Origin of the sequence: Bradyrhizobium sp. AUGA SZCCT0176, from assembly GCF_018130145.1 — a bacterium.
In the GTDB taxonomy this organism is placed as follows: Bacteria; Pseudomonadota; Alphaproteobacteria; order Rhizobiales; family Xanthobacteraceae; genus Bradyrhizobium.
In genome coordinates this window covers 230056-455920 of the sequence record NZ_JAFCMB010000005.1, presented here as the reverse complement: position 1 = coordinate 455920, position 225865 = coordinate 230056, and the positions used below count along the sequence as shown (strand labels likewise).

Sequence of the window (225865 nt, the reverse complement as noted above, 5' to 3'; positions counted from 1 at the left end):
CCACAGCCTTGGCCTCGTTATCCGCGAGCACTCTTTCGCGCTTTGGTTTGCTCATCGCTTATTCCTCAAGCCTTCTTGGCTTTCTTGTCGCCAGAATGGCCATGGAAGGTACGGGTCGGCGAGAATTCGCCGAACTTGTGACCCACCATTTCCTCGTTGACCGATACCGGCACATGCTTCTGGCCGTTGTAGACACCGAAGACCAGGCCGACGAACTGCGGCAGGATGGTCGAGCGGCGGCTCCAGATCTTGATGACGTCGTGACGGCCGGACGCACGCGCGGCATCTGCTTTCTTGAGCAGAGAGCCTTCGACGAACGGGCCTTTCCAGACTGAACGAACCATGTCCGGCGTTCCTTACTTCTTCCGCTTGTGGCGGCTTAGGAGGATGAATCTGTTGGTCGACTTATTCGAACGGGTCTTCTTGCCCTTGGTCGGCTTGCCCCACGGGGTCACCGGGTGGCGGCCGCCCGAGGTGCGGCCTTCGCCGCCGCCGTGCGGATGGTCGATCGGGTTCATGACGACGCCGCGGTTATGCGGACGCCAGCCCAGCCAGCGGGTACGGCCGGCCTTGCCGATCGAGATGTTCATGTGATCGGGGTTCGACACCGCGCCGATGGTGCCGCGGCAACGGCCGTGCACCAGGCGCTGTTCGCCCGAGTTGAGACGCAGAATGACGTAGTCCTGATCGCGGCCGACGATCTGCGCATAGGTGCCGGCGGAACGTGCGATCTGGCCGCCCTTGCCGATCTTCATCTCGATATTGTGGACGATGGTGCCGACCGGCATGTTGCCGAGCGGCATGACATTGCCGGGCTTCACGTCGACATAGTTGCCGGCAACGACGGTGTCGCCCGCGGCCAGCCGCTGCGGCGCCAGGATATAGGCCTGCTCGCCGTCGGCATACTTGATCAGCGCGATGAACGCGGTGCGGTTCGGATCGTATTCCAGGCGCTCGACGGTCGCGGCTACGTCGACCTTGTCGCGCTTGAAATCGACCATCCGGTAGGCCTTCTTGTGGCCACCGCCACGAAAGCGAACCGTGATACGGCCGGTGTTGTTGCGGCCGCCATTGCTCTGCTTGCCCTCGGTCAACGCCTTGACCGGCTTGCCCTTGTACAGCGCCGAACGGTCGACCATCACCAGCTGGCGCTGGCCCGGCGTCGTCGGATTGTATGTTTTCAATGCCATCGTCGTAACGCCTTATAGTCCGGTGGTGACGTCGATGCGGTGGCCCTCTTCGAGGGTCACGATCGCCCGCTTCACATCCGACTGCGAACCGAAATTACCGCGGAACACCTTGGTCTTGCCCTTGCGGACCAGCGTGTTCACGCTCTTCACCTTGACGTCGAACAGCTTCTCGACGGCTTCCTTGATTTGCGGCTTGGTCGCCTTGGAGGCGACCTTGAACACAACCTTGTTGTGCTCGGACGCTACCGTTGCCTTTTCGGTCACCACCGGGGCAACGATCACGTCGTAATGGCGCGGATCGATATTCTTCATTTGAAGCGCGCCTCCAACGCATCCACCGCCGACTTGGTCAGCACCAGCTTGTGACGGCGCAGAATGTCATAGACGTTGATGCCCTGGATCGGCAGCACGTCGATGTTCGGAATGTTGCGGGCCGCGGTCGCGAAACCGGTGTTGACCTCGGCGCCGTCGATGATCAGCGCATTGGTCAGGCCGAGACCCGAGAAATGCCCGACCAGAGCCTTGGTCTTGGCGGCCTCGAGCGTCGCCGATTCGATCACGATCAGCCCGCCGTCCTTTGCCTTGGCGGAGAGCGCATGGCGAAGTGCCAGTGCGCGCACCTTCTTCGGCAAGGCGAAGGCGTGCGAGCGCACCACCGGACCGAACGCACGGCCACCGCCGCGGAACTGCGGAACGCGGGCCGAACCGTGACGAGCACCGCCGGTGCCCTTCTGCTTGTACATCTTCTTGCCGGTGCGCCAGACATCGGCGCGGCCCTGCGTCTTGTGCGTGCCGGCCTGACGCTTGGCGAGCTGCCAGTTGACGCAGCGCTGGATGATGTCCTTGCGCGGCTCCAGGCCGAAAATCTCATCGGACAGCTGGACCGAACCGGCTTCCTTGCCCTCAAGGGTCGTGACTTTCAGTTCCATCTCACGCGCCCTCCTGCTCGGCCGGCGCTTGAGCCTGCTCGGCGCCGCCGACAACCCTGAACTTGCCGGGCTTCGGAGCTTCCTTCGGCAACGGCTTCTTCACCGCATCACGCACCGAGATCCATCCGCCCTTGGAGCCGGGAACGGCGCCCTCGACGAGGATCAGGCCGCGCTCGACGTCGGTCTGCACAACGCGCAGGTTGAGCGTGGTGATGCGATCGACGCCCATGTGACCGGGCATCTTCTTGTTCTTGAAGGTCTTGCCGGGATCCTGGCGTCCGCCGGTCGAACCGATCGAACGATGCGAAACCGACACACCGTGGGTGGCGCGAAGACCGCCGAAGTTCCAGCGCTTCATGCCGCCGGCAAAACCCTTACCGACCGAGGTGCCGGTGACGTCGACGAACTGGCCGACCACGAAATGGTCCGCCTGAATTTCGGCGCCAACCGGGATCAGCGCGTCCTCGGACACGCGAAACTCGGTGACCTTCCGCTTGGGCTCGACCTTGGACACCGCAAACTGGCCGCGCTCTGCCTTGGGCAGATACACGGTCTTGCGGGTACCGGAACCGAGCTGCAGCGCAACGTAACCGTTCTTCTCGGTCGTGCGGTGGCCCAGAACCTGGCAATTGCCCAGCTTCAGCACGGTCACAGGGATATGTTCACCGGTCTCCGTAAAGACCCGCGTCATCCCGACCTTTTGTGCGATCACTCCGGAGCGCATCGGCGTGCTTCCTGTTCTTTCTGTCCGCTAACTTCGGACGATCTAAAAAAATCTTAGAGCTTGATCTCGACGTCGACACCGGCGGCCAGGTCGAGCTTCATCAAAGCATCGACGGTCTGCGGGGTCGGGTCGACAATGTCGAGAAGGCGCTTGTGGGTGCGCATCTCGAACTGCTCACGGCTCTTCTTGTCGACGTGCGGCGAACGGTTGACGGTGAACTTCTCGATGCGGGTGGGCAGCGGAATGGGTCCGCGAACCTGAGCACCGGTACGTTTCGCCGTGTTCACGATCTCGCGGGTCGACGTATCGAGAATTCGATGGTCGAACGCCTTGAGACGGATGCGAATATTTTGGCCGTTCATTGCCGCTGTCTTTCTTTGTCGTCGTATTTGCGAATGGTGGCTAGCGAGTAGCGAATGATTTCATCCGCCACTCGCCAATTCCTGTTCGCTTACTCAATGATGGCGGAGACGACACCCGAGCCGACGGTGCGGCCACCTTCGCGGATCGCGAAGCGGAGCTTCTCTTCCATCGCGATCGGCACGATCAGGTGCACTTCCATCGCGATGTTGTCGCCCGGCATCACCATTTCGGTGCCTTCGGGCAGATGCACGACGCCGGTCACGTCGGTGGTGCGGAAGTAGAACTGCGGCCGGTAGTTGGTGAAGAACGGGGTGTGACGACCGCCCTCTTCCTTGGTCAGGATGTAAGCCTCAGCCTTGAACTTGGTGTGCGGCTTGACCGAACCCGGCTTGCAGAGCACCTGGCCACGCTCGACTTCCTCGCGCTTGGTACCGCGCAGCAGCGCACCGATGTTGTCGCCGGCCTGGCCCTGATCGAGCAGCTTGCGGAACATTTCGACGCCGGTGACGATGGTCTTCTGGGTATCGCGCAGACCGACGATTTCGATTTCCTCGCCGACCTTGACGATGCCGCGTTCGACACGGCCGGTCACCACGGTGCCGCGGCCCGAGATCGAGAACACGTCTTCGACCGGCATCAGGAACGGCTGGTCAATCGGACGCGCCGGCTGCGGGATGCTTTCGTCGACGGCCTTCATCAGTTCGAGAACTGCGTCGTGGCCGAGCTTCTTGTCCTTGTCTTCGAGGGCGGCGAGAGCCGAACCCTTGATGATCGGGATGGTGTCGCCCGGGAATTCGTACTTCGAGAGCAGTTCGCGGACTTCCATCTCGACCAGTTCGAGCAGCTCCGGATCGTCGACCATGTCGCACTTGTTAAGGAACACGACGAGCGCGGGAACGCCGACCTGACGGGCGAGCAGGATGTGCTCGCGGGTCTGCGGCATCGGGCCGTCGGCGGCCGACACCACCAGGATCGCGCCGTCCATCTGCGCCGCACCGGTGATCATGTTCTTCACGTAGTCGGCGTGGCCCGGGCAATCGACGTGGGCGTAGTGCCGGTTCGCGGTTTCGTATTCGACGTGAGCGGTCGAGATCGTGATGCCGCGCGCCTTTTCTTCGGGCGCCTTGTCGATCTGGTCGTACGCCGTGAACGTCGCACCGCCGGTTTCAGCCAGCACCTTGGTGATCGCTGCGGTCAGCGAAGTCTTGCCATGGTCGACGTGACCGATGGTTCCGATATTGCAGTGCGGTTTGTTACGTTCAAATTTTGCTTTGGCCATTTGACTCTCCGTTTAATCGTTGACTGCCGCCAACGACAATCAGGCAAACTTCTTCTGGACTTCTGCGGACACGTTCGCGGGTGCTTCCGCGTAGTGATCGAATTGCATCGTAAAGGTCGCGCGTCCCTGGCTCATCGAGCGCAGGTTATTCACGTACCCGAACATGTTCATGAGCGGCACCATCGCGTTGATGACGTTGGCGTTGCCGCGCATGTCTTGACCCTGGATCTGGCCGCGCCGCGAATTCAGGTCGCCGATGACCGAACCGGTATAGTCTTCCGGGGTCACCACTTCGACCTTCATGATCGGCTCGAGCAGGACGGACTTGCCCTTCGTCAGCGCTTCGCGGAATGCCGCGCGCGATGCGATTTCGAAGGCCAGCGCCGACGAGTCGACGTCGTGATACTTGCCGTCGACCAGCGTCACCTTGACGTCGACCACCGGGAAGCCGGCGACGACACCCGAGCCCATCACGCTGTTGAGGCCCTTTTCGACGCCGGGGATGTATTCCTTCGGCACCGAACCACCAACAACCTTGGACTCGAACTCGTAGCCCTTGCCGGGCTCGTTCGGCTCGACCACGATCGACACTTCAGCGAACTGACCGGTACCGCCGGTCTGCTTCTTGTGCGTGTACTTGACCTCGGCCTTTTTGGTGACGCGCTCACGGAACGCCACCTGCGGCGCGCCAATGTTCGCATCGACCTTGTAGGTACGGCGCAGGATGTCGACCTTGATGTCGAGATGGAGTTCGCCCATGCCCTTGAGGATGGTCTGGCCGGACTCCTGGTCGGTCGACACGCGGAACGACGGATCTTCCGCAGCGAGCTTCGCAAGCGCGACGCCGAGCTTTTCCTGGTCGGCCTTCGACTTCGGCTCGATCGCGATTTCGATCACCGGCTCCGGGAATTCCATCTTTTCCAGGATCACCTGCTTGTCGGGATCGCACAGCGTGTCACCGGTGCGCGCTTCCTTCAGGCCCGCCAAAGCAACGATGTCGCCGGCATAGGCTTCCTTGATGTCTTCGCGGTTGTTCGCATGCATCAGCAGCATGCGGCCGATACGTTCTTTCTTCTCGCGGGTCGAGTTGACCACGCCGGTACCGCTCATCAGCACACCCGAATAGATGCGGCAGAAGGTGATGGTGCCGACGAACGGGTCGTCCATGATCTTGAACGCGAGCAGAGCCAGCGGCTCCTTGTCGTCGGCCTTGCGGGTGACTTCATTGCCGTCTTCATCGATGCCCTTGATCGCGGGCACGTCGACCGGCGACGGCAGATAGTCCACGACCGCGTCGAGCAGCGGCTGCACGCCCTTGTTCTTGAACGCCGAACCGCACAGCACCGGGAAGAACGCGCCGGTCAGCACGGCCTTGCGGATCATGCGCTTCAAGGTCGCGACATCGGGCTCTTTGCCGTCGAGGTAAGCAGCAAGAACGTCGTCGTCGAGTTCGACGGCGGCTTCCAGCAGCTTCTCGCGATACTCATTGGCCTTCTCGACCATGTCCTCGGGAATATCGATGTCGACGAACTTGGCGTCGAGCTTCTCTTCTTCCCAGACCACGCCCTTCATGCGGACGAGATCGACCAGGCCCTTGAAGTTGTTTTCGGAGCCGATCGGAAGCTGGATCGCAATCGGCTTGGCGCCGAGGCGATCGACAATATCCTGCATGCATTTGTAGAAGTCGGCGCCGGTCTTATCCATCTTGTTGGCGAAGACGATGCGCGGAACGCGGTACTTGTCGCCCTGACGCCAGACGGTTTCGGTTTGGGGTTCAACGCCCTGGTTCGAGTCGAGCACGCATACCGCGCCGTCGAGCACGCGCAGCGAACGCTCGACTTCAATGGTGAAGTCGACGTGGCCGGGAGTGTCGATGATGTTGAGGCGCTTGCCTTCCCAGAACGCGGTGGTCGCAGCCGACGTAATCGTAATGCCGCGCTCCTGCTCCTGCTCCATCCAGTCCATCGTCGCGGCACCTTCGTGCACTTCGCCGATCTTGTGGCTCTTGCCGGTGTAATAAAGGATGCGCTCGGTGGTCGTGGTCTTGCCGGCATCGATATGCGCCATGATACCGAAGTTGCGGTAGTTCTCTATGGCATGAACGCGGGGCATGGGTTGTTCCTTAAAATCCGTGTTTCGCCGTTACCAGCGATAGTGCGAGAAGGCTCGGTTGGCTTCCGCCATCCGGTGCACGTCTTCACGCTTCTTGACGGCGTTCCCCCGGTTGTTCGACGCGTCGAGCAACTCGGCCGAGAGCCGCTCCGTCATGGTCTTCTCGTTGCGATCGCGCGCCGCGGTGATGATCCAGCGAATTCCGAGCGCCTGACGGCGGACGGAACGCACTTCAACCGGCACCTGATAGGTGGCGCCGCCGACGCGGCGCGAACGCACTTCGATGGTCGGCATGACGTTTTCCAGCGCCTGCTCGAACACCGGCAGCGGGCCCTGCTTGGTCTTGGCCTCGATCATGGCGAGCGCGCCGTAGACGATGCTCTCGGCGGCAGACTTCTTGCCGTCGTACATGATCGAATTCATGAACTTCGTAATGATGATGTTCCCGAACTTCGGATCCGGGTTCACTTCACGCTTTTCAGCTGAATGGCGACGAGACATCTTGGCTGTTCCCGCTTACTTCGGACGCTTCGCGCCGTACTTCGAACGACGCTGCTTACGGTTCTTGACGCCCTGGGTATCGAGGACGCCGCGGAGAATGTGGTAGCGCACGCCGGGCAAATCCTTGACGCGGCCGCCGCGGATCATGACCACCGAGTGCTCCTGAAGGTTATGGCCTTCACCCGGGATGTAGCCGATCACTTCGAAGCCGTTGGTCAGGCGCACCTTGGCAACCTTACGAAGCGCCGAGTTCGGCTTCTTCGGGGTCGTGGTATAGACGCGCGTGCAAACGCCGCGCTTCTGCGGCGACTGCTGCAGCGCCGGCACCTTCTTGCGCGACTTCTGCACGGTACGCGGTTTTGCGATCAGCTGGTTGATCGTCGGCATGTCAGCCTTCACCCTTTAGTTCGCGCGAAACCGGAGATGGCTTCGCAAATTCTTCTCGGGACTAGCCGCCCCGTTCGGCCGCCTTGCACGGGAAAAAGACCCACGCAAAACGAAATCGCGCCAACCACTCATTGCTGAGCGGAAAGCGCTTCGACGCCACAGAGGACCGCGACTGGAGGCCGATCAGCGTTCGCTGTTCGGCCTGCTACCGAGGTCATGCATCCGAGTTCACTCTCAAGAGAACGTGCTCAAGAGAACTAAAATCGCACTGGCATTGCCTAGCTATATGATCGACAGCGTTTGAGCGGCATTCGTCGAGGTTGGTGCCCGTCTCAGTCCAGAAGGATTTGGGTCCATAAGGATTTGAAGGGTGTTCCGTTCCGACGCTGGCGACGCTCACCGCCTGTCGTGAAGTGGGGGTCTTCTATAAGCCGTGGGTAGCTAAGTCAAGCGAAACGACAACGCAGGAAACGCCTATGGCACCGGCAGATTCAGAGCTTCGCGTGAATCGGTGCGTACCGAAATTGGCGGCACTCCCCGCTTCTTCGAATCGAACGGTGCCGGCGATTCTCACTTATTTTACCCGGGTAAATATATCCAGAAACATAATTCCCCGGGTTCCCGTCCAAAGCGGATTGCCAAGCTAAGCCTTTATTTGCCTTTCCCGGCGCAAAACTAGCCCTTCAAGGCCGGAAATTCCTATGCAGTACACGGACATTGCAATTATCGGGGGCGGCCTCGCCGGCTCGACCGCGGCCGCGATGCTCGGACGCGCCGGGATTCCGACGCTCCTGATCGACCCGCATGAAAATTATCCGTTCGATTTTCGCGTCGAAAAGCTGAGCGGCGACACCCAGGTCGACCTTTTGTACAAGACGGGATTCGCCGATTCGCTGCTGCGTTCGACCACCCATGACGGCGAAAACTGGATCGCGCGGGCCGGCTATCTGCTCGACAAGCGGCCGAGCCAGCAGTTCGGCATCATGTATGACGCGCTGATCATGGCGATTCGGGCCGAAATCCCCAAACCTGCCGAACTGGTCTACGCCAAGGTCACGGATGTCTCGACCAGCGACGATCGCCAGAAGCTCACGCTCTCGAACGGCGAATCGATCTCGGCGCGGCTGGTGGTGCTGGCCAATGGGTTGAACATCGGGCTCCGCCGCAATCTCGGCATCGAACGCCAGATCATCAGCCCGTGCCACTCGATCTCGATCGGATTCGACCTTGCGCCCGCCGGTCGCGCCGCTTTCGCATTTCCCGCGCTGACCTATTTTTCGGAACGTCCGAGCGGCCGTATCCCCTATCTGACGCTGTTTCCGGTCGGCACCAGGATGCGAGCGAATCTGTTCGCCTATCGCGAGGCCGACGATCCCTGGCTGCGCGAGATGCGGCAAAAGCCGGTCGAGACCATGAATGCCGCGCTGCCGCGGCTGCGCCGCATCACCGGCGAGTATACCGTGTCAGGCGACGTCAAGATCAGGCCAGCGGATATCCACGTCAGCACAGGCTATCGGCAGCCCGGCATCGTCCTGGTCGGCGACGCCTTCGCCACCACCTGCCCCGTCACGGGCACCGGCACAGACAAGGTACTCACTGACGTCACCCAGCTCTGCAACGTCCATATTCCCGCCTGGCTGGGGACCGAGGGCATGAACGAGGCCAAGATCGCGTCGTACTACGAAGATCCGGTCAAGCAGGCCTGCGACGCCTGGTCGATGGCGAAGGCCTTCAGCTTCCGCAAGGTCACCCTGGACCGCGGCATCTACTGGCGCGCACAACGCCTGGCGCGATTCCTGGCGTGGTTTGGCGAAGGCAATCTGCGACGGTTACGCAAGGCAATCAGCGCGGAATCAAAAACCCACGCTCACTCCTCCTCGTCCTCGTCCTCATCATCATCATCGTCGTCTTCATTGTCGTCGTCCGCCTGACCGGCCGCATTGTGCGGCTTGTGGCCCTGGTCGTCCCAGAGCTTGCGGTAGGCGCCATTGCGGGCAAGCAGCTCCGCGTGCGAGCCGCGCTCGATCGCCTTGCCGTTTGAAATCACGATGATCTCGTCCATCTCGACCACCGACGTCAGGCGGTGCGTCGACCAGATCATGGTGCGTCCCTCCGCGACCTTCAGCAGCGTGCGATTGATCGCAGCTTCCGTGGTCTGGTCGAGCGCGGACGTCGCTTCGTCCAGCAGCAGGACGGACGGGTTGCGGATGACGGCGCGCGCGATCGCGATGCGCTGGCGCTGGCCGCCCGACAGCGTGTCGCCGCGTTCGCCGACCGGCGTGTCGTATTTCTGCGGCAGGCTCATGATGTACTGGTGAATCTCGGCCTTCTTGGCGGCCTCCACGACCTCTTCGTCGCTCGCGCCTTCCTTGCCGAGCCGGATGTTTTCGCGGATCGACATGTTGAACAGCATGTTCTCCTGGAACACGACCGCCATGCTCCCGCGCAGCGATTCCAGGGTGACGCGGCGGACGTCGACGCCGTCGATGGTCAGGCGCCCCTCGTCGGGCTGGTAGAGCCGCAGGATCAGATTGAGCAGCGTGCTCTTGCCGGAGCCGCTGGGTCCGACGACGGCGATACGCTTGCCGGCATTGAGCTTGAGGCTGAGATTGTCGAGCACCGGCGTCTCGCTGCCCTCGTACTGGAAGGTCACGCGATCGAAGGTGATGTCGTTGGTGATGCGGGGCAGATCGGGCGCGCCGGGGCGGTCGGCCCCGCGGGTCGGCTCGTCCAGCAGTTCCTGCATATGCCGCACCGATGCGGCCGCCTGGATCGACACCGGAATGAAATGCATAAGATGGGCGATGTTGTAGGACACCTCCCAGAACGCGCTCTCGAAGGTCACGAAGGTGCCGATGGTGATCTGGCCCGTGGTGGCGAGATAGGCGCCGATCGCGAGCACCACCAGATGCAGCAACAGCACCGAGATCGTGACGGTGCGTTCCACCATGGTCGACAGGAACACCGCGGACGCGGTCTTGGTGCGCACATCCTGGTTGCGTAGGGAGAACCAGCCGAACGCGCGGCGCTGCAAGCTGAACGCTTTCACCACCGCCTGGGCCGCGACGTTTTCCTGCACCATGCCGAGCAGCGCCGATTCATTCAGCTTCTGCTCGTAATTGGCCTGCACCGCCTTTGGCGTCAGAATCCGCGGGCCGATCAGCGTGATCGGAAACACCAGAAGCGCGACGGCCGCGAGCTGCCAGTTCAGGAACAGCATCAGGATGATGCCGGCGATCAGCTCCAGGAACGGCAGCGCCGCGCTGTTGGCAAAGGTCTTGACCGCCCCCTCGAAGGCCGAGAGGTCGATGGAGAAGCGCGAGAGAATTTCGCCACGCTTGGTGCGGGCGAAATAGCCCGCCGGCAAGCTCTGGACATGCTCGAACAACCGGGTCCGGACATCGGAAATGATGCCGGCTGCCAGCCGCGCATCCCAGCGCTCATACCAGATCGCGACGATCGAGGTGATGATGCCGGCGACCGCGAGCACGCCGAGGATCTTGTAGAGCGCCTGGAAATCCTCTTCGCCGAGCGCGTCGTCGATCAGGAATTTCAGGCTGAGCGGCATGATGACGTTGAACAGCGTCTCGACCAGCACGCCGAAGGTGACGATCGCCAATGGCTTCCTGTAATTGCCCAGATAGGGCTTGACGAAGCCGTAGACCGTCGCCATCGCGCCGGCGGCTTCCTTCGCGGTGAAGACGACGAGGTCCTCGTCATCATCGTCGTCGAGCTCCAGCTCGTCGTCCTCGTCCTCGTCTTTCTTGGCTTTTTTGTCTTTTATGCCGTCATCGGCGGCGGGCAAGCCGGCCGGCTTGCCACTGGCGATAGCCTCGAGCGCGAGCTTCTTCGCAAGCTCAGGATCGTCCGCTGACGCGGGATTCTGATCATCCGAAGAAGGAGGCTTTGGCGCCATGAAACCAACCGATGCTGCACGGCCGGCATGACCGCAAATCGAAACGCGATAGCGGTGGACGCTACCGCGCCGATCCTATGCGATCAGGATGAATTCGGCAAAACAATTGGCAAACAATCCGAGTACCGGAAGCTGCCGATCAGTCTTCGGACTCCACCTTGTCGAAGAACGAATAGCGCAGGCTGTCGGAGTCGGCGTACCACTGTCCCGGCCCCTTGTTGGCGGCAAGCGTCGCCGCCCACAATGCATCGGTGACGTCGCGGCGATGCATTGAGAGGTCGAATCCGTTGCCGAAGAACAACTCCGACCATTCCCACCAGGTGCTGAGCTTCTTCACCCCGCGCAGCAGGTCGTAGCGGTCGATCAGCGCCGGCGGCGTGTCCGACGTGACGGAGCCGAACAGCAGTCCGGTCTTGATCACCCGGTTCAGTTCGCGCACGGCGCGCGGGACCTGCTTCTCCGCGACGTGGCACAGGCTGGTCTCGAACACGAAATCGAACTCGCCGTCCTTGAACGGCATATCGACGATCGAGCCGAGCTTGTTGAATTTCTTCAGCGCCTTCGGCGTCCGGGCATGGATGGCGCGGTTGTTTTCGATGCCCCAGGCGTCGATGCCGCGCTCGCGCAGCGCGCCGACCAGTTCGCCGCTGGCCGAGCCGGCGATCAGGAGCTTGTAGCCCCTCGCCCGGTTCCAGACGATCTTGATCAGGTCCGTCAGATAGGCCGGGTCGGTAAACTCGCTCCAGACCTCGCTGTAGGGGCCAAGCCCGCGATAATTTTCGAAATAATCGCGATCGATCTTGTCGGAGAGCGACCCGCCCGCCTGCGCGCGTGCGCGGCGTAGCCGCATCATCTCGGAGACGATGATGTCGGTGGCGGCGTCGGAGGAGTCGAGCAGTCCGTTCAGCGTGGAGTCGAACAGATAATCGCCGACCACGACGATCCCCGGATGTTCCTTCGGCTCGGGCCGGTGGTTGGTCATGACGTCGCGCACCGGCAAGCCGCCCGGCAGCGCGTTCACCGACGACAGCCAGCGATGGATCTTGCCTTCCTTGAAATAGTCACGGGCGTTGCCGAGCGCCGCCGGCAGCGACTTCAACGCGGCGTCGATCAGTTCCTGATCGCTGAGATTTGCAAATGCCAGCGCATCGGAACCCGCGATCAGCCAGTTCAGGACGCCATGCTTGCCCACATCATGACGCGCGCCCTCGTTGTAGACGCAGCAGCCGCCGAATGCCTCCGACATGAACCAGGCGCCGGGGATCTTCTCGCCCCAGAACGGCTCGTCGAACAGGATCGAAACCCGCAGATAATGCGCGGGCCGGTCGAAATAGGCGACGTGCTTGACCATCGACTTGCGCAGCTGCTCGCCGTTCCAGCGCATCGTGCCGAGCCAGGAATGCGGCAGGCACATCACCACAAGATCGAAGTCCCGCGTCTCCGGTCCCTTGCCGTTCATCATGTTGAGCTGATAGCGGCCGGAGGACGTCTTGCCGACCTGGAGCACCCGGTGATTGAGCTGGATATCGGCGGTGACTTCGCTGCGCAGGCAATCGACCAGTTGTTCGTTGCCGTTCTGAATCGAATACAGCCCGATATAGCCGTCGACATCCATCACGAAGTTCTTCAGCGCGTTCAGCCCGTTGGTGTTGTGGGGCTCGGTCGCGATGTCCGAGCGGGCCATCACCTTGAAGAAGCGCTTGGCGGTATCGTCGTCGACGAACTTTTCGAGCAGTTCCTCGGCGGTCATGTAGGCCCACGGATGCTCGTTATCGTGGGCGCCGACGCCTTCGTAATATTCGAGCGGCGACACCATATCGCTGCAGCGCTTGCGGAAGCCCTCGATCGCGGCTGCGGTCTTCGCGCCGTATTTGCGGCGCATGCCCGGCACGTCATTGAGGAGTTCGCCGTCGAACTGCACCTGCTCGGCGTCCATCGGAATCGTCTGCAGGCCGAAATGCTGGATCAGCTCGCGCAGCGGATCCGGGCCGGTCATCGAGTAATCATAGATCTCGGCAACGCCGGCCTCATACATCGCCGGCGCCGAATCGAATTTGCGCGTGACGATCTTGCCGCCGACCCGGTCGGATGCCTCGTAGATCGTGATGCGGCAGAGATCGCCGAGCTTCTTTTTCAGATACCAGGCGCTCATCAGCCCGCCCGGGCCGCCGCCTACGATTGCAAGATCGAGCATGTGTTTTCCGCAAGTTCCCGCCTGCCCCCAAGTGCAGCCGGTTTAAGTCTCCTTAGCAAAAGCGCTTTTCACCCTGAAGGGAAGATGAACAAAGCAGGTCCGCGCATTGCAGCAATGCCGGAAAGCGCCAGGGAGCCCGCGATAACTGCGCTTTTTCATCCGAATCCGTACTCTTACGGGGGTTCGGCGCCGGTGGTTGATCGGGCGTCGCCGTGTGTGAATTCGCAGCCACGGTAGCGGCAAGCGGCTCCGCCGGCCTTATTCCCGCAGACGTGGAGTATGCCTTCGGATTCCCGCGGACGTTTCGTTATTTCGGGAACGCCTTGCCGGCGAGCAGACTGATCAGTTCCTGCTGCCGCGAAAGGCCTGTTTTCGCGAGCACGGACTTGAGCTGAGAGCGCACCGTTTCACGGCTGACACCAAGCGTCCCTGCGAGTACTTCGATCGTGCGGGCCTCGCTGATGCCGCGCGCCACACGCGCTTCCGCCGGCGTCAGGTCGAACAGGCCTTGCAGGACTTCGGCGGTCGGCACCGCGGCGCGATCGACTGGCGTCACCACAAGCAGCACGCTCGCTTGCGTGAAGATGTCGCGCGCGGCCCCGCGGACGGGAATGACGTGCAAGACCATCGGCAGATAATTGGCCGTCGCGGCAACCGGTATGGACTTGATGATCCGGCCATCCCCAAGAGGCCGCGCGGCGAGCGCTTCGGCCAGCAGCGCATCCGCCGTCACATCCGTCATAGTCACGCGCTCGGCACGGTCTTCAAACAGCGAAGGCATCAACGCCTCGAACAGGCCGTTGGCCGCGAACACCTGGCCGCGCGCACGTAGCACCGCGCCGGGCAGCCCCAGCGCCTGCAACGCGTCCGCCTGGGCGCGTGCGCGCTCGAAGCCAAGGCGGTTCGCCGTAAGCGATGCCCGCGCTAAATGTGGCCGCAGTCCATCCAGGAAGGTGACCATCTCGCGCGGCACCGGACCAAGATCCTGGTGCCGCGGCACGACGATGGCGATCGAATCGCCACTCGGTATCGGGATGATCGTGCCGGCCCGGTAGCCGAGGCCGTATTTGCGATAGAAATTGCAATAGACTTCGTTGGTTGCAATCTCCTCATCCGACAGAAGATCGCCGTCCGTGAGGAAGCCTGCATGATTCAGCGCGATGGCGCGCGGCAGATTCGGATCGCGCTCGCTCCACCCGTCATTCAGAAAGAGCGGCATGGTCGCATCATATTCGACTGAGTTGACCGCGCTGACGTATCCGTCCCGCACGGCGAACATAAACCCACCGCTACCGCTGGTCGCCGCACCGAGCTCGCCAAGCACAGCCGGCCAAAGGGAAGGAATGAGCCCCGCCTCGTAAATGCGGTCGATCAAATGTTCTGAAATTGAGTCGCTCATGGGGAATCGCAAGGAGCGTGTTGTTCACCAAATTCCATACTGATAGCACACACCGTTGTTGGGCGTGAAGCGTCGGGACCCCGCGTTGTAAAAAGCAAAAGCCGGCTTCGCAGCCGGCTTTCTTGTTGGGCGGAACTGGACAGGTCCCTATTCCGCGGGCGGCAGCGCCAGCGGTTCCGCTTCCGGAGCGGTCGGCACGATCGCGGCCTGCTTCTCGCGCTCGTCGAGGATCAGCTTGTCGCGCTTGACCGCGACTTCGCGGATCTTGGCCATCGAGGCGCCGGTGCCCGCCGGGATCAGCCGGCCGACAATGACGTTCTCCTTGAGGCCTTCCAGCGGATCCACCTTGCCGTTGACGGCGGCTTCGGTGAGCACGCGGGTGGTCTCCTGGAACGAGGCCGCCGAGAAGAACGAGCGGGTCTGCAGGCTCGCCTTGGTGATGCCGAGCAGTACCGGCGTTCCCGTGGCGATCTTCTTGCCCTCTTCCTTGGCCTTGGCGTTGATCACGTCGAACTCGATCTTGTCGACCTGTTCGCCCGAGATCATGTCGGTCTCGCCCTGGTCGGTGATCTCGACCTTCTGCAGCATCTGACGGACAATCACCTCGATGTGCTTGTCGTTGATGAGCACGCCCTGCAGCCGGTAGACTTCCTGGATTTCGTTGACCAGATAGGCTGCGAGTTCCTCGATGCCCTTGATCGCCAGGATGTCGTGCGGTGCCGGATTGCCTTCGACGATGAAATCGCCCTTTTCGACGATATCGCCGTCCTGCAGATGGATGTGCTTGCCCTTCGGGATCAGGTACTCCCTGGTCTCCTCGGTCTTGTCCATCGGCTCGATCGAGATGCGGCGCTTGTTCTTGTAGTCGCGGCCGAAGCGGATCGTGCCCGCGATTTCCGCGATGATCGCCGCATCCTTTGGCTTGCGAGCCTCGAACAGTTCGGCCACGCGCGGCAGACCGCCCGTGATGTCGCGGGTCTTGGCGCTCTCGGTGGAGATACGCGCCAGGATGTCGCCGGCCTTGACCTTCGCGCCGGTGTCGACCGACAGAATGCCGTCGACCGACAGCATGTAGCGGGCATCGCCGCCACGTGCGAGCTTCAGGACCTTGCCGTCCTTGCCCTTGACCACGATAGCCGGGCGCAGATCCGCGCCACCACGCGAGGCGCGCCAGTCGATGACGACGCGCTTGGCGATACCGGTGGATTCGTCGAGCGTTTCCGAGATCGACTGGCCTTCGACCAGGTCCTCGAACCCGATCGTGCCCTCGACTTCGGTCAGAACCGGACGGCTGTACGGATCCCATTCGGCGATCCGCTGGCCGCGCTTGACCATATCGCCTTCATCGACGTGCATGCGCGCGCCGTACTGAATGCGGTGGGTCGCACGCTCGGTGCCGTCGGCGTCGGTGATCGCAACCACCATGTTGCGGACCATCGCGACCAGATGGCCTTCGCTGTTCTTGGCGATGGCCTTGTTCTTGATGGTCACCTTGCCGTCGAAGTTCGACTCGATGAACGACTGCTCGTTGATCTGCGCCGCGCCGCCGATGTGGAACGTACGCATCGTCAGCTGGGTGCCGGGTTCACCGATCGACTGCGCCGCGATGACGCCGACCGCTTCACCATGGTTGACCGGCGTTCCGCGGGCCAGATCGCGGCCGTAGCACTTGCCGCAGATGCCGTTGACGAGTTCGCAGGTCAGGGCCGAACGGATCTTCACTTCCTGGATGCCGGCCTGCTGGATGGCGTCGACGTGAGTCTCCTCCATCAGCGTGCCGCGCTTGACCACGACCTTGTTGGTCGCGGCATCGCGCAGATCCTCGCCCGCGGTGCGGCCGAGAATGCGGGACGCCAGCGAGGCCACGACCGTGCCGGCATCGACGATGGCGCGCATCTTGATGCCGAGCTTGGTGCCGCAATCGTCCTGCGTGATGATGCAGTCCTGCGCCACGTCGACCAGACGGCGCGTCAGGTAGCCCGAGTTCGCGGTCTTCAACGCGGTGTCCGCGAGGCCCTTGCGGGCACCGTGGGTCGAGTTGAAGTATTCGAGCACCGACAGACCTTCCTTGAAGTTGGAAATGATCGGCGTCTCGATGATCTCACCCGACGGCTTGGCCATCAGGCCGCGCATACCAGCGAGCTGACGCATCTGGGCCGGCGAACCGCGCGCGCCCGAATGCGCCATCATGTAGATCGAGTTGATGTCGGCGTCGGCGCCCTTGGCGTTCTTCTTGGTCGAGGAGATTTCCTTCATCATCTCCTTGGCGATTTCTTCGGTCGCCTTCGACCAGGCGTCGACCACCTTGTTGTACTTCTCGCCATGGGTGATCAGGCCGTCATTGTACTGCTGCTCGAAATCCTTCGCCAGCGTACGGGTGGTGTCGACGATCTTCCACTTGGAGTGCGGCACGACCATGTCGTCCTTGCCGAACGAAATGCCGGCCTTGAACGCGTTGTAGAAGCCGAGCGCCATGATGCGGTCGCAGAAGATCACCGTCTCCTTCTGACCGCAGTGACGGTAGACCTGGTCGATGACGCCGGAGATTTCGCGCTTGGTCATCAGCTTGTTGATGATGTCGTACGAAATCTTCGCCGAGCTCGGCAACAGATTGCCGAGCATGACGCGGCCCGCGGTGGTTTCGATCCAGCGCTTGGACACCTTGCCGGTCTCGTCGATGCCTTCCCACCGATACTTGATCTTGGTGTGGAGGTGGATGACCTTTGAATGCAGGGCGTGCTCGAGTTCGGCCATCTCGCCGAAGATCTTGCCCTCGCCGGGCAGGCCTTCGCGCATGATCGACACGTAATAGAGGCCGAGCACGATGTCCTGCGACGGCACGATGATCGGCTGGCCGTTCGCCGGATGCAGGATGTTGTTGGTCGACATCATCAGGACGCGCGCTTCCAGCTGCGCTTCGAGCGACAGCGGAACGTGCACGGCCATCTGGTCGCCGTCGAAGTCGGCGTTGAACGCGGCGCAGACCAGCGGATGCAGCTGGATCGCCTTGCCCTCGATCAGGACAGGCTCGAACGCCTGAATGCCGAGGCGATGCAGCGTCGGCGCGCGGTTCAGCAGCACCGGATGCTCGCGGATGACCTCGTCGAGGATGTCCCAGACCTCGGGACGCTCTTTTTCGACCAGCTTCTTGGCCTGCTTCACCGTGGTGGACAGACCCTTGGCGTCGAGCCGCGAATAGATGAACGGCTTGAACAGTTCGAGCGCCATCTTCTTCGGCAGGCCGCACTGATGCAGCCGCAGTTCGGGACCGACCACGATCACCGAACGGCCGGAGTAGTCGACGCGCTTGCCGAGCAGGTTCTGCCGGAAGCGGCCCTGCTTGCCCTTGAGCATGTCGGCCAGCGACTTCAGCGGACGCTTGTTGGCGCCGGTGATGACGCGGCCGCGGCGGCCGTTGTCGAACAAGGCGTCGACGGCCTCCTGCAGCATGCGCTTTTCGTTGCGGATGATGATGTCGGGCGCACGCAGCTCCATCAGCCGCTTCAGGCGGTTGTTGCGGTTGATGACGCGGCGGTAGAGATCGTTGAGGTCCGAGGTCGCAAAGCGGCCACCGTCGAGCGGCACCAGCGGACGCAGGTCCGGCGGAATCACCGGCACCACGGTCAGGATCATCCACTCCGGCTTGTTGCCGGAATAGCGGAACGCTTCGACGATCTTCAGGCGCTTGGCGAGCTTCTTGTGCTTGATGTCGGATTCAGTTTCCTGCATCTCGGCGCGCAGCGACGCCTCGAGCTTTTCGAGCTCGAGACCCTTGAGCAGCTCGCGGATCGCTTCGGCGCCGATCATGGCGGTGAAGCTGTCCTGGCCGTATTCGTCCTGCGCCTTCAGATACTCGTCTTCCGACAGCAGCTGACGGTCCTTGAGCGCGGTCAGGCCCGGCTCCAGCACGACGTAATATTCGAAGTACAGGATCCGCTCGAGATCCTTCAGCGTCATGTCGAGCAGAAGGCCGATGCGGGACGGCAGCGACTTCAGGAACCAGATGTGCGCAACCGGCGCCGCCAGCTCGATATGGCCCATGCGCTCGCGACGGACGCGGGAGAGCGTCACTTCGACCGAGCACTTTTCGCAGATGATGCCCTTGTACTTCATCCGCTTGTACTTGCCGCACAGGCACTCGTAGTCCTTGATCGGCCCGAAGATGCGGGCGCAGAACAGGCCGTCGCGCTCGGGCTTGAAGGTACGGTAGTTGATGGTCTCCGGCTTCTTGATTTCGCCATACGACCACGACAGAATCTTCTCCGGAGACGCAATCGAAATCCGGATCTGGTCGAAGACCTGAGCCGGCGTCGTCGGATTGAAGAGATTCATAATTTCTTGGTTCATCGTCTTCTCCTCGCGTGCCGATCGTCACCGGCAGCAAATTCGAAATTCTTTGTCAGCGCGCGCCCTGCTCAACGTCCGAGCGGAGTGCGAATGCCCGGCACATCTGAGCGAAGACTTGCTTCGCCCGCATGCGCCGGACATGAAATCGTAAGCGTTACTCTGCCGCCTCGGACGTCGTGGCCGGGCCGATCTTGGAATTGTGCAGGTCGACGTTGAGGCCGAGCGAGCGCATTTCCTTGACCAGCACGTTGAACGATTCCGGGATACCCGCCTCGAACGTGTCGTCGCCGCGAACGATCGCCTCGTACACCTTGGTACGGCCGGCGACGTCGTCCGACTTCACGGTCAGCATTTCCTGCAGCGTGTAGGCGGCGCCGTACGCTTCGAGCGCCCAGACCTCCATTTCGCCGAAGCGCTGGCCGCCGAACTGCGCCTTGCCGCCCAACGGCTGCTGGGTGACGAGCGAGTACGGTCCGATCGAACGCGCATGGATCTTGTCGTCGACGAGATGGTGCAGCTTGAGCATGTAGATGTAGCCCACCGTCACCTTGCGGTCGAAGGCGTCGCCGGTCCGGCCGTCATAGACGGTCGACTGGCCCGAGGCGTCGAAGCCCGCGAGCTTCAGCATCTCCTCGATGTCGGCTTCCTTGGCGCCGTCGAACACCGGCGTTGCGATCGGCACGCCGTGGCTCAGGTTCTTGCCAAGCTCCATCAACTCGCCATCGTTCATCGTCTTGATGGTTTCATCGTCGCCGTAGATCTTCTTCAGGGTCTCGCGCAGCGGCTTGAGATCCTGCTTCTGATAATAGCTGTCGATGGTCTGGCCGATGCGCTTGCCGAGGCCCGCGCAGGCCCAGCCGAGATGCGTCTCCAGAATCTGACCGACGTTCATCCGGCTCGGCACGCCGAGCGGATTGAGCACGATGTCGGCATGGGTGCCGTCCTCGAGGAACGGCATGTCCTCGATCGGAACGATCTTGGACACCACGCCCTTGTTGCCGTGACGGCCGGCCATCTTGTCGCCGGGCTGGATCTTGCGCTTCACCGCGACGAAGACCTTGACCATCTTCATCACGCCGGGCGGCAATTCGTCGCCACGCTGCAGCTTCTCGACCTTGTCGAGGAAGCGCTGTTCAAGGCCCTTCTTCGATTCGTCGTACTGCTTCCGCATCGCCTCGATTTCAGCCATCAGCTTGTCGTTGGGCGAAGCGAACAGCCACCACTGCGAACGCGGATGCTCGTCGAGCACCGCACGGGTGATCTTGGTGTCCTTCTTGAAGCCCTTCGGACCGGCGATGCCCTGGCGGTTTTCCAGAAGCTCCGCCAGACGGCCGTAGACGTTACGGTCGAGAATCGCCTGCTCGTCGTCGCGGTCCTTGGCCAGACGCTCGATCTCTTCCCGCTCGATCGCCAGCGCACGCTCGTCCTTGTCGACGCCGTGACGGTTGAACACGCGCACTTCGACGATCGTGCCCTGCACGCCCGGGGGCACGCGGAGCGAGGTGTCGCGAACGTCGGACGCCTTTTCGCCGAAGATGGCGCGCAGCAGCTTTTCTTCCGGCGTCATCGGGCTTTCGCCCTTCGGCGTGATCTTGCCGACCAGGATGTCGCCGGCGCGAACTTCGGCGCCGATGTAAACGATACCGGCTTCGTCGAGGTTCTTCAGCGCTTCTTCCGAAACGTTCGGAATGTCGCGGGTGATTTCCTCCGGACCAAGCTTGGTGTCGCGGGCCATCACCTCGAATTCCTCGATGTGGATCGAGGTGAAGACGTCGTCCTTCACGATTCTTTCGGAGAGCAGGATCGAGTCTTCGAAGTTGTAGCCATTCCACGGCATGAACGCGACCAGCACGTTGCGGCCGAGCGCGAGTTCGCCGAGATCGGTCGAGGGACCGTCGGCGATGATGTCGCCCTTCTTGACGATGTCGCCGACCTTCACCAGCGGACGCTGGTTGATGCAGGTCGACTGGTTGGAGCGCTGGTACTTCATCAGCCGGTAGATATCGACGCCCGACTTGGTGGGATCGAGATCCTCGGTGGCGCGGATCACGACGCGGGTAGCGTCGATCTGGTCGATCACGCCGGAACGGCGGGCCGCGATCGCAGCACCGGAGTCACGCGCAACCACGCCTTCCATGCCGGTGCCGACGAACGGAGCCTCGGCGCGAACCAGCGGCACCGCCTGGCGCTGCATGTTCGAGCCCATCAGCGCGCGGTTGGCGTCGTCGTTCTCGAGGAACGGGATCAGGGCCGCGGCAACCGAAACCAGCTGTTTCGGCGACACGTCCATGTAGTCGACCTTGTCAGGCGTGATCGGCAACACTTCGCCGGCGTGACGGCAGATGATCAGGTCCTCGGTGAAGCGGCCCTTGGCGTCGAGCGGCACGTTGGCTTGCGCCACGCGATACCGGCCCTCTTCCATCGCCGAGAGGTACACGACCTCCTCGGTGACGCGGCCGTCCTTGACCTTGCGGTAGGGCGTTTCGACGAAGCCATACTTGTTGACGCGCGCAAACGTCGCGAGCGAGTTGATCAGACCGATGTTCGGGCCTTCCGGCGTTTCGATCGGGCAGATACGGCCGTAATGCGTCGGATGCACGTCGCGCACTTCGAAGCCGGCGCGCTCGCGGGTCAGACCGCCCGGTCCAAGCGCCGAAAGACGGCGCTTGTGGGTGATCTCCGACAGCGGGTTGGTCTGGTCCATGAACTGCGACAGCTGCGAGGAGCCGAAGAACTCGCGCACCGCGGCAGCCGCCGGCTTGGCGTTGATCAGGTCCTGCGGCATCACGGTGTCGATATCGACACTGGACATGCGCTCCTTGATCGCACGCTCCATGCGCAGCAGGCCGATGCGGTACTGGTTTTCCATCAATTCGCCGACCGAACGCACCCGGCGGTTGCCGAGATGGTCGATGTCGTCGATCTCGCCCTTGCCGTCGCGCAGGTCGACCAGCGTCTTGATGACGGCCAGGATGTCTTCCTTGCGCAGCGTGCGGTGGGTGTCGGGCGCGTCGAGTTCGAGGCGCATGTTCATCTTGACGCGGCCGACCGCGGACAGGTCGTAGCGCTCACTGTCGAAGAACAGCGACTGGAACATGGTCTGCGCCGAGTCGATGGTCGGCGGCTCGCCGGGACGCATCACGCGGTAGATGTCGAACAGCGCGTCTTCACGCGTCATGTTCTTGTCGGCATGCAGCGTGTTGCGGATGTAGGCGCCGACATTGACGTGGTCGATGTCGAGCAGCGGCAGTTCCTTGTAGCCCTGCTCGTTGAGGGCCTTCAGCGACTTCTCGGTCAGTTCCTCGCCGGCTTCGGCGTAGATTTCACCGGTCTTCGGGTTGACGAGGTCCTCGGCCAGATAGTTGCCGATCAGCTCTTCGTCCGACAGACGCAGCGCCTTGAGGCCCTTTTCCTGCATCTGGCGCGCGCTGCGCACGGTCAGCTTCTTGCCGGCCTCGAGCACGACCTTGCCGGTGTCGGCGTCGATCAGGTCGTTGATGGTCGAGTAGCCACGGAAACGGGTGGCGTCGAACGGCACGCGCCAGCCTTCCTTGCCGCGCTTGTAATTGATCTTCTTGTAGAAGGTGGACAGGATCGTCTCGCCGTCGAGACCAAGCGCATACATCAGCGAGGTCACGGGGATCTTGCGGCGGCGGTCGATGCGCGCGAACACGATGTCCTTGGCGTCGAACTCGATGTCGAGCCAGGAACCGCGGTACGGGATCACGCGGGCGGCGAACAGCAGCTTGCCGGACGAATGGGTCTTGCCCTTGTCGTGGTCGAAGAACACGCCGGGCGAACGGTGCATCTGGGAAACGATGACGCGCTCGGTGCCGTTGACGACGAAGGTGCCGTTCATGGTCATGAGCGGGATATCGCCCATGTAGACGTCCTGCTCCTTGATGTCCTTGACCGACTTGGCGCCGGTTTCCTCGTCGATATCGAACACGATCAGGCGCAGCGTCACCTTCAGCGGCGCCGCATAGGTCATGCCGCGCTGGCGGCACTCGTCGACGTCGTATTTCGGCGGTTCGAATTCATAGCGGACGAACTCCAGCATCGAGGTGCCGGAGAAATCCGAGATCGGGAACACCGAACGGAAGACCGCCTGCAGGCCCTCGTCCAGACGGCCGCCGACCGGCTCGTCGACCATCAGGAACTGGTCATAGGACGCCTTCTGAACCTCGATGAGGTTCGGCATCTCTGCGACTTCCTTGATGTGTCCAAAAAACTTGCGGATGCGTTTGCGACCGGTGAATGTCTGCTGCGCCATCGTGGCCTCTCATTTTCGTCGCCCTTGATGGACGAACCTTCCGAAGCGCGACTGCCATCGCCCCCGGGTTGAATTTTCGAATCGCTTCGCCGGAACCAAGCCCAAATTCAGGAATTAAGTCCCAAATCCGTTCTCCAGACCTTCAAAACGCAAAACGACGCGCGAGGCGCATGACTGCACCTCGCCCGTCCAACCATCGCTTCACGGACTGAAAAAGCCCGAAATTTGACTGTCTCCCAACGGCTTACGCCGAGAACCCTGCCGTTCCCGCCGCCTACCGTATTTTCCTGCTGCCAGCCCGATATGGGATGACAATAGTGGAGATTCGAGGGTTAACCCCGCGAATCCCCACACGTTTTTGTGTACGCCGTGCGTCCGGTTGTCCCATAGCACGACTTTTGCATCGATCCCGGGTGCAGCTGCGCCCCGCCCGGGACCTTGTCTCAAGTAACTTGCGTTACTTGAGTTCAACCTTGGCGCCGGCCTTTTCGAGCTGGGCCTTGATCTTCTCGGCTTCGTCCTTGTTGACGCCTTCCTTGACCGGCTTCGGCGCGCCTTCGACGAGGTCCTTGGCTTCCTTGAGGCCCAGGCCGGTGATGGCGCGGACTTCCTTGATGACTTCGATCTTCTTCTCGCCGGCGGCGGCGAGAACGACCGTGAATTCGGTCTTTTCTTCAGCGGGAGCGGCGGCAGCGCCACCACCGGCCGGACCGGCAACCGCAACGGCGGCAGCGGCGGACACGCCCCACTTTTCTTCGAGGAGCTTTGCGAGCTCGGCAGCTTCGAGCACGGTCAGGCTCGAGAGGTCGTCGACGATTTTCTGTAAGTCAGCCATTGATCTGTTTCCTTAAACGTATTGGTTCGAACCAGGTTTGATTTGCGAAGGGTCAGGCCGCTTCGCTCTTTGAGGCATAGGCCTGGACGACGCGCGCGAGCTTGGCCGCGGGCGCAGTCGAGAGCTGAGCGATCTTGGTCGCCGGCGCCACCAGGAGGCCGACAAGCTTTCCGCGCAGTTCATCGAGTGACGGCAGCGAGGCAAGAGCCTTCACGCCGTTAACATCCAGGACGGTTTTACCCATCGAGCCGCCGAGAATGACGAACTGCTCGTTCGTCTTGGCGAATTCGATGGCAACCTTCGGCGCCGCTACCGGATCGTCTGAAGTGGCGATCACGGTCGGTCCCTTCAGCAGGGAACCGATGGCAACGACATCCGTGCCTTCAAGAGCAATTTTGGCGAGACGGTTCTTCGAGACCTTCACCGACGCACCCGCCTGCTTCATCTGCATGCGCAGTTTCTGCATCTGGGCCACGGTGAGGCCGGAATAGTGGGCGACGACTGCAACGCTGGTGGTCTTGAAGACCCCGTTCAGCGCCTCAACCGCGTCCTTTTTTGCCGCTCTTTCCACAGCAAGCTCTCTCCGGTTGGCGGCCTTCGCGTGAGGCGAGACCGCCGGGTTGCACCCACCGTCTCACCCAAAACCTGACCTCAAGACACCAGTCCTTCGGACACGTCGGGCAAGACGACATTGAAAAGCCTGCCCTCCCGAACCAGATGGCGCGGGGTGTCGAGGTTCGAACCAAATCGGCTCACACGCCGCATAACGCGACGCCAAGCAAAATCCGGTCTTCACCCGTCTGTGCAGGCTATGCGATTAAGCCGTTGAAGAGACTTGCATCTCGTCGCGGGCGCCTGCAGTCTTGGACAGGATCGAGGTTATCCGGCAAGCCGGACGCCCCCTGCCGCATTCCAGCCTGACGATGGGTTTCCTCCCTTTCGAGCAATCCATAGCGGATGTCCTGAAAGGAATGATCTCCTACCGTATCGGGTTTTCGGAATGCGAGCACAGACGTGCCAGCAACGGCCAGCACGCCCGGAAGCCGTTCTTTACCGAGTCTCGCCCGTCTTGCCAAGAGCAAATTTCGGGCCGCGGCGGATGAGCCTGATGGAACCCGGAGCGACGACGTCCCGATGAAGGTTAGCGAATGCCTGCGCCGTGGCAAGACATCGTCCCAAACGCCTTACGGATCAGGCAATTTATTCTTGGTACCGGTAGCCGCTAACCGGCCTCCGGCCAGTTTAAGTCAGAGCTCCGCGAATGATCCGGCATATCCTTACCCTCCTGCTCGGCCTCGCGATCCTCGCCGGGGTCTATTGGGTGCTGGCGAACTTTCCGTTCAGGGCGATCGCCCTTGTCTATCTCCTTCTGGTCATTACCGGCGGCCTCAATTTCGTCTGGGTCGCGATCGTCATCGGAATGATGACCTTCGGTGCGATCCGGAAACATCCGGGCCTGGTCGTCGCGCCGCCATTGTTTTTCGCGATCTGGTTCGGCGCCGCGCTGGCGGAGCGGTACAAGGTAGCTGACGAAACCGATCCCGCACTGGCCGTCCGCGCGGTGCCGGCGGAATTGCGTAACATCCGAACAGTCACCCTCGTGACCCGGGCAACGCGAGGCTGCTGCGGACATGCCTCGCTCCTCGCCAACGGCCTGGTCGACGGCTACGTCCACGCCTATGACGGTGAGAACGGTCATATCGGACCGATCCGCCTCACGCAGCTGGCCGCGGCAAAGGACTGTACGAGCGACGAGCTGCGCCAATCCGAGCTGTTGCAGCGCGCCGGCCGCATCGACGAATGTCTGAAAACGACCACAATCGATGCGATTCCCGACGGGCTCGTGATCCGCATGCAGGAGAGACCATACTACCCCATGGTCGGCTGCTGCACGGTTGGCACGATCAACATCAGGCAGAATGGTGAAGAGCGCGCCGCGGCGACCTGGCACTCAGGCCGGCAAATCGTGCTCAGCTATGTCCCGCTCTTTGGGATGCCGAATGCGCCCGATCCGACGCTGTCCCTGTGGGACGGGTTTGCTGGCGGCCCTTTACTGATGATCTGGATCGGTGGCCCAACCTTCGCCGGTGAAGACCTCGCGGCCGCCGCTTACGGCATCGATTGGGACGCGCCACCGAAAACCGCCGATGTCAGCACCGCGGTACTCATCCGGCGCGCGGTCGAAATTTCCAGGGGATCGACCCGCGCTGCCGCGCTCGACATCGCCCTGACGGTTCAGGGCAAGGGCGTTGTCGATGACGACGTTCTCGGCGTGGTCTCCTCCTTCATCGAAACGGCATATTTCGGCGGCACCGCCTATGACAAGATTCAGGAATTCTGGTTCAAGCTCAATCCCGACCAGCAGCGCAAATTCATTGATCTGGTCATGGCGCGCATGCAGGATCCCACGATCGGCTTCGACTACAATCACGCCGCATTTCGCTGGGGGGCCGGAAGGTTCCCGGGCGTCGCGGATCAGGCTCTGCGCATCTTCGAGGACCGGCGCGATCTCAAGACCTGGCAATACGAGCTGGCGTTGCGCCTCGCCCAGAACGAGCGGATCCCCTACAAATCCGTGGAGTATTTTGCCGAGCAGCGCCAGCGTTTTCGTTCGATCCAGGACGACAGCAGCGGCGCCTTCGTCAGCCGCGCGCTCGCGTTCAAGCGGGTCTATCTTCTGAACAATGACGAGCAGCGCGAATTTTTCGCGCAACAGCTCGATCGTGTCCCGGATGCAGTGCTGGAACAGTTTCTGATTGCGGCCGGTTGGAATCGCGACGCTCCGGAGGAGGCCACCCTCACCGCGGCGACCCGCCAGCTACGCGAACGCGGCGCAGTCCGCATCGCGGCGGTAAAGGACGAGATGCTCCGGCGCAATCTGCAGGAACGGTACCACAATCGCGACAGCTAGCGGATCATGGTCTAGGCGGCCCGGACCTCATATCGCAATGGCCGGCCGGCGAAGTACGCCTCGAGATTGGCCATCACGCAGTCCTGCATCGCCACATGCGATTCCAGCGTGTGGCCGCCGATATGCGGAGACAGCACGACGTTCGGCAATGCCGTCAGCGCGTCGGGCGCATGCGGCTCCCTGGCGTAGACGTCGAGGCCGGCGCCGGCGATGGTCTGGTCGGTCAGCGCCGCGACCAGTGCCTGCTGGTCGATCACCGAACCCCGCGCGATGTTGATGACGTAGCCGTCCTTGCCGAGCTTGTTCAGGATATTGGCGTCGACGGCATGGTGCGTGTCGCTGCCGGCGCGAACCGCGATCATCAGCACGCTGCACCATTCCGCGAGCGCCTCGAGCGTCGGAAAATATTGATACGGCACGTCGTGCTGGCTGCGGCTGAAATAGCCGACCTCGGTTTCAAAGGCTGCGACACGCGCGGCGATCTTGCGACCGATCTCGCCCATGCCGTAGACGCCGATCTTTCGGCCGGGCATGCCGGCCTGCGGACGCATCATCGGCGATGGCTTTGCGCCGGCCCAGCTACCGCTGCGCACGTAATCATCGGCCACCAGCAAGCGCCGGGTCGCGGCCAGCATCAGCGTCACCGCGATGTCGGCAACGGAGGCGGCATTCGCGCCCGGGCTGTGGCCAAGCACAATGTTGCGCTTGGCGACGGCGGCCAGATCGACGCCGTCATATCCGGTGCCGTAACAGACAATGGCGGCCAGTTTCGGCATCTGGTCCATCGTGTTGGCGCTGAGCGGTGTGCCGCCTGCCGTGATCATCGCGCGAATACCGGAGAGTTGTTCGGCCGAGAACGTCTCGTTCGGTGGCTTGCCCGCAGCGTCCAGCAGTTCGTAGCGCTCACCGATCCGCACCATCAGGGCTTTTGGGAAGCGCGAATAGACCAGGACCTTCTCGGGCATGTTGTTCTTTCCCTGTCGCAAAGCAAAGGGCGGAACCGGTCACCCGATTCCGCCCTGTTTTCTCATCAGTGCCGCAAGACCTTAACCGAGCAGCGTGCCCGGCTCGACCTTGACGCCCGGGCCCATGGTGGAGGAGACCGCCACGCGCTGGATGTAGGTGCCCTTCGAGCCGGCGGGTTTCGCCTTGGAGACCGCATCCGCGAGCGCCTTGACGTTCTGCACCAGCTTTTCTTCGGTGAACGAGGCCTTGCCGATGCCGGCCTGCACGATGCCGGCCTTCTCGACGCGGAACTCGACCGAGCCGCCCTTGGCGCCCTTCACGGCGGTGGCGACATCCATCGTCACGGTGCCGATCTTCGGGTTCGGCATCATGCCGCGCGGGCCGAGCACCTTACCGAGGCGGCCGACCAGCGGCATCATGTCGGGGGTGGCGATACAACGATCGAAATCGATCGCACCGCCCTGCACCTTCTCGACCAGGTCTTCGGCGCCGACGACGTCAGCACCCGCAGCCTTGGCCTCTTCCGCCTTGGCGCCGCGCGCGAACACGCCGACGCGCAGGGTGCGGCCGGTGCCGTTCGGCAGGGTCACCACGCCGCGAACCATCTGGTCGGCGTGACGCGGATCGACGCCGAGATTGATCGCGATCTCGATCGTCTCGTCGAACTTCGACTTGGCGCGTTCCTTGACCATCTTGATGGCGTCCGCGAGCGGATAGAGCTTCTCGCGATCGACGCCCTCGCGGGCCTTCTTCAAACGTTTTCCGATTGCCATGGTCCGTTACCCCGCAACTTCCAGACCCATCGAACGGGCGGAGCCCTCGACCATCTTCATGGCCGACTCGACGGAATCGCAATTGAGATCCTTCATCTTCTTCTCGGCGATCTCGCGCACCTGCGCTTTGGTCACCTGGCCGGCCTTGTCGCGGCCCGGGGCTTTCGAACCGGACTGGATCTTGGCGGCCTGCTTGAGGAAGAAGGACATCGGCGGGGTCTTCATCTCGAAGGTGAACGAACGATCGGCGTAGATCGTGATCACCACCGGAATCGGGGTGTTCTTTTCTTCTTTCTGCGTCTGGGCGTTGAACGCCTTGCAGAATTCCATGATGTTGAGACCGCGCTGACCAAGCGCGGGACCGATCGGGGGCGAAGGATTCGCAGCACCCGCCGGCACCTGCAATTTCAGGTATCCGGTCACTTTCTTTGCCATACGTCACTCCTCATGTTGCTCCGGATCATCCGGAAGCTTCACAGGACCGTGGTGCGGTTCAACGGATGACTGGCGATCACCCATCTCCTCCCACGGCACTTCTCCCTCTCCCCGCATGCGGGAAGAGGTCAAGACGATCAGACCTTCTCGACCTGACCGAATTCCAGTTCGACGGGCGTGGCACGGCCGAAGATCGACACTGCGACCTTCACGCGGCTGCGCGCCTCGTCAATTTCCTCGACCACGCCGGAGAACGACGCGAACGGCCCATCGGCCACGCGGACGTTCTCGCCGATTTCGAACGACACCGACGCCTTCGGACGTTCGACGCCTTCCTGCACCTGGTGCAGGATCCGCATCGCCTCGGACTCCGAGATCGGCATCGGCTTGTTTTCGGCGCCCAGGAAGCCGGTTACCTTGGGCGTGTTCTTGATGAGATGGAACGCCTCGTCGGTCAGCTTCATCTTCACCAGCACGTAGCCCGGGAAGAACTTGCGCTCGGCGTCGATTTTGCGGCCGCGGCGCACTTCGGTGACCTTTTCGGTCGGCACCAGCACCTGCTCGAACAGTTCCTCCAGCCCGCGCTGCTTGGACTGTTCGCGGATCGATTCCGCGACCTTCTTCTCGAAGTTCGAATAGGCGTGAACAATATACCAGCGCTTGTCCATCGTTTGGGTTCCGGTGCTCATCAGTGGACGCCCAGCAGGAAGGTAATGAGATAGCGGATGATCATATCCGCGGCGAAGAAGAAGATCGAAGACAGCGCCACCATGATGAACACCATGATGGTGGTGATGGTCACTTCGCGGCGGGTCGGCCAAGTGACCTTGGCGGTCTCCGAACGCACTTCCTGCAGGAACTTGAACGGGCTGATAGCCATCGTTGGGTACCGCGTCCTTTGAGACGAATTTCTGAATTTAAGCGAATCCGAACAGCCCTCTAGCGCCCAGCCCTCTCTCGAAGGATGAGCCGCCAAGCGGGCTCGATTGTTCGGGGGATTTCAAAGCCGCGCCGGATATCCGCATAACGGGCCGGCAGCAGGTGGCGGGTATCTACTGCCAGTCGGGCAAAAGGTCAAGGTATGCGCCGGCCAGCGGGCCGCGGGACCGGCGGAAACGCTCCGGGCCGGACCGAAGGCCCTTGGTTAACCGCTGGTGCCGGGCGCACCTCAAATCCGAATCAGAGCGTGATCGGGTTCTTAAAGGCTCCCCGCCATCCTGACCGTCCCCTTGATGGACCATGAGGTGACGATGTCGCTGCTCAGCCAACACCAGACCGGCCAGGACGGACCTGCAGGTGACATCGCCTGGAGCGTTCTCGACGCGGCCAACGACCTCGGCGATACCGTCACCATCGATGCCTGCCGGCGGGTGATTGACGCGAATCTGCGCGGCGCCCAGCCTGCGACTTCGGATATGGCAGTGGTCGTCGCCTTCTTCGGCTAGTTCCGGACTGGCGGCAGGAACCTCGACCAAGTCCTTGATTTCAAATCCTTGATTTAACTGGCAGGGGCGGCAGGGCTCGAACCTGCGACAACCGGTTTTGGAGACCGGTACTCTACCAACTGAGCTACACCCCTACGCAAACCATGCGTCGCCGCCGGTTTCGGCCCGTTTCAAGCATAGGCGATGCCCCGATTGCAAGGGCGAAGCCGCGCGCGGCCCTCTGGAAATCGGTGACCGCCCTGTTCAAGTCAAGGGTTCTGCGCCAAACTTCCCTCCTGCCATAACAACAAGAGCAATGGGAGAGACCATGAACGCGCAGACCGCCCCCAAACACGCCGCCTCCCCGCAGACCCCGTCCCTCCCCCACGCCAAGCCCGAACAGATCGGACTCTCCGCCACCCGCCTGCAGCGGATGTCGGACGCCTTCAAGCGCGAGGTTGACAAGGGAACCCTGCCGGGTGCGACCGTGCTGGTGGCCCGCCGCGGCCAGATCGGCTGGTTCGACGCGATCGGCAGGCAGGCGCCCATCTTGTCCGCGCCGATGGCGCAGGACAGCATCTTCCGCATCTTCTCGATGACCAAGCCGATCGTCTCTGTCGGCATCATGATGCTGATCGAGGACGGCCACTTCCTGCTCAGCGACCCCGTCGCGAAATTCATTCCCGAATTCGCCGGCCAGAAGGTCGGCGTCGAGCACAACGGCCAGCTCGATCTGGTGCCCTTGAAGCGGCAGATGACGGTGCAGGATCTGCTGCGCCACACTTCGGGTATCACTTACGACCATACCGGCAACGGACTGGTGCAACAGCTCTATCAGCAGTCGCGGCTGCGCAGCCGCAAGATCACCAATGCCGAACATGCGGTGATGGTCGCGAGCATGCCGCTGATCTGCCAGCCCGGCGCCGAATGGAATTACAGCCGCTCCACCGACATCCTCGGCCGCATCATCGAAGTCATCTCCGGCAAATCGCTCGGCGCCTTCCTGACCGAGCGCATCCTGGCGCCGCTGCAGATGGCCGAGACCGCGTTCCACACCGCAGAGGAAAATGCCGGCCGGCTGGCCGAGGCGTTCCCGACCGATCCCTGGAACGGCGACAAGGTCCAGCTCTTCAACATGCTCGAGAAGCCGGTGATGGAATCCGGCGGCGGCGGGCTGGTGTCGACCACGATGGACTATGCCCGCTTCAGCCAGATGCTGCTGAGCGGCGGCACGCTTGACGGCGTCAGGATCGTCGGCCGCAAGACGCTGGAACTGATGGCGTCCGATCACCTCGCCCCGTCAGTCAAGGTCAACTCGCCCTTGATGCCGGCCGGCCACGGCTTTGGCCTCGGCTTTGCGGTCCGCACCCATGACGGCATGGCGCCGTTCCCGGGCTCGCGCGGCAACTTCTTCTGGAGCGGGATGGCCGGGACGTTCTTCTGGATCGATCCGAAGGAGGACCTGTTCGCGGTGTTCATGATGCAGGGCCCGGGCCAGCGGGAGTACATCCGCACGATGTTGCGGAACCTGGTGTACGCGGCGGTGGAGTGACTGTTTCACGCAAACAATAGCGTCGTCCCGGCGAAGTCAGATGCGCAATTGCGCATCGGGGGACCCGTACTCCGCGGCCCATCCGTAACGCCGTGTCGTCCGCAACAATTGGCGACACGGCGTATGGGTCCCGGCCTTCGCCGGGACGACAGGATCGCGTCAACTAATCGTCGCCCCACCGTCGATCACGATGGTCTGGCCGGTCATGAAGTCGCCGGCCGCCGATCCCATGAACACGGCGGCGCCCGCGATCTCGTCGGGAGTGCCGATGCGGAGCAGCGGCGAGCGCGCGGTCGAGGCTTTCAGGGTATCGGGATTGTCCCACAGCGCCTTGGCAAAATCGGTCTTGATCAGGCCGGGGGCGATGCAGTTCACGCGGATGTTGTGCTTGCCGTATTCGCAGGCGAGGTTGCGCGCGAGCTGCATGTCGGCGGCCTTCGAGATCGCATAGGCGCCGAGCACGGTCGATCCCTTCAGACCGCCGATCGAAGACACGATGATGATCGAGCCGTCCTTGCGTTCGATCATCTGCGGCACGACCATGTTGATCAGCCAGTTGTTGGCGACGATGTTGTTGTCCAGGATCTTGCGGAACTGATCGTCGGAGATGCCGCCGAGCGGACCATAGTAAGGATTGGACGCGGCGTTGCAGACCAGCACGTCGATCTTGCCGAAGGCGCGGTTGGATTCATCGACGAGGTTCTGCAGGTTTTCCTTGCTGGAAATGTTCGCCGCGATCGAGACCGCCGTACCCTTGCCGAATTTTTCGTTGATCGATTTGGTGACGGAATCGCAGACGTCCTGCTTGCGCGAGGAGATCACGACCTTGGCGCCGTGCTCGGCCATGCGTTCGGCGATGGCAAGGCCGATGCCGCGCGTGGAGCCGGTGATGACGGCGACTTTGCCCTTCATGTCGAACAAGCTCATGTCTCTCTCCCAGATGTTGGTCCGGCGGTCCGCCGGTTCTCGTTAAAACTTAACGTCGTTCCGGGGCGATGCGAAGCATCGAACCCGGAATCTCGATTCCCCGATGCGCAATTGCGCATCTGAGGTTCACGCTTCGCGTGCCCCGGAATGACGGCTCAGGCAAGCTTCGTCGCAGGCGGCACGATCTCCGGTCCGGCCGGCTGATGCATCGCATTGTGCGAGGCGTCCGCAATCCACGGCTGCTGGTTGACCATCGGCAGCCGCCAGATCGAATGGTTCTCGCTTGCGACGTGATCGAGCCGCGTCACCGAGCAATTATCGATGTCGAAGGCGAGGCCCTTTTCCGGCAAGCCGCCGAGCGCAAGACCGACCGCGGCCTTGATCGTTCCGCCATGGGTCACGGCGATCACGTCCTTGCCGGCATGCTCCCTGGTGATGCGCTCGATCGCGCCGCAGACACGGTTGTAGAGATCCATGAAACTTTCGCCGCCGGGCGCGGGTTCGTCGATCGCCGCGAACCAATGGCTGCCGGCGGGACGGCTGGCCAGAAACGCTGCGCGATTCATGCCCTGCCATTCGCCGAGGTGCTGTTCGGCAAAGTCCTTTATGTGCGGCATGTCGGCGGGCCTCGGAAATCCGGCGGCCCAGATCGCATCCGCGGTCTGATGCGTGCGCTTCAAATTGCTTGAATACCAGACCGCGCCCCGCGGCAGGATTTTTCCGACCGCGTCGAACACCACGCGATCGCTGGTGTCGCAGCCCAGATCCTTTTGCCCGTAGATGCAGCCGCCATCCTCGCGGACCGGCGCATGCCGCACCCACCACCAGCGTGTGGTAACCACTCCTGCCTTCGGAGCAGCTACTGATTTGTCGGTATTGGACATCGCTGGCACCCTTCAATAGTGTTCACTGTCGCTGTACGTCAGAGCACGCAACGTCTCAAGTGACTTCAGCGTTTGAAATCTTGTTTGAAATTCCGCAAGGCGGCAAGCGTATCTATGTCTGACGCGTTTTCTGCACGCGAACCGGTAGCCACTTCGCTTGAAAACGCTATAACCACATCCACACCAGGGAGAAACTCATGGGCCGCCTCGAAGGCAAATCCGTCATCATCACCGGCGCAGGCAGCGGGATCGGACGCGCAGCCTCCTTGTTGTTCACCAGGGAAGGCGCAAAGCTGATTGCGGTCGATCGCAGCGAAGCGGTGAAGGAAACCGCAAAGCTCGTCAGTGACGCCGGCGGCATTGTCGAAGCCGTGATGGCGGATGCGGGATCGGAAGCCGACGTGAAGGCCTTCATCGACAAGGCGGTGTCGAAATACGGCAAGCTCGATGCGATCTGGGCCAATGCCGGCGTCAGCGGCGGGCTGGTTCCGATTCCCGAACAGACGGTGGAGCACTGGCAGGAAGTGCTGCGCATCAACCTGATCGGACCGTTCCTCGCAATCAAGCATTCGATGCCGCACATGATCCAGCAGAAGTCGGGCTCGATCGTCTGCACCGCTTCCGTCGCAGGTCTCAAGGCCGGCGCCAGCGGACATCCCTATGGCGCGAGCAAGGCCGGCGTGATCAGTTTGGTGCAAACGACCGCCTATTCGCTGTCCGGCACCGGCGTGCGCATCAACGCAGTGTGCCCGGGCCTGATCGAAACCGGCATGACCAAGCCGATCTTCGACAACGCCAAACAGCGCGGCACCCAAGACAAGATCGGCCAGCTCAATCCGCTGAAGCGCGCCGGCCAGCCGCATGAACTCGCCGCGATGGGACTGTTCCTTGCGAGTGATGATGCGTCCTACGTCAACGGCCAGGCGATCCCGGTCGACGGCGGCCTGACGGCCTCGATGCCGTATACGGGGAAGCCGGTTTAGGCGCAGCGATCTGCGCTCCATCAACGCGTCGTCCCGGCGAACGCCGGGACCCATACCGCGTGATCTCTCGATGAAGGCTCGGTAGCAGAGACCTTTCGCAAAATTTCTTCCTGTGGTTATGGGTCCCGGCTCAAGGCCGGGACGACGGCTGTGTTTGTCGCTGCACCATTATCCAAACGCACTTTTGCGATCTCGCGGCTTGATAAGCCCGAGCTTTGCCAGAAATCCTTGCCCTCTCATCAAGAGGGCGCAGGGAAGACCGGGTGCGCGCTGCACCCGCGGTCCCGTGTGCGGTTTGCACTAAGTAGGCTGCACACGAGCATACAGGGCAGCGGTGAACACCCGGCCTTCCCTGCGCAATGGCTTTACGGCTTATGCCGCGCTCTCCCCGGAGACGAGTTCTTGGTTGACTCCGTCGCCGCCGTTCCCGCTTGCGCTTCTCCGACAGCTTGACGCCTGCAACGGGCGCCAGGACCACACGGTTTTGCCGTACGCTAAATACACGCCGTCGTCAGACGTGAACCAGCGTCCACCGCATCCCGCCGCGCGTTCGTGACGTGCGCACGCCCCTCTTGTCGGGCGGGACGCGACAATTCAAACAGCTGATTTGCCCGACGAGGAAAGCGGAATTTTGCCCGTCGGGTTAATTTGTCGCAGCGCGAGCAATCCATCCGCCGTCATTCCCCGATGCGCAACTGCGCATCGGGGAATGACGATGAGCGCAGTAGCGCGTGTCAGGAAGCCGGCAGCAAACTTCCTTTCGCCGGCGAATAATCCACCGGCACCAGCCAGCGATCCTCGATCTGCCCGACCATCAGACCGTGCTCTGCGTGCGTCACACGCTTGATTTCCGACCATTCGGCGTCGGCCATGAAGGCCGACCAAGCCGCGGTCTTGGTCGCCTCATCGGGCCATTCCAACAGATAGGCAAATTCGGTCCTGTCACTGAATTTGGTTTCCCACATCGCGACAATCCGAAAGCCGTATCTGGTACGCATGATACGCGCCGCGTGATCGCGAAAACGGTCATGGAACGCGGCCTTGTTCTTTTCGAAGATTTCATAGATGCGAAGTTGTTGGACCATGGCCAGATCTCCTGTTGCGCCGGAGATATGATCGCGGGGTTGCCTGTCAACTGCCCGGCGCTGCGATCGGCTCCATCAAACAACGTGACGCTCATAGTCCGTCGGGCGGGATGCCTGACGTAGTGGCCGCCACCGGCCGGGCGCGGATCCGTTCGCGGTAGAAGGCGTAGAGCCCGGACGAGACGATGATCGCTGCGCCGAGCAGCATCATGCCGTCGGGCTTGTCGCCAAACATGAAATAGCCGAGCAGCATGGCCCACAGCAGCGCCGAATAGCGGAACGGCGCCACCGCCGAGATATCGCCCGACCGCAGCGCCACGATCATGCATTGATAGCCGATCAGCACCAGCACCGCCGCCAGCGCCAGCATGCCCAGCGCATGATTGGACGGCGGCGTCCAGCCGCCGAGCGGAAACAGGATCACCGCGCCGGCCGATGTCACCGTCACCGTCATCAACAGCGTGATGAAAAGCGAGGGGATTTGCGCGGGTATTTTCTTGGTGGAGAGGTCGCGCAGGGCGCAGAACGCCACCGAGACCAGCGCCAGCAGCGAAAACTGGTTGAAGCCGGCAATTCCCGGTCGCACGATGATGAGCATGCCGACAAAACCGGCCGCGATCGCCAGCCAGCGCCGCCAGCCGACCGGCTCGCGAAACACCAGCGCCGCGCCGAGCGTGATGGCGAGCGGCAAGGCCTGAAAGATCGCCGAAGTATTGGCCAGCGGCAGATGCGTGAGCGCCGCCATGAACGAGATCGTGCCGCCGACCTCGCCGACGACGCGCAGCGCGACCGGCTTGGTCGCGACCGCGCGCAAGGGGCGCAACGCGCGCTGATGGAATGCGAGCGCTGCGACCAGCACGATCGCGAACAGGCCACGCACCAGCATCACCTGGCCGAAATTGATTTCCGCCGACACCGCCTTGGTGATGGAGTCGTTGATCGTGAAGGCCGCCATGGCGGTGGCCATGATCAGGCTGCCGCGGATATTTGGGGAGAGAGCCAAGATGGATTCCAGCGAATCGTGGATCGTAGGGTGGGCAAAGCGACAGCGTGCCCACCATTAGCAACAACGATCTGGAGAGATGGTGGGCACGGCGCCAACGCGCCTTTGCCCACCCTACGGATGCAATGAATGAAACATGGCGCGATCCGGATGGACCGCGCCATGTTGCAAATTATTTCGCGCCGGCCTTCTGCGCGTATTCCCAGGAGGCCTGCGACAGCGGCACCGTGCGCTTCGCCGACTCGATGGCCTTGGCGTTGGCCGCGGTGCCGTCACGGATCCGGCCCGCAATACCCTGCGTGATGCCCGCAAGGCGGAACAGATTGTAGGAGAAATACCAGTTCAGGTCGGGGACCTCGGTACCTGTCACGTTGCAGTAGATCTGCGCGGCCTCTTCCATGCTCGGGATGTTCAGCGCCTTCAGATCGGCGTTGGCGAGGCCCGGCATGGTCCATTGCATCAACAGGTATGTGAAGTCGGCCATGGGATCGCCGAGCGTCGACAATTCCCAGTCCAGCACCGCCTGCACGCGCGGTTCGGTGGAATGGAAGATCATATTGTCGAGGCGGTAGTCGCCGTGGACGATCGAAACGCGCTTCTGCTCCGGCACCGTCTTCGGCAGCCATTCCGCGAGCTTTTCGAATTCCGGAATGTGCTGGGTTTCGGACGCACGGTATTGCTTGGTCCAGCGATCGACCTGCCGCGCAAAATAATTGCCGGGCTTGCCGAAATCGCCGAGGCCGATGGCCTGCGGGTCAAACAGATGCAGCTTCGCCAGCGTCTCGATCTTGCTGGTGAAAATCTTGTAGCGATCGCCCGGGGTCTGAGTCGGCAGCGTGGGATCCCACAGCACCCGCCCCTCTTCCATCGACATGATATAGAAGGCCGAACCAATCACGCCGTCGTCGGTGCAGAGCGCATAGGCCTTTGCAACCGGAAAACCCTGCTTGCTCAGCGCGGCGATCACGCGGAATTCGCGATCCACCGCATGCGCCGACGGCAGCAATTTGCCGAACGGCCTGCGGCGCATCACATAGGATCGTTCCGGCGTATTGAGCCGGTAAGTCGGGTTGGACTGGCCGCCCTTGAACTGCAGGACGGTCAGTGGTCCCTGATAGCCTTCAACGTTTTCGCGCATCCACGCATCAAGGCGCTTTTCATCGATACGATGACGCTCCTCGACTTCCTTGGTGCCTGAAAACTCTTCGTCTTTCCTGACGCCGTCCGCCACAATGACGCTCCCTTGAGATTTCTTAGTTTCCTTTGGAGAGCGCCATCTGAAGCGTTCCCGTTAATTAGTGCGACGTGTTTGCATACTTCCGAAGTTCAAGTCTGGCAATGGCGCGATTGTGCACCTCGTCCGGACCGTCAGCCAGGCGGAGCGTACGGATATGGGCATAATCCTTCGCCAGGCCGGCTTCGTCGGAGACACCGCCGCCGCCATAGGCCTGGATGGCATTGTCGATGATCTTCAACGCCATGTTGGGCGCGGTGACCTTGATCATTGCGATCTCAGCCTGTGCAGTCTTGTTGCCGACCTTGTCCATCATGTCGGCAGCCTTGAGGCACAGCAGGCGATTCATCTCGATGTCGGCGCGCGCTTCGCCGATACGCTGTTCCCACACCGAGTGCTCGATGATCTTCTTGCCGAACGCGGTGCGCGAGGCCAGCCGCTTCACCATCTTCTCAAGCGCCTCTTCGGCCTTGCCGATGGTGCGCATGCAGTGATGGATGCGGCCCGGACCAAGACGGCCCTGCGCGATCTCGAAGCCACGGCCCTCACCGAGCAGGATGTTTTCCTTGGGCACGCGAACGTTTTCCAGCAGCACCTGGGCGTGGCCGTGCGGCGCATCGTCATAACCGAACACCGGAAGCATTTTCTCCACCTTGATGCCGGGGGTATCGAGCGGAACCAGGATCTGCGACTGTGCCTGGTGTTTCGCCGCGTTCGGATCGGTCTTGCCCATCAGGATCGCGATCTTGCAGCGGGGGTCGCCGACGCCTGACGACCACCATTTGCGGCCGTTGATGACGTAGTGGTCGCCATCCTTTGCGATGCGCGTTTCGATGTTGGTCGCGTCCGACGACGCCACCGCGGGCTCGGTCATCAGGAAGGCGGAACGGATTTCACCGTCCATCAGCGGCCGCAGCCACTTCCGCTTTTGCTCCTTGGTGCCGTAGCGGATAAACACTTCCATGTTACCGGTATCCGGGGCGGAACAATTGAACACTTCCGAAGCCCAGGAGATGCGGCCCATCTCTTCCGACAGCAACGCATATTCGAGGTTGGTCAATCCCGCGCCGCGGAATTCGTCATCCTCATGCGCGTTCGGCGGCATGAACATGTTCCAAAGGCCTTCGGCCTTGGCCTTCTTCTTCAGATCCTCGAGGATCGGAATGACCTTCCAGCGCGGTCCCTCCGCATCCTGCTTGTCGTAGATCGGCACCGCGGGCCGAACATGCGTTTTCATGAACGAACGAACGCGGTTGAGCCATTCGGTCTGGCGTTCTGACATATTGAAGTCCATGGGACGCTCCCTTCTGAAGATATTTGCTGGCTTTTGAAACCTTTGGCGGCACTGTCTGCCCGCCCCTCGTGCGCCGCAAGAGATTTGCTGGCTTCGATGGAGGCGGATTGACATTTCCGGCCCTTCAAACGATAGTTTCATACACACGTTTGAAATGCAACTCCCCAACAGGGGACCAGATATGGCGTCCGATCATACCCGCTCCGCCATTCTCGCCGCCGCCGAACGGCTCTATGCCGATCGCGGTTTTGGCGACGTGACGCTGCGCGACATCGTTGCCGAGGCGAACGTCAATCTCGCCGCGGTGAATTATCATTTCGGATCGAAGGACGAGTTGATCGCGGAATTGTTCGTGACCCGCAGCCTCGCCACCAACCGCGAGCGGCTCAACGAATTGAAGGCGGCCGAGGAAGCCGGCGGCGGCCGCGCCTCGATCGAGGCCATCATGCACGCGCTGGTCGGCCCCACCTTGCGCGGCTGCCTCGGCCCTGACCGCGAAGGCTCGACCGCGGCGCGCTTCATGATCCGCGCCTCGATCGAGTCAGTGCCGCCGATCCGCCGCATCAAGAATCGCGAGGTCGATCATTTGCGGAAATTCGTCGCCGCGATGCGCCGCTCCCTGCCCGGCCGCGGCGATGCCGAGCTCTATTGGGGTCTGCATTTTGCGCTCGCGATGTCGCACCACACGATCCGCGAAAAGGAGCGGCTCACAAAACTGTCGGAAGGCCAATGCGACCTCAACGACGTGAATGCGATCGTCGAACGCGTGGTCGCGGTGTCGGTGATGGCGCTGACGGGCGGCGAGCCCGCAAAGAAAGCGCCGGCCCGGTCCATGGCGCCGCCCTATGGCCGGCTGACCCGGCAGGATCTGTGAGCGGGCGCGCGTCCATTCGCGCTTCCTTATCCGCTTGAGGTGCGCAAACCGCATCTCGTGAACCTGAGCATTTCAACGAGCCGCCGTGAACCAAATCTTCAGCTTGCCTGCACATGATCGCGTGCGACGCAGCGAAGTTTTCGGCGGCAAGCATGTTGGAAATCGCAGTAGGGATGATCGCCTTGTTGGCCGGCGCTTTGCTTGGCGGGGCCGTGGCCGTAACTGCGCGCCGGCGTTACCGGCGGGACGGCGACGTAAAGAAGCTGCTCGTTTCCCTTGTTGCAGCGATCGTTGCGCTCGTAACTGCCTTGCTGACCCATTTCGTCGTCTTGATTAATATTTACCTGCCGACAGGCGGCTTTTCCGGCGTCACGGGCGGCCGTGTGCTGCTCGTTTATTGCTCAAGCCTTCTGTCGGTGCCGGTCGGTCTGGCCTGGGGATGGGTGCTGAGCTTCGTTGGCAGCCCGGCCGATGCGACAGGACAAGAAAGAGCGTCCGGTTTGGTCGTTCGCGGTTTGGCTTTCTCCCTTTTCGCCACAACCGCCCTGGCCATCGTCGCCCTCGCTGCAAGGCTCGCTGGGCATGGCCACGACAACACGATCGGTCCTCCCGGAATCGCGGCCGCTTTTGTGTTTCTCGGCCTCATGATGCTCTGGGCCGTCGGGATCACAACGAACTTCCGCAACATGAGCGCAGGACGAGCGGTGCAGCGGGTTGGCGCCGGATTCGCCAGCTCGGTGATGCTGGCATTGGGCATCTTCATTGCGGCCGTTGCGGTGGAAAGCCTGTTTCCGGGTTTGACGCGCCTCGTCGAAGCATGGAACGTCTTGATCTTCTTCTACCCCTTCTACCTGGGTGGATCGTTTGCGCTCGCAGCGGTTTTGTTTTTCTTCGGCGGCAGAATCTTCGCCAGAACATGGTCCCGGCTGTCGCTTGCCTGGTAAGACCGGCTGTTCACATCATCGCCACGCAGTCGATCTCGATGTCGAACGGCCCGGTCCATTCCGGGATGCAGACGAAGATGCGGGCCGGCGGGTCCTGTGGAAAGTAGCGCCGGTAGACCGAATTGACGGCCGCAAAGTGCCTGGCTGAGGTGCAGTAGATGTTGCACTTCATCACATTGTCCAGCGATGCGCCCGCGGCCTCCAGACAGCGTTTCATCTGCTCGAGAACCAGTTCGGTCTGGCGCTCGATCGGAACGCTGAGGATTTCGCCGGTCTGGGGATCGAACGGCGGCAGGCCCGAGACAAAGATCATGTTGCCGGCGCGCGTGACCGGCGATGCCGGAGGCGCACCCCACCTCTCGAGAAAAGACGAGATCGGTTCGACGCGGAGGGCTTCTCGTTTCATGGCGGCACCTTCGATTGGCGGATCGACGGCGCAAGACTAACGTCCTCCGCCGCGATCATGCTTCGAAGTTGATCGAAATGTCGCTGTTTCGCCTACACGATCTTCTGCGCCTTCAGCGCCTCGACCCTGGCGTCGTCATAACCGATCGTCGCCAGCACTTCCCTGGTGTGCGCGCCGAGCAGCGGCGGCGCGCGATAGTCCTTTACCGGCGTGCCGGAGAACGAGATGGCATTGCGGATCAGCGACAGTTCGGGCTCGAAGGGATGCTCGACCTTGACCCGCATACCGCGCGACTGGACGTGGGGATCGGAAAACACCTGCTCGAAATTGTTGATCGGACCGGAGGGCACGCCGGCCTTCTCCAGCTCGTCCAGCCAGTACGCCACCGGCTTCTTCAGGAACAGTCCGGCGAAGATCGCCATGATCTCCTTGCCGTGCACGACGCGGTCGTTGTTCTTGAGAAATCTTGAATCGGTCGCAAGCTCGGGCGCCCCGAGCACGGCGCAGGTGCGCGCGAACTGGCCGTCATTTCCGACCACCAGCATCAATTCGCCATCGGTGGCGCGGAACACGCCGGCCGGCATGCCGCCATTGCCCCAGGTGCCGCGCCGCGGCGGCGTCACGCCGTTGACGAGATAGATCTGCAACCAATGCGACAGCGAGGCGATCACGGTGTCGAACAGGCAGACGTCGACATGCTGCCCCTCCCCGCCATTGACCTTGCGGTGAAACAGCGCCGAGAGAATCCCGATCGAGGTGTTCATGCCGGTCATGTAGTCGACGATCGACGGGCCGACCTTCATCGGCCCCTCGCCGGGCTCGCCGTCGATATGACCGGTGACGCTCATCAGGCCGCCCATCGCCTGCAGGATGGCGTCGTAGCCGGCGCGCGGCGCGTAAGGCCCGGTCTGGCCGAAACCGGTCACCGAGCAATAGATGATGCCGGGGTTGATCGCCTTGATCGATTCATAATCCAGCCGGTAGCGCTTGAGGTCGCCGACCTTGTAATTCTCCATCATCACGTCGCAGGATTTTGCGAGCTCGCGGATGATGTCCTGGCCTTCCGGCGAGGCGATGTTGACGGTGACCGACTTCTTGTTGCGGTTGGCGCACAGATAGAACGAGTTGTTGTTGTTGGCCTTGCCTTCGGGGTCCTGCAGGTATGGCGGGCCGAAAGCGCGCGCATCGTCGCCGCCGCCGGGACGCTCGATCTTGATCACCTCGGCGCCGAGATCGCCCAGCATCTGCGCCGACAAGGGCCCCGCCAGCACCCGCGTCAGGTCGAGAATTTTGATGCCTTCGAGTGGCAGAGCCGACATGAAACTTCCTCCGAAACTTTTGATTTGGTGGCGCCGGAATGTCCCCCCGGCGCGCGATGCCCAGCCGATACACTATTTTGCGGCCATGAGCCCTGCATTCGCGGCATGCAGGTATCCGCCTGTGGCTTGTGGCGCGCCGAAACGCCTCAGCCCGGCGCGTTGAACGTCCGCGCAAAAAACACCGGGGATCTCGCCTTCTTCAGCCGGTAAAGCTGGGCCGGTCGGTTCGGCCCCTTGCGCATTTTGGCCACCGGCTCGATCAGGTCCGCCGCCAGCATCCGGGTGCGGAACGCGCTCTTTTCCAGCGGCCGGTCGAGCACGATCTCGTAGACCCGCTGCAGATCCGGCAGGGTGAACTCCGGCGGCATCAGATAGGCCGGCAGCGAGGTGTACTCGACCTTGCTGCGCAGGCGCTGGACCGCCGCCTCCAGAATATCGGCGTGGTCGAAGGCAAGCCTGATCCTTGGCTTGCCCGAACCGACGGCAAACCACCGCGCGTCGGCGGCGCCAGGGCCGCTCGCGGGCAAATCGGGCATCAGCGCGAAATAGGCGTGGGTCGCCGACCATCCACGGGGATCGCGGCCCGAGCTTCCCCAGCTTCCCAATTGTTCGAGATAGGGACTGACCATGCCGGTCTTTTCCCTGAGCTTGCGGACCGCACAGGCCTCGAGGTCGCGGTCCTTCTCGATGTCCACGAAACCGCCCGGCAATGCCCAGGAATCCGGAAACGGCTCGCCCTCATTTGCCGGGCGCTGGACCAGCAGGACCTGGAGCGCATCGTCCCGGACGGCGAAGATGACGACATCGACCGTCGTCAGCGGCCGCGGAAAATCCAACCCGCCCGGACTGCCGGAATTCTTCGCCCGTCCCTGTTCCATGCCCGAATCCGTGTCCATGAACCCTTTTGCTGTTGGGCTTGACAATAGCATACTTAGTTGTACTGTACAACTTACTTAGTTGCCCAGACACACTTACGAACGCGAACTAGAAGGAGTACACGCCATGTTCGGCATCCGGTTCATCAAGGCACAGCCGACGACCTATCTGATGAAATACCGCGGCGGCGCCGTGACCCAGGAAGGCGCCGGCCTCTCGGGGTTCTATTACTCCCCGGTCACTTCGCTGGTCGCGGTGCCGATCGGCAGCCGCGACGCCGCCTTCATCTTCGAGCAGATCGCCCGAGACTTTCAGGCCGTCACCATCCAGGGCCACGTCACCTATCGCGTCAGTGATCCCAAGCGGGCGGCAGCCATGCTCAATTTCACGCTCAAGAAGGACGGCAAGAATTACGAGTCCGACGACCCCGAGAGACTGCCGCTGCGGATCCTCGGCACCGTCGAGGTGCTGGCGCAACAGGTGGTGAAGGACCTGACGCTCAAGGAAGCGCTGCAGGCCTCCGACCGGATCGCCGACATCATCGCAACCGGACTCAAGAGCCGCGCCGACATCGCTTCGCTCGGGCTGGAAATCCTCGGCGTATCGATCCGCGCCGTCAAGCCGACGCCCGACACCGCCAAGGCGCTCGAAGCGGAGGCGCGCGAGGCGATTTTGCGAAACGCCGACGAGGCCATCTTCGCACGGCGCAATTTCGCGGTGGAACAGGAACGCGCGATTCGCGAGAGCGAGCTCGACACTGAAATCGCCGTCGAGCAGAAGAAGCGCGCGATCCGCGAAACCCAGATGGACGCCGAGGCCAGCGTGGTCGCCAAGCAGAACGAACTGCGCGAAGCCGGCATGGTCGCGGACATTACGCTGGAAGGAAAGCGCGCGGATTTCGTGGCGCTTACCGCGGAAAACACCAGGACGCTGGCGGACGCCGAAGCCTACCGCGTCGGCGCGCTGATGAAGATTTTTGAGGGCGTCGACACCAGGGTGATCCAGGCGCTCGCTTCGGCCGGCATGCAGCCCGGCCAGTTGATCGCGCAGGCGTTCGGCGGGATCGCCGAAAAGGCCGAGCGGATCGGCCAGTTGAACGTCTCGCCGGAATTGCTCAACGCGCTGATGGAGAAGCCCAGGGAGACCGCGCATGCCCGCCGCCAATGACCGCAAGGTGGTGCTGGTCACCCGCAGGACGCGGCTGGAAGACCTGATCGCGAAGTATCTAACGGCCGCGCAAGCCAGATTCTATGTCGAGCATCTCGGCGCCGACTTCTCCGACTATCAGCGCGAGCACGACGTCTATCAGGCAGAGCGGCACCGCACCGTGCAGACGCTGGAGCAATGGGGCCGCTACCAGATCATCGACCGGAGTTTTCTACCCAACTTCCTGTTCGGCCCCGCCGACATCGTGGTCGCGCTCGGCCAGGACGGCGTGGTCGCCAACACCATGAAGTATCTCGACGGCCACCCGCTGATCGGCCTCAACCCGGACGCAAGGCGTTACGACGGCATCCTGCTGCCGTTCGTGCCGGACGATCTCCCTGCCCTGCTGCGCGAGGTCGCCACTGATAAGCGCGGCTTCAAGGCGGTGACCATGGCCAGGGCCACGCTGACCAACGGTCAGGTGCTCCATGCCGTCAACGAGCTCTTCATCGGCGCGCGCACGCACACATCAGCGGTCTATGAGATCGCGGCCGGCGATCACAAGGAGACGCAGTCATCGAGCGGCCTGATCGTCTCAACCGGCCTCGGCTCGACGGCGTGGTTCAAGAGCATCGTCACCGGTTCGCTCGCCATCGCCGGCGCGTTCGGCGGCCAGACCGGGCCCGCGTCCTATTCGGCGCAAGCCTGGGATTCCGACGCATTGCGCTTCGCCGTGCGCGAACCGTTTCCGAGCCGCACCTCGCAGGTCAATTTGGTCTATGGCGAGCTGACAGGATCCGAGCGGCTCAGCATCCGCTCTTTGATGCCGGAAAACGGCGTCATCTTCAGCGACGGCATCGAAGCCGACCGCCTGGAGTTCAATTCGGGGACCGAGGCGCAGATCACCGTGGCCGATCGGGTCGGCCGGCTTATCGTGTGACGGGAGCGATCGTCTTTGGTCCGATAGGAACGGAAACGCCATCAGGGACGTTATTTCGGATCGGTTTGGTTTGCGACCATGCGTAGTTGCGAACTAGCTGAAAACGGGTGCCCACATGCCGGAAACCAAAACCAGTCGGCAAATCTACGACGAGAGCATCAAAATTCGTCGGCAAGTCGATGACGGCCGACCGAGGCAATCGGAGGACGACATTCAGCGCGAGCAACTCGGACCGCGCGGGGTACCGGGACAGCCGGATCCCGCAATAATGGTCCCGCAGCGCAGGAAGAAGACCCCATCGGATTTCGATCCCGGCCATACGGCTTGAGGTCCGCCGGCCCAACGCGCCAGATCACGCTGCCGGGAATTGCGGGCGCCGAAGCGCCAATGATTGCGAAATCCGCTAGCGTTCTTCGACGGATTGTCCCGCCGCCAGTTCCTGCGCCATCCCGACATGGTGTCGCAGCGCTGGAAGGGTCTTGCCCGCATGATTATTCTGCAACTGCCGCTTACAAATTCCGTGATGGATTTGCAGACATTGGCCTGAAGCCCGCCGGTTCTTAGAGAGATTCAATTCCAGCAAAGTTCTTTTTGTTCGCGGCGGCTGCTAGAGGCAGCCATCGCAAATGTTGTCTACATGGAAGTGAATCGAAGTGACTGTTAGCGCTGATTGCCGGCTCGTGGAGGACCATCGAAATCGAACCGAAAAGAGCTGTGCGCATCTGCTTATCGGCGCTGCATTCCTGCTGGCTGATTTCTCCGCTTCCACGACGGTCGCCAGCGCGCAATCGAGCGTTCCATTGCCGCCGGTGACGGTGGAATCGCCGACGCAAAGAAGCAAGCCCGCGCGCGCAACGGGGACATCCGCGCGGCGGACTCACGCTGCCGCAGCGCGCCAGCGAAATCGAAATGCTGCGCCTGCGGAGCCAACGCCGTCGGAGCGCGCCGCCGCTGCAGCAGCCGCGCAGTATGAAGCCAAGCTCGGCTATCGCGCGATGCCGAGCTCGACCACGCTGCGCACCGGCGCTTCCCCGCTCGACACCTCGCAATCAGTCAATATCGTACCCGAGCAGGTGATCAAGGATCAGCTGCCGCGCAATCTCGACGACGCACTCATCAATATCAGCGGCATCACCCAGACCAACACGCTCGCCGGCACCCAGGATGCCGTCATCAGGCGAGGCTTCGGCGACAACCGCGACGGCTCGATCATGCGCAACGGCATGCCGCTGGTTCAGGGCCGCAGCCTCAATCCCGCCGTCGAAAGCGTCGAGGTGCTGAAAGGACCGGCTTCGCTGCTGTACGGCATCATGGATCCCGGCGGCATCGTCAACACCATCAGCAAGCGTCCGGAACTCTACCAGCACGGCTCGATTTCGGTGCTGGGCTCGACCTTTGGTTCGAAACACGGCGCCGATGCGACCTTCGATATCACCGGCCCGATCGGCAAGGACGGTCTGGCCTATCGTTTCATCGCCTACGGCGTCAACGAGGACTACTGGCGCAATTTCGGCAATCGCCGCGAAACGCTGATCGCGCCGTCGCTGGCCTGGTATGGCGAAAACACCACGGTCCAGCTCAACTACGAGCACCGCGATTTCCTTTCTCCATTCGACCGCGGCACCGCGCTCGACTCCCGCACCAACAAGCCGCTTGCGATACCGGCGACACGCCGGCTCGACGAGCCCTACAACAACATGTGGGGGACGTCCGACCTGATGCAGGCCTCGATCGATCACCGGATCAACCAGGACTGGAAGCTGTACGCGGCCTACAGCTACAACACCGAAAGCTTCAGCGCCAATCAGCTGCGCATCACCGCGGTCAATCCCGTCACCGGCATCATCACCCGCAGCAATGACGGCACCCGAGGTTCGCTCAGCAACGTCAGTTACGGCACGTCCTACCTGCAGGGCGGGTTCTGGCTCGGCGACATGCGCAACGACGTGCTGTTTGGTGTCGACGCCCAGTATCGCACGATCTACCGCAAGGACCTGATCCGGCAGGCCACCCCCAACGTGTTCAACATCTACAACCCGGTCTATGGCCTGCTGCAGCCGGGCACGACAGTTTCGGCCAGCGACAGCGACCAGACCGACAAGCTCGGCACAAGGGCGCTGTTCTTCCAGGACACGCTTCACGTCACCAACCGGCTCGCGCTGGTCGGCGGCATCCGTTACATGGAATTCGAACAACTGGCAGGGCGTGGACGCCCCTTCGTCGCCAACACCAATCTCAGCGGCGACAAGGTGCTGCCGCTCGGAGGCGCGATCCTCAAACTCACCGAAGAGATCTCCCTCTATGCGAGCTATACGCAGTCGCTGAAGCCGACTTCGACGATTGCGCCCCTCACCGGTGGTGTGGTGATCGGCTCCAACATTGCGCCCGAAGAAGGCATTTCGTGGGAGACCGGCGTCAAGTTCGACGTCAACAAACGACTCTCCGGCACGTTGGCGCTTTATGACATCGACAAGAAGAACGTGCTGGTATCGCAGCTCAACAGCGCCACCGGCGTGACCGAGTTTCGCACCGCCGGCAAGGTCCGGTCGCGCGGCGTCGAGCTAGACGTCACCGGAAAGCTGACCGACAGCTGGAGCATGATCGGCAGCTACGGCTATACCGACGCGCGGGTAACCGAGGACCCGGTCCTGACCGGCAAGGCGCTGCAGAACGTGGCGCTGAACACGGCCTCGCTCTATCTGGTCTACGACTTCGGCACGGCCCTGCCCGGCCGGCTCCGGGTCGGCGCCGGCGCGCATTATGTCGGCGACCGGCCCGGCGACGCAGCGAACACCTTCGTCCTGCCCTCCTATGTCGTCGCGGACGTGTTCGCGACTTACGAGACCAAATACCAGACCCTGCCCGTCATCTACCAACTCAACGTCAAGAACCTGTTCGACAACGTCTACTATCCCTCCGCGGTGAACAATCTGAACGTCGCCATGGGCGACGCGCGGCGGGTATCGCTGTCGGCGACGGTGAAGTTCTGACAACAGGCGTTGCGTGTTCTACGGGCACGTGCGCGCAACATAGAATGATTACAAACTACGTATGTCCGCCCCGGGTAGCGGGGCGGACATCTCTTCGGTATTGTTCGGCAACGCTGTTTTGAACAGGCGGCGAATGCGACGAGCCCTGCCGATTCCGGCGCCAATCCCCGCGACATGTTTGTTCCATCCATGTTTTTTTCCGCCATGAGCACATACTCGATCAAGCCCGCGTTGTTGCAGGTCCATTCCGTCATTGGTCTTGCGATCTCGCTGGTGGTGGCCGTGGTCGGGATGTCAGGCGCGATGATGAGCTTCGAGGACGAGATCGGCGCCAGCCTCAATGCCGGCATCATGCGGGTCGAGGCCCGCTCCACGCCGATGCTGACGCCGGATGCGCTGGTCGCGCGGCTGCAGGCCGCCCAGGATTTAGGCAAGGTCTCGGCCGTGACGATGACGAGTGATCCGTCGGCGGCGGTGCGCATCCGCTTTGCCCGCAACGAAGGCGGCTCGCGGCCGTCCTCGGTTCATGTCGACCCCTATGACGGCCGCCTGCTCGGCTCGCCGCGCGGCGAGGACTTTTTCGCCACGTTGCGCAAACTGCATCGCTGGCTGCTGTTGCCCGGCGACGGCAATGGCTATGGCCGGCCCATCAACGGCGCGGTCACGATCGGCCTGATCGTGCTCCTGATCTCCGGCATCGTGCTGCGATGGCCGCGCCGCGCCGGCAGCATGAAAATATGGCTGAAGCCAAATCTGGCATTGCGCGGCCGCGGCTTTCACCGCTCGCTGCACTCCGTCGTCGGCACCTGGGTGCTGGTGGCCTATCTGGTGATGGGGCTCAGTGGCCTCTGGTATTCGTTCGACTGGTTCAAGGACGGCGCGACCTGGCTGTTGTCGCGCCCCCCGGTCGCCGCAGCATCGATGCAAGCGAAGACGCAGCCGAAGATGCAGCCGAAATCGCCAAAGGGCACGGCCGCGACCGACACCGCCCCGATTGCGCTCGACCGCGTCTGGTCGACCTTCCTGCATGAACGGGACGGCCGCTTCACGACGGCCCTGCTGACGCTGCCGGCCGGCGCGGGGACGGTCGTGCGGATTCGCTCCCGGGCGCCCGATGCGTCCCAGGATGGCGCGCGCGACGAATTCCGCATCGATGCCGTCACGGGCCGGCTGGTTTCGTCGGAGCTCTACGCGGACAAGTCGGCCGGCGAAAAAATCCTGGTAAGAATGTTCGATATCCACCGCGGCAGCATCTTCGGAGGATGGCCGGGCAAGCTCGTGTTCATGCTGGCCGCGGCCCTGATGCCGTTATTCGTGGTCACCGGCTTGTTGCTGTATCTTTCGCGCCGAAAGCATCGGCGTGCATCGCCGCCGGCGCTCGGGAGCCTGGTTCCAGGCGAATGAGGCCCCGCGCAGGCTTATGCACAGCTCGCCCGGATATTTTTGGCACACACTCACCGCATCGTCGCGAGCTGGACCGCCAGCGCGCACGCCTTGTCGTACTCGTCGAGATTGATCCACTCGTCGATCGTGTGCGGCTCGTTCTGACCCGCGCCGAAGGTCACCGTCGGAACGCCGTGGCGGACCATCCAGTTGGCATCCAGCCCGCCATTGGCGGCGCGGATGGAAGGTGTTGCGCCGATGCCGGACACGGCCTCGATCGCGCGCTTGACCACGGGCAGGCTCTCTTTCATGCGGAACGGATAATAGTCGGTCTCTGCCTTGAACTTGACGCGGCCCGACTTGCCGTCGCTGTTCTTGACGTTCTTGGCGGCCTTCTCGAACGCCGCCTTGTAGGCCTTGGTGATCTCCTTGAAGAACTTGCTGTCATGGCTGCGGCTTTCGCCGCGTACATGCACATAATCGGTGACGACATTGGTGGCGTCGCCGGCCGGCCTTCCCTCGCCGCCGGTGACGGGGCCGACATTGCTGGTGCCCTGCAGCTTGCGCTTCACCACCTTGCCGAACCAGCCGCCGGCCTTCACGTCGGCGAGCGCGAGTGCCAAAATCATGGTCGAACTGATCCCGCGCTCGGGTGCGACGCCGGCGTGCGAGGCGCGGCCGAAAATCTCGACCTGCCAGCGATCCGCACCGACGGCCCCGATCGTGACATTGGAGGCGGAGCCGCCGTCGTAGTTGAAGGCCATGACCGGCGAGCCGAGTTCGTCGGTCTTGACGTGGCGCGCCCCGTAAAGCCCGCTCTCCTCGCGCACGCAGAACAGCAGCGTGATCGGCGGATGATCGAGCTTCTGTTTCGCAAGTTCGGCCGCCAGCGTGACGAGAACGCCGCAGCCGGCGCGGTTGTCGCCGCCGAGCGCGGTCTTCGCGTCATTGACGATCTTGCGCCCCGCCAGTTTTGGTTTGGCGCCGGCGCACAGCGGCACGGTGTCCATGTGGGTCATGAACATGATCCGCGGCTGGTTATGCATCGCGCCGCGGCCGGGCAGATCGACAATGAGATTGCCGGTCTCCGTCGGCACGGGAATGCGGGTGTTGGCGTCGTCGAGGCGGATCGCGCTCGCTGGCACGCCGCTTTCCTGCAGCGCCGCGCTGAGCTCGCGTCCGATCGCGGCCTCCTTTCCGGTCACGCCCTCGACAGCGAGGAAGCGCATGAGGCGGTCGGTGGCGGTTTTGACGTCGACGGGCATGTGGGTTTCCTGATGAGGCGCTGCGGAGCCCGTGAGCATCGTGCGAGACGGCCGGCTGCACAAGGCTAGCCGGATCAGGACTGGCATGCGGACGCCACTGTGCTCGTGGCGGCGGTCACGGTCCTTCAGCGAGACACCTGTTCAAATCCTGGGCGTACGCGGCGGTGACCTCTTTGTTCGGAGAGCCGGGGTTTGCTGCATATGTTGCCAGCACGGTAGCCCCTTTCGAGTTCATGCTTAATCTGATTGAGGGAGACTTTCCCACCCCAGTTGTAAGGAACATAGGGTATAGGCGTGCCGACCACAGCAACCTTGAACTGATGCGGCAGCTCAAAAGGCGCGTTGATATTACTTTTGCAGTTCTCAAAATTTCCGTCGGCAAGATTAGAAGCTTGCGGTGTCCACGAGAACTTGAGCCATTTAGTTGCTTCCTTTTTCATGGCGGCGATCGTCGTGTTGACAGCGCGGCCCGAGTCCGCCTCCTGACCAGGAGTATCCTTTTCATCTGCAGAGTCGGCGGATAGTTCCGCAAGGCTCCTTAACGATACGATCGGAATGGCAGCAGCCAACAGGTCAGCCGCCGCCGCCGTTGCCGCACCTGCAGCAATGGGTTTCCTGTTTTTCTTTTGCTGTGTCTCCTTTGTGAACTTCGCCTCGAGTAGTCCTAGGCCAGATGATTTCAAGAGCATCGCATACACTTTGCCATCGGGCGCCACAGCAACGTAGCGCCCAAACGCCAGCTTGTACGCTACGTTGATCGGAATTTTTGCAACTTCAGTACGCTGACCTTCGGCGTCATGACGTCCCACCATTACGGTAATCTTGATTGTATTGCGCGTAATTGGCTTGCCGTCGTAAAGAACGGTCTTGCCATCCGCCATGTCCTGAGTAGTCGCGAGTTGCAGCTCTCGTGCCAGCGTGTAGGAGCGCCCCTTTTCATCCTGTCCCAGGTAGAGGGCGGACGCGAGATATCCGCTCGTGACGGCTCTAACGTCCAGTTCCTTAGCGAGGTTCGGCACCTGAATTCCAATGCGTCGATGCGTGCGCCGAATTGCCCGCTGACGTACATCTTGCGGATGGGTCGGGAGAACTTTGATATCCGGGAGAGAGGCCGCTTGCACATCGCCGCGCTTGATCGAGAGGGCTCGAGTTGTTGCGGTGTCGCTCAGGAGGACCTGATCGTTTAGATAAAGATGACGATCAACCCGAAAGTCGCGTGGAAAACTTCGCTGACCCAGCTCATCTCCGGACGGAGTCACGAAGAAAATCTTTGCGTTGACGTGGTCCACGACCGCCAAAGTATTCGAACCGAGAGCAATCAGATCGCTCGGCGGCTCGCCGTTCCGACTCGCCGTGACTACCTCGCTCCTCAAAGTCGACGTTGACGCAATAGCAACCAAAACCCCTAAGACAATTCGCGTAATCATTCGCTTCCCCAAATCCAAGTATTGTCTGCATCTTATAATTGCATGTCAATGCAGAACATCCTGTTGGAAACGGCCCTGCAGGAACAGGTTAGGAGGAGTCGGACCTCCGTGTTCAGCTTGGGAGGCTGCTGCCGTACCATCTACAAGCGCTGGGAGAGTTCGGTTTGACTCTCTGCCGTGACACCGAATTTGGTAGTTTAGGCGGACGTATCCTGATCGGCCATCCCAGGCCGCGATACGACGTACGCGGCGCAGGCCAAAAAACCCGCCGCCACGGCCAGCGCGAGCGGCACTGACGGCGCGAAGGTATAGCAGAACACGGCGAAGCCGAGCGCCATCCCCGCGCAAGCCATGATTTTGGCGGTGCGCGGGATAACTCCAGCGGCGCGCCAATCGCGCAACGGCTTGCCCAGTGTCGGATGCTCGAGCAGCCAGGCCTCGAAACGCGGCGAGGAGCGCGCGAAACACGCCGCCGCCACGATCAGAAAAACCGCCCCCGGCATCAGCGGCATCACAAGGCCGATCACGCCGAGCGCGACCATCACCCAGCCCAGGCAAAAATAGATGATGCGCATCAGACCTGCCGCCGCCTGGTTCTCTGTTCAAGCAAGGATTGCTCGTCAGCTAACGGTTGCTCGCTCCCGGCTGACGCCATGCCTGGTATCGGTTTCTTCACGGCGGGAAATGAAATGGAGCGGGTGAAGGGAATCGAACCCTCGTATTCAGCTTGGAAGGCTGCTGCTCTACCATTGAGCTACACCCGCGTTGGGCGATCAACTAACACGCCATGCGGGCGGCCTCAACCACCCCGGAACCCGCAGGGAAACCGCCGGGAAACCGCCAAACGACGCCCGGCCGCCCGGCAAACTGGCCCGGTTCCGGCCAAAATCCGTGCCGGTCCGCCCCTTAACAGCGACAGATTCGCTGCCTATACTCTTATTTCCACAAACAACGAAAGGAGGTGATCCAGTGTCTCTTACCAAGCGCTGTCACCTCGCTGGGATCGCCCGCTAGGCTCTCGCACTTAGAGGCCTGGCAACGGGGCGCTCTCAGCCCTGGACCAGCGAGTTCAAGAGTTGGGGCGCGGCGGGAGGAATCCCGCCGCGCCTTTTTGGTTGTGGGCGCAGAATTGTGGCAACTCGCGACCAGAGCAATTCATCTGCACACAAGGAATTTTCGAAACACCCAACCGATCGGCCGGGAAGCGGCATTCGAAATATAGGCCCACTGCTTTCCGTTTTCGGTTGTCTGGTCCGAAATCCGAATGCGCTCGCCGTTGGCGATCTTGCCGACGATTTTTCCGTTCGGTGATGTCCGGATGTTGAGCGGCGTTCCGGTCGGATCGGCGACGACGCACGTATTGCTGTCTCGGTCCGGTCCGCTCGACTGCAATTCCTGCCTGGTGCCCGAGAGCGCCTTTTCATCATTGCCGATGGTGCCGCCGGCATTGCCGGATTGTGCAAAGGCCGCCACAACACAGCCGGCGCTCACGAACGTGCCAAGCAAGACGATCTTCAGCACGGCACGTTAAGCGCTACGGCGAACGCTGCCCCCATCTCTTCCTCCATCGCTGGCGGCATTGTTCCGCAAGCCCGGGACGAGAGCAATAGGGCCGGGCTGTTCGATTCAGAGGTTCAGAAGCTTTTGAGCCGACGGCTCACGCCATCCGGCGCTGCCGGATTCTTTCCCATACCGAGGCCAATGCGATCGCCATGCCGGTGATCCAGGGAAGTACGGCGCCGTATTCCTTGACGCTGAGCAGCAGCGCCAGAATGCTCGTCACCAGCGTGAGCATCTTCGCCATTCCGCCCTGCCCGAACAGCGACACCAGAAACGGCAGGAACAGGATGAAGAGCGCGCCCAGGGTGACGTCGGCCATTGGGGGATGGTCTCGCTAACGCGAAGGCCGGTCAGAAGCCGCAGAGATTGACCGATCGCGGACGCGCGCCGCGGCGGCTTTCGACAATGTTCTCGCCGCCATTGGTGGCCGAGCTGCCGTAATAGCGGTGATGGCCGGAGACATCGTGCCAATCGCCGGGCTGCGTCGATGCGGGCGACGCCGAATGGGACCGGGTGGCGTCACTGATGATCGAGGCTGGCTTGCGTTGCATGACCGTCTCCGTGGATGATGCGCAGTTGCTGCGTTCTATTCATCAGTCGTTAACCTGCCACCGCGCGTTCAAGCACCGCGCCCCTATATCGTGTTTCCGGAATGTTTCGTGACCTGCCTCACCCGGCGATCGTCCGACACTTTGCTGAAACGGAATTGTCGAGACAGGCTTTTGCCAAACGTCCGCGCAGGTTCACGCACTTCGCTCGAAAACGCTTTAGCCAAGGAGATATCGATGCTTTACGCCATTCTGGCCTACCACGTGGAAGCCGAGGTGATGTCCTGGACGCCGGCGGAGGACGCCGCCCTGATGACCGAGTTGCTTGGGGTTCATGACCGGCTCAACGAACAGAAATTGTTGGGGCCGTCGGCGCGGCTGGGGGCGACGGGCAAGGCCCGCACCTTGCGAGGACCGGGCGCCGGGGTCGTGATCGACGGGCCGTTTGCCGAAACCAAGGAGCAGTTGCTGGGACTTTATGTCGTGGACTGCGCCGATGACGACGCCGCGATCGCGGTGGCCCGCGACCTGCGCAAGGTCAATCCGACCGCGGTCTACGAGATCCGCCCGATCGCCCTCTATATTCCCGGCAAGCCGTTCCCGACCACGGAGGCGCCTGATGGTACCACCACCTAGGGCTACGACGCCCAGGGCTGGAGTTTTGGCGGTCCGGTCAACCGGCGAATCACATCGCTGGCAAGCTTTACAACGCCGGAAATCACTGCCCCGATCAGCTCCAGAACGGCGCTCACGAACTCAAGCAGGCCGAGGAAATCAAACGACGGCACCGGATATCGGGTTCTCGTGATTTGCAACGATGGCGCCTACTTCCTTAGGCATCGTCTCTCCGTCGTCACCCATCTGACGTCCATCGGTGTTGACGTGACGGTTATTGCCGGCGGCAATCAAATTGCCGAAAACCGCATTCAGGGCTGGAAATACATTCACGTACCCATCGAGCGCTTCAAATTCGATCCGCTCGGCGATGCGGCGCTGATGATCCGGACCGCGCGAACGATCCGCTCGTTCAAGCCGCACGCCGTGCATCTTGTCACGCTCAAGCCCGCCATTTTTCCGGATTTGTGTCGATCGCCTCGCGTTTCCTCCACGCTTTTCCGAAACGAATTCTGATTACCATTCCCGGTTTGGGCCGGATGATGTCCTTGCCGAAAGCGCCCGGCCAACGGCGCTACCCGGTCGCAAGCGCGCTGACGCTCTTTGCGTTTCGCATGTTGGCACGACCGGATTGCGTGCATTTCACTTTCGAAACCAAGCACGATTGCGATTTTTGGGCAGAGCGTGGCATCGCCAACGACAAGAATTCTTCGCTCATCGACGGCGCCGGTGTGGAGCCCGATCTGCTTTATCCGCTGGAGACGCCGCGAACCGGTCCCCCGACAAAAATTCTGTTCGCTTCCCGGCTTTTGAAGTCGAAAGGCCTGAGTGCGTTTCTGATGGCGGCGCGCGACCTGGCTCATCGTCCCGACGTGGAGTTCATCGTTGCCGGGCTCCCGGACGATCATGATCCCGACGCGATTCCGCACAGCGATCTCGAACAGATGAAGGAGATCCGCTTTCTCGGTCACGTCAGGGACATGCCTGACCTGCTGCGGCAATGCGACGTCGTCTGCTTGCCAACAAGGTATGGCGAGGGCATTCCCCGCATCCTGATCGAGGCCGCCGCAACCGGTCTGGCATCGATCGTATCCAGCCATCCCGGTTGCCGGGAGGCGGTTGAAGATGGCGTTACGGGACAGATCCTGTCGGCGACAACGGACGCCGAGACGAGACGAGACCTATCTGGTGCAATCGTCAGGTACCTCGAAAGCCCCAGCCTTCTGGCCGCGCACAAACAGGCCGCCTCCCGGCATTTCCAATCACGGGAGTTCAATCAGGCGGCGATTGCCGATCGATTCACCAAACTGCTGGGCGTGCCTCCGGCGCCATCCGCGAAATGATCGAGTGCGTCCCGTTCTGCAATTCCCGGCGGTACGCGGGCCGTGGACAACTACCGTAAGCGTGGGGTGACCACCCGGCATCCCAACGGGATCGCCCACCACGGAGGCTGACAGGCGGTCTCGCACCGTGGTTTTGAGCAGGGAGAAAGGCGCCCACCAGCGAGGAGCTTGTTCGAACTGGCCTCAAGCGGGCCTAATCGTGCCATCGGCGATTTACACCGAGGAGTTTATTCATTTGATTCAATGGCTTGAGTAGAGGATGAAGCCCGTGGCCCGCCTACGCCCTCCGGGCTTCGGCGAGGCAGCCTTCGCCAAGGGCGGCCAGAGTCCGTCTTCGCTTTCGCTGCGCTCAAGCTACGCCGGACACGCGTCGACCAGACGGTCTAGCGCGGCTGCGCCACGCGTAGCCCGTCAGGGCGAAGCGTGGTGGGGGAAGAAGGACTCGAACCTTCGAAGTCATAAGACGGCTGATTTACAGTCAGCTCCCTTTGCCACTCGGGACACTCCCCCGTTTAACTGCATCGCAAACCCAACCGCTTGATTGGCGGCGGACAGGCCATGGATGACGTTAATACCAGGAGCCGATGGCGCGCTCCCGGTCGGGCGCGTTTATGGGCGAAGGGCCATGGCAAAGTCAACCAAGGGAAGCCTCGAAAAACGCGCCTCGAGGGGCCAAATTGCCATAATCCGGAACCCGTGACACAAGCTGGCCCATGAGCGATCGCGACCGAAAACCGCCGTTCCGCCGTGGCGGCGGCAAACCCTTCGAAAAAGGCCGGAAACCGGGCGGTCGCCCGGCCTGGCGCGACCGGGACACCAGTCCGGACGGCCCGGTGATTCTTTATGGGTGGCATACGGTTGCGGCGGCTTTGGCCAATCCGGAACGCCAGATCCGCAAACTGTTTCTGACCGAGAACGCCGCCCGGCGTCTCGCCGACGAGAATATCGACACCCGCGTGCCCCCGGAACTCGTCCGGCCGAGCGCGATCGACCAGCGGCTGGGCCCCGATGCCGTGCATCAGGGCCTGCTCGCGGAGGCCGATCCCCTGCCCTCGCCGGATATCGATACGCTTGATCAGGAGGGCATCGTGCTGGTGCTCGACCAGATCACCGACCCGCACAATGTCGGCGCGATCATGCGTTCGGCCGCGGCGTTTGCGGTCAAGGCGATCGTGACGACTGCGCGTCACAGCCCCGAAGCGACGGGCGTGCTGGCGAAGTCGGCGTCCGGCGCGCTGGAAATGGTGCCATTGGTGACCGTGCAGAATCTCGCCCGCGCACTGAACGAGTTGAACGACCGTGGCTTCATGACCGTTGGCCTCGACAGCGAAGGCAGCGAAGACCTCGGCGCTGTCGCACTACAGCAACCGCTTGCGCTGGTGCTGGGGGCCGAAGGCAAGGGCTTGCGGCAATTGACGCGCGAGACCTGCAGCGTTGTGGCGCGCCTCGACATGCCCGGCGAGATCAAGAGCCTGAACGTCTCGAACGCCGCGGTGCTGGCGCTCTATATCGGCGCCTCCAGGCTGGGATTGATGAAATAAAAACAACGCCCGCTCGCAGGGATGCGAACGGGCGCCGACGTCTTGATTCGAACGTTCGGATCAATAACGGCCGAAGCGCGCGCCGCGATAGCCGTAACGGACGCCATAGCCATAGCGAGCGCCATAACCGTAACGGATGCCCGGACGAACGCCGTAGCGGTAGCCGTAGGCCCGCGGGGCTACGACGCCGCTGCCGTAGCCGTAGCCGTAATACGGACGATAGCCGACGACGGTGTCTTCCTGATAGACGCGGGCCGGAGCCCAGGCGCCGGGACCGGAATAGGTCGGGCCCTGGTTGACGTAGTAATATTGCTGCACGGGATCGGCGAGCCGGGCATAACCCCAACCCACGCCGCCACAGGGATTGCAGCCCGCCGAGGTATAGGTCGCAACAACCGGCGCCGCGTAGACGACGGGCGCAGCGTAACCGCAGCTCGTGTAACCGCAGGCCATCGCGGGCGCAGTGGCCATCACGGCGACGGCCGCGACCAGTCCTGAAATCAGATGACGCATTACTCTCTCCTGTAAGTGTTTGCCTGTTGGTGTTCTTGTTGGCGTGGTTTTATGGGCGTGGAAGCAGTCCCGTGGGATGCCGACGACGCCGGTCTTCCTGCGGTGCGTAGATGATCTCGGGCGGATTGACCGGCACGTTGGATTGCGCCGGCAGCGGCGCCGACTGTGCAGACCAGGATTGGTGATAGCTTTCGGCCGGCTGCGGCAACCTTCGGTTCGCCGGCGGCTCGATTTCCAGGCGGCCGTAACCTGGCAGATGACCCGCGCTCGGATAATAATGGCCGACACGCGGCACCGGATCGACATAGCGGCCACCATAGACGGTCGGCTGCACATGCGTGCCCCTGAGGAGGCCCCAGTCGCCCTCGACCACCGAATAGGATGCATCGACGCCGTTGATGATGACGGGAACACCGGGGCGACCCGGAATCACGATTTCAAAGCCGCCGCCGGCCAAGGCCGTCGACGTTGTCGCCATCAGAATGGCCAGTGTCACGCCAATGCGCATGCCCGGGACCCCGTTTTGCTCTGACCGCAATTTAGTCGAACGGGCACCCCCAAGGGTTAAGGGGCCGGACCAAACTGCCGGTAAGGCTAACGCGTCAGCATCCCCCGCCGCTCAATTGCGAGCGAACCCGCTCAGCAATTGTTAACGGGGCGAGCGGATCCAGCGGACTGAGGCAAACAGATTTTGCTCACGCAAACAGGTTTTCAACGAGGGTCGTTGCGCCAATGGCGATCGTGACGATACCGACAGCGCCCTGCAGGCCGCGATTGGCCCAGGTGAGCCAGCGCGCGGACACCGCGAGCGGCACGGCGATGACGGTGGACAGTGCGCCCATGCCGATCATCGAGCCGATCCCGAACAGCGCGACGTAACCGAGTCCGGCCGCCGGGCTAGACGCCTGCGACACCGTCAGCACCAGCAGTGCAGCCGAGCCCGCCATGCCGTGCATCAACCCGACCAGCAGCGTGCGCCAGCGAAAACCATGCTCATGGGCGTGCGCGGTGCGCAGATGCGGCGTGGTTTCTCCGGCATGGCTGTGGGCGTGAAGATGCACGGTGCCGTCGCCATGGCCGTGCTTGTGGAAATGCACGCGGTCGCGCCACAGCCGCCACAGCACATGCGCACCTAAGCCGACCAGCATGATGCCGACGGCGGCCTCGAGTGGACGCGCCACACTCTCCGGGATCGCACTGCCAAGCAAGATGGCGCAGCCGGCGAAGACGAACAGCGTCAGCGTATGACCGAGTCCCCAGGTCAGCCCGTGCTTGACGATGTCACCGACACGGCTGCGGCGCGCGGCGATGCTGGAGACGGCGGCGATATGATCGGCTTCGAGCGCATGTTGCATGCCCAGCAAAAACCCAAGCCCCAGAATTCCGAACATATGCCCCCTGCGCGCTACAAGCGCTTATCAAACACCAATCAACTGCTCTTGTCAGGTCAACACTTCATCAAACAGACCTTGCATCGCTGCCCACGAGCGGCGATCGGCCTGCTCATTGTAGAGCGCGGTGCGCATCATCGAACCGTCGGCGGCGGAATTGGTGAATCCATGCAGCGTGTTGCCATAGAGGATGACCTGCCAGTCGCGGACGTGGCCTTCGCGCATCTCGTTCTCGAACGCGGCGACCTGATCGGGCGGCGCCAGCGGATCCTCCGCGCCGGTCAAGACAAGCACACTGGCCTTCACGCGGCCGGGTTGCGCGGGCATTTTCGTCGCCAGTACGCCGTGGAAACTGACCACAGCCTTGAGATCGGCGCCCTCGCGCGCGAGCTCCAGCACCACCGAGCCGCCGAAGCAGAACCCGATTCCCGCGAGCCGGCTGGTATCGACCTCAGGCAAATCCGCCAGCGCCGCGAGCGCGGCGCGGCCGCGGGCGCGGAGTTTTTCCGGCTCGGCACGCAGGCCGCCGACCACGGTCGCGACTTGCTGCAGATTGATCGCCTGCCGTCGGTCACCGAACATGTCGGCGGCGAGTGCGATATAGCCGAGGTCCGCAAGCCGCCGCGCGCGTTCCATCGCAAACTCGCCGAGCCCCAGTCCCTCGTGAAACACCAGCACGCCCGGCCGCGGACCTGCGGCATTGTCGTTCCAGGCGAGATAGCCCCGCAAATTGACGTCGTCGCAGCGGTAATCGAGGTCACGCGTCGGCATAAAATTCTCTGAGCGACTCTTTTAAGGTGTTGGGTGGGCGTCAAAAATGCGGGAACAGGAACATCACACCGGTTTGAACGCCGCACAACCCAAAATCGGAACATCCAGCCCTGCGATCGGTTGGCCCCGCACAACATTCGCGGAGAGCAACCAATGACAAAGCTGAAACTTCTGGGCGCAACGGCATTGCTGGCGGCGACGATTGCGACGCCTGCGATGGCGCAGCAGTGGACGAATGATCACAACTATCGCCATCGATCATCCGGCTTCTGGCCCGGCGAAGTCGCAGCCGGTGTCGTCGGCGGTGCGGTTGGCGCAGCGGGCGCGATTGCGACCGCCCCGTTCCGCAACAGGGATTCCTACGCCTATTACGGCGGGCCGGCCTATGACGATTCCTATGCCTATCCCGTCCAACGCCCGCAGAGCCTGCGTCCCGCCTGCGGCATTCAACCCGACGCGACGTATATGGGCCCCGACGGACGCTGGCGCCCCTGCTGACGAGGCGTGAGCGGTAAGTCCGGGCCAATAACGCCGAATTGAATTGCGGCCAGGGAAAATACGGAACGACCTTGCACCCCGGACCTGGCTTGGCGTGACGAAAACTGGTGTCACGAGAAACCTCGCGTCACGAAAAGAAGGAGAACCGCATGACAACAATCAAGATCCTCGGCGCCGCTGCGATCATCGCATCCGCGTTGGCGGGCCCGGCCATGGCGCAGCAGGTCACGAACTCCGGCAGCTATCAGCGTCAGGCGAATACGGATCAGGCGTATCGCCAGAGTGGCAGCTGGCAGAACAGCTACAATCGCTGGAATGACCGCAGCGGCTTCGGACCGGGCAACACCGCCGCAGGCACCGCGTCCGCGATGGCAGTCGAACCGATCGGTGGCGAAGAATACGCCCGCCGCAACGGCTTCGTCTGCATCCCCGGCACCCTGTTCCGCGGCGAAGACGGCCGGCGGCATCTCTGCCAATAACGCTGGCGCATCGAGAAGCGAAAAAAGGCGGCCGGAAGGCCGCCTTTTTCATGTGCAGGGGTTATGGCAGCGGCTTTCGAGGTGCTGGCCCTTTCCGGGCAAGTCTGGTATTCGACCGCCGAAGATTGGTGGAACCCCGCGCGTTATCTGGTCTGGCCCGCCATCGCTTCATTCGCCGGTTTAGCTCAGCGGTAGAGCAGCGGTTTTGTAAACCGAAGGTCGGGAGTTCAATCCTCTCAACCGGCACCAGTGTCTCTTGAGTGGTGCGAGGAACTGTCACCGCCTAGCAACATCCAGGATGTTTCGCTTCTCGGAACACCAATTAAGACTCCCCTGCTCGAAAGTCTTGCGGCAGATTCGACGTTACCGGGGTTGGGAGTATTGTCATTGCACTGACAATCAATTTTCCCGGACGGGCCGCAGCGCGCAACGCCTGCGGCCTTTTTCATTGGCCGGCAAAAGCCGCCTCAAGAATACCCAATCGACCAATGGCTGCGCTGCGCGCTCCGCTGCAATTATGCAAACAACCAATCGTAGGTCTTCGCAAGGAGCCTGCTAAGCAGGTAGAACCAACCTGCCATTGCAAGGACAACAGGAACAAAGAAGGCCACCCCAACGATCACTTGCTCTCGCCTTTGGCCGCTGGGGGCCACTGACACTTTGACGGCCGCTTTTTCGCTGGAGCTCATACACTCACCGTGTGGGGAACGGGCGGCAACTCGCCCCGTTTCAAAAGTAGCAAAGCGCGCGGCCGTGGTGGCATCAGCATTCTATTGTTCGCCTTGTAGGCCGCCTCAGTTGGCGGCCTCTTCCATTCGCGATGCCGCTGAGAAGCGGCCCCAACCTTGGGGCTGGGGGTTAAGTTGGGGCCGCCATTCCAACCGTGGGCAACGCGGAAAAAGGCGGCCTACGGTTAGCCAAATTACCGCAACTCGGTTGATCGTTCCGAACTAGTTTGGAGTACCTCGGTTGGCGGCCTCTTTCGTTGTGCCGATCGCACCTGCGAACCGCAATCCGTAGCGGCTTCTCTCGACCAGGCGCGGGGCGGATTTGAAACGGCGTGGAAGACTATCTGCCACGATGTACGGAAGCCGACTTCGTCGAGTATCGGCGCCAGCGCGCCTGGACGGCTTGGAAATACGCAATGCATGCCGCTGGCCTTCCGCTGCCGACGCAATCAACCAGTGGACGGGCACGCTGTCTCGGGCGCCGCGATAGATTAGCGGTAACCGGCCGTCACGTTCAGGATGCACATATGGATTCGCAGCACGCATGAAGCCAAGCAGCGACCGCCCCTATTCCGCCGCTGAGAAGGCCGCGCGCAAGCTGCTGGAAATCGTCAACGCTACGGAAGCCATTCAAGACGGCCGGATCCACATTGAGAAGATCAACGGGCCAATGCTGTTCAAGGAAGGCGCCAGCCCGGCCGGGTACAAAGCTGGTCTCGATCTCGCGGTCGCGCGCGGCTGGCTGCTGCACGAGTCCAGGACGTTCGTGAAGTACACACCGGCCGGCGCGGATTTGTTTGCTTAACGGTTGCGGCCTCGCCGTTAGTGGTACTTGAATATAACCCATTTGGGTGATGAGCGCGTTTTCCGCGAGCGGGTGGGAACCAAAGTGCATTTTAGCACTTACTGACTCACCTTTGGCGGGGTGAGCAATGAACGACTTAAGCAGCGATAAACTCTCAGGACCGGAGAAGCCCGAGCATCGCAGGTGCAGGTGTGGCGCGCAGCCCAAAGTGGTTCACAAGATGATGGACCCAACTCGTGGCTTGACGGTACGAATGTTTGAATGTCAGTGCGGCGAACGCAGTTGGACCGAACATAAAGACTGAGCTCTTCCGATAAGCTCCTTACAACTGCCGCTGGACTGACCAAAAGCGATAGAGAAATGGGGCCGAAGAGGCGCGGCAATGATAAAGCAATCTGAAATCTACCGGCAGAACGCGGAGAACTGCCTGCGTCTGGCTGAGGCTGCAGAGAACGAGCCCGCTCACAAGCGTTTCAAGCGGATGGAAGCCGCTTGGCTCGCGTTGGCCGAGGAGCAAGATTGGCTCGACGGGGAGACATCCGCCAATACCCAAAAAACCAAATGATGCTGTACGGTCCAACTGTAGGCGAAGGGGAATAAATGGACCTGCTGTCGTCGATTGACTTGCCGCATTGGCTAATGATCGCTGGAGCTGTTTTAATCGCAATGGGCTGCCTTGGTCTTGTGATTAGCCGGAGCAGGCAAGCCGCTAGTAACCTTGATCTTGATCCTGATCCTGATCGTGATTCAGTACAAACCGCTTCGCGCCCCATGGCCAGCAAATGACCGTGCAAGATGTCTGATATCCTAGTTCGGACGCTCTTGGCGTCGTGGCACAAGGCCGAGAATTTCGCTCGGTAGCATCCCGTCACTATCGAAAGAAGCTGGTGTTGAGCTGGGATTGCTTTGAAAATGTCCAAAATTTGCCGGGCTTTGTACCGGGTAAACGACGGACCTTACCCTTTCCCTCATCCACTTAGGTGATTGGTCCCTTTCAATTTTTTGGGTGGCCCTTTTTGGTCCTCGCCAGCGCCGCGATCTTGCCGCTCTCTGTTCATCCTCCAGAGTGAGTAGTCCCGGAACAGAAAAAGGCAGTACTGGCCTATATTTCGCCCCCTAATCCCTAATCGGCTGTTTGAGCCAGCGGCCTGCTTTTTGAACCAAAGGTCCGCGCGGGAATCTCAGCGGGAACAGCTAACTCGCGCGAATGCGCCGCCCAACGCGCCGGTGGTCATGAGACCAGATCTCGATGGTCAAGATATTTGGCGCGCGCGCCGCTCCGCGGTTTGCGAATTGGTAGCGGCGATGTCATAGCGGGCCAGCGCCATCCCGCTAAGGTCGACCGCGTAGGACGACGCTGGGTGGCATATCATTGATTCCCGCCGAACCGTTTCTGGCTTCCCTCGAAATACCCATTGAATTTGACGCCGATCAACTTCTCGGTTCGCCATATCACCGTGCAGCTGATGCGCTCAGCGGCGATCAGAAGTGTAAATTGCGCCGGGATGCCCACCGGGCTGACTACCTCAAGCCCCGCTCCAGTCTCGGACTGGTTGCGAATGAGACAGGCGATTGTGCGTCCGCTGAACTCGATGATACCGGTCTTCATGAAGCGACCCCTGGTCCGCGCAGTACGCAAGCCAAACTGGGGGACGACCAATTTGCGCGACTTGCAGCCACGCTAACCCTGTTTAGAACGGTCGCAACGAAACTCGCGTGTTAAGCTTGATGTCCGCGTTGCGGGTTAATTCTGGAACAGCAATCGCTGCAGGCGAACAGACTGCCGCGCGCCGATCTCAAGCGGGCTCGTCCGGCATCACGCCGGCCTCGATGGCATCAGAATCCACGGATGGTCTACATAGCGGGCAGTCGTTTGGGAGTTCTTATTCCCGAGCAAAGAGCGGCTGAAGTCGAACAGCCCGCTCAGCGAAGCCGTAAGGCGAGAGACCGAGGAGGGAGCCAGATCATGGAGTATCGGGCATTGCTCAGAGTGGTCCAGGGCATCGATCGAAAATGGAAATGGTTTGTCGCTCTAGCGTCAGGTCGACGGCAAGGCAAAGCGCGGGTGACACCGGCGACGCAACGAGGCTAATCCTTCTCGTCGAGGTCGGGAACTTCCCACAACAAGAACGCCATAATGATAAGCGCTGGGGTCCAAGCTAGCATGGCCCCAAATGCAATGGCCTGCACCGTTGTCATGATCACTCCGCGGTTGTCCCAACCTTGGGTCACTTAACCTAACGCGCGGGCTCTGGATAGCGGCCTTGTAAAACTGTTCACAAAAAATGACATTTTCCGACAATAGGTCACGATCGCCGTAAGGTATTGATATAATTGAATGCGGGACGGTTTTGTAAACCGAAGGTCGGGAGTTTTAATCCTCTCAACCGGCACCAGTCCGCGTTCAAAGTCACATATACGACAACAACGCCTGCACCGTTTACATCAGCATCCAGCGCCGTATCAGCCACGCGAGCCCGAGCGCAGCTGTGATGACGCCGACGCCGAGCACATCCACCGCGTATTCGGACATCGCAGGCGAGCCGTCTGGCAATCTTGAAAATGGATTCCAGCTCGGCCCTTCGGAGTGATCGACTTTCACCCGATTGAGGGTGAAAAGCGCGAGCGCGGCCCAACCGATAAAGAAGCAGACCACGTGGCAGACATAAGCCGCCGGCGAGCTGACACCATTATACTTCAACATGGCACCTCCCGAACAATGGCTTGATGAATACGGTTCTGAAGTGCGCGCTTCGAATTGTCCGGCACCTAAAGCAGCTTTCTGCCCTCAATCCTCGATATTCACAGCCACGGCGAGTTTCCCGTTATCCTCGCTATTCACAGTGAACACTTTTGGCGCCGTTCTCTGTGAGCCGCTTTATGCAGACCGCAAGATCAAAAAATCTCAAGCGACTCTTGACCGGGAATCGCAAATCAGAACCTGTACGGCCTTGCTTCAGAGGGCCACCGTGCAAGATCCATTTACTGATTTCATGACTGGCAAGATTTCCGAACGGCACGCCAAACAGGACCGGCGCCTATTCGGCCTGATGTATCTCTGTATCGCAGCTTTGATCGTGCTGGCCGTCGCGAAGCTGTTCGTCTGAACAGCGCATAAGAAAAAGCCCGGATTGCTCCGGGCCTCTTCGTTACCAATGATGGTAGTGTCGATGATAGTGGCGGCGATAGTATCGCGGGCCATCGTCGTAATAGCCGTACGGCCCACCGCCGTAATAGCCGTACCTCGGTCCATAATGGTAGCCACTGTTGTAGGCGTTGGCTGCCGCGGCGGCGCCCAGCACGCCTGCGGCCACACCGAAGCCGATCGCCGCGTTACGCCCGCCGCGGGCCTCGGCCGGCGAGTTGACGACAGCGGTTGTCGCAAGCGCGGCAACGGCCGCGAGAGTGAGTGCTATCTTTCGCATGTGCGCTCCTTTCCGTTGCCGGGTTAACGCGTGCCGAGCGAGCCTGTTGCAGGAACTTGCCCAGGTTAGTTTTTGCATTTTTGGGAAACGGAGTTCTGTTCCGGTGATTCAGCAGAGTTCCGGAATGCGGTTCGTCGATCGCGCGTCTGCTTGGGAACGCAGATTCTGCGGCCTTCCAGCATGGCGGCGTAGCCGAGCTATCGACTGCTGATCCGCTCGACATCCGGCGCTCTCGGACTCTTGTCCGACCGATTCGGATCATCGACCCGGGATTTGAGATCAGCGGCCTTCTCGACCAGACCCGCTGCCACATTCGGGTCCGTGACTGTCCGTGCGAATTTGAGAAGCGTAGTTGCCTGACGCGTCAGATACTGCCTGCCCACCACCGCTGTTATCTCCCGCTTGCCTGTCCGCAGACCTTACGTTGCAACGCGGGAATCGTTCCGCGCCCTGTGTTACGAAGTGCACATTTAATCTTTGTTCCATCCGATACCTGCGGCATTTTGGGTTCCCGTGGCCTCCCGGAACCAACCCCGGCCGGTCACGTTTTTGCTGCATGAGAATTCGGGAAGAAAACTGCAATCTGGTGTTGCTCACCGGCGTGACGCTGGTGAGCGCTGTGATCGCAGGCACCGCTGGCTTTTGGGAACCCGCCTCCGCCGTGAGCAAAACCAGGCCGGTCTATGCCGCCGCGACATCGTCGTCGTCGGCCGCCGCGACGTCTTCGTCGTCGTCCAACGCCGCCGCGGCTTCGCCCGCGGCTCGGCAACCGGCCCGTCTTGTCGACCAAACGCCGGTCCGGGTGATCGGCGCGCCGTTCGTGCCCAACACCAATCCACGCGAGCGCTGAGGGTCGGGCTGTGACGGCCGACCCTGTTTCCTCATGCCTTACGCAAGGCACACCCGGGCTGCGAGTTGCCTATTCTGCTTTGCATGGGGTTGTTTCGCCATTTTGTGTCTGGGCCCAGCGGCGCCCCGATACCCGCTGGCGGAGGCGCTACGCAGCGTATCCCCACTGTTGTGTCGCCCTTTTGTCACCTCGCCGGCAAATCGAATGCCTTCATTAGCCAAGTTCAACACTTGCACTTGATTCCACAAAGGCCTTTTGCTGGAATGATTTAGGCTGAGGTGTGCGATGAAATGGATGAAAGAACGCGACCTCCTGATCGCGCAGACGATGGCATTCGTGCAATCGGTGACCGGAAAGAAGCCGGACGCCGCGCAATTCCTCGCGAATCCGGCCTCTTTCGTAAGCCCGGAAGCGCCCGCTAGCTTTGACGTGCCCAAAGCCACGCCCGCGGTGTCGATGCCTGACATCGAGGCGATGCTGGCTGAAACCATCTCCGTCGCGCCGCCGAAGCCGGTCCAGAGCGCACGTCCCGAGCCCAAGGTCGACTTCCAGTCCGAGATCCGCGCCCGTGTCGCCAATTTCCGCGCGCATCAGGAGCGCTTCAACCGCGAGCGCGAGGCCTATTGCAGCGCCACCATGGCCAAGGTCCACGCCGCGCTGCACGAAGACACCGGACCGCCGCCGCGGGGCAAATAGCCGTTCGCCCAGGTCCTCTGGTTTCAGGTCCTTTTGTTTGACGGGTTTTCTTAACGCGAACCGGAATCCACTTCGCTTGAAAACCCTTTAGGCCCTGCCGATCTTCTCCAGCACCGGCAGCAGGTGCGTCAGAAACAGCTCCGGATTTTCGCTCATCGGGAAGTGGCCGAGCCCCTTCATGATGGTGACTTCACAACCCCTGATGCTGTTCGCCACATCAAGCGTCTCCTCCGGGGTGCAGGAGTAATCATACTCGCCGGACAGCAGAAACAGCGGACAACGCCCGGTGTCGATCTCTGCGACGCGGCCGCGGATGTCGCCGTCAAGCTTGTAGAAATAGAGATCGCCTTTGAAGACGCCGGGCCCGCCCTGCATATAGTGCCAGATCGTTTCCCAGCGCTCGCTGTCCGGCGCATCGGGGCCCACCAGTCCGGAGACGATGGCGCCGCAGACCTCGCCGCCATGCACATCCGGCCGGTGCAGGAAATTCAAATCGTAATAGGGATCGACATGCGCGCCGGCCTGCAGGCCGATGATGGCGCGAAAGCGCTCGGGGTGTTCGAGCGCCAGATGCAGCGCGATGCGGCCGCCGATCGAGCAGCCGATCAGGATCGGCTTGTCGAGCTCGAGTGCCGCCGAAATTTCCAGGACCATGGTCGTGTATTGCGCCGAGGTCAGCTGGTATTCCTCCTCGTGCCAGCCAGCCGGCGGCGAGGATTTGCCGTGCCAGGGCATGTCGAAGGCGATCACGCGATGTTTTGAGGTGACGCGCGCGTCGTTCATCAGCGCGCGGTATTGCCGGCCATCGCTGCCCGCGGTGTGCAGGCACAGTAACGGCGTGCCCTCGCCCGCTTGCTCGACATAGATGCGGTGCGGCCGGCCGAACAATTCCAGATGCATGTAGCGGCCGACGATAGGCTCGAACCTCGCGCTCATGCGGCGGCTCCCGTAGCGCGGAGCTTGGCCAGCGCTTCCTTGAAGTAACGCAGATGGGCCATGAAGATCTGAAGATCGCCTTCAGCCCTCAGCACGCGCCGCTTGATCAGCGCCAGCAAATCGTTGGAGCCCGGCGGCGGGCGCTCGCTCCAGAATTTCTTCCATTCCTCCTCGGAGGCGCGAAGCGCGAAGGCCGAAGACGGCATCACCAGCGGCCCTGGCGTCACCGACACGATTCGGCCCTCATGGATCGAAATCAGAAAGGCTGACTGGCCGACCTCAAGTAGGAAGCTGGTCGTGAGATAGCGGCCGCGCCGGACCAGTCCCGCATCGCCATTGACCCGCGCTTGCAGCGTCTCGATCATTCCCACCCCGTCCCTGCAATGTCGTCGTCGGGCCGCTCGCCGCGGCCCGCTTTATTGTCTGCATGATGGGTGGATTGGACGCGAGGTCAATCGACATAGCGTTTTCAAGCGAAGTGGACCCCGGTTCACGTGAAGAAAACGCGTCAAAAAAGAAGCCTGTTCGGCTCAAGCCGAACTAGGCCGTTACAGCCAGGCGTAGACCAGCGCGATGTTGGCCGCGCAAGCCACCAGCAGCGCGACCGTGAGCGTGAGTTGGACACGCTCGCAGGAGTGGGTCTGGAGGATCGTTCTCATGGCCGAAACATCCAGCGATTCTAGCCGAGGAGTCTCGGGGATTCTTTTTTCCGGGATTCATGACTCGTTTACGACTCAGGGACTCCGCCAAAATACCGCCGAAACGGACCATTTTTGCCTTCCCGAGCTCTGAAGGAATGGCATAGCAGCCAAGCCTGAAACCCAAATGGGGCTGCAACGTTGACCGTTTTTCTTGGAGCCCCCCTGCATGCCCTACGCGCTGTTCTGCCAAGAGGCCAAGCTGAGCAAGGCCTATCCGACCGAGGCCGATGTCTGGAGGCTGGCCCGACAGTCGGGGCTCGTGGTCGATGCGGTTTCCGATGAGGAAAGATCCGAACCGCGACCGGTGCTGGACAATGACTACGAAATCAGGCCCTGCCAGCCGGACCCGGACGAAGATCCGGCGCGCAACAAGGCCGAGGCCGAGCGCGACGCCCGATCGGTGCTGCAGTTGGGTTCGAAAGCGGCCTGACGCAGCCGCTTCGCGGGTATTGCTGGCGGAGATAGAGGCGCAGGCGACCGGCCCCGCCTTACGGCCGGAGGAAAAAATCGAACGATCGCCTTCTTAAGGCGTCGCGGCTGCCAGTGAAGCCTGTTCCGAGGCGAGCACGACGCAAGCCTTGCGACGGTTCAGTCCCCTGATCGCGCCGGTCACCTTGAGCACCTTCCCGACCGGACAGTTGGCGTCCTGCACGAAGGCGATTTCATAGGGAGCAAGGATGAGCGGTTCTGATTTCAGGACAGTCTGAGCAAGGCATGGCAGCGACGCTGCGGAAAATATCAGCCCTAACGCAAAAGCACGCATGTTTGATTGTCCAACCAGCCGACTGGACCATAATAGCCGAAGATGACAAAAAGTTGCGTGCACCGCGAAAATTATTTTTGCGGGGTGCCAACAGCTGCGGATAGCCGTTCGTGCCCTCCTGCAGCGCCTCCTGAAAAAAAAAGGCCGGCTTCCCGCCGGCCTTTTCTCGTCTGGTTACGTAGCAAGCCCGTCAGTATTTGGAGGCCGCGGGGCCACCCCAGCCAAACCGGTAGTTCACGCCGACCTTGACGGTGTGTTCGTCGTTCCGGAAGCTCTGGCCGGTGATGTCGGCGGGGCCAGCCGTGAAGGTGGTCTTGCCGAAATCATAATACTGGTACTCGGCCTTGGCCGACCAGTTGGGCGCGAACATGTATTCGAGACCGCCGCCGACCGTGTAGCCGTCCTTGCGGTTGCCGTTGGTGGTAAAGCCCGCCGGCAGGCCGCCCACGGTGACACCGAGATTGTTGCCGTCCCGCCAGGCATAACCGCCCTTGGCGTAGAGCAGCGCCGGACCCCAGGTGTAGCCGACCCGGCCGGTCACCGAACCGAGCTGGTCGGTATTGCTGGTCACCAGCGTACCGCCCGGGAACAGCACGCCATTATTGCTGCCGCCGTTCAGCCAGCTGTACTGGGCTTCGGCACCCACCACCCAGTTGGGCGCGAACTGGTAGTCGAAGCCGCCCTGCACACCGCCGAGGAAGCGCGCGTCGCTGCTTTGCAGGGAGTCGGTGCCCGCAAAGGCCCCGCCGACGTGGCCGCCGATGTAGAAACCGGTCCAGTTATAGACGAGCGCCGGCGCGGTGTAGGCCGGCGCCTTGGTATAAGGGCGAGGCTGGATGTCCGCCGCGAAAGCAGGAGCCGCCATTGCGGCCAGCGCGGCAGCGCCGAGCAAAATCTTTTTCATCTTCATTCCCCGTGACTAACGTTCCGTCATCAAGCCAAACAACGTGACCTCAATTAGGTTGCTTTGCGGCAATGCCGGAGCACCTGACGGTGCTCAACTGTGACGGCGCGGCAACAAAGCGCTTTAGTTCCCTCGCATATAAGGTTTTTTCCTGCGTTAACTGACGGGTATCCCGCTTTGTTGATGTCGGAGATAACTAAGGCAAGGTTCAAGGGTCGCCAAAAAGTGATTGAATTCCGTTCATCTTTTCGAGCCGGAGGACCCACCGCTAAGCCGGAGGACCCGCCGCTAGAGTGCGCCATTCGGGGTTTCCGGGATGCCCGATTTCAGGCTCCCGGAAGCCCGTCCCGGCTCAATAGCCGGCGACCTCGATCACCGCCTCGGCAAACGCCTGCGGAGCCTCCTGGGGCAGATTGTGCCCGATGCCCCCGGTGATCAGGCGGTGTGCATATCTGCCTGAGAACTTCTTGGCATAGGCGGCAGGATCGGGGTGCGGGGCGCCATTGGCATCGCCTTCGAGGGTGATTGACGGCACCGAGATCACCGGGAATGCGGCGAGGCGCTTCTCCAGATCGTCGTATTTCGCCTCGCCCTCGGCCAAGCCGAGCCGCCAGCGATAATTGTGGATCGTAATGGCGACCTGATCCGGGTTGTCGAGGGAGGCCGCGCTGCGCTCGAAGGTCGCGTCGTCGAAATTCCACTTCGGCGAAGCCGTTTGCCAGATCAGCCGGGCAAAATCGCGGGTATATCTTTCGTAGCCGGCCCGGCCGCGCTCGGTGGTGAAATAATACTGGTACCACCAGGAAAGCTCTGCCTTCGGCGGCAGCGGCGCCTTGTTGGCCTGCTGGCTGCCGATCAGATAGCCGCTCACCGCGACCAGCGCCTTGACCCGCTGCGGCCAGATCGCCGCGACGATGTCGGCGGTCCGCGCGCCCCAGTCGAAGCCGGCGATGACCGCCTTCTCGATCCTGAGCGCATCCATCAGATCAATGACGTCGACGGCGAGCGCGCCCTGCTGGCCGTTGCGGAGCGTGTCGCTGGAGAGAAACCGCGTGCTGCCGTAGCCGCGCAGATGCGGGACGATCACCCGGAAGCCGGCCGAGGCCAGGATCGGCGCGACGTCGACGAAGGCGTGAATGTCGTAAGGCCAGCCGTGCAGGAGGATGACCGGGGGACCATCGGCGGGTCCTGCTTCGGCGTATCCGACATTGAGGAGGCCGGCATTGACCTGCTTGATGGCAGGAAACGACGTGTGCGTCCCAGGCTTGATCGCCGTCACCGGTTTGGCGTTACCGGACTGGGCGCCGACCGGGCCAGCCAGGGCGAACTGGGCGGCTGCCAGCGTCGTGGCCGCGGCGCCAAGAAAACGGCGGCGACCAAGGTTGATGGTGTCGGACATTTGGGTCTCCTTCGAGATGCATCGAATACGATTTATTCGAACACGATCTAATTAGCGTCATAAATCCTGATGTCAACCCTTCCGATTTAATCGTATCCGATATATATGCTCACCGGACGTCACGATTCAGGTGTGTCCGGGAGCATCAGGATGAAACCGACCAAGTCTTCGAACCCAACATCGTCGAGCCCAACGTCTGCGGATCCCCGGCCATCGGATCCCAAGCTCGCCGACTTCCTGTGCTTTGCGGTCTATTCGGCCAACCTCGCCTTTGGCCGGGCCTACAAACCGCTTCTCGATGAACTCGGCCTCACCTACACGCAATACATTGCGATCGTGGCGTTGTGGGAAAACGACAATCAGACGGTTTCAAGTCTCGGCGAAAAGCTGTTTCTCGAATCCAACACGCTGACCCCGATCCTGAAGAAGCTCGAGACGATGGGTTATCTGCGCCGGCAGCGCGATGCCGCCGACGAACGCCAGGTGCTGGTCAGCCTGACCGAGGCCGGGCGCGGCCTCCGCGAAAAACTCGGAGGAAGGAATCTGGTGAAGGCTTCCGGGCTTTCACCGGAGGAATTCCCCAAGCTGCAGAAGGCGGTGGTCACGGTGCGCAACAACCTGATCAAATCAATGCAGGATAGGCCGACCGGCGCGTCGGCAAGCCCCTCTCCCGCGGTGGCAAAGCAACGCGCGTAACCTGAGCGCTGATCGCTACCGCGCCATCTTTTCCAGGTCGGGGAATGGCGCATAGACCGCACCGGCGCAGGGCTCACTGGCGTTTTCAATAATGCGGTCGAGCCGGCCATCGACGTAAAGTATCGCGCGTTCGCGCGGTTCGGCGTAATTGCCGTCGGAATCGCGCGGGCTGAAGCGCAGGCAACTGACGTAACGCAGCCGTCCCCCGACGACGCGTTGTATCGGCTCCGCCATCACGGCGTTACGCACGCCGACCGGATTGTTGAGATAGGTCTTCATGAACGAGACTATCTCGCCCTTGTAATTGTTGGGAAACGGCTGATTGGAGACGCCGCGGTCGTCGGTATAGGTGATGCTCCTGCCCTCGTCGCTGCCCGCACAGGCCGCGAGCACGATCGGCAGCAACACGGTCGCCGCAAATTTTGCTGATGTCCCCAAGCGTAAGTCTTCCACCTGCCCCCGAGGCTATCTCTTAGACCGGGCGGCGCCGAAATGGAATTCGCAACTCGGTTATCGCGCCCGGATTGGACCGCTGAAAACGGCGCCAACCCACGGCCATTGGGGAAGCAATGGCGCGTGGGTTGGCCTGATACCCACCGGCGCGTCGGGGGCAATGGGATCGAACCGCGCCCGCGGATCAGTTATCAGCCGCGCTTGCCGTGCGGAACGTGCTTGATCACGACTTTCGGGGTGGTGTGCGTCTTCAGCAAGCCGATGTGCTTGTGGTGGCGATGATGGTGGCGATAATGCTTGTGGTGATGGCGGCCCATCCGCGCATTGGCATTGAAGAACTTCGCGTTCGCCTGCTCCGCCCTGATCGGCGCGTGCATGGTCTTGCCGGGCGAACCGGCCAGCGCGGGTGCGGCGAGAACCGATACGGCAAGCAGCGCTGCGGAAATGGTCTTGAACATGGTTGTCTCCTCTTCCATGGATCGCAGGACTCTCCGGCCACGTGACCGACCCCTCGCTGATCATGCAGACGACGCTAGCGACCACGCGCTGAACCCGTCGTGAAGCGCGACGCCGGACTTCATTCATCTGCATGACATCTTCGTCATGTTCCCAGCGCAATACGGCCGCAGCGCAAAAATCACGGGAATGGCATTAAGCGTTTGGGAATGTTCCCAACCGCCAGGTGTTCAAATCAACGAGCTTCGGTATAGGATGGATGGCACCATCCTTTTCTACTGATTTTCTCGAAGTCGGGTTTCTTGATCTGTTCAACTGGAGAGACGCATGACCAAACTTGCTATTAGGCTTCTGACGCTGGCGATGTTGACGCTGGCGCTAACGGCGGCTCCCGTCGTCAGCGTGGTCTACGCCGCACCCGACAACGATCCGCCGCCGCCGGCGCAAAAGGCCAAGAAGAAGAAATCCAGCGAAGTGCGCCCGAGCACGCAGGAAACCGCATTTGCAACCGGTTATCGCGCCGCCTATGCGGCGATCTACGATCGCAACGACTACGCCTCGGCGATCGAACAGTTGAAGGCGCTCGGCCGCGACGACAGCGCCGCGGTCGCCAATCTGATCGGCTACTCCTATCGCCAGCTCGGCGACTACAAGGTGTCGCAGATCTGGTACGAGCGCGCGCTCAAGGCCGATCCGACCCACGTCAAGACCTGGCAATATTACGGCCTGTGGCAGGTCGAACAGGGCAACCGCGAATCCGCGCAATACCATTTGAACAAGATCGCGGCGCTTGCCGGCACCTCGAGCGAGGAATACCGCTCGCTCGCCGCAGCGCTCGAAAAGCCGCCGGGAACCGGTCTGGTTTACTGAGCCGTCAACGGCCCTCGCTTCGTGGCGGGGGGCGCAGGAATACGAGCAAGCATACGAAAATGGATGGGTGCCGACGCGATCCGCCGCCGGCACCTTTCCTTTTTCTGCCAGGCACACGGAAATTGCGCTGCAGCCTGGCCGCTGATGCCGGTTGCTTCGGATATTTATTAGCGAATCCTTAAGGATGATCTCTTTCCGCCAGCCGGGGCGGGATCGAAGAACCATTTCAACACCCATGCTCCCTAGGCTTTTCACCAAAATGACGCCGCCGCCCTATCGGACCAAGGCCCCGATGGGCTCCAGGCGGGTATCAGGGTTGGATGATGAGCACAGGCGATTACCCCGTGGCCGAAACGCCGGACGTTCTGCTGGCCGCGCTTGAGCGGGCGAACGACGCCGTGCTGATCCTGGATCGCGAGCTTCACGTCAGCTATTGCAACGCCGCGGCCGAGCTGATCTTCGGGCTCAACCGCGCAGCAGCGCTCGGCTGCCATGTCGGCGATCTCGGCCTCAAGGACCTGCAACATCATCATGTCGCGACGCCGGCCTCGGACCAGGTGAGCCGCAACGACGTTCCGCATGGACGCACCGCCGAGATCACGATCGCGCGCAAGGATGGCAGCCGGATTCGTGTGGCGCTTTGGCTTTCGAACATCGAGATCGACGGTCAATGCCGCACCATCGCATTCGTGCGGGACATCACCAAGGAGGTCGCCCGGCGTGAAAGGCTGGCCCTGCTCTCGCTGGTCGCCGACCGGACCAGCCGCGCCGTTGTCGTCACCGATCGCAATCTGCGGGTCGTCTACACCAATGCCGCGTTTACGGGAATGTTCGGGTACTCGCTTGAAGAGGCGAAGGACCGGCAGGCAGGCGAACTGCTGGTGGGCCGCCATACCGACCGCAGGACGCTGGCCAGGCTGCGACGCTGGGTCGGCGAGGAAGCCGGCGGCGAAGAGGAAGTCCTCGCCTACGACAAGAACGGCGACGAAATCTGGGTTTCGGCCAACGTCAAGACGTTCCGTGACGGCCGCGGACGGTCCAACTACATGTTCGCCCTGCTGACCGACATCACCGAGACCAAGCAGCTGCGTTCGCTGCAGCAGCTGATCATGAGCGCGCTGGCCGATGAAATCCCGATCGCCGACATCGCCGACCGGCTTTGCCGGCGCGTCGAAGAGATCGCGCCTGACGTCGTCTCCTCGCTGCTTCACATCGACGCCGGCGGACTGGTTCACCCGCTCGGCGGCCCCAGCCTTCCCGAGGACTATTCGCGGGCGCTGGACGGCGTCGCGATCGGTCCGAACATCGGCTCCTGCGGCTCCGCGGCCTATTTCGGCAAGCCGGTGCTGGCGGAGGACATCGACACCGACCCGCGCTGGCAGCCGTTCAAGACCCGCCCGCTCGAGGTTGGCCTGCGCGCCTGCTGGTCCACGCCGATCAAGGGCAAGGACGGGCGCGTGATCGGGACCTTCGCGTTCTATTACCGGGAATGTCGCGCGCCCAGCCGCTGGCATCAGCGGATCGTCGACGCCTGCGTCGATCTCGGCGGGCTCGCGATCGAGCGCAAGGAGGCCCGCGCCCAGATCGCGCGGCTCGCCTATTACGACATGCTGACCGGCCTGCCGAACCGCGCGCGCCTGCGCGATCTGATCCTTGAGGCGACCAACGCCTGCGCCGACGGAGGACACGTTGCGCTGGCGTTTCTCGACATCGATAATTTCAAGGACGTCAACGATACGCTCGGACACTCGGCCGGCGACGAATTGCTGGTCGGATTTGCCCAGCGCCTGCGCGCGCAGATCCAGCCGGGCGACATGCTGGGGCGCCTCGGCGGCGACGAATTCGTGATCGTGCTGCCGAACCGCAACGCGGCCGAAGCCTCGCTGATGGCGTCGCGATTGACGGAGGCGCTGGTCAATCCAATTCAGATCGGCGCCAAGCAGGTCGCGATGTCCGCCAGCATCGGCATCAGCATGTATCCGGACAACGCCACCGATATCGATACGCTGATCCAGCAGGCCGATGCCGCCATGTACAAGGCCAAGCAGGCCGGCCGCTCCACGTTTCGTTTCTTCAGCGCCGACATGGACCGGCTGGCCGAACAGCGGCTGGCCCACAGCGCGGCGCTGCGGCGCGCGCTCGCAAACGAAGTTCTGCAGTTGCAGTATCAACCGCAGATCCGGACCAGCGACGGCGGCATTTACGGCGTCGAGGCGCTGGCGCGCTGGTATGATCCCGTGCTCGGCGAAGTCTCGCCTTCGAAGTTCATCCCGCTCGCCGAAGAGTGCGGACTGATCGAACAGATCGGCATGTGGTCGCTCCGCGAGGCCTGCCGGCAAATGGCGGAATGGCGCGGCGCCGGCGTGGATATCCCCTGTGTGTCGGTCAACCTGTCGCCGATCAATTTCCAGAATCCGAACCTGGCCGCAACGGTCGCCGGGATTCTCGCAGACCATGACCTGCCGCCGGAAGTGCTGATGCTCGAGATCACCGAAGGCGTGATCATGAACGAGCGCTCGGTTGCGATCGAGACGATGCATGCGCTTCGCGACCTGGGGGTCGGCCTGTCGCTGGATGATTTCGGCATCGGCTATTCGAGCCTCAGCCGGCTGGCGCATCTGCCGATCCGCGAGCTGAAGATCGACCGCAGCTTCATGCACGATGTCGAGAGCGACCCCAGCGCGCTGGCGATCGTGACATCGGTGGTTCGCGTTGGCCAGAGCCTGCATCTCACCGTCGTCGCCGAAGGCGTCGAAAGCGACGGACAGCTGAATTTGCTGACCGAACTTGGATGCGACGTGGTGCAGGGATTTCTCTACGCCCGCGCGCTGTCGCCCGACGCGTTCGGCCGCTGGCTGCTCGACCATAGCGCCGCGCAGGCGAGCAGGATGCTGAGGCACGTCGGACGATCGCTGGCCGAGGCTTCACCGCGCGCCGCTTCCGGCACGAACTCGTAAAGCCGCTTTCATCGTCTTCCCGGCGCAGGCCGGGACCCATACCGCGTGATCTCTCGGTGAAGGCTCGGCAACAGAGACCGTTCGCAAAACTTCTTCCTGTGGCTATGGGTCCCGGCTCAAGGCCGGGACGACAGCGATGTTTGTCGCTGCACCGAGGCCCAAACATGATGTCGCATTCTCGCGACGCATTGCGCCCGAGTTTTGCCAGAAATTTCCTTGCCCTCGAAAATTGAGGGCGCAGGGAATGCCGGATGCGCGCTGCACCCGCGGTCTCATGTGCGATTGTGCATAAGAATGCTGCACATGAGCATACAGGGCAGCGGAGAACATCCGACATTCCCTGCGCAATGGCTTTACGGCTTATAACGCGCTCTCCCCGGTGAGACGGCCTCTATTGCCACCGTCGCCCCTCGGATGCGTTGACTCCCGAAAGGCTTGACGCCGTTACGGGCGCCAGGACCACACGCTTTCGCCGTACGCTTCAGTCACGACCGTCAATCGCAACTGTCACGTCCACCGCATCCCCGCCCCTCGTCGTGACGACGGCCGACGCCCCTCTGAGTGGGACGGGATGGGTGAGAATGTGCCGGTGATTTGGGTCGAAAGAAAGGAAAATATTTTCGATTATCAGAAATTTTTAGCTTGACACGATTTCCGAAAATCAGGATTGATTTGCCCGTCGGGTTGTTTTGTCGCACGCGGGCTGCAAGATTGAACTGATGGCCGAACGCACTGGCAGAGTTATAATCCGAAGGCAAAGCCACTCATGGTTTGGCTTGGCGACAGCACTGCGGGGTTCAACGAAACGGACCTGATAGACTTTATTGTTTGACCATATCGAGGGGAATTCCAATGAAGCTCATCCGCACTATTACGCCGCTTGCACTGATCGCAACCATCGCGTTTTGCGCGACCAATACAGCCGCTCGCGCGCAAGAGCCGCCCAAGCTGAAAGTTACTCCGCTGCAGAAGGCGGCGCTGACCGGACAGGCGGACAAAGAAGTTCTCACGCTTATTGTCGAGTGGCCGCCGGGCTCAGGCACGGGTCTTCATACACATCCTGGCGACGAATACACGACCGTACTCGAAGGCGAAGTCGTCGGCCGAAAGGAAGGCAGTGAAGCAAAGACATATACCGCTGGACAATCCTACCACAATGAGCCCGGTGTCGTTCACGAGGCGAATAACAAGGGAAGCGCGCCCGCAAAGACTTTCAACGTATTCGTGATCGAGAAGGGTAAGCCAGTCACTGAACCGGTGAAGCGGTAGGGCCGATTGAGCCGAAGGCATCATCCGCTCCGGCGAGCGAGCCGACGCAATCGGCATGCCTTGTGGCACATCCACGCGAAGAAAAAAGGGCCGCTTGAATGAACAAGCGGCCCAAGTCTAGGGAGGAAACGCCCAAAGAGGGCAGCGAACAGCGCGAGGCGCCACCGCATGTCGTTTATCTAAGTACGAAGCGGCTTTGGTCAATACCGGCTCATACGGTGCGATCTGTCCTGCAACTACGGCAAGGAGCGATGACTCCCCTCACTTCATCACCGCCTGCACCTCGCTCCGAAACCCCTGCCGTGCCGCATCGCGCGAATAGAACATGTGCCCGCCGGGATAGACGACGAGCTTCACCCTGTTGGGGCTAGCAAAAGCCGGCAACCCGTCGAGGATGATCCTCGAGGCAAAATACGGCGTGGCGAGATCGAACAGGCCGTGGCCGACCAGCAGTTTCATTTTCGGGTCGAGCGCCAGAATCTGCCGCAACTGGGAAACCGACTCGGCAGGTCCGCGGCCGAAATCCCACGACCGGAAGACGCTGTCGTTGAGCAGATGGTACGAGCCGTCCGGCCGCCAGTTCAGTTTGCGCGTGGTGAGATCGACGGCGGCGCTGGTCAGGGGCGCCATCAGCGAATCCCCGGAGGGATCGCCGAAATGCGAGGAGTCCGAATCCGGATAGGGATCGAAGCCCGACACCGACGCGTCATAGCGTCCGGTCACCCGGCCGTTGCGGCGGTCGAACTCCCTGCGGAATTCGCCGACCTCGAAGCGTCCGGCAAGCCGGCGGCTCACGGTCTGATCGATGCCGGTCAACGACGCGACCTTGTCGGCGAGCCGGTTGGTGGCCTCTGTGTCCGCCTGGCCCTTGAGCAGGTCGCTCACAAACTCGCCGCGCGCGTAGCGTTCCACGTCGGCGAGATCGGACCATTTCACCGGGCCGCCCTTCGCTTCGCGCGCCACCGCGGCCATGGTGGGTAACCTGTGGACGTATTGCAGCTGGCTGGAGCCGGAAAACTCGCGGTAATCGAGCAAGGGAGAGACCAGGATCAGCCCGCGCACGCCGACGCCCTGCTGGGTCTGCAGGTTGCGGACGATCTTCGGGCCGCGGATGCCGCCATAGCTTTCGCCGGTGACATATTTCGGCGACAGCAGCCGGTCATATTTTTCGAGCCAGCGCCGGATCACCAGCGCGATCGAACTGACGTCACCATCCAGGCTGAAGAACCGCTTGCGCGCGTCCTCCCCCGTCGCGACGAAGCGGCTATAGCCGGTGCTGACGGGATCGATGAAGACCAGATCAGTGAAGTCGAGCCAGGTCTCGGCGTTGGGCACGAGGTCCGGCGAAGCGGAAGCCACCGCGCCATCTCCTGTAATCGACAGCCGCCACGGTCCGGCAGTGCCGAACTGCAGCCACGCCGAGGAAGCGCCCGGCCCGCCATTGAACAGGAACGTGACCGGCCGCGTGCCGCGATCGGTGCCGTCGAGCTGGTAGGAGGTGTAGGCGATGTCGGCCTGCGGCTCGCCTTTTTCGTCGAACAGCCGGATCGAACCTGCGGTCGCGGTGAAGGCCAGCGTGCGCCCGGGCAGCGCCAGCGTCTGTCTGGTGGTGGAATCCGGCGGCAGCCGATGCTGATCGGAGACCGGCTGCGGGGTGGCGGCGTCGCCGCGCCTTCCCCCGCCCTTCTGTCCCTGCGGCGGTTGTGGCGGCAGCGTTGGACCCGGCGTCGGCGTCGCGGCGGGTTGTTGCTGCGCGGCCGTCGGGCTTGCGTCCTGGGCGCGTGCGCCGGCCACGCAAGCCAGCATCACAAGCGTGATGACGAGTTGCATATGACGCCGCGCGGTGAAGCGAAAAGCCATGACGTCCTGCTCCCTCTGTCACTTGCTCCCGGTGTCACTTGCTCCCGGTGCCACGCGATCCGTTGGGCCACGGATTTCAGCCTGGGATGGCGACAGAAGGGTTGTGCTACAACAGGACGAAATCCGCTGGCATCACAATCCCGACAGTATTGCGTGAAAGCGATCTGCGTGGGGCTTGTCCGCCGCATCGCCATGGTTGTCCTCGCCGACCGTTAGGTGATATCGGTCGGTTCCGCCGGCGGACCCGGCCAATTATTTTTGATTCATCCATGAAACCATTTTGGCGCTGGCAAGACTAAAGAACCTGCGCTTTCCAATGGGGACCAAAATGAAACGTGCGATTATTGCCTGCCTCGGCCTGCTGACGCTGGCTTGTCCCGCCGCGGCGGATTCACCGGTTGCGGTGGTCGAGGAAATCAAGGGCAAGGTGACCGGCGCCGAATTCATGGACTATGTGACGGCCCGGTCCGTCATCAAGATCGCAGACGGCGGCTCCGTCGTGCTCAGCTATTTGAAGTCCTGCCGGCGCGAGACCATCAGCGGCGCCGGCACCGTCGTCGTCGGCAACGAAGAGAGCATCGTCGATCAAGCCGTCCTCAAGGCGGAGAAGACGAACTGCGATTCCAACCAGGCCAACGCCACCACCAAGGACACCAGCGCCGTCGCCGCCACCCTGCTCCGCAGCGCCACAACCACTTCGCTGCCCACGCCGCAGCTCACGCTTTACGGCGCCTCGCCGTTCGTGCAGGCCAAGGGCCGCGGCACGCTGGTGGTGCGCCGGCTCGACCTCGCCGGCGAGCGTCACCAGATCGCGCTCGGCGGCACTCAGCTCAAGGGCAAGTTCGTCGATTTCGCCGGCGAGAACGTCGCGCTCGTCCCCGGCGGTCTCTACGCCGCCTCGTTCAAATCGTCGGAAATCGTGTTCCGGGTCGACGCGCAGGCCCAACCTGGCGCGACGCCGATCGTCGGCCGGCTGCTGCGGCTGGACTAGGCGTGCCGGACATTCCATCTTTCGTCATGGCCGGGCTTGTCCCGGCCATCTACGTCTTGGTTGCCGTCAGACTGAAAAGACGTGGATGCCCGGGACAAGCCCGGGCATGACGAGCTAGATACCGATGCCCGATTTTATTAGTCGCTTTTGGAGTCAGACTCTGAGAATCAGGCGCAGCACGCGCAACCAGATGGTGATCGCCGCCATCGCGCTGGTCTGCGCGGCGGCCTCGGTTTCTCCGGCGGTCAGGCCGATCCGAGGGCTCTCGCTCGATATCCTCACCGCCCTGCGCTGGGAGGTGTTTGGCCGCAGGCAGGATCCCGCGGCCTCTCCGACGGTCGTCGTCGCGATCGACGAGGAAAGCCTGCGCACCGCGCCCTTCAAGGACTCGCCGATGCTGACCTGGACCAGGGAGATCGGTCGCGTTCTGACCGCGACCCTGGAAGGCGGCGCCAAGGTCGCCGGCTTCGACGTGGTGATCCCGACATCGATCGAGCAGTCGGAGATCCCGTTCGGCGACAACATGCTGGGCACGAGGGTGCGCGGCTTCGACAAAGACTTCCTGATTGCGCTGGCCGGCGCGGCCACCAACGGCAAGGTGGTGCTGGGCGAGACGCTCGGCGGCAACCAGCCGGTCAGGCCCTCGGCCGGGCAGCGCATCGCGGTGCGGCAGCAGCAGAACATCCGCCCCCTCAACGTTCATACCGACCATGACGACGTGGTGCGGCGCATGCCGCTGACATTTCCCATCAACGGAGCAAAGGTGCCCTCGATGGCGGTCGAACTGGCGGCGCGCGCGATCGGCGCGGCTCCCGAATTCGACAAGAATGGCCGGATGACACTCGGCGGTTACCGGATCCCAGGCCGTGTGCCGAACACGCTGACCCTGAATTTCGAGGGCGGCGCGGCCGACATTCCGACTTTTTCATTTGCCGACCTGCGCAACTGCGCGGTCAAGGACGACAAGGACTATTTTCGGCGCTGGTTCGACGGCAAGGTCGTCATCTTCGGCACCGTTCTCGATATCGAGGACCGGCGCATGACATCCAAGCGCTTTGCGACCGGCATCGAGGGCGCGCGCACGCCGCGCTGCGCGGCCGAGAGCACGCCGGTCTCCGCCGCCTTCCGGACCAGCACGATCGCCGGCGTCTATATCCACGCCACCGCGGTCAACAATCTGATCTCGCGCAATGCGGTGGTCGAACCGGGGCCGCTGTCGCGCTTCCTGATCGCGGCCGTGTTCGCGGCGCTGGCGGCCTTCGCCGCGTGGCAGCTCAGACCGCTCGTCGCGGCGACGGCCTGGGCGGTCATGGTGGTGGCCGGCATCGCCGGCGCCACCCTCGCCTTCAACCACGCGCTGGCGCTCCCGGTCGCCGAGCCGTTCCTCGCCAGCCTGATGGCGCTGGCCTCGACGATCGGTTTCCGCTTTGTCGTCGCCGACAAGGATCGCCGCCTGCTGCAGAAGAGCTTTGCGCTGTACCTCGCCCCGCACGTCATCAACCGGATGCTGTCGTCGAACAAACTGCCGGAGCTCGGCGGCGAGACCCGCGAGGTGACGGTGTTCTTCTCCGACATCGAAGGGTTTTCGCTGATCGCCGAGAAGATGTCGCCGGACAGCCTGATGGAGCTGATGAACGAATATCTCTCTGTCATGACCGACGTCATCGAAAGCCATGGCGGATATGTCGACAAATATATCGGCGACTCCGTCGTAGCGGTGTTTGGCGCGCCGGCCGACGATCCCGACCATGCCGCCAATGCGGCGCGCGCCGCGCTGGACTGCTGCACCCGACTGACCGAGCTCAACGCCTCCTCGGCGCTCTTCCACGAACACAAACTGGCGCAGCGGATCGGCATCAATTCCGGCGAGGCGCTGGTCGGCAATTTCGGATCGCGGCGCCGCTTCAATTACTCGGTCATGAGCGATGCGGTGAACCTCGCCTCGCGGCTGGAGGGCGCCAACAAATTCTACGGCACGACCGTCATCGCTTCGGAGACGACGGTGGCCCTTGCCGGCGACGCTTTCACCTGGCGCGAACTCGACGCGATCAGAGTCAAGGGACGCAACCAGGCGCTGAAAATCTACGAATTGCTGGCGCTCTCGACCGGACTTGGCGCTTCCCGGCAGGCGCCGATCGCCCATTACGCCGACGGACTTGCGCATTGGCGCGCCCGGGAATTCGAGCTTGCCGCAAAATGCTTCGAACGTTCGGCTGAGATCGACCGGCCGGCACAGCTGTTCAGCCAGCGCGCCCGGAAGTTGGCTGAAAATCCGCCTGATAAGGATTGGGACCCGATCCGAACCCTGCAGGAGAAATAGCCGCTCCGGCCCTTCGGCTTGGGTTACCATCCCTGGCGGGGCGCCCTTCCATCTCGACAAGCGCCGCCAAGGTGTATAGACGAGCGCGGCGCAATCCGGCGCCACCATGAGCCCGCAATCCGATGGCCAGCCCCAAGCGATATGACCGCATCGCCTTCGTTGCGAGCGCTTCCGCGGAGGCGCAGGCGGCACTGGCGGAGTTGGTCAGGCTTTACGGCAATCACGCCTCGGACACGGCCGAAATCCTGGTGGCGATCGGCGGCGACGGGTTGATGCTGGAAACGCTGCACCGGTACATGCGGACCGGCAAGCCGATCTACGGCATGCATCGCGGCACCGTCGGTTTTCTGATGAATGAATTCTCCACGCACGACCTGCATGGCCGGCTGGCCGCGGCGCGCGAGACGCTGATCAATCCGCTGTTGATGCGCGCGACCGATATCCACGATCAGGTGCATCTGCATCACGCCATCAATGAAGTGTACCTGTTTCGCCAGACCTATCAGGCCGCGCATGTCCGCATCCTGATCGACGAGCACGAACGCATGGCCGAACTGATCGCCGACGGCATTCTGGTGGCGACGCCGGCCGGCTCTACCGCCTATAACCTCTCGGCGCAGGGGCCGATCCTTCCCATCAACGCGGCGCTGCTGGCGCTGACGCCTATCAGCGCGTTCCGGCCGCGGCGCTGGCGCGGCGCCCTGCTCCCCAACACCGCCTTCGTCGTGATCGAAGTGCTCGAGGGCGGCAAGCGTCCGGTCGCAGCCGTGGCCGACCATGACGAAGTGCGCGACGTCCGCCGCGTCGAGGTGCTGTCCGACAAGTCGATCTCGATGCGGATGCTGTTCGACCCCGGCCACAGCCTCGAAGAACGCATCCTGCGCGAGCAGTTCGGGCATTGAAGTCGTCCCGATTAGGCTGTCGTCCCGGCGAACGCCGGGACCCATACGCCGCGGCCCTTCGGTGAGAGCGCAGGCGTTAGACACCTTCCTTAACAATGAGCGCCGCGGCGTATGGGTCCCCCGATGCGCAATTGCGCATCTGAGCTCAAGGCCGGGACGAGGTGTTGATAGAGCGGTGACATAAGCTGCCGCCAGATCCCCTGCCGCGCCCCTTCGCAACCATTCGTTAACCGGCCCCGCGATATGGTTAACGCCGGGTGTACCGTGTTGCCCGGTATGCGCTTAGGGCCGGACCATGTATCGCATCGACTTCAACAAGCTGCGGTTTCTGATTTGCGACGACAACCCGCATATGCGCCGCATCCTGCGGACGCTGCTGCACTCGTTCGGCGCGCGCGAGGCTTATGAGTCCGAGGACGGCGCCACCGCCCTCGAAATGTACACCCATTATGTCCCCGATATCGTCATCACCGACTGGGCGATGCCGATCTTCGACGGGCTCGAGCTGGCACAGATGATCCGGCAGCCGGACTCCAAGGGCAACCCCTACGCGCCGATCATCATGCTGACCGGCCATTCCGACAAGCGCCGCGTGACGGTCGCGCGCGACGCCGGCGTTACCGAATTCCTGGCCAAGCCGATCTCGGCGAAAGGGCTTTATCAGCGCATCCTCAACGTCGTCGCCAACCCGCGGCCGTTCATCAAGACCAAGACCTATTTCGGACCAGACCGCCGGCGCAACACCAACAATGCCTATATCGGCCCCGAACGCCGCATTGGCGGCGAGATGGAAGTGATGCAGCAGCCGTCGCTGCTCGACAAGGCGCGATCCAGCGTCTAACGGGCGACACACCGCGAGGAATCGATCATGGCGAAGGAAAAACCCGGGAAGCTGGAGGTCACGAGCTTCGCCGATCACCACGTGATCACGCAGCCAAATCCCTTGCGCAAGGTGCTGCTGCGCGTTCCCGAATCCGACCTCGACGATCCCGTCGGGCGTGCGGAGAAAGCGCTGGCCGGGCTATCGGGTGAATTCAAGAACTGGATGACGATCGAAGCCGACCGGCTTTCCGCCGCCCACGCCGCCATCCTGCGCAGCGGCTTCACCGACGACGCCCGCGAAGAACTGTTTCGCGCCGCCCACGACATCAAGGGCGACGCCGCGACATTCGGCTTTCCCTCCGCGGGCGCCGCCGCCGAGAGCCTGTGCCGCATCATCGAACACGCGCCCGATCTCGACCAGGTGCCGTCGGATCTGATTAGGCATCACATCAACGCCATTCAGGCCATCGTCCGTGAACGCACCAAGCTCGACACCGCGGCCACCGCCGGCGTGCTCAGCCGCTCCCTGCGCGGCATCGCCGACGAATTCCTCACCTATGCCAACCGCGACCGACCCGAGCATCTCGAAGCGATTTTGACGCCGAGCATTATTCCGACGGAATAATGCGAGCTTTATTGACTCGTCGTCCCTGCCTAGTGCGCAATTGCGCACGGGCGCAGGGACCCATAGCCACCGTCCTGATTTGCTGGAAAAGATAGCGACCACATCGCTCCATGGATAAGCCGCGGAGTATGGGTCCCTGCGTTCGCAGGGACAGCATAGGATGTGTTGCTGGAGCGTGGCTTACGCCGCGATCAGATCGTCGTGCGTGATCGCGTCCTCTGCGGCGAGTTCGTCGCAAAACTGGCGGGCTTCTTCACGCGCCGATTCAGTTGCAAAACGGCGCAGCAGGATCAGCAGCGGCTCGGCGGCCTTGCGGTCGGTCTCGCAATGGGTCAGCACGCGCTCGACCATGCGGCGGCGAAGGCGCGCCGCACCACCCAACGTGTCGACATAGCCGGTCTCGTGGCTGACCTCGAGCGCGATCCGGAAGGCGGCGAAGGTGGATTCCGGCAGGCCGGCCCGGATCAACAGCGCCTGCAGGCTGGCGCCGCCGCGGTCGTGCAGCAGCGCGGTGACGCGGGCGTGCGGCAGGCCGGACAATTCGGCCAATGATGCATCGAACAGTTCGAGATTGCCCGACAACAGCGCGCGCAGGATCAGGCCCGCGGTGAGCTGGCCGGTGGCGCGCAGATGCTGCACCAGCCCCTGCATGTCCTCGCCGCGCGAACGCGCCGCGATGTTCACGGTCGAGCGCTCGCGCGCTTCGCTGGCGAGCCGCCCTGCCCGGTCCGGGCTGAGCCAGTTTTTGGCGACGACGAATTGCGCCAGCGTGTCGGAAAGCTTGGCGACCAGCGCCATGCGCGTGGCGGACGGCAAGCCCTCCAGCACCAGCATCGATTCACGGATCGCGGCGAGATGGCCGTGACGCTCGACGATGCGGTCCCACGAGAATGGCGCCAGCTCCGCATAGGCGTTCTCAATCAGCTCGAGGGCGGCGGCCGGCGAGCCGACTTCGGCAATCGCAGCGGATACCGATGGCGGCAGATTGACCCGACGGGCGACCGCGCACTGCGTCTCGCTGTTGCCGGTCGCGACGATGTCGACGAGGTCGGCGTCGATCAGCAGCGGGGAATGTTCGAGTACCGGTAGCGCGATCGACGGCTGATCGAGCGCGAGCGCCTGCACGATCGCGGCGGGCGCTTCGGCGCTGCGCGCGAACACCTGCGACATGGCCTGGCGGACCAGCGGGGATGCATCGTCGAGCAGCATCAACAGCGCGCCTTCGGCGGCGGCGCGATCGTCCTCGGAGAGATCGGAAATCAACCAGGCCCGCGCCAAAGACCGCGTCGCCTCTGCCCGCTCGCCTGCCGGCGCGGTACGTATCCAACTGATGAACTGCCGAACGATCATGGTCTAGCCGGCCTACGCAACCCGAAACGACACCGTGACGCGGTGCCACTGTCATAGAAAATAAACCATGACGCTTAACAAAGGGTTCACCATAAACGTTTGGGATTATTGACGTTTCGTTAAGGGAACGCGCGCGGGCGGCCGGATGTTAGATAACCGGCCTCGCCGCGCACCGCTGGCGCGAGCGCCGACCGCCCGGATTTGACGCGTTCTCTTGATGCGAACCATCTCGACAAGAGGCGCCAATCCTTGCCTAACTACCTCCTGATATTTCCACTGGGCGAGGCGTAGGCATGCGCTCAATTTTTGTTTTGTCGATATTGCTGCTGGTCGTTTCGACCGTGAACTGCCGGGCGGAGAAGCGCATCGCGCTGGTGGTTGGCAATTCCAACTACCAAAGCGTCAGCCCGCTCGCCAACCCCAGGAACGATGCGGCGTTGATCGCCGAGACGTTGCGCAAGGTCGGCTTCATCCTGGTCGGCGGGCGCGCGCAGATCGATCTCGACAAGCCGGCGTTCGATCGCGCGATCCAGACTTTTGGTAACGAGCTGACGGGCGCCGATGTCGCGATGTTCTATTACGCCGGCCACGGCGTGCAGGTCCGCAACGTCAATTATCTGGTTCCGACGTCAGCCAATCCGGTGAAGGAAGCCGATGTCGATTTCCAGATGGTCGACGTCAACCTGGTGCTTCGGCAGATGGAGGGATCCGGGACAAAGCTGAACCTCGTGATCCTCGATGCCTGCCGCAACAACCCGTTTGGCGGGCGCGGATTGCGCAGCACCGAGAGCGGGCTTGCGCAATTGCGCGCGCCCGAGGGAACGCTGCTGTCCTACGCCACCCAGCCCGGCAATGTCGCGCTCGATGGCACCGGCAGCAACAGTCCCTATACGTCGGCGCTGGCGCAGGCGATCCAGAAGCCGGGGCTCGACATCTTCCAGACCTTCAATCAGGTCGGCCTGCAGGTGAAACGCGCGACCGGCGGATCGCAGCAGCCCTGGGTTTCCTCCTCGCCGATCGACGGCTCGTTCTATTTCGCAAGCACGACGCCGAACGCGCCGGTCGCGCCGCCGCCGCAAAACGTCGTGGCCCCGTCTGCGCCGCCGCGGCCGGTAGCGATCGATCCCGCACTGGAGCAGCGCGCGACCGCCTTTGTCATCGAGGACATGAAGCAGTCGCAGGGCAGCACGGCCGATTTTATGAACTACGCCCGCCGGTCGCTCGACGAGCGAATTGATTACTATGGAAAATCAACGGCTCGCGACGAAGTCCTCAAGGACAAGGAGAGATACGTCAAGAACTGGCCTAACCGATCGTACCGGCTGCAGATGGATACGATACGAACCTCGTGCGACCAGGCGAGATCAAGCTGCCAGATCAGTGGTGCGCTGGAATTCAGCCATTCCAATCCATCGAACGGCAAGAAGTCCTCGGGCACCGCATCGTTCGAATACGGCATCAGGTTTGGTGCCGATGGCGGCAAGATATTTTATGAGCAAGGCAAGACGCTGTCGGCGCAGAGGTAGTCGATGTCTGCTTTTAGGGTGGCCAGGCCCTCGCCTGCAGGCGGGACACCGCCTCGGCCAGCGGAACGTCGGCCTGTGAGCCGTCGCGCTCGCGCAAGCTTACCCGGCCGTCCCTCATCTCGCGCCCGCCGACGACGGCCATCACCGGCACTGCCATTTCATGCGCCGCCACGATGCGTCGCGAAAGGGTGTCGGCGCCGTCATAGGCAACGGCCCGGACCCCGGCATTCCAAAACGCCGCCAGCACATCAGCGCCGTATCCGGCCTGGTCTTTCGAGATTGGCGCGACCGCAACCTGGTCCGGTGACAGCCAGAACGGAAGCACGCCGCCATGGTGCTCGAGCAGGATCGCGATCATGCGGCCGAGCGATCCGAAGATCGCGTGGTGGATCATCAGGGGTCTCGCGCGGCTGCCGTCGGGGGCGACGTAAGACGCCTCGAGCCGCTGCGGCAGCACGCTGTCGAGCTGCACTGTGCCGCACTGCCAGGATCGTCGCAGCCGGTCGCGCAACGCAAATTCCAGCTTCGGTCCGTAGAACGCGCCTTCGCCGGGGTTGATGTGAGGCGTGAGGCCGCATTGCCGCGCGGCATCGCCGAGCTTCGCCTCCGACCAGTCCCAGCTCGCGTCGTCGCCGGCGCGCACCGCCGGCCGCGTCGCCAGCGCCACCTCGTAGTCGGGAAAACCGAGGTCGCGGTAGACCTCGCCCAGCAGGGCAATGAAGCACGCGACTTCACCCTCCACGTCCTGCTCGCGGCAGAACACATGCGCGTCGTCCTGCTCGAAGGCGCGCGTCCGCATGATGCCGTGGAGCGAACCGGAAGGCTCATTGCGGTGGCAAGCGCCGAACTCGGCATAGCGGACCGGAAGCTCCCGCCACGAGCGCAGCCCCGTGTTGAAGATCTGCACGTGGCACGGGCACGACATCGGTTTCAGCGCCATCGCCTGCTCGCCGTCGTCGACCCTGAACATGTGCTCGCCGAACTTGTCCCAGTGGCCGCTGCGGTCCCAGAGCTCCTTCGGCAGCAGCTGTGGCGTCCGCACCTCGGCATACCCGGCGCGGCGCATCTTGCGCCGGACATAGTCCTCCAGCACCCGGTAGATCGCGTAGCCGCGTGGATGCCAGAACACCATGCCCGGCGCATCCTCCTGAAGGTGCCAGAGTTTGAGCTGTACGCCGAGATTTCTGTGGTCGAGATCGTCCATGGCTATGTTCCTTGTGAAGAGGAAAAAGCGTGGACGGGGACCATCAAAAACCAGAAAAGGCCCCGTCCGTCGCCGGCGGGGCCTTTTCTGGGTGAAGTACGCTTGTCTCTAGCGCGCGCAACCAGCAGGCGACTCGCCGTAGGCGGTCGCGGTGGTGGTCATTGCGGCTGATCGAAGCTTATTCATGCGCTGTATATGGCGGCAAATCGCTCAGGCGTCAACGCCAGCCGCCTGGCGCGCCCCAAGCAGCGTTAGCTACTGAACGTGCCGTTGCGATCGCTGAACAGATCGAGCCGGCCCGGTGCGCGGACTTCGGGCTTCTGTCCCGATACCGATGGCGTCGCTGAGGCGACCGACGTGAGTGAAGAACCCCTGCCCCACAATTCCTGGACCGCAGGTGAAATCGGCTGGTTGCGTTCGCCGGCCTGGAACAGCGAGCGAAAGATCGGCTCGGGCTGCGCGGAGGCAGTCTGCGATGTCGCGGCGACCGGCGTCACGCTGCGGGTATCCGGGAAGCTCGACAGATAGGCCGCGTTATCGATCGCAGGTGCAGCCTGTGTCGCGGACGTCGCTTGCGTGGCGCTCGCGACGGTCACGCGGCGCGGCAGGTCACCGCCGACGGCCGCCATCGCGGTGCGGGTGGCCGGCGAACTGGCGGCGCTGGCGTAGCGCGAGTTCAGCACGGAATAGACCTCGGAGACGCTGCGGCCGCGGCCCGAACGATCGTAGAAGATCGAGCGGTTGGCCTCGGCGGCGGCCGGAAACATCTGCGCCGCGGAAGCCTGCGGATTGTCCTCGGCGCTCGAGATCAGTTTTCCCGCGCCGCCGACGCCCATGAAATGCGCCATATAGAGTTCGGCGTCGCTCGGGCGGCGGCCGATCTTGCCGGTGAGCTTGAAACTGTTCGACTGGGTCAGCACCCCCGCCATCGACGACGCGGCTTGCGGATCGTCGCGCAGCTTCATGATCTCCGCACGCGCGGTCGGGTCGCTGACCGAATAGCTGCCGGACGGATTCCTGGTGATGGCGTCGGCATATTTGCCGTAGCCGAGCTGGCTGCCGGCTTCCTTGACGGTGCCGAGCCAGGTCTGGTCGATGAATTGAAACAGCCCGCGCGCCGACGAGGTGGTCGCCGCCGCCTTCGGGTTGAAGTTGGATTCCATCTTGGCGGTGGTGAGCAGATATTCGAAGCTGGCGCCGGTGGCCGAGGCAGCCTGCTTGATCGAGCCCGCGATCTTCGTGCGCGTTGGATCGACACCTGCCGTGGCGTTCAATGTGTCGACCGACATGTTTCCTGGTGCCCCGCTCCCCGCGAAACGACCGCGCGGCCTGTGCGAAAATCGCAATCAGCGCCCAATACTGCGCCACACTGGGACAAGTATGGTTAATGGGAGGTTAAGGGGGTCGTACCCCTTGGCGCAGGCCCGGAATCCCGGCGAATTCGCCGATGTTATCCGCTAAATGACACCGCCTTGTCGAAGCGCCGCAATTGCAGCCGGGTCATAGCCGAGTTCGGCCAGAACAAGATCGGTATGCTCGCCAAGCATCGGCGGACGTGACACGATTTCACCCGGCGTTTCCGACAGCCGGACAGCAGCTCGTACGACCGGTGCGGGTACCGGCAGGCCGGGATAATCGACATCCTGCATGAAGCCGGCGGCGCGAATATGCGGATGATCCAGCGCCTGTTGCGGGCTGAGCACCGGTCCGGCCGGAATCATCGCTCCGCCCAGCGTGTCGACGGCTTCCTGCGTGGTGCGCTCGGCGCACCAGCGCGCCATCCGTTCGCTGATGACAGGGCCGTTGTCGCCGCGCTTGATGTCGTCGGCAAAGCGCGGATCGCTTAGCCACTGGTCCTCTTCGCCCATCAGCCTTGCCCAGCGAATGAACAGCGGATGACCCGTGACCTGGCACAGCACCCAGCCGTCCCGGGTGCGGTAAATGTCGGCCGGCGCAGCGGTCTGGCCGAGATTGCCGGTCGGAACGCGATTGGCCTTGATCACTGCCTGCTCGATCAAGGTTGCGTTGGTGAAAGACAACGCGGTTGCAAGCAACGCGCCCTCGACGATCTGCCCGCGCCCGGATTTTCCGCGTTCAATCAGAGCAGCAAGCGTCCCGAACGCACAGTGCAGCGCGGTTCCGAAATCAACCCAATTCACCGCGGCCCGGTAAGGCGGATCGCCGGCGCCGGTCATGTACACCGAACCCGACATCACCTGCCCGACACCGTCGAAGCCGACGCGGTCGGACCAAGGCCCCGGCCCACCGAATGCCGTTGCCGTCGTGAGGATGATGTCGGGCTTGATCGCCTTCAATGAATCATAATCGAGCTTCATGGCGCGCAGAGTCTGCGGCGGCAGGTTGGCGACGACCACGTCCGCAGTTGCAACCAGCCGACGCATCACCTCCTGTCCCTCCGGCTTCATCGGATTGAGCGTGATGCCCTTCTTGTTTCGGTTGATCTGCAGAAACAGTGCGCCTTCGCCACCTTCGCCGACCGGTGCCACAAAGCGATCTTCGCTGCCGTCGCGTTTTTCCACGCGAATGACCTCGGCGCCAAACTCGGCCAGCAATGTCGCGCAATACGGCCCCGCGATATAGCGCCCGAAATCCAGGACGCGCACGCCCTCCAGAACTCCTCCCATCGAACTTTCCCTTTATGTTTCCGCCAGATTACAGGGAATGATTTCCGCGGCAAGGCGGCAACCGCTAGCATGCCTCGGCCAGCAAGAGTGATCGTCCAGAGTTCGGCGTCCTGCCAAGCGGACACAGTCCACCGTGCGGAATATCAGCCTGACCTCAACGGGCTTCGCCTGAATGACATTGCCGCTATACTCGTCCACCAAACCACGGGGGGTCCCGTGCTACTTCTCACCCCCGCTTAGTCTTCGCAGTCGAACGATAGACAAGAAAACAACAGGCAGGAAAATGAAAAAGCTGACACGGCGAATGTTCGTGACTGGTTCGGCGACGATGTTCTGCGCCCCGTCCGTGAAGACCGAGGCGCAATCCTCGTGGCCCACCCGCCAGATTCGCATTCTCGTGCCGTATCCGGCGGGCGGCCAGACGGACGGCATCGCGCGCGCTTTCGGCGACTATTTGGCGCGGCAAGTGGGAAAGACGGTCATCGTCGAAAACAAGGCCGGCGCAGGCGGCGTCATCGGCGTGGCGGAAGCGAAACGCGCAGAACCTGACGGTACCACCATCCTGTGCACGATTTCTTCGTCACTGATCCAAAACCGTCTTACGGTGAAAGACCTTCCCTACGATCCTGAAAGAGACTTCATTTATCTTACGATGGTCAGCGGCGCCGGGGGTCCGGTGGTGGCGGCGAAGAAGACGGGAGCAAAAAGTCTTCGAGAGTTCATCGAGTACGCAAAAAAGGTCGGCAGCCTGAACTGGGGATCGTACGGCGTGGGTTCGACGCCGCACGTCCTCATAGCGACAATGGCGAAGCAATACGGCATTCAATTTCAGGTCGTCCAATACCGCGGCGAGGCGCCGATGTGGAATGACATCGCGGGGCAGACGCTGGATGGCGCCGCAGGAAGCTATGCCGCAGCAGCACCCGTCATACAGGCGGGAACCGGCAACCTGATCGGCGTGGTAGGCAGCCGCCTGCCACCCTATCCGGACACGCCCACAATGACTGAACAGGGCGCCGTCGGCGACTTCTACGACCTGCGCGCATTCACCACCTTCGCTGTACCAACCGGAACGCCGCAGGATATCGTCCAGCGGATCTCGGAGCTATTGATCCAGGCCGGATCCGACTCCAAGGTCCAGCAGATGCTGAACAACTTTATTCTGAGTTCGCCTGCCAATCTCGAAACGACGGCTCGTATTTTCAAGCGCGACAGTGATGTGATGCTCGGTATCCTGCGCGATCTTGGCGTCAAGCCATCGGAGTAATTATCGAGCGTCCGGCGAGAGCGCTTAGTCTTCAATCCCACCCGCGATCACCACGTTGTCCGGCCCTCTGGCATTGAGCCTTAATGGAAGGAGCGCCTGGTATGCCGGTGACAACGGACGGCGAGCAGTCTAGCCAAATCAATCCGAGAAGTTACGATGCCTCGTTCGGTCCTCAGAGGTGATCCAATGCCAACAATCAACAACAGGGCAGTTGCAGAGGTCAAGGCCGTGCTGGACGGGTGGGAAGCTGCCTGGAACGCTTCGGACATGAACGCTATGTGGCAGCTCGCGACGGATGACATTCATTGGGTCAACGTCGTCGGGATGCATTGGCGCGGAAAAGCAGAAGTACAAAAAGCGCATCAGGTATTTTTCGATCTGCTGTTCAAGAATAGATCGTGCAAACTCGAAGAAATTGAAAGCATTGAAACATTGCCCGGCGGGGCTTTCGTTGCGGTCGTACGCTGGTCGATGGGCGGCTATCGACGGCCAAATGGGGAAATGAGACCGCCCGGCAAGGATCGCATGTCGCTAGTGCTGGTCCCCCGGGGCGAAGGTTTGGCCATCGCGCATGGCGCTAACGTGCCCATCGACGAGGCGGCGGAGGCGCACAATCCGATCAAGCGTTAGCCGCAGCACGCGGCCCAATGCGTGAACTTCATGCTCACGATCGTGATTATGGATTCCTGGCTCTCGCTGCTGAATAACGGGTCACTTACGATACACCGCGTTCGGATCGAACAGTCGGTCCGCATCGACAAACGACAACTGTGTGCCGCCATCTCCCGCCGCCACCGCGCGGTAGAAGCACGACTGGCGGCCGGTGTGACATGCCGCGCCGTGCTGCTCGACGCGAATCCAGATTGCGTCCTGATCGCAATCCATCCGCATCTCGACCACGCGCTGGGTGTGTCCGGAGCTCTCGCCCTTGCGCCACAGGCGCCCGCGCGAGCGGCTGAAGTACCAGGCCTCGCCGCTGGCGATGGTCTTGCGCAGCGCCTCGTCGTTCATGTGCGCGACCATCAGCACGTCGCCGGTCGCAGCATCGGTCGCCACGCAGGTCAGAAGACCCGACGCGTCGAATTTGGGCTGGAACGCCAGCCCTTCCTCGCGGTCGTTGATATCTGCAGATGTGGACACGGCGGGCCTCGCGAATTCCATAGCGTTTTCGAGCGAAGTGGATACCGGTTCGCGTGAAGAAAACGCGTCAAAACAAAATGGAAAGCGAGGTTACCGGGCCGGTCCTCGCACCATGGACAGGAAACGCGCCTGCTCCGCCGGATTGTCGCGGAACATGCCGGTATAGCGGCTGGTGAAGGTCATCGCACCGTGCTTGGCGACGCCGCGCACCGACATGCAGGTATGCTCCGCCTCGATCACGACGGCAACACCGCGGGGCTTGAGCACCTCGTCGATCGCGGCTGCGATCTGCGCGGTGAGATGCTCCTGCGTCTGCAGGCGGCGCGCGAAGATGTCGGTCAGGCGCGCGAGCTTCGACAACCCCACGACCCGTTCGACCGGCGTATAGGCGATATGCGCCCTGCCATAGAACGGCATCATGTGATGCTCGCATTGCGAGGTGAATTCGATGTCGCGGATCAGGACGAAATCGTCATAGCCCGCGGTTTCACCAAACGTGCGGTCGAGCACTTCGGCCGGGCACTGGTGATAGCCCTGGTAGAGTTCATCGAAGGCCTCGACGACCCGGCGCGGGGTATCGAGCAAGCCCTCACGGCCGGGGTTCTCGCCGATATAGCTCAGCAGCGTATGCACGGCCGCTTCGGCCTCGGCGCGCGACGGGCGCGGCTGATCGGCACGGACGGCGGCGGCCAGGAATTCGGCGGGATCGAGTTCGGCGGGGCGGGTGTCCGGCGCCACGTCAGGCGATTTGACATCAGTCTTGCTGGGGCGAAGGGATTTGATCAATGCGTCCATGTCTTCTCCGTTCGACCGGTCTTCAGACCGGAGTGTCACCGGGCAGACGGGGCGGCTTCGCCGCCGGACGCCTGAGTCCCCTTGAACCTAGCACCACCGGGGTAGAATTGGCTTCCAATCAGGCCGCCGTGGCAACATGGCCGGACTGTATTTCCGCCATGACCGTCCATATATAGGACGGTGAAACCCTGCCGCCAAGGGCGGTTCCGCCCACGGGCCCGAGACCTCGCTCCATGCTGAACGACATTTACAACAAGCGCATCATCGAGTTGGCCGGCAATATCCCCCGTCTGGGCCGCCTCCCCGACCCCGACGCCAGCGCCACCGCCCATTCCAAACTGTGCGGTTCCACCGTCAAGATCGACCTCAAGATGGACGGGCCGGTGGTTTCCGACTTCGCCCATGACGTGAAGGCCTGCGCCCTCGGACAGGCCTCCTCCTCGATCATGGCGAGCCATGTCATCGGCTCGACCGCGAGCGAGCTGCGCGAGTTGCGCGAGACCGTCCGCAAGATGCTGAAGGAAAACGGCCAGCCGCCGCAGGGCAAATGGGCCGACATCGCGCTGCTGGAGCCGGTGCGCGACTACAAGGCCCGCCACGCCTCGACCATGCTGACCTTCGATGCGGTGGTCGATGCCATCGGCCAGATCGAGGCCAGAGCGAAGCAGCCGGCGTAGGTGCAGGGGTAAGCCCCTCCGCCGTCCCAAAACACCACGGTCATGCTCCGCGAAAGCGGGGCATCCAGTACGCCGGGAATTCTCGATCAACTACGACGCCGCGGCGTACTGGATCATCCGCTTTCGCGGATGATGACACCGTTGGCGTGGTTTACTTCTGCGGCTGAGCCGGCGCCGGCGCGGCGGTGCCACCGGTGGGAACCGCGGCTTCGGCGGTCTTGGTCGACTTCGCCGGATGCACGGGCGCCTGCTCTTCGACCGCGGAGCTGACGAAGCGATCCTGCGTCGGCTTGGATTTCAGTTCGGCAACCGGCGTCGATGAATCACGCGGCAGCACGTCGGTTAGGGCGTCCGTCGTGATCAGATTGGTCAGGCGCAATTCGGCCGCCGACAATTTGTGCAGATCTTCCCACGGCGGCACGCTCAGCGCGAGCGACAACAGATCGCCGGTTCCGCCCATGTCGAAGGTGAACTTTGCGAGCCGGCCGATGTCGCGCTCCACGATCATCAGGTCCTGCGCGGTATAGCTTGCCGCCTTGGCGTCGTCGGCGCGATCGCCCATCCAGATCTGATGCACGCGGACATGGGAGGCCGGCGACACATAACGCGTCTTGCCGGACAGCAGCAGGAACACGCACATCGACTCGCAATAGGCTTCCGGAACAACATGAGCGCGTTCGCCCTGCGCCGTCTGCGTGCGCACGGTGGTTCCGACCGTCGTGAGCGCGCCGAGGGCACGGAACCTGCGGCCGAGCGCAATGGAATCGTTGACCGAGCCGCCGCTGGAATCGAGCACGATGGTAGCGCCGCCAAGCTGGCGATCGCGCGCGAACTCTTCGAATGCTTTGGGACTGTCCGCGGTGACGATGCCGACGGCGGAGACCCAGCCCTTGCAGTCCGGCTGGCATGCGACCCACTTGAAGTGCATCGGCAGTTTGCGTTCTTCGAGGCTAACGCCGGCGTGCGCCGAGTTGACCGGCGTCGCGATCTCGCCAGGCAATGCGATACAAAGGGCGGTGGCGCCAAGCAGCGCCAAACCGCGAATTTTAGCCGACGTCACAAACCTCAATTTGGTTCCTTCCCCCAAGCCCTAACGGCGAGCAACGGCAATGGCCCCACTTCAACGCCGCATGATTCTGTCATACCAGCGTTATCAAAAAGGTAACCGTGCGCCTTGCGAGCGTCCATAGTACCTTTGCTGCATCGCCCATAAACCATCGGATAATTTCCAACTGTGGCGTAAATATCTGCGTATGTTCAGTTCCTTACCTTGGAACCCCGCAAGAGTACGGAGATCATTCGGGCAAGCCATATGGAACAGTCATTCATGCCGTCATCACAGTGCACAAAATCACATTGCACAAAATCACACCGCATAGATTGTGCCACGATGGTCCGGCGCCTGCCCCGCAACGCGGGGCGCGGGCTGATTTGGGTTTACCGGCACACGCTGTCACCGCTGGTCGGCTACAACTGCCGGCATTTGCCGACCTGCTCGGTCTATGGCGACGAGGCCATCGAACGCTTCGGTCTTTGGGGTGGCGGATGGATGACGCTGGCGCGGATATTACGCTGTCAGCCGTGGGGCACGTCCGGCATCGACAACGTCCCGCTCGCAAAACCACCGGGTGCGCGATGGTATCTGCCGTGGCGCTACGGCCGATGGCGCGGCGTCAACGCGCCGTAGTCGATGCGCGCTGGCGAACACGGCGCATTGAAATTAAGCCGAACGCGCTAGCGCCAGAAGAAGAAGCCGCCTCTCGGCTGCGGTTCGATCGGCGCCGGCGGACGCGGCTTTCTGGGACGCGGTGGCGGCGGCGGTGGCGGCTCGGCCGATGACGTCTCCTGGCTGCCGGAACCGTCGTCGGGCAACCTGACCGACAACAGTAAATTCGATTCATGCGTGCGCCAGCGATAGCCGATTCCGAAATCCATCGGCTGCGCGCGCCTGAACAGCTCGGCATAGGATTGCTGATAGCGTCCCGGGAACTCGTCGATCGGGCCGGCATAACGGCCGAACGGAAAGAAGCGCCATTTCTTCGGGCTGTAGTAGTGAAGCGGAACGCCGGAATCGTCCTGGATGATGGTGGCGCTGTTGGCGAGGATGTAATCACGCACCGTGGTGAAATTGCCGGAGTGCAGCAAATAGGACGCGCTCTTGATCAGGCTGTTGCCGGGCGCCAGCGTCGAACAGAATTTCAGGAAGCCCGTGACCTTGACGCCGGAATTGGAAAGATCGGTCGAGAAATAATACAGCGTCTTTTCCGCGCCGTCGCTGCCGGCGAAGACGATGCGCGTGCCGCGCACCGCGTTCGGCCCGGGGTTCTCGTTGCCGAAATACGCCGCGCCCTTGTCGTCCAGCGCCACCGGCGTGACGCTGCGGATAGTCTTGCCCGAGCGCGCCAGGAACACATAGAGGACTGGCAAGGTGCCGTTGATCTGGCCGGCACTCAGGTCGGTCTTCATCTGCTTGGTGATGAAGAAGCTGAAGCTCAGGATCGAACTCAGCGAACGCTCCACGCTGTAGAGCGCGGCGCCAACGCCGCCGCGCGGCAATCTCGTCAGATCCGGCACCGAGCCCGGCGGCTCCAGCGCGCTCAGCACATAGGTCGTCGCCTTCGAGTAGAACGCGTTGGCATAGAGGAAGTCCGGCCCCGAGAACATGTAGAACATGGTCGGCCGCGGTGCCGCCAGATTGCTGTCCGCCCAGGCGCGGATCTTCGACAATTGCCGCTGCTCGAGCTGCGCGAACGCATTGTCGAAGAATTTGGCGTGGCGCTGCCAGGCCGGCTCCCTGGTCAGCGGCATCAGCGGCGAGTCGGCCGAGGGCATCATGCCGGCGAGAAACCTGGCGGTATCGTCGGCGGTCGCCGGATCGGCGGCGCGCGCGGGCAGCATCACCACGAACAACATCACAGCCACCAGCGCTACGATTCTCAACGAGGCAATTCTCACCGCGGCAATTTTCAACGAGGCAATTTTCAACGAGGCACGCATCTTCATTCGCTGCCCGCAGACGCGGCCACCGGGCCTTGGTCGGCCCGCTTGCGGAAAACGGCGTAAATCAGAAGTCCTGAAAGCATGATCAAAACACCAAGGAACACCCGCAGCGGTTGTTCGGTCAAAAGATAGTACATCATGAAGCCGGTCACGAGCAGGAAAACCACCGGGGTAACCGGGTATCCCCAGGCGCGGTAGGGCCGCGGCAGGTCGGGGTCCGTGATGCGCAGCTTGATCACGCCGAGCACGGTGAAGAACGAACAGAACAACAATGCGAACTGGATGAATTCGAGCACCGCTTCAAAACTGCGCGTGAACAGCATCAGGCTCGCCACCGTCAGCTGGAACAGAATGGCGTAGGGCGGCGCGCCGCCGCTCGACCGGCGCGCGAACGGGCGCAGCACCGGAATGTCCTCGCCCATGGTCATCATCACCCGCGGTCCGATCCACATCATCGCGCTGATCGAGGAGATCAGACCGAAGCAGATCATCGCGCCGACGATGCGGCCGCCGAACTCGCCGAAGATGTAACTGCCGGAGACGCGGGCAACGTCGAGCTGGCCCGCCAGCTTGTCGATCGGCGCCGAGTGCAGGAACACCGCGTTCAGCGCCACATAAAGCACCAGCACGATCAGCGTCCCCGCCAGCATCGCGCGCGGCACGTTGCGCTCCGGATCGTGCACCTCGCCGATGATGTAGGTCGCCGCATTCCAGCCCGAGAACGAATACATCACGAACACCAGGCTGATCGCGAACGGCGCGCTGACGATGTGGGAGAAGTCGGACGCGGACGGCGCGAACGACAACGGCTGCGGCGTCGCCATCAGAAATCCGGCGACCAGGAAGGCCACGATCAGCAGCACCTTGAGGATGGTCGCGATCAACTGGAAGGTGCTGGAGTGCCTGACGCCGGTGAGCTGCACCAGCGACACCAGCCAGACCACGCCGATGGCGAGCGCCAGCGGTGGTGCGTCCGGAAAGACCGATTTGCCGTATTCGCCGAACGCCATCGCGGCGAGTGCGACGGGTGCCGCAAAACCAACGGTCGCCGACACCCAGCCCGCCACAAAACCGAAGGCCGGGTGAAAGGCGCGGCCGAGAAAGTTGTACTCGCCGCTCGAACGCGGAAACATCGCCCCGAGCTCGCTATAGGCAAACACCCCGCACAGCGCGACGATACCGCCGACGGTCCACAGCAACAGGATCGAGAAGCCGGAAGGGATGTCCTTGACCTGAAAGCCCAGGCTGGTGAAGACGCCAACGCCGACCATGTCGGCAACGACGATGGAGATCGCTACCACGACCGAAATGGTCGAGCCGCCGCCGGGACGCGGGCCGGACCATGCCGCGCTGCCCGTTTCTGATGCCGCCATTTCGACCGTACCTTCAGCGCCGCACGCCTGAACCCTCATGGTGCAGGCTGGAGCCGCCCAATTCAAGCAGCGTTAACAATGATTTAAACCAGGTAACAATTTGGGTATCTAGATACCCATGGAAGTCTCTTTGGCCTTTGCAGTGCACCCCGACATTGCGAAAACAAGATGGCGGGGCCCACAATCAGGACACGATTGGATGGTCTCCTCCGGACTTCCGGATGTGGGGAGTTTGCTCCGGAAGCTTAACGTCGCCTAAACACGATCGAGGTACGCCAGTTAACGGTGGATCTTGGGTGGTTCTCAGGTGGTTCTTGGGGCACTGGGTGGATGGTCGGAGCAGATCCGAAATTCCAGATACGTCAGCGCGCGGACCGGGTGATTTCCCCGGTCGCGCAGCGTCGTGCCCAGCCCCGGCATGCCCATCCTCGTCGTTGGCACTGGATCGCGGTCGCTTCGCTTTTTGTACCGCTGTCCTTTGTTCTTGTTCAATGCGGCAAGGCGCCCCCCGCCGGCATGCTGGCCGCGAACGCCCACGCTACCGCCGGCGACAGTTTTGAAGACCGCTTCCCGCAGCCGCAATTCGCCGACCGTTTCCCGACGCCAAGCGAGAGCCTGGTGCAGCAGGTTGCGCTGGCCCCAACCCCGTCTCAACGCAAGGTGCGGGCCGAGCCGGTCAGGGTCGCCTCGCTCAATCCCACGCTGACACTTCCGCGCCAGAGTGAGCGCGAAGAACTGACCACGCTGGTCAGCATGAAATCCTCCGCCTTCCCCTATTTCGGCACCAATCCGCGCTCCGAGGCGCCGTTCCTCAACATCACCAAGGGCGACCGCAAAGGCCATCGCAGCTATGGCGGCCGGGTCTATTGGCAGGATGAGACCTACAATGACAGCCGCGTGCTGGTGCACGTCCCCGAGACCTTCGACGTCCGCAAGCCCGGCGTGATCGTGGTGTTCTTCCACGGCAACGGCGCAACGCTGGAACGCGATGTCCGCGACCGCCAATTGGTGCCGCAGCAGATTTCGGATTCAGGTGTGAACGCCGTGCTGCTGGCGCCGCAGCTGGCGGTGAACGCCGCCGATTCCAGCGCCGGCAAGTTCTGGCAGCCCGGTGGCTTCAAGCGCTTCATGGACGAGTCGGCAAGCCACCTCGCCCGCCTCACCGGCGACCCGAAATCGGCGCAGGCGTTCGCCAACATGCCGATCGTCATCGTCGGCTATAGCGGCGGTTTCCTGCCGACCGCCTGGAGCCTCGACGTCGGCGGCGCGACCAACCGCGTCCGCGGCGTGTTCCTGCTCGACGCCGTCTACGGCGAACTCGACAAGTTCGCCAGCTGGATCGCGAACAACCGTTCCGGCTTCTTCGTCAGCTCCTACACCCGCTACACCAAGCGCCGTGACCAGGAACTGATCGAGATGCTGCGCGACAAGGGTATCACCGTCACCGAGAACATGGACGGGCCGCTGCGCCCCGGCAGCGTCGTGTTCGTGCAGACGCGCAATGGCATCACGCATCGCGATTACGTCACGCAGGCCTGGACCGAGCATCCGGTCAAGGACGTGCTGGTCAAGATGGCGGCTTCGCCACAGCTGACCCGGATCGCCAGCGCGCCGTCGCCCGCGAACCGGTAATCGGTCGCTTCAGCGATCGAAGGCTGCTTCCAGCTCCTTCCCATCGTACCGCTGAATTCCACTGATCGAATTGTGATGTTGATGGCCCAACGATTTAGGGCGCGCAGCATTGCCCGACGCAGGCCCGCACCATAGGGTGCATCAATTAGTTTATACAACTTTTGGGGATGGATTTTGCAGGACGGCTTATACAAGGTTGAATTTCATACGGTTCATGGAACCGGCACCGGGGTGATTTACGCCTTCGGCGGCAAGCTTCGGGGCGGCAATTCGGCTTTCGCGTTCATCGGCAATTACACCGACAAGGGCGACGGCATTCAGGCCAAGGTCACCACAGAGCGTCACAACCCCGATCCGGCTTTCAAGCCGCTGTTCGGGACCGACATGGTCACGCTGACGCTGAAGGGGGCCGACAACGGCAGCATGGTCGACTTCGAAGGCACCGCGCTGCAATTGCCCGGCGTCACATTCAAGGCTGTGCTGACGCGGATGGCGGATTGAAGCGTTATCGGTTCACGAAGAAAAAGTCCTCGCGTCCGGGCAGCGAACCATACGTGTAAGGCTCCTGGCGTCCGGCGGTCGCCTCCATCACGTCATCGCGGACGAGACGGAACAGCTTGTTGATCTCGACGCCTGGCGTCGCGATCCGCTGCACAACCGCGACCGCGAACGGCGAATAATCCCCCTCGCCGTCCAGCGCGGTCTCGCCATGCTTGGCGGCGTAAACCACCAGCGATGCGCCCTGCACCTTGACCTCGCCAAGCCCGCGACCGACTGAGCGCGTCTTCGCGCCGCGCGTGTCGCCTTCGTTCGAAGCCGGCGCCCGCGCGGCGGCAACCGGCACCTGAGTTGACGTGGAGGCATTCGCAAACGGATTGTCCCGGCAGGCATCGAGCATCACGAGCTTGAGCTTCTTCGCGCCATCAATCGCCGCCATCACCTGATCCAGCGGCATCGCCTCGAACAGGGCGTCGCGGCCGGATGCCAGTTTGGCATCGACCGGTATCAGGTAATTGACGCCATTCACCTCGATTCCGTGGCCGGCATAATAGACCATCGCCCAGTCGGACTTGTCCGCGGCCGCCGCAAACGTGCGCAACGCCTCGGTCATTTTCTCGCGCGTCACGTCGATCGCGACCGTGACGCTGTCGAAGCCGATCGCGCGCAATGTGCCCGCGATTTTTTCGGCGTCACGGCGCGGATTCTCGAGCGCCGCAACCGATTTGTAGGCGGAATTGCCAATGATCAATGCGGCCCGGCGGCCCTGTTTTGCCGCAGTCGCCTTGACTGCTGCGGGTGCCACGACGGGTATCGCAACGGCCGGAGTCGGCACCGAATTCGTCGAGGCCGCCCTGGCGGGGGCCGGAAGGATGGTCGGCTGCGGCACACCAGAGGAAAGCGCCGCAAGACGCGCCTCGGCCGTTTCACGCGCGGATTTAGACAGGTCGCCCCGGCCGGAATTCTCGCTGATCGACAGCGCGTTGCGGAACTCGGATTTTGCGCGCTCGAGATCGCCGGTGCGTTCGAACGTCAGTCCGCGGCCGGTGAGCGCCGGCGCGAAGTCCGGTTCGATCCGGACAGCCTGGTTGAAGTCGGAAAGCGCCCGGTCGTATTCGCCCATGTAACGCAGCGTCTCGCCGCGCAGCGTCAGGCCAAGGGCGATGCCGGGACCGCCGGCGTAAAGCTCGATGGCGCGGTCCTGGTCCTGCAACGCACGCTCGAGGTTTCCGGTGCGACGCCAGGCGTCGCCGCGGTTGGCATAGTATTTGGCGTTCTTGGGCGCGAGCTTGATCGCAACGCCGAAATCGGCGGCCGCCTTTTCATACTCCCCCATCGTCTTCAGGATCAGCGCCCGGTTGTTGTAGGCCGAGGCGCGATAGGGATCGTTGTTGATCAGGGCGATCGATCTGTTGATGTCGGCAAGCGCCGCCGCGTGATCACCCTTGTCGCTGAACATGTTGGCCCGCTGGTTATAGACCGCGGGATCGCGGGGCAGGATCGCAGCGGCTTCGTTCAGCACCTCGATGCCGCGATCGAAATCGCCTTTGCAGTGCTGCCAGTAGTACGAGATCCACAAATGCAGATCGTAATAAGCGGAGCTCTTTTTGGAGGGCGAGACGTCCTTGGCGCGCATCAGGTCGGCAAACCCGGCATCGCATTTCTTCTGGTTGAGGAGGCTCTGCGCGCGGTACGACAGCGCCAGCGCCAGCTTCGCCGGGGACCGGCTGGTATCGATCAGGATCGTGCAGGCCGCGACGCGGTCATCCAGTTCGCTGGTGCTTTTCAGCGGACCGACCTTGCAGCCGCTTGGCTGCTCGCGGGCGATCGCCTTGTCCGGCGATGCCAGCTCCACGGCCGTGAACTGAAGCGCCACTAAAGCGGCATAGGCCGCGGTATTGCCTACCCTCACGATGCCCCCTCGGATTCCCCACGCGCGAGAGAAGCACGCGAACCTGGTCTTGTCACGACGGCGGTGTGTGGAACTTTGGCGTTGGGCCCGCTTGCATCGCACGCGTCAGCGCGACCACGGCCGCTCCGACAAAGCGCGCGGCGCGCAGCGTTGGATTGCATTCAACTGCACGTAGGAGACGCCGGCGCCGCGCGCTGAGGGCCGTTACTGCGCAACGCCTTCGCGTGAACCAATCGCCTTCACGGTGGTTTTTGGCGGCGGACAGATCGCCACCAAGAGACCTCACAGGAGCGGGATACGTATCATCGCAGGGATCGGCCGCCGATTTTCTTGATATTGCCCGATTGCAGGAGCCGAATCCCCTGCTATACCGCCTGTTCCCGCTTACCTGCGCTCGTTCGCAGGAGTGAGCTCAAGGAGACGCCAATGCCTGACAGCAATGCACCCGCACCGGGATTCCAATTTGGCCTTGCGAACTTGAAACCGGCCGAACCCGTGCAAAAAATCACCCTCACCTTCCCCGATGGCGCCAGGCGCGAATTTCCCCAGGACATTACCGGGCTCGAGATCGCCAAGGGCATCTCGCCGTCGCTGGCCAAGCGCACGGTGGCGATGGCGCTCGATGGCGTGGTCGCCGACCTCAACGATCCGATCTCGGGCGACGCCAGGATCGAGTTCGTCAACCGCGACGACCCGCGCGCGCTGGAACTAATCCGGCATGACGCCGCCCACGTGCTCGCCGAAGCGGTGCAGTCGCTGTGGCCGGGCACGCAGGTCACCATCGGTCCGGTGATCGAGAACGGGTTCTATTACGACTTCTTCCGCAACGAGCCGTTCACGCCGGAAGATTTCGCCGCGATCGAAAAGAAGATGCGCGAGATCGTCGCGCGCGACAAACCCTTCACCAAGGAAGTCTGGTCGCGCGAGAAGACAAAACAGGTGTTTCGCGACAAGGGCGAAGCCTTCAAGGTCGAACTGGTCGACGCCATTCCCGGCGACGAGCCGATCAAGATCTATTACCAGGGCGACTGGTTCGATCTCTGCCGCGGGCCGCATATGACCTCGACCGGCAAGGTCGGCAACGCGTTCAAGCTGATGAAGGTCGCGGGCGCCTATTGGCGCGGCGACAGCAACAACCCGATGCTGACGCGCATCTACGGCACGGCGTTTGCGAAGCAGGAAGACCTCGACCTCTATCTGAAGCAGATCGAGGAGGCCGAGAAGCGCGACCACCGCAAGCTCGGCCGCGAGCTCGACCTGTTTCACTTCCAGGAGGAAGGCCCCGGCGTGGTGTTCTGGCACCCGAAGGGCTGGACGGTGTTCCAGGCGCTGATCGCCTATATGCGCCGCCGCCTGACCGGCGATTACAGCGAGGTCAACGCGCCGCAGATCCTCGACAAGGTGCTGTGGGAGACTTCAGGCCATTGGGACTGGTACCGCGAGAACATGTTCGCGGCGCAATCCGCCGGCGACGAGGCCGAGGACAAGCGCTGGTTTGCGCTCAAACCGATGAACTGCCCCGGCCATGTGCAGATCTTCAAGCATGGCCTGAAGAGCTATCGCGACCTGCCGCTGCGGCTCGCCGAATTCGGCGTGGTGCACCGCTATGAGCCGTCGGGCGCGATGCACGGCCTGATGCGCGTGCGCGGCTTCACCCAGGACGACGCGCATGTGTTCTGCACCGAAGCGCAACTCGCCGACGAATGTCTCAAGATCAACGATCTGATCCTGTCGACCTATGCGGATTTCGGCTTCGAGGGTGAGCTGACGATCAAACTCTCGACCAAGCCGGAGAAGCGCGTCGGCACCGACGAGATGTGGGATCACGCCGAGCGCGTGATGGCCACCGTGCTGTCGGAAATTCAGGCCAGCGGCAGCAACCGCATCAAGACCGCGATCAATCCCGGTGAAGGCGCGTTCTACGGACCGAAGTTCGAATATGTGCTGCGCGACGCCATCGGCCGCGACTGGCAATGCGGCACCACGCAGGTCGACTTCAACCTGCCGGAACGATTCGGTGCGTTCTACATCGATGCCGACGGCTCCAAGAAGGTGCCGGTCATGGTGCATCGCGCGATCTGCGGCTCGATGGAGCGCTTCATCGGAATCCTGATCGAGCATTTCGCCGGTAACTTCCCGCTCTGGCTGGCACCGGTGCAGGCCGTCGTCACCACCATCACCTCCGAAGGCGACGAATACGCCAAGGTGGTCGCCGCCGCGGCGCGGCGCGCGGGCCTGCGCGTCGAGATCGATCTGCGCAACGAGAAGATCAACTACAAGGTCCGCGAACACTCGCTGGCGAAAATCCCGGCCCTTCTCGTCGTCGGCAAGAAGGAAGCCGAGACCCATTCGGTCTCGGTCCGCCGGCTCGGCAGCGAAGGCCAAAAGGTGATGCCGACCGACGAGGCGCTGGCGGCCCTGGTCGAGGAAGCCACCCCGCCGGACGTCAAGCGGGCCAGGCTCGAGACCTGATGGCTGACGAGCAGGAGCTTCCCGCTTTTCCGATCCGGGCTTACCAGCTGATCCCGGATCCCAACCGGCCGACGGTGGTGGCGCTGGCGATCGAAACCGAACAGGGCCACAGCCTGTTTCTGGCAACGCGGGAAATTCTGGAAGACCTCGGGAAAGATCTCTTGGAGCGGGCGGCGAAGATGCCGGTGAAGCCGGCACCGTCGATTTAGGCAGCCTTGTTCTGCCCGATCTTGATCAGGGATTCGGCGGGAATGCCAAGTCCCTCGTGCAGCCGTCTGATCATGTTGAGCGTGAGTTCACGCCGACGATTTAGCACTTCGTGCACGCGATTCCGGCTGCCGATAAAAGGAATGAGATCGCGCGGCTGCAAACCGCTCTGTTCCATATGGTACCTGATCGCCTCCACAGGGTCCGGCAGATCGAGCCGGTAATGTTTGCGCTCCCACGCTTCCACCAACGTGACCAGCACATCTAGCCGATCGCCCTCGGGCGAATTGCGCCGGGCAGTCATCAATCCCTCGATCTCCTTGAGCACGCGGCGATAGTCACGATGGGATTTAATGGGCGCGATATCCATAACCGGAATCCTTAAATGCTTTGCGCATCGATCGAGTCGTACTGTCGATGCGTGCCGACAAACCTGATATAAACGACGCGATAGGGATAGTTGATCCAGACCACGATACGATATTTGTTACCGGCGACGTTGAAGACAGCGCGACCATCCTTGAGAATGCTGGCGCTGCGGATGTCCCGCTTGACGTCCGCCGGCTTCGCCCAATCCGCCTGCCTCACCTGGCGAAACCACGCCATGACCGGCTCGCGGGCGTCGGCAACATCCGCGCCTCGCCCGAGAAAATTCTTGATCGTGCTGAGCGCTATCACTCTCACCGCCTGAATCTTACCATAGTCCCACCTTGGGACCAAGACCTTTATCGCGAGCCGCCGACACCAGTCATCCTCACCATTCTGATCACAATCGGTCTAAAAAGGCCTTCACCAGCCTCGTCGGCTTCCTATCTACGTGATATCCGATCGCCAACCTTCCAGCGAAAGCCCTTAAATTGCCCGATGCCCTTGAACTCCTGAAACTCCGCCGCTCCATCAAACCGCGCGAGATGAGTGGCCCCGGCCCCTCGGCGGCCGAACTCGAGACCATCCTGACTATCGGTTCGCGGGTTCCCGATCACGGCAAGCTGACGCCGTGGCGCTTCATCGTGTTCGAAGGCGACGCGCGCGCCCGCGCCGGCGACGTCATCGCAGCAGTATTTGCGCGGAAGAATCCGGGCGCTCCGGCAGCCGATGTCGAAATGGAAAAGCGCCGGCTGATGGATGCGCCGCTGGTGATCGCCGTGGTGAGTTTTGTCAAACCGCACCCCAAGGTGCCGGCGTGGGAGCAGGAACTATCTGCCGGCGCCAGCGCCATGAACATTGTCACCGCGGCCACCGCGCTCGGCTACGGCGCCAACTGGCTTACCGGCTGGTTCGCGTTCGACCGCGACGTGCTCGAAGGCCTCGGCGTGAAGGCGGACGAGAAGCTCGCCGGCTTCATCCATATCGGCACGCCGTCAAAACCCGCCGAGGACCGCCCTCGCCCGGCACTGTCGGATATCGTGACGCGGTTCTGATCGTTACGCCGCCTTTGAGGTACGCGGGCCGAATCCGGACAATAGCGCCGACGGCGTCGCTGCTCCATTCCTGAGGCAGGCGGGAGCGCAACTGGCGATCTCATCACCGATAAAAGCCACTGACCGGGCGCCTGGCGGGCTCATATGCGCCTGAGCCGCGACTTCTCAAGCGGTTGAGGAACGATCCGTGCTGCGGGCGGTTTAACGCACACTGCAACATTTGTCGGGTGGCCGACGTTTCGTGCAGGCACCCATGGTGTGAGCATGACCCCGATGAACCGATTAAGTCGGCTTCCGACGTCCGTCAGGCGAAACCGGAACGTTGCAGCGGGCCATTCCTATGCGGTCGCCGCAGTAGTCGCAGCAGGAGCGCTGGCAGCGACCGCACTTCTGAACCGTCATCTGGCGAAAAAGGCAGAGCACGACAATCCGCCAGCCGGCCGGTTCCTTGATGTGGACGGTGTCCGTCTGCACTACGTGGAAAGAGGCTCGGGCGAGCCGCTGGTGCTTCTGCATGGCAACGGCAGCATGATCCAGGATTTCGAATCCAGTGGGCTGGTCGACCTAGCCGCCAAGAACTACAGGGTCATTATCATCGACCGTCCCGGGTTCGGCCATAGCAGCCGACCGCGCAATGTCGTGTGGACGCCCGATGCCCAGGCTCAATTGATCCAGCGCGCGCTCAAGCGGCTCGGCGTTTCACAGGCGATCGTACTCGGGCACTCCTGGGGCGCATCGGTGGCGGTCGCCCTGGCTCTCAAGTTTCCCGACATGGTGCGCGGCTTGGTTCTCGCCTCGGGCTACTACTATCCTACCCTGCGTCCCGACGTCGTGGCCCTGTCCGCCCCGGCTGTGCCCGTTGTGGGCGATATCATGGGCCACACGCTGTCGCCCATGATCAGCAGACTGATGTGGCCGCTCATGATGGCGAAGATCTTCGGACCCAAGTCGGCGCCTGCCAAGTTCGAGCAGTTCCCGAAGGAGATGGCGCTTCGTCCTTCGCAGATCCGCGCTTCGGCCGCCGAGTCGGCGCTCATGATTCCCGATGCCTTCCATTTCGAGGACAAGTATGCGGAGCTTAAGATGCCTGTCGTCATCATCGCCGGCGAAAACGACCGGCTGATCGACATCGACAAGCAATCGGCCCGATTGCATTCCGACGTTTCGCAGAGCGCGTTTCACCGCGTTCCTCAAACCGGGCACATGATTCACCAGACAGCGACGGGCGAGGTGATGGCTGCGATCAACGAAGTTGCCGGCAACGGCCCCTAGGCCACAATCAACAGGAAGTATTTTCGTGATTTCAGGTCCGTGGGGCGGATTGGAGCCGAAGGCGTAATCTGCCGCCCGGGGGTACATCGCAAACGTGGCCTGTGCTCTATCCGATGCCCCATGTCGAATTATCGTCGCGCTTGCGCTGTCGGCGAGCGGAGAATGCGAGAACAATGATGACCCGCAGCGATCGAGCCAAAATGGCGGATTGCGCCTTCGGCTCAATCCGCCCCACGAGTTGTCGGATATCGTGACTCGGTTCCAGGATTAAATCGGAACGGGCCCAATTTTCTGATTCAATTTTCAAACAGCCAGGCAGATACGGCTTCGCGATCTCGCGGCGCTGATCGCCCGAGGTTTGCAGGTAATTTTCGCACCTCTCAAAAGAGAGGGCGCAGGGAATGCCGGATGACACGATGGCGACGTACTTGCCGCTCCAAATACGTCCGCTCCTGCGCGATCGGCCGGCCTCTCATACCTGCATTCGCCACAAGCGATCTCCTCTATCGGGAGAGATTCGAGCTATCATTATAATGTGACGAACTTGCGTTCCAGATGACTAGGGCGTGAACCCATAAACTTGGAAGCGGACAACGTCTGTTTTCGTGCGCGTAACGGACTCAAATCGGTCATGGCCCCAGGTCCGAAAGTGCCAAAGAGCTACATCGACTCGATTACGGTCCGTCCGCTTAGGTGGCAGGGATCGTAAACTGAAAGAGAGCACCCTGCGGTTCGCACGGGAACGCCCACAACCGTCGCGATGGGCTTTGATGATCGAGCGGCAGACAGATAGGCCCATGCCCTCGGGCTTGGTCGTGTAGAATGGCTCGAACAGACGCGGGAGGCTCTCCGGGCTCAGCCCCGGGCCGGTGTCCCGCACCCCGACGCGCACGCCACCTTCGGACGGGACGGCATCGATGCTGATCTGTAATTCGCGCGCGCCTTCCCCAATACCACTCATGGCCTGAATAGCGTTAACGATTAAGTTCAGCATCACTTGTTGCAGTTGGACCCGATCGCCTTGGACACGCGGCAACTGAGGCGCCAGTCGTGTGCTCACTGTGACGCCGGTTTTGACAGCTTCGCTGTAGGTCAGGGCTATCACCTCGACGATCGCCTCGTTGAGGTCTACGATCTCCGCCCGCGGCGCGTTCTGCTTTGTGAGAGTGAGCCCGACACGATCGACGGTCTCCGCACAGATGTCTCCGGAAGGTTGCTTGTAGCTCGAATCCAGAAGGGTACGATTGCCGTCATGAAACCAAACGGAACGGTTCAGAAGGAGATTGCGTTGAAAGGCAAAGAACCGACTAATTTGTCGTTTGGTGGCAAAGACGGGAAGACGGTTTTTGTCACGCAGTGCCAAGGCAGGTTCATCGAGTCGTTTCGCACAGACCAGGAAGGACGCGAGCATTGCTTACAGAGGCCCGACTGTTAGAAATGGATCGGCAGCAGCTCGAAGAACGAGCGGGATGAAGCATCCTGCAATCCGACGAAGAAGATAGGCTGTCGCGCTCCTGAGCGACTGTTCGGCCGTAGGGCATCTACTTTGCGGGAGCGACGTCTGGCGCGTGACTCCGGTTTCCTAAACACCGCTCGGACCAGAAACGATGCCATCGAAATAAAACGCGTGGTATCGAACAAGCACAACAAAAAGCAAATGAGCGAAGCTGTATTCTGCCGTTCATAATGGTCCAGTTGCAGGCTCGAGTCCGGGCGAACCATTTACGATATCAGCAGCTGATCACCGTTACAGTGGCGAGAGGCTTCGCCCAGCTCCAGAATTCGTCGCAGCTATTGCGCTGAGCAGGGGCGAAGAAATTGGGAAGTGGGGACCTCTCCTTTCATTCGCTTTGGTATCCAATTGCACCACGCATTTTTGACAACCATTTTGGTTCGGCACCGCCAATTGCATCATGTGGGGATGACCACGTTATCTCGTGCGTTCTTTGTCGGCCGCTGTACCAAGCTAGGCCAAGGAGGCGCGTGAGATTGTCGCCCGTGCCGGAATCGCAAGTCGAGGACAAGGGCGACGAGACTAGCCACGCCGTGGCCTGCAAACGATAAGGCTCTTATCTGATGAACGAGTTCGGACAGAAGGGAAAGGTACCGCTCTCGGAACGGCTCTCGGTGTCACCTGAGGAGGCAAGCGCCCTCACCGGGATCGGGCTGACCTCCATTCGTGAGGCGATCAGCGGCGGTGATCTCAAGGCCAAGAAGCACGGGAGGCGTACGATCATCCTGCCGGACGATTTGAGAGTATGGCTCAAAATGCTGCCGGATGCCGGCAAGCCGATTGAAGAAAGCCCCGCTTAGGCGGGGCTTTTGCTTTTCGGAGGTGCTGCGAAGCCGACCGACGGTTGAGAGAGCCGGTAAATAATTGGCAATCGAAAACAAGGCCTATAAAAAAGATACAACAATTATAGCATCTTATCTGATCCCATCACGAATCATGTATCCGGCGCCGCGGATCGTGTGCAGCAAGGGCCGCTCGAAGCCCTTGTCGATCTTGGAGCGCAGCCGCGAGATATGCACGTCGATGACGTTGGTCTGCGGATCGAAATGATAATCCCAGACGTTTTCCAGGAGCATGGTGCGCGTCACCACCTGCCCTGCATGCTTCATCAAATATTCGAGCAGGCGAAACTCGCGCGGCTGCAGCGTCAGTTCGTCCTTGCCGCGGGCGACTCGGTGCGACAGCCGGTCGAGTTCGAGATCGCCGACCTTGTAGGTGGTTTCCTCGGCCGGACCGCCATGGCGGCGCGACAGCACTTCGACACGCGCGAGCAGCTCGGCGAATGAATAGGGTTTTGGCAGGTAATCGTCACCGCCGGCGCGCAGGCCCTTGATGCGGTCGTCGACCTGGCCGAGCGCGGAGAGGATCAGGACCGGCGTGCGGTTGCCCTTTTCGCGCAAGCTGCCGATCAGCGACAGGCCGTCGCGCTTCGGCAGCATGCGGTCGACCACCAGCACGTCGTAATCGCCGCTGTCGGCGAGCGACAGCCCTTCCTCGCCATCGCTGGCGAGATCGGCGATATAACCGACTTCGCGGAACGCCTTCACCAGATAGTCGGCGGACTCGCGGTCGTCTTCGATGATCAACAGGCGCATTTGGGAGGCGGTTGCGGTCTGAGAAGCGGTTGTGCTCACGTTGTGGGCCTTTTCTCACCATGGCGCGTGGCGCATGCCGATGCAAGGCAACGGGGAACCCGCGCAATTATTTGTGTTCCCAGAGCTTCGGTCTCCGAAGCTCTGGATTCTTGTTTTGACGCGTTTTCATCACGCAAACCGGTGCCCACTTTGCTCGAAAACGCTTTCGTGTAGAAAAAGCGGGCGGCGAGGCTGGGGGACCCCGCCGCCCTTTTCCCTTCCGACAGAGGGGGGCGTATTCCATCGAAAGGTAGCTGGAGGGAGCGAGTTTTGCACCCGCTCCCCGGAAGGAGCCGTCGGCGGGGGCGACTGTTGCCGGCGAAACCCTCCATCTCGTATTTAACCCTTCGCTACCGGCACTGCCACGAACCGCGACGAACCGCCGCTCTTCACGCGCATGAGAACGCTGCTCTTGTTGTCGGTGCGCGCCGCGTTGATCGCATCACGCACTTCGCCAGCGGTAGCGACGCTCTTGCCGGCCACTTCCAGGATCACATCGCCTTCCTTGAAGCCGCGCTCGGCCGCCGCACTCTTCGGGTCGACCTCGGTGACCACGACGCCTTCCTTGCCGGCGCCGGCCACGCTGTTGGCGGGGGCAACCGTCATGCCGAGCTTCGGCACGTCGGTTCCCTTGTTCGGCTTGGCCTTGTCGCCGTCGTCGATGCTGGCCTTGGCCTCAACGGTGTTCGGCAACTGGCCGAGCGTGAGATTGACGACCTTGTCCGCACCCTTGTGCAGCACGTTGAGCTTAACCGCGGCTCCCGGCGCCAATCCGCCGATGGTTCGGGCGAGTTCGCGCGCGTCCTTGACCGTTTCGCCGTTGACAGCGGTGATGACGTCGCCGGATTCGATGCCGGCCTTGGCCGCCGGACCATTGGCCTGCGGTTCCGCCACCAGCGCGCCTTCCGCCTTTTTCAGGCCGAGGCTGTCGGCGATATCCGAAGTCACGGGCTGGATCTGGACGCCGATCCAGCCGCGGGCGACCGAGCCCTTGTCCTTGAGCTGGGCGACCACGCTTTTTACCGTCGAGGCGGGAATCGAGAACGCGATGCCGACGCTGCCGCCGGACGGCGAATAGATCGCGGTGTTGACGCCCATCACCTCGCCGGCGGTATCGAATGCCGGTCCACCCGAGTTGCCCTTGTTCACGGGCGCGTCGATCTGGATGAAATCGTCATACGGACCGTTGCCGATGTCGCGGCCGGAGGCCGAGACGATGCCGGCGGTCACGGTTCCGCCGAGGCCGAACGGATTACCGACCGCGAGCACCCAGTCGCCGATCCGCGGCTTGGAGTCGGACAGCTTTGCGAACGGGAAGTCGGTGCGGCCGGCGACCTTGATCAGCGCGAGGTCGGTGCGCGGATCGGTGCCGATCACCTTGGCGGAGTAGCTCTTGCCGTCGTCCATCGTGACTTCGACCTTGTCGGCGCCGTCGACGACGTGATTGTTGGTCACGGCATAACCGTCAGGCGAGATGAAGAAGCCGGAGCCCTGGCCGGTCACCGGGCCACGGCCGCCACGCGGGTTACCGCGCAGGCCGGGCGGCAAACCATCCGGTCCACCGAAGCGGCGGAAGAAGCGCTCCATCGGCGAGCCCGGCTGGAACGGCGAATCGTCGTCCCGGTTGGCGCTGTCGTCCTTGTCCTTGCTGGCAACCTTCTCGGCGATGTTGATCTTGACCGAAATCACCGACGGCTTCACGCGTTCGACGATGTCGGCAAAGCCGATCGGCCGCTCAACCTTGCGGACTTCGTTGTTGACCTGCGCGTGCGCCGCGCTGGTGAACACATCGACCGGGCCCGACGAAGGGCTGAAACCATAAACCGCGGCGCCGAGGCCGGCGACGACGGACGCCATCAGCGCGAATTTGCGCGCCGAGAAAAGCTGACGGCGCGGGGCGCCATAGGACGGAAGCGAGGACAGATCGACGGGACGTTCAGTCATTTTGGGAAATCTCCAGATCCAGAATTCGACGGTGCGGGGGGCTGGGCACCTGACAGGACGGAAGATGGGGTCTGGCGCCTTACCGCGCGCTGGCGAGGGAATTAAACTTTTGTAATGGAGGCGGTTATGGCTGCGGCAGTTTAGCGCAGGCAATCCAAGGGCTTAGCGCCGGCCGAAAGTGGCGTTTTGAGGGGCGTTGCGGCCCCCTCATTTGCTGCAAATGGCGCTGCTAACCGCCCTTGGATTTACTGGATTTTCTGGACTTATTCCCGGATTTGCTGCTCGCGCCATTGGCCAGGATATCCGCCATCTTCTCGATTTCGCTGGCGTCGTCCCACTTGCGGTCGGGGGCGAACACACAGCGCGTCAGGAAATACCCGACATGCATGCAGTGCACGGCGCGGGCCAGCACCTCGACATCGACATCGCTGCGGAGCCTGCCGTCGGCGCGCAGGTTGTCCAGGCTTTCGAGCATGGGTTCCCAGATATGCCGCTGCCACAGCTCGGCCATCGCGCCTCTGATGTCGTCGTTCTGAATCATCTCCGCGGTGACGGTGCGGGCGATTCCCGGGTTCTTGACCACCATCGCCATCTCCTCGCTGGCGGCCGCGATGAACCAGTCCTTCAGGCTCGGGGCCCTCGCCTTGATCTGCTTTTCGCGCGTCTCCCACTGCCGCGTCAGGCCTCGCTGCAGCATGATCGGAAACAGCACGCGCCGGACCAGATCGTTCTTTGAGGGGAAGTAACGAAACATCGTCTTCTCGGTGACCCCTGCGCGCCGCGCGATCTCGGCCGTCGTCGCGCCGTCGACGCCGCGCTCGCCGATCAGGGCGACCGCGGCATCGATGATCGCCTTCTCCTTGGCCGTGGCCGGTGTGAGGAATTTTTCGGTCTCGCGTTCGAGATCGGCCAGCGACAGGCGGGATTTTCGGGCCGGTTTTTGATCCATGACTTTGAAAATTCCCGCTTTTCCAAAAAGTATAGTGATCACTATCTTTTTATATAGTGCCCACTTTACTCCGATGTATAGTACGCACTATACTCTTCGTCGTCGTTACGCAAGTGCGCCGAGGCGCCGCCGCCCGCGATACTTGCCAGGAAACGGAGATCACGATGACCGCATCACGGCAAACGCTGCTTCGCATCAACGCCCTCTTCCTGCTTGCCGCTTCGGCCGGCGGCTTCTACAGCGACGTGCTCGGCATCTTTTTCGCAAGCGGGCCCGTCGCCAAAATCGTCGCGGCCGCGCCCTATTCCGGTCTCGGCTTCATCGAGGCGCACGGGCTGGCCTTCCTGATGGGCATTCAGATGTGGCGCGCCGAACCATCGCGCGCCTGGCATCTCACCGCCGTGGCGATTCACGTCCTGCTCGGCACCTCCAATCTGGTATTCTGGCAACTCTTCGTCGCCGCGGACATGCTGGTCGTCGGCTATGTGACGACGGCGCTGCACGGGCTGTTCGTGGTGCTGCAATTGATTGCCGCGAGCACCATCGCGGCCCCGATAACCGGACATGCCCGGGCCTGAACAAGATCATTTCGTATCCATTTGAAAGATTAAGGAGCTGGACGTGACACGCGAACAGAAGACCGTTGCGATCGGAGCCGCGAGCGGTGTTTTGACGATGGTGCTGGCGGTTGCCGGCATCTACCGGCTTTGGCCGGATACCGCAGCCCTCACAGATGTTGCCAGCCGGCTCGCCTTCACCCTGAAGGCCAATGCGTTTGCGGCGATCCCGCTGCTGGTCGGCATCATCACCGTCGGCAACAACCGGTTTCTCAGCGAAGCCATCGATCCAACGCTGCACAAGGAAGACGCCGCGACCGAGATCAACGGCCGGGTGCTCGACAACACGCTTCAGCAATACGTGCTGTTTCTGGCGGGCACGCTCGCCCTCAGCGTCACGCTGACGGCCGGGCAGACCAAGGTCGTTGCCGCCGCCGCCATCGTGTTCTTCGTCATGCGATTTGCGTTCTGGGTCGGATACCGGATCCATCCGCTCTATCGCGCCTTCGGCATGTCGTCGACGATCTACCTCAACGTCGGCATTCTCGGCACGGCGGTTTGGAAGACCCTGTGGGGATAGACCAGCCCTCAGGTCTTCAACTTCAAGCGTCCCATAAAATCCCGTTTGCCGAGCGGAACGCCGTTGGTGCGCAGGATGTCGTAGGCGGTGGTGGCGTGGAAATAGAAATTCGGCAGCGAGAACGACATCAGGAAGCCTTCGGCCGTGAACGGCAATTTGCGGTCGCCGAGCGCGAAGATGACGTCCTTGCCGCCGAGCGCATTGACCGCCTCCGGCGTCAGCGCCGACAAGGCCTCGCGGGCCTGCGTCACATGCGCCTGCAATCCGGCGAAGTTGAACGGGGTCTTGAACGACGGCGGATTGAAGAGGCCCTGCTGCACGCCTTCGATGGCGCCGCGGGAATGCTGGACGACGGAAATGATCTGGAAGCGGAACGGCAGCATGTCCGCAGCCAGCCGCGTCTCGACGATCGCTTCCGGATCGATGTTGTTCTCTTCAAAATGGCTCAGCGCGCGGTCGAGAAAGCCGCTGACGGCACCGAGGGTTTGCAGATAGTTCGCCACGCTGGCGTCGTAGAGCGAAAATGCCATGTCCGGATTCCCCCTGGGCGATGTTGTTTTTGACGGCGCAATGTAACGGCGGAACCGGCCGGCTTGCAATCGGCACAGGCTTAGGCCGGCTTTTCCGGCGACGTTTCCTTGGCGATCAGCCGCTCCAGGCGGGCCTCTTCCTCGGCAGTCAGCTTGAGCAGACCCTCATCTCTCGTGCCCGGGAATTTCGAACGGCGCCGGCTGTAGATCCATAGCGCCAGTCCGCCACCCCCGAGCGCCAGCGGCGGCAACAGCCACAGCACCAGCGTATGCGGGTTGAACCGCGGCCGCAGCAGCACGAATTCGCCGTAGCGCGCCACCAGGAAATCGATCACCTGCGTATTGCTGTCGCCGGCCGCAATCCGCTCGCGCACCAACAGCCGCAAGTCGCGCGCCAGCGGCGCCTCGGAATCGTCGATCGACTGGTTCTGACACACCATGCAGCGCAGCTCGCGCGACAGATCGCGCGCGCGGGCTTCCTTGCCCGGGTCCGCCATGATCTCGTCGGGCTGCACGGCATAGGCCGCCGGGCATCCGATCAAGAGAAACGCGGCAAATGCCCAGGCCAGGAGCGCTTTCAATGGATCACTCCGCGGCCTGCAACGCCCGCGAAGCCTTCGCAGGCTTCGGCGCGCCGACGCGCAGGCGCCGGTCCGACAGCGACAGCATGCCGCCAAACGCCATCAGCACGGGGCCCCACCAGATCAGCAGCACCAGCGGCTTGTGATAGATGCGCACGGCGACCGCGCCTTCGTTGGTGCTCTCGCCGAGCGAGATGTAGAGCTGGCTGGCGCCGCGCGTCAGCAGCGCGGCCTCGGTGGTCGACGATCCCCGCGTGGTGAAATTGCGCTTCGACGGCGTCATCACGCTGAGCTTCTCGCCGTCGAGACGAACTGTGAACTGCGCGATCATCTCGCGGTAATTCGGTCCCTGCCGCTGCGTGACGCCGTCGAGCTTCAGTTCGTAACCGGCAACCCTGGCAACCTCGTTCGGCTTCAAGGTGCCGATATATTCGCTGTTCCAGGTGGTCTCGCAGACGATCCCGATCAGGGCCACGCCGACGCCGGCATGCGCGAACGCGGTGCCCCAGGTCGCCCGTGGCAAGCCCCGCGCGCGTTGCATCGCGGTCGCAAAGGGGGCGCGAAACAAGGCCGTGCGCTCGGCGAGATCAGTCATCGCGCCGGCGATGACGAAGATCGCAAGCCCGATCGCGAGCGGCGCAAAGGTGCTGCCGCCATAGGTCCATGCATACGCCACGGCAATCGCGACCAGCGCCGCGATGCCCGCGGCCGTCAGCCGCTGCGCCGCGCCGAGCAGGTCGCCGCGCTTCCACGCCAGCAGCGGCCCGAACGACATCGCCATCATCAGCGGCACGAACAGCGGCCCGAAGGTCAGATTGAAGAACGGCGCGCCGACCGAAATCTTGTCGCCGGTCAGAACTTCCAGCGCCAGCGGATACAGCGTACCGACGAACACCGTCGCGCAAGCCGTGGTCAGGAACAGGTTGTTGAGCACCAGCGCGCCTTCGCGCGAGATCGGTGCGAACAATCCGCCCTGCTTCAGCGTCGATGCGCGCCAGGCATACAGCGTCAGACTGCCGCCGATGAAAAAACAAAGGATCAGCAGGATGAAAACGCCGCGCGTCGGGTCGGTCGCGAACGCATGCACTGACGTCAGCACGCCCGATCGCACCAGGAAGGTGCCGAGCAGCGACAGCGAGAAGGTCAGGATCGAAAGCAGTATGGTCCAGACCTTCAGCGCATTGCGCTTTTCCATCACAACGGCGGAATGCAACAGCGCGGTACCGGCGAGCCACGGCATCAGCGAGGCATTCTCGACCGGGTCCCAGAACCACCAGCCGCCCCAGCCGAGTTCGTAATAGGCCCAGTACGAGCCCATCGCGATGCCGAGCGTGAGGAATATCCACGCTACCAGCGTCCAGGGCCGCACCCAGCGCGCCCAGGCCGCATCGATCCGCCCTTCGAGAAGGGCTGCGACCGCAAACGAAAACGAAATCGAGAATCCGACATAGCCGAGATAGAGCATCGGCGGATGCACCGCGAGGCCGATGTCCTGCAGCACCGGATTGAGATCGCGGCCCTCGATCGGCGGGGTGGCGATGCGCAGGAACGGGTTCGAGGTCATCAGGATGAACAGATAGAACGCGGCCGCGATCCAGCCCTGCACCGCCAGCACATGGGCGCGCAGCGACAGCGGCAGATTGTTGCCGAAGGCCGCGACGAGACCGCCGAACAGCGCAAGGATCGCCACCCACAGCAGCATCGAGCCTTCGTGATTACCCCAGACGCCGGTGATCTTGTAGAGCAGCGGTTTGGTCGAGTGCGAATTCTCAAACACGTTGGCGACGGAGAAATCGGAACCGACATGGAGCATCACCAGCGCCGTGAACGACACCGCCACGAACAGCAATTGCGCCAGCGCCGTGGAGCGCGCGACATTCATCAAGGCGACATCGCCCCAGCGCGCCCCGGCGATCGGCACCGTCGACTGGATCAGCGACAGCGCCAGCGCCAGCACCAGCGCGTAATGTCCGGCTTCCGCGATCACTTAGGCGCCCCCTGCGTGGGCGCCGCCGAAGCGCTCGGCTTGGCGCCATAATCGTCCTTCCAGTGCCCCTGCTTCTTCAGCGCGTCGGCCACGTCCTTGGGCATGTAGGTCTCGTCATGCTTGGCGAGCACGGTGTCGGCCCTGAACACGCCTGTTGCGTCGATCGCGCCCTCGGCGATGACGCCCTGCCCTTCACGGAACAGGTCGGGCAGGATTCCCTTGTAGGCAACGGGCAACTTCGCGGCGCCGTCGGCGACGCTGAAATTCACCGCCAGATTGTCGCCGCGCACCAGCGATCCCGGCTGCACCAGGCCGCCGAGGCGGAAGCGCTTGCCGGCCGGAATCTGCTTCTCGGCCGCCATCGAAGGGGTGGAAAAGAACACGATGGAATCGCGCATCGCGTTCAGCACGAGCGCCGCCGCCACCGCGAGCACCGCGAGCGAACCGCCGATCATGGTCAAACGCCGCTGCTTGCGCGTCATGATAATCCTTTGGTTCCCTGCATGATGGGTTCCATCATCCGTCAAGCCCGAGATTCTTCAGGCCTTCATTGAGCTGGCGCAAGCGTTCGGCATCGTTGGCAACCGCCTGGCGTGCATCGCCTAGCGCGCTCACCGCCTTGTCGCGCTCGCCCATCACCATATAGGCCCGCACCAGCCGCAACCATCCCTCAACATCGTCGCCGTCCTGCTTCAGCCGTGTGGCAAGGCGGTCGACCATGCCGCGGATCATCGCGCCGCGGTCGGCCTCGTTCATGTCCTTGGCCGCCGCCATCGCATCATTCGACAGCGCGGGTGCCGCCGGACCGCCGACCCGCACCAATGCGGCCTGAACCAGCGGCCGCCACGGCGCATCGGCCGGCGCCTTGGCCAGCATCGCGCGCCAGATCGCGGCGGCGTCGGTGCGACGGCCATCCTGCTCGGCGGCAAGCCCGAGGAAATAGCCGGCTTTGGGCTCGTCGGCGTTCAGCGCCGCCGCACGTTCGAATTCGGCTTTGGCCAGCGAGGTCACGACGCCGCCCGCCGAACCGGTCAGGGCTTCGCCGAGATCGGACCGACGCTCGGCGCTGTCGCCATTGTAAGTGATCGAATTGCGCAGCGCGCGGATCGCGTCGTCGTAGCGGCCGAGCCGCGCCAATGCCGGGGCCAGCACGCTCCAGCCGCGGCCGTCGGTCGGATTTTTTTCCAGATGCGCCTCGACCTGCGCGATCAGATTGTCGATCGGCTGGTTGACGTCGGGGGCGCGGCTGCGGCTGGCGAGCGGGAAATCACCGAGCTGCGGCGATCCCAACGAAAGGTAGAAAGCAACCGCCGCAACCGGCAGCCCCACCAGCGCCAGGACGGTCGAGGCCCGGCGTAGCCCGAGGTTCGCCTGTGCCGGCAGGTCATCCCTGCCATCCGCGGCCGCCAGCAAGCGACGGCTGATCTCGACGCGCGCGGCTTCCGCTTCCGAGGGCCCAATCAGGCCGGCGGCGACATCGCGATCGATCTCGGAGAGCTGGTCCCTGTAAACGGCTGCCTCGCTGCCGCCGGCTTGCACCGCCGAACCGCGACTCAACGGCCAGAGCACGGCAAAGATCGCCGCGACCGTCATCAGCGCGAACACAAACCACAGCGTCATCAAGCGGTTCCCGGGCGGAACGGCGCCTACGAAGCAGGCACCGATAGCGCCGCTTTACACCACCGGCGGCAAGCCCGGCAATTGACAATTGCGGCAGAAAAACCGGGGAAACCGGAGTGGTCGCAGACTCACCCGTGTGGGCACCGCAGAGTCAGCCGGCGCGACGCGCGAACCCACGAGAAACTTCGCGCAGATCCTGCAAACCCCGGAGAGTGACGCGTGAGTCACGCCACCCAGCCCGAGCGCCGGATTCGCCGCACTGAATCAATCTTAAATTGATCGTAGATAATTATACATCCGGAGACATGCAGGTGCCTACCTTTTGATCTTGGCGACGGAAATCTCGCGCGTCCGATCAAACATTCCCGACGCGGCCGCTGCAGGGTGCGGCAGCAAGCTATAGCATTTGCACCAAGACGTAGGCGATGCTACATAATGGGGTGAATACGTTAATTCCCAGCCCCTTAGAGGCAAAACCGATGCGATCCTGGAAAGCTCTTCGACGCGACGCCCTTCCCTTTGGCCTTGTTGGAATTCTGGATGGCCCGAAGGTTCGCCGCGGCGCCGCGTTGCTTGCGCTGCCGTTCTTGTTCCCATCGCTTCCGGCGTCGGCACAGGATGGAGTGGACAGAACCGCGATCGCGGCCGCGCTGCTGCCCCGCGATCTCAGCCCCTGGGGCATGTTCATGCAGGCCGACATCGTCGTCAAAGCCGTGATGATCGGTCTGGCTTTTGCGACCCTGGTGACCTGGACGGTTTGGCTGTCGAAGACGATCGAGCTGATCAAGGCGCGCCGCAACGCGAAGAACGCTTTGCGCGAACTCGCGAGCGCCAGGAACGTGGAAGACGCCGTGCGGCAGGTGCCCGAGGGGGCGGTTGCCCAATTGCTCGAAGGCGCGATGGCGGAACTGAAATTGAGCACCGATCGAATGGACAAGGAAGGGATCAAGACCAGGGTTGCGTCCCGGCTTCAGCAGATCGAGGCGGCGGCAAGCAGGCGCATCGGGTTCGGCACCGGCGTGCTGGCAACCATAGGATCGACCGGCCCCTTTGTCGGACTGTTCGGAACGGTGTGGGGAATCATGAACAGCTTTATCGGAATCTCGAAGTCGCAAACCACCAATCTCGCGGTGGTCGCGCCGGGGATCGCCGAGGCGCTGCTGGCGACGGCGCTCGGGCTGGTGGCGGCTATACCCGCCGTCATGATCTACAATCTGTTCGCCCGCCAGATCAGCTCGTATCGGGCGCTGCTCGGGGACGGGTCGTCGGAGATCACTCGCCTCGTTGGCCGCGACCTCGACGGCGGCGCCCTGCTCGTCCGGCGGCATCTCGCAGCGGCGGAGTAGCGGCGATGGCTGTCAGCGTTAACCAGAGCAATGGCGACCTTGCGGAAGTCCATGAGATCAACGTGACACCGTTCATCGATGTCATTCTCGTCCTGCTCATCATTTTCATGGTCGCCGCGCCGCTCGCAACCGTCGACATCGCGGTCGATCTTCCGGCTTCGAATGCGGAGCCGCAGCCGCGGCCCGACAAGCCGGTCTATCTGACGGTCAAACCGGACCTTTCGCTGTCCGTCGGGAACGAGACCGTGGGGCGCGCCGCGCTGCCCGGCGTGCTCGACGCGAGCACCAACGGCCACAAGGACAGCCGAATTTTCCTGCGCGCCGACAAGCTCGTCCCGTATGGCGAGGTGATGCAGGTGATGAACATGCTGCGCGCCGCCGGCTATCTGAAAGTCGCCCTGGTCGGGCTGGAGCAAGCCTCGTCGCCATGATGCAGCTTGCGGCCGAAGATCGTTCCGACCTGCAGCGCTGGATGTTGAGCGGCCTTGCGGTGCTGTGCGTCTACGCCGGCGCGACTGCCACGCTCGCGACCTGGCGCTATCCGGACGACACCGCGGCTACCGAACCATCCGGCGCGATCGTGGTCGACCTCGCACCGCTGCCGGCAGCGCCTGCGACAACCCCATCCGACGTCGCGCCCGGCCCGGAACAGGTGATGTCGGAAGCGCAGCCCGTGGCGAAGCCCGAGGTGACTCCGCCCGATGAAACGCCTGAGTTGCCCCCCGCTCCCAATCCGGACGCGGCCGTGGCGCTGCAGAGCAAACTACAGCCTGAGGTGACGCCGCAGCAGCAGGCGGCGGCCGCCACAACATCGGCACCCGCCGCGGTCCCTGATCGCATCGCGCCGGTAGCGGTGGCGCCGACACAGGGCGCGCCGAGTGCGAAAGATTCGGAAGCCGTGGTGACATGGCGAACCAAAGTCCTCGCCTTGATCGAAAAGAACAAGCGCTATCCGGAAGCCGCGCGTCCGCGGCAAGGGACGGCACGCGTGTCGTTTGCGCTCGATCGCAAGGGAATGGTGGCCAACGCGCGCGTGATTGAAAGTTCGGGCTCCAGCGCGCTCGACGAGGAAGCGGTAGCGCTGCTCAAGCGCGCGGAGCCTTTTCCGACGCCGCCCGCAACTTTTCCAGGCGATTCTGTTGTCGTGAGGCTGCCGATCCGCTTCACCGTGAAATAGCACGGACAAGAACGGACTGCAGAGTTGCAGATATCAGACGTCCGCGGCGGCGGCGTCAGGACCAGGCATCGGTGAAACTGAGTGGGCCGCCTGCCTTGCTCTAAAATTCAGGCGGCCCCGCCGACCATATCAATTGTCCTGCCCCACGGCAGAGGCCATAGCCAGCTGGACAAAGTATGAGCAGACGTATTTGAAAGTCTTGTGACAGAGGCCGCCGCCAGCCCAGTTTGCGCCACAACACCGGATCAATCCGCAATGATCGCGCCGCCGGCGCCGAACTTGTAGTTCACGCCGACCCTGACGCCATCACTGGTCACCCTGGTGTTGGAATCGAACGCGACCGCCGTGTTGGCGGCGGTGGCCGGCGTGGAACGCACCGAACCGAAATCCATGTGAAGATATTCGAGCTTGCCGGTCCAGTTGCCCGCGAGGCGGGTCTCCAGACCGCCGCCGACGGCCCAGCCAAACCGGTAGGTGTCGGTATCCAAAGCTGCCGTCGTCGCGGCACCCGCATTATCAAAACCCGCGACAGACGCCGACGTCGTTATCTTGCCGAACGGCACGCCCGCCGTGACATAGGCAAGCAGACCGGGCGAAACGAGCGCGCCGACGCGCCCGCGAACGGAGGCGACCCATCCCAGTTGGTAATCCAAGCTTGCCGTCACGGGTGCGTCGAGCGGAGCCAGCGCCGCGTTGCAGACATTGCCGGCACAATTGGTGGTGTTGCGTCCGCGCTGATTGCGGTATTCGAAATCGCCTTCGATGCCGGCTACCAATCGGCCGGATGTCCAGTTGTAACCGGCCTGCCCGCCAAAACTGGCGGTGCCGCGCGTGGAGAACAGCCGGCCGCCGTCAAACGGCAGGCCGGTCGCATCCTCGCTGAACACCGCGCTGGTAACAGCCCTGCCGCCGACATACCCGACATTGCCGCCGGCATAGATGCCCGCCCAGTTCCAGGCCGCGTCGAGCATCCGCGGCGATTTGTAGACCATGTTGCCGCCCGGCCCCCGCGCCATCCCGAAAGACGAACCCGGCGCTCCGCTCGGCCGATCGACACCGTATTTGACGTTGAGAAAGAGTTTGAAGCCGCGACCGGGCTGCAGGATCTCGTCCTTGTGGAATTGAACGGCATTGCGGATGTTGGCGTTGAGCAGATTGTCGCCAACTAACCCCGTCGCGACCTCGACCGCGCCCCACGGCGAATCCTTCCAGAACTGCCGGTTCTCCACCTGCACCTTGAGCAGATCGTATCCGCCAGTCGTCGTATCGAACTGCGAAACGTCGTTCTGTGCGAAGGCGTGCAGCAGGCCGATGCGGGCGAACCAGCTGTCGTTTCGCCAGTAGGCGCCGCCGCCGAGCCGCATCGGAGGGATGCGCGGAACATTGCTGCCGTCGGTGAACGTCGCGCGCACGACATCGAATTGTCCATCAACACCAAACGTGCCGCTCGCGAGCGGTGCGACGTCCCATTGCCAGGCCAGCTCGCCGCCGCGAAACGTCGCGTCGCGCTGATCGTAATTGACCTGGATGTAGTCGGTGCCGGCTCCGCAGGTGGCAAACGTTTCCTGGCAAAGGATGCCGGTGGCGCGCGAGAAGATGAACTTGTCGTACGACGTGTAATAGGCGTTCGCGGCGAACCTGAAATCGCCGGCCGTGCGCTTCAGGCCGATTTCCGCCGTCTGCGCGGTCTCGATCCCCAGGTTCGGATTGCCGATCTTGAAGGTCTTCTCCGAACCATCAGGACCTTGCGCGAACAATTCAAGCGCGCGCGGTGCGCGTTCGATCCGCTGCAGCGTCAGGCTCGCGACCAGGTAGGACGGAAGATCCTTGATGATTCCGAAACTGACGCTCTTCGGCATGAAGTCGAGCTTGGCCGCGGCCCTGCCCGGTTCATTGGGCGGCGGCAGAAAATTCGGCGGGAAGGTGAACGCCGTTCCGGCGATATCGACGCCCTCGATGCGTCCCGCCAATTGCGTGCGCAGCGTCTCCGTGTGCCTTACCTCATTGAGGAAATACGCCGCCGCCGTTGTGGTCTTGGCAGGAAGCAGGATGGCCTGGCCGGCCGTATCCAGTTGCTGGTAGGCGCCCTGTGCACCGACAATGCTGGTCAGCGCCCCGATCGGCGTGGCGAACGCCGCAGATTCGAGCTCGATCTTGCCCTCGGTCTGCGTGTTCTTGAAGGTGGCCGTGATCCCCTCGTAACCGGGACCGGCGAGCACAGTCTCGTCATGCCTGTACTCCGAATATCCGGTCCAGTACCTGACGGCCGCAAGCGCGGCCGCGTCCGGGCGATATTCGCCCTTGCTGGTAATCTTGGTCTGCTCGAGATCGTTGTGCTGGCGGGCGGCCGCGGTCGCGATACCCGGAACGAAATAGTCGCTGGTGAAGCGCGAGACCGCGATGCCGGCATAGCCGCCGTCGAACAAATAAGAGCCGCCGACCGCCGCCCCCGCGCTCTGCGAGGCCGAGTTCGGTTGCCTGCCGTTGCCGACGGGCGCGGGGTTTGGGGGAACGAGATAGGGATAACTCGGGATGCTGTAATCGCTGGAGGATCGCCCATAGATGTCGGCGTGAACGGCGGCGTTGCGACCGCCGGCATCCAGCAACAGACCGCTTTCCCATCCTTTGTTGACGCTCGTCACACCCGATCTCAGTTCCGCGGCCACCCCACCCACTGGAGCGGCGGTCGGAATTCGGTTGTTGTTGACGTCGACCACGCCGCCGACGGCCTGCGAGCCGAACCGGAGCGCTCCCGGTCCGCGAACGACGTCGACCTTCTGGATCGCGAGAGGATCGATCGGTACGGCGTGGTCCTGCGCGATATCCGACACGTCGACCGCACCGACGCCGTTCTCCTGAATGCGGACCTTGGCGTCCGACAAGCCGCGCAGAATGGGGCGGGACGACTCCGTGGCCAGTCCCGCGGAAGTCGCGCCGGGCATGTTGGAGAACAGGCTGCCAAACCCGCCATTGCTGCTGCCGGTCTGGATTTGATTGCTGCCGATCGTCGACAACGGCGCAAACGGCGGATTGAAGGGCGAGGCTGGCGCGGCCGCCGGGGCGGGACCAGGCAGCGGTGCCGCGATGGCCCGTGAAGGCCGGCCGGGCTCGGAGCGCCCTGCCCGCCGCGCCGGCTTGGGCTGGCGCCCCTCCACGGTCACTTGCGGCATGTCGATTTCAGCCGGAGCGGCGGGCTTGTCTTGCGGCCCGGCGGCGGTGGCCGGTTGCGGCGGTGCCGTCTGCGATTGAGCGGGAGCCGCCGGAGCTTGTCCCGTTGCCGGGGCTGCCGGCGCGGGCGGCTCGGCAGGCGCCTGAGGTGCGGCCGGAGACGGCGATGGCGCAGGCGTAGCCGTCTGCGAGAGCGCCGCAGCCTGGCTCAAACATACCATTGCAAATGCAGACGTGCCCAGAAGGGCCATTCGTGTCGCGCGCATCTCGTCCCCAACCTTCATCGCGCTACAGGAACCGGTCCGGATAAGCTGCGACCTTAAAACGTAGGTAAGGCTACATGTTAATGTTGCCCCGTTAACTGTCAAGACTGCCGCGGCCGGTCGTCGCAAGCTCGTGCCGGCCTGTTGCGGATTCGCGACACGCCGCCAACTTGCAATGTGGTCGGCAGCACGCCATGGTCTGCCTCCTCTCGATGGATTCGCCTGGAAAGGTGCCGTGTTGCGCAAGCCCTCGACAGACCGGGCCAAATCGATGCAGCCGCTCCCCACGGAGCAAACGCAGGCGCGCCGCTTTGGAAAAGCGCGGTCGGCGCGCTCGACCGCGGTTCTGGAAGATTATGTCGAACTGATCTCCGATCTGTTAGGCACGACCGGCGAGGCGCGCCCGACCGATATCGCGCGCCGGCTCGGCGTGTCGCACCCGACGGCCATCGACACCATCGCGCGGTTGAAGCGGGAAGATCTCGTGACCGCGCGGCCCTATCGCGGGGTGTTCCTGACCGAGAAGGGCGAGACCCTCGCCAAGCGAGTCCGCGCGCGCCACCGGCTTGTGGTGGATGTCTTGCTGGCGCTGGGCGTCCCGCAGGAAGCGGCAGAGGGCGATGCCGAGGGCATCGAACATCACGTGTCGGATGTGACGCTGAAGGCGTTCGCCGAATTCCTGCGCGCGAACAAGGATCGCCGCAAGGTGTGAGGGTGCGACGGCCCTGGCGTCCTATCCGTTGCGGGTGGACTTGCGCTCGGCGGATTTGCGCTCGCCCGTGACGGCGTTTTCGGCCGCCCTGCTCATCAGCGACGCGTAATCATGGCCGAACAGGACTTCGCAGAAGCGGATCGCCGCCTTGGCCTGCATTTGCCGGTAGGCGCGCGCCTTGGTGTCGCCGCCGCGCAGCGCCTGCACCAGCGCCTCGGTCGAGTGCTCGACATAATGCTGCAGGTCGGAATAGGTCCGCAACGTGACCTCGTTGATCGCAAGTTCGCTGGCATAGGTGCGGCAAACCGCGACGAAATCGATCAGGGCCGCGGTTTCCTCGACGTCCGTGGCGTCGATTTTGGGAGCCGACGAAATGTCCTTGTCGGCGCGCTGGCGCAGGATGCGCCGGACCCGGCCGGGCACGCTGTCGATTTCCGACTGCAGCGAATTAGAAATGTCGGCGCGGATCGAGGTCAGCTGCTTGCCCCACGTGGAATCGTTGCGCAGATCGAGTTCGGTGCGCAGGCCGCGCACGCCGTCATGCAGCGTCTTCAGCTGTTCGCTGACATTGTCGAACTGGCCACGCCTGATGTCGGTGCGCAGGCAGGCCGCGAGAAAGGACAGATCGTGCAGCGCGAGCGTGACGGCGATGCCGTACGGCGTCGCGGCGACACGAATTTCATCGTCGGAAGCCGCCATCTTGATCGCGAGGCGGATGATCTGCCACGGCGCCGCCAGCCGCTGCATGATCAGCGACAGCGCGAACGGCAGCAGTTGCGGCGTCTGCAGCGAGGGAACATTGAGCGCCGAGGTCACCGACGCGATCTGGGATTCCGACAACGCCCGCAACTGGCTGGGAAGCCGGCTGCCCAGCGTGTCCATCGCCTCGCGGGCCCGCAAAACCGACCCGATCGACAGGAAGTCCTCGACGACGTTGGGCGGGCCGATACGGGCGAGCGAACGCTGCCGATCGTCGCCCTGCACTGGCGCCGCGACCTTGGCGATCGCCTCAGCGGCGGCGAGCTGGAATTTGCGCGTCTCCGATTCCAGTCCCGCGGTCGAACCGCTCAGCCTGATCTCGGCCAGCGCGGCTTCGAAGGCCCGCGCCTGCTCCGGCGCGCCGTCCCGGGCCAACCATTGCCAGACCGGCAGCAGCGAGGTGCGGCGGATCTGGCCCTGCCGCATCGGGAAATTGCTTTCGACCAGAAACGGCTCGATGGGGCGAAACAGCAGGCGCGCCGGATCGTCGGTCCGCGGCCGTATTTCCTCGTCTTCCTCGGTTCCGCGCACCACCTTGCGCAATTGCTCGAGCACGAGGGTGGCGACCGCGACTTCCTCGCCGCGCTCGATCGCGCGCTCGAACGAGCGCATCAGCAGCGCCTGCGCCTGAGGCGGGAGCTGGGCGAGATAGTCCCTCAGCCGCTCGGTCGATGTCTGGCTCATGCGCCCGGTGTGGATATGCGTGTGTCGTCCGGACGGCAAAGCGCGTCCAACCGCCATCATAAAAGTGCGCGCGTTAAGAAGTCGTTTAGGAATGATGAAATCAAGGGCGGCATGGCCGGTCCCCCGGACCGGATTCAATCGCTTTTCGCGCTCAAACCCCCGGCAGCACCAGCTCGGCCCGCAGCCCGCCGATCGGGGCATCACCGAGCGCAAGGCTGCCGCCATAGAGGGCGGCGAGATCGACCACGATCGAGAGCCCGAGGCCAGAGCCCGGCTTGGATTCGTCCAGCCGCTGTCCGCGCCGCGAGACCTGCGCGCGCTCGTCGGCCGACAGCCCGCGGCCGTCATCATCGACGATGATCCGCAGCCGCGGCCCGGCGCTAGGCTCCGCCGCCGACTCGACCAGCACCTCGATCAGGACCTGCGCGGCGGCCCATTTGCAGGCGTTGTCGACCAGGTTGCCGGCCATCTCCTCGAGGTCCTGGCGTTCGCCGCGAAATTTCGCGCGAGGATCGGCTTTCAGATTGATCGCGATGGCGCGATCCCGGTGGATCTTTTCCATGGTCCGCCGCAACGCCTCGATCGCGGGCGCGACCTCGGTGACGGTGCCGACCACCGTGACGCGCGCGGCGATGCGCGCGCGCTCCAGATGATGCGCCACCTGATCGCGCATCACGTCGGCCTGCTCCAGCACCTTGCTGGCAAAGGCATCGACGGGGTGCGCGGCGGCCTCGTTGACGATGACCGATAACGGCGTCTTGATGGCGTGGGCGAGATTGCCGACATGGGTGCGGGCGCGCTCGACGATTTCCCGGTTGGCGTCGATCAGCGCGTTGGTCTCGCGCGCCAGTGGCGCGATCTCGACAGGAAACTCGCCCTCCAGCCGTTCGGCACGGCCGGAACGGATATCGGCGATCGATTCGGAAATGCGCTTGAGCGGCGCAAGCCCGAAGCGGACCTGGAAGATCGTGGTCAGCAGCAGCACGATGCCGAGCGCCGCGAAGGTGCCGCCGAGGTAATAGTCGAAGCTGCGCGTCTCGTCGAAGATCTCGCCGGCATCGCCGGCGACGCCGATCAGGAATTTGCCGTCCGCGCCGAGGTCGACCGGCCGCTCCACCATCCGCAAAGTCTGCCCCTCGGGGCCGTCGACATAGCCGAGACGGATGCCGGCCGCGGTAAGTTCGGCGCCGTGCTCCTCGAGTTTCGGCAGCTTCTTGTCCCACAGCGAACGCGACACCCGCGCTTCGGGCTTGTCGCCGTCGGTGCGCACAACCTGCCAGTACCAGCCCGACAGCGGCAGCTCGAACAACGGCTCGCCGAGCGACTGGAACGGGTGGTCGGGCGGCTCGTCCGGCGTGGCGACCTCGGCGATCAGGGTGCGCAGATAGAGATTGAGGCGGCGGTCGAAAGCGCGCTCGGTGGCATCGCGATAGACCGACGACAGCACGAACCCGGTGATGACAAGGATCACCACTACCCACGCGGTCGCCGACAGGAACAACCGTGTGGCGAGCGAGGAGCCGCGCATCAGGACGCGATCCGGAAAAGTGGCGGCCGGTTTTCAGACAAAAACATGCTCAAACAAAGAAGTAAGCGTGTTGCTTCGTCAACGCCTTTAATCAGAGGCCGGCAGTCACGTGCCCGGGGCGGGCGGCGTCAGGAGATAGCCGAGCCCGCGCACGGTCTGGATGATATCGACGTCGAGCTTCTTGCGGATCCGGCCGACGAACACTTCGATGGTGTTGGAATCGCGGTCAAAATCCTGGTCATAGAGATGTTCGACCAGTTCGGTGCGCGACACCACGCGCCCGGTATGATGCATGAGATAGGCGAGCAAGCGATATTCGTGCGACGTCATCTTGATCGGATTGCCGGATACGCTGACCCGGCCGGTGCGGGTGTCCAGCGAAACCGGGCCGCAGGTCAGTTCCGACTGGGCGTGACCGGTCGAACGGCGGAGCAGCGCGCGGATCCGCGCCAGGACTTCTTCGAGATGAAAGGGCTTTGCGACATAGTCGTCGGCGCCGGCGTCGAAGCCCTGCACCTTGTCGCTCCAGCGGTCGCGGGCGGTGAGGATCAACACCGGCATCGCCCGTCCGTTGCGGCGCCACGACTCCAGCACCGAGATGCCGTCCATCTTCGGCAGGCCGATGTCGAGAACGACGGCGTCATAGGGTTCACTGTCACCGAGGTAGTGCCCCTCCTCGCCGTCGAACGCGCGATCGACCACATAACCGGCATCCGTCAGCGCCGTCGTAAGCTGACGGTTGAGATCGGGGTCATCTTCGACGACAAGCAGGCGCACGCTGGCCTCCAATGGTGAACTTCACGAAACCTGCCACAAGATGAGGCTCACCGGCGTGAACGGCCAATGAACGGTTACTCCGCGCTAGGTTACTTTTTCTTCATGGCGGCCCGCAACGGCGCGGCCGTCAGTCGCAGGCAACGCCTGGCATGCCGAATCGGCCGCCCAAAGCGCCCAAAAAGCGCGGCTAACGACCGTCTGCCCCACGGACCACGATGAAATCGACAGGGCCGCCCGGCCGGCCATCGTCGAACACCCCAACCGTCAGCCGTCCGGTTTTCCAGGCGGCGGTGTCGAGATTGGTGCGGCCCTCGTACAACAGTGGGCCTTCGGGATCATTGTCGTGGCCGTGCACGACGTGGAGTTCGCCGAACCCACTCGAATCGTCCTTCGGGTAGCGTTTCCATAACAGGGTTTTTTCGCTCTGCTTCTCCAGCGGCGTCCCTGCTTCGACGCCCGCGTGCACATAGAGGCGGTGCGCATCGACATACAGCAGCCGCAATTGATCGAGCCACGCGATATGGGCGTGCGGCACCGCGGCGGGATCGCCGCCATAGGACGCCAGCGCCGTGTCGCCGCCCCGCTCCAGCCAAAAAGCCTGCTTCGCCGGATCGCGCAGCCCTTCGACCATCATCGCGTCGTGATTGCCCTTCAGCGCAACAAACCGCCAGCCGCCGCCAATGCCTGGCAGCAGCCGCTCGATCACCTGCCTGCTCTGCGGGCCCTTGTTGACGTAGTCGCCGATGGTGACGATGACGCCGATTTTGCCGGACGCATGTGCGTCGATCTCCAGGAGCGCGCGGCTCAGCAGATCATCACGGCCGTGAATATCCGGAATGACGTAGGTGAAGCTCATCCGCGTACGCATTTCCGGCTAAGGGACACCACGGTGCTATTCCAACCGCACGCCACCGGCAACCGGCGTGCATCGTCCGGCCGGGCTGCCGGCGGCCGTCATTTGCACCTGCACCGTCCCTTACGTCCGGAAGAACACGAACCAGACCACGCCCAGGATCAGGATCGCTAGTCCAGTTGAGACGGACAGGAGCGCCAGCACCGACGGGCCGGGTTCGGCCTGACGGGCCTCGGTCGGGGTTTCGATAATCTGGCCATGTCGACGCGTTGCCATGGGGGACCTCATTTGCGTAAGTGCCTGTAATGCCAGCTATTGCTTCGCCACCACCTGTCAAACGCAACGCGTGATGGCAGATCATGTTCCGGGGCCTTGCACCCGGCATTTTTGCGGTCAGGTCGTCCAAAAGGTCGCAGCCGAACGGCGGAACATATCGCGCGGTCTCGGTTAACGCCGTTGGCAGATTCCCTCCCCCGCCATGTTTGAAACCAGGTCTGCAGATGGTATTCTTCACGGTCGTCTGTTGCGTCTGTTCGGAGTTTCCCATGGCCCCCCGCGCCAACTGGAAGGGCTTTTTGCGCCTTTCCCTCGTGACCTGCCCGGTCGCCCTGTACCCGGCGACCTCGGATACCGAGAAGGTCTCGTTCAACCAGATCAACCGCAAGACCGGCCATCGCATCAAATATGCCAAGGTCGATGCAGACACCGGCGAGGAAGTCGCCAACGAAGACATCATGAAGGGCTACAAGATCGACACCGACACCTATATCGAGGTGTCGAAGGACGAGCTTGACGATCTCGCGCTGGAATCGACCCGCACCATCGAGATTGATGAGTTCGTACCGAGAGCGGATATCGACAGCCGTTACGTGATCCGTCCCTACTATCTCGTACCGGACGGCAAGGTCGGCCACGACGCGTTTGCGGTGATCCGCGAAACCATCCGCAGCATGGACAAGGTCGCGATCGGCCGCGTGGTGCTGACCAACCGTGAGCACATCATCGCACTGGAGCCGCTCGACAACGGCCTGATGGGGACCCTGCTGCGCTACCCCTATGAGGTCCGCAGCGAGAAGGAATATTTCGACGACATCCAGGACGTGAAGATCACCAAGGATATGCTGGACCTGGCCAAGCATATCGTCGAGCAGAAATCCGGATCGTTTGAACCCGAACAGTTCGAGGATCGCTACGAGCAAGCGCTGATCGACCTGATCAACCAGAAGCGCAACGGCCAGAAGACATCGGCGAAGGCGGCACCGAAGACCGGTGGCAACGTCATCAATCTGATGGACGCGCTGAAACGCAGCCTCGCCAACGAGAAACAGGCCGCCCCCGCCGCGGCCAAGGAAAGCGGCAAGGAAAACGGCAAAGCCAAAGGCAAGAAGCCGCGCAAGGCAGCCGCCGGTCAGCGCGAAATGCTGCTGCCGATCAGCGGCAGCGGCAAGCGTGCCGCCAAGGAAACGGTCAAGGAAGCGCCGAAGAAGGCCGAGAAGCCGGTTCGTACGTCCGCCCGCACCAGGAAGGCCAGTTGATCGCGCAGGCGTTCGGCCGGTAGCGCACGATGCCGTGGTCGACGCCGTTTGATGAGCCGATCGCGCTGCGGGGCGGCCGCACGCTCACGACGCTGCAGCAGGCCGCCGACTACGTCATGAAACTGCCAAAAGTCGACCAGCAGGAAGCGCGCTGGCAAACCGCGGTCGAGCATTTGATCAGGGCTGCGGAGACCGGCGGCGGGTGGCTGGTGTTTGCGCGGATCGCAATGATGCAGGCGCTATATGCGGATGGAAACAACCGGTAACGCGGTCATGTGGCGCTAATCCCCGTCGCCGCCATCTCCACCAAAATCAAAGCCGTCAATGCCGTCGCCGGTTGGCCTGTTCCGGAACATCATGTCAGTCAGCAGGGCCACAATCAGGATGGCGGCGAATACGCGCCATGGATGTTGCAGGCTGTAGGCGACGATCTGCCGGCCGAAGCTGACGATTGGTGAGCCCCAGGTCCCGAACAGCAGCTCCTGCATGATACGCGCTGCCGGTCCGTCCTATTTGAGCGATGTGCTGACAGTCTCGAATTTGGTGCTGAGCGCAGTGCCGACGCCGTTGACGGCACCAACGATCACGATGCCGATGCCCATCGCAATGAGACAATACTCGATCGCGGTCGCGCCGGACTCATCCTCGACAAAATTCCTCAACAATCGACGCATGAAAGAAAGCTCCTGTCGACGCCGCCGGGATTCTTCCCGCGTCGTGCCCCAAATGGAACCCTAGAGCGGAATGATTGACGGCGTTTTGACGAACAGGATGAACGACTGATTAAGCCGGAGGCACGACTACACCGGTATTCCTACGGTACCAAAAATTTACTCTGAATTGTCCAACGCCCCGCCATGGTCGGCGGATCGGCGTCTTCCGGAGCGAGCGCACATGTCCACGCAGAAGCGTGAACCAGGAAAAAACTACATCGGCCTCTTGAACGATGAGTTGGAAGAGCAACGCACCGCCGAGGTGCGATCCGGCAACGATCGCCGTCTGACGGCGTATGTCCTCGGCCTGATGGCGGCGATGTTCAACCATCGCCGCAACGAGGCGAGATAGTTGCCCTCCTCTCGCCCGTAGAGCGCGGCCGGCTTCGAGGCCGCCGCGGCGAACACCGCCCGACACGTTTTGATCGAGTGTGAACCGCTGGACTTCGGACTCATCGGTTTGACGCCGGTATTGGTCTGCAGCAACCGCTCCGGCGGCAAACGCATATCAGCACTTCCCGGAGCAGGCGCCGCCCGCGCTTTACCGGACGGAAAATTCCTGTTCCAACTGTGAGCAATCGGCCGAACGAACCGGCCTGCACACAAGGGGGAAGCCGTCATGAAGCTCGGCGCCGCGATTGCAGAAATCATGAAGCGCGAGGGGATCGAGATCCTCTGCGGCTATCCCGTCAATCATCTCATCGAGTATGCCGCCAATGCCGATATCCGCCCCGTGATGGTGCGCCAGGAACGCATCGGCGTCCACATGGCGGATGCGATCTCCCGCGTCACCTCGGGCCATTCGATCGGTGCCTTCTGCATGCAGCACGGCCCGGGCGCCGAAAACGCCATGGGCGGCGTGGCGCAGTGCTACGGCGAATCCGTCCCGGTGCTGGTGCTGCCGATGGGCTATGCGCGGCGGCTCGCCAATATCGACCCGAACTTCAACTCCAGCCAGGCGATGCGGGCGTTTTCGAAATCCTCCGAGCCGATCATTCTTGCGGCCGAAGTCTGCAATATTTTCCGGCGGGCGTTTACAAAACTGAAGAACGGCCGCGGCGGGCCGGTGATCGTCGAAATCCCGGCCGATATGTGGAACGAGGAAGTGCCGGAGCCGCTGAACTACACGCCGGTGCTGCGCACCCGCTACGGCGCCGATCCCGTCCACATCAAGGAAGCGGCCGCGCTATTGGTCGGCGCCAAGCGGCCGGTGATCTACGCCGGCCAGGGCGTGCACTACGCCAGGGCCTGGCCGCAACTGAAGCGGCTGGCCGAGCGTCTCGCCATCCCCGTCACCACGAGCCTTGGCGGAAAATCGTCGTTTCCGGAGACGCATCCGTTGTCGCTGGGTTCGGGTGGCCTTGCCGTGCCCCGCGCGGTGCCAAAATTCCTCGGCGAGGCCGATGTGATCTTCGGCCTGGGCTGCTCGTTCACCGAGACCTCGTTCGGCATCGCGATGCCGAAGGGCAAGACCATCATTCATTCGACGCTGGACCCCAACCATCTCAACAAGGATGTCGAGGCCAGGATCGGCCTGGTCGGCGATGCCGGCCTGGTGCTCGATGCGCTGCTGGAAGAGATCGGCAGAAGCGTCACCAGCGATCGTGACGCCACTGCCGTCGCCGCCGAGATCGCCGCCTCGCACAAGGAGTGGCTGGCGAAGTGGATGCCGAAACTCACCCACAACGACGCCCCGCTCAATCCCTATCGCGTATTGTGGGACCTGCAGCACACCGTCGACATCAAGAACACCATCATCACCCATGATGCCGGCAGCCCGCGCGACCAACTCTCGCCGTTCTGGAAATCGGTCGAGCCGTTGTCCTATATCGGCTGGGGCAAGACCACCCAGCTCGGCTACGGGCTTGGGCTCGCCATGGGCGCCAAACTCGCAAAGCCCGACAAGCTCTGCATCAATGTCTGGGGCGATGCCGCGATCGGCTTCACCGGCATGGATTTCGAGACCGCCGTGCGCGAGCGGATTCCGATCATGTCGATCCTGTTGAACAATTTTTCCATGGCGATCGAGCTGAAGGTGATGCCGATCTCGACCGAGAAATACCGCTCGACCGACATTTCCGGCGACTACGCCGCGATGGCGCGCGCCTTCGGCGGCTATGGCGAACGGGTGACCAAGCCGGAAGACATCATTCCCGCGATCCAGCGCGGCATCGCCAAGACCAAGGAAGGCATTCCGGTGCTGCTGGAGTTCATCACCAGCAAGGAGACCGAGGTCTCCCGGCCCGGAACCTGATCGCCGACCCGGCCGATAACCGCTTAGCCTGCTTCACTTTTTGACGCCCCGGCCTTAAGAAAAGGCCGGGATGGCGCTGGCTTGGCCGCGCCTGGAATGAAATTATCTGCCACATTGGTGCGAGCGCTGATGGCTTGAGGCCATCGTCCTGCAGGGCTTGCCGTGAAATGGATTTGAGTGAATGACCGCGCTCCCCCCGGACGCCGTGGCCGATCTCTACAAGCTCGTTGCCGAGCTCGAGCAGAGACTCGAATCCAGCTTCGCCGCCCACGACGCGGCGATCGCCCGTCAGGCGGCGATGGACGCGGAAAACGGCCGGCTCATTCATGAACTGAGCATCGCCCGCGAGCGCCAGAACGCCAGCGCCGATATCCTGCGAACCATTGCCAGCGTATCGGGCGATGCCGAACACGCGCTGTACCAGATCGCCGAGACGACCGCGCGATTGTTCGATGCGGCGAGCGTCACGATCCGGATCGCTGACGGCGACAGATGGGGTCTCTCGATCCGTTTCGGCGAGGGCTCCGAGCGTATCGGCAAAGAAGTACCTGCGGCGCAGCTTGAGATCGGCGCCCGCAACCTCCCAAGCGCGGTATTTGCCCTCAACCAGCAGATCCATGTGCCTGATCTGACCAACCTCGGTCCCGAGATGTCCGAATGGCCTGGTCTCGTGACCTCGCGCGCCGCAGGTCTTCTCACGGTCGCCGGCACACCGTTGCGGCGCGAGGGCAAGCCGATCGGTATTCTCATCGTCTACCGAGACCGCCTCGCGCCCTTCACCGACGACGAACTCGCGCTGCAGCAGAGCTTTGCGGATCAAGCCGCAATCGCGATCGAGAATTCGCGGCTGTTCAACGAACGGCGCCAACGCACCAACGATCTGAGCGAATCCCTCCGTCAGCAGACCGCGACCGCCGACGTGCTCAGGGTGATCGCGTCCTCGCCGGCCGATGTCGAACCGGCGCTCAAGGCAATTGTCGAAAGCGCCTGCGCACTTTGTGACGCCTATGATGCCAACGTCCTGCTCAGGATTGGCGACCATCTGCATTTCAGCGCCCATCACGGACCGATACCGACAGGTCAACACAGTCGTCCGATCAGCAGGGAGTGGGTCACGGGTCGCTCGGTTGTCGACAAGGTACCTGTGCAGGTGTCTGACTTTTGGGCCCCCGAGGCTGCCGATTTTCCCGAGGGGCAACGGCAATCGCGCGAACAGGGGCACCGCTGTACCCTCAGCATACCTCTCCTGCGGGAGGGAGAAGCCATTGGTGCGATCGTACTTCGTCGCCTGGAACCGGTGGCCTTCACAGCCAGACAGACAGCCCTGCTGCAGACCTTTGCGGACCAGGCTGTGATCGCCATCGAAAACGTGCGGCTGTTTCGCGAGACAAGGGAAGCGCTGGAGCGACAGACAGCCACGGCCGAAATCCTGAAGGTCATTGCCGCCTCTCCCTCCGACGCGCAGCCGGTGTTCGAAGCCATCGCTGCCAGCGCCAAGCGACTGCTCGGCGGGTTCTCCGCCACGGTGCTGCGCTTTCTCGGCGACGAACTGCATCTGGTGGCGTACACGCCGACCAGCCCCGCCGCCGATGAAGGCCTGAAGGCCTCGTTTCCGAGATCGATCTCGGAATTCCCGACATTCGCGCTGGTGCGCAATGGAGAGACCGTCCAGTTTCCCGACAGCGAAGCCGAGCACGTCCCGAAGTTGAACCGGGATCTGGCGCGGCTGCGCGGCTTCCGCAGTGTATTGTTCACGCCGCTGATGAACCAGGGCGTGCCGGTCGGCATGATCAGCGTCACCCGTGCGGAGCCGGGCGCCTTTGCCGCCGACCACGTGCAATTGCTGCAGACATTCGCCGACCAGGCGGTGATCGCGATCGAGAACGCACGCCTGTTCAACGAAACCAGGCAGGCGCTCGAGCGACAGACCGCGACGGCTGATGTCCTCAAGGTGATCGCCGGCTCGCCGTCGGATGTGCAGCCGGTGTTCGAGGCCATCGTGGCCAGCGCGAACCGGCTGATCGGCGGATTTTCCACCGCGATGTTTCGCTACGTCGACGACCAGATCCATCTGTCCGCATTCACTCCGACGGACCCCGCGGGCGATGCGGTGCTGCAATCCTCGTTCCCGATGCCGCTTGGCCGGTTCCCGCCCTACCAGCTGGTCCGCAACGGCGCGCCGGCGGAACTCGTCGATACCGAACTCGAGCCGGCCGCACGCGACATCGCGCGTGCACGGGGATATCGCAGCATGCTGTTCGCGCCGCTCATGAACGAGGGCAAGGCCGTCGGCATCATCACGGTCACCCGCCGGGCACCCGGCTCGTTCGACGAGCCGCACGTCCGGCTGCTGCAGATGTTCGCCGCGCAGTCGGTGATCGCGATGGAAAATGTGCGGCTGTTCAACGAGACGCGGGAGGCGCTGGAACAGCAAAAGGCGTCGGCGGACATCCTCCGGGTCGTCAGCAGCTCGGTCGCCGATGCCCAGCCCGTATTCGACGAGATCTTGCGCAGCATCGCGCATCTGTTCGGCGGCGATGACCGGTTCATCTACCTCGCAGGCGATGATGGACTGCTCCATATCGGCGCGGCGCACGGCGCCAACGCCGAGCGCGTGCGCGCGCTGTACCCGGTGCCGCTGGAGGGTACCGCGAGCGAGGTGGCCTTCCGCGAGCGCCGCCTGATCCATTACGCCGACGTATTCAACGATCCGGACGTGCCTTCGGCCCTGCGCGAGATCGCCCGCCGTATCGGCAAAAACTATTCGATGGCGCTCGCGCCCATGCTGTGGGAGGACCGTGCCATTGGCTCGATCTTCGTAGGCCGCACTTCGATGAAGCCGTTCAGCGAAAAAGAGTGCGGCCTGCTGCGCAGCTTCGCCGACCAGGCCGTCATCGCGATCCAGAACGCGCGGCTGTTCAACGAGACGCGGGAAGCGCTGGAGCGGCAAACCGCGACGGCCGACATTTTGAAGGTCATCGCCAGTTCGCCTTCGGACGTGCAGCCGGTGTTCGACGCGATCGTAAAGAGCGCTGCGCGGCTTTTCGAGCCATGCTCGGCCACCATCACAACGCTGAAGGATGGCAAATTGCATTGGAACGCAATCGCGGAGATCGCGTCGAGTTTCGATCACGAAGCTGCCAGGGCCAAGTATCCGATCGCATTCGACCCGGATCGCTCACCCTCGGCGCGTGCGATGCTGGAGCGCCGAATCATCGAGATTCCCGATGCCAGCGCGCCGGACACACCAGAGTTCACTCGAAAAATCGCAGCCGCTGGCGGCTTCCGGAACATCATATTCGTGCCGCTGATCCATGAAAACAAGGGCATCGGCACCATCATTCTGACGCATCCGCAGGTCGGGTTCAGGCTTTCGGACAAACAACTCGCGCTTGTCCAGACCTTTGCCGATCAGGCCGTGATCGCGATCCAGAATGCTCGCCTGTTCAGTGAAACCAAGGAAGCGCTGGAGCGGCAGACCGCGACGGCGGAGATCCTCAATGTCATTGCCGGTTCCCCGACCGACGTACAGCCGGTGTTCGACGCCATCGCCGAAAGTGCCAAGCGGCTGCTCGACGGCCAGACCGCGCTCGTCACCCGCGTCGCCGGCGACCAGCTTGACCTGGCGGCCCACACCGCCGGAAGCGATGCCGGCGACGAGGCGATCCAGAGTTCGTTCCCGACCCCCCTCTCCTCCTCCGGAATGCACAGCCGGGCGGCGCTGACCGGGACGATCGCGTTCCGGACCGATATCGAAACCGAACCCGACGTCCCCGAAGCCGTCAAGGAAACGGCGCGCGCCCGGGGTTACCGGAGCATCATCTCCGTGCCGATGCTGCGCGAGGGCGTTGCGATCGGCACCATTGGCGTCTCGCGCGCAGAACCGGGGCGGTTCGCCGACAACCAGATCGACCTTCTCAAGACGTTTGCCGACCAGGCGGTGATCGCGATCGAGAATGTCCGCCTGTTCAATGAGGTCAAGCAGCGCACGGAAGACCTGAGCGAGTCGCTGCAGCAGCAGACCGCGACGGCCGACGTGCTCAAGGTGATCAGCCGTTCCGCGTTCGATCTGCAGAAGGTCCTCGACACGCTTTCGGAGTCGGCAGCCGGCCTGTGCGAGGCCGACATTGTCGTCATCCATCGCAGGGTCGGCGAGGGATTTCGAGGCGCGGCGAGTTTTGGCTTGCGCGAAGAGCATCACCGCACGGTCATGGAGATCGACCACAAGCCTGGACGCGGTTCGCTTGGCGCGCGCGTCCTGCTCGAAAATGCACCGGTACTCATCGAGGACGCAGAAAACGACCCAGAATATGACTTCGCTTTGCAGCAACGGGTCGGCATACGAAGCATGATGGGCGTTCCGTTGCTGCGCGAGGGCGTCGCGATCGGCCTGCTGCTGTTGTTCCGCAAGAAGGTGCATCCTTTCTCCGAGCGACATGTCGATCTTGCCATGACCTTCGCCGACCAAGCCGTGATCGCGATCGAGAACGTGCGGTTGTTCGACGAGGTGCAGCAGCGCACCCGCGAGCTTTCGGAATCACTGGAGCAGCAGACCGCGACGTCGGAAGTGCTGAGCGTGATCAGCCGGTCGGCTGGCGATCTGGAACCGGTGTTCCAGAGCATGCTCGAAAACGCCACGCGCATTTGCGGCGCGCAGTTCGGCCTCATGAACCTGTACGACGGCGACAGCTTTCATACCGTCGGCTTTCACAACGTGCCTCCGGCATTCGAGGCCGCCAGGCAACAGAGTTTTCGGGCGCATCCCGACGGCGACCTCGGACAGATGGTCCTGACAAAAAAGGTTGCACACATTCATGACCTCCGCACACGGCCACTTTATATCCAGGGCGATCCGGCGACCGTACAGCTTGCCGAACTGGCGGGCGCGCGCACGATCCTCATCGTGCCTATGGTCAAGGACGACGAGTTCGTCGGCACCATTGGAATTTACCGTCTCGAAGTTTCGCCGTTCAACGAAAAGCAGATTGCGCTGTTGAGCAGCTTTGCCAGCCAGGCCGTTATTGCGATCGAGAACACACGGCTGCTCAAGGAGCTTCGGGAGCGAACCCACGATCTCACCAAGTCGCTCGACGATCTGCGCACCGCGCAGGACCGGCTGGTGCAGACCGAGAAGCTCGCTTCGCTCGGCCAGCTAACCGCAGGCATCGCGCATGAGATCAAGAACCCGCTCAACTTCGTCAATAATTTCGCCGCCCTTTCGGCGGAACTGACCGACGAACTGAACGACGTGCTCAAGCCTGCCGAGATCAGCGACAAGATCCGCGAAGAGGTCGACGAACTGACCGGCCTGCTCAAGGACAATTTGCAAAGGGTGGTCCAGCACGGCAAGCGCGCCGATTCCATCGTCAAGAACATGCTCTTGCATTCGCGCGAGGGAGGCGGCGATCACCGGCCCGCCGACATCAACGCGCTGATCGACGAGAGCCTCAACCTCGCCTATCACGGCGCCCGCGCCGAACGAGCCGACTTCAACGTCACACTGCAGCGCGACTTCGACGCCAATGCCGGCATGGTCGATGTGTTTCCGCAGGAAATCACCCGCGTGTTCCTGAACCTGATCTCGAACGGCTTTTATGCCGTGAACAGGCGCAGGATCGAGGCCAGCCAGTCCGGATTCGATCCCGTGCTGATCGCCACCACCCGCAACCTCGGCGACGCCGTCGAAATACGTATCCGCGACAACGGTACGGGCATTCCATCCGAAGTGAGGGACAAGATGTTCAACCCGTTCTTCACCACAAAACCTGCGGGCGAAGGCACCGGGCTTGGTCTGTCGATGAGCCATGACATCATCGTGAAACAACATGGTGGCACGATCGACGTCGATACCGAGCCCGGTCAATTTACCGAGTTTCGCATTGTTCTGCCGAGGACCAGCAATCCTCTCAACAAGTCCCGGGGCTCGACGTGAGTGTTCTGGTGCTTGTGGTCGATGACGAGCCCGACGTCGAGGCGCTGTTTCGCCAGCAGTTCCGCAAGGATTTGCGCGCGCAGCGCTTTGTGATGGATTTCGTCGGCTCTGCGGCCGATGCGCTCGCCCGCATCGGCTCCACCATCGAGCATTCGCTGATCCTGATCCTGTCGGATATCAACATGCCCGGGATGACCGGGATCGAGATGCTGCCCAGGGTAAAGGAGATCCGGCCCGACGTTCCCGTCATCATGATCACCGCCTATGGCGATGCGGAGACCAGGCGCAAGGCGATCGCCGGCGGCGCGATAGGACTGCTCACCAAGCCGATCGACTTCGCCCTGCTCCGGGACGAAATCGATACGCGGCTGGCACAAGCGAGTTAGAGCGTTTTCCAGCGAAGCGGATACCGCTTCGCGTCCAGAAAACGCGTCAATCAAGAATCCAGAGCCCCGTTCCGATTCAATCGGAACGGAAAGAGGCTAGCGCGCCCTATTCCGCCATCTCGACGGGCGGCGGCGTGCCCGGCCCGGCCAGCGGCCGTTCTTCCATCAGGATCATGCAGAACGTGGCGCCGGCCATCAGCGCGGCCGCGGCGCCGAATACGTATCGGAACGCCGTGATCATGTCGGCGACGGGGATCGAATTCAGGGGACCGTGGTGTTCGCCGACCAGCGAAATGTCCGTCCCCAGCACCATCAGCAGGATCGCGGTGAAGGCTGCGACAGTGAACGACGACATCAGCGCGCGGAAGAAATTCATTGCACCGGTGACGGTGCCGATCTGCGGCCGCGCCACCGAATTCTGCAGCGAGACCACGCTGACCGGGAACGTCGTTCCGAGCCCGAGCGCGAAGATCGACAGCAGCACCAGCAATCCCCACAGCGGCAGCGTCGTGAGCGCCAGCGCGCATCCCGAGACCGCTGCCAGCGAAGTGCCGACGATCGCGACGCGCTTGTAATGTTTGGCGCGCGCCATGGTGCGTCCGGCGATCGCGGCGCCACAGGTCGAGATCGCGGCGAGCGGAATCAGCGCGAGGCCCGCCTCGCTGGCGCTGAGGTGATAGACCACCTCGTAATAGAGCGGCAGATTTACCGTCAGTCCGGTGATGGCACCGAGCGCACAGCCGCCGGCGGCCATCGCATAGGGCACCACCGTTCCGCCCATCAGCGGCAGCGGCAGGAACGGCTCGTCGGCCTTGCGCGCGTGCCAGACGAAGCTGAACGCCAGCGCGGCGGAGGCACCGATCATCGCGATGATGGTCGGCGACAGCCACAGATAGCGGTTGCCGCCCCAGGTCAGCACCAGCATGAACACCACGGCTGCCGCCATCAGCAAGACGCCGCCGAGCCAGTCGACCTTGCGCCGGCGGTGGAACACCGGGATCTTGCCCATCTTCGGCAGCAGCAGCGCCAGCGCGCCGAGCGCGAGCGGCACATTGATCCAGAAGATCATCGACCAGTGCAGATGTTCGGCGAACACCCCGCCGACGACCGGCCCGCCGATTCCGGCTGCGACCCACACGCCGCTGAAATAGGCCTGGTACTGGCCGCGTTCGCGTGGACTCACCACGTCGGAAATCACGGTCTGCACCACAGGCATGATGCCGCCTCCGCCGAGGCCCTGCAGGCCGCGCGCGAGGATCAGGATCGGCATGTTCGGCGCCAATGCGCACAGGATCGAGCCCGCGATGAACAGGCTGAGGGCGACAATGATCATGACGCGGCGGCCGTAGATGTCGCTCAGCGTGCCGAACACCGGCGCCACCGCGGTCGATGCCAGGAGGTAGGCCGTGATCACCCAGGAGAGATTGGAAACGTCGCCGAACTGGCGGCCAATGGTCGGCAGCGCGGTTGCGACGATGGTCTGGTCGAGCGCGGCCAGAAACATCGTCAGCATCAGGCTGATCAGGATGGTGCGGACCTCGTCCTGGGTCAGCGGCGCGCGCGGCGCAATCGGCGGCGCATCGCTGACATCGATGACCTCGGTCGTGATGTGCGAGATTTCAGCCGAAATTTCGTCGGTTAACGTATCGTGGTCGGCAGGTTGACCGCGCTGCCGTTCGAACTTGTTCATTTGAAAGTAATATTTTTCTTCGCAGCTCAAAGCCGCCGAGATGGAATCGCTATATCGGCTGCACTTTACAGCGCAAACTGCTCCGGCGGCAGGCACCCGCGCGCATGGGAGCATCCCGCGAGCGCAGCTTCGCAATCACGTGATCAATGGCTTGCGCAAAACGCTACGATTTCGGCCGCTTTTTGAACCTGCCCGTTTCATGCAGCGCAGCTTCGCAAAGGGCGCGGGAGCATGGGGTTGTTTTCGTGATTTGCTCCGGCCCGCGCTGCGAGTTCACACCGGCCGCTTCTTCAACCGCGCCCGCTTCGGCAACAGCGCCGGCCATTGCACGATGTGATCTTCGAGATCCTCGTCGGCAATCTCGTTTTCCGTTCCCTGCACCCGCCCGCGCACGGAAACGCCGGCCTCATGCACGGTATTGGGATCACCTGATAGCAGCGGGTGCCACCAGTAGAGGTCACGGCCCTCGGCGACCAGCTTGTAGCCGCAGCTCGGCGGCAGCCAGTTCAGGGTACGGACGTTTTCCGGGGTCAACCGGACGCAGTCGGGAACCTTGGCGGAGCGGTTCGGGTAGTCCTTGCAGGCGCAGGAGCCCGAATCGAGCAGCTTGCAGGAGACGTGGGTGAAATAGATCTTGCCGGTATCCTCGTCTTCGAGCTTTTCCAGGCAACAGCGCGCGCAGCCGTCGCACAGGCTTTCCCATTCGGCGCTGGACATCTCTTCCAACGTCTTGGTTTTCCAGAAGAATCCCTCCTGGCCGGAAGCTCGCTTGGGCGGTGCGGTCATGAATTCAGGGTTTTCCGGATCGGATCGGTCTTGCGCCCTTCTAGGAGGTGCGGTGGCAGCCTTGCAAGCGAGACCGCTCCGGCCGGTATAAAAAGCCGGGGGCAGCGTTAGTCCTGACCATCAAAATGGTGAGCCAGACCATTGGTTTATGGCCTCCGCTCGGATAGAACAGCCGCGAGTCCCCAACGTGCTTGAAGGTCGCCTGGCGAGCCGTAAAAGCGCCTTGGGTTTGCCGCAACATCGAAGCAAGACGTCTCGATAGCGCCAAGCGTGCGCAGAGCGCCTACGAACCGACCAAGGGCCCCGGTGCGCCAGTTCATTCCAGCGCGATGGAAGACAAAGATCCAGCACGTCATGCTGGACCTCGACGCGCGCATCGACTCGACGCTGTTCTCATCCGGCAAGGGCGCGCGCGAACTCTATGAGCGCTTTTCGACCTTCATGGACCGCTTCTATGTCGGCGGCTGGAAGCGCTGGGTGTTCATCGAGCCGTTGTCGGAAGCCGCCACCATCGGTCTCGGCGGCCTGATCCTGATGCTGGCGCTCGCGGTGCCCGCGTTTCGCGAAACCGCCGACGACGACTGGCTGAAAAAATCCGACCTCGCGGTGTCGTTCCTCGACCGCTACGGCAATCCGATCGGCAACCGGGGCATCAAGCACAACGACTCGATCCCGCTGGAAGACTTTCCGGACAATCTGATCAAGGCGACCCTCGCCACCGAAGACCGCCGCTTCTACGACCATTTCGGCATCGACATCGCCGGCACCGCGCGCGCCCTCGTCACCAACGCGCAGGCCGGCGGCGTGCGCCAGGGCGGTTCGTCGATCTCCCAGCAGCTGGCGAAGAACCTGTTCCTGAACAACGAGCGCACCATCGAACGCAAGGTGAAGGAAGCCTTCCTTGCGATATGGCTGGAGACGCGGCTCACCAAAAACGAAATCCTGAAACTCTATCTCGACCGCGCCTATATGGGCGGCGGCACCTTCGGCGTCGACGGTGCAGCGCATTTCTATTTCAACAAGTCGGCGCGCGACGTCACGCTTGCCGAATCCGCGATGCTGGCCGGCCTGTTCAAGGCGCCGACCAAATACGCCCCGCATATCAACCTGCCCGCCGCGCGCGCCCGCGCCAACGTGGTGCTGGACAACCTCGTCGATGCCGGCTTCATGACCGAAGGCCAGGTGTTCGGTGCGCGGCGTAATCCGGCCGTCGCCGTCGACCGCCGCGACGAGAATTCGCCGAACTACTATCTCGACTGGGCGTTCGAGGAGATGCGCAAGCTGGTCGACACGTTCCCGAAATCCTACACTGAGCGCGTCTTCGTGGTCCGCACCGCGATCGACATGACCGTTCAGCGCGCCGCGGAAGCAACCGTCGAGAACCAGCTCCGCCAGTTCGGCCGCGACTATCATGCGACCCAGGCGGCCCTTGCAGTCGCCGACCTCGATGGCGGCGTACGCGCCATGGTCGGCGGACGCGACTATGGCGCCAGCCAGTTCAACCGCGCGACCGACGCGATGCGCCAACCCGGTTCGTCGTTCAAGCCCTATGTCTACGCCACCGCGCTGATGAACGGCTACAAGCCGTCCTCGATCGTGGTCGACGGCCCAGTCTGCATCGGCAACTGGTGTCCGCAGAACTACAGCCACTCCTATTCGGGACCGATGACGCTGACGCAGGCAATCACGCGTTCGATCAACGTCATTCCGGTGAAGCTCTCGATTGCGCTGGGTGGCAAGTCGCCCAATCCGGCCAAGGCCGGCCGCGTCAAGATCACCGAAGTGGCGCGCAGGTTTGGCATCAAGGCGCCGCTGCCCGATACGCCGTCGATGCCGATCGGCTCCGACGAGGTCACCGTGCTCGAACACGCGGTGGCCTATGCGACCTTCCCGAACAAGGGCAAAGCGCCGATCCCGCATGCGGTGCTGGAAGTCCGCACCGGCGCCGGCGATCTGGTCTGGCGCTTCGATCGCGACGGCAAGAAGCAGCTGCAAGCCATTCCCGTCAACGTCGCCGCCGAGATGTCGGAAATGATGAGCCACGTCGTGAGCGAAGGCACGGCACGGCGCGCGATCATCGATGGCATTCCGACCGCCGGCAAGACCGGCACCACCAACGCCTATCGCGACGCCTGGTTTGTCGGCTTCACCGGAAACTTCACCTGCGCGGTCTGGTACGGCAATGACGACTATTCCCCGACCAACCGCATGACCGGTGGTTCGCTGCCGGCGCAGACCTGGCGTGAGGTCATGGTAGTCGCTCATCAAGGCGTCGAGATCAAGGAAGTGCCGGGCATCGGCATGGGCACGAAACTGCCGCAGGCGGCCCAGCCCGCCAACGTCGCCGCCAATGGCGCGCCGAAGATCCTCGACACCAAGCCGGGACCGCCGCCGGTGCTCACCAAGCGCGGCGCCGACATTCTGGTGCGCGTCGAGAAGCTGCTCGACGAAGCCGGCAAGACCGCGGGCAAGACGTCGGCCAGCGAACCGGCCAAGCCGGGCAAGTCGACATCGTCGAGCGCGCTGGCCTTCCCCGACAATTACGTCGCAGCCGCCGGCGACCCGGCTCCGCCGGCGCAGCGGAAGAACTAGTGCAGTGATTTTGCGGAGCACTGGCCTGTGCGGCTGATCTTCATCACGTTGCTCGCGTTGGCGCTCGCCACCGTCGTCGGTCTGGGCTCGACCTATATGACGGCGACGCGCGGCACTGATCTTGGCACGCTCACGATCGGTTCGTGGACGGCGCGGCCCAAGAGCGGCACCGCCGAAGTCGATCCCTATTCACGCGCCTCGATTGCACGCAGCGGTGAATTGCCGATCGGCACCGGCGACGGCATCGCCTTCTCGGCCACGTCAGACGACAAGAAGAAGCCGCTCGACGGACGCTGCGACGTGGTGGTCAGCGGCGTGACGCCGGCGGCGCGGTTCTGGACGCTGACGCTGTTCGACCGCAAGGGACATCTGGTCGCCAATTCGCTGCAGCGCTACGGCTTCACCAGCCAGGAAATCATCCGCGGCTCCGACGGCGCGTTCGAGATCCGCATCGCATCGCGCTCGCGCGCCGGAAACTGGCTGCCGACCGGCGGGATCGAGCGTTACGCGCTGATGCTGCGGTTGTACGATACGCCGGTCGGGGTCGCGACGCGGACGCAGCGCGACGCGCCGATGCCCTCCATCACCACGGTGGGCTGCCCATGATCCGGCTCTTGTTCACGATCATTGCAGGCGTGCTGCTCGGCGGCGTGGTGCATCTCGTCAGCGTGCTCGCGCTGCCGCGCATCGCAACCCAGGACGCCTATTCGCGGCTGACGCCGATGACCAGGACCAACGCCGTGACGCCGCTCGCGCTCGCCAACCCCAACAACGCGCCGATGCCGTTCATGGATCCCGCGTTCGCGGTCGCGATCTGCCGCTACGATTTGTCAGGCGGCCCGCTCAAGCTCACGGTGCCGGTCAGCCAGGCCTATACGTCGGTGTCGTTCTACACCCGCAACGAGGTTGCTTACTACGCCATCAACGACCGCTCCGCTGGCCGCAAGGTGATCGAACTCGACCTGATGACCGAGGAGCAACACGGCCAGTTGCCGGAGGATGAGGAAGTCACCGCCGCCGACCGGCTGATCATCGACTCCCCGACCATCACCGGATTGATCGTGCTGAAGGCGTTGGCGCCGGAGCCCGGCCTGATGCCGCAGGCCCAGGCTTCGCTGGCGGCCTCGCGCTGCACGCTGCAGACCGAAATCCCGCCGCCCAAGCAGCCGGAACCACCGCCACCCGCGCCCGCCCCCGCGCCGAAGGGCAAGCGATAGCCGCCGCGCACCACGCGAGCGGTTAGTGCTGCCCGCAGCGGCAGTGCTCGTAATCAACGGGATCATGGCTGTTGAAGATCGTCACGGCATCACTGTGCGCAGCCTTCAGCGTCCGCAAGCGCTCCTGATTTTCGATGCGCAGCGCGCGATCCATGTCGGCGCGGCGCTGAAACAGGGCGAGCACCAGCGGCATTTTCGGCTTTGCCTGGATCTGGCCGTGGAAGAAATAGGCGTCGCCGGCGTGCAGCAGCCATTTGTCTTTGGTGCGCACGGCGATGCCGCAATGGCCGAGCGTATGGCCGGGCAGCGGGATCATCAGGATGTCGGGTTCGCGATCGCCGATCGCGCGCACGCCCTTGAAGCCGAACCAGTCCTCGCCGCCCTCGCCATACAGCACCCACTCCGGACCATGCTTCCATTGATCCCTGACGTAGCGGCCCTTCGGTGGCGGGATGCGACGGAGCACCGCCATGTCGAGTTCGCGGCGATCGACATGCACCTTGGCGTTCGGGAAATCCGGGATGCCTCCGGCGTGATCGCGATCGAGATGCGTCAACAGCAGGTGCCGTACATCATCAGGCGAATAGCCGAGCGCCTTGACCTGCCGCACGGCGGTTTCGGCAGGATCGAGCCGGGGCGTCGTCTGCCGCACCCACTTGCGACCCAGCCGCGGCGGGTTGGCAATGTCATCGAGCCCGATGCCGGTATCGACCAGCGCAAGCCCGTCATGGGTCTCGACCAACAGGCAGTGACAGACCATTCGCGCCCGCCGGAACATGCTGCCGGTGCCATTCACGAACCGCTGGCCGATCGGGCACATGGTGCCGGTGTTGATGTGGTGGACGCGCATCGCAAGCTCCTTCGCTGAAGTCAGGCGCCTTGGTTGCCATTTCTCCATTCATAGGTAAAATATTGATATCTGATAATATCAATAGGCTAAAACTATGGATATCCGCGAGCTGCGCTATTTCACGGCCGTGTTCAGCGAACGTAACCTGACGGCGGCGGCGAAGCGTTGCTTCATCTCGCAACCCTCGATCTCGGCGGCGATCACCAACCTGGAAGCCGAGCTCGGCACCACGCTGTTCATCCGGCACAAGAAGGGCGTCGCACCGACCGCGTCGGCCGAACAATTCCACGCCGTCGCCCGCCGCATCATCGACGACGCGGACGCCGCGAAGAACCTGTTTCGCAAGCCGTCGACGCGGCGGCAACTGACACTCGGCCTGATGCGCACGCTCGACATGCCGCGAACGATCGCCTTGCTGAAGCCGCTGACCGGGACCGCCGATGTCGCGCTTCGCCTCGTCGGCATCAAGGACGCCGCGGACGCGCGGATCATTTCGAAAAACATCATCGATGCCGACGAGCACTTCATTCCGCTGTGGGTCGAACGCTACGTTGCCGTCCTGCCGCCGTCGCACCCGCTCACGCTGAAGGAGCGGCTTCGCACGTCGGACCTTGCCGGCGTCGCGATGATCGATCGCTGCCATTGCGAGCAGAGCGAATTTTTCGGCCGAGCCGCCTCACCGTCGCGCCAACCCGCGGCGATTGCCGAATCCGAGGATTGGACGATGGCGCTGGTCGCTGCCGGCGTCGGCATCGCCATCGTTCCGGAGGGCGTGGCGCGCGCCAATCCCGATGTCGCCGTGCGCGAGATCGATGTCGACGTGAAGCGCCAGGTTGGCCTCGCCTATAGCGCAGCGCGGCCGCCGTCAGAGGTGTTGCAGAATTTTATCGCGAGGTTGCAGAGCGGGCGCCCGAAAGCCGGCCGCGCCAAATCGGCCGGCAAGGCGCGCTGATGGATTAGCCCTTCACCGTGACCGCACGCCCGATCACGGGGTTGGCGGCGACCGGCGGGTTGGCGGTTTGGGCGGCGAGTTCGCCGATCAGGCGGTCGGCGTCGGCGGCGATGGTGTCGGGCGCCTGGATCACCAGCCGCTCCAGCGCCCAGCGATAGGACGCGATCCTCCGCTCCAGGCACTGCTGCACCCATTGCACGATCAGTGTGTTCTCTTCCATGCGGGCGACCGCGTCGGCCTGTTCGCGCGGCGACAGCTCCGAGACCATCTTCAGGCTGGCACTGCGCTTGCGGTCGAGTTCGATCACGCGGATGGCGGAGGCAAAGAACGGCTCGAACCGCGTGATGTCGTTGCGCACGTCCTCGATCAATTGCTGATAGCGCGAGGTATGCGAGCGGTGCGGCTCGTCGATCAAGGCGCGTCCATAGGTGGTGCGATCGAACACGACCTTCTGCCGCCAGGGCGAGGGCAGCGGCTGGTAATCGCCGAACACGCTCTTCCAGGCTGGCCGCGAAAGCGGCGGTTCGATCAGGGGATAGGCGAGATCGCGAAGCTGGCGTTCGTTTTCGGTGAGCTGGAAATGCGACGGCTTGAGCCCGACGCTGCCGGTCGCTTCCGCGCCCAGCCAGCGATGCATATCGTCGTTGCGGAAATCGGCGCGGGTGCGGCCGAAATCGCCGCCGCTGCAGCCACCGAGGGCCGAGCCAATCAGGATGAGTATGAGAGCCGGGAGTGACCGAAACCCGGCGGTCCGGATCGGATGGCGCAGCTCCGGCATTTCAAATGTCCCTTGTCAGGGGCGCCGACGGCGACGGCGGCCGGGAGCTGTACCTTCTTCCGGTCCGCGTCCGCCGTTCTCGTCGGTTGGACGCTCGATCCGGATAACCGGAAGGATCAGTACGGTCCCCATGCCCTCGCCCGAAGCGCCATCAGGGGCGGGCCGCCGCGTAGCTGCATCCGCCGGAAATTCAATGATGGTGCCCATGTTCCGTTCTCTCTCATTGCCGCACGGACATGATTTGGCCGGCGACATGCGATCATTCAGAACAGAACGTGGTTAACGGCATCTTAATCGCCGCTTGGGGGCCCGCCGACGGCCGGCCGCTGTGGTTAATGCAACACCCGCAAAAGTCCGGCATTTTTTCAGGGGTTATTTTCCTTAACCAACTCTTAAAGCGCCCCGCGTAGGTTCAGCCAAGGGATTTCCAAGTCGCGTATACCTCACATGACCGCAGCACCATTATTTCCGGGCTTCGACGGGCTGATGTCGCTCTCGCGCCGCGAGGGCGTCGATATCCGCCCTACCTTGCTGCGCGTGCTGACCGACCTTTATGTCCAGGCCAGCGCGCATTCCGCCGACGAGGAGCGGCAGTTCGTCGAGTTAACTTCACGGCTGATCGACCAGGTCGACGACGCCACCCGCGCGGCCGTGCGGGCCCGGCTTGCCATCTATCCGGCGACCCCCCTCGAGATCATGAACAAGCTCGGATTGCGGCGCGCCCATCCCGGCCAGACGGTGCCGCTCGCGCCTTCGATTGCCAAAGCCCCGCCCGAAGCGCCCCCCCGGGTTCCGACCGAAGCGGAACTGCGAATGGCTTCCAGCCTGGCGATGCGGCCCAACGATGCCGCCGAAATCAGCGACATGTTCTTTGCGGCCAATGCCAGCGAACGCGCGCAGATCCTGCACAATCTCAACGAGACGCCGCTGAAGGCCTCGGCGCGAATTCCGGCGGCGCGCGCCAAGCGTGCGATCGAGACGCTGGAGATGGCCGCGTTTGCCGAGGACGCCGACAGTTTCGCGCTGGAGATCGGCGAGGCGCTGATCCTGCCGGCGCGGATCGCCACCCAGGTGGTGAATGACCCCGGTGGCGAGCCCCTGGCCTGCGCGGCCCGTGCGCTCGACATGCCGAGCGCGGCGTTCCAGCGGATATTGATGTTCCTCAATCCCGAATCCGGCGTCTCCGTGCACCATGTCTACCGGCTGTCGCGGCTCTACGACCGGCTGACCGAACGCTCCGCGCTGGTCATGCTGGCGGCGTGGCGCGGCTCGACCATGGCGGTCACGCGCGCCAAATACCGCGCCGCGCTCTACGACGACGAGCGCAACCGCGCCCGCTCCGCCGCATCCCAGACACGGCCTGCCGTACAGCCCGGAAGCGCACCAATCGTGCGCACCGGCACCGACGGATCGGGGCGGTAGACGACGGCATAACGATCCGGTGGGCCCGGACACAAAATCTCGAAAACAACCCCATGCAAAGTAGAATGGGCCGGCCTCAGGCCTTCGCCAGATCGAGAAAATGCCGCCCTGCACGGTCTTCGGTCTCGACGATCCAGGTGTCGGGATCGAACTTGATTTCCTTAACAAGGCGTTCTTCCACCGATTGCTCAGGCACCGGCTGCGGCGACGCCGGCACGAACAGGCGCTCGGTCGGCCGGCTCTCGTCATAGACGGTCTGCGGCGCCGGCCCGTACAGCATGGCGTTGCCGTCGAGGTGGGCCACCTTGACGAACACAGCACCGGCTTCCTCCGCGCCGCGCCGGCGCACGGCGCCGAAGACGCCTTCGGTTTGGCAACGGCGCAGATAGGCCGCCACCCAAATACTCGATTTCAATCGCATGGGTTCGACGATAGGCCAGCGTCCAGGCTGGCGCCAGAGGCCATGGCCAGGCGCGTTCCCTTGCGCACGCAGTCGGCAGAGTTATCCGCAACGGGATCGTGACAAGCGTTTGTCAAAACCGGAACGGTTTCCAAGTCGCGGTTCCCGCCCAGTCATGGATCCACGGTAACTCCGGCCCATGCCGCACGTGAGCGCGCACAAGATCGTGAGCAGCCACGCAAGAATCTTGACTCGGTCGGTCGACCGAATTATGATGACCCGCGATCGCACCAGGGAGATTTCATCGTGGCGCGCGCAGCGGCCAAAAAAATCGAGAAAAAGGCAGAGACCAGCACCACGCTGCTCGAAGCCGCCAAGAAAGTGTTGCGCCAGAACGGCTACGCGGGCTTGTCGACCCGCGACGTCGCGGCGGCTGCCGGCGTTCCGTTGAGCCAGATCCATTATCATTTCGGATCCAAGCAAGGGATGGTGCTGGCGCTGTTCGAGTACTTGAACGCGCAGCTTTTGGATCGCCAGAACGCCATGTTCGGCGACACTCGTCTCAAACTGTCGGAGCAATGGGACCGGGCCTGCGATTATCTCGATGACGACATCGCCTCCGGCTATGTGCGCGTGCTGCAGGAACTGATTGCTGCGAGCTGGTCCGACCCGGCGGTCGCGCAGGTCGTTCGCACCGCGATCATGGGATGGGTCGATCTCATCGTCGGCGCGGCACGCAAGGCTGAACGCGAATTCGGCGGCCTCGGCCCGCTGACGCCCGAGGAGGTCGGAGCTTTTGCTGCCAACGCGTTCATCGGCGCAGAAAGCCTCTATCTGCTTGGTTTCGAGAAGAAAGGCTCGCCGATACGCCAGTCCTTGCGACGGGTCGGTGATCTCGTTCGCAGCGTCGAAGGTGCAGCCAATCGATGAGGTGACGCGATGCGTGCGAAATTGCCCGACGAAAGTGGTTTTATCGATCGCGACGGCGTCAGGATCTACTACGAGATCTACGGCAATGGCCCGGAAACCATGCTGTTCGTGCCGCCCTGGTGCATCGTCCATTCGCGGATCTACAAGGCGCAATTGCCGTATTTCAGCGAACGCTTCCGCTGCATCACCTATGACGGCCGCGGCAACGGCAAGTCGGACCGCCCTGAGGACGTGACGAGCTATTCGCTGGACAATTACGTGGCCGATCTGCTTGCCGTCATGGACGCCACCGGCGCGGGCAAGGCAATTCTCGTTGGCCTGTCGTTTGGCGGCATGCTCGCCAGCGTGCTGGCCGCGCATCACCCTGATCGTGTGAAGGCCGCGATCCTGGTCGGGACGGTAGCGAGCATCGGACCCGCCAACTATCCCCATTTGGCGAACAAGCATTTCGATGCCAAACAGGAACGGTTCGACGGCTGGAATAAATTCAACCGCGCGCACTGGCTGGCGGATTACCCCGACTTCGCCGAACACTTCATTCGCAACATCCATACCGAGCCGCACTCGACCAAGCAGATCGAGGACGGCATCGGCTGGGCGGGCGAGACCAGCGGTCCCGTGTTGATCAACACCGTCGACGCACGGATGGTCCCGCCGCGCTTCGATGTCAGCGAAGCGATGTATCGCAAGATCCGCTGTCCCGTGCTGCTTATTCACGGCGACAACGACCAGATCCAGCGCCATGCACGCGCGAGATCGCTGGCCGAGGTGATGAATGCGGAGCTGATGACCATTCCGGGCGGCGGTCACAACCCGCTCGGCCGCATTCCCGCAAAGACCAACACCCTGATTGTCGATTTCCTCGCTCGCAGGCTCGCCATCGCCGCCCCCGCAACGCGAGCGAACCACACGACAAGGAAGGCCAAACGCGCACTCTATCTCTCCTCGCCGATCGGCCTCGGGCATGGACGGCGCGATATCGCCATCGCGCGCGAGCTACGCAAGCTGCATCCGGAACTGGAGGTCGATTGGCTGGCGCAGGATCCCGTGACGCGCCTGCTGGAGGCCAACGGCGAACGGGTCCATCCGCTGAGTGCGCGGCTGGCCAGCGAGTCCAGGCATATCGAGATGGAGTCGGGCGAGCACGACCTGCATTGTTTCCAGGCCCTCCGCAACATGGACGAGGTGCTGATCGCGAACTTCATGACTTTCCAGGATGCCGTCGACGAGGGAGGCTACGATCTCGTCATCGCCGACGAGGCCTGGGACATCGATCATTACTGGCACGAGCACCCGGAGCTGAAGAAAGCCGGGCTCGCCTGGTTCACCGACTTCGTCGGCTATGTGCCGATGCCGTCGGGCGGCGAGCATGAGGCGTTCCTGACCACCGACTACAACGCCGAAATGATCGAACACATCGAGCGGCATCCCGGCGTGCGCGACCGCGCCATTTTCGTCGGAAGCCCCGAAGACATCGTCCCGTTGTCGTTCGGCAAGGACCTGCCGGCGATGCGCGACTGGGTGCCGCGGCATTTCGATTTCGCCGGCTACATCATCGGCGAACACCCGCATATTTTCGGCAGCCGCGCGGAGCTGCGCGAGCGCCTCGGCTACCGGCCGGACGAGCGCGTCTGCATCGTCACGGTCGGCGGATCCGCCGTCGGCACCCACCTGATCAAACGCATCCTGCAGAGCTATCCGATAGCGCGGGCCAGGCTGCCCGAGTTGCGCATGATCGTGGTGGCGGGCCCGCGGATCGATCCGGCCTCGCTCGGCGCGCCAGAGGGTGTCGAGATGCGCGCCTTCGTACCCGACCTCGACCGTCATCTCGCCGCGTGCGATCTCGCCCTTGTGCAGGGCGGCCTTACCACCTGCATGGAGTTGACCGCGGCCGGAACGCCGTTCCTCTACTTTCCGCTCCAGAACCACTTCGAGCAGAATTTCCACGTCGCGCATCGTCTCGATCGCTATGGCGCCGGCACGCGCATGGCATTCGCGACGTCGACGCCGGACATGATCGCTGAAGCGATGGTTGCTGCATTGCGCGCGCCGGCCAAATTCAAATCCGTCGAAGCTGACGGTGCGGTCCGTGCCGCCCGCATGCTGGCGGATGTGTTCTAACCGAAATCAATTGTCAGTGGAGGTAGCTATGTCGAGCGTTAATCAAGCGACCCGGATTGATGAAGGCAAACTCAACGCATTCGTCGGCCAGATGCTGGGCGACCTCGGGGGCGCGTCCAGCGTCGCCATGGTACGGATGGGCGATGCGCTAGGATTATACAAGGCGCTACACACCAATGGGCCGATGACCTCAGCCGAACTCGCCAGCACCGCGAAGGTCGATCCGCGATACCTTCGCGAGTGGCTGTCCAATCAGGCAAGTTCCAACTATCTGTCCTACGACCCTGCCTCGGCGAAATTCGCGCTGCCGCCCGAGCAGGCGATGGTGTTCGCTATTCCCGACAGCCCGGTCTATCTGATGGGCGGCTTCGATCTGATGGCGGCGATGTTCGAGAACCAGCCGAAAGTTCAGGCCGCGTTCAAGTCCGGTGGCGGTGTCGCCTGGGGCGATCAGGCCGGCTGCATGTTCTGCGCGGTGGCCCGCTTCTTCCGGCCCGGCTATCACAACAACATCGTATCGACGTGGCTTCCTGCTCTCGGAGGTGACGTGATGAAGAAGTTGGAGGCCGGCGCTGAGGTCGCGGACGTCGGCTGCGGCCACGGCTGGTCGACGGTCCTGATGGCCAAGGCTTTTCCCAAGTCCCGGTTCGTCGGCTACGACTTCCATCCCCGTTCGATCGCGGATGCAAAGGCGCATGCCGAAACCCACGGCGTTTCCGCCAACACGCGCTTCGAGGTCGGCCTCGCCAAGGACTATCCCGGCAAGGACTACGATCTCGTGACCTGTTTCGACTGCTTGCACGACATGGGCGACCCGGCGGGAGCCGCCGCCCACATCCGCCAATCCCTGAAGGACGATGGGACATGGATGATCTGCGAGCCGATAGCCGGCGATCGTCTCGAGCAGAACCTCAACCCGGTCGGACGCTTGTACTATGCCGCATCGACCATGATCTGCGTGCCGACCTCGCTCTCGCAGGAAGTCGGCACCGCCCTCGGCGCGCAGGCCGGCGAAGCACGGCTCCGCGAAGTCATTCTGAAGGGTGGCTTCAAGAGCGTGCGTCGTGCCACCGAGACGCCGTTCAACATGATCCTCGAGGCAAGGCCTTAGTATCCAGCGTGGCGGCTGTAAGCCTGGCAAAGTTTACCGGCCGCAAGAATCCTTGCGGCCGACATACGGCGGGTTGACCGTCGCGCGGACCAACCATATTCTCAAACCTGCGGTGCAAGCCGCACCCGGGTCCGCGGGAAGGGTCGAACCCACTTGCAGCTTCCAAGCAGCACCTAGAGCCTTTGTGCAGCAGCCGGTATTGCGGACCATCGGCGATCCTTGCACGGAGGTTTCCAATGGAACGATCGCCCGATCGACTAAATCTCGACCATCTCAAGAAGCAAGCCAAGGATCTGATCCGTCTCTACCGGCAGCGTGATGGCGACGCTTTTGCCCGCTTTCGCCGTGCCCTTCCGGCAGCCGCGGGGCAGAACGACGATCAGATCGCTTCCTTGAATCTCCGGCTCCATGACGCTCAATCGTGCGTGGCGCGCGACTACGGCTTCGCTTCCTGGCAGGACCTGAGACATTATCTGGAAGCGCAATCGGCCATCGGCAGCGAGCGCGAGGAACGTGTCCTGCGTTGGCTCCAACTGGTTTATGCCGGCGACATCAATGGCACGGCAAATCGCGCCAATCCGCGCGTTGCCATCAGGATGCTGGCCGAAAACCCCGATCTCGTCTCGGGCAACCCCTATCTGGCATGTGCGATCGGCGCGGAAGATGCGTTGCGACAGGCCACGCAGCAAGACCCGGCTTGGGTCAACCGTCCGGGTGGACCGCTACGCTTGCCACCGCTTGTCGCCATCACGCATTCCAGCCTGTTGTCCGTTCCGGAATTCCGCGCGCGTCTGCATCGCTGTGCCCGTTTGCTGCTGGCGGCAGGCGCCGATCCCAACCAGCGTATCGGCAACCGTTGGCCGCCGGCATCGATCAGCGAACCTGACGACGGCAATCCCTTGTCGGCGCTGTATGGCGCCGCCGGAACGAACCATGACCCCGAGCTCACGAAAGTGTTGCTCGACGCCGGCGCTGATCCTGACGACGGCGAGTCCCTCTATCACTCGCTGGAGACGTTTGCATGTACCCGCCTGCTGCTCGAGCGTGGCGCGCATGTCGCGGGCAGCAACGCGATCTACCATGCACTCGACTTCGACAATGTCGCCGCACTTGAACTGCTGCTTCAGCACGGCGGCGATCCAAATGAGCCCGCGCGCAATTCACCCTTGACCGACTGGGGTTCGCCACTGCTGTGGGCGATCCGCCGGCGGCGATCCCGCCGGTGTATCGAGACGTTGCTGGACGCAGGCGCAAACCCGTTGGCAGCGACGCCTGATGGCGTCAGCGCCTACCGGCTCGCCTTGCAGTTTGGCCTTCGCGAGGTCGCCGATCTCTTGAACGCGAGCGCTGCGCACGAGCCCATTCCGGATGAGGAAGCGTTCATTGCGGCCTGCGCCTGCGGCGATGAGGTCGAGGCCCGGCGCATCCTCGCCAGGCGGCCCGACCTTCCCGAAACACTGCCAGCCTCGCAGTTGCGGTTGCTGCCCGATCTTGCCGCCGAGGGCAACGATGTGGGGGTAAGGCTGATGGTCAGGCTCGGCTGGCCGATCGCGGTGCGCGGCGGCGACTGGAATGCGTCAGCACTCAATCTGGCGGTGTTTCGTGGCGACGCCGAATTGACCCGGTTCCTGCTCGAACATGGGGCAGACTGGACCGAGCAACATGGCTTCGGCGACAATGCCTGTGGTTCGCTTTCCTGGGCCTCTTGCAACGAGCCGGTCGAAGGCGGTGACTGGTCGGGCTGCGCGCGCGCCCTGCTCGACCATGGCATGCCGCGCGCGAAGCCGGATCATGACGGCTCGGAATGGATTTTGATCGACGGGCGGAGAAAACGATTCTCCGACGAGGTCACCGAGATCCTGCTGGATGGGTCGTAAGGCCCAGCTTACTCGATTGGACGGCCGGTCATTGCGGTGAGCTCTTTCACCAGTCGGTCGGACATCTGTCCGGTCACCGGCAGCTTGCGGTCGCGCTCGAATTTCGTGATTGCCGCCTGCGTGTCGGCACCGACGGCGCCGGTCGGCTTCAACTGGCCGTAGCCGTATTCGGTCAGCGCGCGCTGCACTAACGCCACGCGGCGCGCGCCCGCGGATTGCGCGGAGGCCGGAATCGGCGCCGGCGGCCTCACGACATGGGCTGTCGTGGCCGGAGCGGACCCGGCCGGCTTGGCCGCCGGAAGGGCAATGCTGGAAGCTGCAGCGGGAGCCGAACCGGTCGATCTGACCACCAGATTGGTCATGGGGTCAGTGTTTTTGGGGTCAGCGGATTTGGGATCCACGTTCCTGCTCTCGGCGGGTTTGGCCTCGACGGGTTTCGGTTCCGGAGGCTCGGCGGAACGCGCCGCGAGTTCAACCGGGCGCGGACGGGGCAGCGGATTCGCAACCGCGGGCACCGGCAACGTCACGACCGAACCGAACATCGGCGACGGATGACGACCGGCCTGCAGAAACAAGGCGTTGGTGAGGATGGCGCCGATGGCGGCAACGGCCAGCGCGCCGGCCAGCATGTCCTTCGGACTGTGCAAGAGCATGCGCATCACAAATCCACGCTCTTCTTCCGCGTCGACTGCAACCACTTTCGCGCCACGGCGGCGGCGCGGCATCTCGTCGTCCTCGATCGTTCGCTTAGGCACTTTTCTTCACCTGATGGGCTTGGTCTTGTAATCCTGATCGCAGCGCCGGCTTCAGCGTCGCGACATTGCTCGAAGGTGCTTGGCTCGAAGATACTTGGCTCGAAGGCGAATTCAATTCCACTGCCGACGGCGCGAAGGCAAGCGGCAAGACCACGGTTACCGTGGTTCCCTCATCGACCTTGCTCTGCACATTCACCTCGCCATGGTGCAATCCGACCAGGCCCTTCACGATCGACAGCCCGAGGCCGGTGCCTTCGTGCTTGCGCTGATAGGTCTTGCCGGCCTGGAAGAACGGATCGCCGATCCGCTTGAGATCGTCGGGTGCGATGCCGACCCCGGTGTCGGTAACGCGAAGCATCAGGCGCGAGCCCTCGACCGCAGCCGAGACCGTGACATTGCCGCCGCGCTCGGTGAACTTGACGGCGTTGGCGACCAGATTCAGCACGATCTGTTTGAAGGCGCGTGGATCGCCCGTCATCATGGGCAGATCTTCCGGCGCACGGGTGACGAGATCGACGCCGTTTTCGCGCGCTTTCAGGGCCAGCAGGTTGCAGCAATGCAGCAATGCGGCGCGCGGCGCGAATGGCTCGGGCGAAATCTCGAAATTGCCGGACTCCATCTTCGACATGTCGAGAATGCCGTTGACGACCGATAACAGATGCTGCCCGGAATCGTTGATCAGCTGCGCATATTCCTTGCGGCGCGCCGCGTCGATCATCAGCACATCTTCCTGAACGATCATCTCGGAGAACCCGATGATGGCGTTGAGCGGCGTGCGCAGTTCATGGCTCATGGTGGCGAGGAAACGCGTTTTGGACGCATCCGCCCGTTCGGCGGCGGTACGCGCCAACTCCAGCGCCTGCTCCTGCATCTTGCGGTCGGTGACGTCGCGCATCACGGCGACGACTTCGGCCTCGGGCGAGGCATGCTCGAGCGGCCGGCAGCGCATCTCGACCCAGATGAAATCGGAGTTGCTCTGGCCGCGGGCGACATCGCGCCGCAGCCGGAACTCGACGCTGCGCGCCTCGCCGCCACGCGCGGCGTCCGACAATGCGGTCAGATAGGCCGGACGATCGGCCACATGGACGCGGTCGAACAGGCCGTGACCTGCAAGCCGCGTGACTGAAGCGCCCAGCATGGTTTCCGCGGCGGGCGAAATGAACTGCACCGCGCCGTTGCGGCTGTGGCGTGAAATCACGTCGCTCATGTTAAGCGCCAGCAGGCGGTAGCGGTCTTCCTCGACACTGAGCAGCGCGACGCTGGTACGCGCCAGCGATTCCGAGCCAAAGGCGAGACCGACGGCATAGAGCGTCGCCGCTGCTATTCCAACCGCCATCAGGACGCTACGCAACGCCGCGTTCGGCTCCACCACCGGCAACAGGTCGAAATGCCCGAGGGCAATCAATAGCGCGGCGCAGGACAACGCCAGCGCCGAGGCAAACGCGACGACGCGGCGCGAGGCCGAGAGCGCGGCCTCAAGCGGAACCACGACCAGCCCGACCGCGGCAAAGGACTCAATGCCTCCGGTCGTCGCGGCGACCATCATGACGAGACCGGCCAGCGCCAGCGACGACAGAATATGCGCGCCGTCGTAACGACCGGTGCGCGACAGGAACCATGACAGCAGGATGGGTGCGATCAGCCAGGCAAAAGCCGCAACCTCGATGGCCGTGGGCGCACCGCGCATCGCCAGGTAGACCGGGAATGCCGCAAAGGCGGCGAGGCTGCCGAGCAGCCGCGGCGCCATAAAGGCGCGATGCCGCGCGCGCGTCAGCGCATCATATCGTGCGGACGGATGCAGCAGCGCATCGAGACAATCGCGGATGATACTCAAAACACTCACGGCTTTTGCGCTTCGGCTTGTTCGTCTGGCAGGTTGGCTTTGCAGACGCGCCGGAACGCCCCCTTTATCTTTGGCCCACCGTGTCAGAGCGAACTTAAGCGAACGCTAAGGCACGGCGGCCGGGCGGCAAACACCGTGCATTCGCGGAGCTTTAACCCGTTACGGAACGCTCATTCGACGCGGATGGTGAACGACAGGTTTCCGGCGCAATCAATCTATGGTTTCGAAATGGTGGACGGCCCCGGCACGCCCACTTTTTTGTGTTCGCGAATATCAATCGAAAATTTACGTCGAATCAAATCATTGGAATTTTCAGCGAATTTTCGGCGAATTTACTTCAATGCAAACACTTGCGATTTATCGACGGCTGATAGTCAGGAGTAAACCTGCGGACATAACCGCAACAGGACCAAAAGAAACGACCGGGGTCGCGAGATGTTCTTTCTGCTTCGCATGGTGTTCTGGCTCGGACTGGTGCTCGTGCTGCTGCCCAGAGAAAAGACGCCTGAATCGGACAAGCTGCCGCAGATCGGCGCCTCCGAAGCCGTATCGGCCGCGACCGCGGCCGTCTCCGACATGGGGCAGTTCTGCAAGCGCCAGCCGGCGGCCTGTGAAGTCGGCGGCCAGGCCGCGACCGTGATCGGCCAGCGCGCGCAGGACGGCGCGCGCAAGCTGTATCAGATCATCACCGACAAGCCCGATAAGCCCGATAAGCCCGACAAGAAAGCCCCCGACCACACCGGCTCGATCGACGGCCCGGGCGGCGACGAAGCCACATTGGCGGCCACCGCGCCGCGCGATACGCTCACGCAAGAGGATCTCGCAGCCGAGTGGCGCGGCACGTCTGTGCATTGACGGAATAATGGCTGGAAAATAGGCCCGGAACCGGTTCCATTTTCGTCGCTTTCGCTCCGCCCGCATCCTATATAGACGGTGGAACACGGGACGCGGGCCACGATGACGATCGACGAGATCAGGGAAAATTTTGAGCTGCTGGACGAGTGGGACGACCGTTATCGGTACGTCATCGAACTCGGGCGCACGCTTGCGCCGATGCCGGAAGCCGAGCATTCCACGGCCAACAAGGTCAACGGCTGCGCCAGCCAGGTCTGGCTCTCGAAGCAGCTCGACCGCAGCGGCAACAGCGAACCGCGCCTGAACTACCTCGGCGACAGCGACGCCCACATCGTGCGCGGCCTGATTGCGATCCTGCTAACGCTCTATTCCGGGCACACGCCGCAGCAGATCCTGTCGACGGATGCGATTGCCCTGTTCGACGAACTCGGATTTCGCGAGCATCTGACGCCGCAGCGCTCCAACGGCCTGCGCTCGATGGTCGAGCGCATCCGCTCCGATGCGCGCGAGGCGCTTGCCACCGCTTCCTGACGCGTTTTCTTAACGCGAACCGGTATCCACTTCGCTCGAAAACGCTTTGCTATTTCCGCTTCCGCGCCTGCTGGCCGAGGCCCATCTTCTTGGCGAGCTGCGAACGGGCCACCGCATAATTCGGCGCGACCATCGGATAGTCGGGCGGAAGGCCCCATTTGTCGCGATATTGCTCCGGCGTCATGTTGTATTGCGTGCGCAGATGGCGCTTCAGCGACTTGAAGCGCTTGCCGTCCTCGAGACAGATCAGATACTCCGGGGTCATCGATTTCTTGACGGACACGGCCGGCTTTGCCGGTTCGAGCGGCGTCTCGATCCGGCCGGTCGATACCCGCAGCAGCGCGGCGTGAACCTGGCTGATCAGGTTCGGGATTTCAGAGGCCTGCGTCGGATTATTGCTGAGATAGGCCGATACGATATTGGCGGTCAGTTCGACGGGCGTCTTGCCGGCGGAATCGGTCATGGCTCAACCTTCCTGGGAATCGCAAACGCGATCCTTGGGATCGCGAACGCGCGAGCGCGTAGGGTGCTGAAAGTATCCGGCCGCGCCTATACGCACAGGGAATGTAATACGACTTGGCGAATATGACCGAATTACCGGGAATCTGACAAGAACAACGGCGTTTTATTTTCACGCCGTATTGCTGGCCAAGTATTGTGCGCTTCAGGGCCGCTGATCGAGATGCGTGCGCAGCTCGTCGATGGAAGCAAAGCGCATCATGCCCTCGGGCATCTGGGCCTCGATCGATCCGTCCGAATAGAGCGAATAGGCCATACCGTCGACGACGCCCGATTTCAGCACCGTTACGGCCGGCTGTTGGTCATTACGCGGCGGGGCGCCGTTTGGTTCGTCGAATGCCGGGGGTGTCCGGCCCGCGCGACGCGGCGGCGGGGTCTCGCCAGGCCGCGATCGCTCCGGTTTCGGCCAGGCATCGTCGAACGATGGCGGTTGCGTTTCGGCGGGGACTGGCGGCGGCGGCGCGGCTGGCGGATTAGGGCGAAGATCCGGCGACAACAGATCCGGCGGCAGCGGCTCGCTGGTCCTCGCCTGTGCGCGCTCGCGTTCCTTTCGCGACGTTGAGGAAAACAACAGATTGCGCTTTGGCTTGGGCGCAGCCTCGGCCGGCTCGGATTCCGTCGGCAGGTCGCCACGCGGGCGCTCGCGTGTGGCGGCCTCACCCTGCCATGGCGGCGGAGACGGCGACGCGGCAGCAGGTGCGGCGGGCTCGCCGCCGGCACTCTCGGCGGTCTCTAGCTTGAATGGAACAGCGCCGTCGCCTGAACCAGCCTCCGGTAACATACCCGGTGGAAGCACCGGCCGTACCATGGCCTCGCCGCGCGGCCGGGATACGCCAGCACCGAGCTGCCACGCGATGTTCTTCAGTTCCCGCACCGCCACCCCGAGCCCGAGCATGATCGCGCCCGTGCAAAACCCGGTCACGCCGGAGAGGATCAGCGTGTTGCCGGTGCTGAACTCGTTGATCGTGATTCCGTAGCCAATCGCCAGCAGGCCCGCCAAAACAAGGCCGGTACCCGCGACCAACATGCCAACCATCATCGAACTAACCCCCCGGCTGCGCCCGAAATGCTCGCAAACCGCCTATGCCACGATACCGTCATAATGTGCGCACCGCCAACCAGCAATTCTGCACAGGGTTCCTCAAAAAACGGTTCCTCAAAAATCCCCTGAAAAATCCCTTGGCAGCGGAAGCCTTCCCTCTGCAAATTCAGGCGCCGATCGCGCCATTCAGCTGCCATTCAGACGCCTCCCGTATATCTACGGCCTACTAATTACCGCCAATTTGTTGCATTGCATCAGGGAATTAGACCACAATTCTCAATTACTTGAAAATGGAACTGCGCTATATGGATGCCGGGGAAAGAGGCTCAAAAGCGCAAACGCTGGGCCAAAGGGGACACCGGGTTAGCCAATAGCCATGTCAGCCATCACGACATCTGCCGTCGATACGCCCGAGCGGCGCTCGATGGAGCGGACTTGGGACGACCTAGCCATGGTCGTGCTGGCCGCTGTCACCCTGGTCGCAGGTTTGACCTTCCGTGATTACGGACTGGGCTGGGACGATTACACCCACGCCGAATATGCCGAGCTGTTGCTGCGCATGTATGGTTCCGGTTTCAAGGATGTCGGCGCGCTGTCGTTCGCCAATCTCTACATGTACGGCGGCGGCTTCGACATGGCGGCGGCACTGCTGCACAAGGTCATCCCGCTCGAACTGTTCGAAACGCGCCGCCTGCTCGGCGCCGTCGTCGGCGTCATCGGACTTGCCGTGACGTGGCGGCTCGCGCGGCGCGTCGGCGGTCCGCTGGCCGGGCTCGCGACGCTGTTGCTGCTGGCGCTGTGCCCGACCTTCTACGGCCACATGTTCATGAACCCGAAGGACGCGCCATTCGCGGTCTCGATGGTGATCCTGATCCTGGGTCTGGTCCGCCTCGCGGAGGAATATCCCTCGCCCTCGCCGCGAACCATCCTGATCGTCGGATTTGGTGCCGGACTTGCCATCGGCTGCCGCATTCTCGGCGGGCTGGCGCTGGTCTACGCCATGGTCGGTTTCGTGCCGTTGCTGATCGAGGAATATCGTACGCAAGGCGCGCGCGAGGCCGCGCATCGCTTCGGCCATGTGGTTTACGTGCTGCTGCCGGGCCTCGTGTTCGGCTACCTGCTGATGGGCCTGGTATGGCCATGGGCGATCATGGAGCCGGACCATCCGTTCAAGGCGCTGACCTATTTCTCGCATTTCTTCGAAAAGCCCTGGAAGGAAATGTTCGACGGCGCGCTGGTGTCGGTGCCGGACATGCCGTGGTCATATCTGCCGACGCTGTTCGCGCTGCAGCTCCCCGAAGTGCTGCTGGCGCTGTTGTTCGCCGGCATCATCGGCACCTTCATGTCGCTGTCGCGCACCGACGTGCCCGCCCGGCGCAAGACCATTATGTTGATGCTCACGATGGCGGCGACGCTGCCGCTGGTGATCGCGATGGTGAAGCGGCCCGCGCTCTACAACGGCATCCGGCATTTCGTGTTCGTGATCCCGCCAATGGCGGTGCTGGCCGGCGTCGCCTTCGGCCGGGGCATGACCTGGCTGAAGGAAAACCGCCGCAGCTGGCAACCCGCAGCACTTGCGGCGTTTGCGTTCGGGCTGTTGCTGCCGCTCAGCGAAATGATCCGCCTGCATCCTTACGAATACACCCACTTCAATCACATCGCCGGCACGGTCCGCTCCGCCGACAATTTCTTCATGCTGGACTATTGGGGCCTGGCGCTGAAGCAGGCTTCCGACGGCCTGCGCGAGGAACTGGTCGAGCGACAGGAAGTCGCACCGAGCGGGCGCAAGTGGAAGGTTGCGGTGTGCGGCCCGCAACGTCCGGCGCAAGTCGCGCTCGGTCCGGATTTCACCATCGGCTGGGACAGCAACGCCGCCGACTTCGCAATGACGCTGGGCGAATTCTATTGCAAGGGCCTCACCGCGCCGGTGATGGTGGAAATCAAGCGCGACGACGTCGTGTTCGCGCGCGTCTACGATATTCGCGGCCGCGCCATTTCCTCCCTGCTGGCCATTCCGGCGCCGTAGCCCATATCAAGAGCACAAAGGCATAACAGCCAGCGCCTTGCTGTGGTGCGGACGCAGGGCTAGGCTCGCCTGCGAAAACCAGCATTGCACGGGAGAAACCGGTCATGTCGCCAGCCGAAGCTCGCCTCAAGGAAGTACCGTCCGGCATGACCGATGCCGAGTGGAACCAGCGCGTCGATCTCGCCGCCGCCTATCGGCTGGTCGCGCTCTATGGCTGGGACGATCTCGTCGACACCCACATCTCGGCGCGCGTGCCCGGCCCCGAGCATCATTTCCTGATCAATCCCTACGGCCTGATGTTCGACGAGATCACCGCCTCGAGCCTGGTCAAAGTCGACCTCAACGGCAACCAGCTCACCCAGAGCGACTACAGCATCAACCCGGCCGGCTTCACCATCCATTCGGCGATCCATGAGGTGCGCGAGGACGCCGGCTGCGTGCTGCATCTGCACACGCCCGACGGCACGGCAGTGGCGAGCTGCATGGACGGCCTGCTACCGATGAACCAGACCGCGCAACTGGTCACCCATGACCTCGCCTATCACGACTATGAAGGCATCGCGCTGGATCATGACGAGCGTCCGCGGCTGCAAAAGGACCTCGGCAACAAGAACCACATGCTGCTGCGCAATCACGGCACGCTCACCGTCGGCCGCTCGGTCGCCTCCGCCTTCGAGCGCATGTACCATCTGGAGCGGGCTTGCACGATGCAGGTGCGCACCCGCATGCTCGGGCCATCAGCCTATCCGGTCGAACAGGCGGTGGTCTACAAGAACGCGCAACTGTTCAGCAATCCTGATCGGGCTGAAATGCGCTCGACCAACCTGGTGTGGCCACCGCTCCTGCGCAAACTCGATCGCATCGACGCGAGCTACCGGACTTGAAGCCCGCAAGCGGGCGAATAGTGCGAAAGGTTCAGCAACGTGACTATTCTGGTGACCGGCAGTTCCGGCCATCTCGGCGAGGCACTGGTCCGTACCCTGCATGCTGATCAGCGTGAAGTCCTCGGCATCGACGTTCTTCCCGGCGCGTTCACGCAGCTTGTGGGCTCGATCACCGACCGCGGCCTTGTGCGACAATGCATGAAGGGCGTCACTGCCGTGCTGCACACAGCGACGCTGCACAAGCCGCATGTGGCGACCCACAGCCGCCAGGACTTTGTCAACGTCACGGGCACGCTCGATCTGCTCGAGGAAGCCGCCGCGGCCGGCGTCACGGCGTTCGTCTATACCAGCACCACGAGCGTGTTCGGTGACGCGCTGGTGCCGCCACCGGGCGAGCCGGCCGCCTGGGTGACGGAAGAAATCATCCCGGTGCCGAAAAACATCTACGGCGTCACCAAGGCGGCCGCCGAGGACCTGTGCCAGCTGTTTGCGCGCAACCATTCGCTCGGCGCAATCGTTCTCCGCACCTCGCGTTTCTTTCCCGAGGAAGACGACAACCGCGCCGTCCGCGAGGGCCATGCCGACGCCAACGTCAAGGCCAACGAATTTCTCCATCGCCGCGTCGATCTCGAGGACGTAGTCAGCGCGCATCTGCTGGCCATCCGCCACGCACCATCAGCAGGTTTCGCGAAATACATCATCAGCGCCACGACGCCGTTCTCGCGCGATGATGCCGCGGAATTGCGCAGCGATTTGCTGCTTGTGCTGCGCCGTTACGTGCCCGCCTTTGAGGCGGCATATGCACGCCGCGGCTGGACGATGGCTTCCAGCATCGACCGGGTTTACGTCAACGCCAGGGCGCGCGCTGAACTCGGCTGGCACCCGCGTCATGATTTCCGCAGCCTGCTGGCGCGGTTGCGAACCGATGATGACATCCGCAGCCCGCTCGCGCGTGAGGTCGGCAGCAAGGGCTATCACGACCGCGCCTTCCGCGACGGGCCCTACCCGCTGGAGTGAGGGCACGCGCCGGTATTCGCCCGGGTTATCGGAATTGAGAATCTTGGGAATTGCGTGTAGATTGTTTTCCAACGACCTCTGCACTACCGAATCAAAACGCCGTCCAATTCCGGGCGGCGTTTTTATTTTGGGGTCACTCGTAGGATGGGTAGAGCGAAGCGAAACCCATCACATCACTGCCCCTTCAAGACCGCTCGCCAAATTCACCGGCCAGTTCCCCGACATCTCCCGCGCAATCCTGAGGATAAAGCCCGAGCTTACCATGCGATGGAAAGACGAGTACGGCCAATCGCTGACTCGCGTCACCGGATGAAGCGATGGGTTTCGCTTCGCTCTACCCATCCTACGAAGCTAACCTTTCGGCGTTTCCGCGAACGCCGCCAGGATCCGCGCCCAGGAGCGGATGCCCTTGTGGAAACTCTTGAGGTCGTACTTCTCGTTCGGCGAATGGATGTTGTCGTCATCGAGGCCGAAGCCGACCAGCACGGTATCGAGGCCGAGCGTGCGCTTGAAATCTGCCACGATCGGGATCGAGGCGCCGGAACCGATCAGCAGCGCTTCCTTGCCCCATTCGTCGGTCAGCGCGCGCTTGGCCGCCGCCAGCGGCTTCATGTTCCAGTCGAGCGCGATCGCGGGCGCGTTGGAGTGATCGATGAATTCGGCCTTGCAATCGCCGGGCAGCCGTGCCGTCACATAATCGCGGAAGGCTTTGCGGATGTTGTCCGGGTTCTGTCCCTCCACCAGGCGGAACGAAATTTTTGCAGAGGCTTCCGCCGCGATCACCGTCTTGGAGCCCTCGCCGGTGTAGCCGCCGACGATGCCGTTGATGTCGCAGGTCGGGCGCGAGGACACCTGTTCGATCAGGAGGCGGTCCTTTTCGCCGGCCGGGATCGACAGGCCGATCGGCTTCAGGAATGATTCCGCCGTCAGGTTGAGATTTTTCCATTGCGCCAGGATATCCGGCGGCAGGTCCTTCACGCCGTCGTAGAAGCCGGGAATGGTGATGCGACCGTTGTCGTCGAAGAGGCCGCCGAGAATATGGGTCAGCACCCGGATCGGGTTCTGCGCACCGCCGCCGAAGATGCCGGAATGCAGATCGCGGTTGGCGGCCTTGATCTTGACCTCGTCATAAACGAGCCCGCGCAATGACGTCGTGATCGCGGGCGTGTTCTGGTCCCACATGCCGGTGTCGCAGACCAGCGCGAAGTCCGCTTTCAGGTCAGCCTTGTTCTGTTCGAGGAACGGCACGAAGTTTTTCGAGCCGACCTCTTCCTCACCCTCGATGACGATGGTGACGTCCACCGGCAGCGATCCGGTCACCGATTTCCAGGCGCGGCAGGCTTCGACGAAGGTCATCAGCTGTCCCTTGTCGTCCTCCGCCCCACGCGCAACGATGATCTTGCGGCCGTCGGCATGGTCGGTCACGACAGGCTCGAACGGCGGACGGTGCCACAGGTTCAAGGGGTCAACCGGCTGCACATCATAATGCCCGTAGAACAGCACGTGCGGCCGCCCGCCCTTACTGCCATTCATCTTGGCGACGATCGCAGGATGCCCCGCCGTCGGCCGCACCTCCGCCGCAAAGCCGAGCGTCGCGATATCCCTGGCCAGGTGATCGGCGGCCGCCTTGCAATCGCCGGCAAAGGCGGGATCGGCCGAGATAGACTTGATCCGCAGCAGCGCAAACAGCCGTTCGAGGCTGTTGTCGAAATCGGCATCGATGCGGTCGAGGACCGGCTGAAGCTGTGCGTTGGCCATCACGGTTTTCCCTTGGCTGTGGGCATTGTTGTTGCGTCGATTTGTAGCCCGCTCGTGGACTGAGGCAAAGTGGCGGGAGCGTCCGCATTGGGCGGGTGCAGCATGTGCCAGACCAGCCCCGCCACCAGCAGCGCGGTCGAGACGAGGTTATTGCCATAAGCCTGCAAATCGTTCGGAAAGAGGGGCAACGACAGGCACAGGAGCAAGCCCGCAACGGCCAGCAGCGCCCAAGTGGCGGCCTTGACCGCGGGCCGCGGATCAAAAGCGGCGCGATGCATCAGCACCGTCATCGGGAAGAACAGCCACAGAAAATAATACTGACGCGCCAGCGGCGAAGCGACCGTCATCAGGCAGAACAGAATGCCTATTTCCTCGGCGTCCGATTTCTCCGTCCGGCGCGAGGCCGGCGGCATCACCAGGAGATAGCCGATCCCGATCACAAGCGACACCGCCAGCACGATCAGGTTCGCCGTCCTGAAATCGAGGTTGACGACATTCATGGTGCGCGCGGGTTTCGACGGATCGTCCTGATTGTAGTTCACCGGCCGCGTCAGGCGGTGCGTCACCGCGATGATGGACTGGTTGACCCACGACCAGTTCTGCTCGTCACGCTGACCGAACCCTTTTTCCGAGCTCGACCCCACCATGCCCTGGTACCAGTTCTTCAATTCGGCGGCGTTGTGCTGGAAACCGCGGAACGGCGCCGGCAGCACGAACAGAAACACAAACAGGAAGACCAGCATGCTCGCGGCCGCCGCCCACTGCCGGCGCCAGACCAGATAGGGAAACACCGCGACCGGGAACACCTTGATCGCGGTCGCGAGCGCGAACATGCTGCCCGCCATCCAGCCGCGCTGATCGCGCAGCAGCCAGAAGCCGTACAGCATCAACGCCAGCAGCACGAGGTTCGGCTGCCCGAGATCGAACATATCGAACACGAAGGTGACGGTAACGAGACCCGGCAGCGCTTCGAGCCAAGGATTGAGTTTCTCCCCGGGCTTCTGCCCCGACCCCGCCATTGCGTGGGAATATTGCGCCGTCATCCACCAGGCGACGATGTTGAGCAATGACAGGCAGAGATAGAGCGGGATCTTGCCGAAATAGCTCGGGATCGCCAGCAGTAGCGCCGACAGCGGCGGGTAGATGAATTCGAAGTAGGTGGCGGGATTGTCAGGATAGAGGTTCTGGCCTTGCAGCACCTGCTGCCCGGCCCAGAACCACAGCGGATAATCCTTGGTCTTGCCGTTGCCCCAGATTTCCGGGACCAGCACGTCGGCCGTCAGACCAATACAGCAGATCAGAAACAGAATATCGAGCGGCGCTCGCAACGAGGGATATCTCAGCACAAGCTCGATCCGAACATCAGAAAATCATCCATTCTTTCGTTCCACGGTGAGATGGATTGCTTCGCTTCGCTCGCAATGACGGTTGTTGGAACTGGGAACGCTCCTCACATTGCGAGCGAAGCGAAGCAATCCATACTTTCTTTCCGCGGACGTGCCTTCGCCGCAAGAAATCAGCGCCGCAGCAAACCGCCAAGCGCGCCGCGCACCAGCGCCCGCCCCACCGAACTGCCGAGTGAGCCGCCGACCGATTTGCCGAGATCGGCTACAACACCGCCGATCACCTTGTTGGTGACGGAACGCGTAACGTCGCGCGCGATGACCTGGCCGGTCGACAGCCGGCCGCGCTTGTTGTTGGTGCCGAAGATGGTGCCGACGATCGCGCCGATCTGTCCGAGGAATCCGCCGCCGCCACCGCCGCCATCCGATCCATCCGCCGGCGCGGCCGTTCCTGCCACACGCTTCAGCAGCATCTCATAGGCGGACTCAGCGTCGACCGCGGTGTCGTATTTGCCCTTCACCGGGGTCTTGTTCATGAGCGCCTTGCGCTCCTCCGGCGTGATCGGCCCGATCCGTCCCGTCGGCGGCCGGATCATCACCCGCTCGACCATCGTCGGCGTGCCGCCACCTTCGAGGAACGACACCAGCGCCTCGCCCTTGCCGAGCTCCATGATGACCCGGGCGGTGTCGAGCTTCGGATTGGGCCTGAACGTCTGCGCCGCCGCCGCCACCGCCTTCTGGTCGCGCGGCGTGAACGCGCGCAACGCGTGCTGCACGCGGTTGCCCAACTGGGCGAGCACCTTGTCCGGCACGTCGATCGGGTTTTGCGTAACGAAATAAACACCGACGCCCTTGGAACGGATCAGCCGCACCACCTGTTCGATCTTGTCCATCAGCGCCTTCGGCGCATCGGTGAACAACAGATGCGCCTCGTCGAAGAAGAACACCAGTTTCGGCTTCGGCAGGTCGCCGGCTTCCGGCAATTCTTCAAACAGCTCCGACAGCATCCACAACAGGAAGGTCGCGTAAAGGCGCGGGCTCTGCATCAGCTTGTCCGCGACCAGAATGTTGACCATGCCGCGGCCGTCGCTGTCGGTTTTCATGAAATCCTTCAACGACAACGCGGGCTCGCCGAAGAATTTGGCGCCGCCCTGGTTCTCCAGCACCAGAAGCTGGCGCTGAATCGTTCCAACCGTCGCCTTGGAGACGTTCCCGAAGCCCTGCGCGGCCTTGCGGATCGGCGCCAGCAGATCTTCCTCGGCATCCGGGCCCTTCTTGCTGGTGTTAGGCACGATCGCGTCCAGCAGCGCGCGGAGATCCTTCATATCGATCAGCGTCAGTCCATTCTCATCCGCGACACGGAACGCAACATTGAGGACGCCCTCCTGGACGTCGTTCAAATCGAGCATCCGGGACAGCAGCAACGGTCCCATTTCCGTGACGGTGGCCCGGACCGGATGGCCCTGCTCGCCAAACACGTCCCAGAATACGGTCGAGAACTGATCGGGCTGGAAGTTGAGCCCCATCTCGCCCGCGCGCTTGAGGATAAAGTCCTTTGCTTCGCCGACTTCGGAGATCCCGGACAGGTCGCCCTTGATATCGGCTGCGAAAACCGGAACACCGGCGCGGGCAAACCCTTCCGCCATCACCTGCAGCGACACGGTCTTGCCGGTTCCGGTCGCACCGGTGACGAGGCCGTGCCGATTGGCGAGCGCGAGCGTCAGCCACGCTGTCTGCTCGCCCTTGCCGATGAAAATCTTCTCATTGGTATCGGCTGTCTTGTTGTCGGGGGTCGCCATCACATCGCCTCTTCGCGCGCATCGGGAAAGCTTGGTCGCCAAGCAGCGCCATTATATCGCATCCTGCCGGTCGATTGAAACCGTCCATGGACAAGGACATAGCCCGGGCCTTGCACACCCTGTCTCATACTTTTCTCTAACTCCGGTGGAAATACGAGGGCCGCAGTGCGGTAACATGGCGTGAATCCCGCATTCACTCTTGCATTGCTGCAACACTCGACGAGCGATCTAGGATGAAATCGCCTTCGCGCGCGCGGATCGCTTGTATTTCAGGTCGCAGACGCTCAAGATAAATTCACAAGGTACGACCCGGTAACAAACCGGCTGAGGGCGGGGCAATATGGACGAATTGATTGGACAGCTGGCCAGCAAGGCCGGCATCGATAGCGTTGTCGCTGAAAAAACCATCGGCATCGTTCTGGGTTTCCTCCGTAACGAGGGGCCTTCCGACAAGGTTCAGGCTCTGATCGACCAAATTCCAGGCGCCGAGGCTGCGATCGCGGCCTCGAACAGCAACAGCGGCTTCTCCAGGTTGATGGGCGGCGGGCTGATGGCGCTCGGCACCAAGCTGATGGCGCTTGGTCTGGGCATGAACGAGATTCAGAACGTGGCGCGTGAACTTTTCAGGTTCGGCCGCGACAAAATCGGAGCGGACAAAATGGGCGAGATCATTTCGGGGACACCGGGGCTAAGCCAGTTCGCTTGAAACACCCCGCTTCGGCCGCGCACATTCTCTTGCATCGAGTATCATGACATATCCCCTCTCCGAGATCGAAGGCTTGACCGCCTACTCTGCCTCGAAACTCAAATCGCTTGGCATTCGCACGACCGAAGCGCTGCTTGAAGCCGCCCGCACCGTCAAAGGACGCAAGGCGCTCGCCGCGAAGACCGGGATCAGTGAACAGCAGCTGCTCGAATGGGCCAATTTCTCCGACTACATGCGGATTCCCGGGATGGGCAAGGCGAAGGTCGGGCTGGTGCGCGCTGCCGGCGTGCCGACGGTTCGCGAACTCGCGCTGCGTAACCCGGCACGGCTCGCTCAGAACATGAAAGACGTGAATACCAGGCGCAAGCTGGTCCGCGTCATGCCCTCGGAGAAATCGGTCGAGCAACTGATCGCCCAGGCGCGCAAGCTTCAGCCGAAAATCAGCTACTAAAAGTCGGCCAGCCGACATACGCTGGCGGGGTCTCGCGTCTTGACTCACTGGCGCGGACCGCGCAAAGCGACCGCATGATCGTAAGCATGTCCAGACCCGCCACCGCGGCCGGCCCGGCCGGTCATTTTGACCTGCCGGCGCTGTTGTCACGGCCCTGCCCGGCCGTGATGGGCGTGCTGAACGTAACCCCCGACTCATTTTCCGATGGCGGACAGTTCGCTGCCCCCGAAAGCGCGCTTGCGCAGGCCCGCCGGATGGTCGCCGAAGGTGCTGACATCATCGACATCGGTGCGGAATCGACCCGACCCTATGGATCAGAACCGATCTCGGTAGAAGAAGAGTTGAAGCGGTTGCAACCGGTGCTACCGGAGGTTGTTTCGCTTGGGATTCCCGTTTCGATCGACAGCATGAAATCGGCCGTCGTCGCCTGGGCGCTCGACCATGGCGCCGTCATCGCCAACGATGTCTGGGGGCTGCAGCGCGATGCCGGCATGGCCGGCCTGATCGCGGCACACCAGGTGCCCGTCATCATCATGCACAACCGCGACAGCGCCGATCCCGCGATCGACATCATGAAGGATATCGCTGCATTCTTCGCGCGATCGCTCGACGTCGCCGCGAAGGCCGGTATTTCGCCTGGCAAGATCGTGCTCGACCCCGGCATCGGCTTTGGCAAGACGCCGGAACAGAGCATGACGGCCCTGGCGCGGCTGCATGAGCTGCAATCCTTCGGCCTGCCGCTGCTGGTCGGGGCCTCGCGCAAGCGCTTCATTAGTGTCGTGACGCCGTCGGAACCGCATCAGCGCCTTGGCGGCTCGATCGCCGCCCATCTGATTGCGGCCAAGGGCGGCGCGCGCATCATCCGTGCCCATGATGTTGTGGAAACCGTTCAAGCGCTGCGCGTCGCAGCCGCCATTGGGGAACTGCAGAGATGACCGATACGATCTTCATCACCGGTGTCGTCATCCATGCCCGCCATGGCGTGATGGAACACGAAACTGAAGTCGGCCAGCGCTTCGTGATCGATCTCGAGCTCTCCGTCGACCTGTCGGAATCCTCGCGCACCGACCGCCTGTCCGACACCGTGTCCTACTCCAACGTGGTCGCGACCGCGACGGCGGCGTTCAAGAACACCAATTACAAACTGCTGGAACGTGCGGCCGGCGCCGTGGCCGATGCCATCCTGGTCGCGTTTCCGCGCATCAACGCGGTCGAGGTCACCGTCCACAAGCCGCACGCGCCGATCGCCGCGATCTTTGACGATGTCGGCGTGGTCTTGATGCGCACAAGGCAGTCGCCCTGACATGGCGGACGTGCTGATCGCGCTCGGCGGCAATGTCGGCGACGTGCGCGCGACGTTCCGCAAGGCCATCTCCAACATTTGCGGCATGACGCAGGCGGCATTGCTGGCGCGTTCGTCGGATTACACCACGCCGCCCTGGGGCAATGAAGCGCAGGCGCCCTTCATCAACGCCTGCATCGAAATCGACACCAGTCTCGATCCGCATGCGCTGCTGTTCACGCTGCACAAGATCGAGAAGAAGTTCGGCCGCGACCGCGCCGCCGAGCAGCATTGGGGCCCGCGCACCCTCGACCTCGACCTGATCGCCTATGACGACGTCAAGATCGACAAGCCGGAGTTGACACTGCCGCATGCCCGGCTGTTCGAGCGCGCCTTCGTGCTGGTGCCGCTCGCCGAGATCGTGCCCGACCGTATCATTGCGGGACGCAGCGTCAGGGACGCGCTGGCGGGGCTTTCGACCGCCGGTATTTTGCGACTACCCGACCTCGACCAGCCCTGACTAGGCCCCGGGTGGCCTAAAACAACCGTTTGGCTTGGCGGCCGCCCCGTGGCAATTTCCGGCCAAATCAAGAGGCGACCAAGGAACGACTGTCCGGATGACGACCACCACCAATGAGTTGCGATTAGCCGCGGATTTTGCCCCCGCGAACTACGAAGACTGGCGCAAGCTGGTCGACGGGGTGCTGAAAGGCGCGCCGTTCGAGAAGCTCATCGGCAAGACATCCGATGGATTGAAGATCGATCCGATCTACCCGCGCGCGCAAGGCGCCGCCCCGGTCGCAGGCCGCCCTGCGGCCACGCCCTGGCAGATCATGCAGCGGGCCGATCATCCCGACGCCAAAGCGGCCAACGCGCAGGCGCTGCACGACCTCGAAAATGGCGCGACCGGGCTCACCCTCGTGTTCGCCGGCGCCAATGGCGCCTACGGCTTCGGGCTGGATCCCTCGCCGGAAGCGGTGGCGCAAATCCTCGATGGCATCTATCTCGATGCCGGCATCGGCATCGAACTTCAGATCGGTCCGCAGTCGCGGATGGCGGCCATCCATGTCGCGGAATATATCAAGGGCAAGGGGCTCGATCCTGCGGCCTGCGATATCCGTTTCGGGCTCGACCCGCTCGGGGCCGGCGCGGTGTGGGGTTCCAGCCCCTATAGCTGGTCCGAGATCGTGCCCGCGGTCACCAGCGCCATCAAAGGCCTTGCCGCGCTCGGCTTCAAAGGTCCGCTCGCGGCCGCCGACGGGCGCGTGATCCACGATGCCGGCGGATCGGAAGTCCAGGAGCTGGCGTTTGTGCTCGCCGCAGGCGTCGCCTATCTGCGCGCGATCGAAACGGCCGGCATCTCGCTCGAAGACGCGCAGGGCATGGTCTATGCGCGGCTTTCCGCCGACGCCGACCAATTCCTGACGCTGGCGAAATTCCGCGCGCTGCGGCTGTTGTGGGCGCGGGTCGAACAGGCCTGTGGCCTCGTGCCCAAACCGCTGTTCGTCGCTGCCGATAGCGCCTGGCGCATGCTGACGCAGCGCGACCCGTACGTGAACATGCTGCGCGCGACGATGGCGACCTTCTCCGCCGGCCTCGGCGGCGCCAACGCCATCACCGTGCTGCCGCATACGCTGGCGCTGGGCTTGCCGGATCCGTTCGCGCGCCGCGCCGCGCGCAACACGCAGTTGGTGCTGCTGGAAGAATCCAACCTCGCCAAAGTGTCCGATCCCGCCGCCGGCTCCGGCGGCATCGAGACGCTGACAAAGCAGCTTTGCGAAGCCGCGTGGTCGCTGTTCCAGGACATCGAAAAGGCCGGCGGCCTGTTCGCCGCGCTCGAGCAGAACCTGATCCAGCGCAAGGTCGCTGCAACGCGAGCCGTGCGCGAGACCAACATCGCCAAGCGCCGCGACTTACTGACCGGCGCCAGCGAATTTCCGAACCTGCACGAGGCCGAGATCGCGGTGCTGGACGCAAAACCGATTGCGCTGGCGCCCTATGGCGAAGCCAAATTCAAGTTCGACGCGCTGCCGCCGATGCGGCTGGCCGCGCCGTTCGAAGCGTTGCGCGACAAATCGGACGATAAGCTCAAGAACGGCGGCGCACGGCCCAAGATATTCCTCGCCAATCTCGGCACCCCGGCCGATTTCACCGCGCGGGCGACATTTGCAAAAAGCTTCTTCGAGACCGGCGGCATCGAGGCGATCGATACGCAGGGCTTTGCCGATCCGGCGGCGCTTGCCGCCGCATTCAAGGCCTCCGGCGCTGACGTGGCGTGCCTCTGTTCCTCCGACAAAGTCTATGCCGCTCAGGCGATAGCGGCCGCACAGGCCCTTCAAGCCAGCGGTGCAAAGCATATCTATCTGGCAGGGCGGCCCGGCGAACAGGAAGCAGCACTACGGGCCGCCGGCGTCGGTGACTTCATTTTTGCCGGCGGCGATGCGCTCGCAATGTTGCGGGACGCCTGGAAGCGGATGGAGTGAGCATGACATCGGAGAGAAAAGCTGTTCTGACCGGCGGCTGCCAGTGCGGCGCCGTGCGTTTCGCGGCTTATGCGGGCCCGGTGAAGATAGGCTTGTGCCACTGCCGCATGTGCCAGAAAGCGGTGGGCGGCCCTTTCATTTCGCTCGCCGAAGTCAAGCACGAGGATTTTGCCTGGACCCGCGGCAAACCGGCGACCTATCGCTCGTCGACGATCGCCGAGCGCGACTTCTGCGCCGCGTGTGGGACGCCGCTCAGCTACCGGGTGATCGACGGAACGGTGATCGAGCTTACCACCGGCAGTTTCGATCGGCCGGACCTCGTGGTTCCGACCTACGCCACCGGCACCGAGTCCCATTTGGCCTGGGTCGGCAGGATCGGCGATCTGCCAGGCAGGAGCACACTTGAGGGTACTGGTAGCGAAAAGCTTAGCCGTATCGTCAGCCACCAGCATCCGGACCATGATTGAGGACAGGCCGCGACCCGAATGGCACAGACACCTTCAGCAGGCGATATGGCTGGTCAGGATGACCTGCCGCAACTCGAAGCTGAGCGCGATCGACTGCTCTCGATGATCGCTTATCATAACGGACCATTCTATCCGATGCGGTCGGCACGCTGGCTGCGGCCGGCATCGCCGGAGGACCAGGCGCCGACATGGCTTGCTGTAACCGGGATTGCCATCATTTGCGGCATCGCAATTTTGATCGTGGCAGGGTTTTTCGCCGGCCAGGTTCCGGCTTCCACCGTCCTTTTCGTGGTAGTGGGTTTACCGCTATTGGCGTACATTTTTTCGCGAAGAATAACGTTGTTCGGTATTACGTTTCGAGCAGGAGAAGTGCTTGCGCTCAGTTCAGAGCAGATCGCAGGCGAGCCTGAGACTCTGAAGCGTCTCGCGGACTGCGAGGCACGGATAGCGAAATTGAAGGAAGGCCGCTCATCATGAGCAGAATACCCGATTTCACCGCTGTGAAGTTCGAGCCGGTCGACGCGCCGGCACCGACTGCCGGCGCCGAGCCTTGGCTGACGCCCGAGGGCATCCTCGTCAAGCCCGGCTACAGCGAGGCTGATCTCGAAGGCATCGACTTCCTCGAGACCTGGCCCGGCATTGCGCCCTATCTGCGCGGCCCCTACCCGACCATGTATGTCAACCAGCCCTGGACGATCAGGCAATATGCCGGGTTCTCAACGGCGGAAGATTCCAACGCGTTCTACCGCCGCAACCTCGCGGCCGGACAAAAGGGCCTTTCGGTCGCATTCGATCTGGCGACGCACCGCGGTTATGACTCCGATCATCCGCGCGTCTCCGGCGACGTCGGCATGGCCGGCGTGGCGATCGATTCCATCTATGACATGCGCACGCTGTTTGCCGGCATCCCGCTCGACCAGATGAGCGTGTCGATGACGATGAACGGCGCCGTACTGCCGATCCTGGCGCTGTTCGTTGCCGCCGCCGAGGAACAGGGCGTACCGCCGGAGAAACTGTCGGGCACCATTCAGAATGACATTCTGAAAGAGTTCATGGTGCGCAACACCTACATCTATCCGCCTACCCCCTCGATGCGGATCATCTCCGACATCTTTGCCTACACCTCGCAGAAGATGCCGAAGTACAACTCCATTTCGATCTCCGGCTATCACATGCAGGAAGCCGGCGCTACGCAGGACCTCGAGCTCGCCTATACGCTGGCTGACGGCGTCGAATATCTCCGCGCCGGCCTTGCCGCGGGCCTCGACGTCGACCGCTTCGCGCCTCGGCTGTCATTCTTCTGGGCCATCGGCATGAATTTTTTCATGGAGGTGGCAAAAATGCGCGCGGCGCGGCTGCTGTGGGCCAAGCTGCTGACGCAGTTCAATCCGAAGGATCCGCGCTCGCTGTCGCTTCGCACGCATTGCCAGACCTCAGGCTGGTCGCTGACCGCGCAGGACGTCTTCAACAATGTGATGCGCACCACCATCGAGGCGATGGCGGCGACGCAAGGCCACACCCAATCGCTGCACACCAACGCGCTCGACGAAGCCTTGGCGCTGCCGACCGATTTCTCGGCGCGCATCGCCCGCAACACGCAATTGTTCCTGCAACAGGAAAGCGGCACCAACCGCATCATCGATCCCTGGGGCGGCTCTTATTACGTCGAACGGCTGACCCGCGATCTCGCCGCCAAGGCCTGGGGCCATATCCAGGAGGTCGAGGCGCTCGGCGGCATGGCGAAGGCGATCGAGGCCGGCGTGCCGAAGCTAAGAATCGAGGAAGCCTCGGCCAAGACGCAGGCACGGATCGATGCCGGTCGGCAGGCCGTGATCGGTGTCAACAAGTTCAAGCCGGTCAATGAAGCCGCCATCGACGTGCTGAAGGTGGAGAATTCCACCGTGCGTCGGCTGCAGATCGACAAGCTGTCGCGGCTGCGCTCCGAGCGCAGTCAGAAGGACGTCGACCAGGCGCTGGCGGCGCTGACGCGCAGCGCTGGCGAAGGCAACGGCAACCTCTTGGCGCTCGCCATCGACGCGGCGCGCGCCAAAGCCACCGTCGGCGAAATCTCGGACGCGATGGAGAAGGTGTTCGGACGGCATCGCGCGGAGATCAAATCCATCACCGGCGTCTACAAGCGGGAGGCGTCCACCATGTCCAACCGGGTCGAAAAAGTGCAGGCGCTGATCGATGCGTTCGAGGATGCCGAGGGCCGCCGCCCCCGTATCCTGGTCGCCAAGATCGGCCAAGACGGCCACGACCGCGGCCAGAAGGTGATCGCATCAGCCTTTGCCGATGTCGGCTTCGACGTCGATATCGGACCACTGTTTGCGACCGCCGACGAGGCTGCGCGGCAGGCGGTCGAGAACGACGTGCATATCCTCGGCGTCTCCTCGCTGGCCGCCGCCCACCTCACCGCGGTACCGGAACTGAAGGCCGCGCTGAAGAAGCAGGGCCGCGAGGACATCATGATCATCATCGGCGGCGTGGTGCCGCCGCAGGATTACGAGGCGCTCTACAAGGCCGGCGCTGAAGCGATCTTCCCGCCGGGCACCGTGATTGCCGACGCCGCCGAAGAGCTGATCCACAAGCTCAATGCAAGGCTGGGGCACAGCGAGGCGGCGGAGTAGCCTCACCCAACGCGGCGCTCCAATGCCCGCTCCAGCGAATGCGTCCAGTCCGGTATCCACGACTGGAACAGCGTCAGCCAGCGATCGGCATCGTCAGGCGCGGTGTCGAGCGCGACATCCCATTCAATGAAGGTCCGGTCGCCCTTGACGATTCGTATCAGGTGCATGGTGCCCTCATAGCGCGTCGGGCCTGGTGCTTCCGGCAGAATATCCGGTGGAAACGGGAATGGTTCGATGCCGGCATAGGTCAGCGTGTGCTGCGCGTCGGAATGACGAGCCAGGCGCTGCCGGATCCAGGTGCCGAGATAGCAGAAGCGCCTGATGGCGCCGACTTCGTCGCCGCCCTTGTCGTCCTCGATGACGCTTTCGCTTACGCCATCGATATAGGCCGGATAATTGTTGAAATCGCGGATCAGCGACCACACGGTAGCAAGCGGATAATCCAGCACGGTGCTGTAATAGGCTGTCGTCATGTTACCTCCGCAGTCGATCGCGGCTGTCCAGTGACGCCGCGCAAGGATACCTATCCGCGCCTCCTGATCGCCACCACCCGATTTCCGGATGTGTCGCGATGTCCCACCGGCGATCATCCAGCATCACCGCGTAACGCCTTGCGAGCGCAACGCAAAGCCGCCTAGAATGCCGCATCACAAGAGCGCCCGCTGTCAGGGACGCCGCAGGGAGGATTACATGACCAAAATTACGCGCCGCGCATTTGCGGCTTCAACCGCCGCAGCAGCGGCCGTCGCGGGTTTTGGATTCAAACCGGCGTTGGCGCAGGCTTACCCGGCACGGCCGGTGACCGTGATCGTGCCATGGGGCGCCGGCGGCGGCACCGATGCGACCGCGCGTATCGTGGCGGCACTTTTGGAGAAGGACCTCGGCCAGCCCTTCAACGTGGTCAATCGCACCGGCGGCTCCGGCGTGGTCGGCCATTCCGCCATCGCAACCGCGCCGCCCGACGGCTACACCATCGGTATGCTGACGGTGGAAATCTCGATGATGCACTGGCAGGGACTCACCGAACTGGCGCCAAAGAGCTACACGCCGCTGGCCCTGATGAACGAGGACCCGCCCGGCATCCAGGTCCCTTCAGCGTCGCCCTACAAGACCGTGAAGGAGCTCGCCGACGCCATCAAGGCAGCGCCTGTCGGCAAGTTCAAAGCCTCGGGTACCGGCCAGGGCGGCATTTGGCATCTGGCGCTGGTCGGCTGGATGCAGGCGCTCGGACTTCCTGCAAATCAGGTGGCCTGGGTACCGTCGAACGGTGCCGCCCCCGCGATGCAGGATCTCGCGGCGGGTGGTCTCGACCTGACCACCTGCTCGGTGCCGGAAGCGCGCGCGATCATCGAGGCCGGCAAGGCGCGCAGCCTCGCCATCATGGCGCCCAAGCGCAACCCGTCATTCCCTGACGTGCCGACGCTGAAGGAGTCGATGGGGATCGACTATGCGACGGGGGCGTGGCGCGGCATTGCGGGTCCGAAGGGCCTGCCTGCTGATGTCGCGACCAAGCTCACGGCTTCGCTGAAGAAGGTCTACGACTCCAAGGACTTCAAGGACTTCATGAGCAATCGCGGTTTCGGAACGGTGTGGGGCGACGCGACGGAATTCGCGGCATTCATGGACAAGGGCGACGCCCAGATGGGCGAGGCGATGAAAGCTGCCGGCCTCTCCAAGGCCTGATCGTCCCGCCGGTTCACTTGCTCGGAAATACGTGGGGCTCGTTTTATGCGTCTTCCCGATCAAGTCACGGGATTGTTTCTCGTTGGCCTCGGAGCGGCGGCTGCCTATGGCGGCTGGCTGTTGCCGCCCGTACCCGGCCAGCCGGTAGGCCCCAATATCTTTCCGCTGGTGATCGGGTCGGGTCTCGCGCTTTGCGGGCTCGCGATCGCTCTCGGCATCGGCCGCACCTTCGAAGAGGAAGAAGAGATTGTTCCGATCGAGACTGGTCAAGCGCGGCCGCCCACGGGCAAGCTTTACGGCCTGCGCGCACTGTTACCGCCGGCACTGCTGTTGTTCTACGTGGCGGCTGCGGACCGATTGGGTTTCATCATCACGGCCGCGCTGATCGTGTACGTGACGTCGAGCGCGCTCGGCGCGCGCTGGAAGCTTTCGCTGCCGCTCGCGGTGATGGCACCGATTGTCATCCATCTGATTTTCAGCAAGCTACTGCGCGTGCCGCTCCCGGCCGGGCTGTTGCCGATGCCGTGGTGACCCATGCTTAACACCCTGATTGAAGCGTTCGCGCTCATTTCCACCTGGGAAGTCATCATCGCGATGCTGGCGGCATCGGTCTATGGCCTCGTCATCGGGTCGCTACCCGGCCTGTCCGCGACGATGGCGACCGCCCTGCTGGTCCCGGTTACGTTCTATTTGTCACCGATCGCCGCGATTGCGACCATCGTGGCGGCGTCCACGATGGCGATCTTCTCCGGCGACATCCCCGGCGCGTTGCTTCGCATTCCCGGTACTCCCGCCTCGGCAGCTTACGCGGACGAAGCCTATGCCATGACCCGCAAGGGAGAAGCCGAACTGGCGCTTGGCGCCGGCGTATGGTTCTCCGCCGTTGGCGGTATCGCGGGCACGCTCTCGCTGATGATCCTCGCACCGCCGCTTGCCGAGATCGCGCTGTCGTTCTCGACCTTCGAATATTTCTGGCTCGCGTTCCTGGGCCTGATGTGCGCGACGCTGGTCGCGCGCTCTTCGCCCGTAAAGGCCATTGCGGGCATGTTCATCGGCCTGCTGGTCGCCTGCGTCGGGATCGAAAATCCCGGCGGCGTGCCTCGCTTCACGTTTGGAATGACCGATCTGTTCGGCGGCATCGAACCGATCCCGGCGCTGGTTGGCGTATTTGCCGTGGCGCAAGTCATGCGTGCAATGCTGACGCCGGAACCGCCACCAATCCCAAAGCGCAAGTTCGGAAGCATCATGGCGGGCCAGTGGAGGCTCACCAAGAAATATCGCTGGCAGATGACACGCGGGAACATCATCGGCATCATCATCGGGGTGCTGCCAGGCGCCGGTGCCGACATGGCCGCGTGGGTCAGCTACGCGATGTCCAAGCGCTTCTCGAAGGAACCCGAGAAGTTCGGAACCGGCCACGTTGAGGGCCTGGTCGAAGCCGGCGCCAGCAACAACGCCAGCATCGCGTCGGGTTGGGTGCCGTCGCTGCTGTTCGGCATTCCCGGCGACACCATCGCGGCCATCGCCATCGGCGTGCTCTACATGAAGGGATTGAACCCCGGCCCGACGCTGTTCACTGAGAAGGCGTCGAGCATGTATGCGATTTATCTCATGTTCATCATCGCAAACATCATCATGATTCCGCTGGGCATCGTCATGATCCGTCTGGCGAGTTATGTGTTGCGCGCACCCCGTTCCTCCGTCATGCCCTTCATCATGCTGTGCTGCGCGGTCGGTTCGTTCGCCATCGGCAACAACATGTTCGGCGTCGTGACCGTCGCGGCTTTCGGAATCATTGGTTACGTCATGGAAGCCAACGGTTATCCGGTCGCCGCCATGGTGCTCGGTATCGTGATGGGCACCATGATCGAGCAGAGTTTCGTGACTTCGCTGATCAAGTCCGACGGCAGCGTGTTGCCGTTCTTCGAGCGACCGATTTCCGCGATCCTCGCCGCCCTGGCGATCGGCGCGTTGATTTGGCCGGTGCTGGTCTGGGGGTGGCGACGGCTCAAGGCGATTTCGCCCGCCGCCGCGCCCCGCTAACACGCCACACGATCCCCTCGCCTGCACCGCACAGCCGTTGTAAACCAAGGCATGAACCGGCCGATTGCTCCCCCCGATATCGACAAGCTCGCCAAGGATCTGCGTTTGGGTCACCGCGCCGCGCTGGCGCGTGCGATCACCCTGATCGAGAGCCGCCGTGGCGACCATCAGGCCGCGGCGCGCGACCTGGTGCAGGCGCTGCTGCCCGACACCGGCAAGGCCGTGCGCGTCGGCATCACCGGGTCGCCCGGGGTCGGCAAGTCAACCACCATCGATGCGCTCGGCATGTTCCTGATCGAGGGCGGCCACAAGGTCGCGGTGCTGGCGGTCGATCCCTCCTCGGCACGCACCGGCGGCTCCATCCTCGGCGACAAGACGCGGATGGCGCGATTGTCAGCCTCCGACAATGCCTTCATCCGGCCCTCGCCTGCATCAGGCACGCTCGGCGGGGTCGCCGCGAAAACCCGCGAGGCGATGTTGTTGTGCGAGGCGGCCGGCTTCGACGTGGTGCTGGTGGAGACGGTCGGCATCGGCCAGTCCGAGACCGCGGTCTGCGACATGACCGACTTCTTCCTGGCCCTGATGCTGCCCGGCGCCGGCGACGAATTGCAGGGCATCAAAAAGGGCCTGGTCGAACTCGCCGACATGATCGCGGTCAACAAGGCCGATGGCGACAATATCAAGCGCGCCAATCTCGCCGCTGCAGAATATCGCGGCGCGCTGCATATTCTAACGCCCCGTTCCGAGCACTGGCATCCGCCGGTGCTGACCTATTCGGCGCTGACCGGCACCGGCATGGACACGCTGTGGCAGAAGATCCTCGATCACCGCACCGCCATGAATGCCTCGGGCGAATTTGCAGGCAGGCGGCGCGAGCAGCAGGTGAAATGGATGTGGTCGATGCTGGAGCAGCGGATGATGGCGCGGCTGCGCGCCGACCCCGCGATCCGCGCCAGGGTGAAAAAGACCGAGGCCGAGGTCGCCGACGGGCGCATCACGCCGGCGGTTGCGGCCGAACAGATCGCGGAGATGCTGCGGTGAACGACAGGCTTCGCATTCTCCTCACCGGCTTCGGTCCGTTTCCGGGCGCGCCGTATAATCCGACGCAGGCGCTGGTCGAGCGGCTGTTGCGGGTGCGCCGTCCGGCCTTTGCCGACGTGGAAATATCGAGTCACATCTTTCCTGTGACCTACAAGGCGGTCGACCTCGAATTGCCTCAAGCTCTCGCAAAATACCGGCCGAAGGCAATACTGATGTTCGGCTTGGCGGGCCGCACCGCGCATGTCAGGATCGAGACCCGTGCGCGCAACGCCGTGACTTTGCTATGGCCCGATGCGGCGCAAACCCGCGTCCGCAAGGGATCGATCGGGCTCGGCCCGGACGCGATGCGGTTCGGTCCGCATACGTTGCGGCTGCTGCGCGCTGCGCTGGCGACAGGCATCGACGCGCGGCCATCGCGCGATGCTGGTAGTTATCTTTGCAATTATTTGAGCTGGCGCGCGATCGAGGCTGCCGCCGCCAACGATCATCTCCGTCTGGCCTCGTTCGTGCACATCCCGCCGCTCGCACGCGGCGGCGCATTGCGGCGCAAGGGCAACGCACGCATCACGCTCGATGAACTGGTCGATGCCGGCGAGGCGATGCTGCTCGAGATGGTGAAACTGGCGAGGCAGGCGGTACTGACTTCGTAGGTTGTGGGCAAAGGCGCTCTTGCGCCGTGCCCACCAATCCTGTTCGTTGAGCGATATGGTGGGCACGCTGGCGCTTTGCCCACCCTACGACCGGTCTACCCAGGATTAACCCTACCCCCAACAATCGCCCTGTTCCGCCCTCGTGTTCACCATGCGCCGGTCCATTTTCGCGCTAGCTTTGGCTTGCGAATGCCATGGCCTGCATTGCGCGAGGATATCGAATCATGGACGCAAAACGCCGCCAGTTCATGGGCGTTTCCGCCGCCGGCATTGCCGGCGCGTTGGCGATGTCGCCGGACGCTGCGCGCGCGGCGCCGCCGGCCTCGACGTTCGGGCGCGACGCCACGCAATATGGCGTGCGCCCCGGCAGTCCCGACGATCAAACCAAGGCGCTGCAGCGCGCGATCGATGAAGCCGCGCGGGCGCAGGTGCCGTTATCGCTGCCGCCGGGCGTCTACCGCACCGGGCTGCTCCGCCTGCAAAACGGCTCGCAACTGGTCGGCGTGCGCGGCGCGACCAAATTCGTCTTCAGTGGCGGCGCATCGATGCTGCAGAGCGAGGGGGCCGGCGGCATCGGTCTGTCCGGCATCACGTTCGACGGCGGCGCCATTCCGCTGCCGACACGGCGCGGTCTGGTCCATTGCGCGGGTGGGCGCGACGTCCGCATCACCGACTGCGAAATCACCGCCAGCGGCGGCAACGGCATTTGGCTCGAACAGGTCTCCGGCGACATCAGCGGCAACATCTTCACCAAGATCGCGACCACGGCGGTGGTATCGTTCGATGCAAAGGGCCTGATCGTCTCGCGCAACACCATCATCGACACCAACGACAACGGCATCGAGATCTTGCGGACCGCGATCGGAGATGACGGCACGCTGGTCGTGGACAACCGCATCGAGGACATCAAGGCCGGCCCCGGCGGCTCCGGCCAGTACGGCAACGCCATCAACGCCTTCCGCGCCGGCAACGTGATCGTGCGCGGCAACCGCATCCGCAATTGCGACTATTCGGCGGTGCGCGGCAATTCGGCGTCCAACATCCAGATATCAGGCAACAGCGTCAGCGACGTCCGCGAGGTCGCGCTGTATTCGGAATTCTCGTTCGAAGGTGCCGTGATCGCCAACAACACCGTCGATGGCGCCGCCGTCGGCGTCTCCGTCTGCAATTTCAACGAAGGCGGCCGCATCGCGGTCGTGCAGGGCAACATCATCCGCAATCTGCTGCCCAAGCGGCCGGTCGGCACCATTCCGGACGATGACGCGGGCGTCGGCATTTATGTCGAGGCGGACAGTTCCGTGACCGGCAACGTGATCGAGAACGCGCCCTCCTTCGGGATCGTAGCCGGCTGGGGCAAATATCTCCGCGACATCGCCATCACGGGCAATGTGATCCGCAAGGCCTTTGTCGGGGTCGGCGTCTCGGTGGTGCCGGGCGCCGGCACCGCGCTGGTCAACAACAACATGATTTCGGAAACCCCGCGCGGCGCCGTGGTCGGCCTCGACCACGCCCGCGCCATCACGAGCGACCTGTCCGCCGAAGGCGCCCAGCGTTACGCCCAGGTGGTGATCGGGACCAATGCAGTGCGGCGATAGGGCGCGGCTCCTCTACAGCGCGTTGCGCAGCAGCGGGTAGCGATCCCTGATCACGTCGAGATCGAGCGCCGGTGGCGAGAGATCGTCCAGCGCCGGCGCATCGGGCACCGAGGGCGCCTCGGCACTATCGGCGAGTACGCTTTCCAGCGCTATCAGGACATCGCCCGGAACATCGCGTGGCGGCTCGGCGGCGACCGGGGCCAGGCTTAGGGCCAGACTTGGAGCCGAAGGGGCGTACTCACGCAGCCGCGCGCTAATTGTCAGCGTCGATTCGCGACGTCCGAGCCAGGATAGATCGACAGCGGTGTTATCGAGCGAGGCCTCGCGTGTCTCCAGCTTGCGCCAGAGTTCGACCGCTTCCTTGGCTTCCCGGATATTTTCGAGAAATGCGTCTTCGGTATGAAAGCGCCGCCAGCGCCCGGTCTCGAACAGTTCGGTGAGGTAATCCAGCCGCTGCTCCGCAAGATTGCACCAGCGCGCAACGATATCGCGGCCACGTGCCACGTCTGCATGATGTGTCATAAAACTGCCCGTAAGGAGAAGAACGGACGCAGACGCAACAGAGGCGAATCAACTGGACGTGGTGGGGATATTCTGTGGAAAACTTCTTGCTTGTCCAGTACGTGACATTACGGGACGCCTCCCAGTGCAAGAAACCCGCATGAATGCTGGGTTACTTGCGCTATCGACGGTCAAGCCGTTCAACGGCATGGCCGCGTTGCGTGGACCTCGCGGTGATTTCACGGACGGCAACGCGGTTCGATCGGCGCACGCACCCCCGGAAGCCTGAGCCTGCTTGATCCGTCTTGATGGCAGAACGGCGCTCGGCCTGCGTCAGTGGAGGCGAGGCTCGCGCTCGGAAACGGGGTGCTGAAAAGAAAAGACCCGTCCGGGGGGACAACCGGACGGGTCAAGCCATATGGGCGCTTGGGGTGGATGGGCGCTCGCGCCGAATACAGCCGATGGGGAGGGATAACCGCTCCCACATTCATTAGTCGCAGCAGCTTCGCGGGACGTTCAAAAGGCCGATCGATTTTTTTAAGTTTTATTCGGGGCGAGTCGGCCGGAAATCACCGCGTAGCGGGGCGATTGACGTTGTTTGCGACCGATTTCTCGGACGCCATCGACGGCGCCGAGTCGTTCATCGCTCTGCTCACGGAAGCGTTATCGGCGGGAGCCGGCGCCTTTTGAGATCCCGGAGTTCCCGAAACCGCAGCGAGCGGTACCGCAGGCGCGGCCGTCGAGGCGGTGACGGCAGCGAAAGCATCGACCTCGCCGGCCCCGAACATATCGTCACGGCCGGGCGCGCCAAGGTCGCGGGCGGTCTTGGTCAGGATCGCGCGTAGATCGTTCGGCTTCAACGCAGGATTGCGCTCCAGCATCAGGGCGGCAACGCCGCTGACAAAGGCGGCGGAAAACGAGGTACCCGAGGTGATCTGGTATTTATCATCCGGCGCCGGCAGGAAGATATCCGCGCCGGGCGCTGCGATGGCGATGTGGACACCGCGGTTCGATGCCGCAAACAGCTTTGCCTGCGAGTCGGTTCCGCTCACCGCAATGACGTTCGGATTGGCGGCGGGATAGAGCGCCGGCGATTTGGCGCCGGCATTGCCGGCGGCGGCCACCATCAGGATCCCCCTGGAAGCGGTTGCAGCAACACCCCGCTCGATCAAGGGATCCTTCGGTCCCGCAAAACTCATGTTGATGATCTGCGCACCGTGCTCGGCCGCATAGTCCAGCCCCTTGAGGATCACGTAGGAGGTGCTCTCCGCACCATTTGCGCCGCTGCCGAACGCACGGATCGCCAATAGCCGCGCCTCCGGCGCGCTTCCCATCAGCTTGCCATGCGCCACGATCGCGCCGGCAATGCCGGTACCGTGGACGTGCGGGCCCTCCTTGCTGCCGAGCGCATCGAAACTATCGGCAACCGAATTGACGAGTTCGGGATGTTTGACGTCAACGCCTGAATCGATCACCGCAATGGTGACGTTCATGCCGCGGACCAACTTGTGCGCCTGTGGCAACCGAAGCTGGGCGACCGCGTATTGCGCGGCGTCGCCCTCGCTCATCGAGCGCTTCTGATCCTGCAGCACATATCGGAAATTGAGCTGCACCGACTTCACGCCGCCGGCGCTGTCAGCGGCGAACTCACGGCGGACGACGTCCACCGGGCGCTGATCGATGATCCGGAACAGGCCGATGGTGCCGCCGATCAGCGGAAATTCCTGCGAGGAGAGCCGCTCGAGGCCGTGACGCCGGGCCAGTTCATCGGCCTGCGCCGGCGATAACGCGCTGTCGATCTCGGCCACCAGTTCGTTCGGGATCGCGCGCGTGTCGATCGCGGCCGCCTGCGGCGGCGCGTTGTTGCGCGGAGCGTTGTTGCCGTTCTTGGCCGAAGGGCCGTTGCCGCCGCCATCGACCGAGAGGACCGGGCGGTCGAAACATTCGCCGTCAGGGCCGCGATTGGCGTATTGGCAGACCGGATAGAGGTTCGGCGAGAAACGCAGAGGAAGCGTTGGATCCACACCGACACGGGATATCTCGGGACGCCCGTTCGGTATCCGCCCCACCAATGTCGTATCTCCGCCTCCACCTCCGCCGTGCGTGGTCGGCGGAACGCGCGCGATGACCCCGGGACCGGGCCGGGTCGTGATGACAGGCCGGTTCGTCGTGATGACGGGCCGGTTCGTGATGACAGGCCGGTTCGTGATGACCGGATTGACCCGCGCCCCGACGGTGGGATTGACCCGCGACGTCACGGTCGGATTGATCGTCGGCACGCGGGAATTGAGGTTCAGGCTCGGGGTGCGCATGATGGCTTGCGCGTCGGCTACCGAACCGCCGAACAGCACGAGCGGCAACACCACCGCCGACAATGCCAATGCCGCGCGCTGCGCCTTTATCCGCCAATTCACGCCAATATCGACCATGGGACCTCGGCTTGGTCAGGCGACCGACGCCTTACGGCGTCGGCACCGCAAGATTGACGATCTTCTCACCTTGCAACTTGCTCATCAGGTTCGTGACTTCGTCCTTGCCCAGCGCGCGGTTGCCAAACTGCAGCCGGAACATGCCGCCCTTGGCGCCATCGACGATCAAGGCCTGATAATTTTCGAGCAGTGTATTGATGTCGGACATGCGCGCGTCCGGGTTAAACCGCACCAGCGCGCGCGGCGGCACCGCAGCACCGAGTTCGCGGGTAAGGGGCGCCGCCGTCTGGTTGAGGCTCAGCGAAGCGGTCTGGAACGAGGCGGTCTGATTCTTCACCAGCACCGCGCCAATCACCCCGGCCTGCAGCAGCAGCGCAACCGCGCCGAGGCTCGCCGACCAGGCCAGCGTCCGCGGCGAAAGCCGGGTGAAGAATTCCGCGACCCGCGCCGAGAGACTGGTCGACAGCGACGGCTTGCGCTCGGGCTCGCCGTCGATCGCCGCGAACAGCTTCTGCATGGCGCGCGCCGACGGCGCACCCAGGCTCTCGTTGAGATGAATGGTCTCGGCGTATTCTTCCTGGATGACGGCATATTGCTTGGCCAACGCGGGATCGCCGGCGAGCGCCTCATCGACGCGACGAGCGTCGCGCGCGTTCAGCGTGCCGGCCGCATGGAATGGCAGCAGCATCTCGATTTCGCCGGGCTCTTGATCCAGCATTTTCTTGCTCATCGCCATCATGGCCAACCTCGCTCAATGCCGGCTGCCTTCAGCAGTTCGGCTAATTTCTTGCGCGCATAAAACAGACGCGTCTTGACGGTGTTTTCGGGAATTCCGACGATTTCGGCCACCTCTTCCACTGACTTCTCGTGGTAGTAGACGAGATCGACGATCTCCCGATGCTCAGGCGAAAGTGATGTCAGGCACTTGCGCAACGCATCACTGGTATCTTTCTTCTGAACCACCACTTCCGGATCATCGGACGTATCCTCGATCGCGTTCGCGGTCTCATCGTCCAGTCCAACATCCTTCCGGCGCCTAAGTGCCGACAGGGCCTTGAACCGCGTAATCGCCAGCAGCCAGGTGGTAACGGCGGATCGGCCTTCGAACTTGCCAGCCTGGCGCCACACATCGAGAAACACCTCACTGATGAGGTCTTCCGCAACCTGTTCGTCCCTTACGAGCCGAAGCCCGAAACGGAACACCCTGACATGGTGCCTTCCGTAAAGCACCTGCATGGCGAGCCGGTCGCCTTGAGCGATCCGAGCGATCAGAATTTCGTCTGAAGCCGCCTGTGTCGCACTCAATTGCCGTCTCGCAAGGTTGGTCGGGGGGAGATGGCCGAGGGTTCGATTGCCGAGGCAAGATTCTTCACATTACGGCAATGAACCAATTGCATGTGTGATCTACCCCACACAGGCGCACCGACCACCAAAGGCGCCGGCGAGAACGAACAAAGCCCCAATTTCGGTATCATAATACGGAGTTACTTTCCTAGAGAGCGCGCGATCCGGTGCGACCATACCAAGGGTTAGTCCACAAGGCAGCATCTGCTTACAGCTTGGGCTGCCACGCAACAGTTCCGGCAGTTCAAATCGGCCGAATTTCCGTTGCGAAACAGAGTAGTGGCAGGTGTTTTAACGGACCAGATTCGGTTCCAAAAGATACCAAACCTAAAGGCTTTCCCACTTAGATTTTTGCCGAGTTCCATCAACGGCGAGTCCATGGGCACCGCGGCCTCCTCATTCGTGAATCCGGCCGATCTGGACGGCGTCGGTCCTCAGCCGGCGGCGAAGGCGCTTGCCCGGCGCGCCAAGCAGCGCCGCCAGATCCTGATCATGATCGGGGTCAGCTATATCATCGACGCCGGGGTCCTGCTGCTTTATGCGCAGGCCGGCTCGATACCGCCCATGATCGCCCCGGCCTATGCCGCTTCCGGCCTGACGCTGGTGATTTTCAGCCTCATCCTTTCCGAGTTCGGGTTCAACGAGCGCTTCAAGGATCATTATCTGGTCGCCCCGCAGGCGACCATCTGCATGCTGATTGCGCTGGCGTTCACCTATATCGCGCCGGAAGTCGGCGGGATGTTCCTCTGTACCCTGTTCATCGTGTTCAGCTTCAGTTCGCTGCGCTCGATCCCTGCGCAGACCATGATGATCTGGACGGCGATGACGATCGGCCTGGCCGGGCTGTTCCTGTTGACCGACAGACCGATCTCGCTGCCGCATGGCAGCCACCTCGAGCGCTTTGCCACCCTTTTGGTGTTCGTCCTGACCATCGGACGCTGCATGTTCTTAGGCATCTTCTCCAGCTCGCTGAAGCAATCGCTCTATCAGAGCGGGCAGAAACTCAAGGAAGCCTACAAGCGGATCGAGGAGCTTGCCGAACTCGACGAGTTGACGGGATCGTATAACCGCCGCTGCATCATGCGGATGCTGGATGAAGAGATCGCCCGCGCCGGCCGCAATGACGCGCCCTGCTCGATTGCATTGATCGATCTCGACTGGTTCAAGCGCATCAACGACGCCTTTGGTCATCCGACCGGCGACGAGGTGCTGCGGACTTTCGCCATCACCATGTTCGCCAACATCCGCGGCATCGACCGCTTCGGCCGCTACGGCGGCGAGGAATTCCTGCTGGTGCTGCCCGGCATGAGCACGGACCACGCCGTGCGTGCGCTCGACCGGCTGCGCGGGATCATTGCAGAGCTCGACTGGAGCGCATTCTCGCCCGACATGAGCGTGACCATTTCCGGAGGCGTCGCGACGCTGAAGCCGGAGGAAACCCCGGACATATTCCTCGCCCGCGCCGACAGCGCGCTTTACGCAGCCAAGGCACAGGGACGCAACCGCATCGCCAGCGCCTGAACCGACCATTTCAGTGTTCCGGCGACGGAGAATCCGTCGCCGGCTTTTGCTCCAGGATAGAGTCACATGAGTTCGAAGTCCGCTATCGCCCCCATGAACCTGCTCGACGAACTGCAGACCACGCTCGCGCACGGGACGGTCGCCCGCCGGGTCGAGACCTTGCGCCGGGTGACCGACCTCTTCATCAACGGCGCGGTGGATTATTCGGATGAACAGGTCGGCCTGTTCGATGATGTCTTCCAATGCCTGATCGTCCACATCGAAACGTCAGCCAAGACATTGCTGGCCAACCGTCTCGCGCCGATCGACACCGCACCGCCGCTGACGATCCGGGCACTGGCATTCGACGACGTGATCGAGGTCGCCGGGCCCGTGCTGTCGCAATCGGCACGGCTCGACGACAAGACCCTGATCGAGAATGCGCGCAGCAAGAGCCAGGCCCATTTGATGGCGATCTCGACGCGAAAAGTGTTGAGCGGCGCAGTCACCGACGTGCTGGTCCAGCGCGGCAACGATGAGGTGATCCAGAGCACCGTCAACAATCCGGGCGCCGAATTCACCGAGCGCGGCTTCACGCGGCTGGTCAACCGCGCCGAGGGAGACGACAACCTCGCGACCTGCACCGGCCCGCGTCCGACGATTCCGCGACATCTGTATTTGAAGCTGCTGGCCAAGGCGTCCGACGCGGTCCGGCAGCGGCTGGAGACGGCCAACCCGCAGCTGGCGGCGCAGGTGCCGAACGCGGTCAAGGAGGCGACGCGGCGCGCGCGCTCCGCACCGTCGGCGATCACCAGGAACACCGAGATTGCCCACGCGCTGGTCAAATCGCTTCACCAGGACGGCCGGCTCGACGAATTCCAGGTGGCGTCATTTGCGGAGGCCGGCAAATTCGACGAAGCCAACGCCTCCATCGCAGCGCTGGCCAATGTGCCGGTGGCAATCGCCGAGAACATGATGATCGAAAGCCGCGCCGAAGGCGTGATGATCCTGGCGAAAGTGGCGGGCCTGTCATGGTCTACTGTCCGGGCGATCATCAACATGCGCGACGAGTTGACGGGCGGGGAGCCGACCGACATATCGGCGTGCAAGGATACCTATGAGCGGCTGCGGCCATCGACCGCCCAGCAGGTGCTGCGCTTCCATCGCATGCAGCAAAACGCGCCCGCGAAGTGAGCCACAAAGTTCGCGTCGTCCCGGCTCAAGGCCGGGACGACAAAATAATCAGAACCTGAGCAGTTTCGATCCGGCGAGCGCGCCGATCGCCGTGACCAACGCGGTCGAGAGCGTGTACCAGGTCGCCACGAACAGCGGTGAATCATCGGTGCAATGCGACGCGTAGAGCGTCGCCGCCAACCCCGCCGACAACATTCCGGCGATGGCGCCGGCCAGAGCGGGCCGCGCCGGCGCGCCGTGACGCAGGCCGATCAGCGCGCCTGCAAGGATCGGCAATGACAGCAGCGGGATCGCCGTCATGCACATCCGCGAATTGTTGCCCATCAGCCGCGTCATCATTGGCAGCCGCTGCGGCATCATCATCTCGCCGCCGATGCCTGCGGTCAGAAGCCCGGCCGGGATCAACAGCAGCCAGCCGAAGCCACGCAGTGACGCTTCCGGCCGCGACAGATGCAGGCTGACGGCAATGGCCGCGATCGCCAGTGCCAGCGTCACAGCGAATTTCAGGTCGAAGAACGGATTGCGCATCGCGGTCATCACGTCGGGCCGGATGCCAAGCTCGGTGAAGAACATCAAAAGCGAGACGGGAGCCGCCGCCATCAGCGCCAGCATCAGCGCAAAGCCGACCGGCCGCGCGCGGTGCGCGCTGTCGGCAGCCAGGGTTTTGATGAGCTGATCGGTATCCATTCTCATTGTTCCCGTAACTTCGCCGTCAGGCTGGTCAAGCCCCGATGCAGCGCGACCCGCACCGCGCCCTCGCTCATCGCCAGTTTGGCTGCGGTATCCTTGATCGAAGCACTCTCGACGGCGATCGACTGCAGGACGTCGCGCTGGCGCGCCGGCAGCGACTGCAACTGGGCGGCGACCTCGCCCGCCGACGCCGTCTCAACCGGGGCCTCGCCCGGGAGCACCTCGGCGAAATCGTCGATGTTGACGAAAACCCGCCGGCCCCGGCGCCGCAGCGCGTCGATCAGCTTGTTGCGGGCGATCGCAAACAGCCATGGGGCGAACGGGGCGCTGACGTCCCAGGTGTGCCGCTTCAAATGCACCGCCAGCAAAATGTCCTGCACGATGTCCTCGGACTGATCGACCGGTTGCCCTGCACGCGCGAGCCCGCGGCGCGCCGCGGCCCGGAGCACCGGCGTGACGGCCTTGAGCAGGCGATGATACGCCGTACTGTCGCCTGAAATGGCCGACCGCATCAGGCCGGTCCATTCGTCCTCACGTTCGCGCACGCGCGCTCCCACCTTGCAATTCGGTCGCTTTTTCAATTTGTTACGTCAGGGAACCTCGATCACGAAGTCGTGATCGTCGCCCTGATGTTTCGCTTCGCGCGGCCTCGTCCGGGAATCGGGACCGCAGGTTCCTTGCCGGCTGGCTCATACCATCGATCGCTCCGGCTCGCACCCGCGCGGCGCCAGCCTGATCAATGGCGTACCGAAGAATACGACGAGCCTATTCGGCTGCTGCAACGCAGCTGCCCTGCTTTTGCCCGGTCTTGCCCGAAGATTCCCTTTTTTTGCCCCGCTGTGGACACGGGGCGGGGTCTCATTTCGGTTCGGGGGCGGGCAAATGGGGAGATTGCCACATGATTGTCAAAGCCAGCGGGCGCTCGGCATTGATATTAGCAACAGGGCTCTTCGTGTGTTTCGCGGGGCCATCGCCGGCGACGGCAGCCAGCACGGACCGCGCGGCCGCCACGTCGAAGTCCGAAAGCGCGACGCCGGGAAAGTCCGTCCGCCAGAGCACACGCCACTGGAAGCGCTACACGCGTCGATCGGGCAAAGTCGCGTCGAAACCTGCCGAGACCAGGAAAGCGGTTGAGCTCGCCGACGCCTCGACCGGCGGCGCGCTCACGATCCCGGCGTCGGTCGCCAACGCCAATGCGCAACTCGCATCCGCCGATGCCTCCCCTGGCAGCGCCCAGGCGATGACGGTAAAGGCCAATATCCTGCTGGCGTCAGCCGACAAGCCGGGGGAAGCGCAGTCCACGACCGATGCCGTGGTCTCATCTGATCAGCTCAACGATGTCGATCGGGCCCTGCAGCAGAACCCGGCCACGCAGACCGTCGCGATGGCCGCGGCCAAAGCCGCCCCCGCGGCGCCGGTTCTGGCTTCCAGCCATGACAGTTCGACCTGGGATCAGACCTCGTTGATCGGAAAAATCTTCATCGCCTTTGGCGCGTTGCTGACCATGGCCTCGGCGGCGCGCATGTTCATGGCGTGAGGTATCGGGCACCGGACGCGCCGAAATGCGTCCGGGCCGCCTCTTCAGCCCACTTGAAGCCCAACCCACTTGAAGCCCAGCCCACTTGAAGCCCAGCCCACTTGAAGCCCAGCCCACTTGAAGCCCTTGCCGCCAGCGGGCACATTGCCCGCCAAATCAGGCACCGGGGTGAACCATGGCTACGTTCGAACACATCATTGTCGAAAGCAAAGGCGCGGTTGGCATTATCACGCTGAACCGCCCGAAAATGCTCAACGCGCTGTCGTTCGGCGTGTTTCGCGAGATCGCCGCCGCCGTCGATGACCTCGAAGCCGACGACGCGATCGGATGCATCCTGGTCACCGGCAGCGAAAAGGCCTTTGCGGCCGGCGCCGACATCAAGGAAATGCAACCAAAAACCTTCATCGACATGTTCTCCAGCGATTTCGCCGCCATCGGCGGCGACCGCATCGCCATCTGCCGCAAGCCGACGATCGCGGCCGTCAGCGGCTATGCGCTCGGCGGCGGCTGCGAACTTGCGATGATGTGCGACATCATCATTGCCTCCGACACCGCCAAATTCGGCCAGCCGGAAATCACGCTCGGCACCATCCCCGGCATCGGCGGGACCCAGCGGCTGACGCGCGCGATCGGCAAATCCAAGGCGATGGATCTCTGTCTCACGGGACGGATGATGGACGCCGCGGAAGCCGAGCGTTCGGGCCTGGTCAGCCGCGTCGTGCCGGCGGACAAATTGATGGACGAAGCACTGGCCGCGGCGGAAAAGATCGCCTCGATGTCGCGCCCGGCCGCCGCGATGGCCAAGGAAGCCATCAACCGGGCGTTCGAGACGCCGCTGTCGGAAGGCATGAATGTCGAGCGCAATCTGTTCCACTCGACGTTTGCGTTGGAAGACCGCTCCGAGGGCATGGCGGCATTCATCGAGAAGCGCAAGCCGGTGAACAAGAACCGGTAAGGCACGCTCTCACGTCGTCCCGGCGAACGCCGGGACCCCTAGCCACCGGCGGCTGTTGTTTTGCACGCTGGTAGTTATCTTGCTTTTCCAGCAAAGCTGGCCGCGGCGTATGGGTCCCGGCGCCCGTGCGCAATTGCGCACTAGGCCGGGACGACGCTGAGATTATGCAGCCCTGCTCCTTGCCAGCGCCGCATTCACCAGCGCGCGATAGGCCCGCTCGACAAATGTCGTTGGGCGGTCGAGGCCCAGCCGAGCCAGGCATTCGAGACGCGCGGTGTCGGGCGGCTGCGTCATTCCCTGCCATAACAGACCGGGCAACCGCAGCGGCCTGCGCTGGGCATCCCGCAGCAATTGCAAGGCCGGGATCAGCCGCTGTTCGGTCTCGGTGAAATCGCTGCCGAACGGGAACGACGGCAGCAGGCCCGCCTCGCGCGCGGGCTTTAACGCTGCCGCGATCGCTTCCGGAAAATTCCGGCGATGCGCGCGCGGAATTTCGAAATCCTTCGGCAGCTTGCCGGCATCCTTGGCGACCTTTGCGAGTTCGCCCTGGAAGCGGGAGTCTGATATCGAAAGCATCGCCGCGATGGTTTCGGCGTCGGATTTTCCTCTGAGATCGGCGACGCCATATTCGGTGACGAAGACGTCCCGCAGATGCCGCGGAATGGTCTGGTGGCCGTAGTTCCAGAGGATGTTGGATTGCGCCTTCGCGCCGGTCTGCCTCGTTGCTTCCAGCGCCAAAATCGATCGCGCACCCTGCAGCGCGAATGCCTGTGCCACGAAATTATACTGCCCACCAACCCCGCTCACGACCTGACCGTTCTCGAGGCCGTCGGAGATCGCAGCGCCCATCAAGGTCGCCATCATCGCATTGTTGACGAAACGGGCGTCGACGCGCGCGCGTCGTTTTGCATCCTCGTCGCCATAAAGCTGGTTGGTGAACGACACCGGCATCATCTGGATGCGCGCGATCTGTTCCGCCGGCATCTCGCGCAGCGTGCGATAAAACGCTTTCGGACCCAGGAAAAACGCGCCGTGCAGCGTCACGCCATCGACTTCGCGCTTGAGGATGCCGGCGTCGATCAGGCCGAGAAACGCCTCGAACAGCATTTCGCTGACGCCGTACAGCCCCTTCTCGAACGGTCCGGCCTGCGGCACCGCTTGGTCCGGCGCGAGCCGCTTCATGACCGCCTGGAATTGCGCATTGTCGCGGTGACGAACGATCAGGCCCTGCGCCAGCGCGTCGCCGACCTGCCCGATGCCGATCTGTAGCGTGCCACCATCGGGCACGAGACCCGCGGCATGCAGACCGATGGCGTATTTGGTGTCGCTGATCGGCTCGGCCGGCGGCGCGAACAGCGGAAAGTCCGTCTCGGGGCTGTCGAGCACCGCGCTGAATTCGTTGCCCGCGAGATCGCCGGCGCCGGGCATGAACGGCAGTTCGGAATTGACCTGGCCCACCAGCCTGAACGACGCCCGGCCCTCGGCGCGGGCGCGCAAAATGTCGAGCGTGGTGTCGGTGTTGCAGCTCAGGCTGTAGCGCGCGACGCCACCCTCCACGCGCTTCGCCACCAATTGGGTGACGACATTGAGCCCGCGCGCCAGCAGATAGGACGCGGCATGCGTGTAGTTTGCAGAAATGTAATGCTGCTGCGGATACGGCACGTGCAGCCACTTTCCGGCGAGGAAGAAAAATTCAATCACCTGGATGTTGGGCGGTAGCGCGCCAGCATGCAGCGCGGTGGCGTAGGTCAAATCGGGATAGCCGCCGAACAGCCGGTCGATCACCGGACCGATGAAGCGCTTTTCAAGCAGGCTGCCCGGCTTTGGCTTTTCCAGGGTCAACGCGGAAAACAAGGTCAGGTTGATCGAGCGATCGGCCGCGGCGCGCGCATAGAGCGCATTGATGATGTGGTTGGCCTTGCCGAGCCCAAGCGGCAATCCGACGACGAGGTTGGTTCCGACATCGCGGATGATGTCTTCCGCGATCGCTTCGGGGTCGGAAAACAGTTTCGGCATCAAAATGCGGACCCGGCGTCATGAAACGCCGACCGCCCTGGAATAAGACGCCGGCTGCTCCGAGCTATAACGCATTTGTTACCGAACTTCGTCTGTGACGAACCTGCAACAGCCAAGCGCCGAATTCCTGTGAGGATGTCGCGCGACCGTTTGCCAGTGGCGGCACCGCCCCCTAAACAGGTAGATGTGACGAGGCCGTCGGCGGGGGCGGACGGACCTTGGGTAGTTGCGGGATCAAATGGTTGGGCGTGCCGCTAGAGTTGGCCACGTTGCAAGGCGCGTGCTTCGAACAGGCATTTGCCTTGGCGTCGTGATTTGCGTGGCGTTTGCCGCGGCAGGCGCCCAGGCCGAGAACCTCCCGGACGCGCTGGCCAAGGCCTATCAGACCAATCCGCAGCTCAACGCCGAACGCGCGCGCCAGCGCGCCACCGACGAAGGCGTGCCGCAGGCGCTGGCGGGGTACCGGCCGCAGATCGTCGCCAGCCTCACCGCCGGCCTGCAGGCGGTCCGCAACCTCCTGCCCGACAACACCGTGCAGTCGGCGAACCTGAAACCCTGGACCATCGGGGTGACGGTGACCCAGACGCTGTTCAACGGCTTCAAGACCGCCAACAGCGTCCGCGTCGCGGAACTGCAGGTATCTTCCGGCCGCGAGGCGCTGCGCAATGTCGGCCAGGGCGTGCTGCTCGATGCCGTCACCGTCTACACCAACGTGCTGGCCAATCAGTCGCTGGTCACCGCGCAGCGTTCCAACGTCGCGTTCCTGCGGGAAACGCTCGGCATCACCCAGAAGCGCCTCAATGCCGGTGACGTGACGCCGACCGACACTGCCCAGGCCGAAGCCCGCCTCAACCGTGGCCTCGCCGACCTCAACGCCGCCGAGGTTGCCTTGGCCATCAGCCAGGCCACCTATACCCAGGTGATCGGCAACGCGCCGACGCAGTTGAACCTCGCCGAAACCGTAGACCGCTATCTGCCCCGCAGCCGCGACGACGCCATCGGTCTCGCCTTCCGGGAGCATCCAGCCGTGATGGCGGCCGCCTTTGACGTCGACGTTGCCTCGACCAGCATTCGCGTCGCCGAAAGCAGCCTGATGCCGACGATCACGATGCAAGGCAGCGTCAGCCGCAGCAAGCAGTCGGATCCCACGCTCGGCACCTTCGGGACCGACCAGGCTTCGGTGGCCGGCCAATTGACGCAACCGATCTACGATGGCGGCATGGCCGCCTCGCAGACCCGGCAGGCCAAGGAAATCTCAGCCCAGAGCCGGCTGGTGCTCGACCAGGTCCGCAACCAGGCGCGCACCGCGGCGGTCGGCGCCTGGGTTGCCAATGAAGGCGCCAAGGTCGCGGTGTCCGCTTCCGAATCCGAAGTGCGGGCTGCAACGGTCGCCTTGCAGGGCGTGCAGCGCGAGGCCGCGGGCGGCCAGCGCACCACGGTCGACGTGCTGAACTCGCAGCAGGATCTGATCCTCGCGAAGGCGCGCTTGATCGGCGCACAACGCGACCGCGTGATCGCCTCCTACACCCTGCTCAGCGCCATCGGCCGGCTCGACGTCAAGACGCTGGGGCTCAACACGCCGGATTATCTGCCTGAAGTGCATTACCATCAGGTGCGCGACGCCTGGCACGGCCTGCGCACGCCGTCGGGGCAATAATTCGCAACTTTGTCGCAGGTGTTAACTGCCCGCTGATCATGTCCGCGATTTTTCATCGCCGGGAATCTGCACTAGCCTAAAATTCGATCTGATTTGACTGCACCCGATTTTGATCGATCCATTTCTGCGAGGCCTCGTGATCTCAAACATACTGCGCTGGTCGGGCAAGACGCTGCTGGCGCTCCTGATATTGATCGTGATCGCGATAACAGCGTTCCGGATGGCGGCATCGATCCGCGAAACCCACACCCGCGCCGAACTGGCGCCGCCATCGGGCCGTTTGGTGCCGACCAGCTCCGGTGGTGTGTTCGTGCAGGAAAAAGGCCCGGCGGATGGAATTCCTGTCGTGCTGTTTCACGGCACGGCGGCGTGGAGCGAACTCTGGCGGCACACGACCGGCGTGCTCGCCGCCGCCGGCTTTCGCGTCATCGCCCTCGACCTGCCGCCGTTTGGGTTTTCGGATCGTCCGGGCAGCTATACAAGGAAGGATCAGGCTGCACGCATCAACGATGTTCTCGTCAATCTGAAAGCCAAGCCGGCAATTATCGTCGGCCATTCCTTTGGCGCCGGTGCAGCGACCGAACTGGTGATGCGCTATCCGGACCGGGCGCGGGGCCTCGTGCTGGTAGATGCGGCGCTGGGACTGACGGTAGCTCCTTCCGAGGCGCCATGGATCATTCAGCCAAAATGGATTCGCGAAATACTGGTATCATTGACCATCACCAATCCAGTGGCGACGAAGACGCTGCTCGAATCCCTGATCGAGAAAAAGGAACGCGCGCTGCCCGAATTCGTCGCGATCCTGCAGCGGCCGACGACGCAGCGCGACACCACCCCCGACATCGCCGACTGGCTATATTACTTCCTCGGCGCCGACCGCGACGCTATCAGTGCCGACCGCCGCGCCTATGCGCGGGTGAAACTCCCGGTCGCGATCCTGTGGGGTGACAAGGACAACACTACCCCGGTTGAGCAGGCGCTTGATCTGCGAACGCTGTTGCCGCCGGAAACCACCCTCACCTTGCTGCCCGGACTCGGTCACATTCCGCAAATCGAAGATCCCGCTTTGTTCAACGACGCCCTGCTCAAGGCGCTCGGAAAGCTCTAGACTTACGGACAGATTCGAGAAGGCCGGAGGGATCATGGATATCATCAGATTGTGCGCCTGGGGCTACGCCGCCCTGCTCGGCTTCGTGATCCTGACCGGATACATCCCGGCCTTCATCGACCAGAACGACATGATCTTCGGCCTGTTCCGCCGCACCTGGTATGCCGACGGGCTGCATCTGGTTTCCGCGCTGTGGGCACTCGCGGCAGCGTTGACCTCTCGCCGCGCCTCGGAACTGTTCTTCCAATTGTTCGGCGCGTTCTACTTTGCCGACGGCTTGCTCGGCCTCTTCACCGGCTCGGGCTATCTCGACTTCGGTATCCTGATCAACGGCATCCGCGACTTGCCGCTGATGACGCGGGTGTTCACCAATGCGCCGCATCTCGCCCTCGGCGGTGTCGCGATCCTGATCGGCTATCTGCTGGCGCCGCGCACGCGGACCGCCGTTCATGCTTAAATGGCTACGGCGCATTCTTGTCGTCATCGCGATCCTGATCGCGGTGTCGGTGCTTGGGCCGCTCGCCTATATCGAGGGCACGTGCCGCCCCTCTTCGTCGGCTTCGGCGTCACCTGCGCCGTCGGTGACGCTGCCTGCAATCAATGAGCCACGTTACCAGCGCAAGCAGAACAATACCTTCTTCACCTTTCCCGAATGGTACATCGTTTATTCGTTCGAGGATTTCGGCCGCTTCCTCGATCGGTCCAGCGAAAGCCATTTCAACTATCTCGGACACATTTTCGGATTCTGGCGCAGCTTCTGCACCATCAATCAGGCGGTGCCGTCGACCGGTGAATCGCTCACCGAAGTCAAAACCATGATCTATATTATCGGCGTCAGCTACTCGATCGAATACGCGATCAAGGGATTTTATGAAAACACCATCGGCCGTGTGTTCGAATGGATCCGGGGCGAGGAACGGACCCCGCAAGACCTGTACGCGCGCAAGGTACTGCAGGACTATGCGGCGTTTCTTTATACCGTTCCCTGGTTCAAATTTCCGTTCCGCGAGAAGCTCGATGGCTTGATGGCGATCTCGGCGCGGACCGATAGCCCGCTGCGAACATGGGAGCGGTATTTTGCGCTCGGCACCGAGTACTATCTCAAGGTCGGTTATGCCGCGCTGATCCAGAAAGCGCTCGATGCCGGTGGCGACGACGAGCCGCGCGACATCATGTTCGCGGTCGCGACACTGCCGCCGGCGGTGCTGGCGAAGGAGCCGCGTATCAAACCGATCCGCACGCTGACGCCGCAATGGCAGCTGGTGCAGGCGCCGCGCTACAAGGATTTCACCGAAATCCTGCAGAGCCTGCTGGATCAGGGATATGGCCTCGCCGAGATCGCCGGCAACCGTGAAATCCTGATCACCGTGATCGCGCCCGACGCCGCCAAGCTTGACGTCAAAGGAACCACGGAACTGTTTTCACTGGAGCTTGACGGCAAACCCGGCTTCCGCAGGGCCGGCCTGAAGGCTAGGATCGACCGTCTCGTCGATATCAACCGCGACCTCAAGGCCAGGGGCGTGAGCATCGAGCATTTCTATGATTACTGAAGCGCCACATCATCGCAGGCTGCGGCCACTACGCCGGATCGCGGGCGCTTTCGCGCTCGTGGTGTGCGGCTGGCTTGCGGTTGTGATCGCTTTGACGTTCGGATCGGCGCCGGGCAAGTCGATGGCTATCATCGGCCCGCCGGCGCAGGCGCTGGCCATTATCGCCAAAGCCAACGGACGCGTGCTTGCAGCGAGCGACTATGTCACCTTCGCCCGCTCCGACGATGCCGGCTTCGTCGCCCGCCTCTATGCGGCAGGTGCGCTGTTGGTGCTGGACGCGGAGCAAGCCGGCGGCTGCAGCGGGCTTCCGCCCAAGCGCATCGCGCAGCTGTGATCGACCGAAAGTCGGGAAGTTCGATTCATCTCTCGTCATGCCCGGCCTTGTGCCGGGCATCCACGTCTTTGACGCACCAAGCAAGGAGACGTGGATGGCCGGGACGAGCCCGGCCATGACGGAGATGAGAGCTCGCCACGCTAGGACGCGTACTTCTGATAGAACGTGTTGGTGAACAATTCCGCCGGATCATACTTCCGCTTCGCCGCAAAGAAGTCGTTGATCTGCGGATACGACCGCTGCAACTGATCCTTCGAATAATAGAGCTGGTAGGGCAGGAAAAACCGGCCCTTGTGCGCGATCGTGAGATCGATCAGCTCTTCGGTCGCCTTCTTCATCCGCTTGTTGCCTTCATCATCCGTGGTCTGGTTGATGTAGAGCACCAGCGAGAATGCTGGCTCCGGCGAATAGGTCAGGAAGTTGTCTTCCTGATGCACGATGCGCACCGAGGCATTCAGCAAATTGGTCTTGTTGTCGGTCAGCACCTTGCGCATGCCGTCGACAAAGGAGACGAACTGGCTGCGCGGGATGAAATATTCATGCAGGATGTCGGTGTCGTTGGGCAGCGCGTTGCGCAAATACGGCACGGAATCGTGCATCGGGTCGTTGCGGTTGACGAGACAGGCCTCCGCCGATCCGATCGCCTGCGCCCGCGTCACGGTGCAGGTTTCCATCCGGTGCTCGATGTGCTTCTCGGACAGCCATTTCATCTCCTGGAACAGCGGGCCTTGTTTGGACAGGTTGATCGTCAGCCGCCGCAGCTTGGTGCCCGAGACCTCGCCAAGCGGTTCGCGCTTGAAATCTGATCCGTCGACCTTGGTGTAGGTATAGAGCAGCAATTCCTGCAGGAAGCTGCTCGGCGCGGTTGAGAGGTGGCCGTACATCAGGCCGATATTGGCATCCTTCTCGATCTCCTTGGCGAACAGCCCCGGAAACTCCTTGTAGTCCATGATGCGACGTCCGGTCTGGTAGACCAGGTTGTCGGCGATATCGAGTTCGGCCTCGACGATCACGCCGAACAGGCCGTAGCCGCCGACCACGAGGTTGAACAACTCCTTGTTCTCGGTTTCCGACACCGTGCGCAGCGTACCGTCCGCCAGCATTACGCGCATCGACTTGATCGATTTGCGGAGCGCGCCGGCCTGATGGTCCATGCCGTGGGCATTGACCGAGATCGAACCGCCGACGCTGAAAATATCGGTCGACTGCATCGCACGCACCGCAAAGCGCGGGTGCAGCAGGTTCTGGATGTCGTGCCAGGTCGCGCCTGGCTGCACGGTGATGGATCGCCGGCTCTCGTTGAGCACGATCTTGTTGAAACCACGCATGTCGAGCACGATGCCGCCCTTGCGGAACGCCTGCCCGCCCATGCTGTGGCGTACGCCGGCGGTCGTGACCGAGAGCTTGTTGTCGCGCGCAAACGTCAGCGTTTTGGTGATGTCGTCAACGCTGCGCACCTCGACCACGCCGTAGATTTCGGTCTTGTTGAGACAGCTGGCATCATTGATGCTGCCGCCGAGCTGCGACCATTTTACGTCTTTCAGCGGTGCAATCGCCTTGATCCGCTCCAGATCGATCTTGGCCTGCTCGCCACCCCCCACCGCCGGCCCGCAATCCTTTTCGCCGCTGGGATCGGCGGCAAGCGCCTGCAGTTTGCGGTAGCCGTAAACGCCAAACAGCACCACGACCACCGCGACGACGGACGCCCCGGTTTTGAACTTCTGTGAAAATTTTCGCATGCATTGATTCCAGATGATGACTGATAGTCCGGGCGGGCCGATAATTAGTCAAATTGGCGCGGCTTATGGTTCGATGGATTGCCGAGCTTACTGAAACGCTAAGCCTTGATATTGCGATGAAAAGCTGCCGCATACACATCATGGGTGCATCGGGTTCGGGCGTCACCAGCCTCGGCCGAGCTTTGGCCGATTCGCTGGCGATGCCGCATCACGACACCGACGATTATTTCTGGCGACCGACCATTCCGCCCTATCGGGTAATGCGCGAGGCCAGCGAGCGCCTGGAGCTGATGCGCGAGATATTTCTGCCGTGTGCGGATTGGGTGCTGAGCGGATCGCTCAATGGCTGGGGCGACGGGCTGATTTCCGATTTCGATCTGGTGGTCTTCCTCGTCACCCCGCGCGAGGTACGCCTGCAGCGGCTGCGTGCCCGTGAAGCCACGCATTTTGGCACCAATGCCGTGGCTCCTGGCGGATGGCGGCATAAGGCGACCGAAGAATTCATCGAATGGGCTTCCGGCTACGAGGAAGGCAACGTGAGCCGCAATTTGGCGAGGCACCAGGCCTGGCTTGCCGCATTGCCCTGCCCGGTTCTGCGCCTCGACGGATCGCGGCCGTTGCCGGAGCTTGTCGGAGAAGTGCGCCACGCGATTGACGGCCATATCAATCCCACGTAGCAATCGCCCTTCCCGCAACGCGCGCAGCTCTATAGTCTCGCACACGGCCGCGGCGAACAACGCCCGGCGCACTAAGTAGGAAACGCTATCGAGATCGACCGGCCACGCGCCCCGTCGAGATGCAGACAATCAACAACACGAAACGCACAGGGAGAACGCCAATGCTGACGCGACGCAGTATGATGCTTGCCTCGATCGCCGCCGGAGTGACCATGAACAGCCGAACCGGCCTTGCCAAGGCAGCCCAGCCGGCGACGCCGGTGAATTTCGACATTCCTGCAGGCGCCTGCGATTGCCACACCCATATCCATCCGGACCCTGCGAAATTCCCGTTCTTCGCCGGCCGCGTCTACACGCCGGAACTGGCCTCGCCGGAAGAGATGACCGCCTTGCACAAGGCGATCAGGATGGAACGCGTGGTGATCGTGACACCGAGCATTTACGGGCCCGATAACTCCGCGACCCTGTTCGGCATGGCTGCCCGCGGCGCAACCGCGCGCGGTGTCGCCGTGATCGACGACAAGACATCGGAAGCCGATCTCGACGCCATGGGCAAGGCGGGCATCCGCGGCATCCGGCTCAACCTCGCCACCGGCGGCGTCAATGATCCCACCGTCGGCCGGCCGCGGTTCTCCGCCGCCGTCGAACGCATCAAGGCGCGCGGCTGGCATGTGCAGCTGTTCACCAGCCTTGCGATGATTACGGCAATCAAGGATCTGGTCGCGACGTCGCCGGTGCCGGTCGTGTTCGACCATTTCGGCGGCGCGCAGGCCGCCCTTGGTGTCGGCCAGCCCGGCTTTGCCGATCTGGTGGAACTGGTGAAATCAGGCAAGGCCCATGTGAAGATCTCCGGCGCCTACCGCGCCTCGAAGCTGGGGCCTGACTATGCCGATGCCACCCCGCTCGCCCAGGCGCTGATCGCGGCCAATGCCGACCGCATCATCTGGGGCACCGACTGGCCGCATCCGGACTCGGTGACGCCCGGCGGCAAACAAGTTACCGACGTGACGCCGCTGTTCCAGATCGACGACGGACGCCTGCTCAACCAGCTTCCGGTGTGGACGCCGGATGCCGCCGTGCGCAAGAAGATCCTGGTCGACAATCCGGCGCGGCTTTACGGGTTCTGAGGTTCTCAAGATCGCCGCCCGCTCCGTGTGCCGGAGCGGGTCGCGGTCCTAATCCTGCAACCACTCGCCCCCCTCAGCGCGCCCGGCGCGAGAATACCGAGATCAGCACCGGCAGCGTGATCAGGATGACGATTGGCGCCAGCATCATGCCGGTGACGACCACCACCGCCAGCGGCTTTTGCACCTGCGAGCCGATCCCGGCCGACAGCGCCGCCGGCAGCAGGCCGACGCCGGCCACGACGCAGGTCATCAGCACCGGCCGCAATTGCAGCTCGCCAGTGCGGATCACGGCTCGCATCCGCTCATAGCCTTCATCGATCAATTGATTGTACTGCGACAGGATGATGATGCCGTCCATCACGGCGATGCCGAACAGCGCGATGAAGCCGATCGCCGCCGATACGCTGAACGGAATCCCCGAGATCAGCAGCCCGAGCACGCCGCCGAAGATCGCCATCGGAATCACGCTCATCGCCAATAATGTATCGACCATCGAACCGAAATTGAAGAACAGCAGCACCGCGATCAGCGCCAGGCTGATCGGCACCACGATCGAGAGCCGCTTGATGGCGTCCTGCAGATTGCCGAATTCGCCGACCCACTCGACCCGCGATCCCGGCGGCAGCTGGACCCGGCTTGCGACCTTGTCCTGCGCTTCCTGGATCGCGCTGCCGAGATCGCGCTCGCGGACCGAGAACTTGATCGGCAGATAGCGTTCCTGCCCTTCGCGGTAGATATAGGCGGCGCCCGAGATCAAATTGATTGACGCGACCTCGCTGAGCGGGATCTGCGTGATCGCACCGCCCGGTCCGGCGACGCCGATCCGCAAATTGTGGATCGCCTCGGCACTCTTGCGATACTCCGGCGCCAGCCGCACGATGATCGGGAAATGCCGGTCGCTGCCGGGTTCATAGATGTCGCCGGCGGTGTCGCCACCGACCGCGACCTTGATGGTGGCGTTGATATCGCCGGGCGACAGGCCGTAGCGCGCCGCCCGCGCCCGATCGACATCGATCTGGACGGTGGGCTGGCCGAGCGAGGTGAATACCGCGAGATCCGTGACGCCCTGCACGGTGGCGAGAACGGACTTGATCTTGTTGGCGGTGTCGGTCAGCGCCTGCAGATCGTTGCCATACAGCTTGATCGAGTTTTCGCCCTTGACGCCCGAGACCGCCTCCGAGACGTTGTCCTGCAGATATTGCGAGAAGTTGAATTCGACGCCGGGGAATTTTTCCTGCAACTGCGCCAGCAACTGCGCCGTCAGTTCGTCCTTGTCATGGGTGTTGGGCCATTCGCTGGCCGGCTTCAACGGCGCGAAGAATTCGGCATTGAACAGGCCGGCGGCGTCGGTGCCGTCGTCGGGGCGGCCGTGCTGCGACACCACCGACTCCACTTCGGGACGGCTGCGGATCAGCCTTCGCATCTCGTTGACGTAGGTATTGCCTTCCTGCAGCGAGATGGTCGGCGGCAACGTGGCTCTGATCCACAGATTGCCCTCTTCGAGCTTGGGCAGGAATTCCAGCCCGAGCAGCCGCGCGAACACGATGGTCGTGATCACGAGGACCGCAGCACCGGCCATCACGATTCTGCGGTTCGCGACCGCCCATTTCAGCACCGGGAGATAGAGCCGGTCGAGCTGCCGCATGATCCAGGTTTCGGTGTGCTCCATATGCGAGGGCAGGATGATGGCACTCAGCGCCGGCGTGACGGTGAAGGTCGCCAGCAAGCCGCCGGCCAGCGCGTAGGCATAGGTCCGCGCCATCGGCCCGAAGATGTTGCCTTCGACGCCGCTCAGCGTGAACAGCGGCAGGAAGGCGGCGATGATGATGGCGGCGGCGAAGAAGATCGAACGCGACACGTCGGCGGACGCGGAGAGGATGGCGTGACTCTTCATCCCCATCGTGGTTTCGTAGGAGATCTGGCTGCGCTCGGCCTCCGACAACGCCGTGGTTTGCGACAGCCGGCGGAAGATCGCTTCCACCATGATCACGGTGGCGTCGACGATCAAACCGAAATCGATCGCACCGACCGAGAGCAGATTGGCGGATTCGCCGCGCAGCACCAGGATGATGACGGCGAAGAACAGCGCGAACGGGATCGTCGCCCCGACGATCAACGCGCTTCGGAGGTCGCCGAGGAATATCCATTGCAGCAGCACGATCAGGATGATCCCGACCACCATGTTGTGCAGCACGGTGTGGGTGGTGATGTCGATCAGGTCCTTGCGGTCATAGATCCGCTCGATCTTGACGCCGGGCGGCAGGATGCTGGAATTGTTGATGGAAGCGACCAGCTGCTCGACGCGGGTGATGGTCGGCGCACTCTGCTCGCCGCGCCGCATCAGCACGATGCCCTGCACGATGTCGTCGTCCTGGTCGAGGCCGGCGATGCCGAGCCGCGGCTTCTCGCCGATGGTGACATGCGCGATGTCGCTGACCAGCACCGGATTGCCGCCCGATTGCGACACCATGGTGTTGTTGAGGTCGTCGATCGAGCGGATCAGTCCGACGCCGCGCACCACGGCGGATTGCGCGCCGATATTGACGGTGTTGCCGCCGACATTGATGTTGGCATTGCTGACGGCCTGCAGCACCTGCGGCAGCGTCAGGCCGTTGGCGACCAGTCTGTTGAAGTCGACCTGCAGCTCATAGGTCTTGGTCTTGCCGCCCCAGCCGGTGACGTCGATCACACCGGGCACGGCGCGGAAGCGGCGCTGCAACACCCAATCCTGCAGCGTCTTGAGGTCGAGCACGCTGTAGTTCGGCGGCCCTTTCAGCCGGTATCGATAGATTTCGCCGATCGGGCTGAGCGGCGAAATGCCGGGCTGCACGTTGCCCGGCAACGGCGCGAGCTGTGACAGCCGGTTCAATACCTGCTGCAGCGCCTCTTCATAGGTGTAGTCGAAGGAGAACTGCAGTTTGACGTCGGACAGGCCGTACAGCGAGATGGTGCGGATGGTACGCAGGTTCTTGATGCCGGCGACCTGGGTCTCGATCGGGATCGTGATGTAGCGCTCGATCTCCTCCGACGACAGGCCCGGACTTTGCGTCACGATGTCGACCATCGGCGGGGTCGGATCGGGATAGGCCTCGATGTTGAGCTGCTTGAACGCGATCAGGCCGCCGACCATTACCGCGACGAACATGCCGACCATCAAATAGCGGCGGCTGACGGCAAGGGCGACGAGGCGATCCATTCAGATCGAAGCTTTCCGTGAGTAGAGCGGGAGATCAGCTGCCGGACGCGGCCCGGTCGATGAACAGCGCGCCCTTTGTCACGATCAGCTCGCCGGGCTTCAGATTGCCGACCACCTCGACCAGATCGCCATTGGCAAGGCCCGCCTTGATCTGGCGGAGTTCAATCGTATGGTCGTCATGCACGACCCAGATCCGGACCTGATCCCCCTCGTAGATCAACGCCGTCTTCGGCACCCCGACCGCCGGATGATCGCTGGCCGAATAGATCGTCACATTGGCGAACATTTCCGGCTTGAGCACGCCATTGGCGTTGTCGACGGTGGCGCGGACCAGCAGCCGGCGCGTCGCCGGATCGATCGCGGTGGAAACGTAATTGACGCGCGCCGACAGCGCCTGGTTCGGCAACGCCAGCACGTTGAACGCGACGTCCTGCCCGACCGCAACATTGGCGGCGTCGGTCTCGCGCACGAAGGCGACCATCCAGACGGTGGAGAGATCGCCGATGACATAGACCGGATCGCTGGCGCCGGAGTTCACATACTGGCCGGGGCCGATCTTGCGCTGGACCACGGTGCCGGCGATCGGCGCGAAGATGGTGGTTTCCGGATTGATGCGGCCCTTTTCCTGGAAGGTCGCGATGTCCTCGTCGGTGAGGCCGAGAATGCGCAGCTTGTTGCGCGCCGCTTCCATCGCCGTCTGCGAGGAGCGCATGTCGTTCTGCGCCTGGATCAGCGTCGCCTGGCTCTGCTGATAGTCCTTGAGCGGAACGGCCTTGCCTTCGAACAGATCCTTGGCGCGCTGGCCCTGCAGCTGCGCCAGATCGAGCGCGGACTTTGCCTTGTTCATGGCGCTCATGGCGCCGATGAAATCGTTCTGCGCCTGAACGTTGTCGGCAGCCTCGATCACGAACAGCGGCTGACCCTTGACGACATTATCGCCGGGCCGGACCAGAAGCCGGGTCACCCTGCCGGCATAGGGCGAGAACACCGGCGTCGAGCGATCCTCGTCGATCGCGATCTTGCCTTCGGTGACGTGCTCGGCCCGGAAGCCCCGCGTGGCGACGGGCTGGATGGTCAGGCTGGCCCATTCGGCCGGCGACAGCTTGTAGCGCTGCTGTCCTCCCTTGCGGGACTGACTGGACACTTCGGAATGCTTGGGCTGGGTCGCGCTGAACTGCAGGAATCCATAGACGCCCGCGCCTGCAAGCGCGAGTAAGGCTATCACCAGCGCCGGTCGCCGGCGGCTAAGCATCTGTAATTGCTTAATCAATTTGCTACGCATGCGGTCTGTTCAACTCAGCAATGGCGACAATTTGCCTCACCCGCTAATAGTGCCTAATCGGAGTTCCAAACAAGCTAAAAAACGAGCACGGCCGTTAATTTTTGGAGAGGTCTGCCTGAACGGCGGCTGAAAATACCTACTCGCGTGCCGGCCATTGCGGCGGGTGGCTGCCAAGCGGCATCGCCGGGCGGGCCCAGAACGCTGGGGTTTTCGACAACAGCGCCGAGTGCCGGACCGACCGCAGTGCACCAAAGCCGGAAGCCACCTCCTCGATAAAGGGCATCACGGTTTCCCCCTTCAAATCCCCGGTCTTGAAGCCATCGGCGACGCGACCGAGATTCCACAGCCACCGACCGGTCTGCGCCAGCGACACCCGAACGTGCCAGCTGCCGCCTTCGCGCGACTGCCGCGCCTTGGCCATCATGGCGCCGAACGCCATGAGGTAACCGGTGGCGTGGTCCAGCATCTGCGCCGGCAGCTCTTTCGGCCCGTCGACGCCCGCCGCCTGCCCTTCGGCATGGTTGAAGCCCGTGGACGTCTGGACCAGCGAGTCGAAACCGCGGCGCTCTGCCCAAGGACCGGCATGACCATAGGCCGACAGCGTCACATAGACGATCCCCGGACTAATACGGGCCGCCTCTTCCGGTGCGAAGCCGAGGCCGGCGATCGCAAGCGGCCGGTAGCCTTGTGAGATAATATCGGCCTGCGCCACCAGATCGCGAAACACCGCGCGGCCTTGTTCGCTCTTGAGTTCGACAAAGCTCGTCAGCTTGCCGCGCCCGGTATCGATCGTAAGCCAGGGAATCGCCGGCAGATTTGGACCTGAGATCAACAGCACGTCGGCGCCGTGGGCAGCGAGCGTGCGACCCGCGACGGGACCCGCGATCACGCGCGACAGATCGAGCACGCGAAGGCCGGCGAGCGGCCGATCGCCCTTCGGCCACGGTTTTGGCGCGGCGTCGCCGATCTTCTCGATTGTGATCAGCGGCAATCCGGCAAGCGCCCTGGCGTGCGGCGTTACCGACCATTCGTCGTACGAACGCATCATCGACACCACGCCGCCAGCGGCATAGGCCGCGGTCTCGAACGCCTCGCCATCCCATTGCATCAGCGCGGCCTGGACCTCGTCGCGCTCCGGCTTGCAGTTCAGCACCTTGCAGACGGCGTCGCGGTGATGCGGGAAATTGGTATGCAGCCGCACGAAGCGCGCGTCGCGCGTCTGGTAGACGCCGGCGATCGCGTCCCAGGCCGGCGGCGGCGGCTTGTCGTCAACGCGCAGGTAACGCTCGGAACGGCATTCGACCACGGCGTGACGCATGTCGACGGTAACGTCCTGCGATTGCCCGCTGCGCAATTTCCATATCCCGGCGGCAGCAAGCCCCGTTGCCGCGACGCTGGCCTGCGCGGCGGCCGCGACGCGAAACGACGACGGCAACTGCGGCTCTTCGCCGGTCAGCTTGATGGCGTCGAGCGCAGAAGCCTCGCCGCCGGCTGACGTCCAGATATCACCGAGAATTTCACGCGGGCTTTGCATCGGCATGTCTCTTCCCTAGTCTTTCCTTGGCATCGCAACGTAGCCCGGATGGAGCGTAGCGCAATCCGGGTAGAGCGATCCGCTTGGCGAAATCCTCCCGGATTTCGCTACGCTCCATCCGGGCTACGCCTTAACTGCACGAAGGAGTTGCAATGGCCGCCGTCGAACCCCTGACCGCCGGTGCGGTCCTGCTCGCAACCGCCGCCACCGATGCGGTCTATGTCATGTTCACCTCGGCCGTGGTGGCGCGCAAGCGCGTGCCGGCGGCGACCTGGAGCAGCGTCTGGTATGTGCTCTCGTCCTATGCGGTCATCAGCTACACCGAGAACTGGGTCTATGTGGTGTTTGCGGCCGTCGGTTCGTGGGTCGGCGCCTATGCGACGATCACCTTCCTGCACCGGCCGCCAGGCGGGCCGCCGGTCGGCGCGGCGCCGGAGTAGCCTCGCTGTCGTCCCAGCCTAGTTGCGTAATTGCGCAATCGCTCCGCACGTCGTCCCGGCGAACGCCGGGACCCATACCGCGTGATCTCTCGATAAGGCTTGGTAACAGAGATCGTTCGCAACTTCTCCCTGTGGTTATGGGTCCCGGATCGCGCTTCGCTTGTCCGGGACGACGGGGATGTGTGGCCGCATTCTCGCGACGCATTGCGCCCGAGCTTTGCCAGAAACTTCCCGCCCTCATCAAACCGAGGGCGCAGGGAAGACCGGGTGCGCGCTGCACCCGCGGTCCCGTGTGCGGTTTGCACTAAAAAGGCTGCACACGAGCATACAGGGCAGCGGTGAACACCCGGCCTTCCCTGCGCAATGGCTTTACGGCTTATGCCGTGCTCTCCCCGGAGACGAGTTCTTGGTTGACTCCGTCGCCGCCGTTCAGCTCTCGCCTACCCGACAGCTTGACACCTGCAACGGGTGCCAGGACCACACGGTTTTGCCGTACGCTTAGTCCACGCCATCGTCTCAGCGTAAACCAGCGTCCATCGCAACCCGCCCAACGTCCGTGACGACGGCCGACGCCCTTCTGAGTAGGACGGGATGGCCAAGATATGGCCCTGATTTGTCTTCCGGTAAACAGAATTATTTTTTATTACGGGGCTTGACACGATTTCCGTAAATCAGAACTGATTTGCCCATCGGGCTATTTTGCCGCACTTGACCGTCATTGCGAGCGCAGCGAAGCAATCCATGGCACGGCTTGAGGCAATATGGATTGCTTCGCTGCGCTCGCAATGACGAGGAGAGAACGACATGCAAATCAAGCTGTCATTCCCCGATGTTCTGCTACAGTGTCGATCGCCAACAAAAGGAAAAACAAAATGGATCTGGGCTTGAAGGGAAGAAACGCCGTCATACTTGGCGGCACGCGCGGCATTGGGCGGGCGATTGCCGACACGCTGGCCGGCGAAGGCGGCAATGTCGCGGTTTGCGCGCGTAACGCCGATCAGGTCGCAAGCGCCGTTGCAGAACTGAAAGCGCGGGGCGTCAAGGCCACCGGCGCTTCCGTCGATATCACCGACGCGGCGGCGCTGAAATCATGGATCGGCGGCGCAGCTGCAGAACTCGGCGGCATCGACATGCTGTTCTCCAATGCCGGCGCCATGGCGCAAGGCGGCGATCCCGCATCCTGGGAGCAGAATTTCCGGCTCGACGTGCTGGGCGCCGTCAATGCATTCGAATCCGCGCGGCCGTTCCTCGAAGCGAGCGGCGAGAAGAGCGGCGACGCCGCCTTTGTGATCATTTCGTCGGTTTCGGCGGCACAGGCCGACAACGCCAGCTCCTACGGTCCGATCAAGGCGGCGCTGGTCCACATGGCCAAGGGCCTGGCGCGGCAATACGCCTCGAAGAAAATCCGCGTCAACGTGGTGTCGCCTGGCACGGTCTATTTCAAGGGCGGCGTCTGGAATATGATCGAGCAGAACATGCCGAAGCGCTATCAGGACGCGCTAACGCGTAACCCGACCGGCCGCATGGCGACGCCGCAGGAAATCGCCAATGCCGCCGTGTTCCTCGCAAGCCCGGCGTCTTCCTTCACGACGGGGTCGAACCTGATCGTCGACGGCGCGATCTCGAACCGGGTGAATTTCTGATACGTTACCCGTCGCCAGTTGCCGGGATTGACTTGACGAGACTTGCTCTCCTGTGCGGAGCGCGTTATTTTGACGTCACTCAACCGAGAAAGGAGGGCCGCGCGATGATGACGTTCTTCCGGCACTATCGCCAGCGTGGCCCGGTCAACGCCCTGCAAATGCGTTTGCAGGGCTGACCAGAGACTTCTGAACTTCTTCCTGGTCTGCCCTTCGTGGCCATGAGGCGTTGCGCGTTATTGCGCTCGCGCCGCATTCTCATTCATCGCCGCGCTTTGACACCGACATCCGACGATGGCTGCGTGCCCCGGATATCGTGATCGCCGGCAAGACCAGAGAACGATCATGACGCTTATTACGATCCGCAATCTCGGCGTGACGCTGAGCGCGCCGCTGTTTTCCCGGCTGAACCTCGTCGTCAATCCCGGCGACCGGATCGGGCTGGTCGCTGCCAACGGTCGCGGCAAATCCACCCTGCTGCGCTGCATGGCCGGCACCATGGAAGCGAGCGAGGGCGAGATCACCCGATCGCGCGGGCTGACGGTGGGCTGTGTCGAGCAGAACGTGCCGGAAGCTCTGATGGAGACCCCCCTCTATGCAGCCGTGCTCGAGGCGCTCTCCGCCGAACAACGCCACAGCGAACGCTGGCGGGTTGATGTTGCCCTGGAATCGCTTTGGGTGCCCGAGGCGTTGCGGCAGAGGCCGCTGAAACAGTTGAGTGGCGGCTGGCAGCGGCTTGCCATGCTTGCGCGCGTGCTGATGACGGAGGCCAACGTGCTGCTGCTCGACGAGCCGACCAACCATCTCGACCTCACCAGGATCAACCAGCTTGAAAACTGGCTGAACGCGCTGCCGCGCGAGATGCCCGTCGTCATATCCAGCCACGACCGCGCCTTTCTCGATGCGACTACGAACCGGACGCTGTTCCTGCGGCCGGAGCAGTCGCAGCTGTTTTCGTTGCCCTATACACGGGCACGCGCCGCACTCCGCGAAGTGGACGCTTCCGACGAGCGGCGCTACCAGCATGACCTCAAGACTGCCCAACAGCTGCGCCAGCAAGCTGCGAAGCTCAACAACATCGGCATCAATTCCGGCAGCGACCTGCTGTTGTCAAAAACCAGGCAGTTGAAGCAGCGGGCCGAAAAACTGGAAGATGCAGCAAAGCCCGCGCATCTCGAACGATCCGCAGGCACAATCAGGCTTGCCAATCGCGGAACCCACGCCAAGGTGATGGTGACGCTGGACGACGCCACGGTCGAGACGCCGGATGGCAGGCTGCTGTTTCGGACCGGCAAGCAGTTCATCTGCAAGGGAGACCGGATCGTGTTGCTGGGATTGAACGGGGCAGGCAAGACCCGGTTCGTAGCCATGCTGCGCGCGGCAATCGAAAATCGAGACGGGGTGCACGCCGGCATCAAGGCCACGCAGTCGCTCGTTCTCGGCTATTGCGATCAGGCTCTTGCCGGTCTTGCTGATGCCGACACTCCGACACACACGATCATCCGCCGCTTCGATGTCGGCGATCAGCGTGCGCGCACGTTGCTCGCGGGTGCCGGCCTCTCGATCGAGATGCAGGGACGTCCGATCGGCCAGCTTTCCGGCGGACAGAAGGCGCGTCTGGGCATGCTGTTGCTGCGGCTTGCCCAGCCAAACTTTTATCTGCTCGATGAACCCACCAATCATCTGGATATCGAGGGGCAGGAAGCCCTGGAGGCTGAACTGATGGTGCATCAGGCAAGCTGCCTGCTGGTGTCACATGACCGCAACTTCGTGCGGACGGTGGGCAATCGTTTCTGGTTGATCGAAAAGAAGAAGTTGGTCGAACTGGAGGAACCGGAAGGGCTGTTTGCAGCGGTCAGTTAGCGCCGCGAGACAGCCCGTTTGCTGTGTGACACGCGTCACGGTGGCGCCCCGGCACGCGTCGTATCCCTGTCATCAGGGATGGCGGGAATGGTCCCGCTGCAGGGAAAACGGGAGACGACAATGACCAAGTCCAGGAACTCAGATCGCAACAACCAGTCGGCCCTGATCGACGATGCGCAGCTCGAGATCGTGGTGGGCGGCGCGATGGACTCCAGGCTTGCGAAGATGTTTGCGGAGCGTGCCGTTGGCGGATGGATCATGCAGGACATCTGGACCCGGCCGACGCTCGGCACCTACCACTAACACTTCTCGATTTGCGCACGATTTTGGTCTCGGCGGCGACGGGCCGCCATGTTCCACCGGTCACGAATGAGGCCGCCTCGCCTGGCGGCCTTTTTCACGCGCGCTTCCGGCACAGGCCTTCGAACTTGTCCGCCTTGTCGCCGAGTTCGCGAAGCGGGACCTGCTGGCGCGAAGGTCCCACCACCATCACCAGCGACTTCGCCTGCCGCAGCGCCGGGAACAGCGGATCACTGCCCGGAAGCGAGCCATCGAAGCTCGGCGTGCCGGCTTCCTCGTTCACAAGCGTCCGCCCTTGCAGTTTCGCGGTGACGCTCCCGGCGATCAGCGACGCCGACATCGCCTGGCGCGGCTTCACGCCGGCGCCGGTCTCGTTGATGAAGACCTTCACCACGCCCTGGCCCGGTTTGCAACGGAACGTGATCGGGGTGTCTTCGGCGTTGTCGGTGCCGTAGGACAGCATGGATTGGCCATCCACGGTCCGGAGCCGCCATGTTCGCTTGTCAGCAGGCTGGGCATACGCGGCCAAGGTGGTGGCGATTAGGACCAGCATGGCCGGCGCGGCCAATCGAGCCATCATGAAACCCCCATTCGGCCTTTTCGCAGGCGGCGTGTGGTCAACGCCTTATCGCAGGCGGCTGACCAGCGCAATCAGCTCGCCTTGCCGGTGGGTCTCGGTCTTGCGGAAGATTGCCTTCAGATGCGACCGTGCGGTTTCATGCGCTATTGCCATTTCCTGCGCGACTTCTTCCAGCGACTTGCCGCCGGCCAGACACAGGGTAATGCGCGCTTCCGATGGCGTCAGGCGGAAGGCCTGGCGCAGCATCGCCAACTGTTCGGCCTCGCCTTCATCGAAGCCGGAGAGGATGAGAATGGCGCGGGCCCCGAGAAACGGACTGCGCGCCGCGCCGTCGACCGGCAGCACACGGACGACGATCGGCGGCTTGCCGGCGCGGCGGACCACGATGGGCGCGACGCCGAGCGCATCGACGTCGGAGGCGGTTCTCAGCCGGTCGAGGAAATTATTGAAGGTCGATTGGGCCCGCCTGTCTGATATGACGAGGCGCTGCCCGATGATCCTTATATCGCCGCCAAGGGCGGCTTCCGCAGACGGATTGATGTCGATGACCGATCCGAACCGGTCGAGCGCGATCGCGGCGCGCTTGATGAAGGCCAAGGCATTGGTGATGCCGGACAGCACGCCCCTTCCGACAGCAGTGGAAAGCGTGGCGGTCTCCGTCAATCGTTGGGACAGGCCGGCAAGCGCCGCCTTTTCGGATTCGTCAAAAGCTCCCTCACCGATCGTGCGTTGGATGGAAAAGCCCCACAACGCGGAGCCTGCAAAAAATCCGATAACCGCAAACCAGCGCAGCCCGAAATTGTTCGCATGCGCATACAGGGGATCGCGAAGCATTTCCGTTTCGGAGGTGAAGATGTCCTGGTCGCTGACGATCTGACGGCCCGCGAGCAACAACGGCACGCCGCGCGCCGCGCGGATGTCGTTTTCGTGGAAGCGATTGTCGAAATAGGATTTGAAAAATTCCCGCCCGGACTCCGTCATCGGCACGTCGGGCGTCCGGACGTCGCTTTGAAGCAGGCATGCCGCCGCTGAGTTGCTGGCGCTGCAAATGTCCTGCATCAAGGCAGGCCACATCGCAGGATCGATCACTGCATCGCCCAGCCGGTTGCTGATCGACTGCAACCGGCCAACGTCCACCTTCGTCCCCATTGGTCAGCCTATGCCACTTCCGCCACGCGCTTCGAAACCGGCGTGCAAGACGAGTTCCACCGACCCGATTCTGCGCTGCTGCAGGTTCCGACAAGGAACCCTCCAACGCCACCCCCATTTGGGTGAGACCGGCAGGTAACGTTACCAGCGCTTCTGCAGCAGGCCGGCCAATTTTGACTCGAAGCATCGCATCGCGTCGGCTAAAATTAAGGTCACCGGGGGCTAGAGGATTCTTAAACAATCAATTTTGTTCTTCCCGGGCGGCCGCTGGATTCACCTCCAGCGGCCATTTCATTCTTGCGGCATGCCGTTTTAAGGCGTGCCGTTTTAAGGCGTGTCGTTTTAAGGCGTTCTTGGCTCCGCACCTTAATGAAAATCCCGCGACGGCGGCAGGATGCGGACGTTGCGCGGATGGCGGATCTTTTGCGCCGATGTCTCGGGGTGGTCGCGGCGGTCGTCGTTGAGCGGCTCGATCAGCGCAGGGCCCGCCGGCACCGGATGCTTGCGGCTGAGTGCATCGTTGGCCAGACCGATCAGATCGTGCGAGCGGTCGAACAGCCGCTGCGCCACCAGATGCGTCACGTGTTCCGGACTGCTCTGGATGTAGCCCTCGACCAGGATCAGGCGCGCGCCCATTACTTCCTTGCGGTACTTTTCCATCACCGCCGGCCACACCACGATGTTGGCGATCCCGGTTTCATCCTCCAGCGTCATGAAGACGACGCCCTTGGCGCTGCCCGGACGCTGCCGCACCAGCACCACGCCGGCGCAGCGGACATGACGCCGGTCGTTGCGATGCGCGATATGTTCGCAAGGCACGATGCGCTCCTTTGAAAACTTCGCG

212 protein-coding genes, 4 tRNA genes and 2 pseudogenes (2 of these 218 running past the window's edge) are annotated in these 225865 nt (G+C 62.8%); 104 read left to right on the top strand and 114 right to left on the bottom strand.

Going from position 1 to position 225865, the window contains the following annotated elements:
* The 11 genes from rplV to rpsL all read right to left on the bottom strand — a co-directional run.
* Positions 1–55, bottom strand: partial view of a 50S ribosomal protein L22 gene (gene rplV, locus JQ600_RS15970; protein ID WP_192733864.1) — the start only. The gene continues 332 nt to the left of window position 1, outside the view; 55 of the gene's 387 nt are visible here — the first part of the coding sequence; it begins with the start codon at positions 53–55; its stop codon lies off the left edge, out of view.
* 10 nt (positions 56–65) lie between these two features.
* Positions 66–344 (bottom strand): 30S ribosomal protein S19, encoded by a 279-nt coding sequence (gene rpsS, locus JQ600_RS15965; RefSeq protein ID WP_027536815.1) that lies wholly within the window; start codon positions 342–344, stop codon positions 66–68.
* A gap of 12 nt (positions 345–356) precedes the next feature.
* Positions 357–1190 (bottom strand): 50S ribosomal protein L2, encoded by an 834-nt coding sequence (gene rplB, locus JQ600_RS15960; RefSeq protein ID WP_212269287.1) that lies wholly within the window; start codon positions 1188–1190, stop codon positions 357–359.
* A 12-nt stretch (positions 1191–1202) separates the two neighbouring features.
* Complete coding sequence (locus JQ600_RS15955) at positions 1203–1502, bottom strand: 50S ribosomal protein L23 (RefSeq protein ID WP_192733866.1); 300 nt, start codon at positions 1500–1502, stop codon at positions 1203–1205.
* Entirely contained in the window at positions 1499–2119 is a 621-nt protein-coding gene (gene rplD, locus JQ600_RS15950; protein WP_192733867.1) for a 50S ribosomal protein L4, read from the bottom strand. The genes JQ600_RS15955 and rplD overlap by 4 nt, the downstream gene beginning before the upstream one ends.
* Before the next feature lies 1 nt (position 2120).
* Positions 2121–2843: a 50S ribosomal protein L3 gene (rplC, locus tag JQ600_RS15945; RefSeq protein ID WP_212269288.1), complete on the bottom strand. Its 723-nt coding sequence runs from the start codon at positions 2841–2843 to the stop codon at positions 2121–2123.
* Between the two features lie 53 nt (positions 2844–2896).
* Positions 2897–3205, bottom strand: a complete 309-nt coding sequence (gene rpsJ / locus JQ600_RS15940; RefSeq protein ID WP_002712302.1) for a 30S ribosomal protein S10 — start codon at positions 3203–3205, stop codon at positions 2897–2899.
* A gap of 89 nt (positions 3206–3294) precedes the next feature.
* Positions 3295–4485, bottom strand: coding sequence for an elongation factor Tu (tuf, locus tag JQ600_RS15935; protein WP_192733869.1), 1191 nt, complete (start codon positions 4483–4485; stop codon positions 3295–3297).
* A 39-nt stretch (positions 4486–4524) separates the two neighbouring features.
* Positions 4525–6597 (bottom strand): elongation factor G, encoded by a 2073-nt coding sequence (fusA, locus tag JQ600_RS15930; protein WP_212035208.1) that lies wholly within the window; start codon positions 6595–6597, stop codon positions 4525–4527.
* Between the two features lie 30 nt (positions 6598–6627).
* Positions 6628–7098 (bottom strand): 30S ribosomal protein S7, encoded by a 471-nt coding sequence (rpsG, locus tag JQ600_RS15925; protein ID WP_192733871.1) that lies wholly within the window; start codon positions 7096–7098, stop codon positions 6628–6630.
* A 15-nt stretch (positions 7099–7113) separates the two neighbouring features.
* Complete coding sequence (rpsL, locus tag JQ600_RS15920; protein WP_057849132.1) at positions 7114–7485, bottom strand: 30S ribosomal protein S12; 372 nt, start codon at positions 7483–7485, stop codon at positions 7114–7116.
* Positions 7486–8186: 701 nt separating this feature from the next.
* On the opposite strand from rpsL, the gene JQ600_RS15915 reads away from it, so the two are divergent.
* Positions 8187–9416: an NAD(P)/FAD-dependent oxidoreductase gene (locus JQ600_RS15915; RefSeq protein ID WP_212391703.1), complete on the top strand. Its 1230-nt coding sequence runs from the start codon at positions 8187–8189 to the stop codon at positions 9414–9416.
* Here the strand turns inward: JQ600_RS15915 and JQ600_RS15910 are convergent.
* The 7 genes from JQ600_RS15910 to rplJ form a co-directional block, all read right to left on the bottom strand.
* Positions 9353–11401 carry an ABC transporter ATP-binding protein gene (locus tag JQ600_RS15910; protein WP_212489978.1) on the bottom strand — a complete coding sequence of 683 codons (2049 nt, stop codon included), beginning with the start codon at positions 11399–11401 and terminating at the stop codon, positions 9353–9355. The two genes, JQ600_RS15915 and JQ600_RS15910, sit on opposite strands and share 64 nt — an antisense overlap.
* A gap of 139 nt (positions 11402–11540) precedes the next feature.
* Positions 11541–13595, bottom strand: coding sequence for an FAD-dependent oxidoreductase (locus JQ600_RS15905; protein ID WP_212391699.1), 2055 nt, complete (start codon positions 13593–13595; stop codon positions 11541–11543).
* 307 nt (positions 13596–13902) lie between these two features.
* On the bottom strand, positions 13903–14994 hold the full coding sequence (locus JQ600_RS15900; RefSeq protein WP_212391697.1) for a helix-turn-helix transcriptional regulator: 1092 nt from the start codon (positions 14992–14994) through the stop codon (positions 13903–13905).
* A gap of 147 nt (positions 14995–15141) precedes the next feature.
* Positions 15142–19341: a DNA-directed RNA polymerase subunit beta' gene (rpoC, locus tag JQ600_RS15895; protein WP_212269293.1), complete on the bottom strand. Its 4200-nt coding sequence runs from the start codon at positions 19339–19341 to the stop codon at positions 15142–15144.
* A gap of 154 nt (positions 19342–19495) precedes the next feature.
* Entirely contained in the window at positions 19496–23614 is a 4119-nt protein-coding gene (gene rpoB / locus JQ600_RS15890; protein WP_212391695.1) for a DNA-directed RNA polymerase subunit beta, read from the bottom strand.
* A 457-nt stretch (positions 23615–24071) separates the two neighbouring features.
* Positions 24072–24449, bottom strand: coding sequence for a 50S ribosomal protein L7/L12 (gene rplL, locus JQ600_RS15885; protein ID WP_212269295.1), 378 nt, complete (start codon positions 24447–24449; stop codon positions 24072–24074).
* A gap of 52 nt (positions 24450–24501) precedes the next feature.
* Positions 24502–25020, bottom strand: a complete 519-nt coding sequence (gene rplJ / locus JQ600_RS15880; RefSeq protein ID WP_192733879.1) for a 50S ribosomal protein L10 — start codon at positions 25018–25020, stop codon at positions 24502–24504.
* Positions 25021–25710: 690 nt separating this feature from the next.
* Here rplJ and JQ600_RS15875 point away from each other — a divergent pair.
* Entirely contained in the window at positions 25711–27360 is a 1650-nt protein-coding gene (locus JQ600_RS15875; RefSeq protein WP_212489977.1) for a hypothetical protein, read from the top strand.
* A gap of 11 nt (positions 27361–27371) precedes the next feature.
* On the opposite strand, the gene JQ600_RS15870 is transcribed toward JQ600_RS15875, so the two are convergent.
* The 5 genes from JQ600_RS15870 to secE form a co-directional block, all read right to left on the bottom strand.
* A complete protein-coding gene (locus tag JQ600_RS15870) occupies positions 27372–28325 on the bottom strand; it encodes a 2-hydroxyacid dehydrogenase (RefSeq protein WP_212391693.1) in 954 nt (317 codons plus the stop codon).
* A gap of 81 nt (positions 28326–28406) precedes the next feature.
* On the bottom strand, positions 28407–29099 hold the full coding sequence (gene rplA / locus JQ600_RS15865; protein ID WP_192733881.1) for a 50S ribosomal protein L1: 693 nt from the start codon (positions 29097–29099) through the stop codon (positions 28407–28409).
* Between the two features lie 6 nt (positions 29100–29105).
* Positions 29106–29534 carry a 50S ribosomal protein L11 gene (gene rplK, locus JQ600_RS15860; RefSeq protein ID WP_065728804.1) on the bottom strand — a complete coding sequence of 143 codons (429 nt, stop codon included), beginning with the start codon at positions 29532–29534 and terminating at the stop codon, positions 29106–29108.
* 137 nt (positions 29535–29671) lie between these two features.
* Positions 29672–30202 (bottom strand): transcription termination/antitermination protein NusG, encoded by a 531-nt coding sequence (nusG, locus tag JQ600_RS15855; protein ID WP_192734252.1) that lies wholly within the window; start codon positions 30200–30202, stop codon positions 29672–29674.
* 20 nt (positions 30203–30222) lie between these two features.
* Positions 30223–30414: a preprotein translocase subunit SecE gene (secE, locus tag JQ600_RS15850; RefSeq protein ID WP_211998077.1), complete on the bottom strand. Its 192-nt coding sequence runs from the start codon at positions 30412–30414 to the stop codon at positions 30223–30225.
* A gap of 370 nt (positions 30415–30784) precedes the next feature.
* On the opposite strand from secE, the gene JQ600_RS15845 reads away from it, so the two are divergent.
* Complete coding sequence (locus JQ600_RS15845) at positions 30785–30979, top strand: hypothetical protein (protein ID WP_212269299.1); 195 nt, start codon at positions 30785–30787, stop codon at positions 30977–30979.
* Positions 30980–31037: 58 nt separating this feature from the next.
* On the opposite strand, the gene JQ600_RS15840 is transcribed toward JQ600_RS15845, so the two are convergent.
* Positions 31038–31113 (bottom strand) — tRNA-Trp (locus JQ600_RS15840).
* A gap of 173 nt (positions 31114–31286) precedes the next feature.
* Between JQ600_RS15840 and JQ600_RS15835 the strand changes: the two genes are divergently transcribed.
* A complete protein-coding gene (locus JQ600_RS15835) occupies positions 31287–32510 on the top strand; it encodes a serine hydrolase (protein WP_212391692.1) in 1224 nt (407 codons plus the stop codon).
* A 159-nt stretch (positions 32511–32669) separates the two neighbouring features.
* Here JQ600_RS15835 and JQ600_RS15830 read toward each other — a convergent pair whose 3' ends face one another.
* Positions 32670–33437, bottom strand: a complete 768-nt coding sequence (locus tag JQ600_RS15830; protein ID WP_192733886.1) for an SDR family NAD(P)-dependent oxidoreductase — start codon at positions 33435–33437, stop codon at positions 32670–32672.
* Between the two features lie 155 nt (positions 33438–33592).
* On the bottom strand, positions 33593–34321 hold the full coding sequence (locus tag JQ600_RS15825) for a histidine phosphatase family protein (protein ID WP_212391691.1): 729 nt from the start codon (positions 34319–34321) through the stop codon (positions 33593–33595).
* A gap of 197 nt (positions 34322–34518) precedes the next feature.
* Here JQ600_RS15825 and JQ600_RS15820 point away from each other — a divergent pair, with 197 nt between their 5' ends.
* The gene (locus JQ600_RS15820; protein ID WP_212391690.1) at positions 34519–35304 is read left to right on the top strand and encodes an SDR family NAD(P)-dependent oxidoreductase; all 786 of its coding nucleotides are present in this window, start codon (positions 34519–34521) and stop codon (positions 35302–35304) included.
* A 734-nt stretch (positions 35305–36038) separates the two neighbouring features.
* Here the strand turns inward: JQ600_RS15820 and JQ600_RS15815 are convergent.
* The 4 genes from JQ600_RS15815 to JQ600_RS15800 form a co-directional block, all read right to left on the bottom strand.
* Complete coding sequence (locus JQ600_RS15815) at positions 36039–36389, bottom strand: NIPSNAP family protein (protein ID WP_212385419.1); 351 nt, start codon at positions 36387–36389, stop codon at positions 36039–36041.
* 91 nt (positions 36390–36480) lie between these two features.
* On the bottom strand, positions 36481–37392 hold the full coding sequence (locus JQ600_RS15810) for a DMT family transporter (protein ID WP_212385421.1): 912 nt from the start codon (positions 37390–37392) through the stop codon (positions 36481–36483).
* Positions 37393–37564: 172 nt separating this feature from the next.
* Positions 37565–38623: a phosphotransferase family protein gene (locus JQ600_RS15805; protein WP_212385422.1), complete on the bottom strand. Its 1059-nt coding sequence runs from the start codon at positions 38621–38623 to the stop codon at positions 37565–37567.
* A 64-nt stretch (positions 38624–38687) separates the two neighbouring features.
* Complete coding sequence (locus JQ600_RS15800) at positions 38688–39920, bottom strand: acyl-CoA dehydrogenase family protein (protein WP_212385424.1); 1233 nt, start codon at positions 39918–39920, stop codon at positions 38688–38690.
* A gap of 181 nt (positions 39921–40101) precedes the next feature.
* Here JQ600_RS15800 and JQ600_RS15795 point away from each other — a divergent pair, with 181 nt between their 5' ends.
* Positions 40102–40794 (top strand): TetR/AcrR family transcriptional regulator, encoded by a 693-nt coding sequence (locus JQ600_RS15795; protein WP_212264401.1) that lies wholly within the window; start codon positions 40102–40104, stop codon positions 40792–40794.
* A 152-nt stretch (positions 40795–40946) separates the two neighbouring features.
* Positions 40947–41738: a hypothetical protein gene (locus JQ600_RS15790; protein WP_212385426.1), complete on the top strand. Its 792-nt coding sequence runs from the start codon at positions 40947–40949 to the stop codon at positions 41736–41738.
* Between the two features lie 10 nt (positions 41739–41748).
* Here the strand turns inward: JQ600_RS15790 and JQ600_RS15785 are convergent, their stop codons facing one another.
* The 3 genes from JQ600_RS15785 to JQ600_RS15775 all read right to left on the bottom strand — a co-directional run bounded on the left by JQ600_RS15785 (position 41749) and on the right by JQ600_RS15775 (position 44359).
* A complete protein-coding gene (locus tag JQ600_RS15785) occupies positions 41749–42144 on the bottom strand; it encodes a RidA family protein (RefSeq protein WP_212264403.1) in 396 nt (131 codons plus the stop codon).
* Between the two features lie 92 nt (positions 42145–42236).
* Entirely contained in the window at positions 42237–43463 is a 1227-nt protein-coding gene (locus JQ600_RS15780; RefSeq protein WP_212385428.1) for a CaiB/BaiF CoA-transferase family protein, read from the bottom strand.
* Between the two features lie 146 nt (positions 43464–43609).
* Positions 43610–44359, bottom strand: coding sequence for an NrtR DNA-binding winged helix domain-containing protein (locus JQ600_RS15775; protein WP_249135902.1), 750 nt, complete (start codon positions 44357–44359; stop codon positions 43610–43612).
* Between the two features lie 106 nt (positions 44360–44465).
* On the opposite strand from JQ600_RS15775, the gene JQ600_RS15770 reads away from it, so the two are divergent.
* The 5 genes from JQ600_RS15770 (at position 44466) to JQ600_RS15750 (ending at position 50819) form a co-directional block, all read left to right on the top strand.
* Entirely contained in the window at positions 44466–45506 is a 1041-nt protein-coding gene (locus JQ600_RS15770; protein ID WP_212385430.1) for an SPFH domain-containing protein, read from the top strand.
* Positions 45490–46425 (top strand): sugar kinase, encoded by a 936-nt coding sequence (locus JQ600_RS15765; RefSeq protein WP_212385437.1) that lies wholly within the window; start codon positions 45490–45492, stop codon positions 46423–46425. Before JQ600_RS15770 ends, JQ600_RS15765 begins: the two co-directional genes overlap by 17 nt.
* Positions 46426–46816: 391 nt before the next feature.
* Entirely contained in the window at positions 46817–46972 is a 156-nt protein-coding gene (locus JQ600_RS15760; RefSeq protein WP_212385439.1) for a hypothetical protein, read from the top strand.
* Between the two features lie 106 nt (positions 46973–47078).
* Entirely contained in the window at positions 47079–49415 is a 2337-nt protein-coding gene (locus JQ600_RS15755; RefSeq protein WP_312010842.1) for a TonB-dependent siderophore receptor, read from the top strand.
* Between the two features lie 204 nt (positions 49416–49619).
* Positions 49620–50819, top strand: coding sequence for a PepSY domain-containing protein (locus tag JQ600_RS15750; protein ID WP_212385441.1), 1200 nt, complete (start codon positions 49620–49622; stop codon positions 50817–50819).
* A 50-nt stretch (positions 50820–50869) separates the two neighbouring features.
* Here JQ600_RS15750 and JQ600_RS15745 read toward each other — a convergent pair whose 3' ends face one another.
* From JQ600_RS15745 to JQ600_RS15715, 7 genes are all read right to left on the bottom strand, one after another.
* On the bottom strand, positions 50870–52063 hold the full coding sequence (locus tag JQ600_RS15745; protein ID WP_212385443.1) for a M20/M25/M40 family metallo-hydrolase: 1194 nt from the start codon (positions 52061–52063) through the stop codon (positions 50870–50872).
* A 125-nt stretch (positions 52064–52188) separates the two neighbouring features.
* Positions 52189–53490: a hypothetical protein gene (locus tag JQ600_RS15740; RefSeq protein WP_212489976.1), complete on the bottom strand. Its 1302-nt coding sequence runs from the start codon at positions 53488–53490 to the stop codon at positions 52189–52191.
* Between the two features lie 197 nt (positions 53491–53687).
* On the bottom strand, positions 53688–54065 hold the full coding sequence (locus JQ600_RS15735) for a YbaN family protein (protein WP_212385447.1): 378 nt from the start codon (positions 54063–54065) through the stop codon (positions 53688–53690).
* A 115-nt stretch (positions 54066–54180) separates the two neighbouring features.
* Positions 54181–54254 (bottom strand) — tRNA-Gly (locus JQ600_RS15730).
* Between the two features lie 391 nt (positions 54255–54645).
* Positions 54646–54996 (bottom strand): SH3 domain-containing protein, encoded by a 351-nt coding sequence (locus JQ600_RS15725; RefSeq protein ID WP_212385449.1) that lies wholly within the window; start codon positions 54994–54996, stop codon positions 54646–54648.
* A 151-nt stretch (positions 54997–55147) separates the two neighbouring features.
* Complete coding sequence (locus JQ600_RS15720; protein WP_212264419.1) at positions 55148–55369, bottom strand: hypothetical protein; 222 nt, start codon at positions 55367–55369, stop codon at positions 55148–55150.
* Between the two features lie 31 nt (positions 55370–55400).
* A complete protein-coding gene (locus JQ600_RS15715; RefSeq protein WP_249119398.1) occupies positions 55401–55601 on the bottom strand; it encodes a hypothetical protein in 201 nt (66 codons plus the stop codon).
* A 234-nt stretch (positions 55602–55835) separates the two neighbouring features.
* Here JQ600_RS15715 and JQ600_RS15710 point away from each other — a divergent pair, with 234 nt between their 5' ends.
* The 3 genes from JQ600_RS15710 (at position 55836) to JQ600_RS15700 (ending at position 57556) form a co-directional block, all read left to right on the top strand.
* The gene (locus tag JQ600_RS15710; protein WP_212385451.1) at positions 55836–56234 is read left to right on the top strand and encodes a YciI family protein; all 399 of its coding nucleotides are present in this window, start codon (positions 55836–55838) and stop codon (positions 56232–56234) included.
* Between the two features lie 168 nt (positions 56235–56402).
* Entirely contained in the window at positions 56403–56729 is a 327-nt protein-coding gene (locus tag JQ600_RS37580; protein ID WP_212385455.1) for a glycosyltransferase, read from the top strand.
* A gap of 23 nt (positions 56730–56752) precedes the next feature.
* A complete protein-coding gene (locus tag JQ600_RS15700) occupies positions 56753–57556 on the top strand; it encodes a glycosyltransferase (protein WP_312017256.1) in 804 nt (267 codons plus the stop codon).
* A 424-nt stretch (positions 57557–57980) separates the two neighbouring features.
* Here the strand turns inward: JQ600_RS15700 and JQ600_RS15695 are convergent.
* Positions 57981–58066 (bottom strand) — tRNA-Tyr (locus JQ600_RS15695).
* A 203-nt stretch (positions 58067–58269) separates the two neighbouring features.
* Between JQ600_RS15695 and rlmB the strand changes: the two genes are divergently transcribed.
* Positions 58270–59097 (top strand): 23S rRNA (guanosine(2251)-2'-O)-methyltransferase RlmB, encoded by an 828-nt coding sequence (rlmB, locus tag JQ600_RS15690; protein ID WP_212385459.1) that lies wholly within the window; start codon positions 58270–58272, stop codon positions 59095–59097.
* Between the two features lie 60 nt (positions 59098–59157).
* On the opposite strand, the gene JQ600_RS15685 is transcribed toward rlmB, so the two are convergent.
* The 4 genes from JQ600_RS15685 to JQ600_RS15670 form a co-directional block, all read right to left on the bottom strand.
* Positions 59158–59610, bottom strand: a complete 453-nt coding sequence (locus tag JQ600_RS15685) for a hypothetical protein (protein ID WP_212385461.1) — start codon at positions 59608–59610, stop codon at positions 59158–59160.
* A 49-nt stretch (positions 59611–59659) separates the two neighbouring features.
* Complete coding sequence (locus tag JQ600_RS15680; RefSeq protein WP_192733963.1) at positions 59660–60118, bottom strand: hypothetical protein; 459 nt, start codon at positions 60116–60118, stop codon at positions 59660–59662.
* A 187-nt stretch (positions 60119–60305) separates the two neighbouring features.
* Positions 60306–61001 (bottom strand): urease accessory protein, encoded by a 696-nt coding sequence (locus JQ600_RS15675; protein ID WP_192733964.1) that lies wholly within the window; start codon positions 60999–61001, stop codon positions 60306–60308.
* A gap of 51 nt (positions 61002–61052) precedes the next feature.
* On the bottom strand, positions 61053–61772 hold the full coding sequence (locus JQ600_RS15670) for a dienelactone hydrolase family protein (RefSeq protein WP_212489975.1): 720 nt from the start codon (positions 61770–61772) through the stop codon (positions 61053–61055).
* 153 nt (positions 61773–61925) lie between these two features.
* Between JQ600_RS15670 and JQ600_RS15665 the strand changes: the two genes are divergently transcribed.
* From JQ600_RS15665 to JQ600_RS15640, 6 genes are all read left to right on the top strand, one after another.
* Positions 61926–62270 carry a hypothetical protein gene (locus JQ600_RS15665; RefSeq protein ID WP_212270230.1) on the top strand — a complete coding sequence of 115 codons (345 nt, stop codon included), beginning with the start codon at positions 61926–61928 and terminating at the stop codon, positions 62268–62270.
* Positions 62271–62419: 149 nt separating this feature from the next.
* Positions 62420–62749, top strand: a complete 330-nt coding sequence (locus JQ600_RS15660; protein ID WP_212270231.1) for a hypothetical protein — start codon at positions 62420–62422, stop codon at positions 62747–62749.
* A 174-nt stretch (positions 62750–62923) separates the two neighbouring features.
* A tRNA-Thr gene (locus tag JQ600_RS15655) sits at positions 62924–62998 on the top strand.
* 1023 nt (positions 62999–64021) lie between these two features.
* Positions 64022–64282, top strand: coding sequence for a hypothetical protein (locus JQ600_RS15650; RefSeq protein ID WP_212385465.1), 261 nt, complete (start codon positions 64022–64024; stop codon positions 64280–64282).
* Positions 64283–64664: 382 nt separating this feature from the next.
* On the top strand, positions 64665–64847 hold the full coding sequence (locus JQ600_RS15645) for a hypothetical protein (protein WP_249133646.1): 183 nt from the start codon (positions 64665–64667) through the stop codon (positions 64845–64847).
* A gap of 35 nt (positions 64848–64882) precedes the next feature.
* On the top strand, positions 64883–65068 hold the full coding sequence (locus JQ600_RS15640; protein ID WP_212385467.1) for a hypothetical protein: 186 nt from the start codon (positions 64883–64885) through the stop codon (positions 65066–65068).
* A gap of 583 nt (positions 65069–65651) precedes the next feature.
* On the opposite strand, the gene JQ600_RS15635 is transcribed toward JQ600_RS15640, so the two are convergent.
* Both JQ600_RS15635 and JQ600_RS15630 read right to left on the bottom strand, forming a co-directional pair.
* On the bottom strand, positions 65652–65891 hold the full coding sequence (locus JQ600_RS15635; protein ID WP_212270234.1) for a PilZ domain-containing protein: 240 nt from the start codon (positions 65889–65891) through the stop codon (positions 65652–65654).
* Between the two features lie 831 nt (positions 65892–66722).
* Positions 66723–66986 carry a hypothetical protein gene (locus JQ600_RS15630; RefSeq protein ID WP_212385469.1) on the bottom strand — a complete coding sequence of 88 codons (264 nt, stop codon included), beginning with the start codon at positions 66984–66986 and terminating at the stop codon, positions 66723–66725.
* Between JQ600_RS15630 and JQ600_RS15625 the strand changes: the two genes are divergently transcribed.
* Positions 66985–67389: a hypothetical protein gene (locus JQ600_RS15625; RefSeq protein ID WP_212385471.1), complete on the top strand. Its 405-nt coding sequence runs from the start codon at positions 66985–66987 to the stop codon at positions 67387–67389. The genes JQ600_RS15630 and JQ600_RS15625 overlap by 2 nt on opposite strands.
* Before the next feature lie 42 nt (positions 67390–67431).
* On the opposite strand, the gene JQ600_RS15620 is transcribed toward JQ600_RS15625, so the two are convergent.
* Positions 67432–67707: a hypothetical protein gene (locus tag JQ600_RS15620; RefSeq protein WP_212270237.1), complete on the bottom strand. Its 276-nt coding sequence runs from the start codon at positions 67705–67707 to the stop codon at positions 67432–67434.
* Positions 67708–68263: 556 nt separating this feature from the next.
* Between JQ600_RS15620 and JQ600_RS15615 the strand changes: the two genes are divergently transcribed.
* Entirely contained in the window at positions 68264–68557 is a 294-nt protein-coding gene (locus tag JQ600_RS15615) for a hypothetical protein (protein ID WP_212385473.1), read from the top strand.
* Between the two features lie 285 nt (positions 68558–68842).
* Positions 68843–69253 (top strand): hypothetical protein, encoded by a 411-nt coding sequence (locus JQ600_RS15610; protein WP_212270239.1) that lies wholly within the window; start codon positions 68843–68845, stop codon positions 69251–69253.
* An 87-nt stretch (positions 69254–69340) separates the two neighbouring features.
* Here the strand turns inward: JQ600_RS15610 and JQ600_RS15605 are convergent, their stop codons facing one another.
* The 3 genes from JQ600_RS15605 to JQ600_RS15595 form a co-directional block, all read right to left on the bottom strand.
* The gene (locus JQ600_RS15605; protein WP_212270240.1) at positions 69341–70189 is read right to left on the bottom strand and encodes an alpha/beta fold hydrolase; all 849 of its coding nucleotides are present in this window, start codon (positions 70187–70189) and stop codon (positions 69341–69343) included.
* Positions 70186–70554, bottom strand: coding sequence for a hypothetical protein (locus tag JQ600_RS15600; protein ID WP_212385475.1), 369 nt, complete (start codon positions 70552–70554; stop codon positions 70186–70188). Before JQ600_RS15600 ends, JQ600_RS15605 begins: the two co-directional genes overlap by 4 nt.
* A 183-nt stretch (positions 70555–70737) precedes the next feature.
* Positions 70738–70848: a glucose transporter gene (locus JQ600_RS15595; protein WP_212385477.1), complete on the bottom strand. Its 111-nt coding sequence runs from the start codon at positions 70846–70848 to the stop codon at positions 70738–70740.
* A gap of 208 nt (positions 70849–71056) precedes the next feature.
* Here JQ600_RS15595 and JQ600_RS15590 point away from each other — a divergent pair, with 208 nt between their 5' ends.
* Positions 71057–71320 (top strand): hypothetical protein, encoded by a 264-nt coding sequence (locus tag JQ600_RS15590; protein ID WP_212270243.1) that lies wholly within the window; start codon positions 71057–71059, stop codon positions 71318–71320.
* A 93-nt stretch (positions 71321–71413) separates the two neighbouring features.
* Here the strand turns inward: JQ600_RS15590 and JQ600_RS15585 are convergent, their stop codons facing one another.
* The 3 genes from JQ600_RS15585 to JQ600_RS15575 all read right to left on the bottom strand — a co-directional run bounded on the left by JQ600_RS15585 (position 71414) and on the right by JQ600_RS15575 (position 73956).
* Complete coding sequence (locus JQ600_RS15585; RefSeq protein WP_212036121.1) at positions 71414–71653, bottom strand: hypothetical protein; 240 nt, start codon at positions 71651–71653, stop codon at positions 71414–71416.
* A gap of 190 nt (positions 71654–71843) precedes the next feature.
* The gene (locus tag JQ600_RS15580; protein WP_212270245.1) at positions 71844–72557 is read right to left on the bottom strand and encodes an outer membrane protein; all 714 of its coding nucleotides are present in this window, start codon (positions 72555–72557) and stop codon (positions 71844–71846) included.
* Between the two features lie 352 nt (positions 72558–72909).
* Positions 72910–73956, bottom strand: a complete 1047-nt coding sequence (locus JQ600_RS15575) for an alpha/beta fold hydrolase (RefSeq protein ID WP_212385479.1) — start codon at positions 73954–73956, stop codon at positions 72910–72912.
* A 150-nt stretch (positions 73957–74106) separates the two neighbouring features.
* Here JQ600_RS15575 and JQ600_RS15570 point away from each other — a divergent pair, with 150 nt between their 5' ends.
* Positions 74107–74652, top strand: coding sequence for a MarR family winged helix-turn-helix transcriptional regulator (locus JQ600_RS15570; protein ID WP_212385481.1), 546 nt, complete (start codon positions 74107–74109; stop codon positions 74650–74652).
* 15 nt (positions 74653–74667) lie between these two features.
* Here JQ600_RS15570 and JQ600_RS15565 read toward each other — a convergent pair whose 3' ends face one another.
* Both JQ600_RS15565 and JQ600_RS15560 read right to left on the bottom strand, forming a co-directional pair.
* Entirely contained in the window at positions 74668–75090 is a 423-nt protein-coding gene (locus JQ600_RS15565; protein ID WP_212385483.1) for a hypothetical protein, read from the bottom strand.
* Between the two features lie 206 nt (positions 75091–75296).
* Complete coding sequence (locus tag JQ600_RS15560; RefSeq protein ID WP_211998036.1) at positions 75297–75563, bottom strand: His-rich protein BRANT; 267 nt, start codon at positions 75561–75563, stop codon at positions 75297–75299.
* A gap of 325 nt (positions 75564–75888) precedes the next feature.
* On the opposite strand from JQ600_RS15560, the gene JQ600_RS15555 reads away from it, so the two are divergent.
* From JQ600_RS15555 to JQ600_RS15545, 3 genes are all read left to right on the top strand, one after another.
* Positions 75889–76431 (top strand): lipopolysaccharide assembly protein LapB, encoded by a 543-nt coding sequence (locus JQ600_RS15555; RefSeq protein ID WP_212385484.1) that lies wholly within the window; start codon positions 75889–75891, stop codon positions 76429–76431.
* Positions 76432–76754: 323 nt separating this feature from the next.
* A complete protein-coding gene (locus JQ600_RS15550; protein WP_212385486.1) occupies positions 76755–79388 on the top strand; it encodes an EAL domain-containing protein in 2634 nt (877 codons plus the stop codon).
* Between the two features lie 852 nt (positions 79389–80240).
* Positions 80241–80657, top strand: a complete 417-nt coding sequence (locus JQ600_RS15545) for a cupin domain-containing protein (RefSeq protein ID WP_212385488.1) — start codon at positions 80241–80243, stop codon at positions 80655–80657.
* A gap of 261 nt (positions 80658–80918) precedes the next feature.
* Here the strand turns inward: JQ600_RS15545 and JQ600_RS15540 are convergent, their stop codons facing one another.
* Complete coding sequence (locus JQ600_RS15540) at positions 80919–82517, bottom strand: S10 family serine carboxypeptidase-like protein (protein ID WP_212385490.1); 1599 nt, start codon at positions 82515–82517, stop codon at positions 80919–80921.
* A gap of 328 nt (positions 82518–82845) precedes the next feature.
* Here JQ600_RS15540 and JQ600_RS15535 point away from each other — a divergent pair, with 328 nt between their 5' ends.
* The 5 genes from JQ600_RS15535 to JQ600_RS15515 all read left to right on the top strand — a co-directional run bounded on the left by JQ600_RS15535 (position 82846) and on the right by JQ600_RS15515 (position 88177).
* Positions 82846–83508, top strand: coding sequence for a hypothetical protein (locus JQ600_RS15535; RefSeq protein ID WP_212385493.1), 663 nt, complete (start codon positions 82846–82848; stop codon positions 83506–83508).
* Between the two features lie 190 nt (positions 83509–83698).
* Entirely contained in the window at positions 83699–85828 is a 2130-nt protein-coding gene (locus JQ600_RS15530; protein ID WP_249135900.1) for an adenylate/guanylate cyclase domain-containing protein, read from the top strand.
* Positions 85829–85950: 122 nt separating this feature from the next.
* Complete coding sequence (locus JQ600_RS15525) at positions 85951–86730, top strand: NAD kinase (protein ID WP_212385496.1); 780 nt, start codon at positions 85951–85953, stop codon at positions 86728–86730.
* Between the two features lie 295 nt (positions 86731–87025).
* A complete protein-coding gene (locus JQ600_RS15520; RefSeq protein WP_212036134.1) occupies positions 87026–87571 on the top strand; it encodes a response regulator in 546 nt (181 codons plus the stop codon).
* 27 nt (positions 87572–87598) lie between these two features.
* Positions 87599–88177 (top strand): Hpt domain-containing protein, encoded by a 579-nt coding sequence (locus JQ600_RS15515; protein ID WP_212385498.1) that lies wholly within the window; start codon positions 87599–87601, stop codon positions 88175–88177.
* A gap of 180 nt (positions 88178–88357) precedes the next feature.
* On the opposite strand, the gene JQ600_RS15510 is transcribed toward JQ600_RS15515, so the two are convergent.
* A complete protein-coding gene (locus JQ600_RS15510) occupies positions 88358–89527 on the bottom strand; it encodes a DUF2336 domain-containing protein (protein WP_212385500.1) in 1170 nt (389 codons plus the stop codon).
* A 293-nt stretch (positions 89528–89820) separates the two neighbouring features.
* On the opposite strand from JQ600_RS15510, the gene JQ600_RS15505 reads away from it, so the two are divergent.
* Positions 89821–91053, top strand: coding sequence for a caspase domain-containing protein (locus JQ600_RS15505; RefSeq protein ID WP_212385502.1), 1233 nt, complete (start codon positions 89821–89823; stop codon positions 91051–91053).
* A gap of 13 nt (positions 91054–91066) precedes the next feature.
* On the opposite strand, the gene thrS (JQ600_RS15500) is transcribed toward JQ600_RS15505, so the two are convergent.
* The 3 genes from thrS (JQ600_RS15500) to JQ600_RS15490 all read right to left on the bottom strand — a co-directional run bounded on the left by thrS (JQ600_RS15500) (position 91067) and on the right by JQ600_RS15490 (position 94902).
* Positions 91067–92257: a threonine--tRNA ligase gene (gene thrS, locus JQ600_RS15500; protein WP_212489973.1), complete on the bottom strand. Its 1191-nt coding sequence runs from the start codon at positions 92255–92257 to the stop codon at positions 91067–91069.
* A gap of 251 nt (positions 92258–92508) precedes the next feature.
* Complete coding sequence (locus JQ600_RS15495; protein ID WP_212385507.1) at positions 92509–93546, bottom strand: transglycosylase SLT domain-containing protein; 1038 nt, start codon at positions 93544–93546, stop codon at positions 92509–92511.
* Positions 93547–93714: 168 nt separating this feature from the next.
* Positions 93715–94902 (bottom strand): CaiB/BaiF CoA-transferase family protein, encoded by a 1188-nt coding sequence (locus JQ600_RS15490; protein ID WP_212385509.1) that lies wholly within the window; start codon positions 94900–94902, stop codon positions 93715–93717.
* Positions 94903–95185: 283 nt separating this feature from the next.
* Here JQ600_RS15490 and JQ600_RS15485 point away from each other — a divergent pair, with 283 nt between their 5' ends.
* Both JQ600_RS15485 and JQ600_RS15480 read left to right on the top strand, forming a co-directional pair.
* The gene (locus tag JQ600_RS15485) at positions 95186–96169 is read left to right on the top strand and encodes a tripartite tricarboxylate transporter substrate binding protein (protein WP_212385511.1); all 984 of its coding nucleotides are present in this window, start codon (positions 95186–95188) and stop codon (positions 96167–96169) included.
* Positions 96170–96355: 186 nt separating this feature from the next.
* Positions 96356–96799, top strand: coding sequence for an SgcJ/EcaC family oxidoreductase (locus tag JQ600_RS15480; protein WP_212385513.1), 444 nt, complete (start codon positions 96356–96358; stop codon positions 96797–96799).
* Positions 96800–96880: 81 nt separating this feature from the next.
* Here the strand turns inward: JQ600_RS15480 and hisI are convergent, their stop codons facing one another.
* Entirely contained in the window at positions 96881–97330 is a 450-nt protein-coding gene (gene hisI, locus JQ600_RS15475) for a phosphoribosyl-AMP cyclohydrolase (RefSeq protein ID WP_212385515.1), read from the bottom strand.
* Between the two features lie 69 nt (positions 97331–97399).
* A complete protein-coding gene (folE, locus tag JQ600_RS15470) occupies positions 97400–98104 on the bottom strand; it encodes a GTP cyclohydrolase I FolE (RefSeq protein WP_212385517.1) in 705 nt (234 codons plus the stop codon).
* Positions 98105–98337: 233 nt separating this feature from the next.
* Here folE and JQ600_RS15465 point away from each other — a divergent pair, with 233 nt between their 5' ends.
* Entirely contained in the window at positions 98338–98781 is a 444-nt protein-coding gene (locus JQ600_RS15465; protein WP_192734002.1) for an iron-sulfur cluster assembly scaffold protein, read from the top strand.
* Between the two features lie 151 nt (positions 98782–98932).
* Here the strand turns inward: JQ600_RS15465 and JQ600_RS15460 are convergent, their stop codons facing one another.
* Complete coding sequence (locus JQ600_RS15460) at positions 98933–99850, bottom strand: hypothetical protein (protein ID WP_212385519.1); 918 nt, start codon at positions 99848–99850, stop codon at positions 98933–98935.
* Positions 99851–100171: 321 nt separating this feature from the next.
* On the opposite strand from JQ600_RS15460, the gene yidD reads away from it, so the two are divergent.
* Positions 100172–100468 carry a membrane protein insertion efficiency factor YidD gene (gene yidD, locus JQ600_RS15455; protein WP_212385526.1) on the top strand — a complete coding sequence of 99 codons (297 nt, stop codon included), beginning with the start codon at positions 100172–100174 and terminating at the stop codon, positions 100466–100468.
* Positions 100469–100515: 47 nt separating this feature from the next.
* On the opposite strand, the gene JQ600_RS15450 is transcribed toward yidD, so the two are convergent.
* Entirely contained in the window at positions 100516–101694 is a 1179-nt protein-coding gene (locus JQ600_RS15450; protein WP_212385985.1) for a hypothetical protein, read from the bottom strand.
* A gap of 86 nt (positions 101695–101780) precedes the next feature.
* Positions 101781–103154 carry an APC family permease gene (locus JQ600_RS15445; RefSeq protein ID WP_212385535.1) on the bottom strand — a complete coding sequence of 458 codons (1374 nt, stop codon included), beginning with the start codon at positions 103152–103154 and terminating at the stop codon, positions 101781–101783.
* Between the two features lie 516 nt (positions 103155–103670).
* Between JQ600_RS15445 and JQ600_RS15440 the strand changes: the two genes are divergently transcribed.
* Both JQ600_RS15440 and JQ600_RS15435 read left to right on the top strand, forming a co-directional pair.
* A complete protein-coding gene (locus JQ600_RS15440) occupies positions 103671–104786 on the top strand; it encodes an alpha/beta hydrolase (RefSeq protein ID WP_409363247.1) in 1116 nt (371 codons plus the stop codon).
* Between the two features lie 174 nt (positions 104787–104960).
* Entirely contained in the window at positions 104961–105287 is a 327-nt protein-coding gene (locus JQ600_RS15435; protein ID WP_212265359.1) for a GrlR family regulatory protein, read from the top strand.
* Between the two features lie 4 nt (positions 105288–105291).
* On the opposite strand, the gene JQ600_RS15430 is transcribed toward JQ600_RS15435, so the two are convergent.
* On the bottom strand, positions 105292–107196 hold the full coding sequence (locus JQ600_RS15430; RefSeq protein WP_212385539.1) for a caspase family protein: 1905 nt from the start codon (positions 107194–107196) through the stop codon (positions 105292–105294).
* 426 nt (positions 107197–107622) lie between these two features.
* Here JQ600_RS15430 and thrS (JQ600_RS15425) point away from each other — a divergent pair, with 426 nt between their 5' ends.
* Positions 107623–109668, top strand: a complete 2046-nt coding sequence (gene thrS / locus JQ600_RS15425; RefSeq protein ID WP_212265361.1) for a threonine--tRNA ligase — start codon at positions 107623–107625, stop codon at positions 109666–109668.
* Positions 109668–109877, top strand: coding sequence for a hypothetical protein (locus tag JQ600_RS15420; protein ID WP_212265362.1), 210 nt, complete (start codon positions 109668–109670; stop codon positions 109875–109877). The genes thrS (JQ600_RS15425) and JQ600_RS15420 overlap by 1 nt, the downstream gene beginning before the upstream one ends.
* Here JQ600_RS15420 and JQ600_RS15415 read toward each other — a convergent pair.
* Positions 109874–110245 (bottom strand): type II toxin-antitoxin system HigA family antitoxin, encoded by a 372-nt coding sequence (locus JQ600_RS15415; protein ID WP_212265363.1) that lies wholly within the window; start codon positions 110243–110245, stop codon positions 109874–109876. The genes JQ600_RS15420 and JQ600_RS15415 overlap by 4 nt on opposite strands.
* Positions 110246–110256: 11 nt before the next feature.
* Positions 110257–110559: a type II toxin-antitoxin system HigB family toxin gene (locus tag JQ600_RS15410; RefSeq protein WP_349628845.1), complete on the bottom strand. Its 303-nt coding sequence runs from the start codon at positions 110557–110559 to the stop codon at positions 110257–110259.
* Positions 110560–110732: 173 nt separating this feature from the next.
* Between JQ600_RS15410 and JQ600_RS15405 the strand changes: the two genes are divergently transcribed.
* Both JQ600_RS15405 and JQ600_RS15400 read left to right on the top strand, forming a co-directional pair.
* Positions 110733–111296 carry a nitroreductase gene (locus JQ600_RS15405; protein WP_212265364.1) on the top strand — a complete coding sequence of 188 codons (564 nt, stop codon included), beginning with the start codon at positions 110733–110735 and terminating at the stop codon, positions 111294–111296.
* 273 nt (positions 111297–111569) lie between these two features.
* A complete protein-coding gene (locus JQ600_RS15400; RefSeq protein ID WP_212385986.1) occupies positions 111570–112568 on the top strand; it encodes an alpha/beta fold hydrolase in 999 nt (332 codons plus the stop codon).
* 559 nt (positions 112569–113127) lie between these two features.
* Here JQ600_RS15400 and JQ600_RS36855 read toward each other — a convergent pair.
* The gene (locus JQ600_RS36855; RefSeq protein WP_249135927.1) at positions 113128–113529 is read right to left on the bottom strand and encodes an ATP-binding protein; all 402 of its coding nucleotides are present in this window, start codon (positions 113527–113529) and stop codon (positions 113128–113130) included.
* A gap of 207 nt (positions 113530–113736) precedes the next feature.
* Between JQ600_RS36855 and JQ600_RS15390 the strand changes: the two are divergent.
* Both JQ600_RS15390 and JQ600_RS15385 read left to right on the top strand, forming a co-directional pair.
* Positions 113737–114003, top strand: a pseudogene (locus tag JQ600_RS15390) (SMP-30/gluconolactonase/LRE family protein); the annotation flags it as partial.
* 641 nt (positions 114004–114644) lie between these two features.
* A complete protein-coding gene (locus tag JQ600_RS15385) occupies positions 114645–114881 on the top strand; it encodes a helix-turn-helix domain-containing protein (RefSeq protein WP_212265366.1) in 237 nt (78 codons plus the stop codon).
* Between the two features lie 114 nt (positions 114882–114995).
* Here JQ600_RS15385 and JQ600_RS15380 read toward each other — a convergent pair whose 3' ends face one another.
* The 3 genes from JQ600_RS15380 to JQ600_RS15370 all read right to left on the bottom strand — a co-directional run bounded on the left by JQ600_RS15380 (position 114996) and on the right by JQ600_RS15370 (position 118608).
* Positions 114996–115676, bottom strand: a complete 681-nt coding sequence (locus JQ600_RS15380; protein ID WP_192734724.1) for a response regulator transcription factor — start codon at positions 115674–115676, stop codon at positions 114996–114998.
* A gap of 378 nt (positions 115677–116054) precedes the next feature.
* Positions 116055–117659: a Do family serine endopeptidase gene (locus JQ600_RS15375; RefSeq protein WP_212265367.1), complete on the bottom strand. Its 1605-nt coding sequence runs from the start codon at positions 117657–117659 to the stop codon at positions 116055–116057.
* A gap of 229 nt (positions 117660–117888) precedes the next feature.
* Entirely contained in the window at positions 117889–118608 is a 720-nt protein-coding gene (locus JQ600_RS15370) for a TetR/AcrR family transcriptional regulator (RefSeq protein ID WP_212385541.1), read from the bottom strand.
* A 164-nt stretch (positions 118609–118772) separates the two neighbouring features.
* Here JQ600_RS15370 and JQ600_RS15365 point away from each other — a divergent pair, with 164 nt between their 5' ends.
* Together JQ600_RS15365 and JQ600_RS15360 are read left to right on the top strand one after the other, a co-directional pair.
* Entirely contained in the window at positions 118773–119186 is a 414-nt protein-coding gene (locus JQ600_RS15365) for a hypothetical protein (protein WP_212385543.1), read from the top strand.
* A gap of 43 nt (positions 119187–119229) precedes the next feature.
* A complete protein-coding gene (locus JQ600_RS15360) occupies positions 119230–119745 on the top strand; it encodes an MAPEG family protein (protein ID WP_212385545.1) in 516 nt (171 codons plus the stop codon).
* 8 nt (positions 119746–119753) lie between these two features.
* Here JQ600_RS15360 and JQ600_RS15355 read toward each other — a convergent pair whose 3' ends face one another.
* The 5 genes from JQ600_RS15355 to ccmI form a co-directional block, all read right to left on the bottom strand.
* Positions 119754–120275, bottom strand: a complete 522-nt coding sequence (locus JQ600_RS15355) for a DUF1993 family protein (RefSeq protein ID WP_212385547.1) — start codon at positions 120273–120275, stop codon at positions 119754–119756.
* Positions 120276–120355: 80 nt separating this feature from the next.
* Entirely contained in the window at positions 120356–120856 is a 501-nt protein-coding gene (locus tag JQ600_RS15350) for a cytochrome c-type biogenesis protein (RefSeq protein WP_212385549.1), read from the bottom strand.
* A 4-nt stretch (positions 120857–120860) separates the two neighbouring features.
* Complete coding sequence (locus tag JQ600_RS15345) at positions 120861–122843, bottom strand: heme lyase CcmF/NrfE family subunit (RefSeq protein WP_212385551.1); 1983 nt, start codon at positions 122841–122843, stop codon at positions 120861–120863.
* Positions 122840–123325, bottom strand: a complete 486-nt coding sequence (ccmE, locus tag JQ600_RS15340) for a cytochrome c maturation protein CcmE (RefSeq protein ID WP_212385553.1) — start codon at positions 123323–123325, stop codon at positions 122840–122842. The genes JQ600_RS15345 and ccmE overlap by 4 nt, the downstream gene beginning before the upstream one ends.
* A 34-nt stretch (positions 123326–123359) precedes the next feature.
* Positions 123360–124463 (bottom strand): c-type cytochrome biogenesis protein CcmI, encoded by a 1104-nt coding sequence (ccmI, locus tag JQ600_RS15335; protein WP_212385554.1) that lies wholly within the window; start codon positions 124461–124463, stop codon positions 123360–123362.
* A gap of 641 nt (positions 124464–125104) precedes the next feature.
* Here ccmI and exbB point away from each other — a divergent pair.
* The 3 genes and pseudogenes from exbB to JQ600_RS15320 form a co-directional block, all read left to right on the top strand.
* Positions 125105–125809: pseudogene (gene exbB / locus JQ600_RS15330) on the top strand (tonB-system energizer ExbB); the annotation flags it as partial.
* A gap of 5 nt (positions 125810–125814) precedes the next feature.
* Complete coding sequence (exbD, locus tag JQ600_RS15325) at positions 125815–126240, top strand: TonB system transport protein ExbD (protein ID WP_212265377.1); 426 nt, start codon at positions 125815–125817, stop codon at positions 126238–126240.
* Positions 126237–126986 (top strand): energy transducer TonB, encoded by a 750-nt coding sequence (locus tag JQ600_RS15320; protein WP_212385558.1) that lies wholly within the window; start codon positions 126237–126239, stop codon positions 126984–126986. Before exbD ends, JQ600_RS15320 begins: the two co-directional genes overlap by 4 nt.
* 245 nt (positions 126987–127231) lie before the next feature.
* Here JQ600_RS15320 and JQ600_RS15315 read toward each other — a convergent pair whose 3' ends face one another.
* Entirely contained in the window at positions 127232–130156 is a 2925-nt protein-coding gene (locus tag JQ600_RS15315; protein WP_212385560.1) for a TonB-dependent receptor domain-containing protein, read from the bottom strand.
* Positions 130157–130652: 496 nt separating this feature from the next.
* Here JQ600_RS15315 and mntR point away from each other — a divergent pair, with 496 nt between their 5' ends.
* Positions 130653–131129, top strand: coding sequence for a manganese-binding transcriptional regulator MntR (gene mntR / locus JQ600_RS15310; RefSeq protein ID WP_312010846.1), 477 nt, complete (start codon positions 130653–130655; stop codon positions 131127–131129).
* Between the two features lie 21 nt (positions 131130–131150).
* Here mntR and JQ600_RS15305 read toward each other — a convergent pair whose 3' ends face one another.
* From JQ600_RS15305 to JQ600_RS15285, 5 genes are all read right to left on the bottom strand, one after another.
* Entirely contained in the window at positions 131151–132572 is a 1422-nt protein-coding gene (locus tag JQ600_RS15305) for a hypothetical protein (RefSeq protein ID WP_212265380.1), read from the bottom strand.
* 151 nt (positions 132573–132723) lie between these two features.
* Complete coding sequence (locus JQ600_RS15300; RefSeq protein WP_212265381.1) at positions 132724–134100, bottom strand: sensor histidine kinase; 1377 nt, start codon at positions 134098–134100, stop codon at positions 132724–132726.
* Positions 134101–134205: 105 nt separating this feature from the next.
* Positions 134206–134877, bottom strand: a complete 672-nt coding sequence (locus JQ600_RS15295) for a response regulator transcription factor (RefSeq protein WP_212205458.1) — start codon at positions 134875–134877, stop codon at positions 134206–134208.
* Positions 134878–135064: 187 nt separating this feature from the next.
* A complete protein-coding gene (locus tag JQ600_RS15290; protein ID WP_212385567.1) occupies positions 135065–135733 on the bottom strand; it encodes a metallophosphoesterase in 669 nt (222 codons plus the stop codon).
* A 120-nt stretch (positions 135734–135853) separates the two neighbouring features.
* Entirely contained in the window at positions 135854–136006 is a 153-nt protein-coding gene (locus JQ600_RS15285) for a hypothetical protein (RefSeq protein WP_212265382.1), read from the bottom strand.
* 269 nt (positions 136007–136275) lie between these two features.
* On the opposite strand from JQ600_RS15285, the gene JQ600_RS15280 reads away from it, so the two are divergent.
* Positions 136276–137265, top strand: coding sequence for a Ku protein (locus JQ600_RS15280; RefSeq protein ID WP_212265383.1), 990 nt, complete (start codon positions 136276–136278; stop codon positions 137263–137265).
* Positions 137266–137294: 29 nt separating this feature from the next.
* Complete coding sequence (locus tag JQ600_RS15275; protein ID WP_212385569.1) at positions 137295–137531, top strand: hypothetical protein; 237 nt, start codon at positions 137295–137297, stop codon at positions 137529–137531.
* Between the two features lie 15 nt (positions 137532–137546).
* Here the strand turns inward: JQ600_RS15275 and JQ600_RS15270 are convergent, their stop codons facing one another.
* Together JQ600_RS15270 and JQ600_RS15265 are read right to left on the bottom strand one after the other, a co-directional pair.
* Positions 137547–137753, bottom strand: coding sequence for a hypothetical protein (locus JQ600_RS15270; protein WP_212385571.1), 207 nt, complete (start codon positions 137751–137753; stop codon positions 137547–137549).
* Between the two features lie 21 nt (positions 137754–137774).
* Positions 137775–137939, bottom strand: coding sequence for a Flp family type IVb pilin (locus JQ600_RS15265; RefSeq protein WP_212265386.1), 165 nt, complete (start codon positions 137937–137939; stop codon positions 137775–137777).
* Positions 137940–138159: 220 nt separating this feature from the next.
* Here JQ600_RS15265 and JQ600_RS15260 point away from each other — a divergent pair, with 220 nt between their 5' ends.
* From JQ600_RS15260 to JQ600_RS15235, 4 genes are all read left to right on the top strand, one after another.
* The gene (locus JQ600_RS15260) at positions 138160–138330 is read left to right on the top strand and encodes a hypothetical protein (protein WP_211995622.1); all 171 of its coding nucleotides are present in this window, start codon (positions 138160–138162) and stop codon (positions 138328–138330) included.
* A 267-nt stretch (positions 138331–138597) separates the two neighbouring features.
* Positions 138598–140232: a thiamine pyrophosphate-requiring protein gene (locus JQ600_RS15255; protein WP_212385573.1), complete on the top strand. Its 1635-nt coding sequence runs from the start codon at positions 138598–138600 to the stop codon at positions 140230–140232.
* A 181-nt stretch (positions 140233–140413) separates the two neighbouring features.
* Positions 140414–146164, top strand: a complete 5751-nt coding sequence (locus JQ600_RS36850) for a GAF domain-containing protein (protein WP_249135899.1) — start codon at positions 140414–140416, stop codon at positions 146162–146164.
* Positions 146161–146550 (top strand): response regulator, encoded by a 390-nt coding sequence (locus JQ600_RS15235; protein ID WP_212385577.1) that lies wholly within the window; start codon positions 146161–146163, stop codon positions 146548–146550. The genes JQ600_RS36850 and JQ600_RS15235 overlap by 4 nt, the downstream gene beginning before the upstream one ends.
* 106 nt (positions 146551–146656) lie before the next feature.
* Here the strand turns inward: JQ600_RS15235 and JQ600_RS15230 are convergent, their stop codons facing one another.
* A complete protein-coding gene (locus tag JQ600_RS15230; RefSeq protein WP_212385579.1) occupies positions 146657–148240 on the bottom strand; it encodes an MDR family MFS transporter in 1584 nt (527 codons plus the stop codon).
* Positions 148241–148513: 273 nt separating this feature from the next.
* Complete coding sequence (locus JQ600_RS15225) at positions 148514–149026, bottom strand: YcgN family cysteine cluster protein (RefSeq protein WP_211995626.1); 513 nt, start codon at positions 149024–149026, stop codon at positions 148514–148516.
* Positions 149027–149332: 306 nt separating this feature from the next.
* On the opposite strand from JQ600_RS15225, the gene JQ600_RS15220 reads away from it, so the two are divergent.
* The 3 genes from JQ600_RS15220 to JQ600_RS15210 are packed head-to-tail and all read left to right on the top strand — an operon-like array spanning position 149333 to position 152835.
* Positions 149333–151618: a transglycosylase domain-containing protein gene (locus tag JQ600_RS15220; RefSeq protein ID WP_212385581.1), complete on the top strand. Its 2286-nt coding sequence runs from the start codon at positions 149333–149335 to the stop codon at positions 151616–151618.
* A 27-nt stretch (positions 151619–151645) separates the two neighbouring features.
* Entirely contained in the window at positions 151646–152224 is a 579-nt protein-coding gene (locus JQ600_RS15215) for a DUF1214 domain-containing protein (protein ID WP_212265392.1), read from the top strand.
* A complete protein-coding gene (locus JQ600_RS15210) occupies positions 152221–152835 on the top strand; it encodes a DUF1254 domain-containing protein (RefSeq protein WP_212385583.1) in 615 nt (204 codons plus the stop codon). The genes JQ600_RS15215 and JQ600_RS15210 overlap by 4 nt, the downstream gene beginning before the upstream one ends.
* 22 nt (positions 152836–152857) lie before the next feature.
* Here the strand turns inward: JQ600_RS15210 and JQ600_RS15205 are convergent, their stop codons facing one another.
* Entirely contained in the window at positions 152858–153685 is an 828-nt protein-coding gene (locus tag JQ600_RS15205; RefSeq protein WP_212385585.1) for an MBL fold metallo-hydrolase, read from the bottom strand.
* Positions 153686–153779: 94 nt separating this feature from the next.
* On the opposite strand from JQ600_RS15205, the gene JQ600_RS15200 reads away from it, so the two are divergent.
* On the top strand, positions 153780–154637 hold the full coding sequence (locus JQ600_RS15200; RefSeq protein WP_212385587.1) for a LysR family transcriptional regulator: 858 nt from the start codon (positions 153780–153782) through the stop codon (positions 154635–154637).
* Between the two features lie 4 nt (positions 154638–154641).
* Here JQ600_RS15200 and JQ600_RS15195 read toward each other — a convergent pair whose 3' ends face one another.
* Positions 154642–155415, bottom strand: coding sequence for a hypothetical protein (locus tag JQ600_RS15195; RefSeq protein WP_212385589.1), 774 nt, complete (start codon positions 155413–155415; stop codon positions 154642–154644).
* Positions 155416–155430: 15 nt separating this feature from the next.
* Positions 155431–155622 carry a hypothetical protein gene (locus tag JQ600_RS36845; protein ID WP_249135897.1) on the bottom strand — a complete coding sequence of 64 codons (192 nt, stop codon included), beginning with the start codon at positions 155620–155622 and terminating at the stop codon, positions 155431–155433.
* A gap of 240 nt (positions 155623–155862) precedes the next feature.
* Here JQ600_RS36845 and JQ600_RS15190 point away from each other — a divergent pair, with 240 nt between their 5' ends.
* Complete coding sequence (locus tag JQ600_RS15190; RefSeq protein ID WP_212265397.1) at positions 155863–156837, top strand: DUF2336 domain-containing protein; 975 nt, start codon at positions 155863–155865, stop codon at positions 156835–156837.
* 76 nt (positions 156838–156913) lie between these two features.
* Here JQ600_RS15190 and JQ600_RS15185 read toward each other — a convergent pair whose 3' ends face one another.
* Entirely contained in the window at positions 156914–157258 is a 345-nt protein-coding gene (locus tag JQ600_RS15185; RefSeq protein ID WP_212265398.1) for a DUF1491 family protein, read from the bottom strand.
* A gap of 285 nt (positions 157259–157543) precedes the next feature.
* Between JQ600_RS15185 and JQ600_RS15180 the strand changes: the two genes are divergently transcribed.
* The 4 genes from JQ600_RS15180 to JQ600_RS15165 all read left to right on the top strand — a co-directional run bounded on the left by JQ600_RS15180 (position 157544) and on the right by JQ600_RS15165 (position 163276).
* Positions 157544–158167, top strand: coding sequence for a TetR/AcrR family transcriptional regulator (locus JQ600_RS15180; protein WP_212265399.1), 624 nt, complete (start codon positions 157544–157546; stop codon positions 158165–158167).
* 9 nt (positions 158168–158176) lie between these two features.
* A complete protein-coding gene (locus JQ600_RS15175; RefSeq protein WP_212385591.1) occupies positions 158177–160288 on the top strand; it encodes an alpha/beta hydrolase in 2112 nt (703 codons plus the stop codon).
* Positions 160289–160316: 28 nt separating this feature from the next.
* Positions 160317–161399: a class I SAM-dependent methyltransferase gene (locus JQ600_RS15170; RefSeq protein WP_212265401.1), complete on the top strand. Its 1083-nt coding sequence runs from the start codon at positions 160317–160319 to the stop codon at positions 161397–161399.
* 236 nt (positions 161400–161635) lie between these two features.
* Positions 161636–163276 (top strand): hypothetical protein, encoded by a 1641-nt coding sequence (locus tag JQ600_RS15165; RefSeq protein ID WP_212489972.1) that lies wholly within the window; start codon positions 161636–161638, stop codon positions 163274–163276.
* An 8-nt stretch (positions 163277–163284) separates the two neighbouring features.
* Here JQ600_RS15165 and JQ600_RS15160 read toward each other — a convergent pair whose 3' ends face one another.
* Together JQ600_RS15160 and JQ600_RS15155 are read right to left on the bottom strand one after the other, a co-directional pair.
* Positions 163285–164031: a peptidoglycan-binding domain-containing protein gene (locus tag JQ600_RS15160; RefSeq protein ID WP_212385595.1), complete on the bottom strand. Its 747-nt coding sequence runs from the start codon at positions 164029–164031 to the stop codon at positions 163285–163287.
* Complete coding sequence (locus tag JQ600_RS15155; RefSeq protein ID WP_212385597.1) at positions 164024–165874, bottom strand: PAS domain-containing sensor histidine kinase; 1851 nt, start codon at positions 165872–165874, stop codon at positions 164024–164026. Before JQ600_RS15155 ends, JQ600_RS15160 begins: the two co-directional genes overlap by 8 nt.
* 435 nt (positions 165875–166309) lie before the next feature.
* Between JQ600_RS15155 and JQ600_RS15150 the strand changes: the two genes are divergently transcribed.
* Complete coding sequence (locus JQ600_RS15150) at positions 166310–166729, top strand: DUF5330 domain-containing protein (protein ID WP_212385599.1); 420 nt, start codon at positions 166310–166312, stop codon at positions 166727–166729.
* Between the two features lie 102 nt (positions 166730–166831).
* Positions 166832–167260: a SufE family protein gene (locus tag JQ600_RS15145; protein ID WP_212385601.1), complete on the top strand. Its 429-nt coding sequence runs from the start codon at positions 166832–166834 to the stop codon at positions 167258–167260.
* Positions 167261–167309: 49 nt separating this feature from the next.
* Here JQ600_RS15145 and JQ600_RS15140 read toward each other — a convergent pair whose 3' ends face one another.
* Entirely contained in the window at positions 167310–167723 is a 414-nt protein-coding gene (locus JQ600_RS15140) for a MucR family transcriptional regulator (protein WP_212265407.1), read from the bottom strand.
* Positions 167724–167924: 201 nt separating this feature from the next.
* On the bottom strand, positions 167925–168806 hold the full coding sequence (locus JQ600_RS15135; protein WP_312010847.1) for a DUF308 domain-containing protein: 882 nt from the start codon (positions 168804–168806) through the stop codon (positions 167925–167927).
* 391 nt (positions 168807–169197) lie between these two features.
* Here JQ600_RS15135 and JQ600_RS15130 point away from each other — a divergent pair, with 391 nt between their 5' ends.
* From JQ600_RS15130 to JQ600_RS15120, 3 genes are all read left to right on the top strand, one after another.
* A complete protein-coding gene (locus JQ600_RS15130; RefSeq protein WP_212265409.1) occupies positions 169198–170847 on the top strand; it encodes a glycosyltransferase family 39 protein in 1650 nt (549 codons plus the stop codon).
* A gap of 104 nt (positions 170848–170951) precedes the next feature.
* Positions 170952–171731, top strand: a complete 780-nt coding sequence (locus tag JQ600_RS15125) for a class II aldolase/adducin family protein (protein WP_212385613.1) — start codon at positions 170952–170954, stop codon at positions 171729–171731.
* Positions 171732–171770: 39 nt separating this feature from the next.
* Positions 171771–172748 carry an NAD(P)-dependent oxidoreductase gene (locus tag JQ600_RS15120; RefSeq protein ID WP_212385614.1) on the top strand — a complete coding sequence of 326 codons (978 nt, stop codon included), beginning with the start codon at positions 171771–171773 and terminating at the stop codon, positions 172746–172748.
* Positions 172749–173099: 351 nt separating this feature from the next.
* Here the strand turns inward: JQ600_RS15120 and JQ600_RS15115 are convergent, their stop codons facing one another.
* The 3 genes from JQ600_RS15115 to JQ600_RS15105 form a co-directional block, all read right to left on the bottom strand.
* Positions 173100–174506, bottom strand: a complete 1407-nt coding sequence (locus tag JQ600_RS15115) for a M20/M25/M40 family metallo-hydrolase (protein ID WP_212385616.1) — start codon at positions 174504–174506, stop codon at positions 173100–173102.
* The gene (locus JQ600_RS15110; RefSeq protein ID WP_312010848.1) at positions 174506–175852 is read right to left on the bottom strand and encodes a glycosyltransferase family 87 protein; all 1347 of its coding nucleotides are present in this window, start codon (positions 175850–175852) and stop codon (positions 174506–174508) included. Before JQ600_RS15110 ends, JQ600_RS15115 begins: the two co-directional genes overlap by 1 nt.
* Before the next feature lie 170 nt (positions 175853–176022).
* Entirely contained in the window at positions 176023–177648 is a 1626-nt protein-coding gene (locus JQ600_RS15105) for a helicase HerA-like domain-containing protein (RefSeq protein ID WP_212489971.1), read from the bottom strand.
* A gap of 340 nt (positions 177649–177988) precedes the next feature.
* Here JQ600_RS15105 and JQ600_RS15100 point away from each other — a divergent pair, with 340 nt between their 5' ends.
* The 9 genes from JQ600_RS15100 (at position 177989) to scpA (ending at position 185667) form a co-directional block, all read left to right on the top strand.
* Positions 177989–178354 (top strand): DUF2267 domain-containing protein, encoded by a 366-nt coding sequence (locus JQ600_RS15100; protein ID WP_212265414.1) that lies wholly within the window; start codon positions 177989–177991, stop codon positions 178352–178354.
* A gap of 43 nt (positions 178355–178397) precedes the next feature.
* Positions 178398–178805: a DUF4332 domain-containing protein gene (locus JQ600_RS15095; protein WP_212385620.1), complete on the top strand. Its 408-nt coding sequence runs from the start codon at positions 178398–178400 to the stop codon at positions 178803–178805.
* Between the two features lie 74 nt (positions 178806–178879).
* Complete coding sequence (folP, locus tag JQ600_RS15090) at positions 178880–179740, top strand: dihydropteroate synthase (RefSeq protein ID WP_212265416.1); 861 nt, start codon at positions 178880–178882, stop codon at positions 179738–179740.
* On the top strand, positions 179737–180108 hold the full coding sequence (gene folB / locus JQ600_RS15085; RefSeq protein ID WP_212265417.1) for a dihydroneopterin aldolase: 372 nt from the start codon (positions 179737–179739) through the stop codon (positions 180106–180108). The genes folP and folB overlap by 4 nt, the downstream gene beginning before the upstream one ends.
* Before the next feature lies 1 nt (position 180109).
* Positions 180110–180607: a 2-amino-4-hydroxy-6-hydroxymethyldihydropteridine diphosphokinase gene (folK, locus tag JQ600_RS15080; protein ID WP_212385624.1), complete on the top strand. Its 498-nt coding sequence runs from the start codon at positions 180110–180112 to the stop codon at positions 180605–180607.
* A gap of 97 nt (positions 180608–180704) precedes the next feature.
* On the top strand, positions 180705–182570 hold the full coding sequence (locus JQ600_RS15075) for a methylmalonyl-CoA mutase family protein (protein WP_212385626.1): 1866 nt from the start codon (positions 180705–180707) through the stop codon (positions 182568–182570).
* 2 nt (positions 182571–182572) lie between these two features.
* Positions 182573–183037: a GFA family protein gene (locus tag JQ600_RS15070; RefSeq protein ID WP_212265420.1), complete on the top strand. Its 465-nt coding sequence runs from the start codon at positions 182573–182575 to the stop codon at positions 183035–183037.
* Between the two features lie 18 nt (positions 183038–183055).
* The gene (locus JQ600_RS15065; protein WP_212385628.1) at positions 183056–183514 is read left to right on the top strand and encodes a hypothetical protein; all 459 of its coding nucleotides are present in this window, start codon (positions 183056–183058) and stop codon (positions 183512–183514) included.
* Positions 183511–185667, top strand: coding sequence for a methylmalonyl-CoA mutase (gene scpA, locus JQ600_RS15060; RefSeq protein WP_212385630.1), 2157 nt, complete (start codon positions 183511–183513; stop codon positions 185665–185667). Before JQ600_RS15065 ends, scpA begins: the two co-directional genes overlap by 4 nt.
* A gap of 2 nt (positions 185668–185669) precedes the next feature.
* Here scpA and JQ600_RS15055 read toward each other — a convergent pair whose 3' ends face one another.
* On the bottom strand, positions 185670–186140 hold the full coding sequence (locus JQ600_RS15055; protein WP_212385632.1) for an SRPBCC family protein: 471 nt from the start codon (positions 186138–186140) through the stop codon (positions 185670–185672).
* 217 nt (positions 186141–186357) lie between these two features.
* Between JQ600_RS15055 and JQ600_RS15050 the strand changes: the two genes are divergently transcribed.
* From JQ600_RS15050 to JQ600_RS15025, 6 genes are all read left to right on the top strand, one after another.
* Entirely contained in the window at positions 186358–187350 is a 993-nt protein-coding gene (locus JQ600_RS15050; protein ID WP_211995653.1) for a tripartite tricarboxylate transporter substrate binding protein, read from the top strand.
* Between the two features lie 45 nt (positions 187351–187395).
* Positions 187396–187881 carry a tripartite tricarboxylate transporter TctB family protein gene (locus JQ600_RS15045; protein WP_212385634.1) on the top strand — a complete coding sequence of 162 codons (486 nt, stop codon included), beginning with the start codon at positions 187396–187398 and terminating at the stop codon, positions 187879–187881.
* A 3-nt stretch (positions 187882–187884) separates the two neighbouring features.
* Entirely contained in the window at positions 187885–189393 is a 1509-nt protein-coding gene (locus JQ600_RS15040; RefSeq protein WP_212265426.1) for a tripartite tricarboxylate transporter permease, read from the top strand.
* Between the two features lie 51 nt (positions 189394–189444).
* A complete protein-coding gene (gene meaB / locus JQ600_RS15035) occupies positions 189445–190434 on the top strand; it encodes a methylmalonyl Co-A mutase-associated GTPase MeaB (RefSeq protein WP_212385636.1) in 990 nt (329 codons plus the stop codon).
* A complete protein-coding gene (locus JQ600_RS15030; RefSeq protein ID WP_212385638.1) occupies positions 190431–191084 on the top strand; it encodes a pyroglutamyl-peptidase I in 654 nt (217 codons plus the stop codon). The genes meaB and JQ600_RS15030 overlap by 4 nt, the downstream gene beginning before the upstream one ends.
* 224 nt (positions 191085–191308) lie before the next feature.
* Positions 191309–192679, top strand: coding sequence for a TIGR03808 family TAT-translocated repetitive protein (locus JQ600_RS15025; protein ID WP_212385640.1), 1371 nt, complete (start codon positions 191309–191311; stop codon positions 192677–192679).
* 12 nt (positions 192680–192691) lie between these two features.
* Here JQ600_RS15025 and JQ600_RS15020 read toward each other — a convergent pair whose 3' ends face one another.
* The 4 genes from JQ600_RS15020 to JQ600_RS15005 form a co-directional block, all read right to left on the bottom strand.
* Positions 192692–193201: a TIGR03809 family protein gene (locus tag JQ600_RS15020; protein WP_212265430.1), complete on the bottom strand. Its 510-nt coding sequence runs from the start codon at positions 193199–193201 to the stop codon at positions 192692–192694.
* Positions 193202–193749: 548 nt separating this feature from the next.
* On the bottom strand, positions 193750–195609 hold the full coding sequence (locus JQ600_RS15015; RefSeq protein WP_212385642.1) for a S8 family serine peptidase: 1860 nt from the start codon (positions 195607–195609) through the stop codon (positions 193750–193752).
* Between the two features lie 31 nt (positions 195610–195640).
* Positions 195641–196348: a hypothetical protein gene (locus JQ600_RS15010; protein WP_212385644.1), complete on the bottom strand. Its 708-nt coding sequence runs from the start codon at positions 196346–196348 to the stop codon at positions 195641–195643.
* Positions 196345–196914 carry a sigma-70 family RNA polymerase sigma factor gene (locus JQ600_RS15005; RefSeq protein ID WP_192737403.1) on the bottom strand — a complete coding sequence of 190 codons (570 nt, stop codon included), beginning with the start codon at positions 196912–196914 and terminating at the stop codon, positions 196345–196347. Before JQ600_RS15005 ends, JQ600_RS15010 begins: the two co-directional genes overlap by 4 nt.
* Positions 196915–197331: 417 nt before the next feature.
* On the opposite strand from JQ600_RS15005, the gene JQ600_RS15000 reads away from it, so the two are divergent.
* Positions 197332–198474 carry a GGDEF domain-containing protein gene (locus JQ600_RS15000; RefSeq protein ID WP_212265432.1) on the top strand — a complete coding sequence of 381 codons (1143 nt, stop codon included), beginning with the start codon at positions 197332–197334 and terminating at the stop codon, positions 198472–198474.
* Positions 198475–198540: 66 nt separating this feature from the next.
* Positions 198541–199647 (top strand): DUF2336 domain-containing protein, encoded by a 1107-nt coding sequence (locus JQ600_RS14995; protein WP_212385646.1) that lies wholly within the window; start codon positions 198541–198543, stop codon positions 199645–199647.
* Between the two features lie 48 nt (positions 199648–199695).
* Here the strand turns inward: JQ600_RS14995 and JQ600_RS14990 are convergent, their stop codons facing one another.
* Both JQ600_RS14990 and JQ600_RS14985 read right to left on the bottom strand, forming a co-directional pair.
* Positions 199696–200334: an NrsF family protein gene (locus tag JQ600_RS14990; RefSeq protein ID WP_212265434.1), complete on the bottom strand. Its 639-nt coding sequence runs from the start codon at positions 200332–200334 to the stop codon at positions 199696–199698.
* A 2-nt stretch (positions 200335–200336) separates the two neighbouring features.
* The gene (locus tag JQ600_RS14985) at positions 200337–200882 is read right to left on the bottom strand and encodes a sigma-70 family RNA polymerase sigma factor (protein WP_212265435.1); all 546 of its coding nucleotides are present in this window, start codon (positions 200880–200882) and stop codon (positions 200337–200339) included.
* Positions 200883–201235: 353 nt separating this feature from the next.
* Between JQ600_RS14985 and JQ600_RS14980 the strand changes: the two genes are divergently transcribed.
* Complete coding sequence (locus tag JQ600_RS14980; protein WP_249135895.1) at positions 201236–201874, top strand: hypothetical protein; 639 nt, start codon at positions 201236–201238, stop codon at positions 201872–201874.
* A 175-nt stretch (positions 201875–202049) separates the two neighbouring features.
* On the top strand, positions 202050–202829 hold the full coding sequence (locus JQ600_RS14975) for an enoyl-CoA hydratase (RefSeq protein ID WP_212385648.1): 780 nt from the start codon (positions 202050–202052) through the stop codon (positions 202827–202829).
* A 162-nt stretch (positions 202830–202991) separates the two neighbouring features.
* On the opposite strand, the gene JQ600_RS14970 is transcribed toward JQ600_RS14975, so the two are convergent.
* Complete coding sequence (locus JQ600_RS14970; protein ID WP_212385650.1) at positions 202992–204845, bottom strand: acetyl-CoA hydrolase/transferase C-terminal domain-containing protein; 1854 nt, start codon at positions 204843–204845, stop codon at positions 202992–202994.
* Between the two features lie 238 nt (positions 204846–205083).
* Between JQ600_RS14970 and JQ600_RS14965 the strand changes: the two genes are divergently transcribed.
* From JQ600_RS14965 to JQ600_RS14945, 5 genes are all read left to right on the top strand, one after another.
* Positions 205084–206502 carry a TolC family outer membrane protein gene (locus JQ600_RS14965; protein ID WP_212265437.1) on the top strand — a complete coding sequence of 473 codons (1419 nt, stop codon included), beginning with the start codon at positions 205084–205086 and terminating at the stop codon, positions 206500–206502.
* A 136-nt stretch (positions 206503–206638) separates the two neighbouring features.
* The gene (locus JQ600_RS14960; protein ID WP_212385652.1) at positions 206639–207610 is read left to right on the top strand and encodes an alpha/beta fold hydrolase; all 972 of its coding nucleotides are present in this window, start codon (positions 206639–206641) and stop codon (positions 207608–207610) included.
* Positions 207611–207644: 34 nt separating this feature from the next.
* On the top strand, positions 207645–208067 hold the full coding sequence (locus tag JQ600_RS14955; RefSeq protein WP_192737394.1) for a hypothetical protein: 423 nt from the start codon (positions 207645–207647) through the stop codon (positions 208065–208067).
* Positions 208060–209160 (top strand): hypothetical protein, encoded by a 1101-nt coding sequence (locus tag JQ600_RS14950; protein ID WP_212385654.1) that lies wholly within the window; start codon positions 208060–208062, stop codon positions 209158–209160. The genes JQ600_RS14955 and JQ600_RS14950 overlap by 8 nt, the downstream gene beginning before the upstream one ends.
* A complete protein-coding gene (locus tag JQ600_RS14945) occupies positions 209150–209494 on the top strand; it encodes a hypothetical protein (RefSeq protein ID WP_212385656.1) in 345 nt (114 codons plus the stop codon). The genes JQ600_RS14950 and JQ600_RS14945 overlap by 11 nt, the downstream gene beginning before the upstream one ends.
* 140 nt (positions 209495–209634) lie before the next feature.
* Here JQ600_RS14945 and JQ600_RS14940 read toward each other — a convergent pair whose 3' ends face one another.
* A complete protein-coding gene (locus JQ600_RS14940) occupies positions 209635–211233 on the bottom strand; it encodes an FAD-binding protein (protein ID WP_212385661.1) in 1599 nt (532 codons plus the stop codon).
* Between the two features lie 116 nt (positions 211234–211349).
* Here JQ600_RS14940 and JQ600_RS14935 point away from each other — a divergent pair, with 116 nt between their 5' ends.
* Together JQ600_RS14935 and JQ600_RS14930 are read left to right on the top strand one after the other, a co-directional pair.
* A complete protein-coding gene (locus JQ600_RS14935; RefSeq protein ID WP_212385663.1) occupies positions 211350–211910 on the top strand; it encodes a hypothetical protein in 561 nt (186 codons plus the stop codon).
* A gap of 161 nt (positions 211911–212071) precedes the next feature.
* Positions 212072–213037 (top strand): amidohydrolase family protein, encoded by a 966-nt coding sequence (locus JQ600_RS14930; protein ID WP_212385665.1) that lies wholly within the window; start codon positions 212072–212074, stop codon positions 213035–213037.
* 73 nt (positions 213038–213110) lie between these two features.
* On the opposite strand, the gene JQ600_RS14925 is transcribed toward JQ600_RS14930, so the two are convergent.
* The 3 genes from JQ600_RS14925 to JQ600_RS14915 form a co-directional block, all read right to left on the bottom strand.
* Positions 213111–216233, bottom strand: coding sequence for an efflux RND transporter permease subunit (locus JQ600_RS14925; RefSeq protein WP_212385667.1), 3123 nt, complete (start codon positions 216231–216233; stop codon positions 213111–213113).
* Between the two features lie 34 nt (positions 216234–216267).
* Positions 216268–217515, bottom strand: coding sequence for an efflux RND transporter periplasmic adaptor subunit (locus JQ600_RS14920; RefSeq protein WP_212265445.1), 1248 nt, complete (start codon positions 217513–217515; stop codon positions 216268–216270).
* Between the two features lie 136 nt (positions 217516–217651).
* Positions 217652–219049 carry a CoA transferase gene (locus JQ600_RS14915; protein WP_212385990.1) on the bottom strand — a complete coding sequence of 466 codons (1398 nt, stop codon included), beginning with the start codon at positions 219047–219049 and terminating at the stop codon, positions 217652–217654.
* Positions 219050–219201: 152 nt separating this feature from the next.
* Between JQ600_RS14915 and JQ600_RS14910 the strand changes: the two genes are divergently transcribed.
* The 4 genes from JQ600_RS14910 (at position 219202) to JQ600_RS14895 (ending at position 223295) form a co-directional block, all read left to right on the top strand.
* Entirely contained in the window at positions 219202–219489 is a 288-nt protein-coding gene (locus JQ600_RS14910) for a hypothetical protein (RefSeq protein WP_211995676.1), read from the top strand.
* 872 nt (positions 219490–220361) lie between these two features.
* Positions 220362–221132, top strand: coding sequence for an SDR family NAD(P)-dependent oxidoreductase (locus JQ600_RS14905; protein WP_212385668.1), 771 nt, complete (start codon positions 220362–220364; stop codon positions 221130–221132).
* Positions 221133–221474: 342 nt separating this feature from the next.
* Positions 221475–222992 carry an ABC-F family ATP-binding cassette domain-containing protein gene (locus JQ600_RS14900; protein WP_212385991.1) on the top strand — a complete coding sequence of 506 codons (1518 nt, stop codon included), beginning with the start codon at positions 221475–221477 and terminating at the stop codon, positions 222990–222992.
* Between the two features lie 120 nt (positions 222993–223112).
* The gene (locus JQ600_RS14895) at positions 223113–223295 is read left to right on the top strand and encodes a hypothetical protein (RefSeq protein WP_212385669.1); all 183 of its coding nucleotides are present in this window, start codon (positions 223113–223115) and stop codon (positions 223293–223295) included.
* A 94-nt stretch (positions 223296–223389) separates the two neighbouring features.
* Here the strand turns inward: JQ600_RS14895 and JQ600_RS14890 are convergent, their stop codons facing one another.
* The 3 genes from JQ600_RS14890 to JQ600_RS14880 all read right to left on the bottom strand — a co-directional run.
* Positions 223390–223872 carry a hypothetical protein gene (locus JQ600_RS14890; protein WP_212489970.1) on the bottom strand — a complete coding sequence of 161 codons (483 nt, stop codon included), beginning with the start codon at positions 223870–223872 and terminating at the stop codon, positions 223390–223392.
* A 45-nt stretch (positions 223873–223917) separates the two neighbouring features.
* Positions 223918–225021, bottom strand: coding sequence for a helix-turn-helix transcriptional regulator (locus JQ600_RS14885; protein WP_212385671.1), 1104 nt, complete (start codon positions 225019–225021; stop codon positions 223918–223920).
* Between the two features lie 366 nt (positions 225022–225387).
* On the bottom strand, positions 225388–225865 hold the end of the coding sequence (locus JQ600_RS14880; RefSeq protein ID WP_212385672.1) for an error-prone DNA polymerase. The gene runs 2978 nt beyond the window's last position; the window shows 478 of its 3456 coding nt (coding positions 2979–3456); the start codon falls outside the window, past its right edge — the gene reads right to left on this strand; the stop codon is at positions 225388–225390.

What these genes read in the sequence shown, in the direction of transcription:
- rpsS (WP_027536815.1), bottom strand. Translation starts at nt 344, where the DNA reads ATGGTTCGTTCAGTCTGGAAAGGCCCGTTCGTCGAAGGCTCTCTGCTC.
- rplB (WP_212269287.1), bottom strand. Translation starts at nt 1,190, where the DNA reads ATGGCATTGAAAACATACAATCCGACGACGCCGGGCCAGCGCCAGCTG.
- JQ600_RS15955 (WP_192733866.1), bottom strand. Translation starts at nt 1,502, where the DNA reads ATGAAGAATATCGATCCGCGCCATTACGACGTGATCGTTGCCCCGGTG.
- rplD (WP_192733867.1), bottom strand. Translation starts at nt 2,119, where the DNA reads ATGGAACTGAAAGTCACGACCCTTGAGGGCAAGGAAGCCGGTTCGGTC.
- rplC (WP_212269288.1), bottom strand. Translation starts at nt 2,843, where the DNA reads ATGCGCTCCGGAGTGATCGCACAAAAGGTCGGGATGACGCGGGTCTTT.
- rpsJ (WP_002712302.1), bottom strand. Translation starts at nt 3,205, where the DNA reads ATGAACGGCCAAAATATTCGCATCCGTCTCAAGGCGTTCGACCATCGA.
- tuf (WP_192733869.1), bottom strand. Translation starts at nt 4,485, where the DNA reads ATGGCCAAAGCAAAATTTGAACGTAACAAACCGCACTGCAATATCGGA.
- fusA (WP_212035208.1), bottom strand. Translation starts at nt 6,597, where the DNA reads ATGCCCCGCGTTCATGCCATAGAGAACTACCGCAACTTCGGTATCATG.
- rpsG (WP_192733871.1), bottom strand. Translation starts at nt 7,098, where the DNA reads ATGTCTCGTCGCCATTCAGCTGAAAAGCGTGAAGTGAACCCGGATCCG.
- rpsL (WP_057849132.1), bottom strand. Translation starts at nt 7,485, where the DNA reads ATGCCGACGATCAACCAGCTGATCGCAAAACCGCGTACCGTGCAGAAG.
- JQ600_RS15915 (WP_212391703.1), top strand. Translation starts at nt 8,187, where the DNA reads ATGCAGTACACGGACATTGCAATTATCGGGGGCGGCCTCGCCGGCTCG.
- JQ600_RS15910 (WP_212489978.1), bottom strand. Translation starts at nt 11,401, where the DNA reads ATGGCGCCAAAGCCTCCTTCTTCGGATGATCAGAATCCCGCGTCAGCG.
- JQ600_RS15905 (WP_212391699.1), bottom strand. Translation starts at nt 13,595, where the DNA reads ATGCTCGATCTTGCAATCGTAGGCGGCGGCCCGGGCGGGCTGATGAGC.
- JQ600_RS15900 (WP_212391697.1), bottom strand. Translation starts at nt 14,994, where the DNA reads ATGAGCGACTCAATTTCAGAACATTTGATCGACCGCATTTACGAGGCG.
- rpoC (WP_212269293.1), bottom strand. Translation starts at nt 19,341, where the DNA reads ATGAACCAAGAAATTATGAATCTCTTCAATCCGACGACGCCGGCTCAG.
- rpoB (WP_212391695.1), bottom strand. Translation starts at nt 23,614, where the DNA reads ATGGCGCAGCAGACATTCACCGGTCGCAAACGCATCCGCAAGTTTTTT.
- rplL (WP_212269295.1), bottom strand. Translation starts at nt 24,449, where the DNA reads ATGGCTGACTTACAGAAAATCGTCGACGACCTCTCGAGCCTGACCGTG.
- JQ600_RS15875 (WP_212489977.1), top strand. Translation starts at nt 25,711, where the DNA reads ATGATCCGGCATATCCTTACCCTCCTGCTCGGCCTCGCGATCCTCGCC.
- JQ600_RS15870 (WP_212391693.1), bottom strand. Translation starts at nt 28,325, where the DNA reads ATGCCCGAGAAGGTCCTGGTCTATTCGCGCTTCCCAAAAGCCCTGATG.
- rplA (WP_192733881.1), bottom strand. Translation starts at nt 29,099, where the DNA reads ATGGCAATCGGAAAACGTTTGAAGAAGGCCCGCGAGGGCGTCGATCGC.
- rplK (WP_065728804.1), bottom strand. Translation starts at nt 29,534, where the DNA reads ATGGCAAAGAAAGTGACCGGATACCTGAAATTGCAGGTGCCGGCGGGT.
- nusG (WP_192734252.1), bottom strand. Translation starts at nt 30,202, where the DNA reads ATGGACAAGCGCTGGTATATTGTTCACGCCTATTCGAACTTCGAGAAG.
- secE (WP_211998077.1), bottom strand. Translation starts at nt 30,414, where the DNA reads ATGGCTATCAGCCCGTTCAAGTTCCTGCAGGAAGTGCGTTCGGAGACC.
- JQ600_RS15845 (WP_212269299.1), top strand. Translation starts at nt 30,785, where the DNA reads ATGTCGCTGCTCAGCCAACACCAGACCGGCCAGGACGGACCTGCAGGT.
- JQ600_RS15835 (WP_212391692.1), top strand. Translation starts at nt 31,287, where the DNA reads ATGAACGCGCAGACCGCCCCCAAACACGCCGCCTCCCCGCAGACCCCG.
- JQ600_RS15830 (WP_192733886.1), bottom strand. Translation starts at nt 33,437, where the DNA reads ATGAGCTTGTTCGACATGAAGGGCAAAGTCGCCGTCATCACCGGCTCC.
- JQ600_RS15825 (WP_212391691.1), bottom strand. Translation starts at nt 34,321, where the DNA reads ATGTCCAATACCGACAAATCAGTAGCTGCTCCGAAGGCAGGAGTGGTT.
- JQ600_RS15820 (WP_212391690.1), top strand. Translation starts at nt 34,519, where the DNA reads ATGGGCCGCCTCGAAGGCAAATCCGTCATCATCACCGGCGCAGGCAGC.
- JQ600_RS15815 (WP_212385419.1), bottom strand. Translation starts at nt 36,389, where the DNA reads ATGGTCCAACAACTTCGCATCTATGAAATCTTCGAAAAGAACAAGGCC.
- JQ600_RS15800 (WP_212385424.1), bottom strand. Translation starts at nt 39,920, where the DNA reads ATGGACTTCAATATGTCAGAACGCCAGACCGAATGGCTCAACCGCGTT.
- JQ600_RS15795 (WP_212264401.1), top strand. Translation starts at nt 40,102, where the DNA reads ATGGCGTCCGATCATACCCGCTCCGCCATTCTCGCCGCCGCCGAACGG.
- JQ600_RS15790 (WP_212385426.1), top strand. Translation starts at nt 40,947, where the DNA reads ATGTTGGAAATCGCAGTAGGGATGATCGCCTTGTTGGCCGGCGCTTTG.
- JQ600_RS15785 (WP_212264403.1), bottom strand. Translation starts at nt 42,144, where the DNA reads ATGAAACGAGAAGCCCTCCGCGTCGAACCGATCTCGTCTTTTCTCGAG.
- JQ600_RS15780 (WP_212385428.1), bottom strand. Translation starts at nt 43,463, where the DNA reads ATGTCGGCTCTGCCACTCGAAGGCATCAAAATTCTCGACCTGACGCGG.
- JQ600_RS15775 (WP_249135902.1), bottom strand. Translation starts at nt 44,359, where the DNA reads ATGGACACGGATTCGGGCATGGAACAGGGACGGGCGAAGAATTCCGGC.
- JQ600_RS15770 (WP_212385430.1), top strand. Translation starts at nt 44,466, where the DNA reads ATGTTCGGCATCCGGTTCATCAAGGCACAGCCGACGACCTATCTGATG.
- JQ600_RS15765 (WP_212385437.1), top strand. Translation starts at nt 45,490, where the DNA reads ATGCCCGCCGCCAATGACCGCAAGGTGGTGCTGGTCACCCGCAGGACG.
- JQ600_RS15750 (WP_212385441.1), top strand. Translation starts at nt 49,620, where the DNA reads ATGAGCACATACTCGATCAAGCCCGCGTTGTTGCAGGTCCATTCCGTC.
- JQ600_RS15745 (WP_212385443.1), bottom strand. Translation starts at nt 52,063, where the DNA reads ATGCCCGTCGACGTCAAAACCGCCACCGACCGCCTCATGCGCTTCCTC.
- JQ600_RS15740 (WP_212489976.1), bottom strand. Translation starts at nt 53,490, where the DNA reads ATGATTACGCGAATTGTCTTAGGGGTTTTGGTTGCTATTGCGTCAACG.
- JQ600_RS15735 (WP_212385447.1), bottom strand. Translation starts at nt 54,065, where the DNA reads ATGCGCATCATCTATTTTTGCCTGGGCTGGGTGATGGTCGCGCTCGGC.
- JQ600_RS15720 (WP_212264419.1), bottom strand. Translation starts at nt 55,369, where the DNA reads ATGGCCGACGTCACCCTGGGCGCGCTCTTCATCCTGTTCCTGCCGTTT.
- JQ600_RS15715 (WP_249119398.1), bottom strand. Translation starts at nt 55,601, where the DNA reads ATGCAACGCAAGCCAGCCTCGATCATCAGTGACGCCACCCGGTCCCAT.
- JQ600_RS15710 (WP_212385451.1), top strand. Translation starts at nt 55,836, where the DNA reads ATGCTTTACGCCATTCTGGCCTACCACGTGGAAGCCGAGGTGATGTCC.
- JQ600_RS15700 (WP_312017256.1), top strand. Translation starts at nt 56,753, where the DNA reads ATGATGTCCTTGCCGAAAGCGCCCGGCCAACGGCGCTACCCGGTCGCA.
- rlmB (WP_212385459.1), top strand. Translation starts at nt 58,270, where the DNA reads ATGAGCGATCGCGACCGAAAACCGCCGTTCCGCCGTGGCGGCGGCAAA.
- JQ600_RS15685 (WP_212385461.1), bottom strand. Translation starts at nt 59,610, where the DNA reads ATGCGTCATCTGATTTCAGGACTGGTCGCGGCCGTCGCCGTGATGGCC.
- JQ600_RS15680 (WP_192733963.1), bottom strand. Translation starts at nt 60,118, where the DNA reads ATGCGCATTGGCGTGACACTGGCCATTCTGATGGCGACAACGTCGACG.
- JQ600_RS15675 (WP_192733964.1), bottom strand. Translation starts at nt 61,001, where the DNA reads ATGTTCGGAATTCTGGGGCTTGGGTTTTTGCTGGGCATGCAACATGCG.
- JQ600_RS15670 (WP_212489975.1), bottom strand. Translation starts at nt 61,772, where the DNA reads ATGCCGACGCGTGACCTCGATTACCGCTGCGACGACGTCAATTTGCGG.
- JQ600_RS15665 (WP_212270230.1), top strand. Translation starts at nt 61,926, where the DNA reads ATGACAAAGCTGAAACTTCTGGGCGCAACGGCATTGCTGGCGGCGACG.
- JQ600_RS15660 (WP_212270231.1), top strand. Translation starts at nt 62,420, where the DNA reads ATGACAACAATCAAGATCCTCGGCGCCGCTGCGATCATCGCATCCGCG.
- JQ600_RS15650 (WP_212385465.1), top strand. Translation starts at nt 64,022, where the DNA reads ATGAAGCCAAGCAGCGACCGCCCCTATTCCGCCGCTGAGAAGGCCGCG.
- JQ600_RS15645 (WP_249133646.1), top strand. Translation starts at nt 64,665, where the DNA reads ATGATAAAGCAATCTGAAATCTACCGGCAGAACGCGGAGAACTGCCTG.
- JQ600_RS15640 (WP_212385467.1), top strand. Translation starts at nt 64,883, where the DNA reads ATGGACCTGCTGTCGTCGATTGACTTGCCGCATTGGCTAATGATCGCT.
- JQ600_RS15635 (WP_212270234.1), bottom strand. Translation starts at nt 65,891, where the DNA reads ATGAAGACCGGTATCATCGAGTTCAGCGGACGCACAATCGCCTGTCTC.
- JQ600_RS15625 (WP_212385471.1), top strand. Translation starts at nt 66,985, where the DNA reads ATGGCACCTCCCGAACAATGGCTTGATGAATACGGTTCTGAAGTGCGC.
- JQ600_RS15630 (WP_212385469.1), bottom strand. Translation starts at nt 66,986, where the DNA reads ATGTTGAAGTATAATGGTGTCAGCTCGCCGGCGGCTTATGTCTGCCAC.
- JQ600_RS15620 (WP_212270237.1), bottom strand. Translation starts at nt 67,707, where the DNA reads ATGCGAAAGATAGCACTCACTCTCGCGGCCGTTGCCGCGCTTGCGACA.
- JQ600_RS15615 (WP_212385473.1), top strand. Translation starts at nt 68,264, where the DNA reads ATGAGAATTCGGGAAGAAAACTGCAATCTGGTGTTGCTCACCGGCGTG.
- JQ600_RS15610 (WP_212270239.1), top strand. Translation starts at nt 68,843, where the DNA reads ATGAAATGGATGAAAGAACGCGACCTCCTGATCGCGCAGACGATGGCA.
- JQ600_RS15605 (WP_212270240.1), bottom strand. Translation starts at nt 70,189, where the DNA reads ATGAGCGCGAGGTTCGAGCCTATCGTCGGCCGCTACATGCATCTGGAA.
- JQ600_RS15600 (WP_212385475.1), bottom strand. Translation starts at nt 70,554, where the DNA reads ATGATCGAGACGCTGCAAGCGCGGGTCAATGGCGATGCGGGACTGGTC.
- JQ600_RS15595 (WP_212385477.1), bottom strand. Translation starts at nt 70,848, where the DNA reads ATGAGAACGATCCTCCAGACCCACTCCTGCGAGCGTGTCCAACTCACG.
- JQ600_RS15590 (WP_212270243.1), top strand. Translation starts at nt 71,057, where the DNA reads ATGCCCTACGCGCTGTTCTGCCAAGAGGCCAAGCTGAGCAAGGCCTAT.
- JQ600_RS15585 (WP_212036121.1), bottom strand. Translation starts at nt 71,653, where the DNA reads ATGCGTGCTTTTGCGTTAGGGCTGATATTTTCCGCAGCGTCGCTGCCA.
- JQ600_RS15580 (WP_212270245.1), bottom strand. Translation starts at nt 72,557, where the DNA reads ATGAAAAAGATTTTGCTCGGCGCTGCCGCGCTGGCCGCAATGGCGGCT.
- JQ600_RS15575 (WP_212385479.1), bottom strand. Translation starts at nt 73,956, where the DNA reads ATGTCCGACACCATCAACCTTGGTCGCCGCCGTTTTCTTGGCGCCGCG.
- JQ600_RS15570 (WP_212385481.1), top strand. Translation starts at nt 74,107, where the DNA reads ATGAAACCGACCAAGTCTTCGAACCCAACATCGTCGAGCCCAACGTCT.
- JQ600_RS15560 (WP_211998036.1), bottom strand. Translation starts at nt 75,563, where the DNA reads ATGTTCAAGACCATTTCCGCAGCGCTGCTTGCCGTATCGGTTCTCGCC.
- JQ600_RS15555 (WP_212385484.1), top strand. Translation starts at nt 75,889, where the DNA reads ATGACCAAACTTGCTATTAGGCTTCTGACGCTGGCGATGTTGACGCTG.
- JQ600_RS15550 (WP_212385486.1), top strand. Translation starts at nt 76,755, where the DNA reads ATGAGCACAGGCGATTACCCCGTGGCCGAAACGCCGGACGTTCTGCTG.
- JQ600_RS15545 (WP_212385488.1), top strand. Translation starts at nt 80,241, where the DNA reads ATGAAGCTCATCCGCACTATTACGCCGCTTGCACTGATCGCAACCATC.
- JQ600_RS15540 (WP_212385490.1), bottom strand. Translation starts at nt 82,517, where the DNA reads ATGGCTTTTCGCTTCACCGCGCGGCGTCATATGCAACTCGTCATCACG.
- JQ600_RS15535 (WP_212385493.1), top strand. Translation starts at nt 82,846, where the DNA reads ATGAAACGTGCGATTATTGCCTGCCTCGGCCTGCTGACGCTGGCTTGT.
- JQ600_RS15530 (WP_249135900.1), top strand. Translation starts at nt 83,699, where the DNA reads ATGGTGATCGCCGCCATCGCGCTGGTCTGCGCGGCGGCCTCGGTTTCT.
- JQ600_RS15525 (WP_212385496.1), top strand. Translation starts at nt 85,951, where the DNA reads ATGGCCAGCCCCAAGCGATATGACCGCATCGCCTTCGTTGCGAGCGCT.
- JQ600_RS15520 (WP_212036134.1), top strand. Translation starts at nt 87,026, where the DNA reads ATGTATCGCATCGACTTCAACAAGCTGCGGTTTCTGATTTGCGACGAC.
- JQ600_RS15515 (WP_212385498.1), top strand. Translation starts at nt 87,599, where the DNA reads ATGGCGAAGGAAAAACCCGGGAAGCTGGAGGTCACGAGCTTCGCCGAT.
- JQ600_RS15510 (WP_212385500.1), bottom strand. Translation starts at nt 89,527, where the DNA reads ATGATCGTTCGGCAGTTCATCAGTTGGATACGTACCGCGCCGGCAGGC.
- JQ600_RS15505 (WP_212385502.1), top strand. Translation starts at nt 89,821, where the DNA reads ATGCGCTCAATTTTTGTTTTGTCGATATTGCTGCTGGTCGTTTCGACC.
- thrS (WP_212489973.1), bottom strand. Translation starts at nt 92,257, where the DNA reads ATGGACGATCTCGACCACAGAAATCTCGGCGTACAGCTCAAACTCTGG.
- JQ600_RS15495 (WP_212385507.1), bottom strand. Translation starts at nt 93,546, where the DNA reads ATGTCGGTCGACACATTGAACGCCACGGCAGGTGTCGATCCAACGCGC.
- JQ600_RS15490 (WP_212385509.1), bottom strand. Translation starts at nt 94,902, where the DNA reads ATGGGAGGAGTTCTGGAGGGCGTGCGCGTCCTGGATTTCGGGCGCTAT.
- JQ600_RS15485 (WP_212385511.1), top strand. Translation starts at nt 95,186, where the DNA reads ATGAAAAAGCTGACACGGCGAATGTTCGTGACTGGTTCGGCGACGATG.
- JQ600_RS15480 (WP_212385513.1), top strand. Translation starts at nt 96,356, where the DNA reads ATGCCAACAATCAACAACAGGGCAGTTGCAGAGGTCAAGGCCGTGCTG.
- hisI (WP_212385515.1), bottom strand. Translation starts at nt 97,330, where the DNA reads ATGGAATTCGCGAGGCCCGCCGTGTCCACATCTGCAGATATCAACGAC.
- folE (WP_212385517.1), bottom strand. Translation starts at nt 98,104, where the DNA reads ATGGACGCATTGATCAAATCCCTTCGCCCCAGCAAGACTGATGTCAAA.
- JQ600_RS15465 (WP_192734002.1), top strand. Translation starts at nt 98,338, where the DNA reads ATGCTGAACGACATTTACAACAAGCGCATCATCGAGTTGGCCGGCAAT.
- yidD (WP_212385526.1), top strand. Translation starts at nt 100,172, where the DNA reads ATGGTCCGGCGCCTGCCCCGCAACGCGGGGCGCGGGCTGATTTGGGTT.
- JQ600_RS15450 (WP_212385985.1), bottom strand. Translation starts at nt 101,694, where the DNA reads ATGTTGTTCGTGGTGATGCTGCCCGCGCGCGCCGCCGATCCGGCGACC.
- JQ600_RS15445 (WP_212385535.1), bottom strand. Translation starts at nt 103,154, where the DNA reads ATGGCGGCATCAGAAACGGGCAGCGCGGCATGGTCCGGCCCGCGTCCC.
- JQ600_RS15440 (WP_409363247.1), top strand. Translation starts at nt 103,671, where the DNA reads ATGCTGGCCGCGAACGCCCACGCTACCGCCGGCGACAGTTTTGAAGAC.
- thrS (WP_212265361.1), top strand. Translation starts at nt 107,623, where the DNA reads ATGCCTGACAGCAATGCACCCGCACCGGGATTCCAATTTGGCCTTGCG.
- JQ600_RS15420 (WP_212265362.1), top strand. Translation starts at nt 109,668, where the DNA reads ATGGCTGACGAGCAGGAGCTTCCCGCTTTTCCGATCCGGGCTTACCAG.
- JQ600_RS15415 (WP_212265363.1), bottom strand. Translation starts at nt 110,245, where the DNA reads ATGGATATCGCGCCCATTAAATCCCATCGTGACTATCGCCGCGTGCTC.
- JQ600_RS15400 (WP_212385986.1), top strand. Translation starts at nt 111,570, where the DNA reads ATGAACCGATTAAGTCGGCTTCCGACGTCCGTCAGGCGAAACCGGAAC.
- JQ600_RS36855 (WP_249135927.1), bottom strand. Translation starts at nt 113,529, where the DNA reads ATGAGTGGTATTGGGGAAGGCGCGCGCGAATTACAGATCAGCATCGAT.
- JQ600_RS15385 (WP_212265366.1), top strand. Translation starts at nt 114,645, where the DNA reads ATGAACGAGTTCGGACAGAAGGGAAAGGTACCGCTCTCGGAACGGCTC.
- JQ600_RS15380 (WP_192734724.1), bottom strand. Translation starts at nt 115,676, where the DNA reads ATGCGCCTGTTGATCATCGAAGACGACCGCGAGTCCGCCGACTATCTG.
- JQ600_RS15375 (WP_212265367.1), bottom strand. Translation starts at nt 117,659, where the DNA reads ATGACTGAACGTCCCGTCGATCTGTCCTCGCTTCCGTCCTATGGCGCC.
- JQ600_RS15370 (WP_212385541.1), bottom strand. Translation starts at nt 118,608, where the DNA reads ATGGATCAAAAACCGGCCCGAAAATCCCGCCTGTCGCTGGCCGATCTC.
- JQ600_RS15365 (WP_212385543.1), top strand. Translation starts at nt 118,773, where the DNA reads ATGACCGCATCACGGCAAACGCTGCTTCGCATCAACGCCCTCTTCCTG.
- JQ600_RS15355 (WP_212385547.1), bottom strand. Translation starts at nt 120,275, where the DNA reads ATGGCATTTTCGCTCTACGACGCCAGCGTGGCGAACTATCTGCAAACC.
- ccmE (WP_212385553.1), bottom strand. Translation starts at nt 123,325, where the DNA reads ATGACGCGCAAGCAGCGGCGTTTGACCATGATCGGCGGTTCGCTCGCG.
- ccmI (WP_212385554.1), bottom strand. Translation starts at nt 124,463, where the DNA reads ATGACGCTGTGGTTTGTGTTCGCGCTGATGACGGTCGCGGCGATCTTT.
- exbD (WP_212265377.1), top strand. Translation starts at nt 125,815, where the DNA reads ATGGCTGTCAGCGTTAACCAGAGCAATGGCGACCTTGCGGAAGTCCAT.
- JQ600_RS15320 (WP_212385558.1), top strand. Translation starts at nt 126,237, where the DNA reads ATGATGCAGCTTGCGGCCGAAGATCGTTCCGACCTGCAGCGCTGGATG.
- JQ600_RS15315 (WP_212385560.1), bottom strand. Translation starts at nt 130,156, where the DNA reads ATGCCGCAAGTGACCGTGGAGGGGCGCCAGCCCAAGCCGGCGCGGCGG.
- JQ600_RS15305 (WP_212265380.1), bottom strand. Translation starts at nt 132,572, where the DNA reads ATGAGCCAGACATCGACCGAGCGGCTGAGGGACTATCTCGCCCAGCTC.
- JQ600_RS15300 (WP_212265381.1), bottom strand. Translation starts at nt 134,100, where the DNA reads ATGCGCGGCTCCTCGCTCGCCACACGGTTGTTCCTGTCGGCGACCGCG.
- JQ600_RS15290 (WP_212385567.1), bottom strand. Translation starts at nt 135,733, where the DNA reads ATGAGCTTCACCTACGTCATTCCGGATATTCACGGCCGTGATGATCTG.
- JQ600_RS15285 (WP_212265382.1), bottom strand. Translation starts at nt 136,006, where the DNA reads ATGGCAACGCGTCGACATGGCCAGATTATCGAAACCCCGACCGAGGCC.
- JQ600_RS15280 (WP_212265383.1), top strand. Translation starts at nt 136,276, where the DNA reads ATGGCCCCCCGCGCCAACTGGAAGGGCTTTTTGCGCCTTTCCCTCGTG.
- JQ600_RS15275 (WP_212385569.1), top strand. Translation starts at nt 137,295, where the DNA reads ATGCCGTGGTCGACGCCGTTTGATGAGCCGATCGCGCTGCGGGGCGGC.
- JQ600_RS15270 (WP_212385571.1), bottom strand. Translation starts at nt 137,753, where the DNA reads ATGCAGGAGCTGCTGTTCGGGACCTGGGGCTCACCAATCGTCAGCTTC.
- JQ600_RS15265 (WP_212265386.1), bottom strand. Translation starts at nt 137,939, where the DNA reads ATGCGTCGATTGTTGAGGAATTTTGTCGAGGATGAGTCCGGCGCGACC.
- JQ600_RS15260 (WP_211995622.1), top strand. Translation starts at nt 138,160, where the DNA reads ATGTCCACGCAGAAGCGTGAACCAGGAAAAAACTACATCGGCCTCTTG.
- JQ600_RS15255 (WP_212385573.1), top strand. Translation starts at nt 138,598, where the DNA reads ATGAAGCTCGGCGCCGCGATTGCAGAAATCATGAAGCGCGAGGGGATC.
- JQ600_RS36850 (WP_249135899.1), top strand. Translation starts at nt 140,414, where the DNA reads ATGACCGCGCTCCCCCCGGACGCCGTGGCCGATCTCTACAAGCTCGTT.
- JQ600_RS15230 (WP_212385579.1), bottom strand. Translation starts at nt 148,240, where the DNA reads ATGAACAAGTTCGAACGGCAGCGCGGTCAACCTGCCGACCACGATACG.
- JQ600_RS15225 (WP_211995626.1), bottom strand. Translation starts at nt 149,026, where the DNA reads ATGACCGCACCGCCCAAGCGAGCTTCCGGCCAGGAGGGATTCTTCTGG.
- JQ600_RS15210 (WP_212385583.1), top strand. Translation starts at nt 152,221, where the DNA reads ATGATCCGGCTCTTGTTCACGATCATTGCAGGCGTGCTGCTCGGCGGC.
- JQ600_RS15205 (WP_212385585.1), bottom strand. Translation starts at nt 153,685, where the DNA reads ATGCGCGTCCACCACATCAACACCGGCACCATGTGCCCGATCGGCCAG.
- JQ600_RS15200 (WP_212385587.1), top strand. Translation starts at nt 153,780, where the DNA reads ATGGATATCCGCGAGCTGCGCTATTTCACGGCCGTGTTCAGCGAACGT.
- JQ600_RS15195 (WP_212385589.1), bottom strand. Translation starts at nt 155,415, where the DNA reads ATGCCGGAGCTGCGCCATCCGATCCGGACCGCCGGGTTTCGGTCACTC.
- JQ600_RS36845 (WP_249135897.1), bottom strand. Translation starts at nt 155,622, where the DNA reads ATGGGCACCATCATTGAATTTCCGGCGGATGCAGCTACGCGGCGGCCC.
- JQ600_RS15190 (WP_212265397.1), top strand. Translation starts at nt 155,863, where the DNA reads ATGACCGCAGCACCATTATTTCCGGGCTTCGACGGGCTGATGTCGCTC.
- JQ600_RS15185 (WP_212265398.1), bottom strand. Translation starts at nt 157,258, where the DNA reads ATGCGATTGAAATCGAGTATTTGGGTGGCGGCCTATCTGCGCCGTTGC.
- JQ600_RS15175 (WP_212385591.1), top strand. Translation starts at nt 158,177, where the DNA reads ATGCGTGCGAAATTGCCCGACGAAAGTGGTTTTATCGATCGCGACGGC.
- JQ600_RS15170 (WP_212265401.1), top strand. Translation starts at nt 160,317, where the DNA reads ATGTCGAGCGTTAATCAAGCGACCCGGATTGATGAAGGCAAACTCAAC.
- JQ600_RS15165 (WP_212489972.1), top strand. Translation starts at nt 161,636, where the DNA reads ATGGAACGATCGCCCGATCGACTAAATCTCGACCATCTCAAGAAGCAA.
- JQ600_RS15150 (WP_212385599.1), top strand. Translation starts at nt 166,310, where the DNA reads ATGTTCTTTCTGCTTCGCATGGTGTTCTGGCTCGGACTGGTGCTCGTG.
- JQ600_RS15145 (WP_212385601.1), top strand. Translation starts at nt 166,832, where the DNA reads ATGACGATCGACGAGATCAGGGAAAATTTTGAGCTGCTGGACGAGTGG.
- JQ600_RS15140 (WP_212265407.1), bottom strand. Translation starts at nt 167,723, where the DNA reads ATGACCGATTCCGCCGGCAAGACGCCCGTCGAACTGACCGCCAATATC.
- JQ600_RS15135 (WP_312010847.1), bottom strand. Translation starts at nt 168,806, where the DNA reads ATGTTGGTCGCGGGTACCGGCCTTGTTTTGGCGGGCCTGCTGGCGATT.
- JQ600_RS15130 (WP_212265409.1), top strand. Translation starts at nt 169,198, where the DNA reads ATGTCAGCCATCACGACATCTGCCGTCGATACGCCCGAGCGGCGCTCG.
- JQ600_RS15125 (WP_212385613.1), top strand. Translation starts at nt 170,952, where the DNA reads ATGTCGCCAGCCGAAGCTCGCCTCAAGGAAGTACCGTCCGGCATGACC.
- JQ600_RS15115 (WP_212385616.1), bottom strand. Translation starts at nt 174,506, where the DNA reads ATGGCCAACGCACAGCTTCAGCCGGTCCTCGACCGCATCGATGCCGAT.
- JQ600_RS15105 (WP_212489971.1), bottom strand. Translation starts at nt 177,648, where the DNA reads ATGGCGACCCCCGACAACAAGACAGCCGATACCAATGAGAAGATTTTC.
- JQ600_RS15100 (WP_212265414.1), top strand. Translation starts at nt 177,989, where the DNA reads ATGGACGAATTGATTGGACAGCTGGCCAGCAAGGCCGGCATCGATAGC.
- JQ600_RS15095 (WP_212385620.1), top strand. Translation starts at nt 178,398, where the DNA reads ATGACATATCCCCTCTCCGAGATCGAAGGCTTGACCGCCTACTCTGCC.
- folP (WP_212265416.1), top strand. Translation starts at nt 178,880, where the DNA reads ATGATCGTAAGCATGTCCAGACCCGCCACCGCGGCCGGCCCGGCCGGT.
- folB (WP_212265417.1), top strand. Translation starts at nt 179,737, where the DNA reads ATGACCGATACGATCTTCATCACCGGTGTCGTCATCCATGCCCGCCAT.
- folK (WP_212385624.1), top strand. Translation starts at nt 180,110, where the DNA reads ATGGCGGACGTGCTGATCGCGCTCGGCGGCAATGTCGGCGACGTGCGC.
- JQ600_RS15075 (WP_212385626.1), top strand. Translation starts at nt 180,705, where the DNA reads ATGACGACCACCACCAATGAGTTGCGATTAGCCGCGGATTTTGCCCCC.
- JQ600_RS15070 (WP_212265420.1), top strand. Translation starts at nt 182,573, where the DNA reads ATGACATCGGAGAGAAAAGCTGTTCTGACCGGCGGCTGCCAGTGCGGC.
- JQ600_RS15065 (WP_212385628.1), top strand. Translation starts at nt 183,056, where the DNA reads ATGGCACAGACACCTTCAGCAGGCGATATGGCTGGTCAGGATGACCTG.
- scpA (WP_212385630.1), top strand. Translation starts at nt 183,511, where the DNA reads ATGAGCAGAATACCCGATTTCACCGCTGTGAAGTTCGAGCCGGTCGAC.
- JQ600_RS15055 (WP_212385632.1), bottom strand. Translation starts at nt 186,140, where the DNA reads ATGACGACAGCCTATTACAGCACCGTGCTGGATTATCCGCTTGCTACC.
- JQ600_RS15050 (WP_211995653.1), top strand. Translation starts at nt 186,358, where the DNA reads ATGACCAAAATTACGCGCCGCGCATTTGCGGCTTCAACCGCCGCAGCA.
- JQ600_RS15045 (WP_212385634.1), top strand. Translation starts at nt 187,396, where the DNA reads ATGCGTCTTCCCGATCAAGTCACGGGATTGTTTCTCGTTGGCCTCGGA.
- JQ600_RS15040 (WP_212265426.1), top strand. Translation starts at nt 187,885, where the DNA reads ATGCTTAACACCCTGATTGAAGCGTTCGCGCTCATTTCCACCTGGGAA.
- meaB (WP_212385636.1), top strand. Translation starts at nt 189,445, where the DNA reads ATGAACCGGCCGATTGCTCCCCCCGATATCGACAAGCTCGCCAAGGAT.
- JQ600_RS15025 (WP_212385640.1), top strand. Translation starts at nt 191,309, where the DNA reads ATGGACGCAAAACGCCGCCAGTTCATGGGCGTTTCCGCCGCCGGCATT.
- JQ600_RS15020 (WP_212265430.1), bottom strand. Translation starts at nt 193,201, where the DNA reads ATGACACATCATGCAGACGTGGCACGTGGCCGCGATATCGTTGCGCGC.
- JQ600_RS15015 (WP_212385642.1), bottom strand. Translation starts at nt 195,609, where the DNA reads ATGGTCGATATTGGCGTGAATTGGCGGATAAAGGCGCAGCGCGCGGCA.
- JQ600_RS15010 (WP_212385644.1), bottom strand. Translation starts at nt 196,348, where the DNA reads ATGATGGCGATGAGCAAGAAAATGCTGGATCAAGAGCCCGGCGAAATC.
- JQ600_RS15000 (WP_212265432.1), top strand. Translation starts at nt 197,332, where the DNA reads ATGGGCACCGCGGCCTCCTCATTCGTGAATCCGGCCGATCTGGACGGC.
- JQ600_RS14995 (WP_212385646.1), top strand. Translation starts at nt 198,541, where the DNA reads ATGAGTTCGAAGTCCGCTATCGCCCCCATGAACCTGCTCGACGAACTG.
- JQ600_RS14990 (WP_212265434.1), bottom strand. Translation starts at nt 200,334, where the DNA reads ATGGATACCGATCAGCTCATCAAAACCCTGGCTGCCGACAGCGCGCAC.
- JQ600_RS14980 (WP_249135895.1), top strand. Translation starts at nt 201,236, where the DNA reads ATGATTGTCAAAGCCAGCGGGCGCTCGGCATTGATATTAGCAACAGGG.
- JQ600_RS14975 (WP_212385648.1), top strand. Translation starts at nt 202,050, where the DNA reads ATGGCTACGTTCGAACACATCATTGTCGAAAGCAAAGGCGCGGTTGGC.
- JQ600_RS14970 (WP_212385650.1), bottom strand. Translation starts at nt 204,845, where the DNA reads ATGCCGAAACTGTTTTCCGACCCCGAAGCGATCGCGGAAGACATCATC.
- JQ600_RS14965 (WP_212265437.1), top strand. Translation starts at nt 205,084, where the DNA reads ATGGTTGGGCGTGCCGCTAGAGTTGGCCACGTTGCAAGGCGCGTGCTT.
- JQ600_RS14955 (WP_192737394.1), top strand. Translation starts at nt 207,645, where the DNA reads ATGGATATCATCAGATTGTGCGCCTGGGGCTACGCCGCCCTGCTCGGC.
- JQ600_RS14950 (WP_212385654.1), top strand. Translation starts at nt 208,060, where the DNA reads ATGCTTAAATGGCTACGGCGCATTCTTGTCGTCATCGCGATCCTGATC.
- JQ600_RS14945 (WP_212385656.1), top strand. Translation starts at nt 209,150, where the DNA reads ATGATTACTGAAGCGCCACATCATCGCAGGCTGCGGCCACTACGCCGG.
- JQ600_RS14940 (WP_212385661.1), bottom strand. Translation starts at nt 211,233, where the DNA reads ATGCGAAAATTTTCACAGAAGTTCAAAACCGGGGCGTCCGTCGTCGCG.
- JQ600_RS14935 (WP_212385663.1), top strand. Translation starts at nt 211,350, where the DNA reads ATGAAAAGCTGCCGCATACACATCATGGGTGCATCGGGTTCGGGCGTC.
- JQ600_RS14930 (WP_212385665.1), top strand. Translation starts at nt 212,072, where the DNA reads ATGCTGACGCGACGCAGTATGATGCTTGCCTCGATCGCCGCCGGAGTG.
- JQ600_RS14925 (WP_212385667.1), bottom strand. Translation starts at nt 216,233, where the DNA reads ATGGATCGCCTCGTCGCCCTTGCCGTCAGCCGCCGCTATTTGATGGTC.
- JQ600_RS14920 (WP_212265445.1), bottom strand. Translation starts at nt 217,515, where the DNA reads ATGCGTAGCAAATTGATTAAGCAATTACAGATGCTTAGCCGCCGGCGA.
- JQ600_RS14915 (WP_212385990.1), bottom strand. Translation starts at nt 219,049, where the DNA reads ATGCAAAGCCCGCGTGAAATTCTCGGTGATATCTGGACGTCAGCCGGC.
- JQ600_RS14910 (WP_211995676.1), top strand. Translation starts at nt 219,202, where the DNA reads ATGGCCGCCGTCGAACCCCTGACCGCCGGTGCGGTCCTGCTCGCAACC.
- JQ600_RS14905 (WP_212385668.1), top strand. Translation starts at nt 220,362, where the DNA reads ATGGATCTGGGCTTGAAGGGAAGAAACGCCGTCATACTTGGCGGCACG.
- JQ600_RS14900 (WP_212385991.1), top strand. Translation starts at nt 221,475, where the DNA reads ATGACGCTTATTACGATCCGCAATCTCGGCGTGACGCTGAGCGCGCCG.
- JQ600_RS14895 (WP_212385669.1), top strand. Translation starts at nt 223,113, where the DNA reads ATGACCAAGTCCAGGAACTCAGATCGCAACAACCAGTCGGCCCTGATC.
- JQ600_RS14890 (WP_212489970.1), bottom strand. Translation starts at nt 223,872, where the DNA reads ATGATGGCTCGATTGGCCGCGCCGGCCATGCTGGTCCTAATCGCCACC.
- JQ600_RS14885 (WP_212385671.1), bottom strand. Translation starts at nt 225,021, where the DNA reads ATGGGGACGAAGGTGGACGTTGGCCGGTTGCAGTCGATCAGCAACCGG.